Genomic DNA, 230,686 nt, shown 5'->3' on the forward strand with positions numbered 1-230,686 from the left:
TGAAGGGCGCGCGGGCGCGCAAGGCTTCCTTGGCGTTGTGAAATGCCGCGCGGTCCGGCAACGCTATATTCCGCAGCGCGCTACAATCAAGATCCGGTACGCCGTGGTGCGCGCCAATTTGGAGGATTGCGATGAATTTCAAGCGTCTTGGAAAGTCCGGCCTGCGTGTGCCGGAACTGAGTTTTGGCACCGCGACGTTCGGCGGTGGGAATGACTTCTTCAAAGCCTGGGGCAGTACCGATGCCGGCGGCGCCTCGCGCCTGATCGACGTCTGCCTAGAACACGGCGTCTCCCTGTTCGACACCGCCGATGTCTACTCGGACGGCCTGGCCGAACAAATCCTCGGCGAGGCGATCAAGGGCAAGCGCAATCGCCTGCTGATCTCCACCAAGGTCACGTTCCCCACCGGCGATGGCGCCAATGATTACGGCTCCTCGCGCCAGCACATCATCGACGCCGTCGATCAATCGCTGAAGCGCCTGCAAGTCGATCACATCGACCTGTTGCAGCTACACGGCCAGGACTACAACACGCCGGTGGAAGAGACGCTGTCCACGCTGGACCAGCTGATCCGCGACGGCAAAGTGCGCTACACCGGCGCCTCCAACTTCTCCGGCTGGCATTTGATGAAATCCCTGGCGACCTCGGACCGCTACGGTTATCCGCGCCATGTGGCGCATCAGATCTACTATTCGCTGCTGAACCGCGATTACGAATGGGAGCTGGCGCCATTGGCGGAAGACCAGGGCGTGGGTGCGGTGGTCTGGAGTCCGCTGGGCTGGGGCAAGTTGACCGGCAAGATCCGTCGCGGCCAGCCGGCCAAGCCGGGCACGCGCGCGCACGACATCGCCGGCACCGGTCCGCACTTTGAAGAAGAACGCCTGTTCCGCATCATCGACGCGCTGGATGTGGTGGCCGAACAGACCGGAAAATCCATTCCGCAGATCGCGCTGAACTGGCTGCTGGGGAAGAAGACCGTGGCCAACGTCATCATCGGCGCGCGCGATGAGAAGCAGCTGATCGAGAACATCGGCGCCACCGGCTGGTCGCTGACGCCGGAGCAGAATGCGCTGCTGGAGCAGGCCAGCGATGTGCCGCCGGCGTATCCGGTATGGCTCCAGCGCGGCTTTGCCATCCTCAATGAGCGCGGCGCCTAGAAGTTCTTGATCAGCGTCGCCCGCACGGAGCGTGATTCGATGGGGTGGAAGTGGATGTCGGACACCGGCGCCGCTTCGCCCTTCAGCTGCGACGCATAATAGTAGTCGATGGCCGAATCGCGGCGATTGGTGAGGTTGAACGCCTCCAGCTCAAGCCGCAGGTCCTTGCGCATCTTCCAGCCCAGGCGGCCGTTCAGCATCATGCTGGCATTGGAGCGCACGCTGTTATCCTCGATCAGCGGACGCGGACCGAAGTAGCGCAGCTTCAGCGATGCCGAATACGGTCCGCCATCGTCCACGGTGACGGCCAGCTGCCCGGTGCCTTCAATCGCGCCGGCGATGTAGCTGCCTTCTTCCACATAACCGCGCGAACGCGCGCGTGCATACGCCAGGTCCAGATCCACCGACAGCCATTTCAGCGGCTTGTAGTAGTTGGAGAACTCAATGCCGTAACGCCGGCTTGGCGGACCGGCTTCGGTGGTGCCGGCGTCGCCGGCGTAAGTCAGCTCGGAATCGAAGTCCAGCCGGTACACAGACAGCGAGGTTTGCAAGCCAGGCAGCCACGAGGTGCGCGCGCCAACCTCCATGCCGCGCGAGCGCACCAGCGGCTGCACCTTGTCCGCCGCCAGGCCGGTCTTGGGATCGATGGTGATGGTGGCGCCGCGCGCGTCGTTGCTATGGAAGCCGCTGCCGAAGTTGGCGTACACCTCGGCGGTCTGCCACGGGCCGTAGATCAGGCTCAGACTCGGGCTGACCAGATGGTCATTGGCCTTGCCGGAGTTGGCGGCCAGGTCGCTCTGTACGTCGAAGCGATAGCTGTCCAGCCGCGCGCCGGCCACGGTGCGGAAGGCCGCGTTCCAGCGCGTGTTGTTCTCGACGAACAGGGCGGCGCTGGATTCGACGATGTGATCCTGCCGCGTCACCGACAGCGTGCGGCGCGCCTGCGTGTTGTACAAGCCGTTGAAGATGTTATCGTTCTGGAGCTGCACGCCGACAGTGGTTTCGGTGTTGCCGGTGTCGGTGTGCTGGTGCCAGCTGTGCGATGCATTGACGCCGCTGGTCACGCGCTTGTCGGGCTGGGCGAATTGGTCGCCATGCACCGGATCGTCCATGAAGTAGGTGAAGTTGGACCACAGGTCCAGCCGGTTGGCGATGATATAGGCGTTGACCCTGGACGCGCTGTCGTCGGTGGTGCGGCGCCAGGCGCCGGACAGGCTGTAACGGTGGGCCTTGCCGCCGTCGGTATTGTCGATGGCATCGTTGCGGCCGATCTGGCCGTCCTGCACGGCGCGCAGAGGAATCTGGTCGGTGGAATTCCAGTCGGCCTTGTAGGCCATCAGCGCGACATTGAAGCCGTTGTTGGCATAGCCCTCGCTGTAACGCAGCACGGCGTTCAGCTTCTGGTAGTCGTCCGGCCGGGTGAACGGACCGTCGTTGTGCATCGCTTCGATGGCGTACAGCAGGCTGCCGCGCTGCGTGTCCACCGAATCGGCGACCAGTGCGCGGCCGTAGCCGTTCTGGCCGGCCGACACGCTGGCCACACCCTGCAGCAGGCGGTTGGCGTACACCACCGACGCCGTGCCGGCCGAGGCGAAGTCGCCTTCCTCGGCGGAGTACGGTCCTTTCTTGTAATCGAGGCGCACCGCCAGTTCGGGAATCAGGAAGTTAAGGTCGGTCCAGCCCTGGCCATGCGCGTGGCTGCGCTGGTTGACCGGCATGCCGTCGACGGTGGTGCGCAAGTCGGTGCCGTGATCGAGATTGAAACCGCGCAGGTAAAACTGATTGGCCTTGCCTTCGCCGCTATGCTGGCTGACCACCAGTCCGGGCACCGCTTCCAGCACTTCGCCGGGACGGTAGACGGTGCGTGCCGCCAGCTCGTCCTGCGTGATGGTGCCGGCGCTGGCCGCATCGGCCACGCCCAGCTGGCTGGTGCGCGAGCCATCGACCAAGACCCGTTGCAGGATCTGGTCGTCGGCCTGGGCGGAACCCAGGACCAACAGCAAAGCATATTTAAGGGGCGATTTGATCGATGCTGTCTTGATCGAAGAAGAGTGTTTTGACGGTGCCATCGGTTTCCACATTAACGGTGTTTCTTTGCGACGGCAGGAAGTCTATCAGCAAAGCGTTGTGGATGCGGCTACCTTTTGTCAGTTTTTCGCCTTTGATTTCCTGGAAAATCATGATGCTGTCGGCATCGACCTTGGCGCCGACCCATTGCAGCGTCAGGCTTTTGCCATCCTTGTCGGTGACGGTGAATTGTTTTTCCACGTAGCGGCGCAGTGGCGCTTCGCTGTCCGGTCGCCCCAGATCGAACTGGCGGCCGTAGAGATTCGTCAGCAGCGCGGCGAGATCGTGCCCGGTGTAGGTGTGCACGATCTCGGTGCTGCCGGTGCGCGGGTTGTAGCTGATGTCCGCTATGCCCATGTGGAAGTTATGGGCAGATGCGGCCATGCTGGCTGCCGCCAGCATGGTTGCTACCACCGCGCGCAGGCGGCGTGCGATCACTTCTTCTCGTCCTTCTTCAGCGGCGTATTAAAGTCGCGCATCAGGTTATTGCGGTCACGCTCGGTCTTGAACAGCTCCAGGCGCGATTGCGAGACTTTACGTGGCCACGCATTGTTGGACGTATCGATGTCGGCGGTTTCCCAGTATGGGTCCTGGGTCAGGCCCACCATCGGTTCGTCGGTCACAATCAGCTTGGTGATTTTCTTCGGCGAGTAGCGCCATACTTCGGCCGGAATGCGCTCGATGTACTTCTTGCCGCCCTTCAGTTCAATCTCCAGGATCAGCGGCATCACCATGCCGCCCAGGTTGGAGAAGTCCACCAGGTAAAGGTGCTTGCCCTGATCCAGCAGCTTCTTCTCCCAAGGCTCCAGCTTCTCGATCGCCTCGGCGTAGCTGTTGCGGTCCTTGTTGGTGACGGTGAATTCGTCGTGGTCGTTGTAGAAGTCCTTCAGTTCCGGATGGTCCGCCAGGCGCTTCGGCAGGGCCTTGTTGCGCTGTTCCGAAACGGAGATAGGCTGCGCGTCCTTCTGCGCTTTTTTCCAGGCCTTTTCGGTTTCCGGATTTTTCGTGCCGACGCCGTACTCGGTGATGCCGTCGATGCTGATGTCCACCGGATCGGTGGTGTAGAACCAGCCGTGCCAGAACCAGTCGAGGTCCGTGCCCGATGCGTCTTCCATGGTGCGGAAGAAGTCAGCTGGTGTAGGGCGCTTGAACTTCCAGCGCTGCGCGTATTCGCGGAAGGCATAGTCGAACAGTTCGCGGCCCAGGATGGTCTCGCGCAGAATGTTCAGGCCAGTGGCCGGTTTGGCGTAGGCGTTGTTGCCAAGCGCAGCGATCGACTCCGAGTTGGTCATGATCGGCACCTGGTTGCGGCTCTTCATGTAGTCGACGATGTTGCGCGGCTCGCCGCGGCGCGACGGGTAGTTGTCTTCCCATTCCTGCTCGGCCAGGTATTGCACGAAGGTGTTCAGGCCTTCATCCATCCAGGTCCATTGACGCTCGTCCGAGTTGACGATCATCGGGAAGTAGTTGTGGCCCACCTCGTGGATGATCACGCCGATCAGGCCATACTTGGTCTGCTGCGACCAGGTCAGCTGGCCGGTCTTTTTGTCCTTGCTCGGGCGCGGGCCGTTGAAGGAGATCATCGGGTATTCCATGCCGCCCACCGGGCCGTTGACCGAAATCGCGGTCGGATACGGGAAGTCGAAGCTGTATTTGTTGTACTTGTCGATGGTGTGGATGATCGCCTGGGTGCTGTACTTGCCCCACAGCGGATTGCCTTCCTTCGGATAGTAGGACATCGCCATTACATCGGTGGTGTCCTTCTTGTAGCCTTGCGCATCCCAGATGAATTTGCGGCTGGAGGCCCAGGCGAAATCGCGCACGTTGCTGGCCTTGAAATGCCAGGTCTTGCTGGCGGTGCTGTGCGACTTCTCGGCGGCGGTGGCTTCTTCCTGCGTCACGATGACCACCGGTGCGGTCGCGGTGCGCGCCTTGGCCAGGCGGTCACGCTGAACTGCGGTCAGCACATCGTTAGGATTTTGCAGTTCGCCGGTGGAGGCCACTACGTGGTCGGCAGGAACGGTCAGCTGTACGTCGTAGTCGCCGAATTCCAGCGTGAATTCGCCGGTGCCCAGGAACTGCTTGTGCTGCCAGCCGTAGACGTCGTAGTAGGCCGCCATGCGCGGGAACCACTGGGCGATCTCGAACAGGTCGTTCTTGTCTTCGTCAAAGTGCTCGTAGCCGGAACGGCCGCCCAGCACTTGCTGTTCGTTGATGTTGTAGGACCAGTCGATGTTGAACACGAACTGCTCGCCGGACTTCAAAGGCTTTGGCAGGTCGATGCGCATCATGGTGCGGTTGATGACGTACTTCAGCGGCTGTCCGCCGGCAGCCACGGTCTTGATCTTGAAGCCGCCGTCGAATTCACGGCCGGCCAGGATGCCGCGCATGCCTTCGAACTTGTAGCCGTCTTCCGGATTGGCCGGCTTGGCCCATGCTTCGCGCGATGGCTGCGTCAGCATCATGCGGGCGTCGGAATCCTTCTTGTAGATGTTCTGGTCCAGCTGCACCCACAGGTAGCTCAGCGTGTCCGGCGAGTTGTTGTGATAGGTGATCTGTTCGCTGCCGGTGAGGGCGCGCTTGGCTTCGTCCAGCGAGGCGCTGATGGTGTAATCAGCGCGCTGCTGCCAGTAGGCGTGGCCTGGTGCGCCGGATGCGGTGCGGTAGGCGTTTGGAGTCGGCAGGATTTCTTCGAGTTGACGGAATTTGTCGTCGAAAGGTTCCGCCGCGTAGGCGGAAACTGTCAGGCACAGGGCCAGGAAGCCAAGTTTCTTCTGCATTGGGTATGTTTCCTCAAGATAAGAGGATAAATTGTATAGCAGGTTTGCAATCGATTACCTGCTGATACAATAAAATACAAACCGCTGTTACCGTTTTGCCTGCGACTCTTGAAATTGATAGTGCGCGTCGTCGCCGGCTGTGATAGTTTTGGAGACGACATCCAGTTGCATTAAGCGGGCGCCCACGCCGGCACTGGCCTGCGGCCATTCCGGCAGGCCTGCGCCGTTGGGATTTCCGGTCTTGATGAAGTTGGCGAAGTAGGTCTGCATCTGCGCAGACAGCGCATAGTCTTCCGCGCTCCATGCATAGACTTTATTACCTGCCAGGTTGCCCAGTGCGTATTCGATTTCCACCGAGTGGCCGGCGCCTTCCTGGCCCGGACGCGGATGCGTGTAGTAATAGCGGTAGGTTGGCTTGCCGCTGGTGCGCGCGTGGCTGTCGATCCATTTCCAGGTGCCGTAGGCGATGAAGCGGTCGCTGGCCAGTTCCGTCGCCGCCTGTTTGACGTCGCCGCTGTAGGCTTGCTGCGCGGCGGCGGCCTGGTCGCCGTATAGTTTTTGCAACGCGGCGGCGAAGTTTTCGCTGGTCGGCTCGGCCTCGCCGAGGATTTGCTTGTAGTGGCCTTCGTAGGAATTCCAGCCCGCCAGCAGCGGTACCTTGGCCTGTTCGCCCGCGGCGTACATGGCCACCGGCGAGCGCGGAATCACGTAGCCGTCCTGCACCGCAGAGAACCATGGGCCAGGCTTTTTGAGACTGTCCAGCAGCTGGTCGGCGGGCAGGGCGCGCAGTTGCGCCAGCGTTGGCGCGCCGATACTTTGCGCGAAGCCGGCGCCGGTTTGCTCGGCGGCGGCCAGCGGCGCCGGCGCCATCAGGCCAAGCAGCGAACCGCTTTCGCCGATCGCGCCGGCGAACAGGCCTTTGGACTGCGGATTGATCATCTGCGCGCTGACCGAGAAGGAGCCGGCCGATTCGCCGGCGATGGTGACGCGCTTAGGATCGCCGCCGAAGGCCGCGATATTCTTCTTCACCCACAGCAGCGCCGCCGCCTGGTCCATCAGGCCGTAATTCCCGGAAGCGTGGTGCGGCGACTCCTTGCTCAGCTCCGGATGCGCCAGGAAGCCGAACACATTGAGGCGGTAATTGACGGTCAGCGTGACGACGCCCTTGGCCGCCATGCTCTCGCCGTCGTAGCGCGGCTCCGAGCCATCGCCGGCCGCGAAGCCGCCGCCGTAGAAGTAGACCAGCACCGGCAGCTTTTCCTTGGCCGACTTGGCCGGCGTCCAGACATTCAGGAACAAACAGTCTTCGCTGACGCCGTCGGAGCGGAACACCATGTCGCTGAACAGTGGTAACTGCATGCAGCGCGCGCCGAAGTGATCGGCTTTGCGCGTGCCTTTCCATTTGGCCGCCGGCTGCGGCGCCTTCCATCGCAGCTTGCCCACTGGCGCCGCCGCATACGGAATGCCCTTGTACGCAGTAACGCCGGATGCTTCCGCCACGCCTTCCACAGCACCGGTGGCGGTGGAGGTTTTTGGCGCCGCATGGGCGGAGAGTGCAAACACTGTGGAAGACAGAAGCAGCAGGGTAGCTTTTTTCATGGGCGTCAGCGATGTAAGGTGATTATTTAGCCTTGCCGGCGATTTTGGCCGATGGCCTCAGGCGCGGCGCGGCGTCGGACTGGCGGCGTACCAGCGTGTGTTTGGTGACGACGTGTTCGGGCGCTTCCGGCGTGCCGTTGCGCTGGGCGCGGATCAGGCGCACCAATGACTGCACGGCTTCCTCCGCCATGGCGGTAATCGGCTGGCGCACAGTGGTCAGTTCCGGCCAGATGGTGGTGGCCAGCGCGGTATCATCGAAGCCGGCCACGGTCAGGTCGCCCGGCACGTCCAGTCCGAGCCGATGGGCGATGGCCACGACGGCGGCGGCCATATCGTCATTGCTGGCGAAGATGGCGGTCGGGCGTTGCGCGAGTCCCAGCAGCGACTCGGCCGCATCCAGGCCGGAACGGTAGGTGAACTGGCCTTGCACGATCAGTTCCGGCGCGCTTTGCACGTGCTTCTCGGCGATGGCAGCCTTGAAACCGGCCAGCCGGCGTGCGCTGGCGCTCTGGTTCGGATGGCCGATGACGAAGCCGATGCGCTGATGACCCAGCGCGATCAGGTGGCAGGTCATCGCATATGCAGCCTGGTAGTCGTCGATGCTGACGCCGCCGACGCGCGCGTCGGGCTGGCCGCAGGCGACCGTGATGGCCGGGGTGCCGGAAGTGGCAATTAGCTCGATCAGGTTATGTACGTCGCACAGCGGCGGCGGCAAGATGATGCCGTCGACGCCGTTGGCGATCAGGCGGCGCGCCTGATCGACGCCGTGTTCATCGGCCTCGCATTTTTCCACCACCAGCTGCACGTTATTCGGACTGGCCTGGTTCAACAGGCCGACCAGGAATTCGCTCAGGTAGCCGGCGGACGGATTCGAATACAGGAAGCCGACGCGGATCGGGCGCGAGCCGGCCAGGCGGCGCGCCGCCTGATTGGGGACGTAGTTGAGGGCAGCGACGGCGGCATCGACGCGGTTGCGGGTTTTCTCGCGGACGTTGGTATCGCCGTTCATCACGCGCGACACCGTCATCGGAGATACGCCTGCCAGTTCGGCCACATCGGCCATGGTCGGCGCTTGCGAGCGGCTCTGCACGGCCGGTACCGGCGCCGGTTTCACCTTGGATTTCGTCATCTGTCCTCAATAAATATAAAGCTAAGTTAAGCCCCGGACTTTACCACAAGCGGGCCTTATCCACGACCCGGCGCATAGGGGTAGCTTAGCGATTTGTAGTAATCCAGCGGGTGCGCCGGGGCTTGTACACCGGGTGGCAGCGCCAGGCCGGACACCGACTGGAAGTAGGCGATGCAGGCGTCGCGCCACAGGATGGCGTTGTTGACCTGCCGGGTCAGGCGCTGTTCTTCTTCCGTATAGCGGCGCGCGTCGATCAGTGGTTTCAGCGCCACCCAGCGCGCATGCAGCGAGCGCGCATCGGCCAGGCCCTGGTCGTAGCGCGTCAGCAGTTCTGCCCACAGCGTGCGCCCGGACGGCATGGCGTAGTCCCACGGCAGGTGGTGGAACCACAGCAGGTACTGCTCCGGCGTGGTTTTCGGATCGGCGTACTGACGGGCGATCTCCGGCGCATATTGTTCCAGCGCGTTGCTGCCCTTGGCGGTGCGGTCGAAGCCAATGCCATCGCGGCTGGCACGGTGGTAGTAGACCGGATTCCAGTCCGGACGCTCCAGGTTATCGACCCATGGCGCAGGGCCGAAATGGTGGCCGGTGCCCATGATGTGGTGCAGACCGAGTGGCGTCATGTAGTTCACCACCGTTTCGCGCGATATCATCATCATGTCGACAATCGGTGGCGCCACGCGTTTGTCCGGGCCGAAGGTGAGGGCAGCCCATTCTGCGGCGATGTCGCGCGCCTTGGCTTGCGGGTTCCAGGCCATGCGGCCGAAGGCGTACCAGTTGGCCTGGTCGAACTGCGAGCCGGCCCAGTTGCGGTCGCTGCCGATGTTGGCCACGCCGGCCATGCCGGTCAAGGTGTTGGCGACTGCGCCGGCGGCGGTTTTGGTGTCGCTTTCCAGCGTCTCTTCAAACAGCGTGCCCAGATAGGCCATGTCGGTCGAGTAGCCGAGGTACTCCTTGGTGATCTGGAATTCCATCATCAGCGGGGTTTTCGGCATGGCGCCAAACAGCGGGTGGAACGGCTCGCGCGGCTGGAAGTCGATAGCGCCGTTCTTCACCTGTACCAGCACGTTGGCGGAAAAGGCGCCATCCAGCGGCTTGAATTCTTCGTAAGCCTGGCGCGCGCGGTCGTCGGCCAGGTGCGCGCCTTTGGGTGCGTAGACAAACGCGCGCCACATGACGATGCCCTTGTGCGGCGCCACGGCGACGGCCAGCATATTGGCGCCGTCGGCGTGGGTGCGGTGATAGTCCTGTGGGCCAGGCTGGCCTTCGGAGTTGGCCTTGACCAGGAAGCCGCCAAAGTCGGGAATGGCCTTGTAGATTTCATCGGCCTTGCGCTGCCACCAGGCGCGCACTTCAGGCGACAGCGGATCGGCGGTGCTGGTCTCTTTCAATTCCAGCGGCGTGGAGAAGCGGGCAGACAGGTAGACCTTGATGCCATAAGGACGCAGCACGTCGGCGACGGCGGCTGCTTTGGCGATAAACGGCGCGGTCAGCACTTCCGGCTTGGAGTTGACGTTGTTGAGCACCGTGCCGTTGATGCCCAGCGAGGCGTTGGCGCGGGCGTAGTCGGTGTAGCGCTGGTCCTTGATGTCGGGCAGTGCCCACCAGTCCCAGATCGATTGGCCGGCGTAGCCGCGTTCCACGGTGCGGTCCAGATTATCCCAGTGATTCAGCAGGCGCAGTGACAGCTTGGGGGCGGACGACGCTTCCAGCCTGGCGCCGGTGCCGGCATCGCGCAGCCAGGCGTAGGCGCCGTAGAGCAGACCGATGTCGCTATTGGCGGCGATCAGCGTGACGTTGTGGCCTTGCACGCGGGTGTGGCGCAGCAGGTAGCCTTCGTTGCCCAAGGTGGCCAGTTCGGCGCGCAGGGGCGATGCGGCGGCGGCCAGTTCCGGCAGGCGCGCCGGCGTGGCAAGCAACAGGGCCCCATCGGCGATGCGCGTTGCTGGCGCTGGTGCTTTAGCGAGCATGCCGGCCAGGCCGCGTTGCAGTTCTGCGACGGCTGCCTGCGTGGTCGGCGACGAAGCACCTGGCAAGACGATGCTGCGGGCTTGCGACTGCACGTTGGCCTGCGCGGTTCGGTCCAGTGGGCGGTAGCGCAGCCACAGGTCGTAGCCGTCTTCGTCGGCAGCTGCTGCCGTCGCGCAGAGCGTCAGCAGCAACGCTGCCAGCGCGGCCGAAAAGTTAATTCGCATCTTGTCTCCGTTTTTATGATAGCGTAACCATTTAATTATGCCACGATGTTAGCAAACAATTCCAACGAGGAGTGAGACAAAAATGACGATATCCCGACGCGGTATTCTGGCGATGATGGCGGCTGGTGGTTTGCTGCCTTTGCATGCGGCTGAAATGCCGGAGCCCCTGAAAGTGCTGGGCAAACGCAAAGGCCTCAATGTTGGCAACGCGCTGAGCAAGCATCATTTGCACAATCCGGCCTACACGGCCCTGATGGCGCGCGAATGCAACATGCTGGTGGCGGAGAACGAGGGCAAGTGGCAGGCTTTGGAGCCGCGTCAGGGAGCGTATGAATTTGGCCCTGCGGACGAGTTGTATGCGTGGGCGCGCTCACAGGGCATGCTGGTGCGCGGCCATAACCTGATCTGGCAGGATGCGAAGTGGCTGCCGAAGTGGGTGAATGCCTATGACTTCGGCACCCAGCCGGCGCAGGCTGCGGAAGCGCTGCTGCGCAAGCATATCGTGGCGGTGTGCGATCATTTCGGTGATGCGATCCATAGCTATGATGTGGTCAATGAGGCGGTGGATCCGAAGACCGGCGGCTTGCGGGTCAATGTTTTCACGGAGCGTCTGGGCGCGGTGGAGCAGATGGACCTGGCGTTCCGCGTAGCGCACGAACGGGCGCCGAAGGCGCAGCTGGTTTATAACGATTACATGCGGCCGGATACGGGCAGCACCAAGCACCGGGCAGGGGTGTTGAAGCTGCTGCATGACTTGAAATCGCGCGGCGCGCCGGTGCATGCGCTGGGTTTGCAGAGCCATATCGGCTCGTGGGATGAAATGGGGACGGGCGACCAGCAGCGCGAATGGCGCCGCTTCCTGGATGAGGTGACGGGCATGGGGCTGGATTTGCTGGTGACCGAGTTTGACGTCAACGACCGCAAGCTGCCGGCCGATGTGGCGAAGCGTGACGCCGGCGTGGCGGCGCTGGCCAAGGACTATCTGGATGTGACCTTTAGCTATCGGCAATGCAAGGACTTCCTGATGTGGGGCATGGCGGATAACTTCAACTGGCTGCAAAGCTGGGACGAGGCGCCGCGCACCGACGGGCTGAAGATGCGGCCGACGCCTTTTGACGATCAGTTTCGCGCCAAGCCGCTGCGGGATGCGATTGCGGCCGCCATCAACGCGATGCCGCAGCGTTAAGGCCGGCACGCATCTGATGTAGACTGCAGAATGTTTAAAGCTTTCGTGGCCCGGCACTGGCCACGACCCATTTTGCAGCATGTTCGCGAGGAGCGTCTCATGTCAAACATTCTGGTGTTCAGGCGAGTTGGCTATGTTTTAGTCGCGTGGATAGGCCTCAGTCTTGGCACGCCCGCATTGGCGCAGGCCACGTCCCGTCAATGTGAGGAGGGTGGCGGCAAGGACGATGTGCCGGGGCCTGCCTGTCTTCTTTCCCACCAGAGCCTGGGCAAGCTTGGTGTCGACGCTGTGTACTGGAACCTGGATAAGTATCCCAGCGTGGAAGCGGCCCAACGCGACCTGGCTGGTAGCGGCTCGGTGGTCCGGGCGTTTGGCGGCATCTGGCTGTTCACCGTCGGGCCGTCCGCGTCGCATCCGAGCAATGGGGAGCACGTTGCGCAGGTTGGGCCTATTCCGGTCGATAAAGATACGCAGTACGACGCGGAGTTCCTGAAATCCACCTTCAGCCCCGGCATGACGGCACCGCTGCACGTGCATTCGGGGCCGGAAGCGTTTTACGCAGTCAGCGGCGACTCCTGCCTCGAAACGCCGGATGGCGTGCAGGTGGGACGGGGGCCAGGCAACACCATGGTGGTGCGCGCCGGTCCGCCCATGCTGTTGATGGCGCCGGGACCCGAGCCACGCAAAGGCTTCGCGCTGATCCTGCACGACCCCTCCCTTGCGCCGACCACGCTGGTCCATCACTGGACGCCAAAGGGATTGTGCAAAGCGGAGGTGCGCTGATGCAGCTCGCAGGCACGTGTAAGGCCTACTGGCGCGGGCTCTCCGGCGGGCCGAGGTAGCTCGGGCGCAGGCCGCCGGCATTGACCACCAGCTTTTGTAGCACCAGTCCTGCATCCACCACCCAGAACTTGAGCGTGTGCTTGCCCGGCTTGTCGATCTGGTGCTGCGAGGTCAGTACCGTTGCACCGTCAGAGACGGTACGCTCCCAGGCTTTTTCGCTGCTGTCCGCGTGGATGCTGATGATCTGTGGCGCTTCGTCGTCGATCGACACCGCGTAGCGCAGGCCGGCGCCGGGCTTGAACTTTTGCGTCGGCGCCAGCGTCGCCTGCACCTCCACTTTGCCGACACTGAACAGCTGCATCTCGTATTCGAGCCGCATACGCGGTTTTTCGTCGGCTGGCGCATCGACCGGCAGCGCTGTCATGCCGGACAGCGTGCGGCCATGATCCGGAATCCGCTGCCACGCGCGCTGGTCCGCCGCCACCGCCTGCGTATAGTGTTCCGCGTCCATCGACACTACGCCGCCCACTTCGATAAACCCTTTCAACGCCGCCGCGCCAGCCGGCTTGCGCAGCGGGACCGCAACCGTCGTCCTGACGCCAGCGCCCGAGATGGTCAGCGTAGCGCTGCGCACCCCATCCGGCACCTCCGCCCAACGCACATCCACCATTACGCGCTGCTGGCGCGCCACCTTGCCCGCCGGCTTATCCAGCGTAATCCACGGCTCGCTGGCGGACACCTTATAGTCAAACGCCTGCTGCCCGCGATTGAAAATATCGACAAACCGCGCCTTTTTCTCAAACACGTCCAGCGCGGGCAGGGCCAGCATCTCGCCGCCCGGTCCAGGCCAGACCTGCGCATTGCCTTCCACTGCAACGCCCATATCGGCTTCCTTCGGTACCTGCATCTCGGTCACCGGCGGCATCACATTGCGCGGCGGCTGGTTCCAGTACGTGTAGCCGAGGTGCGTCTGCGACATCATGTGGTTCCACTTGCCGCCGCTGATATCCTCGTGATACCGCCGCACCAGTTCCGCATCCTGCGCAAACAAGGCACGCGCCCGCGTTGCCAGGTCATTGGTCGCTGCGCGGCCCTGCAATCCGTACAACTGATTCAGGCCGGCCGTCACATACAGCTCGTTCACCACCGCGCTGGCCTTCACCGGATACAGCACCAGCTGATAGAACGCATCGCGCTGGTTGGCCGGGAGGGCGGCGGAAATCTTCTCCGCCCGCGCCGCAATGGCGTTGTAGTCCTCGACGATGCTTGCCGCCTCGTTATAGTTCACCAGGCTGTAGGTATTCGGCTCCAGCTGCTCCGGCTTGCGGCGGCCGTTGTACCTTGTGTACTTGGCCACGATGTCGGCGATATCATCCGCGTACTGCGGTCCGAATTCGCGCGTCGCCCACAGCTTCAGGTAGTCCGGCAGACGTTCGGCAGGCCATGCCGCCGGATTCCAGGCATAGGTCAGGAAGAACTCAATCGGCACCTCCATCGGTTTGAGGTCGCCCACATTGACGATCCACAGTTTGTTCGCCTGGTACTGCCATGCCAGATGCATCTGTTCCCATACCTTCGGCAGCGGCGTGACGTTGAGCCACTTGTAGGAACGCGGACCGCCAACGTAGTCGAAGTGGTAGTAAATGCCGGCGCCGCCTGCGCGCTTGCGTTCTTCGGCGGTCGGCAGGCGGCGGATATTGCCCCAGTTGTCGTCGCACCACAGGAGCGTGACATCGTCCGGCACTCGCATGCCTTTCTCGTAATACTCCTGCACTTCCTTGTACAGGGCCCATACCTGCGGCACCTTGGTCACGTCCGGATTGATCTCCCTGGCGATAATGCTGCGCTGGTCGCTGACGATGCGCTCCAGCAGCGAAACGTTGGCGCCTTCCGACATCGGCTCGTCGCCGTCGCCGCGCATGCCCAGCGTGATCAGCTTCTCCTGGCCTTGCGACGTGCGCAGTCCCTGCGTCCAGAAATCGCGCAGCGCATCGGCGCTGCGGTTGTAGTCCCACGGCCTGCCGCCGCCGTAACGTCGCCATTCATCATGCGCGCGCATCATCGGCTCATGGTGCGAGGTGCCGATGACGACACCGTAGTCGTCGGCCACCTTGCCGTTCAACTTGTCGTCATCGTAGAAGGCCTTGCCCCACATGGCGGGCCACAGGTAATTGCCGCGCATGCGCAGGATCAGCTCATACACCTTCTCATAAAACTGGTGATTGAAGCCGCCGTAGCGCTGCTTGACCCAATCGGTCAGCGCCGGCGCTTCGTCATTCAGGAAGATGCCGCGATACTGCACCGCCGGCGCATCGCTGACCGCAGCGGGCGCCGAGGCATACAGGCTTGCGTGCCTGGCCGCTGGCACATCGGCCCACCAGTTCCATGGCGAGACGCCGATCTGCTCCGACATCTCATAGATGCCGTAGATGGTGCCGCGCTTGTCGCTGCCTGCAATCACCAGCGCGCGCTCCACGCCCGGTAGCGGCTTGCTGACGGTCTGCACCTGCCAGCCTTCCCACTTGCCCTTGATGGCTGAAACATCCAGCTTGCCGGCGGTGACCAGCTGGTCGATCAAGGCGCTCTTGCCGATGGTGCCGATGATGATGACGTCCGTACCAGCCGGCTTGCCATCCTTGACTAGCGCCGGCTTGGCAGCGCTCACGCGGGCGATATCGGCCTGCAGGTCGCCAGCCGCGCGCAGCACGCCGACATGGTCGGATGAATCGACATACAGCCGCGCGGCCTCGCCGTTGCGGGCCAGCGCCACCGCGCCGGCGGGTGGTTGATCGAACCAGGCCAGTTTTTTCTGGCCCAGCGCCTGCGCGGGCAGGGTGTGGCAAAGCAGGGCCAGTAACATGGCCCCGGCGGCAAGAACGGGTTGTCTCATATCGTTTTATTTTTCCAGCGGTGTGTAATCGAACCAGGCAAAATCTGCTGCCGGCATGGTTTGCTTCCCTGCGCCTTCGGCATACATGCCTATAAAGACGCCGGTAAATCCGCCCGCCGATTCTGATGACAGCGGTGCGGTGGGAACAGTGCCGATCAATTTGAATGGCCCGTCGCCGCTGCCAAAACTGAACGCATATTGCTTGGCCGACGACTCCACTTGCAGCTGCACCGGCCCTGGCGGCAGCGGCGCCGCTGCCTTGAGCGTGGTGACGCCGCCTGCGCGCGCTACCAGTTCCACGCGGCGTTCCGGCGTGCCGGTGACGCGCAATTCGTAGTAGTTCTTCTCATTCTGGCGGAGCACCAGGCCTGCCGCCTGGGCGGCGTCGGTCGGCTGGAATTCGAGCTGCGTGGCGGCGCGCATTCGCATGTGTTCCTGGCGCCGCGCGACAAACGCCGGCTGGGCGATGTCGTTCATGGTGACGCTGCTGCCTTTCAGGCGCAGGAATCCGGGACGCTCGGTCAATGACCACAGGCCGTCGCCGGGGCCGCGCAGCAGCGTCCATTGCAGGCCAAGCCGGGAGGCGCTGAAATCGTCCCGCACGGCTTCGGCGGGCCATGGCGAGGAGGGCGGCAGGCCATCGGCCGCCATCTCGGTCGTCAGCGGCTGGCCCTTGTTGACGACCAGCCAGCCCTGGTCGTTCCACGCGACTGGCGCCAGCAGCGTTTCGCGGCCAAGGTGATGGCGTTTATCGACCGGACGTATACCCAGCAGCGGCATCCACCATTTTCCTTCCGGCGTTTGTACCAGATCGCCGTGCCCAGTGGCCTGCAGCGTCAGCTCCGGGTGGCCCCGATGCGTGAGGATGGGATTCGATGGATTGGCCGTGAAAGGCCCGAATGGCGACGACGACCGCGCCATCGTCAGGCTGTGGTTATAAGAGGTGCCGCCCTCTGAGATCATCAGGTAATACAGGCCGTTGTATTTATACAGGTGCGGACCTTCCGGCCATACGCCGCCGGTCCCGGACCAGATCAGGCGCGGCTGCTCCAGCAGCTTGCCGGCCTTGAGGTCGATTTCCGCCTGATAGACGCCGCCATGCTCACCGCCCCCGTGGCGGGTGTAATAGACCTTGCCGTCATCGTCGAAGAACAGCGACGGATCCATGGCAAAGCTTGGGTCGTTCAGCCACACCGGTTCCGACCATTCACCGGCGGGGTCCTTGGTGTGCACATAGAATGCGCCGCCGCCCTCCATATTGGTGGTGACCATGTAGAACACGCCGTCGTGGCAGCGCAGCGTTGGCGCGTAGATGCCCTGCGAGCTGCGGGTATGCGCCAGGTTCAGTTGACTGGCGCGCGTGAGCGCGTGGCCGATCTGGCGCCAGTGGACCAGATCCTTGCTGTGGTAAATCGGCACGCCGGGGAAGTATTCAAAGCTGCTGGTGGCGAGGTAGTAGTCGCCGCCCACGCGGCAGATGCTTGGGTCGGCGTGGAAGCCGCTCAGGACCGGATTGGTGTAGGTGGCAGGTTGAGGCGCCTGCGCGGAGGCCGCCGCCGGCGCAGCCGCCGCCGCGAATGACACCATCGCCATCAGCGCCGCGCGCACGGCCATCATTTGGCGGCTCCGCATTGGCGGCGCAACGCGGCCAGTGGCACGGTCTCCGCCAGCGCGCGATATCCGGCCAGCGATGGATGCAGGTGGTCGCCGCCGTCGTACACAGGCTTGATGCGCGACGGCTGCGCCGGGTCGCGCAGCGTGGCGTCGAAATCGGCGATGGCGTCAAACACGCCGGCAGTGCGTATCCATTGGTTCAGTTCCTGGCGGTCCGCTTCGTTTTCCGGCTCCGGGTGATAGTAGTCGCTGCCGACGTAAGGCGTCACGGTACCGCCGATCAGGCAGATGCCATGCGCATGCGCGCGTTCGGCCAGCTGGCGGTATCCTGCCTTCAGGTCGGCCAGCAGTTGCTGGCGGTCGGCCGGGGTGTCCGGGCCATTTCGGTGCTGGATGCCAAAGTCGTTCACGCCGATCATCACCAGCGCATGCGTGACGCCGGCGCGCGACAGCACGTCGCGGTCGAAGCGCGAGACCAGATTCGGGCCCAGGCCATCCTTCAGCAAGCGCCCGCCGCCGATGCCGGCGTTGATCACGCCCAGCGTATCTTTATTGTCGCGCAGGCGCGCGGCCAGCACATCGGTCCAGCGTGTGTTGGTATCGGATGGCACGCCGTAGCCGTCGGTGATCGAGTCGCCGATCGCCACCAGCGCGCCGACGTTGCGTGGCGCCTGCACTTCGACGTCGCTGATGGCGTACCAGCGCGTGACCTTGCCGGCATCGGCCCACGCAGCGTCCATCACGCGGTTGCCTTTGGCGAGGAAAGTCGTGGCGCGCGCGCCACTGTGGGAGGTCTGGCGGGCCGGTTCGCCTTTGAAATAGAGCGAAATCGCCAGGTCGGCTGCGGGCTTGAGTTCCATGGCGACGGCGTCGCTGTAGTATTCCCCGCCGGCCGGAATAGTGACGCTGGCGCGGCCGCCGAATGTCAGTGCGCGCAGGGTAGGGGGCTGGACGCCGGCCTCGCCGGCGGTCTGCGCCAGCGCTACGCTGGCCGCGTCCAGCGTTAATGGTGCAGTGCCATATACATTGCTGACGCGGACCCGAAACTGCTTGCCTCCCAGAGTAAGATGGACGACCTGCCGCAAGCTGGCGTCACGCCAATGTTCGGCCGCGAGTTCGTTATTCGCATCGGGGATTTGTTGCGCTGCACCCCAAGTCGCCACCCAGTGTGAAGGCGTTGGCGCAGGCGCGTGTGCAGACGATCCTGCGGCTGCCGTTTGCATCAGGCCAGCCATAATGATGGCGCTGAAATAACGGGGTAAAGCGTGTTGACTTGATCGCATAATTCCTTCACACTCATAAAATGTTAGCGCTATTCATTTTAGGGTAATAAGATGGTAGGTGCAACAAAAATGCCGGAATCGGCCAGCCTGGTGGCAGCACGAAACCAGCCATATGAGACAAGGATATTCTGTGAAAAATACGCTGAACCACGCGCCCGTTGCGGCGCATCTTCCCGCCGATTTGTCGGACGCCCTGCTGGTAGGCCGCGTGTGGCGCAATGACGTCAATGGCCCCAGCGTGGTGGTGGTGCGCCAGGGCGAGGTATTCGACATCACCGCGCAGGCGGCCACCGTCTCCGATCTTCTGGACCACGACGATGCCGCCGCTTTCGCGCGCGCTGCGCAGGGCGAGTCGCTGGGCCGCGTGGAGGCGCTGATCGAAGCCGCGTTGAATGGCGCCGACGCGCCGGTGCGGCTGCTGGCGCCATGCGACGTGCAGGCTATCAAAGCCTGCGGCGTCACCTTCGCCGTCAGCCTGCTGGAACGCGTGATTGAAGAACAGGCAGGGGGCAATCCAGCGCGCGCCGACGAGTTGCGTTCGTCCCTGCTGAAAGATATCGGCGCCGACCTGTCGGCCATCAAGCCAGGTTCGCCGGAAGCGGAAAAGCTGAAGCAGGAATTCATCGCGCGCGGCGCCTGGTCGCAATATATGGAAGTGGGCATCGGCCCGTACGCGGAAGTGTTCTCGAAATCGCAGCCCATGTCGGCGGTCGGTTTCGGCGCCGACGTCGGCCTGCATCCGGAATCGAAATGGAACAACCCGGAGCCGGAGATTGTGCTGGCCGTGAACAGCCGCGCGCAAACCGTCGGCGCCACGCTGGGCAACGACGTCAACCTGCGCGACATCGAAGGCCGCAGCGCGCTGTTGCTGGGCAAGGCCAAGGACAACAACGCCTCGTGCGGCATCGGCCCGTTCATCCGCCTGTTCGACGGAAGCTTCACCATCGACACCGTGCGCAATGCGGAACTGCGCCTGCTGATCGAAGGCGCCGAAGATGAATTTCGACTGGACGGCGAGAGCCGCATGCGCGAAATCAGCCGCGATCCGCTCGACCTGGTGTCGCAGACCAGCGGCGCCCATCACCAGTACCCGGACGGCTTTATGCTCTTCCTCGGCACCATGTTCTCGCCGATCAAAGACCGTGGCGCGCCGGGCGCGGGCTTCACCCACAAGCTGGGTGACCGCGTCAGCATCAGCAGCCCGTCGCTGGGCATGCTGGTCAATCACGTACAACTCAGCACCACCGCAGCGCCGTGGACCTTCGGCGTGCGTGCCCTGTATCGCAATCTGGCCCAGCGCGGCCTGCTCAACTAAAACAAAACAATATCTCAGGAGGAGAAACAAGATGGGGCAAACTTTGGTCTACGCGACCTACCCGGACCTGGCAGGCAAGCGGGTTCTGATCACTGGCGGTGGCACGGGCATTGGCGCCGGCATCGTGGATGCCTTCGTCAAGCAAGGCGCGCAGGTATTCTTCATCGATATCGTCGTCGATGCATCGAAAGCGCTGGCGGACAGCCTGAAAGACGCCAATTTTGCGCCGCAGTTCATCCACTGCGACCTGACCGACCTGGAAGCGCTGTCCAATGTGATCGCGCAGATCGAAAAAGACCATGGCGCGATTGAAATCCTGATCAACAATGCGGCCAACGACAACCGTCATAAGGTGCAGGACGTCACCCCTAAATACTGGGACGACAGCCTGGCCGTCAACCTGCGCCATCAGTTCTTCTGCGCGCAAGCCGTAGCGCCGGGCATGAAGGCGGCCGGCGGCGGCGTGATCCTGAACTTCGGCTCCATCTCGTGGCATCTGGCGCTGTCGGACCTGACGCTTTACATGACCGCCAAGGCGGCCATCGAAGGCCTGACGCGTGGCCTGGCGCGCGACCTGGGTAAAGACGGTATCCGCGTCAATACCATCATTCCTGGCTCGGTGCTGACCGAGCGCCAGAAGGCGCTGTGGCACTCGCCGGAAGCCGGCCAGGCGATCCTGGATGCACAGGTGCTGCCGCAAAGCGTGGAGCCGGAAGACATCGCCGCCATGGCGCTGTTCCTGTCCTCGAACAATGCACGACGCTGCTCCGGCCGCGATTACTTCGTCGACGCCGGATGGTATGGAGCATGAATCTCTACCAGCCTGAGTGCATCTGGCCTCTGGGCGCGACGCTGGCCGAAGGCCCGGTATGGCACGCGGAAGACAAGGCGCTGTACTTCGTCGACATCAAGCAGCGCGCGATTCATCGCTGCGCCGAAGACGGCGGCCGTCGCCAGAGCTGGACGGTGCCGGATGAAGTGGGCTTTGCGTTGCCGATGCACGGCGGCGATTTCGTCTGCGGCCTGCCGGGCCGCATCGAGCGCTTCTCGTTCGAGACCGGCGAACTGACGCCGCTGCATCCGCTGGAGGAACACCTGCCGGGCAATCGCCTCAACGACGGCTATGTCGATCGCCACGGCGCGCTGTGGTTCGGCTCCATGGACAATGCCGAGGAAGCGTCCAGCGGCGCGCTGTATCGCCACGCTGCCGGCGAAGCCGTGCAGCACAAGGACGGCGGCTACGTCATCACCAACGGTCCATGCGTCAGCCCGGACGGCCGTACCTTCTACCACACGGACACGCTGGAAAAAACCATCTACGCGTTTGACCTGGACGAGCAGGGCAACCTGTCCAACAAGCGCGTGTTCGTGCGCATCGAAGGCAGCGGCTACCCGGACGGCACGGCGGTGGACGCCGACGGCGCGCTGTGGGTTGGCCTGTTTGGCGGTGCGCGCATCGAGCGTTATGCGGCATCCGGCCAACTGCTGGACACCATCAACATGCCGTGTTCGAATATCACCAAGGTCACCTTCGGCGGCGAAGATTTGCGCACCGTATTCGTGACCACCGCCCGCAAGGGCCTGTCGGCTGAAGAACTGAGCCGGGAGCCACTGGCGGGAGGCATCTTCAGCTTCCGCGTGGCCTCGCCGGGACAACTGCAACACTTGTACATTCCAGAATAGGCACTCTATGAGCACCCAATCGCGTCGCTACCGCTCGCAGGACTGGTTCGATAATCCGGACCACATCGATATGACCGCGCTGTATCTTGAGCGCTTCATGAATTACGGGATCACGCCGGAGGAACTGCGTTCCGGCCGCCCGATCATCGGCATCGCACAATCGGGCAGCGACATCAGCCCCTGCAACCGCATCCACCTGGAGCTGGCCAAGCGCGTGCGCGACGGCATCCGCGACGCGGGCGGCATTGCCATGGAATTCCCGCTGCATCCAATCTTTGAAAACTGCCGCCGTCCGACCGCCGCGATTGACCGCAACCTGGCGTATATGGGCCTGGTCGAGATCCTGCACGGCTATCCGATCGACGCCGTGGTGCTGACCACCGGCTGCGACAAGACCACGCCGTCGCAGCTGATGGCTGCCGCCACGGTCGACATTCCGGCCATCGTGCTGTCCGGCGGTCCAATGCTGGACGGCTGGCTGGATGGTGAACTGGTGGGTTCCGGCTCGGCGATCTGGAAAGGCCGCAAGCAGCTGGCCGCCGGCCAAATCGACAACGAGAAGTTCCTGGAAATCGCCGCCGCTTCGGCGCCGTCGGCAGGTCACTGCAACACCATGGGCACCGCGTCGACCATGAACGCGATCGCGGAAGCGCTGGGCATGTCGCTGACCGGCTGCTCGGCGATTCCTGCGCCATACCGCGAACGTGGCCAGATGGCCTACGAAACCGGCAAGCGCATTGTGGAAATGGCCAAGCAGGACATCAAGCCGTCGCAGATCCTGAACCGCGACGCCTTCCTCGATGCGATCGTGGTCAATGCCGCCATCGGCGGTTCCACCAACGCCCAGCAGCACATCGTCGCCATGGCGCGCCATGCTGGCGTGGAGCTGAAGTCCAGCGACTGGATGGAATACGGCCACAAGGTGCCGCTGCTGCTGAACATGCAGCCGTCCGGTAAATTCCTCGGCGAGCGTTTCCACCGTGCCGGCGGCGTGCCGGCCGTGATGTGGGAGCTGGAACAGCAGGGCAAACTGCGCTCCGACCGCTTTACCGTCACCGGCAAGACCATGGCCGAGAATCTGATCGGCCGCGAGACCAACGACCGCGAAGTGATCTACCCGTTCAACGCGCCGCTGAAGGAAGATGCGGGCTTCTTCGTCCTGAAGGGCAATCTGTTCGACTTCGCCATCATGAAGACCAGCGTGATTTCGCCGGAATTCCGCCAGCGCTATCTGAGCGCTCCTGGCAAGGAAAACATCTTCGAATCGCGCGCCATCGTGTTTGACGGTTCGGGCGATTACCACGACCGCATCAATGATCCTGCGCTGAATATCGACGAGAACTGCATCCTGGTGATTCGCGGCGCTGGTCCGATCGGCTGGCCTGGTTCGGCGGAAGTCGTCAACATGCAACCGCCGGACGCGCTGATCAAGCGCGGCATCAACTGGCTGCCGACGCTGGGCGACGGCCGCCAGTCCGGCACCTCGGACAGTCCGTCGATTCTGAACGCCTCGCCGGAAAGCGCGGTAGGCGGCGGCCTGGCCTACATCCGCACCGGCGATACCGTGCGCGTGGACCTGAACGAAGGCAGCTGCAATATGCTGATCACCGACGAGGAACTGGCCAGCCGCAAGGCCGAAGGCATTCCGCCGGTACCGGCCAGCCAGACGCCTTGGCAGCAGCTGTACCGCGCCACCGTCGGCCAGATGGAAACCGGCGCCTGCATGGAGCTGGCGCTCGAATACCGGGGAGTGGGGCAGACGCTGGCGCGACACAACCATTGACCTGGCCCGTCGTCCCCGCGAAAGCGGGGATCCATACAAGCTGCGCATCGTCGGCATGGATTCCCGCTTTCGCGGGAATGACGCAAGAATTTAATTAACGGAGACAAAAATGAAGAAGATTGTAGTGAGCGCTGTTATCGGCGCAACGATGGCGCTGAGCGGCGGCGCGGCCATGGCCGATGCCAAGAACCCGAAGATCGGCTTTTCCATCGACGACCTGCGGCTGGAACGCTGGGCGCGTGACCGCGACTACTTCACCGCCGAAGCGGAGAAGCTCGGCGCCAAGGTCTACGTGCAGTCGGCCGACGCGAGCGAGCAGCGCCAGATCGCGCAGATCGAAAACCTGATCTCGCGCGGCGTTGACGTGCTGGTCATCGTTCCCTACAACGCCACGGTGCTGAACAACGCCGTGCGCGAAGCGAAGAAGGCCAAGATCAAGGTGGTGTCGTACGACCGCCTGATCCTCAACGCCGATATCGACGCCTACATCTCCTTCGACAACGCCAAGGTCGGCGAACTGCAAGCCAGCACGCTGGTGGCGATCAAGCCAAAAGGTAATTACTACCTGCTGGGCGGCGCGCCGACCGACAACAACGCCAAGATCCTGCGCGAAGGCCAGCTGAAAGTGCTGCAACCGCTGATCGACAAGGGCGACATCAAGGTGGTCGGCAAGCAGTGGACCAAGGACTGGAGCGCCTCCGAAGCGCTGGCCATCGTGGAAAACGCGCTGACTGCCAACGGCAACAAGATCGACGCCGTGGTGGCATCGAACGACGCCACCGCCGGTGGCGCGATCCAGGCGCTGGCCGCGCAAAAGCTGGCCGGTAAAGTGCCGGTATCCGGTCAGGATGCCGACCTCGCAGCCGTCAAGCGCGTCATCGCCGGCACCCAGGCCATGACCGTCTACAAGCCGCTGAAAGTGATCGCCACCGAAGCGGCGCGTTTGTCGGTGAAGCTGGTGCGCAATGAAGCGCCGGCCTTCAACTCGTCCTATAACAACGGCTTCAAGAATGTCAGCACGATGCTGCTGGCGCCAGTGGCGCTGACCAAGGCCAATGTCAATGTGCTGGCCGATGACGGCTTCTACACCAAGGCCCAGCTGACCGCTAACTAAGGAATCAGCATGGCCGAATATCTTCTGGAAATGCGCGGCATCGTCAAGGAATTTGGCGGCGTGCGCGCGTTGAATGGCATCGACATCAAGCTCAAGGCCGGTGAATGCGCCGGCTTGTGCGGCGAGAACGGCGCCGGCAAGTCGACGTTAATGAAAGTGCTGTCCGCTGTGTACCCGCACGGCACCTGGGACGGCGAGATTATCTGGGACGGCCAGCCTTTGCGGGCCCAGTCCATCCGCGAAACCGAGGCGGCCGGCATCGTCATCATCCATCAGGAGCTGATGCTGGTGCCGGAGCTGTCGGTGGCGGAGAATATCTTCCTCGGTAATGAGATCACGCTGCCGGGTGGCCGCATGGACTATGCGGCCATGAACCGCCGCGCCGAGGAGCTGCTCAAGGAACTGAACATCAACGACGTCAACGTGGTGCTGCCGGTGAAGCAGTACGGCGGCGGCCACCAGCAGCTGATAGAGATCGCCAAGGCGCTCAACAAGAATGCGCGCCTGCTGATTCTTGACGAGCCGTCGTCGTCGCTGACGGCGTCCGAGATCAAGGTGCTGCTGACGATCATCCATTCGCTCAAGGCGAAGGGCGTCACCTGCGTGTACATCTCGCACAAGCTGGATGAAGTGGCGGACATCTGCGACACCATCGTCACCATCCGCGACGGCCAGCATATCGCCACCACGCCGATGTCGGAGATGAATATCGACCGCATCATCGCGCAGATGGTGGGCCGCGAAATGACGCAGCTGTATCCGCAGCGCGAACATACGCCCGGCGAAGTGATTTTCGAAGCGCGCAACGTGACCTGCTACGACCCGGACAATCTGGAGCGCAAGCGCGTCGATAACATCTCCTTCAAGCTGCGCAAGGGCGAGATTCTCGGCATCGCCGGTCTGGTAGGCGCTGGCCGCACCGAGCTGGTGTCGGCCATCTTCGGCGCCTATCCGGGCCGGAGCGAAGCGGAAGTCTGGCTGAATGGCCAGAAGCTGGATACCAGCACGCCGGTCAAGGCGATCCGCAACGGTCTGGCCATGGTGCCGGAAGACCGCAAGCATCACGGCATCGTGCCGGATCTCGGCGTCGGCCACAATATGACGCTGGCGGTGCTGGGCGACTTCGCGCGCGGCACCCGCATCGATCAGGAAGCCGAACTGGCGACCATCCGCAAGGAGATCAAGAGCGTCAAGCTGAAGACTTCCAGCCCGTTCCTGCCGATTACCGGTCTGTCGGGCGGCAACCAGCAGAAGGCTGTGCTGTCCAAGATGCTGCTCACCAAGCCGAAGATCCTGATCCTCGACGAACCAACCCGCGGCGTGGACGTTGGCGCCAAGTTTGAGATTTACCAGCTGATGTTCGACCTGGCCAGGCAGGGCGTGTCGATCATCATGGTGTCGTCCGAACTGGCCGAGGTGCTGGGCACTTCCGACCGCGTGCTGGTGATCGGCGAAGGCCATTTACGCGGCGATTTCGTCAACGACAATCTGAGCCAGGAAACCGTGCTGGCAGCAGCGCTGGACCAAGCGCATTGATGAGGACTACCAATGAAAAGTAATTTGAAACAGCTGTTCACGCAGTACAAGATGCTGGCCCTGTTGATCGCGGTCGCGCTGATCTGGATGTTCTTCAGCTATCACACCGAGGGTGGCTTCCTCACGCCGCGCAACCTGTCCAACCTGATGCGCCAGATGGCGATTACCGGCATCGTCGCCTGCGGCATGTCGCTGGTCATCATCGCCGGCGAGATCGACCTGTCGGTCGGCTCGCTGCTTGGCCTGCTGGGCGGCATCGCGGCGGTGCTCGATGTGACGCACCATCTGCCGCTGCCGGTGACGCTGGCGGCCGTGCTGGTGGTCGGCCTGCTGATTGGCCTGTTCAACGGCTACCTGACGGCGTATCTGGGCATCCCGTCATTCATCGTCGGTCTGGGCGGCATGCTGGCGTATCGCGGCATTGTGCTGGGCGTTACCGGCGGCACCACCATCGCGCCGGTGTCGGACGACATGGTCTACATAGGCCAGGCCTACCTGTCGCCGACGCTGGGCATCGCGCTGGGCGTGCTGCTGTTCGTGGTGGCGGTCTATCTGATCCTGCAACAGCGCAGCAGCAAGGCAAGGCATGCGCTGGAAGTGGCGCCGGTGTGGCGCGACGCCGCCAAGCTGGCGATTCTCGGCGCGGTGCTGGCGGCGTTTGTCATTACCTTCAATTCCTACGAAGGCATTCCGCTGCCGGTGCTGCTGCTCCTGGCGCTGCTGGGCATCTTCAGCTATGTCACCACGCAGACGGTGTTCGGCCGTCGCGTGTACTCGGTCGGCTCGAACATGGAGGCGACGCGCCTGTCGGGCATCAACGTCAAGTCGATCAAGCTGTGGATCTTTGGCATCATGGGCTTGATGTGCGCACTGGCCGGCATCGTCAACACGGCGCGCCTGGCGGCGGGTTCGCCATCGGCCGGCACCTCGGGCGAGCTGGATGCGATTGCGGCCTGCTTCATCGGCGGCACCTCGATGCGCGGCGGCTCCGGCACCGTGCACGGCGCGCTGATTGGCGCGCTGGTGATGGCGTCGCTGGATAACGGCATGTCGATGCTGGACGTGGATACGTATTGGCAGATGATCGTCAAAGGCGCAATTTTGACGCTGGCGGTCTGGGTGGATGTGAGCACCCGTGCAGGTAAGCGGTAAAACTATAAAAACCCAAGGAGACAATGCATGAGTAATAACCGTAGGCAGTTCCTGACTTCCGTCACCGGCATGGCCGGCCTGTCCATGCTGCCGCCGATGGCGCTGGCCGCCGCGTCGTCGCCTTACAAGGATGCATCGCTGCCGGTGGAAAAGCGTGTCGATGACCTGCTGGGCCGCATGACGCTGGAAGAGAAGATCGCGCAGATGCAGTGCACATGGCAGGCCAAGACCGAGATCCAGGACGCCAGGGGCGAGTTCTCGGCTGCCAAGGCGCAGAAAGCCTGGCCGCACGGCCTGGGCATGGTTGGCCGGCCGTCGGACCGCCAGCTGGGCCAGGCCGCCGGCGCGGGCGACACCGGCGCCACCGCCAACCGCAACGCGCTGGAGACGGCGACCTACACCAATGCGGTGCAGAAGTGGGCGGTCGAGCAGACCCGCCTCGGCATCCCGTTGTTCATGCATGAAGAGGCGCTGCACGGCTATGTGGCGCGCGATGCGACCTCCTTCCCGCAGGCGATCGGCATTGCCTCGTCGTTCGACACCGATCTGACCACCAGGATTTTCAGCGTGGCGGCACGCGAGATGCGCGCACGCGGCGCCAACCTGGCGCTGGCGCCGGTGGTGGACGTGGCGCGTGAACCGCGCTGGGGACGTATAGAGGAAACCTACGGCGAAGATCCCTATGTGTGCGGCGAGATCGGCAAGGCCGCCATCATCGGCTTCGCCGGCACCGATCCCAAGCTGGCCAAGGATAAAGTGCTGGTCACGTTGAAGCACATGACGGGCCACGGCCAGCCGGAGAGCGGCACCAATATCGGTCCGGCGGAAGTGAGCGAACGCACGCTGCGCGAGGAGTTCTTCCCGCCGTTCGAAAAGGCCATCAAGGAAACCAATGTCGGCTGCGTCATGCCGTCGTATAACGAGATCGGCGGCGTGCCGTCGCATGCCAACAACTGGCTGCTGCACAAGGTGCTGCGCGATGAGTGGGGTTTCAAGGGCATCACCGTGTCGGACTATTTCGGCATCAATGAACTGATCACGCGCCACAAGCTGGTGGCAACGCCGAAGGAAGCTGCGCTGCGCGCCATCAAGGCCGGCGTGGATGTGGAAACGCCGGACGGCCTGGCTTACAAAACGCTGGGTGAGCTGGTCAAGGAAAAGCGCGTTTCGGAAGCGGAAATCGACGTTGTCGTGCGCCGCATCCTGACGCTGAAATTCCAGGCCGGCCTGTTCGAGCAGCCATACGTGGACGCCAAGGCGGCCGATGGCCTGACCGCCGCACCGGACGCCGTCGCGCTGGCGCGCCTGGCAGCGACGCGCACCCCGGTGCTGCTGAAGAACGACAAGGGCGTGCTGCCGCTGGACGGCAAGAAGGTCGGCAAGCTGCTGCTGATCGGCACCCACGCTAAGGACACGCCGATTGGGGGTTACTCGGATCATCCGCGCCATGTGGTGTCGATCTTCGACGGCCTGCAGGCGGAAGCCAAGGCGCAGGGCTTCTCGCTGGCGTACTCCGAAGGCGTGCGTATTACCGAAAGCCGCGTGTGGGGCGCCGACGAGATCAAGTTCACGCCGCCGGAAGTGAATGCAAAGCTGATCGCCGCCGCCGTGGAAGCGGCCAAGTCGGCCGACACCATCGTCATGGTCCTGGGCGACAACGAGCAGACCAGCCGCGAGGCTTGGGCCGACAATCACCTGGGCGACCGCGATAGCCTGGACCTGCTCGGCCAGCAGAACGATCTGGCGCGCGCCATTTTCGCTCTGGGCAAACCGACCGTGGTGTTCCTGCTCAACGGCCGTCCGCTGTCGATCAACCTGCTGGCGGAGAAGGCCGACGCCATCATCGAAGGCTGGTACATGGGCCAGGAAACCGGCTACGCTGCTGCCGACCTGCTGTTCGGTCGCGCCAACCCGGGCGGCAAGCTGCCGGTGTCGATTGCGCGCAGCGTCGGCCAGCTGCCGATCTTCTACAACCACAAGCCGTCGGCACGCCGGGGTTATATCGATGGTTCGACCAAGCCGCTGTATCCATTCGGCTTTGGCCTGAGCTACACCACGTTTGCGATTTCCGAGCCGCGCCTGACCAAGGCGAATATCGGCGTGAGCGACTCGACCAAGGTGGAAGTCGACGTCACCAACACCGGCAAGCGCGCCGGCGACGAGGTGGTGCAGATCTACATCCGCGACGACGTCAGCTCGGTCACGCGGCCGGTGCTGGAACTGAAGGCGTTCAAGCGCGTGACGCTGCAACCTGGCGAAAAGCGCACGCTGAGTTTCGACATCAAGCCGTCCGACCTGTGGTTCTACAACACCGAGATGCAGCGCGTGGTGGAGCCGGGCAGCTTCACCATCCACGCCGGTCCGGACAGCGCCAACCTGAAATCGGTCAAGCTGATGGTGGGTTGAGTGGTGCGCTGACCGCATTCTCGATTCTGTAAAATCGTCGCTCCGGCAGCATCGGCTGCCCGGGCGGCGAACAGAGGAGAGACATGATGGTAGCGAAAAATACAATCTGCCTGTGGTACGACCAGGATGCGGAAGAAGCAGCAAACTTCTATGCGCGTACCTTTCCCGATAGCGTAGTAGGCGCCGTGCACCGCGCGCCATCCGATTTCCCCGGCGGCAGTGCAGGGCAGGTGCTGACGGTTGAATTCACCGTCTGCGGCACGCCGTGCATCGGCCTCAATGGCGGCCCTGTCTTCCAGCACAGCGAAGCCTTCTCATTCCAGATTGCCACCGACGACCAGGCCGAGACCGACCGTTACTGGAACGCCATCGTCGGCAACGGCGGCGCCGAAAGCGCGTGTGGCTGGTGCAAGGACAAGTGGGGCCTGTCGTGGCAGATCACGCCGCGCGTGCTGACCGACGCGATGGCGCGGGGCGGCGCGGTGGCCCAACGCGCCTTCCAATCCATGATGACAATGCGGAAGATCGAAGTCGCCCAGATTGAAGCTGCCGTGCGCGGTTAGTCACAGCCCCAAAACTAAGCAAGTTGACGCCGCCCGCCATTTTTCTATATACTAAGTTAAACGTTTTACTAAAAAATAGAAAATAATCGTAAATAGCTCTAAAAACTAGAGTTAAACGATTTCATGATGGCGGGGACATGTTTTACAAAATGCTTTGTATTCTGTTATCAGTGGCATGCCTGGCGAGCGTCGCGCAGGCGCAGTCGCCCGATATCGCAGGTCTTGACCGGCAGCGCATCCTGCTCGCGGCCGACGCCGCCCTGGCGCAAGCGCCGCTGACGATCACGGCTTTTTCCAGCCCGCGCAGCAGCGGCGGGGCGCATGACTTCTACTCGGAAGGCGACTATTGGTGGCCCGATCCGGCGCATCCCGGCGGCCCGTATATCCAGCGTGACGGCCTGACCAATCCCGACAACTTCGTCGCCCACCGGCGCGCGCTGGTCGGGTTCTCGGTGCAAATGCCTGCGCTGGTGGCGGCATGGAAGATCTCCGGCGAGCCTCGCTATGCACGGCACGCCGCCGCCCACTTGCGCGCCTGGTTCATCGATCCTGCCACGCGGCTCAATCCCAATCTGCAGTATGCGCAGGCGATTTCCGGCAGGACCACCGGCCGCGGTATCGGCATCATCGACACCGTGCACCTGGTCGAAGTGGCGCGCGCCATCGAGGTGCTGCAAGCCAGCGATGTTTTATCCGCCGAAGAACAAGGGCAAATCAAGCGCTGGTTCACCGACTATCTTCAGTGGCTGACCACCAGCAAGAACGGCCAGGAAGAGCGCGACGCCAAAAACAACCACGGCTCGTGCTGGCTGCTGCAAGTCGCTGCCTTTGCCCACCTGACCGGCGACCAGCAACTGCTGGCGTATGCCCGCGAGCGCTTCAAGACTGTGCTGCTGCCTACCCAGGTGGCCGCCGACGGCAGCCTGCCGCTGGAACTGAAACGCACCAAGCCCTATGGCTACGCGCTGTTCGACCTGGAAGCGCTGGCCGCGCTGTGCCAGGTCCTGTCCACGCCCGAGGACAATTTGTGGACCTACGCCACGCCCGACGGCAGGAGCATGGCCAAGGCCGTCGCCTGGATGGTTCCCTACATCCGCGACAAAGGTAAGTGGCCGTTGCCGCCGGACGTCATGTATGACAAGCAATGGCCGATGCGCCAGACCAGCTTGTTGTTTGCCGGGCGCGCGCTCGGCAAGCCGGACTACCTGGCCTTGTGGGCCAGCTTGCCCGCCGATTCGGCGGTTGAAGAAGTCATTCGCAATTTCTTCATCCGCCAACCCGTACTTTGGTAATTCCCGACCTATAAAAATGGAGACGCAATTGAATCATAAGACTACTCATCGCATGCTGCCACGCCGCTTGCCGGCCGCAGTCGCACTGGCATTGTTAAGCATGTCCGCGATCGCCCATGCGCAGCAGGACGACACCATGCAAAAAGTGGAAATTACCGGTTCCAGCATCAAGCGCGCGGTGGCTGATCAGGCTTTGCCAGTCACCGTGGTCAAGGCGGAAGACTGGCTGGCGCAGGGCATGGTGACCATCGACGATATCCTGATGTCGATGTCGACCGCCTCCGATTTCGTGCCGAACACCACCTCCGGCGTCGGCAACAGCGCCAATATGCGCGGCATCGGCACCTCGCGCACGCTGGTGCTGCTCGACGGCAAACGCCTGAACGACGTGCCGATCAACCCGAACAGCATTCCGGTCAGCGCGCTCGACCGCACCGAGGTGCTGCGTGACGGCGCGTCGTCCATCTACGGCAGTGACGCGATTGGCGGCGTAATCAACTTCGTCACCAAAAAATCCTACACCGGCGCCTCGCTGACGTTGAAGGGCAGTGCGCCGGGCAAGAGTGGCGGCGGCGAATCGACCGGCTTGAGCTTCATCGCCGGCAAGGGCAACCTGGGCAGCGACGGCTGGAACGTCTACGTTACCGGCGACATCAATAACCAGAACGCGCTGCCGCAATCGGCGCGGCCGAATATTACCTCGGACGCGCGGCTGGCCAGCGCCGGCTTCCCGCCGCCCAAGCTGACCAAGGGCGGCAACTCGATACCGGCCAACGTCACCTTGGCGGACGGCTCGACCAAGGTCGGCAACGTCACCATCGGCGGCAATCCCTATTACGCGAGCGGCTGCCTGGCGCCGTATTCCAGTCCCGGCCTGAACAACACCTGCACCGCCAGCTACACCGCCAACAGCCTGACGCTGACCAAGGAGAGCCAGGAAGCGTCGCTGTTCACCAAGGGCACGCTGATGCTGGGCGAGGACCACAAGCTGTCGGCCTCGCTGTTGTATTCCTCTATCTACAACCGTCCGGTGAAAAATCCGACCTTCGGCATCAACCCGTCGATCGCCAACTTCCCGGCGCTGACCATCGGCCCGAACAGCAAATACTATCCGGGCAAGGGCATCGTTCCGGCTATGCCCGGCATCACCAACCAGAAGCTGACGCTGGCCTGGTCGCTGTACGGCGATCTCGGCCCGACCGTGCTGGACTACAAAACCGAAACCACCCGCCTGACGGTGGACGATGAAGGGCACCTGGGCGCCTGGGATTACAAGGCCAGCTTCTGGTCCGCGCTGTACAGCACCCGCACCAGCTTCCGTTCCGGCTTCGTCAACAGCTACGGCTTGCTGGCCGGCGTCGCCAACGGCCAGCTCAATCCATTCGGCCTGCAAGACCAGGTCGGCAAGGATTACCTGAGCAGTATCTCCACCAATGGCCAGACCGCCAACGCAGGCCGGACGCGCATGAACGGCGTTGACCTGAGCGGCAGCCGCGAGCTGATGACGCTGCCCGGCGGCGCGGTGACGCTAGCCGTTGGCGGCAGCATGTATCACGACTTCTCGTATAACTCGATTCCGGCCACGGTGGCGCTGTCCGGCGGCCAGACCGGCAATACCGCAGCGACCAACCAGAGCGCCTCGCGCAATGTGGCGGCCGTCTACGCCGAGCTTGATTTCCCGATCACCAAGGCGCTGGATGTCGACCTGGCCGTGCGCACCGACCGCTACAGCGACTTCGGCGCCACCACCAATCCGAAAGCCAGCTTCCGTTACAAGCCGGCGGAGTGGGTCATGCTGCGCGGTTCGGCCGGCACCGGCTTCCGCGCGCCGACGCTGGCCGAGCGCTACTTCGGCGCCACCGATGGCCCGACCGGCATCACCAGCACCACGTATAACGATCCGGTGCTGTGTCCGGGTGGCTCCCCGGGCGCCACCACCGGCGGCACGGCCCTGCCGGGTTACAACCCGAGCACCGTGTGCAATGCGCGCCAGCCGATCAATACCGGCGCCAATCCGCAGGTGGGTCCGGAGCGCTCCAAGACCTTCAACCTGGGCGTGGTGTTCACCCCGACCCGCTCCTTGCTGGTCTCGCTGGACTACTTCCGCGTCCAGCTGCGCGATTCGATCGGCCAGCTGACGCAGCCGACGCTGTTCCAGAATCCCGCCTACGCCAACCTGTTCGTGCGCGACGCCAAGGGCAATCTGCTGTACATCGACGACCGCCTGACCAATATGGGCGGCGTGCGCACGGACGGCATCGACCTGACCACCACCTACAACTTCCCTAAAACACGGTGGGGCCAGTTTGGCGTGCAGCTGGACGGCACGTATGTGCACGAGTTTGAAACCCAGGTCGACCGCAACGGCGCGTGGATTTCCAGCGTTAATAAATTCGGCCCGCTGGACGCCAACGTCATGAACTTCCGCTGGAAGTACGGGGCCTCGGCGAAATGGATCAGCGCCAACGGCAACTGGACTTCGACCGTCAACCAGCAATACAAGCAGAGCTTCGAGGACCGCAATAGCGGCACGGCGTACCACGTGATCGACCAGTACACGGTCTACAACTGGTCGATGCAGTACAACGGTTACAAGCAGTGGAGCCTGATGGTCGGCGTCAACAACGTGTTCGACCGCGATCCGCCGGCCGCCAACTATCGCGGCGAAGGCTACGCCAGCGGCGAAGCCAGTCCGGTTGGCCGTACCTATCGCGCGCGTGCGACGTTCAACTTCTGATCCAGGCACAGCCATGATGATCAAACGTTCCCTGTGGTGCGCGGCCTGGCTGGCCGCGAGCCTGTCCGCACCTGCGCTGGCGGCATCGCCGTCGCAGTTCTACACCTACGATCCGGCCGAGCTGGCGCTGGCCAAACAGAAGCTGGCGGCGCATGATCCGCTCTACCAGCCATCGTATGACGCCTTGCTGAAGGAAGCAAATGCGGCGCTGTCCCACCGGCGCTACAGCGTGGTGGACAAGACCCTGAGCCCGGCCAGCGGCGACAAGCATGATTTCTTCAGCTTCGGGCCGTACTGGTGGCCCGATCCGGCGAAAACGGATGGCTTGCCCTATATCCGCAAGGATGGCGTGCACAATCCCGCCGCGTCCACCGACGGCACGGACAGCACCCGCATGGGCAAGTTCTCGCATGACGTCACCGTGCTGGCGCTGGCCTGGTACTTCACCGGCGAGCAGAAATATGCGTTGAAGGCGGGCGAGCTGTCCCGCGCCTGGTTCCTCGCGCCGGAAACCCGCATGAATCCCAACCTGGACTACGGGCAGGCGATTCCAGGCCGGGTGAACGGACGCGGCATCGGCATCATTAGTAGCCGGTCGCTGATCGACGTGATGGACAGCCTGGCCCTACTGCAACCGACTGAAGCCCTGAGCGACGCCGAAAACGCCGGCGTGCGCGCCTGGTATCGCGATTACCTGAACTGGCTGCTCAACAGCCGCAACGGTTTTGAAGAGAGCAACGCGCACAACAACCACGGCACCTTCTACTCTGCGCAACTGGTGGCGTATGCCTTGTACACCGGTCAGCAGGAGATCGCCAAGCGCGAACTGGACATCACCAAGATTCGCCGCATCGCCGGCCAGATCGACCGTGAAGGCAAGCTGATCGCCGAGCTGGAGCGCACGCGGCCATCCGGCTACGTCAACTTTGCGCTGGAAGCGTTTGGCTACCTGGGACGCTATGGCGAGCTGACGGGGCAGCAAGTCTGGGAGCATGGTGAAGATGCGCACAGCATCGCCCAAGGCTACCGTTTCGTCGCGCGTTATGTGAACGGGGAGAAGTGGCCGTATCCGGAAATCGATCCCAAAGAAGGATCGGTAGACGGCATCAACAAGCATGCCATGCACAACATGCTGGCCGCCGCCCGCGCCTACAAGAGCGAGCCGCTATTCGCGCAAAAGGCCCGCTGGCTGCTTGAGCATTATCCAGGCCAGCTGGATGCGTTGATACTGCCGCTGGAGTAGGTTGGAATTTTGCCCATCGTTGCGTTGACATGATATTTCGGATGAATCTACAATGTATCAACATCTGGAGGATTTATGGAATTGTCAATTCAGAAATGGGGCAACAGCGCAGCGGTGCGTTTGCCGACGGAGTTACTGGGCATACTCAAGGTAACTTTGGGCGATAAGTTGAGCGTCAATGTGCAGCCTGAAGGGGTGCTATTGAAAGCAGCCCGCCCGTCTTATTCGCTGGCTGACCTGGTGGCCCAATGTGACCTTACGGCGCCGGAGCCGGCCGATTTGGCGGAGTGGTCCAACGTCAAGCCTGTAGGGCGAGAAGCGTGGTGAGCCGTAGTAAATTCGGGCGAGGTGACATCGTGATGGTAAGCCCCGATCCGACGCAAGGGCACGAGCAAAGGGGCAAGCGCCCCGCACTCGTGCTGTCTACAAGTACATTCAATGTGCTAGGTGTGGTGCTGGTTGCGCCAATAACGCAGGGCGGTGACTTCGCTCGGCATGCAGGTTTCGCAGCATCCTTGGACGGCGCAGGCACGAAGACGCAAGGCGTGGCGTTAGTCAACCAGATTCGTATGCTGGACTTGGAAGCAAGAAAGGCCAAGCGCGTTGAAACTGTACCTGAGCATGTGGTCGAAGATGCGCTGGCTCGGCTGCGCGCAATTACCGATTAAAGTTTGCTCTAGCTAAGACTCGCAATAATACCCGCGAACAGGTGAGCTGGAAGTTTGAAGGACCGGTATCGGCCAAAACCGGACGCTCACATCACAAGACGAGCGACTACTAAAAAGTCGCTATTGACACTCCCCCGGAGTTGATATTTATGCATCTGGATGAATCGTTTCTGCAGGACCTTGCGAATTTGACTGGGGAAGAATGTTGGGGAGTCACTGGTGGAAAGGGAACTGGATCGGTGATTTCACTGGACATTGGAAAAAGAACGGTCAGGGCAAAGCCTATGAGGAATCCTCACTTAACGGAGTTGGTTAGATGCTATGAAAGCGCATACCAACTTTTGCTCTACTGTCCGTGGAGAATAGAATCAAGTTCAGAAGTTTTTTCTGGCAGCCATATGTCAAACCAGAACGACGGTCCGATGGTCCGAGGTCTAGAAGTCATACGAGGAAAAACAATTCAAACCGTAACGTGCTCGCGGCCCGCGTTTGATCTTCAGATTCAATTTGAAGGAGGGATTTCGCTTGTAATCCATTGCAGCTTAATAGGTATGGATGAGGATGAATGTTATGTGTTCAAAGGAAAACTTGGGTGGTATTCCGTCGGCTTTGATGGCAAGTTAGCTTTAGAGAAGTCCTAATCGAACGTCTGCGACTGTTTTCGCTAGTCGATTCGGTCTGGCAAACAGAACCACGGATTAAAGGAATTCACGCTTTGGACAACCTTGCCCAATCGAGCAGCTGAACGTCTGGTTCGGGGCGACAGCGTGCATCGCCCAGCATAGCGCCACTCTTCCGTGTCTTCCGCCATTTCTAGCGTTCGTCCGCTGTTGGCCTGACTGTCTAGAGCCGACAATCAACCCCCTCGAAACCGATAATTAGCGCCAGCTATGGCGCTGGCCGTCGACTTCGATGAAGCAGCGGTCATCGCTGGCATCGCCATGCTTAGGCGCTCGCGCAGCGAGTCCGCATACGGGGCGCGGTGCGGGTTGATCTTGGCGCCGTGCGGCAGGTCGGGAACCATTGCTACCTTGATCGAAGGAATGCGCCGCAGCAGTGTCACCGTCTGCGGGCACACGAGCTTAGCGTACGGATGGCCGTTAGCGTACCACTTCAGGTAAAACCGCTTCCAGCCAGTTTTAAAGAAGGAATTGAAGCCAGCGTTGTTGCTTTGCTCGGGGGCTTTATTTTTGCAGCGCCAGCGCCGCGCGGCCTGCCATCTGAGAGGGGGCGCAATTGCAACAAGGTGCGCTAGCGAACATCCGTTACCTCATCCGTTTGCTACGATGCTTTCACCGATTAAATAACTGGTGAGGCAAAAATGGCAAGCGCACAACAAGTTCTGGTAGTAGATGACAATGTCGATATGGTGGAGTCGCTGTCGGCTCTGCTGCAATGCCAGGGCTACGAAACCGCCTCGGCGCATAACGGCTACGAGGCTTGCGACTGGGTGCGCGATGCGATGCCGAAGGCGATCATCATGGATCTCGGCATGCCTTGGATGGATGGCTTTGGCGCAGTGCGGGCGATTCGCCGCATGCCTGGCGCCGAGTCGGTGCCGATCATTGCGCTCACCGGTTCAGCTGACCGCGATTCGGCCAAGAAGGCCGTCGCGGCGGGCTTTACGCAGCACTTTTCCAAGCCGCTGAACTTCGATCATCTGAATCAGTATCTGAATAACCTCGGTTAAACTGCTGCCGGCTGCGCGCCAACCGCGCGGCCGGCGAATACCAGCAGCAGGCCGGCGGCGGCCATCACGGCGCCAGCGACCGGCACTGCGGCGTAGCCCATGCCGGCCGAGATGACGAAGCTGCCGATGGCCGCGCCGGCGGCGTTGCCCAGGTTGAAGGCGCCGACGTTGACCGACGACGCCAGTCCCGGCGCTTCGGCCGCAGCATGCATCACGCGGATCTGCACCGGCGGCACAATCGCAAACGCCGCCGCACCCCACAGCACTACGCCAATCAGCGCTCCCCAATGGCTGGTCAACAGCAATGGCAACGCCAGCATAATAACGGCCAGTGACGCCAGAAAGATCTTGGTGGCGCCGTCCAGCGACCAGTCGGCCAGCTTGCCGCCGATGCCATTCCCAATCGTGAAGCCGACACCGATCAGCACCAGCGCCAGCGTCACAAACGCGCCCGAAGCGCCGGTCAGCGTGGTCAGGATCGGTGCGATATACGTATAGACGGTGAACATCGCGGCCGAGCCCATGACCGTGGTGGCCAACGCCATCAGCACCACAGGGCGGGCCAGCACGCGGAGTTCCTTGCGGATGTCCGGCATCGCACCCATTTCGCCGCGCGGCAGTGCCACCACCAGCGCCGCCATCGCCAGCAGGCCCAGTCCCGCCGTGCCGGCAAACGCCATGCGCCAGCCGATCTGCTGGCCAATCCAGGTTGCGGCAGGCACGCCGCCGATGTTGGCAATCGTCAGGCCCATGAACATGGTGGCCACGGCGCTGGCGCGTTTATCCGGCGTGACCAGATTGGCCGCCACCACCGAACCGATGCCAAAGAAGGCGCCGTGATTCAGGCTGGTGACGAGGCGCGAGGCGAGCAGCGTCCAGTAGCCGGGCGCCATGGCCGACAGCAGATTGCCAACCACGAAAATCGACAGCAGCACCATCAGCGCATGCTTGGCGCGCAGGCGCGCCAGTAGTAGTGTCATGACCGGTGCGCCGATCATCACGCCCAGCGCATAGGCGCTGATCAGCAAGCCGGCGCTGGGAATCGAGACGTGCACGCCTTCGGCGATGACCGGCAGCAGTCCCATAGGCGAAAATTCGGTGGTGCCGATGCCGAAGGCGCCAACGGCCAATGCCAGCAACGCCCAGGTGGGCTTCTTGTTCGTGTCCGTCACTGTGTACTTTCAGTTAACCAAAGAGGTCTACTATAGTGGAGTTCGCGATTTTCTGCAGAGGCGGGGAGGGCCTGCGGCGGCGATGCCGGCGCAGGCTGGCGGTGACAAACACTTGATCTGGCCCGGAGACTTTGGCGTCGCCGCATTGGCAACACACTTCACAGCAAACGATGGCCCCATCTTCTGGCTGTCGCCTTCGTCTGCCGAAGGAGAGAGCGGCGCCGGCCCGGTTGGGCCTTGCCGCAGGCGTTTAACGCAGGGTTTCGGTCAGCACGCGGCCTTCCGAGCCGGCCGGTGGACGGACGTGCAGCAGGTTCGCCAGCGTCGGCGCAATGTCGACAACTTCCGCATACTGGCTGTAGGCGCCTGGTTTGATCCAGCGTTTACCCATGATCATCAATGGCACGTTGGTGTCGTAGGCGTACGGCGAGCCGTGCGAGGTGCCGCTGATGCCGGTGCCGAAGTACCAGAACGGCTTGGTGACCACCATCAGGTCGCCCGACGATTCGCGGTTCCAGGCGCGCCGCATCAATGTGTTGATATGCGTGCCTTGCACCGCGCCGCTTTCAAACTGGGTGCGGGTGAAGGTGTCGACGATGCCGTTTTGCGCCAGCAGGAAGCGGGCGGCGGCGGTTTCCACGTCTTCCCGTTTCAGTTTGTTTTGCTCGGCCAGCGCGTAGTCCAGATGGATGTTTGGCAGCGACCAGGCTTGCACCAGTTTGGATACGCCAAACTTGGCGGCCAGGTGCTGGTCCAGTGCGGCCATCAGCTTGTCGCCGTCGATGCGCTGGGCGTCGAGGTTCTGGGTTTTGGCGAATTCCGGCGTGTTCGGGAAGCCGTGATCGGCGGTCAGCACCACCAGCACGTTGTCCATGCCGACCCGTTTATCCAGGTAGTTGAAGAAGTCGGCCAGCATGCGGTCCAGGCGTTGCAGGTGGTCGTGCGACAGCTTGCTCTCCGGGCCGAAAGCGTGGTTGACGTAATCGTGCGCCGACAGGCTGACGCCCAGCAGGTCTGGCACGCCGGCCGGATTGCGGCCGAGGTTTTCGCCCTCGACTGCGGCGCGCGCGAAGTCCAGCGTCAACTGGTCGAGGAAGGGGCCAACGCGCAGGCTGGCGTAGTAGCCGGCGTCGATCTCGCCGCTTTCGCTGTAATAGGTGTATGGCAGGCGGTTATGCGAACCGGCTTTCGGTTGATTCAGCTCTTCCGGCGCGTCGCCGGCGTAAGCCGATTCCGGCAGCAACGGCGCCCAGGTCTTGCCGTAGTAGCGGTCTTGCGGCTTGGAGGCCAGATATTTCTGAGCCCACTCCGGGTGCTGCTTCATGTAGTAGGTGCTGCTGGCGAAGTCGCCGGTTTTGTCCATATACATATAGGCGGTGCCGGTTTTACCCGCCAGCAGGATCGCGCCGCGGTCCTTGCCGGACACGGTGATCACTTTGCTGCGGCTGCCGGTGGCGTAGCGCAGTTCATCGCCCAGCGTGTTGACTTTGAGCTTGGCCGGCGAGGTGCCGTCGCTTGGCTTGGTCTCTTCGCCGATGTAGGTGTAGTTGGTGTCCTCGGTGCAGTAGACCGATTTTTTGGTGACCGGATCGATCCAGTTATTGCCGATGATGCCGTGCACATAAGGATAGGCGCCGGTCAGCACGGCGCTATGGCCGATGGCGGTAACCGTCACGCCGTGCGCCTGGTGCGCATCGCTGAACGACGCGCCCTGGTCCAGCATGCGGCGCAAGCCGCCCTGGCCGAACTGGTCGCGATAGCGTTGTACCTGCTCGTTCGGCAGGCCGTCCACCACCAGCACCACCACCAGCTTGGGCAGGGTGGAGGCGGTGGTCGGTGCTGCAGGGGCGGCGCAAACGTGGGACAGCGCGAGGCAGGATGCGGCGATGGTGATGGCGCGCAGGGACAGATGCTTGGTCATAGAGTGTCGTCAGGTTGGATAGGATAGTTCGGCGTGCGGGATACTATCCTATTCCTGTGACAGTTCTATGACAAGGTCAGGCCTTGCGCTTTTCTCCCGCCACCAGCTGCACGATGATGGCGATGACGATGTTCAGCAGCAGCGCCGTCAGGCCGGTGTAGGCGGTGTAGCCATCACCGCCGATGATGAAGGTATGCACAGGCTTGATGCCGTCGCTGAACGCCAGCAGGCTGCCGGCGATGATGCCGACCGCCCAGCCGCTGAGCAGCGCGCGGGCGCCGAACCAGCCGAAGAACAGGCCGAACACCACCGAAGGGAAGGTCTGCAGGATCCACACGCCGCCCAGCAGCTGCAGGTCCAGCGCGAACTTGGTCGGCAAGAACAGGATGAACACCAGCGCGCCGACCTTGACCACCAGCGACACCAGCTTGGCCACCTTGGCTTCGCCGGCCGGCGTGACGGCAGGATTGACATACGGCTTCCAGAAATTGCGGGTGAACAAATTGGCCGCGCCGATCGACATCACCGCTGCCGGCACCAGCGCGCCGATGGCGATGGCGGCGAAGGCAAAGCCGCTGAACCAGCTCGGGAACAGGGCGTTGAACAGCGCCGGCACCACGTCGTTGTTACTGGCGACGGTGATGTGGGCCGCATACGCCATGAAGCCGAGCAGCGCGATCAGGCCAAGCAGGATGGTGTAGGCAGGCAGGAACACGGCGTTCTTGCGGATGGTGTCCGCGCTGTTGGCGGCGAAGATGCCGGTGAGCGTGTGCGGATACATGAAGGCCGCCATGGCTGAACCCAAGGCCAGCGTGGCGAACGGCAGGATCTGCGCCGACTTCAGCGTCAGGCCGGTGGCGCCGCCCTTGGCGGCGAAGGCGTCGCCGGCGGCCGAGAACACCGCGCCGTAGCCGCCCAGTTTCATCGGCACCAGCACCACCGCCACCAGCACCACGATGTAGATCATCAGGTCCTTGACGAAGGCGATCAGCGCCGGTGCGCGCAGGCCGGCCGCGTAGGTGTACAGCGCGAGGATGATGAAGGCGGCGGCCAGCGGCAGTTCGCCGGTCAGGCCGAGCGCCTTGATCACCACTTCCATGCCGACCAGTTGCAGCGCGATGTAAGGCATGGTGGCGACCACGCCGGTCAGCGCGATGGCGAATTCCAGTGGACGCGAACGATAGCGGCCGAACACCACGTCGGCGGCGGTGACGTGGCCGGCTTTCTGGGCGACGTGCCACAGCTTGGGCATGATGGTGTAAACAATCGGGTACACCAGAATGGTGTAGGGCAGGGCGAAGAAGCCATAGGCGCCGACGGCATACACCAGCGCCGGCACGGCAATCACGGTGTAGGCGGTGTAGAAGTCGCCGCCGACCAGGAACCAGGTGATCCACGCGCCAAAGTTACGCCCGCCGAGGCCCCATTCTTCCAGGTGGTTGCCGTCCTTTTGTTTGCTGCCCATCCAGCGCGAGGCGCCGAAGCCCAGCACCGTCACCAGTACGAAGAAGAAGATGAAAACGCCGAGCGCGGTCCAGTTAATTTCAGTGGGCATTATTCAACTCCCTTCTTCTTGTCGCTCTGGTACACCACCCAGATGATCAGCGCCGTCAGCGGCACCCAGGCAAACTGATACCAGTAGAAGAAGGGGAAGCCAAACAGCGAGGGCAGTTCCTTGTTATAGAAGGGCAGCCAGAGAAGGCCGATGAAGGGCAGGGCAAGCAGGTAGCGCACGGTGACTCCATAATCTTATGTTGTCGTAGCATGGTATTGAATCTGAGGAGGTAGCGCTACACCCTGTGGAGGGAGAAATGTACCAGCGCTGTTACAAACAAAATCTATCAAGCTACGCCGGTGATTGTTTTTCTTAATTGAAACAGTGCAACAAAGCAACTGATTGCCGCAAAAGAGCAGTTTTTTGCAGTAGATGCCAGCACGAAATGGTAACTCTTGTTAAAACGCTGATAGAATGTAGTTGTGAGGAATCTCTTGCAGGAGTGAATGATGACTATGGTGAACAACATTGGTGGTGGAACGCTGTCGGCAGCTTTGGTTGCAGACAAGGCGCTCGCGCCCGTACGAGTTCAATCTGCCACCGATAGTGGTACTAACGCGGACCTGAGTGCATCGGTTGCCGCGTATTTCTCGTTGCCTGGCTTTAATGCCACCAGTCCCCTGCAGACTGATACCAGCAACTCGGCCGATAGCGGCGACCAGGCCAATGCGCTGGTCAAGGCCGTATCGGAAGACGACAGCTTGAAAAGCGCGTTGCAGCAGTTTGACGAAGGTCTGAAAAAACTGGTGTCGCGTCCTGAAACACAGATTTTCCAGGCCCGGTTCGGCGCCGATAATGCTGCCAATGGCGTCGATGGCGTTACCAATGCTACGCCGCCGGACCCGCTGCTGTCGCCTGAACCGCTGCCTGGCGTCGGTGAAGACGGCGTGCTGGGCGTGCCGCCGCCCGCCACCGAAATGGCTGCCGACACCAATCATGACGGCAAGATCAGTGAGGAGGAACGCATCCGCTACGAAGCGCCGCTAACCTACCGCAGCCTGGCCCACGATGATGGCGCCGATGCCCAAACCAATGGCCCGAGTGCTTTCTCGCTGACCGAAGTGAACAGCGCCTACGGCGCGGCCGGCGCTGCTGTCCCGGCCTGATCATTACAATCCGAAACAGAGGGGCCTTGCCAGAGATGGCAAGGCCCTTTTTTTATCCTGCCCGGTAATTAAGTCCACACCTGATCCATAAAAAATGCGAACATCATATGTGAATGTACATACATTAACCTTTAGTGTGCATCAATCTTAAATATTAGTAACAGTGCGGGAGATTGTAGTGAAAAGAAGAATCTTCAGGCAGTTCAATGCGCTGGCCTTGCGGGCTGGCGTTGCGGCGTTGATCGCCGCCGGTCTGGGCGGTTGCGCGCTCGGGCCGAATTTTAAATCCCCCGCTGCGCCGGCCTCTGCCGGTGACAGCTATACGCCAACGCCGCTGCCGCAGCAGACTGCGTCGGCGCCTGGCGTTGGCGGGGCGGCGCAGCAGTTCGCGTTTGGGCAGGAGATTCCTGCCCAGTGGTGGTCGTTATTCCGCTCGCCGGCGCTGGATCAGTTGATCCGCAGCGCGCTGGAGCAAAACCCCAATATGGCCGCAGCCGAAGCGGTGTTGCGGCAGGCGCAGGAGAACTACAACGCGCAGGCCGGCAACCTGGTCTATCCATCGGTCAACGCCCAGCTGGGCGGTGGACGGCAGAAGGTCAGCGCGGCCACCGCCGGCGCCGGAGCCGGCGTCTATAACGTCTACAACGCCTCGGTCAACGTCGCCTACACGCCGGACGTGTTCGGCGGCACGCGCCGCACGCTGGAAGGCGCGCAAGCCGCCGTCGATTACCAGCGCTTCCAGGTCGAGGCGACTTACCTGACGCTGAGCGCCAACGTGGTTACCACCGCCATCCAGGAAGCATCGCTGCGCGCGCAGCTGCAGGCCACGCGCGAAGTGCTCGACGCGCTGACCAAGCAGCAGAACGTGATCGAGAAGCAGTTCGAGTTCGGCGCCATTCCGCGCACCACGGTGCTCAGCCAGCGCAATCAGGTGGCGCAGATTAACGCCACCATCGCGCCGCTGGAAAAAGCGCTGGCGGCTGCGCGCCATCAGCTGTCGGTCCTGGCTGGCAAGCTGCCGGGCGAGGCGGGCATGCCCGAGTTTACGCTGGAATCGCTGACACTGCCGCAGCAGCTGCCGGTGTCGCTGCCGTCGGCGCTGGTGCGCCAGCGGCCCGACATCCGCGCCAGCGAGGAAGCGCTGCACCAGGCCAGCGCCAACATCGGCGTGGCGACGGCGGCGCAGTATCCGCAGTTCTCGCTGACCGGCAGCTATGGCTCCAGCGCCACCACCTTCGGCAAGCTGTTCGACTCGCAGACCACGGCATGGAGCCTGCTGGCGGGCGTCGCGCAGCCGGTGTTCAACGGCGGCGCGCTGAGCGCGCAACGCCGCGCTGCGGAAGCGGCCTACGATGCGGCGTCCGCGCAGTACCGCGCCACCGTGCTGACCGCGTTCCAGAACGTGGCCGACACGCTGCGCGCGCTGGAGGCCGACGCTGCCGCGCTCAAGTCGCAGGCGGAAGCCGAGGCGCTGGCCAAGGAAACGCTGGACCTGTCCGAGCAGCAGTACAAGCTGGGCGGCATCAGCTACCTGGTGCTGCTGGACGCGCAGCGCAGCTATCAGCAGACCCATATCAGCCTGGTGCAGGCGCAGGCCACCCGTTATGCCGACACGGCCGCGCTGTTCCAGGCGCTGGGCGGCGGCTGGTGGAATCGCGCCGACGGCATGCCCGCCGCCACGGCAGTTTCCGCCGCAGCACAGTATGGCAAAGACGGTAAAAACCAATAAACGCAAAATTCAAATCCGCAGGAGAACGATTCATGGCCAAGCGACCGACGACCAAGCGCATGCTCATCATGGTAGGGTTGGTGATTTTACTGATCGCTGTACTCGCGTTCGGGAAATTTTTACAGATTAAAAAATTGATCGCCAGCGCGCCCAAGCCGGCCGCGCAGGTGGTTACCGCCGTCAAGGCCGCCACGGCTGAATGGCAGCCGCAGCTCACTTCCGTCGGCACGCTGGCGCCGGTGCGCGGCGTCGATGTCACCACCGAGATCGCGGGCCTGGTGCGCGAAGTGCGCTTCAAGTCGGGCGACGAGGTGAAGGCAGGGCAAGTGCTGTTTGAGCTGAATGCCGATTCCGACATCGCCCAGCTGCGCGCGCTGCAAGCCAACGCCGACCTGGCCGCCACCACGCTCAAGCGCGACAAGCTGCAACTGCAGGCGCAAGCCATCAGCCAGGCGCAGGTCGACAGCGACGAAGCCGACTTGAAAGCCAAACAGGCCCTGTCCGCGCAGCAGAAAGCGCTGGTCGACAAGAAGACCATCCGCGCGCCGTTCGCCGGCAAGCTGGGCATCACCGCCGTCAATCCGGGCCAGTACCTGAACCCGGGCGACAAGCTGGTGACGCTGCAAACCATCGACACCGTGTACGTCGATTTCTTCGTGCCGCAAAAGCAGCTGGCCAGCCTGTCCATCGGCCAGAAGCTGAACCTTACCAGCGACGCGTATCCGGGCACGGGCTTTGCCGCCAAGGTGACCTCGATCAGTCCGAAAATCGATGCCGCCACCCGCAACGTGCAGGTGCAGGCCACGGTGCCGAACGCCAAGCGCCAGCTGTTGCCGGGCATGTTCGCCAACGTCAGCCTGGAACAGGGCGAGCTGAAAAAATACCTGACCTTGCCGCAGACCGCGATTACCTACAACCCGTATGGCTCGACGGTGTTCCTGCTGTCGCCGCCGCCGGCCGATGCCAAGGACGCGATGAAGGATGACAAGGGTCAGGCTTACCTGGTGGCGCAGCAGGTGTTCGTGACCACCGGTCCGACCCGCGGCGACCAGGTGGCCATTCTCACCGGCCTGAAGGAAGGCCAGACCGTGGTCACCAGCGGCCAGCTGAAACTGAAGAACGGCACGCCGGTCATCATTGACAACAAGGTGGTGCCAGCCAACAGCCCGAATCCGACGCCGCAGGAACACTGAGGATAAAGCGCCATGAATTTTACCGATATCTTCATTAAAAAGCCGGTGCTGGCCAGCGTGATCAGTTTACTGATCGTGGTGCTGGGCCTGCGCTCGCTGTTCAGTCTTCCGGTCAACCAGTATCCGAAGACGCAGAATGCGGTGGTGACCATCTCCACCACCTACTACGGCGCGGATGCGGCCACGGTGGCGGGCTTTATCACCCAGCCGCTGGAGTCGGCCATCGCGCAGGCGCAGGGGATTGATTACCTGTCGTCGTCGTCCAACAGCGGCGTGTCGACCATTACCGCCACGCTGCGCCTGAACTACGATTCCAACCGCGCGCTGACCGAGATCACCACCCAGGTTAACTCGGTCAAGAACCAGTTGCCGCAACAGGCGCAGCAACCGGTGCTGACGGTGCAGACCGGCCAGACCACCGACGCCATGTACATGGGCTTCTACAGCGACACGCTGCCGACCAATAACGTGACCGACTTCCTGGCGCGCGTGGTCAAGCCGAAGCTCGATTCGATCCAGGGCGTGCAGACCGCCGAGCTGCTGGGCGCGCGCCAGTTCGCGCTGCGCGCGTGGCTGGACTCCGACAAGATGGCGGCGCACGGCGTCACCGCGGCAGAAGTCAGCGCCGCGCTGGCGTCCAACAACTACCTGGCCGGCCTGGGTTCGACCAAGGGCCAGGCGGTGACCGTGCCGCTGACCGCCGGCACCGACCTGCACACGGTGGAGGAGTTCAAGCAGCTGTCCGTCAAGCAGCAGGACGGCGCCATCGTGCGGCTGGAGGATATCGCTACCGTCACGCTGGGTTCCGAGAACTATGACTTCAACGTCGCCTTCAGCGGCGTGCGCTCGGTGTTCATCGGTATCAAGGTGGCGCCGGACGCCAACATCCTGGACGTGGCCAAGCGCGTGCGCGAAGCCTTCCCCGGCATCAAATCGCAGCTGCCGACCGGCCTGACCGGCGAAATCGTCTATGACTCCACGGAGTTCATCAACACCTCGATCGATGAAGTGGTGAAGACGCTGATCGAAGCGCTGGTGATCGTGACCATCGTGATCTACCTGTTCCTCGGCAGCTTCCGCGCGGTGATCGTGCCGGTGGTGGCGATGCCGCTGTCGCTGATCGGCACCTTCTTCGTGATGCTGATGCTGGGTTATTCGATCAACCTGCTGACGCTGTTGGCGATCGTGCTGGCCATCGGCCTGGTGGTCGATGACGCGATTATCGTGGTGGAGAACGTCGACCGCCATATGAAGGAGGGCATGTCGCCGATGGACGCCGCCATCCAGGCCGCGCGCGAGCTGGGTAGTCCGATTCTGGCGATGACGGTGGTGCTGATCGCGGTGTATGTGCCGATCGGCTTCCAGGGCGGCCTGACCGGCGCGCTGTTCACCGAGTTCGCGTTTACGCTGGCCGGTGCGGTGGCGGTATCCGGCATCGTCGCGCTGACGCTGTCACCGATGATGTGCGGCCACTTCTTCGACCATAAACAGGACGAGGGCAAGTTCGTCAAGGCCATCGACCGCGTGTTCGCCAAGGTCCACGACGGCTATCTGCGCGTGTTGAGCAGCCTGCTCAATACCTGGGTGGTGCTGATCGTGTTCGGCTTCATCGTGTTTGGCCTGCTGATTATCCAGTTCAAGATGTCGCAGTCCGAACTGGCGCCGGAAGAAGACCAGGGCATCGTGCTGTCGCAGGTGGTGGGTGCGCCTACCGCCACGTCGGACCAGATGCAGACTTACGCCAAGCAGATTTTCGATGTCGCCAAATCGCTGCCGGAATACGATCAGATGTTCCAGATCACCGGCGTGCCGACCACCAATGCCGGTATCGGCGGCGTACTGTTTAAATCGTGGGACAAGCGTAGCCGCTCGGCGCATGAAATCCAGACCGAGTTGCAGGCCAAGTGGAACGGCATCGCCGGCGGCCGCGTGGCGGCGTTCCAGTTCCCGGCGCTGCCGGGCAGCTCGGGCTTGCCGGTGCAATTTGTCATCACCACCACCGAACCGTTTGAGAATCTGAACACGGTGGCGCAGGCGGTGCTGGACAAGGCGCGCAAGGACAACAAGTTCTACTTCGTCGACGTCGACCTGAAAATCGACACGCCGCAAGCCAAGGTGGAAGTGGACCGCGACAAGCTGGCCACGCTGGGCCTGACGCAGCAGGACTTCGGCAACGCCATGGGCGCGGCGCTGGGTGGCGGCTACGTCAACTACTTCTCGATCGCCGGCCGTTCGTACAAGGTGATCCCGCAAGTGCTGCAGGTTGACCGTTTGAATCCGGACGACGTGCTCAACTTCTACATCAAGACGCCAGCCGGCGACATGATCCCGGCCAGCACCGTGGCCAGCATCAAGTACAGCGTGCAGCCGGAATCGATTACCCGCTTCCAGCAGCTGAACTCCGCGACGATTTCCGGCGTGACCGGCTCGTCGCAGGGCGAGATCCAGCAGTACCTGCGCGACGCCCTGAAGGAAGTGGCGCCGTCGGGCTACACGGCTGACTTCTCCGGCGAATCGCGCCAGTATGCGGCGGAATCGGGCGGCTTCCTGGCGACCATGCTGTTCGCGGTGATCATCGTCTTCCTGGCGCTGGCGGCGCAGTTCGAAAGCTTCCGCGATCCGATTGTGATCCTGTTCTCGGTGCCGATGGCGCTGTTCGGGGCGATGACGTTTATCTTCCTTGGCTTCGCCTCGATCAACATCTACACCCAGGTGGGTCTGGTGACGCTGATGGGCCTCATCTCCAAGCACGGCATCCTGATCGTGGAGGTGGCCAATCACCTGCGCGAATCGGGCAAGTCCAAGCGCGAGGCGATCGAGGAAGCGGCGGCCACCCGTCTGCGTCCGATCCTGATGACGACGGCGGCGATGGTGTTCGGCGTGGTGCCGCTGGTGATCGCGTCGGGCGCCGGCGCGGCCGGCCGTCACGCCATGGGCCTGGTGATCTTCACCGGCCTGTCGATCGGCACCTTGTTTACGCTGTTCGTGGTGCCGGCCATGTATATGTGGCTGGCCGGTGAGCATAAAGCGCACACCGAACCGGCGGACGTGCCGCCTGAAGGGCCGTCCACGCAGCCATCCACGCAGCCGGCCCACTGAGCTGCGGCATGAGTAGCACCGACAAACCCGGCGCTGGACGCTGGCGCTGGCTGTCGGGAGGGCGCCAGCGGCGTCAGGAAGAAGTCATCCTGATGATGCTGTGCGCCCTCAGCATCCCGAGCATTCTTCCCTTTGGCATTTACCGGCTGCTGCAAGGCAGCTGGGCCTCGGCTATTGTCGACATGGCGCTGGTGCTGGCCATGTCGTCGGTGATCGTGCATGTCTGGCGCACCGGCCGCTATCAGGTGGCCAGCGTGTGCGTCACCATCTTCTACACCGGCGGCATGCTGTTCACTGTATATCTGCGCGGCGTGGGGCTGGTATACTGGGTGTACCCGACCATGATCTCGGCCTACTTCGTGCTGCGGCCATCGGTGGCGCTGACGATCAACAGCATCGGGCTGGGCGTGCTGGTGGCGGTCTTGTACGGCCGGGTGGAGATGCTGAACCTGGCCACCATCATTGTCACGGTCGGCCTGGTCAACCTGTTTGCCTACATATTCTCTTACCGCACCGGCGTGCAGAACCGCCGGCTGCACAATGCGGCGGAGCTGGATTTCCTGACCGGCGTGGGCAACCGCCGCGCGCTGGAGCGGCATCTGGCCGAATACGCGCAGGAGCGCAGGCCGCAACTGGAATCGAGCTTGCTGTTGCTGGATCTGGATCATTTCAAGCAGGTCAACGATCAATATGGCCACGCCGCCGGCGACAAGGTGCTGATGCGACTGGCCGAGTTGATGCGGCGGCATACGCGCTCGTCGGACCGGATTTTCCGTTACGGCGGCGAGGAGTTCGCGATTATCGCCAGCGGTGCGGGCCTGAATGCGGCGGCCAGCCTGGCCGAGGGCTTGCGCGGCGCGGTGGCGACGGCCACGCTGCAGGAAGACCATCCCATTACAATTTCCATCGGCGTGTCCTATATGGACAAGAAGCAGACGCCGGCAGAGTGGCTGGCGCAGGCCGACAAGATGCTATACGCTGCCAAGCAGGGCGGACGCAATGCGGTCCGCGTGGCTTCCTGACCAACGCCATGCCTATCATCCTCACTACTTTGCTGGCGGCGCATACCCTCGCTGCTGCGGCGGCGCAGAAGGAGGCGGTTGCCGAGCTGACGCCGCCAGCGCTGGCGGCGCCTGCGCAGCCTGCGCTCACCGATGACGTGATCAGGAAAGCGGTGCGCGAGACTGTCGCCGAAACGCCGCCGGCGCAGCCGTTGGCGATCAATGCGCAAGCCGGCGCTTTCCGCGCCAATTCCGTGGAGGCGCCCATGAGCGCCGCTTTTGAGCAAGCCAAGGTCCCGGATTGTCTGCACCAGGATGCGCTCAAGCTGCAACCGGCGCGTATCGGCCCGGTGAATGTGGTCGGCCCTTACTCGCTGCCTTGGGTGATTGCCGCCGTGGTGCGCGGCAAATGCAATTAGAACGGTCGCACGCCGATCAGCGGCAAGTGCAGCCAGAGCGCGAAGATAATCGCGCCGGCGATGCCGGTGACGATAGTAAGCGCGGTGGCGCCGCTGCTGCCTGGCGGGTAGCTGGTGCCCAGTGCCGCATCACGTTTGCGCGAGACGCGGAACAGCAGGATCGCCCACACCAGGAAGCTGGCGAACAGCAGAATGTCGTGCAACGTGCCGTTGGCGATCAGGTGGGCCAGCGCCCAGGTCTTGATCCCGAGTGTCATCGGATGGTGTAGTCTGGCCTTGATGCCGTTGCGCGGGACGTAGGCGGCGGCGATGAAGACGAAGGCGATCACCGCCAGCAGCGCGGCGAGATGGCGCGTGAATGGCGGCGGCGTCCAGATGACGATCGGCGCCTGGCGCGCCAGGCTGTAGCCCCAGATGATCAGCAACAGGCTGGTGATCGATACCACGGAATACAGCGCCCGCCATGGCAATTGACCCATGCGGGCGCGCACTCGGTTGCGCCAGTCTTCGGCGAAGATGCGGATCGAGTGCAGTCCGAGAAAAAGTATCAGGCCCAGTATCAGTATCGTCATCGCGCGTTCCATGGTTGTCTGCTGGCGTGACGATACACCGGTGCGGGGTGGCGCGCAACGCTGCTAGCGCAAGTTTCCCGCCAGATGAGTGGTATCGCCGGCGCCGTCGCCGGGACCGGCCAGCCGTACGGCGCGCCAGCCATCAGGGCCGGGCGGCGCTATCTGCACCGACAGGGCTGGGCAGGGCAGCGGCACCGGCTTGACGAAGCGCACATCGATCTCGCGGAAGCTGACGCCTTGCTGCCGCAGGATCTCGTAGCTGCGCACAAAGCTGCCAAAACCGTGTAGCACCAGGCAGCGGAATACCGACCGCCGCGCCAATGGTCCGCACCAGTGGATGGGATTGAAGTCGCCAGTCAGCAGCGCAAAGCGCAGGCCATCGCGCGCGTCCGCCTGCCACGCGCCGACGGTGCGCCACTGCGGTTCATCCGGCCGTGCGTGTGCGGTTTTGGCTGGTCGCGGGCCTGGCAGCAAAAAGCTCATATGCAGACGCGCTTCCACCAGCGACGGCTGCCGCGCCGTGCCGGTGAGGACCGCCACCACCACCTTGATGCGGCCCGGCGTGTGCTCGATCTCCTCGACGGCGGCGCTGACCTGCAACGGCGTGTCGCGCGGCAGCGGACCATGCATACGCAGGCCGACGCCCTGATTGATTACGCTGGTCAGTTTGTAGGGCATGCGCAGCAGCAGCTCGCCAACCAGAGGCAAACTCCATTGCGACACCATATGCGGCGGCAGCTCGCCCTCATATCCGCCCACTGCGCCCGCCCATGCAATGTACTGCGCCACCAAATCCGCCGCCGGCGCATCAATCACCCGCGCGACGGGCGCAATGCGTGCTTCCGCCGGTCGCGCGCCGCCGTCCGCGCCAGGCGCTGGCGGCCGGGATGCCGGCGCGATCGCCTTGAGCACTGTGTGACCGACCACGCGCGCGCCGGTCAGCAGCATCGGCAACTGATAGCGCAACAGGCGGTAAGGCACGGCGGTCATTGCTGGACCGCTTTCACCACCGCCGCCAGCAGCGCCTGCGGCTGATACAGCAGCCGATGCGGCGTCAGGCCAAGCCGCACCACCACCAGCTGCTGCGACGGCACGATGGCGATGCTCTGTCCATCATGCCCCTCCATCCAGTACGTGTCCGCAGGCAGCTGGAAGCGCGTATCGGGATTCTGTCCCTCCGGTGTGGCGCCGGAAGGTCCATATCGCCACACCGACCCTTGGCCATACGCGCCACCCGATGCCGGCGCCACCTGCTGCATCCCGCTGACAAAACCATCCGGCAAATAGCGCTTTCCCTGCCAGACGCCGTCCTGCAACAGGAACTGGCCGAACCGGGCCCAATCCTGCGTCGTCGCATACATGTAACTGGAGCCGACCAGGTTGCCGCGCGCATCGGCCTCGATTACCGCGCTGCTCATGCCCAGCGGCGCAAATAGACGGTCATGCGGCAGCGACAGCACCGCAGCCGACACCGCAGCCCTGGCATCGCCGCCGGCAGCCCGCTGCCAGATGCGCGACAACAGCACCGTGCCGCCGCTTGAATAATTCCACTTGCTGCCCGGCGCCTGTTCCAGTGGCAGCGTCGCCGTGAATGCCGCCATATCCGGCTCCAGGTACAGCATGCGCGTCGCATCGGAGACGTCGCCATAGCCCTCATTCCAGCGCAAGCCGCTACTCATCGACATCAGCTGCGCCAGCGTGATCTGCGCGCGCTGGTCGCCTGCCGGCCAGAAGCCGCTCTGCTGCAAGGACAGCCTGCCATCCGCGATCTGCATCCCCGCCAGCACCGCGCTCACGGTCTTCGTCATCGACCACCCCAGCAACGGCGACGCCGCCGTAAAGCCAGCGCCATAACGCTGCGCCACCAACCGTCCACGATGAATCACCGCCATGCCGCGCATGCCCGGACCGGCCAGCGCATCCTGCGCCAGCAAAGCCTGTACCGCCGGATTGGTTTCTTCCATCGAACCAGTAGGCCACGGCACATTTGGCGAGGGCCCCCAGATCTTGATCGGGTTGAATTTGTACTGCGCCGCCTGCGCCGCGTCACCGTCCGGCGCCGCCGCGCAGCCGGTACCGGGACGGAAAACCGCCAGACCGTCGCCGACAAAACCAAAGAACTGCGCGCGCACGGTCTGGCGCTGCTGGTCGACCTGCACCTTCAGATACTTCAGCACCGGATGGCCTGGCGCCTGCACGTCATCAGCCAGCACCGCCTGGCCGTCACGCCCGGCGATGAAGACATTCGAGCAGACGATCTTGGCGCCGTAATTTGCGCCCACCCGCAGCAATTCGGGAGGCTTCACCGCCAGCGTCGCCACGCCGCCTGCCGCAATCAACACCACTGCCGCAGCAGCCAGTACGATTTTTGATGCCATTACATGCTAACCCTGAATTGGACGCCCGTCGCGCGTGGTGGCGTAAGGTTTGAATACGTGTCGACTTGCGACGATTGTACCCAGATGGCGGCGCCAAGGCTACCTGGCTGGAATGGCGCTAGCCGTTTTGAAGGCGATTGCTGCGGCGACCACGCCCAGCAAGTGGGCCTGCCAGGCGACGTGCACGCCGGCCGGCAGGTCGGACCATGCGGTTGAATAGCCGATGGCTTCCGCGCCGATCTTCACTGCCAGCACGGCGCCGAGCAGCGCCAATGCTGCGCGGGCGCGCTTGCCGGCGTGCGGCCACAAGGTGCATGCCGCCAGCACCACCAGCATCACGGCCATGCCGGAGGCGCCGCGATAATAGCTCAGATCCGGCGCCAGAAGCAGCAGGCCGCCGGAGATCAGTGGCGCCGTCAGCGCTATCGCAAGGCACAATCGCCGCCAACCCAGCGCGGGCAAGGCCACTGCGCCTGCCGCTGCCGCTGTAGCAAGGTCGATCAATGCATGCTGTCTAGAGTAGTGGACCAGATGGCAGGTCCACAGCCGCCAGATTTCGCCCGCCAGAATGGCATGACGGTCGAACTCCAGCAGTTCAGGCACGGCGCCGGATCGCGTACGCCACGCCTGCCAGCAGGACGACCAGCGCAAGGCTGATCCAGCCCATGGCGCCGCCGCCTTTATAGCCGGCCTTGTTCTCGACCTGGTAGTTGGCGTTGTTCTTGATCCGCTCGCGGAAGCCGTCCAGCTCCGTTTGCAGCTGCGGGATCAGCTGGTCGACCGCGCGCTCATAACCCTCGCCTGCGGCCAGGCGCTGTTTTTCACTGAGGCCCGCCCACGTCGCGCCGCCTTTGACGCGGCTGGTGCCCGGTGCCCGGAACAGCAGCTTGTGGCTCTGGACGTCGAACACGGCGGCATCTACCATGGTCTGCACGTCATACTGGTCGCCGTGGATCACATAGGCGCCAATGATGGTCCAGTACAGCACCGACAGCGCGTTGGTGTCATTGAACTGCACCTGGTCGTAGGAGAGCAGGGTGACCACTTCCACGTCGAACATGCGCGCCACCTGTTCCAGGTTGGTGAAGCCGCCTTTGGCTTGCAGGTACTGGCTGGGGATGATTTCGATCTTGCCGATGTACTGATGCTTCGCGAACGAGTCGCGCACGCGCTCCAGCAATTTGATCTTGGCTGCTTCCGACAGGCCGTTGTTCCAGTTCGCGCCCGGTACGAAGGCAATGCCCACCTTGACCGGCGGTCGCAGTTTGACCACGCTCGGCGCCAGGGTCGGCGCTTCCTTCGCATTCGGATAGAGATAGTCGACCAGGCTGCCGGTCTGTTTGGCGCCGTCTGGCGCGCGCCAGCCGACGCAGCCACTCAGGCCGGCGGCGACCGCAATGATCAACAGGGCTTTAAGAAATCGCATGTGCTTCTCCGTTCGGTTGCTGGTTCAGGATCTTGTAGCAGCTGATGGCGCCCATCAGCGGGATGCCGACATGGACCACGATCAGCCACCACACACTACCGGTCAGCACATAGCCCACGCTGAACAAAATAGCGGAGACGATGCTGAGGGTGATCTGCTTGGGATTGCTGTAGCCATGGCCGGCGCCGTACGCGACGCCGGCGATCAGCACCGCGCCCCAGGTGCCGACCAGGGGCGTCAGCACCAGCGTGAGGAAGCCGCGATACAGCAGCTCCCAGCCGCCGCCGATGAATAGCGTAGTGAGCACGAACAGCTTCATTTCGCCCGGCGTGCGTGGCAGGGCGTCGCTGGCGCGAACTTGCTCATACATCTCGGCGACTTTTGCAGCTGGCATTTTGGCCTCGCGCGCCTTGCCGGCGTAGTGCAGCAGTGGCAGGCCGAGGATGGGAATCAGCAGGCACCAGAGAGCGGCGCCGGATGTCGGGACGCCCAGTCCAAGGTCGGATGCGGTATGGCCACTCCACCAGCAGGCCGCCACCAGCGCGATCAGCGTCATGCCTATGCTGCGGATGGTGGCGAGATAGCGTTGCTCGCGCGACCGCTTGGGCTTATCGCTCTTACGGATGCTGCGCCACATCTGTTGGGAGGGGAGAATCAGGACCAGATAAAACGCCAGCGCAAGATCGATCATAGGTGGGCCACCTTGAGTAAAGGACAACGGCCGATTATACGTTACGAAATATGCAATCTGAAAGCGCAGGCATACAGGTACCAGTGGGTGCTGCACGCAGTACCGCCGTGCAGCACCGCCGGCTTTAGAAGCTGGTCGACAAACCAGCGTAGATGGAGCGGCGTTCGCCGTACTGCGGCGCACCGACGCCGACGCCCGAGCCGTCACGCAGCAGGTAGACTTTGTCGAAGGCGTTGATCAGCGCCAGACGGCCTTCCACGGTGCCGACCGGCGTCGCTTTCCAGGTGTGGGTCAGCGCCAGGTTGACAGTGGCGTAGTGCGGCAGGTGGCCGGAGTTTGGCGCGCCGTTGTCAGGCGTCAGACGCAGGCCGCTGCCGTACAGGAAATCGCCGCTGACTTGCGAATCGCCGAAGTGGTAGTGGGCGCCGCCCGATACCGTCACCGTCTGGTCGTGGTCCACGTGGATGTAGTGGTTGGCGATGTAGGCCAGTTCGTCCGGGCCAAACAGCGACTGGCCGGAAGTGATGTTGGTGCCTTCCGCCTTCTGCGTGGTCACGTTGAGGAAAGTGCCCCAGTTTTTCTCGCTGTAGACGCTCGACAGTTCCAGCCCTTTAGCGTAGCCGCGGTCGTAGTTGAACGGCGACAGGATCAGCGCCTGGCCGAACTGGCCCTCATCCAGCATGTTGCGGATTTTCTTGTAGTAGGCGTCCGCCGTCACGGTCAGCTGTGGCGTCAGCTGGTGGCTGATGCCGATGTCGTAGTAGTTGGTGCGCTCGGATTTGACGTTGTCCGACACGCCCACTTCCGGCGCATTCGAGGTGCCGGCGTATTTGTCGATACTGGACTGCGCCGCCAGTTCCTGCGGCGGCGGCGTGAAGTAGCGCGAGTAGCCGGCATGCAGCGCCGTGCCTTTGGCCAGCTGATAGGCCACGTTGATGCGCGGGCTCCATTGCTGCTCGTTGACGAAGGCGTCCACTTTATCGAAGCGCACGCCGTAGTTGACGGTCAGCGGCGCAGTGATGTGCCATTCGTCCTGCAGGTAGATGCTGGACAGCTTGCCGGTCTTGCTGCTGTTGTCGATGATGGTGCGCGGATCGGTGCTGGCCTGGGTGCCGTCGTCGTTCAGGTCAAATACGCCCACGCTGTTGTCGCTGTGCGTGGTCTGGCGGGTGTAGGCCAGGCCGGTGCGGATGGTGTGCTGGTCATTAAGCTTGTAGCTGGCGTCGAATTGCAGGCCGTTGGCGGTGTTCGAGCGCAGCGTGTTGGACGCCACGCCGTTGTAGGCCAGGTCGCCGATCGGATCGGGCGTGTAGTGCAGTTCCGAATATTGATGGAAGGCCGAGACCTGGTAATTCAGGTCGCCCAGGCTTTTTTGCAGCGACAGCACCAGGAATCGGTTTTTCTCGCGCTGGTTTTCGTCCAGTTGCGACGAGTCGGGCGCGGTGGCGCCGGTGACGGCGAATGCCGGTTCCTGGTTCGGATTGTTGGGAATCTGGAAGCGGCCGTTGTAGGTGCCGAACATCAGGCCCAGGCGGGTGTTATCGTCCAGGAAATAGGACAGTACGCCGAAGGATTTGGTCTGGTTGGTCTTGTCGTGCAGCGCGCTGGTGGCCGGCAGCGGATTCTCGATCCCCAGCTTGCTGGTCAGGTAGCTGCCGGACAGGTAGTAGTTAAAGGCGCCCTGGGTGCCGAAGAATTCCGCGCTCGGCTGGATCTGATCGTGGCTGCCGACCAGCACACCCACGCGGCCACCCGATTGCGGCAGGCCTTCCTTGGTCTGGATGTCGACGATGCCGGCGGTGCGCAGGCCGAATTGGGCCGGCAGCGCGCCGGTGATGAAATCGGTCGATTCGACGAAGCGGGTGTCGATCGACTGGCCGAAGCCGCTGATCGATTCCGGCAGCTGCACGCCGTTGACGCGGTACTGCACGTTGGCGTGGTCGTCGCGCACGTGGATCGAACCGGAGCCCTTGGAGTCCTGGCTCACGCCGGGAAGGCGCAGCAGCACTTCGTTGAACGGCGTGTTGTCGCCCTGGCCCAGCTGGTCGACCATATGCTTGTCGATGCTGTAGATGGTGGTGCCGACATTCGGCGACAGGTCGATGCGCGCGCTCTTCAGGTGCGCGGCGGTGACTTCCACTTGCTGCATCGGCGCCTCGTCCGGCGCGCCGGTCGTGGCGCTGGCGGCGTCCTCCGCATAAGCATGGTTGGCATAGAAAGCGGCGGCGATCAGCAGGGGCAGAATACGGAGTTGTGGCTTGTGTTGCATGTTAAATCCTTGAATATACAGACGTGGCGATGCACTGGTCCCCTCGCGCAGGAGTGGGCGGCAATGCAGCGATTAAAATTCAGATGGAGAAAACAGCAACGCCGGGCGGCGCGTGAGACGGGGGCGTGAGGTAGCTGGTTTGCGCGGCGCGCACCACAGTGCGTGGCGCCAGCACCGGCAGACTGCTGCTTTGCAGTGCGACCGGGTCCACCAGCAAGGTGGCCGGCGGCACGCCGCCGGCAGGCAGATGCACCACCGCGCAGGCCGCGCAATCCGGTTCATGATCGGTGTAGGCGTGGGTATGCGAACTCGCGCCGATCAGCTGCAACGCCAGGAACATCAGCACGAAGAACATCATGACGCGTTGATAACGCGTCTGGCGATGTGGAGTGCTCATGGTGATGGTTGGGGCATGCATCCCCTGATTTTACAGGGGATCTACCATGTTAGACAACGGTTTCCGCGTTAGTGCGCCTGCGAGGTGGCCGAATCGCCCACTAGGCCGCGCCGCGTGGCCAGCACCACGGCGTGGGTGCGTGCCGTTGCGCCAAGCTTGTCAAACAGACCTTTGACGTGGGTTTTGACGGTGCCGACGCCGATGCCCAGCTCACGCGCGATCGACTTGTTGCACTGGCCCTGGGCCAGCAGTTGCAGCACATCGGTCTCGCGGCTGGTCAGGCCGATGCGGGTAAAGCTGTCGGCCACGCAGCGGCTCAGGTCCGCGCTCAGGTAGCGCATGCCGCGGCTCAGCGTGCGCACGGCGGTCAGCAGCTGCTCCGCATCCGAGTTTTGCAGCAGGTAGCCGTGCACGCCCGCCATCATCGCGGTGCGCACTTCCCACTCGCGTTCCAGCTGGGTGACGATCAGCACGCGCGGCTGGCTGTCGCCGTGGTGTGCATTGGCGGCGCGGCGCATGTGTTCCAGGCCGTTGCGGTGATCGAGGACGATCACGTCGGCGCCGGCGAGGCTGGCCGCCTCGCTGCTGGCAACAACGCTGATCTGCATGTCGCTGTTAGCGCCCAGCAGGGCGGCCAGGCCGGCGCTGACGATCGGGTCCGCATGTGCGATCAGCACATGGACCTTCTCGCCTTGCTGGACGATGCCGTTGGTGTTACCGGTGCCGCCGACGGCGGACTGTGGCCAGGATCGGGTATCCACTCGCATGTCACTCTCCTAAATTGAAAAACTGGTGAGTAGAAGATTAAGCTTTTCCAGCGGTTTTGCCACGCCCCGATCCGGGAGGATCCCTATCCCTAGATAGAGGTATAGTCAGACCCTTGCGCTTTGTGGCATTCTTACGCTAATTGCCGGAATTTTATTCACGAAGTACGAGAAGTACGAGACGCCTATGACTGCCCCGCCTATCACGATCCTGAGCGTGGACGACCATCCGATGTTCCGCGAAGGCATAGCCAGCGTGATCGCCGACGAGGAAGACATGCAGCTGGTGGAAGAAGCCACCAATGGCGTGCAGGCCGTGGAAGCCTACCGCCGCCTGCAGCCGGACGTCACGCTGATGGACATCCAGATGCCGGACATGAACGGCATCGACGCCACCATCGCCATCCGCAAGGAATTTCCCAACGCCCGCATCGTGGTGCTGACCACCTATGAAGGCGACGTGCTGGCGCAGCGCGCGATCGCCGCCGGCGCCGCCGGCTATCTGCTCAAGAGCATGCTGCGCAAGGAGCTGCTGGCCACCATCCGCACCGTGCACCAGGGCCGTCGCAGCATTCCGGCAGCGGTGGCCAGCGGTATCGCCGAACATTGGCACGAAGGCGCGTTGAGCAAGCGCGAAACCGAAGTGCTGCAACTGGTGGCGGGGGGCCAGAGCAACAAGCGCATCGGCATGCACCTGGCGATTTCGGAGGAAACCGTCAAGGTGCACATGAAGAGCATTCTGGCCAAGCTGAATGCCAGCGACCGCACCCATGCGGTCACGCTGGCCATCGAACGCGGCATCCTCGACCTGCATTCCTGCGGCGTGGTGCAGTAATCAGCTCACTATGCGGCCTCACGCATCAGCCAGCGGCGCAGCGTGCCCGGCTTGCGTTCATAGACGGCCGATCCCGGCGCGCTGACCTGCGCCACCGTGCCCATGCCGGGACGGCACCACAGATCCAGCGCCGCATCGATTTTCATGGCGCGTTCGCGCATGCCGATCAAACCCCAGTGACCGGGCAGCTCGCCGGCCGCCAGCACTTTTTCATCGATGCCGCGGCCGTCGTCGCGCACCACGAGCGTGAAGTGGTCGGCCGCATAGCCCAGTTCCAGCTCGATGCGGCAGGCGCCGGAATGGCGGAAGGCGTTCAGCAGCGCCTCGCGGCCGATGTGGTACAGGTGTTCGCGCGCGGCCTCCGTTAGCGTGGCTTGCTGGCCGGTGACGATCAGCGCGAAGTCGGCCGCATGTTCTTCGCGCAGATGTTGTCCCAGTTCGCCGAACATATGCGGCAGGTCGTCGAGATGCGGCACGCTGCGCAGGCCGCGCACCTGGTTGCGGCCTTCGGCCAGCACCTGGTCGGCCTGGTTGAGGATCTTCTCCACCAGCTGATAGGCATCGCCGTCGGGCGGCAGGCGCTTGAGCAGCGTCTGCACCCGCAGCATCAGCCCTTGCACGCTTTGCAGGAAGGTGTCGTGCAGCGTGCGGGCGATGCGTTCGCGCTCGTCGGCGCGGTCCTCCAGCCGCGTGCGCAGCTGGCGGGTGACGTGGCGCAGGCGCAGGCGATACGCCGCCCCCAGCAGCGCCGCCAGCGCCATTGCGCATACCAGCTTGAACCACGCGGTTTCCACAAAGGTCGGCGGAATGCTGAAGGCCAGTTGCGCCTCCTGCGGATTCCACACGCCGTCTTCATTGGCCGCCATCACGCGGAAGCGGTACTGGCCCGGATCGAGATTGGTGTAAAAGGCCTGGCGGCGCGCGCCCGGGTCCTGCCAGTCGCTGTCGACGCCGTCGAGGCGATAGCGGAAGCGCACCCGCTCCGGAATGCTCAGGCTCAGCGCCGTATAGTCGATGCGCAGGTTGCTGGTCGACTTGGGCAGCGTCAGGCCGGGCAGGGGGCTGTAACGCTGTTCGCCGACCGCGATGTCCTGCACCAGCACCGCCGGCGGCACCGGGTTGCGGGCGATGTGGGCGGGATTGATCCAGTTGATGCGGTTGGCGGTGGCCATCCACAGCAAGCCGTCGTCGGCCATCACCAGCGACGGCATCGGCCGCAGTTGCGAGGCGGCGCCCAGCAGGCCGTCATGGGCGTCGAAGCGCTCGTACTCCACTTCATAGCCCGGTGTACTCATGGCCCGCGCTACCTGCGCGGCGCTGATGCGGCTCAGGCCTTCGGTGCCGAACAGCCACAGGTCGCCCTGCTTGCTGTGGGTGATGCCGGACACGCCGCGGAAGATCTCGCCGCGCAAGCCGTGCAGGGTGGCGAAGCGCTGGCCGTCAAACCAGGCCACGCCGCGCTCGCCGCCGGCCCATAATTGCGTGCCGCTGCGGTGCAGGGTCAGCACGTGACCCAGGTCCAGACCTTGTTCCGCCGTGTAGATATCGACTTTGCCGCCGGCCAGCCGCACGATGTAGTTGCGGATGTAGCCGGTCCACAGTGCGCCGTCGCTGCCGGTTTCCAGCGCGGTGGGGAACTGGTCGCCCATGCCCGGGGTGGACAGCGGCAGCGCCGGCTGGCGGCGCCACTGGCCGTCCTTCAGCAGGTACAGGCCCGCGCGCACCACCGACACCCACAGGCCGCCGTCGCTGGCGCGGCTCATCGCCTGCACCTCGTAGCTTTGCGCTTCCGGCGGCAGCGGATAGCGTTCCACCCGGCCGCCTTCCACGCTCCAGACTTCCTCGTCATTACCGGCCCACAGCATGCCGTCCGGATCGCGGTACAGCGCCGAGATATGCCCGGACAGCACGCTGCGCCGCTCGCCCTCCGGCCCCAGCACGCGCAGCGCGCCGATCCGGTCGCCGGCCCAGACGCCGCCGCCGGTCACCGGCGCAATCGCCGGGTGGTTGAACACCATTTGCAGCGGCAGCGTCAACAGCCGGTTATGACGGAAGCGGTTCAGGCCCGCCGAGGTGCCGATCCAGACATTGCCTTCGCGGTCCTGGAAAAAGCTTTGCGGCAGGCTGCCGCCCAGATCCTGGCGCTGCGCCTCGCTGCCGCCGGCGTTGCGACGTTCCAGGCCCCCAGCGCGGAAGATCCACTGGTTGCCGTCGCGGTCGAAGTACATATTGCTGCCCTGTAGCGCGGGCCGCGCGCCGCTGTCGCCAGTAGGTGCTTCCGGTTGCAGGCGGTAGTAGCTGCCGAGGTCGGACGCCCACACGTTGCCGTCCGGCGCCAGCGCCATGCCGCTCAAGTCGCCATGCGGCCAGGCCGGCGCGAACGGCGCGCGGCTGTCGCTGCGGCTGAAGATCCCGCCCTGCATCGCTACCCACTGGCGCCCGCTGCGGTCGAACAGCACCTGGCGCGCGCGCCGTGCCGGCAGGCCGTAGTCGGCGCCGACGGCGACGAAATGCTCGCCGTCGAGCCGCGCCAGACCATCGCGCGCGGCCACCCATAGCACGCCATCCGGGCCGCGCGCGATGCTGGTGATGGCGCCGGACGGCAGGCCCTGGCCGGCGGCGAAGTGGCGCGCCTGGTTGCGGTTGAAGTAGCTGATGCCGCCGCCGATGCGGTAGCCGACCCACAAGCCGCCTTCCGGCGGCGCATATAAGGTGCGCACATTGGACGACAGCAGCGCGTGGCCCTCGACGCTGTCGACCCGCTCATAGCGTTTGCCGTCGAAGCGGTACAAGCCGGTGCCGGCGGCCAGCCATAGCCAGCCGTCGCTGGTTTGCGCGATACTGAGGATGTCGACCGGCGCGCTATCGAGCGCGCCCCAGGAAGTGTGGGTGAATTGTTCCAGCAGGCGTGCCGGCGGTTGCTGTGCCAGCGCCGCCAGCGGGGCGAATGAAAGCAGGCCGCAAAGGGCGGCAGCGGCGGCATGCAGGAGCAGGTAAGCGCGTGCAGTCGTCATGGGGTGAAAGGTTCTGCGAATCTGGTCATTTTAGCACCTATCCATGTGCAAGCCGCCCCCTCCCAAAAGAGGGGGGAATCGTCAATCAATACCGGTGATGTGATGGACGCGATACATGACTACACTATGCGCACGACTTAAATTACCGGAGCTTCGCTAAATCATGAAAATGTATATTGTATCGCTGGCCGTTGGCTTGCTGGTTGGCCTCCTATATGGCTTTCTGAATGTGCGATCGCCGGCGCCGCCAGTGATCGCGCTGGTCGGCCTGCTGGGCATCCTGCTCGGCGAACAGCTGCCGCCGCTGCTGCGCCCCTTGTGGCAGAAGGAAGCGCCGAAAGTGTCGTGGATCGAAGACCACGTCAAGCCGCATTGCTTTGGCCAACTGCCATCCGCGCAAAAAACCGATGAAACCCGGAGCACCTGATGACCCAAACGCCTACCACGCCTGACCTGATCCTGCACCGCGGCCTGTTTACCACCCTGGACCGCAGCAACCCGCACGCCGAAGCTGTCGCCATCAAGGACGGCAAGTTTACCGCCGTCGGCCGCGCCAATGAGGTGATGGCCCTGGCCGGACCGAATACCAAGATTATCGACCTGCACGGCAAGCGCGTGCTGCCAGGCCTGATCGACAACCATTGCCACATCATCCGTGGCGGCCTGAATTTCAACCTGGAGCTGCGCTGGGACGGCGTGCGTTCGCTGGCCGACGCCATGGCCATGCTGAAGGCGCAAGTGGCGATCACGCCGGCGCCGCAGTGGGTGCGGGTGGTGGGCGGCTTCACCGAACACCAGTTCGCCGAGAAGCGCTTGCCGACCATCGAGGAACTGAATGCGGTGGCGCCGGATACGCCGGTGTTCATCCTGCACCTGTACGACCGCGCGCTGCTGAACGGCGCCGCGCTGCGCGCCGTCGGCTACACCAAGGACACTCCGGAACCACAGGGCGGGCAGATTCTGCGCGACGCCAACGGCAATCCTAACGGCCTGCTGCTGGCCAAGCCGAATGCCTCGATCCTGTACGCCACGCTGGCCAAAGGTCCGAAGCTGCCGCTGGAATACCAGGTCAACTCGACCCGCCACTTCATGCGCGAACTCAATCGCCTGGGCGTGACCGGCGTGATCGACGCCGGCGGCGGCTTCCAGAATTATCCGGAAGACTACCAGGTGGTGCAGCAGCTGTCGGACGCCAAGCAGCTGACGGTGCGCATGGCCTACAACCTGTTCACGCAAAAGCCCAAGCAGGAGAAGGAAGACTTCCTGAACTGGACGCAGAGCGTCAAGTACCAGCAGGGCGACGATTACTTCCGCCACAACGGCGCCGGCGAAATGCTGACCTTCTCGGCGGCCGACTTCGAGGACTTCCGCCAGCCACGCCCGGACATGCCGGAATCGATGGAAGACGACCTGGAAGGCGTGGTGCGGGTGCTGGCGCAGAACCGCTGGCCATGGCGCATGCACGCCACCTACGACGAAACCATCGGCCGCGCGCTGGACGTGTTCGAGCGCGTCAACCAGGACATTCCGCTGGAAGGCCTGAACTGGTTCTTCGACCACGCCGAAACCATTTCGGACCAGTCGATCGACCGCATCGCCGCGCTGGGCGGCGGCATCGCCGTGCAGCACCGCATGGCCTACCAGGGCGAATACTTCATCGAGCGTTATGGCCACGGCGCGGCCGAAGCCACGCCGCCGATCAAAAAGATCATCGACGCCGGCGTCAAAACCTCGGCCGGCACGGACGCCACCCGCGTTGCCTCGTACAATCCGTGGGTTTCGCTGGCCTGGATGATCACCGGTAAAACCGTCAGCGGCGCGCAGCTGTACCCGCGCGCCAATTGCCTGGACCGCGAAGCGGCGCTGCGCATGTGGACCGAGAACACCACCTGGTTCTCCAACGAGGAAGGCAAGAAGGGCCGCATCGAAGTGGGCCAGCTGGCCGACATGATCGTGCCGGACAAGGACTTCTACACCTGCGCCGAAAGCGAGATATGGGACCTGACGTCCGAGCTGACCATCGTCGGTGGCAACATCGTCTACGCCGCCGGCGCCTTCGCCAGCCACGACCTGCCGCCGCCGCCGGCCATGCCGGACTGGTCGCCGGTGCGCCGTTTCGGCGGCTACGCCGGCTGGGGCGAGAAGCAGGGCACCAGCCGCGCCGCGCTGAAGGAACTGGAGCAGCGCCAGCTGAAACAGAAGCGTGAGCGCGAGCAGCAGGCCGCCGCCTGCGGTTGCGCCAACAACTGCAATGTGCACGGCCACCAGCACGCCAATTCGTGGGGCAGCCAGGCGCCGGTGTCGGACCTGAAGAGCTTCTGGGGCGCGTTGGGTTGCGCCTGCTGGGCGGTCTGATGCGCTCGCAGTGGATCGAGCGTTTCTTTCTGCTGCTGTTGTGTGCTGCCTATCTGCAGGGCGGCATCAACAAGCTGATGGATTTTAATTCGGCGATCGGCGAGATGCAGCATTTCGGCCTGTCGCCGGCGGCGCCGCTGGCGGCGCTGGTCATCGCACTGGAGCTGGGCGCCTCGGTGGCCATCATCGCCGGCGTGTATCGCTGGCTGGGGGCGGGTTTCCTCGGCGTGTTCACGCTGATGGCCAGCTTCGTCGCCAACCGCTTCTGGGAGATGGGTGGCCAGGAACGCTTCATGGCGGCGAACAGTTTTTTTGAGCATGTGGGGCTGACCGGCGCTTTCCTGCTGGTGGCCTGGCTCGATTTGAAGAAAGGTAGTAATGGAACGCGGTGATACCAAACAAGGCGTGGCGCTCGGATTTTTGGCCGGCTACGTCGACACGCTGGGCTTTGTCGGGCTGTTTGGCCTGTTCACGGCCCATGTGACAGGCAACTTTGTACTGATCGGCCGTGCCGTGATCGAGCCTTCGCAAGCCATCGGCATCAAGTTGCTGGTGTTCCCGGTGTTTATCCTGTTCGTGGCGATGGCGCGGCTGGCGATAGTGCACTGGGACCGCAGCGGCAGTAAAACGCTGCGCAACAGCTTCCTGTTCCAGCTGTTCATGATGGCGGCGACGGTGATCTGCGCCTGGCAGGCGGCGCCGATCGTGGAAGCGTCGGCGCCATTGACGCTGCTGACGGGTTCGCTGTGCGCCGGCGCGATGGCGATCCAGAACGCCTACGGCAAACTGTTGCTGAGCAAAACCTCGGCCACCACCGTCATGACCGGCAACGTGACCGGGCTGGTGATCGAGCTGGTCGATTCGCTGCGGGGCGACCCCGAGGCGATCGGTCGTTGCAAGAAGCTGACCTGGCCGGTGATCGCGTTTGCGGTGGGCTGCATGAGCGGCGCGCTGGCGTTCGTGCAGTTCGGTTTCCACGGCCTGCTGCTGCCGTGCGCCATCCTGATCGCGCTGGCCGCGACGGCAAGGGACTGAGCCCTTAGCCGTTGGCTCGTCATTCCGGCGCAGGCCGGAATCCATACGCGGCATGCTGGTGTTTCATGGGTTCCGCCCTGCGCCGGAACGACGTGTTTATATCGAAATAATGCCGCGCTTGAGGGCAATCGTCACCGCGTGGGTGCGATCGTTGGCGGCCAGTTTGGCCAGCACGTTCTTCATGTGCGCCTTGACGGTTTCCTCGGAAATCGTCAGGCGCTCGGCGATGCGGCGGTTGGAATGCCCGCTCGCCGCCAGGTTCAACACTTCCATCTCGCGCGAGCTCAACGGACCCTGGCCCATGTGCTGGGCCAGTTCCATCGCGATCTCCGGCGGAATGCGGCGCTGTCCCAGGTGGACGCCGCGCACCGTATCGAGCAAATCCTTGCGCAGTGTGCTCTTCAACAGGAAGCCAGCGGCGCCGCCCTGCACCGCGCGCAAAATCTGCGCATCGCCCTTGTAGGTGGTCAGCATGACGACGCGGGCATTGTTGTGCTCGCGCCGGATCTCATGCAGCGCCTGCACGCCGTCCAGCTCCGGCATGGCGATGTCCATGATGGTGACGTCGGGCCGCAGCTGGGTGTAGGCGTCCACCGCCTCGCGGCCGTTGCAGGCCTCGCCGACCACGCGCATATCGGGCTGGCTGGAGATGGCCTCCCCCAGGCCGGCGCGCAGCAAGGGGTGGTCGTCGACGACGAGCACAGAGATGGAGCTAAATGAGGTACGCGTGTCCATGGTGATCAGTATTCCTGAAGTTGCTGACGGATTGCTGACGGGGGGGTTACTGGCGCAGCTGGGAGTAAGCGACCGGCAGCCAGTCGTAGCCCTTGCCGTCCACCCGCAGGTGGCCCAGGCCGGGGAACGACAGGTGGCCGGCGCCAACCAGCGCGCCTTCCTTGGCGACTGCCGGGAATACCTTGCTGCGGGAGGCCAGGGCGGCTTTGGCGTCGCTGTCAAAGCCGATCGTTACTTCCGGGTGCTCCAATTGTACCGCTGCCACGTGGATCAGGTCACCCACCAGTACCAGTTTTTTACCCTTGCTTTCGAAGGTGTAAATCGTATGGCCCGGGGTATGGCCGTAGGCCGAGGTGGCGCGCACGCCCGGCGCCAGTTCGGTGTCGCCGCTGAACGGTTTCAGGTGCTGGGCCGTGGCGTACGGCGTCAGCGAGGCCATCGCGCCCTGGAAGAAGCCTTTGCTGTCGGCCGGGGCCTTGTCCAGGTTTGCCTGGCTCAGCCAGAAATCGGTGTCGTGCTTGTCCGCGCGGACGATGGCGTTGGGGAACACCAGCTTGCCGTTGGCCGCCAGGCCGCCGACATGGTCCGGGTGCAGGTGGGTCAGGTAGATTTCATCGATCTGTTCAGGCTGGTAGCCCGAGGCCTTGATGTTGGCCAGCACCTTGCCCAGCGTCGGGCCGAACAGGCTGCCGGCGCCGCTGTCGACCAGGATCAGCTTGCCGCCGGTGTTGACCAGGAAGGCGTTGACCGAGGCTTCGGTCGGCACCGACTGGTAGTTGCGGGCCAGGGCTTTCTTGGTGACGTCGGCCGGCTCGTGCAGCAACTTGTCGAACGGCAGGTCGACGGTGCCGTCGCTGATAGCGGTAACTTCGAAATCACCCAGCATGACGCGGTAGAAGCCGGGAGCGTTGGTGCCGGCCAACGGCGCGGCGGCGAAAGCCGGAGCGGAGGTGGCAAAGGCCAGCGCAGCAAAGAGTGGCGTGAATTTCATGTTGGTATCCTATAACAGTTCAGCGATGAACGAAGTATGCATCTTTGCAAAAAATGGCACAATGCGGAATAAAGCAAAGAGTCTTTGCGGATTCGACAAAGACGTATGGCTATGGAGAGAATTGTGATAGATGGCCTGAAATGCTTTGTGACGGTGGCGGAACTGCGTAGCTTGACCAAGGCGGCGATCCACCTTGAGATGGCGGTATCGTCTGTTTCCAGAAAGATAGATGCGCTGGAGGCCGAGCTGGGCGCGCGCTTGCTGTTGCGCAGTTCGCGCCAGGTGATCGTGACCGACGCCGGCGAGCGCTTTTTGCCGCGCGCCCGCAATATACTGGCTGAACTGGCGGATGGCAAGAACGCCGTGCAGGAACTGGACAGCGAACCGCGCGGCCTGCTGACCGTGACCGCTCCGGCCGCGTTCGGCCGTTTGCACGTGGCGCCGGCGATGGCCGCCTTCCTGCAGCGCCACCCGCTGATCGAGGTCGACCTGCATGTCAGCGACGACGTGGTCGACCTGTCCGCGCGGCGGGTGGACGTGGCGGTGCGCGCCGGCGTGCTCCCGGCCAGCGACCTGGTGGCCACCCGGCTGGCCGGCATGAACCGCGTGGTCAGCGCCAGCCCGGCCTACCTGGAGCGACACGGATGGCCGCAGAAGCCGGAAGACCTGCTCGATCATCAATGCCTGACGGTGAATGGGAGGGTGGCGCCACGCGGCTGGTGGCGCTTTGAAGGCGTCAACGGCAACCAGCCGCTGCCGGTGCGGGGCAAGCTGCGCTGCGACGATACCGACTCGCTGCTGCATGCCGCCATCAGCGGCGCCGGTATTGCGCACCTGGCCAACTGGCTGGTGAGCGACGCCATCGTGGCCGGCCAGCTGGTGCCGGTGTTTCCGATGCCGCCGGTCGAACGCAGCGAGATTGCGCCGCGCCGCGATCCGGCCGAGCCGGCCATTCATGCGGTGCATATGCCGGGCCGCTCAAACCAGGCCAAAGCCCAGCTGCTGATACGTCATTTGAAGGAATATTTCGGCAGTCCGCCGTATTGGGACCTCGCCATGGAGGCAGCCGGGGCGGGCGAACGCCACGCCCCGTGAAGGAGATGGTGGGGAAGGGTTAATCCCAGTCGCCGCCACCACCACCGCTGTCGCCGCCGCCGCCGCCGCTGCCGCCGTCATCCCAGCCGCCGCTGACGCCGAAGTCGTTGCCGCCCATGTCGTCGCGGCGCAGCAGGTCGTCGCGCGCGGCAGGATCGTCATAGACGATGTCGTTGCGCGGCGCTGCATTGGCGTTGCCCGAATCATGGCCGCCGGTGAACTGGCGTGCCAGCGCTTCACCGGCCACGATACCCGCGCCGACTGCCGCGCCCGTCGCCAGGCCGCCCATGATGCGCGAACCCATGCCAGGCTGCCCCGGCTGCTGCGGATAGCCGCCTTGCTGACCCCAGCCGGCCTGGCCGTAGCCCGGTTGTGGCGGCACGCCGCCCGGCGCGTAGCCAGGCGCCGCGCCGGGGGTGTAGCCGGCCGGGTTGTAACCGTCGTTAACAGCTGCCTGTTGCTGGCGACGCGCCATGAAGCGGGTCGCCAGCCAGATAAAACCCGCCAGGCCGGCGCCGATGATCAGAATGCCGCCCCAGCCGATGCCGCTGCTGCCCTGCGGCGCGCTGGCATAGCCGCCGCTGCCGTAGTTGCTGCCGCCGCCGGCATTGCTGCTGGTCTTATGCTTTTGCGAATAGTCCAGCTTCTGGCCTTCCGCCAGCAGCGTGCGCAGCTTGCTTACGGCCTGCGGGTCGATCTTGGGCAAGCCGGGGGCCAGCTCTTCCGCCCTGGCCAGCGATGCCTGGGCGGCGGCGAACTTGCCTTGCTTGGCCAGCAGCTCGGCCTCGACAAAGTGGGCTTTTTCGCTTTTCGGATGCGCCGCCAGCACTTGGTCCATCATGGACTGGGCTTCGGCGAACTTACCCGCGTTGGCCGCGACATAGATGTCGTGGATGGTCGGCTCGGCGGCAAATGCGGGCGCCGCCAGCGCCATGGCGCCAGCCAGCAGAGTAATACGTGCAATAGATTTAGCCGTCATGTCATACCTCCTAGTTAAGACGAGCATCAGATGAAGCCAGTTTACGCCATTTTCAAGGGTCTGGCGGTGCGTTGCCGCACCGCCTCCCAAGAGGAAGAGATGGCGCTGGCCACCAGCTCGGCGGTGGCGGCCGACAAAGTCCAGCCCAAATGGCCATGGCCGGTGTTGTAGAACACCCCCGGCGCCTTGCCCGGGCCGACGCGCGGCATCAGATCCGGCATCATCGGCCGCAGGCCGGCCCACGGCGTAACGCTGCGCGTGCTGACCTCGGGGAAGTTATGCCGCACCCAGTCGGTCAGCGGGGCGACGCGGTCGGCGCGGATGTCGCGGTTATGGCCGTGGAATTCGGCGCTGCCGGCCACCCGCAAACGGTCTTCGCCCAGCCGGCTGCACACCAGCTTGACCGTGTCGTCCACCAGGCTGACATTCGGCGCGGCGGCGCGGCTGGCCGCGTCGTCGAGCTGCACGGTGACCGAATAGCCCTTGACCGGATAGACATTGACGCTGTCGCCCACTTGCGCGGCCAGCGCCCGGCTGGCGGCGCCGGCGCAGATCACCACCGCGTCATAGCGGCTGGTCTCGGCGCCTTCGCCTTGCAGCACGGTGACATCGACGCCGTCCGCGCCGGCGTCCAGATGCACCACCTGCTGGTGATAGCGCAGCTGCGCGCCGAGACGCTGCGCGGCCTGCGCCAGCCCGGTGGTGAACTTGTGGATATCGCCGCTGCTGTCGCTGTCGGTGAAATGGCCGCCGTAAAACGCGCCGCGCAGCGCCGGTTCGATGGCGCGCATCTCGTCCGGCGTGACGGCGCGGCGTTGCACGCCGCCGCGCGCCAGCAGCTTGCTGACCGCCACCGCATGGTCGAACTCCGCGCGGTCGCGGTGGATGTGCAGGATGCCCTGGCGCTTGAGGTCAAAGTCGATCTGCTCATCCTCGGCCCACTGGAACAGATGGTCGCGCGCCGCCACCGCCATGCGCGCCAGGGCGATGGTGTTGTGGTGGTAGTTGGGCATGGCCGACACAAACTCGGCAAACCAGGACAGCTTGTGCCAGGTGGGGTGCAGGTGCACCAGCAGCGGTGCGTCGCTGCGCAGCAGCCATTGCAGCGCCTTGGCGATGGTGGCGCGGTGATTCCAGACTTCCGCATTGGAGGCCGACAGCTGGCCGCCGTTGGCATACGAGGTCTCCATCGCCGGATAGCGATGACGTTCCAGCAGGGTGACGGCGAAGCCGCGCTTGGCGAGGGCATAGGCGGTCGTCACGCCGGTGACGCCGCCGCCGATGATGGCGATGGTTTTCATGATGGCGCTGACAAGCTTACAAGAAAACCATCGACCTACAAAAGATTTTTATGCCTTCTGTTGTTTCGCAATGTAGCGGTCAATCACGGTCGGCAGCACCGTAAGCGGTACGCCGCAGCTTTCCACCAGCGCGTCGTTGAAGCCGGCCAGGTCGAATTTGCCGCCCAGCGCCTGCCTGGCGCGCTCGCGCTGGCTGATGATTTCGTTGTGGCCCATCTTGTAGCCGCAGGCCTGGCCCGGCGATACCGTGTAGCGGTCGATCTCGCTGGTCATGGCTTGCTGGCCGCGGCCGGTGTTCTCGACCAGGAAACGGATCGCCTGTTCGCGCGTCCACTTCATGGCGTGCATGCCGGTGTCCACCACCAGGCGGCAGGCCCGGAATTGCTGCGCTTGCAGATAGCCGATCTGGCTGAACGGATCGTTGGCGTACAGGCCGAATTCATCGACCAGCTGCTCCGCATACAGCGCCCAGCCTTCGACGAAGGCGTTGAAGCCGATCAGCGAGGAAATCAGCGGCAGTTCGGCGTGGTGCTCGGCCAGGTAGGCGCCTTGCCAGGCGTGGCCGGGAATGCCTTCGTGCGCGGTCAGCGTCGACAGTTCCGATTTCGGCCACAGCTTGGTCGACTTCAGGTTGACGTAGTAGATCGCCGGGCGCTTGCCATCCAGCGACGCAAAGTTCATATAGCCCAGCGGCGCACCGGCTTCGATATCGGTTGGCACGCGCTTGATTTGCAGCGGCGCTTTCATGTCGAGGTGCGAAATTTTCGGCATCAGCTTGCGTACCGCGTCCACGCGCTCGTTGCAATAGGCGATCAACTCCGCGCGACCCTTGTCGTTGTCGGCGTAGAAGCGGTTCGGGTCCTTGGAAAGGCCCAGCAGGCGCTGGCCGACCGTGCCCTGGGTGATGCCCTGCTTTTTCAGGATGGCGTCGATGCGCGCCTGCAGCTGCTTGTTCTGTTCCAGGCCGATGGCGTGGATTTCCCTGGCGCTGTGGGTGGTCGAGGTGCCGAGACGCAGCGCCCACTCGTAGTAGGCCGCGCCGTCCGGCAGGCGGTGCACGCCGGCCACGTTGGTGGTCTTGGCGGCGGCCTTGCTGAAGGTGGCGATCTGGCGGTCCAGCGCCGGATAGACCGAACCTTCCACCAGTTTCAGTGCGCGCGCGTGCCAGTCGCCGGCGATGGCGAGTTTTTGCGTGCGTTCGGTGATCGAGGTTACCAGCTTCTGGTTGGCCGCGGCGGTCTTGCGGAAGTCCTGCAACTGGCCCAGCGCGGTCTTGCAGATGAAGTCCGGCGGCGCGATGCCCTGGGCGGATTGTTCGGCGATGCGGGCGGTTTCCTGGTCCAGCAGCTTGGCCATGCCTTCCAGGCGCGCCAGGTAGGCGTCGGCATCGGCGGCGTTGGCGATCTGGTGCTGCGAGTCGAGGAATTCCGGCAGGCGGGTCAGCGTGCCGTCCTGCTGCGTGACCGGGAACGGCGCGGTGCCGCCATTGAAGCCGCTGGCCGCGCCGCCGAACGGGAAGCGCAGGCCCTGCACGCCCGATTCGGCGGCGTAGGCGATGGTGTCGTAGCGGATTTGCGCATCGGCGCTCAGCGTCGCGCGGTTGATGCCACGCAGGCGGCTCTGGATCGATTTGACTTCGTCGGCCCAGGCTTTGTCACCGGCCGGCGACAGGTCTTCCAGCTGCGATTTCAGCGCGGCGCGGGCGCCGCTGTCCAGTCCCACGCCGGTGGCGCCGGTCGGCGACAGGCGCAGGACTTCATCGGCGATATCGTCCAGCAGTTTGGAGAAGCTGGCGTCGGCCGGTGACGCGGCGGCGGCCCAGGCCAGGCCGGGCACGGCGCCGACGGCGGTGGCGGAAAGGGCGGCCAACAGCAGGTCGCGGCGGGAAGGGTTGGGAAGACTCATGGCATCCTTTGATGGGGTAAGGTAAAGAATCGGCGCGACGGCGACATTAGCCTGCGCGCCGCCGGGATGTCAATGGCATTTAGCTATCGCTGCTGAATCGCAGCTGAAAACGCGCGACCAGCGCCTGCAGCGCGTCGGTCTCCTGGCGCGGCAGGGCCAGCGCCACGTGCATGTCGGGGCGGACCAGGTAGGCGGCATCTTCCAGCAGGCCGGCGTGGGCGGCGGCCTCGGTCCACGGCCAGGCGTGCAGCGGCAGGTGCAACGCCTGCGCGGCAGCGGTCAGCTGCGGCGTGGCCTGGCCGTAGACGTGCAGCTGCCAGTCCAGCGATTGCAGCGGCCGGAAGTTATCCGCCACCCACGGCAGCCGGTCGCCGCCGATGATGTCGCCGGCGCGGCCGCCGCTGAGTGGGCTGTCGGGATAGTGGATCATGATTTGCGACAGGGACTTGAACAGCGTGCGGCGCGCGGCGCCGAAGCCGCTCAGTACCGGGAACAGATGCGGCAGCAGCCATTCACGCAGCAGCTGTCCGCCGGCGCCCTGCGACACCATCATCTGGAAGGCGCGGTCGGTGGTGGCGACCAGCTTGCGGGCGAAGACGATGCGCTCAGCCTCGTAGGTGTCGAGCAGCGCGACGTCGGCGCGGTCTTGCAGCACGTGGGCCAGCTTCCAGGCCAGGTTGACGGCGTCGCCGATGCCGGTGTTCATGCCCTGGCCGCCGGCCGGGCTGTGGATGTGGGCGGCGTCGCCGGCGATGAAGCAGCGGCCGACGCGGAAGCGGGCGGCCACGCGGTGGTGCACGCGGTAGGTGGAGAACCAGTTGACCTGCTCCACACTGATGCCCAGCAGCGGCTCCAGCGTCGGCCGCACCGCTTCAAAGTCCGGATCGGGCGGGGCGTCCGGCGGCAGGATGCCGATCAGGCGCTGCATGCCGCGCGAGCGCACCGGCAGCATCAGCGCGAAGCTGTGGGCGGCCAGATGGGCCACCAGGTCGTGGTTGGACGGGCCGGCGGTGTGCACGTCCGCCACGTAGTACAGGTGGTCGTAGGTGCCGCCGGTGAAGGTCAGTTGCAGCGCATCGCGCACGCGGCTGCGGGCGCCGTCGCACCCGCACAGATAGATGCTGCTGCAGGCGATGCGGTCGCCCTCATGCTGCAGCACCGCGCGCACACCCCATTCGTCCTGGGTGAAGGACTCCAGCTCGGTATTCCATTCCACCTGCACGCCGTCTGCCTGCAACTGCGCCACCAGCAGGCGTTCGTGGTCGTCCTGCGGGAAGGCGAGCACGAACGGGTAGGGACTGAGGCCGGCGCCGATGTCCTTGAGCGGCAACTGGCCGACGTCCTGGCCGTGTTCGCGCAGGTGGATGGCTTCGATCTGGATGCCCTGATCGACTACTACATCGGCAAAGCCCAGCTGGCGGTAGAACTCCAGGGTGCGCGCATGCACGGCCATGGCGCGCGAGGCCTGACCGGGGCCGCTGTTGTGATCAATGATGCGGACGTCAACGCCCCGTCTTGCCAGCGCAATGGCAAGCACCAAGCCGGTCGGACCGGCGCCGACGATGAGCACCTGTGTAGCCATGGCGTGAGTTTAGCGCCACCGTTTATCGCGGTGCGCGCAATTGAAGCTTGGCGTTTTTGGCAAGTATGTGATATGTTTATTTTTACTTAACTCTTATTCTTGGGCCAATGACCGATTTCACAACCCGCCGCGCGCTGATGCTGGCGCTGGCCAGCGCGCCGTTGGCGCGTGCCGCCGACCTGCTGGATCAGGCGCCCAGCACGGCGCCCGTATCGCGCACCGGCTTGCTGGCGCGGCTGGAAATGGAGTCCGGCGGGCGGCTGGGCGTGGCGGCGCTGAACATGGCCGATGGCCGCCAGTTGCTGCATCGTGCCGACGAACGCTTCCCGCTGTGCAGCACCTTCAAGATGATGCTGGCGGCAGCCGTGCTGGCGCGAGACCCGTCGCTGCTGGAGAAGCGCATCCGTTATGAGAAAAGCGACCTGGTGCCGCATTCGCCGGTCACCGGCAAGCACGTGGCCGATGGCATGACGGTGGAAGCGCTGTGCGAAGCCACGCTGCAATACAGCGACAACACCGCGGCCAACCTGCTGATGAAGCAGATCGGCGGCCCGGCAGCGGTGACGGCCTACGCGCGTTCCATCGGCGACAGCGAATTCCGGCTGGACCGCTGGGAGACCGAACTCAATTCCGCGATTCCCGGCGATGTGCGCGACACCACCACGCCGCAGGCGATGGCGAAGTCGCTGCAAAAGCTGGTGATGGGCGAGGCGCTACCGCTGCATTGCCGCCGCCAGCTCAAGGACTGGATGATCGGGAACACCACCGGCGCGGCGCGCATCCGCGCCGGCGTTCCCGCTGGTTGGGTCGTCGCCGACAAGACCGGCGCCGGTGACTACGGCACCGTCAACGACATCGCCGTCATCTGGCCGCCGGGCCGGCCGCCGATTCTGCTGGCGGTCTACGTCACGCTGCCGGGCAAGGACGACAAGGCGCGCGTCGAGCTGCATGGCGAAGTGACCAAGGTGGCGATCGAGGCATTCCGGTGAGCGCTTCTCCGTTTGCGTTTGAGGCCGACCTCCATGAGGCGATACTGGCGCGGCGCGAGGGTCGCCATGATCGCGCGCTGTCCTTGCTGCTTGATCTGTTCGCGCGGGAGGATGGCACGCATGCCATCTTCATGATCGAATGGCGCCTGCTGGTCGGGCAGCATGCGCCAGCGCGCGAGGCCATGGTGCGTGAACGCGCAGCGCAAGCCGAACGCCTGCTGGCCGGCGATATCACGTTCGGCGACAGGCGGCGCGACCGCTTCTCCATCATCGCCGACATGAACGAGGCGCTTGAGGATAGCCGCGCCACGTATGAACTCTTCCTGCAAATGCTGGCAGTGCTGCCGGAGGTACCGAAAGGAAGCATTCGGCAGGCCTTGCCCGCCATCGTCGAAGCGCAGGATTATGTGCTGGCGCAGCGCTATGTCACAGATCCGCTGTCATGGCTGGCAGAGCTCAACACGCTGGCGGAACATCTGCCGCTATTGCCCGCCGGCGGCGCGCCGCGCATGGCGGCTGAACTGGCGAATTATGTCCGCGACCTGTCGCTATGCGAAACGGTGTGGCGCGGATTGGGCCGCCTCGCCGAAGCCGATGCGCTACGCGCTGCAGCGATTGACGGCATTGCCGACGACGCCCTGCGCACAATGGCGCTGCGCGAGCTGGCCGCGCCCGGCACCATCTTCCGCGAATTTGACAAAGCTAGAGCCCGTCCTGACATGACCGACATCCGATACACCAAAGAAGAAGACTGGCAGGAACTGAAGCGCATAAGACTGGCAGCCTTGCAGGATGCGCCGCAGGCCTTTGGCGTCAGCCACGCCAGCGCGGCAGCCTACACCGACGACGCATGGCGTGACCGCGCAGCAGGCCGTGGCAAGGCGCGCTTCATCCTCGCATTCGATGGCGGGGAAGCCGTCGGCATCGTCGGCCATGTGCCCAACGACCAGCAGGAATTGGAACTGATCGCCATGTGGGTAGCGCCATCCCACCGTGGCACAGCAGTCGCCACACATTTGGTTGACATGGTAAAAAGCCACGCCGCGTCGCAAACGTACCAGCGCATCCTGCTCGACGTCGCGCCAAACAACCAGCGTGCGGCAGCGTTCTATCAAAAGCTTGGCTTTGCCTTCCTGCCCGAATGGGAACCGCTGGAAAGCCATCCGCACATCCAGCTCCAGAAAATGGAATGGCTCTCGCGACCTGGCTTGCGCTCGGTGGCGCAGCTTCGCAAATATGTGGATGGCGGCGGCCAGGTCAAGATGCTCATGTTCTGGGGCCATCAGCCATCGCGCGACGGCGCAATCACCAAGACCTGTTTTAGCCAATGGTTCGAAGCGTCATTTGAGGTTGATGGTATTCGGTACCTGACGGCAGAGCACTACATGATGGCGGAAAAGGCGCGTCTGTTTGGGGACGAAGCTGCGCGCCAGCGCGTGCTCGCTGCCACCAATCCCGGTGCGGCTAAGGCGATAGGCCGCGAGGTGCTCGGCTTCGACAACCAACGCTGGCTGGCGCACCGGTGGGACATCGTCGTCCGCGCGAACATGGCGAAGTTTTCCCAGAATGCCGCACTACGCACCTTTTTGCTTGATACGCAGGATCGGGTTCTGGTCGAAGCCAGCCCAGTTGACGCCATTTGGGGCATCGGCCTGGGTGCCGACGACCCGCGCGCCACAGATCCTGCTGCGTGGGAAGGACTCAATCTACTGGGCTTCGCACTGATGGAAGTGCGTAGCCGGCTACATAGAAGCGCTTGAAATTTGGGCCCGGCACGACAAGTTGCGCCTGCTATGTTACCCCATGATTGGGACCAAAATCGTCCATTGACTGATTGTCGATACCGCCCGCCGCATAGTCGGCCAATACGAGCGCATACATGGCCAGATGCCACGAGTGTTGGGCTGAATTTTCTTTTCTGCTCCGGTCAAGCAGCGGCGATTGCCGGACGACGGATTTCAGCCGGTCGATCTCTCGCAGGAAATCAACTCGGCGGGACAGGTCATCAATATGCACGGTTAGTCGTTCATCCCTTTGCCATCGAGGATGCGCTGGACGCTTTTTTCGATGCGCGCGATGCGCGTCGCCGCTTGCTTGGCCGAGGAAAAGTGCAGCAGGTAGGCGCGCTGGCGGCCGGGCGTGAGCGCTTCGAAGGCGGTGCGCAGGGCGGGTAGTTCGTCCATCTTGTGCTCCAGCTCTTCGGGGAAGAAGAATTCGGCGGTTTGCTTCATCTCTACTTTGGCGCCGGATTTTTCCAGTGCGATGGCGTCCTTGATGTAGGTGGTAAGCGTCTTCTCCAGCCGGGCGATGTCGGCCAGCGTGGTGAAGCGGATCTGGCGTGCGGCCTGCACGTTTTCGGTTTGCTGGATCAGGATGTTTTTCGGATCCTTCATCAACGCGCCCTTGAAGAACAGCAGCGCGCAGTATTCCTTAAAACCGTGTATCAGCACGACGTTGTGGCCATCCAGCGTGAAGCACGCCTGGCCCCATTTGACGGTTTCTTCCAGGCCGCAGGCGCTGACGATGGCGCGCAGCGCTTCAAACTCCGCCTGCCATTTGTGGGTGCTCATCGCGCAGCTTCCCATTCCAGGTGGACCACTTTGTAGCCTTTGTCTTTCAGGACCTTGAGCAGCGTGGGCAAGGCTTGGGCGGTGGGACCGTTCGCATCGTGCATCAGGATGATTCCGCGGCCGGCTTTGTCCAGGCTTTCGGTCAGGCGCTGGGCGAGAATGGCGGTGGTGTCTTCCGGGATCCAGTCGTTGATGCCCATGTCGATCGAGGCGACGGTAATGTTGTCGCGCTTGAGCGCTTCCAGCAGCGTTGGCGTCTCTTCAAGGTAGGGGAATCGATAGGCTGGCGTTTCGACACCGAAGGCGGTCTTGTAGGCGGCGCGGCTCAGTTTCAGGTCGTCCAGCTGCTGTTCGGCGGTCATCGACGCCAGATGCGGGTGGGTGTTGCTGTGGATGCCGGCGGAGTGGCCTTCGCGGATCAGCCGGCGCGCCAGGTCGGGCTGCTGGACGATATGCTCGCCGATCAGGAAGAAGGTCGCCTTGGCGCATTGGTCGGCCAGCGCTTTGAGCACCAGCGGGGTGTTGTCGGTGGATGGGCCGTCGTCGAAGGTCAGGACGACTTCGCCTTTGGCCAGCGGCAGCGCGGTGTGCTGCTGCGCGCCGTACAGGGCGCCTTCGCGCTTGAGCGTGATGGTGCGGGCGGTGTTGAGCTGGTCCGGGCCGCATTCGGTGGCGCTGGCGTGGACTGCGATGGCGGCGAGGATCAGGGCGATGAATCTCATGCGGTTTTGTCTCCAATATGGATGTGACCTGCCAGATTCGCGGCCGGCAGGATCAGCGAGATGGTGCTGCCGGTAAGCTCGGCTTGCCATTCGCTGAGTTGTTGTGCATGACATTTTAGCGCGGCTTCGCGTTGTGTCCACGCTTGCGTGAAGGCGAGGGGGCGGTTGGTGGTGTTTTGTAGCGCGGCGGCGATGGCTGGGCCGAGGTAGTCGCGTGCCACGGCTTGCCAGTCGGGGATGTCCTGCACGCGCATGATATCGGCGCCGATTGGGCCGTGCAGGTTGATGGCGGCCAGTGCGTAGCCGTCGTCGTGGCTCAAGGAGATGCCAATGCGGCTCTTGACGCCGGCCAGCAGAATGTGTGGCGGCGTGCCGGGCGCGGAGGCGACAGTGATGTCGGTGGCCGGCATGCGGAGCACCACAGCCAGCGCCTCGCGCGCGGCCAGGCGGATCTGGCGGCGGGCGTCGTCGCGTTGCGGCCCGGTGCCTGACGCGGGCGTGGGGAACGCGTTTGCGCCGCGTGGCGCAGGCGTGCTTGCGGCGCCTGGCGGCGACGGCGCGCCGCTGGTGTCGATCAGGATTGCGAAGATGCCGTCCTGCGGCGTCGGCGTGGGGCCGGGCCAGCGTTGGACGGCCAGGCTTTTCATTTGCGCAGCGGAGCGGCCGGGCAGCCGGCCCAGTTGCCGTTGGCCGGAATATTCTCGCCCTTCATCACCAGCGTCAGCGCGCCAAGGCGGGCGTTGTCGCCGACGGCGGCGCTGTACAGCACCGATGCGCGTGGCCCCATGTAGACACGCTCCCCGATCACGACCTGATCGATCTTCATCACGCGATCCTCGAACAGGTGCGTCTGCGGGCAGGTCAGCGCATTCAGTTCGCTGTGGTCGCCGATCTGCACGCAGTCGAACTCCGTGATGTCGGTGGTGTCCATGTAGACGCCTTTGCCGATGCGGCAGCCCAACAGGTTGAAGGCAATCGGCAGCCACGGCGTGCCGCGCAGGTAGCGCATGAAGTTCGGCACGGCGATGCCTTCATACAGATTGGTCACGCCTTCCGACAGCCACACAAACGGTGTCCACATGGGCTCCGATTGTTTGCGATAGCGCCCGATCAACAGCCATTTGAGCAGCACCACGAACACGTAGTTGCCGACGCCGTAGGCCAGGCCCGCCAGCGCCAGATCCCACGTCACTTCGCTCCAGCGGCCGGCGCCGGCGGCCGGCATCACCGCCAGCACCAGCGTGTAGCCGACCGCGATCACCAGCGCATGCGGTGCGACGATGCGGAACGCTTCAATTAATCCGCGTCCCAAACGGCGCATTGGCGACGGATGGAAAGTCAGATGCTCCGGATAACCGCTGGTCTGCTCACGCGCCGGCAGGTTGATCGGCGGGGAGCCGAGCCAGGTGTCGCCATATTTCATTTGCTCGTTGTCCGGCGCGCGCGAATGCACGCCGATCAGCACATGCTCCGGCAGGATGGTGCCGTCCGGGATGTAGGCGCCGTTGCCGACGAAGCTGCGATTCGAAATCACGGTTGGTTTCATCACCATCCAGCCGCCGTCGATTTCCTCGTCGCCCAGCATGACCGCATCGGCGATGAAGGTTTCGTCACCCAGCGTCAGCATGTCCGGCACCACGCCCAGCGCGGTGGAGATTTCGGCGTCCTTGCCGACTTTGGCGCCGAGCAGGCGATACCAGTACGGCGCGAACACCGTCGCGTAAATCCCGTGCAGCACGTTCAGGCTCGATTCCTGGATCTGGCTCACCAGCCATTTGGCGCAGTAGGTGTTGCCGTGGATCGGGAACTGGCCCGGCTTGAGGCGCGGCAGCGCGCTCCAGCGGATGCCGGCCGAGATCAGCGCGGTCAGTACGATCAGCACCGTGCTGGCCGGGAAGGCCAGCAGGAAGTAGCGCAGCAGCTGGATGCGCATGTCATCGCCCTGGATCCACGGCATCCAGCCCGCTTCGTCAAACCAGTCGATCAGCACAAAGCTCGGGAACACCGGCATGAAGAACAGCGTGACGATGCCTAGGATGCCAAGCACGAAGAACAGCGCTTCGGCAGCGCGGCGCGCGGCAGTGACCGGCAAGCGTGCCGGCAGCCGTTTGGTGTCGAAGGCGCGCATATCGCGTGCCGGCGAACCGGCCCAGACGCGGCCTGCCGGCACCACGCCGCCGTCGCTCAGCGCCGACTGGCCTTCCAGGTGGCCCAACGCTTCCACGCGGGTATTGCCTTCCATGATGGCGTAGGAGCTGACGCAGGCGTCTTGTTCCAGCGTGATCTGGCCGAGGTGCAGCTGGCCGCGTTCGACACGGGCGTTTTCGAAGTTGACCGCGTTGCCGATGCTGACCTGGTCGCCGATGTGCAACAGGTCCGGCGCGCGCAGCGTGTACGAGCCGATGATGACTTCCTTGCCGACTTTGGCGCCGAGCGCGCGCAGCCACCAGGCGTTGAGCGAGGAGCCGCTGAGCAGGTAGGCCGGCGCGGCTTCCACCAGGCGGTCGGCCAGCCACCAGCGATAGTAGGTCAGGCCCCACAGCGGATAGACACCGGCTTTCAGGCGGCCGGCGATCAGCCATTTACCGGCGATGGCGATGGCGAATTCGCCGATGGTCGCCAGCAGGAACACGCCGACCGAGGCGGCAATGGCGCGCGTCACCGAGTCGCCCGGATCGCCGGTGAAGAAATGGTAGGTGAAGAAGGGCGCCAGCCATTGCGCCATGCGCAGCGTGACCAGCGGCGGCATGGCGACAGCCTGGGCGATGCCGCAGATCCAGCGTTTGATGGCGGAAGGCGGCGTCCATGGCTGTTCTTCGGCGGTGCCGCCCGGCGCTTCTGCTAGCACCAACGCGATCTTGCCGACCTGGCGTTGCTGATAGATGTCGCGCACTGTGATGTGGGCGAAGCGCGGATCGGTGCGCAGCGCGGACGCCAAACGGGCGGCGAAGAACGAATGGCCGCCAAGGTCGGTGAAGAAGTCGGCCTGGCGCTGAATCGGCTGGCCGGGGAACAGGGTGGCCAGTGCTTTGAACAGGGCTTCTTCGGCCGGCGTCTCGGGTAGGTCCGAGTCTGCGGCGCTGCCGGCGGGCGGGGCGCTGAGCGGTGTGGCTTTGAGCGTCTTGCGGTCGATTTTGCCGGAGGTCAGGCGTGGCATGGCGTCCAGCATTTCGTAGCGGCCGGGGACCATGTACGGCGGCAGCTTCTCCGTCAGGGCGGCGCGCAGGGCGCGGTTGTCCAGCGTGACGCCGGCGTCGGCGACCAGATAGGCCACCAGCTGGTCGATGCCGTCGTCTTTGCGCAGCAGGACGGCGACGGTGCCCACGCCGGCTTGCTGCGCCAGCAGGGCTTCGATTTCGCCCAGTTCGACGCGGAAGCCGCGGATTTTGACCTGGTCGTCCGCGCGGCCAAGGCAGGTGACTTCTTCGTCAGGCCCGATGCGCGCCAGGTCGCCGGTGCGATACAGGCGTGCGTCGTGCGGGCCGGTCGACCACGGGTTGGGCAGGAATTTTTCCGCCGTCAGGTCCGGGCGGCCAAGGTAGCCGGCGGCCAGGCCCGGGCCGGTGATGCACAATTCGCCGACTTCGCCATAAGGCAGCAGGCGCAGGACCGGGCCTTGCGCCGGCGCCGCGTCGGGTGCGGGGTCGGTGTTGGCGTCGATGACCAGCAGGCCGTAGTTGGGCAGCGGACGGCCGATGGTCACCGGGTAGCCCGGTTGTAATCGCGCCAGGCTGGCGGACACCGTGGCTTCGGTCGGGCCGTAGGTGTTGAACATCTGCCGGCCTTCGCGCGACCAGCGTGTGACCAGCGATTCCGGACACGCCTCGCCGCCGAGATTAATCAAGCGAAGACTCGGCACTTCCTGATTGAATAGCGCGAGCAGCGTCGGCACCGCGTGCAGCACCGTCACATGGTTCTGCTCCAGCATGCGCGGCAGCGTCTCCGGATCGCCGCTGGTTTCCTTGGGGCCGATCCACAGCGTGGCGCCGACCAGATAGGAAATCCAGATCTCTTCAAACGACATATCGAAGGCTACCGAGAAGCCCTGATACACCTTGTCCTCGGCCCGCACGCCCAGCACTTCGTTCTCGCTGCGCAGGAAGTGGCAGATGCTGCGCTGGGTGATCAGGATGCCTTTTGGCTTGCCGGTCGAACCGGAAGTGTAAATGACGTACGCCGGCACATCCGGCGATACCGCACCACGCCGCGCCAGCACTTCGCCGGCGGCGGGAGCGGCCAGCAGCGCTTCGGCGGTCCACACCGGACGGCCCGACGCCGCAAAATCAGCCAATGCGGCCAGGCGCGGCGCAAACGCGGCCGAGGTCAATACGCCGGCGCCGTCCGCATCATCCAGGCAAACCTGCAAGCGCTCGACCGGCGTATCTTCATCCACCGGCAGCCAGGCCGCGCCGGCCTTGGCGATACCCGCTTGCAGCACCAGCAGATCGATCCCGCGCGGCAGCCACAGGCCGACGATCTGGCCCGGTTGCACGCCGGCCGCAATCAGCCGCGCCGCCACCAGATCCGCCTGCGCGTTCAGTTCACGATAACTCAGCTGGCGTTCGCCGAAAATCAGCGCAATCTGGTCGGGTGTGCGGGTGGCGCTGGCTTCCAGCAGGTCGGCGAGGATTTCCTCGCGCAGCAGACTTTCCTGTTGCGGGCCAAAAAGGACGTGCGGTGTTGCGGCTTGATTCATGCGGTGGCTTTTCTCCGTGTCAGGGCGTCATTGTACGGTACGCCAGATGGTTCCCATAGAGGGAGAATGCAAGTTCCGCTTACAGCCTTTACAATAGGAAATACAATACGAATACCCGCCAAAACTGAAGGATCCGCATGACTACCACCCGTCCATTCATCGCCCCCATGCAGTTTGACGACGCCCAGGCTGCCTACGACCAGGTGCGCGCCATTTACGACGCCAACATCGCCTATCTGCGCGACGCCATGAAGCGCTTTGTGGCCGGCGAAAACGTCGGCGACCATGTGCGGGCCTGCTATCCGTTTGTGCGGGTCCATACCGACACCGTGGCGCGCGCCGATTCGCGGCTGGCGTTCGGTTTTGTCGCCGGCCCAGGCACCTACGAAACCACGCTGACGCGGCCCGACCTGTTTGCCCGCTACTACCTTCAGCAATTCAAGCTGCTGCTGAAGAACCACGGCAGCCACCAGGTCAAGATTGAAGTGGGCGTCAGCGCGCAGCCGATTCCGATTCACTTCTCCTTCGCCGAGCATGAACATATCGAAGGCAGCCTGACCGCCGAGCGCCGGCTGCTGATGCGCGACGTGTTCGATCTGCCCAATCTGGCCGCAATGGACGACGGTATCGCCAACGGCACCCATGAGCCGCCGATGGGCGAGGCGCAGCCGCTGTCGCTGTTCACCGGGCCGCGCGTGGACTACTCGCTGCAACGGCTGCGCCACTACACCGGCAGCTCGTGCGAGCACTTCCAGAAGTTCGTCCTGTTCACCAACTACCAGTTCTACATCGATGAATTCATCAAGCTGGGACATGAATTGATGGTCAGTCCGGCCGGTGAGCCGGGCAACGATTACATCGCCTTCGTCGAACCGGGCAATCTGGTGATGCGGCGCGTGGGACAGGCGGTGGAGCCGGGCGACGTGCATGGCGCGCCGCTGCCACGCCTGCCGCAGATGCCGGGCTATCACCTGATCCGCGCCGACGGCACCGGCATTTCGATGGTGAACATCGGCGTCGGCCCGGCCAATGCCAAGACCATCACCGACCATATCGCCGTGCTGCGGCCGCACGCCTGGCTGATGCTGGGCCACTGCGCCGGCCTGCGCAACACGCAGGAACTGGGCGACTACGTGCTGGCCCACGGCTATGTGCGTGAAGACCATGTGCTGGATGAGGACTTGCCGCTGTGGGTGCCGATTCCGCCACTGGCCGAGGTGCAGGTAGCGATTGAGGCGGCCGTGGCCGAGGTCACGCAGCTGACCGGCCACGACCTGAAGCGGGTGATGCGCACCGGCACGGTCGCCAGCACCGATAACCGTAACTGGGAGTTGATGCCGCAGCGCACGCCGGAGCGCCGCTTCAGCCAGAGCAGGGCGATTGCGCTGGATATGGAAAGCGCAACCATTGCCGCCAATGGTTTCCGTTTTCGCGTTCCCTACGGCACCTTGTTGTGCGTGAGCGACAAGCCGATGCATGGCGAGATTAAATTGCCCGGCATGGCTAACCAGTTTTATCGCGACCGGGTTGACCAGCATTTACGCATCGGCATTCGTGCAGTTGAACTTTTGCGCGCGCTTGGTGTGGATAAACTACATTCTCGCAAGTTACGCAGCTTTACCGAAGTCGCGTTCCAATAGCCGCAAGCCCGGCCCAGGCCCGCTTGCAGCGGGCTTGATACTTTTTTCGGTATCGAAAACCTGAAAAAATTGATTGGTTTGTTTTTTCTCCAGCCCATAAGATTTGTTCAACCAGCGCTACCCCCGAGCAGCGCTCTATAAAAACAGACAACACTGGAGACTTATGAAACATACAGTATCCGGGACTTCCATGTCCCAGGCGACGCATCGTCTCGTCCTCAAATCCGGCGTCGCCGTACTGGCCGCCGCCGGCCTGTTGAGCGCCTTCCCAGTTGTAGCACAGGAGACCACCCCGGCCAGCGACGCCGCGCAACCCGCGCCCGAAGCCACCGTGACCGTCACCGGCGTGCGCCGCGCCGCGCAATCGGCGCAAAAGATCAAAAAGGATGCCGATAACGTTATCGATTCGATTGTTGCTGACGATATCGGTAAGTTTCCAGATACCAACGTTGCCGAGACCTTGGCCCGCGTCACCGGCGTGCAGGTCCGTCGCGACGGCGGCGAAGCCAACACCGTGCTGATCCGCGGCCTGCCGGGCATCGCCACGCTGCTCAACGGCCGCGAACTGTTCACCACCACCGGCCGCTACATCCAGCTGGCCGACATTCCATCGACCATGCTGCAACGCGTGGACGTGTACAAATCGCAATCGGCGGACCTGCCGGAAGGCGGCATCGCCGGCGTGATCGATGTGCGCACCAACCGTCCGTTCGACTTCAAGGGCTTTACCGCCGCAGTCAATGGTGGCGCCACCAATAACTCGCAAGCCGAGCGTACCGATCCGAACGTCAGCGGCCTGATCTCCAACCGCTGGAAAACGCCGATCGGCGAAGTCGGCGCGCTTTTCGGGGTTTCGTATGTGCGCAACCATTACTCGGAAGAGCGCGCTTTCAATACCAAGCCGATCGACAAGAGCTGGCTGCTGCCCAACCTGACTGGTCCGGACCTGATGGGCCTGCAATCGATCCATGGCGACCGCCGCCGCACCGCCGCCAACTACGCGCTGCAATGGAAGCCGAACCAGGACCTGGAAGTCTACGCCGAAGGCCTGAGCACGCACTACCTGAACAACTTTGAGACCGACTACCTGGTGGCGCTGCCATGGTGGGGCCCGGGCGACACCATGTCCGGCACCAAGATCCCGGGCTCGAACCAGCTGCAGACGCTGACCTCCAGGAACGTCAACACCATCATGTCGACCCAGGCCAACCGCCAGGACAACGTGACCCAGCAGCACGCCGTCGGCGCCCGCTGGAATGCTGCGCCGGGCCTGCGCCTGACCACCGAACTGGCGCGCACGCTGTCGGACTTCGACTGGCAGAATCCGATCCTGGATACGCTGACCGTGATGCCAACGTCGGTGGTGACCACCAACGCCGGCGGCGGCGCCAATATTTCGTACAGCGGCCAGGACATCACCAACCCGGCCAACTATCGCCTCGACCAGCTGTTCGACCGTTATGGCCACGACCATGGTTCGTCCACCGACTGGCGCGCCGACGGCACCTACACCATGGCGGACGAGGGCCTGTTCAAGGATTTCGGCTTTGGCGTGCGCGCAGCCAAGCGCACCGCGGCGTCCATCAAGTCTTATGAAGGTTCGGTGCTGGCGCCGGACGGCGTATCCGTCACCACCTTGCCGGGCCTGAACTGCACGGCCAGCATGCAGAACAACTGGGGCAGCACCGCCTGGTACACCCCCTGCGCAAGCTACCTGATCTCCAATACCGGCGCGGTGCGCCAGGCGATCACCGGCAGTTCGGCCGGAAAAGCGCTGGACCCTGGCTCGTACTTCGCCGACGAAGAAAAGAACTACGCCTTCTACGGCAAGGCGCACATCGGCTGGGAGACGGCCGGCATTCCGATTGACGGTGTACTGGGCATGCGCGTCACCAAGACCGACTCCGACCTGCTGGGCAATTCGATGGTGGGCACGGCCTATGTGCCGACCTCCAAGACCTCAAGCGACACCGCCTATCTGCCGAGCGCCAACTTCAAGGCATCGCTGCGTCAGGACGTGATTGCGCGCTTCTCGGTATCGAAGACGCTGACCCGTCCTAATTTCAGCGATCTGAATCCAGGCACCGCTTACGTCAACGCCAACGGCACCACCATCCAGGCCACCGCGTCTGGCGGTAACCCGGACCTGAAGCCATTCACTGCCCGTAACTACGACGGATCGCTGGAGTGGTACTTCTCGCCGACCGGCATGGCCAGTGTTGCGCTGTTCCGCCACGAGTTCAAAGGCTACATCCAGAGCAAGGTAGTGAAGGAGACCTTCAATGGCGTCACCTACGACACCACGCGTCCCTTCAATACGGATGACGGCTACCTGCAAGGCGCCGAAGTGGCATACCGCACCTTCTTCGACAAGCTGCCAGGCTGGTTGGGCGGCTTTGGCGTGGAGGCGAATGCCACCTACACCGAAGGCCAGACCAGCACCGCCAGCGATCCAAGCCTGAGCAACAAGCCGTTTGCCGGCATGTCGAAATGGTCGTACAACGTGGTGGGCCTGTATGAGAAATTTGGCGTGTCGGCCCGCCTGGCGTACAACTGGCGCTCGAAGTTTGTGCAGGTCTACAATGACGGCGGTCCGGGCCTGGACCTGATCGCATCGCCGATGTCGTCGCTGGATGGTTCGCTGGGCTACAAGATCAACGAGAATACGTCGATCACGCTGACCGGCTCCAATCTGCTGAACTTCAAGTACACCGACTACTGGAGCAACAAGGCGCTGTACCCACGCGACACCCGTCGTTATGATCGTTCGGTTGGCGTGTTCCTGAACTGGAAGATCTAACTAAGCAGCGCCCCCACCGTCATTCCCGCGCACGCGGGAATCCATAGCCCGCCTGATTGCCGGCGTAGTATGGATTCCCGCTTTCGCGGGAATGACGTAGTCATTTGAAGAGGTAAAAATGTCGAATCAAAAAATGTCGGTGCTGGAGAAGGTCGGTTTCGGTTCGGGCGACATGGCGCTGAATGTGGTGATCTCGTCGATGATGTTGATGATCACTTTCTTCTACACCGACGTCTACGGCCTGAAGACCACCGACCTGGCCTTGCTGTTCGTGCTGGTGAAAATCATCGGCGCCTGCAGCGACCTGGTGATGGGCCAGATTACCGATGCCGTCATGACGCGCTGGGGGCGCTATCGTCCGTGGCTGCTGTTTCTCGCCGTGCCGTATGGCCTGAGCGTGTTCTTCGTCTTCACCACCCCGGACTGGGGCTACAGCGCCAAGCTGGTTTGGGCGTATTCGACCTATATCATCATGACCGTGATGACTTCCGGCGTGGGCGTGTCGTACATTTCACTGCCCAGCACCTTGTCCAACGACCCGCAGCAGGTGCTGTCGGCCAATGGCTACCGCCTGTTCCTGGCCAAGGTCGGCGCCTTCATGGTGACGGTGGTGGTGCCGGTGCTGTCCGAGCGCTGGGGCGCCGGCAATGCGGCGGTCGGCTATCAGGCTGCGATGGCGCTGATGGCGGCGATGGGTGTGGCGCTGTTCCTGTTCTGCTTCTTCACCACCACCGAGCGCGTGGTGCATAAGGTGCGGCGCCAGCCGCTGGGCGACCAGATCAAGGTATTGATGCAGAACGACCAGTGGCTGATCCTGTGCGCCGTGTGCGTGGTCGGCACCATCGGCTACGTGGTGCGCGGCTCGGTGGCCATCTATTACGCCAAGTATTACCTCGGCGCGAACACCGAAACCGTGTCGGCCTTCCTGTCGACCGGCGTGGCGGCGGCCATCCTGTCCATGGTCGCCTCGACCTGGATCACCAAGTTCTATTGCAAGGTCAAGCTGTTCCGCTGGACCCAGATTGCGGTCGGTATCATCAGCGTCGTGATGTATTTCGCGGTCAAGCCGGGCGACACGGTGCTGGCCTTTGCCTTGTATTTCCTGCTGTCGTTCGTGGTGGACCTGCACGCGCCGGTATTCTGGTCGGCGATCGCCGAGACCATCGACTACGGCGTGGTCAAGACCGGTCAGCGTGTCTCCGGTTTCGCCTTTGGCGGCATCTCCGTGTGCCAGAAGGCCGGCATGGGCATCGCCGGCGCACTGGTGGGCGTGCTGCTGACGTACTTCCAATATCATCCCAACCAGGAGCAGAGCGCCTTTGCCATGCATGGCATTGTGCTGATGCTGACGGTGATTCCCGGCTTCTTCCACACCGTCATGGGCCTGCTGATGTTCCGGTATCGTCTCACCGATGCCCGCTACGGCGAAATCAAGGCGACGCTGGTCGCCAAGAATTATGTGGCAGTTTAATTTTTTGGAAAACGACATGGACAACGTTCTTACCCCATTGATCGAGCAGCGCGCCGATCCGCATATCTACCGCCATACCGATGGCTATTACTACTTCACCGCCTCGGTGCCACAGTACGACCGCATTGAACTGCGCCGCGCGACAACCATCGCCGGCCTGGTGGATGCCGAAAAGGTCGACGTCTGGCACAAGCCTGACACCGGCGCTTACAGCGAACTGGTTTGGGCGCCGGAGCTGCACTTCAACGACGGCGCCTGGTACGTTTACTTCGCCGCCGCGCCGAGCCGCGAGATCAAGTACAAGCTGTTCCAGCACCGCATGTACGCGATCCGCAATACGAACGCCAATCCGCTGGAGGGCGAGTGGGAGTTCATGGGCCAGATCGACACCGGCATCGACACCTTCTGCCTGGACGCCACCACCTTCACCAACAAGGGGCAGCTGTACTACGTGTGGGCGCAGAAGGATGTCGCCATCGAGGGCAATTCCAACATCTACATCGCGCCGATGAAGACCCCGTGGCAGCTTGGCGGCCCGCCGGTCATGCTGAGCAAGCCGGAATTCGACTGGGAGATCCGTGGCTTCTGGGTCAACGAAGGCCCGTCTATCCTGAAAAAGAACGGCAAGATCTTCATCAGCTATTCGGCCAGCGCCACCGATGAAAACTACGCCATGGGCCTGTTGTGGGCCGATGAAAACGCCGACGTGCTGGACCCGGCGGCATGGACCAAGGTCAAGGAGCCGGTGCTGCAAACCGACTTTGAACATAAGGTCTACGGTCCTGGCCACAACAGTTTTACCGTCGCGGATGATGGCGAAACGGTGATGTTGGTTTATCATGCTCGTACCTACACCGAAATTATCGGCGACCCGCTGTGGAATCCGGACCGTCACACGTTCGTCAAACCATTGAAATGGGACGAGCAGGGGATGCCAGTATTCGGGAAACCGTCGATCGCCTAAGTCCGCGAACGCACCATATTCTGGCGGCCGAACAGGGAAACCTCTCGGCCGCCTTGTCATTAGAGAGCCAAGATGCAAGCAACCATCACTGAATCCCCATTCGGCACGCTGCCGGACGGCCGCGAAGCCACGCTGTACACGCTGACCAACGCCAACGGCATGGTCGCCAGGATCAGTAACCTGGGCGGCGTGATCGCCGAACTGCACGTGCCGGACCGCGACGGCGTGCTGGCCGACGTTTGCCACGGCTACGACAACGTCGCTGCGTACATGGGCCAGTCGAATTACTTCGGCGCGCTGATTGGCCGTTACGGCAACCGCATCGCCAATGGCCGCTTCATGCTGGATGGCGTCGAACATCAGCTGGACCTGAACGATGGCGTCAACCATCTGCATGGCGGCACCAATGGTTTCCACCGCCAGTTGTGGGATGCCGAAACCTTCAACACGCCGAAATCGGCGGGCCTGATCCTGTCTTGCGTCAGCCCGGACGGCGATCAGGGCTACCCTGGCAGCGTTGAAGTCACCGCCATTTATGAACTGCGCAACGATAACGAGTTGCGCATCGCCTTCCATGCGGTGGCGGACAAAGCGACGCCTATCAACCTGACCAATCACGCGTATTTCAACCTGGCCGGCCAGGGCGACATTCTCGGTCACGAACTGACCATCGTCGCCGACGCCTACACGGAAGTGGGCAAGGGTCTGATCCCGGTCGGCGCGCCGGCGCCAGTGGCAGGCACACCGTTCGACTTCCGCGCGCCGCACACGATCGGCGAGCGGATCGGCCAAAAAAACGCGCAGCTGGACTTTGGCTCCGGCTACGACCATAACTTTGTATTGAAAAAATCGGCGGAAAAAGCGCTGGAAGTGGCGGCACGCGTGGTCGACCCGGCGTCCGGCCGGGTGCTGGAAGTGCTGTCGCAGGAGCCGGGTATCCAGTTCTATAGTGGCAACTTCCTCGATGACAGCATCAGCGGAAAAGGACGCATCTACGGCTATCGCAGCGGCTTCTGCCTCGAACCGCAGCACTTCCCGGATTCGCCCAATCGCCCCGACTTCCCGTCGACCATCCTGCGGCCGAACGAGGAGTATTCCACGGTGATGGCCTACCGCTTCAGCGTAGCCTGACCCATATCGATTTTGATATCGAAGTCGATAAACAATTTATTGGAAAGTTATCTCAGTACATCTTAGTATGCCCTATCGATGCGGGGGCATGACATTCACGTCCCCGCACAGGAAAATACTGAGGAGAATTGCATGTCTGAGAATGACAAAAAGGTGAAGCTGCGCTCCGCCGAGTGGTTTGGTACCCAAGACAAAAACGGTTTCATGTACCGTAGCTGGATGAAGAATCAGGGCATTCCTGATCACGAATTCGAAGGCAAGCCGATTATCGGCATCTGCAATACCTGGTCTGAACTGACACCCTGCAACGCCCATTTCCGCAAACTGGCGGAACACGTCAAACGCGGCATCTACGAAGCCGGTGGCTTCCCGGTTGAATTCCCAGTGTTCTCCAACGGCGAATCGAACCTGCGTCCCACCGCCATGCTGACCCGAAACCTGGCGTCGATGGACGTGGAAGAATCGATCCGCGGCAATCCGATGGACGGCGTGGTGCTGCTGGTCGGTTGCGACAAGACCACCCCGGCGCTGCTGATGGGTGCTGCCTCGGTCGACATTCCGACTATCGTCGTTACCGGCGGCCCGATGCTGAACGGTAAACTGAACGGCAAGAACATCGGTTCCGGCACCGCCGTCTGGCAGCTGCACGAGCAGGTCAAGGCCGGCGAAATCTCGATGCACGAATTTATCGGCGCGGAAGCGGGGCACTCGCGCTCGGCCGGCACCTGCAACACCATGGGCACTGCATCGACCATGGCCTGTATGGCCGAATCGCTGGGCACTTCGCTGCCGCACAACGCCGCCATCCCGGCGGTGGACGCGCGCCGCTATGTGCTGGCGCATATGTCGGGCATTCGCATCGTCGAAATGGTCAAGCAGGATCTGAAGCTGTCGAAGATCCTGACCAAGGAGAATTTTGAAAACGCCATCCGCGTCAACGCCGCCATCGGCGGTTCGACCAACGCCGTGATCCACCTGAAGGCCATCGCCGGCCGTATCGGTGTCGATCTGGAGCTGGAAGACTGGACCCGCGTGGGCCGCGGCACGCCGACCATCGTCGACCTGCTGCCGTCGGGCCGCTTCCTGATGGAAGAGTTCTACTACGCCGGCGGCCTGCCGGGCGTGATCCGCCGCATGGGCGACGGTAACATCCTGCCGCATCCGAACGCGCTGACCGTCAACGGCAAGACCATCTGGGAAAACTGCAACGACGCGCCGATCTACGACGAAGAAGTCATCCGCACACTGGATAACCCGATCCGCAAGGACGGCGGCATCTGCATCCTGCGCGGTAACCTGGCGCCACGCGGCGCGGTGCTGAAGCCATCGGCCGCCACGGCGGAACTGATGCAGCATCGCGGCAAGGCGGTGGTGTTCGAAGACTTCGAGCATTACAAGTCGCGCATCATGGACCCGGACCTGGACGTCGATAAGGACTCGGTGCTGGTAATGAAGAACTGCGGCCCGAAAGGTTATCCGGGCATGGCGGAAGTGGGCAATATGGGCCTGCCGCCCAAGCTGCTGGCGGCTGGCGTCAAGGACATGGTGCGGATTTCGGATGCGCGCATGTCGGGCACCGCTTACGGCACCGTGGTGCTGCACGTGGCGCCGGAAGCCATGGCCGGCGGCCCGCTGGGCATCGTCAAGGATGGCGACTACATCACGCTGGACTGCGCCGGCGGCTTGTTGAATCTGGAGATTTCGGACGAAGAGATGGCGGCACGCCAGGCGGTTCGCGTGCAGGGCAGCGCGCCTGGTCCCAAGACCGGCTACCAGCAGCTGTACATCGAGCACGTGCTGCAAGCCGACGAAGGCTGTGACTTCGACTTCCTGGTCGGTAACCGCGGCTCCGCTGTGCCGCGCCACTCGCACTAATACTACCGTCGTCCCCGCGAAAGCGGGGATCCATACTGAGAAGCGTTCTATGGATTCCCGCCTGCGCGGGAATGACGGCGCTTAGGAGACTCTTCATGTTACTCGTACAATTCAAAAACGAACAAGGCGCGCGCCAGGTCGGCGTGCTGGAACAGAACACCATCCGCATCATCGACGGCTACAGCACCACCTACGCGCTGGCCCAGGATGCGATCCGCAAGTCGGTCGGCCTGGCCGCGCTGGTGGACAAAGTAGTCGGCGCACAAACCGCCGCCTTCGACGCCGTGGCCGCAGCCGGCCGCCTGCTGTCGCCGCTGGATCACACCGACGACGCCCACACCTACGTCACCGGCACCGGCCTGACCCACCTGGGCTCCGCCGACACCCGCGACGCCATGCACAAGAAAATCGGCGGCGACGTCGAATCGCTGAGCGACTCCATGAAGATGTTCCGTATGGGCGTGGAAGGCGGCAAGCCAGCCGCCGGTCAAGCCGGCGTGCAGCCGGAATGGTTCTACAAAGGCGACGGTTCCATTGTCGCCGCCAGCGGCCAGGACCTGTCGATGCCGGACTTCGCGCTGGACGGCGGCGAAGAGCCGGAAGTCGCAGGCTTGTACGTGATTGGCGACGACGGCCAGCCTTATCGCGTCGGTTTCGCCATCGGTAACGAGTTCTCGGACCACGTGACCGAACGCCAGAACTACCTGTACCTGGCGCACTCCAAGCTGCGCGTCTGCGGCCTGGGTCCGGCGCTGCTGGTCGGCGAAGCGCCAGCCAGCATCGAAGGCACCTCCCGCATCTACGACAAGGAAGGCAAAGTGCGTTGGGAGAAGCCGTTCTTCAGCGGCGAACAAAATATGTCGCACACCATCGCCAATCTGGAACACCACCACTTCAAGTACCCGTTGTTCAAGCGTCCCGGCGACGTGCATGTGCACTTCTTCGGCACCGCCACCCTGAGCGTGGCCGACAACATCGTGGTGCAGCCTGGCGAAACGTTTGAAATCGATTCGCCGCAATTTGGCCCGGCGCTGCGCAACAAGCTGGCCGTGTACAAAACCGAAGTCGCGAAAGTGAAAACCTTATGATCATTACTGGTGATGCACTGATCGGCGGCAAAGCCGTCAAGGGCACGGGCGCCGGCGTCCGCGCATACAACCCGGCGCTGGGCCAGGTCATCGAACCTGAGTTCCGCACCGTGGACGCTTCGCAGATCGACCAGGCCTGCCGCCTGGCCGACGAAGCATTTGACGCTTACCGCGCGCTGAGCGACGACAAGCGCGCCACCTTCCTCGAAACCATCGGCGAGCAGATCATGGCGCTGGGCGATGTGCTGGTCGAACGCGTGATGGAAGAAACCAGCCTGCCGCGCGCCCGCGTGGAAGGTGAGCGTGGCCGCACCGTCGGCCAGCTGAAACTGTTTGCCAACCTGCTGCGCGAAGGCTCGTGGCACGATGTGCGCTTTGACAAAGCTCTGCCGGATCGGACGCCGCCGCGTCCCGACCTGCGCATGCGCATGATCGGCCTTGGCCCTGTGGCTGTTTTCGCGGCCAGTAACTTCCCGTTGGCTTTTTCTGTCGCCGGCGGCGACACCGCGTCGGCGCTGGCCGCCGGCTGCCCGGTGGTGCTGAAGGCGCACTTTGCGCACCCAGGCACCTCGGAGCTGGTGGGCCGCGCTGTCGTCAAAGCGGTGGAGATTTGCGGCCTGCCGGCAGGCGTGTTCTCGCTGCTGACCGGTGTGGGCAATGAGCTGGGCATTGAGCTGGTGCGTCATCCGGCCATCAAGGCAGTCGGCTTTACCGGCTCGCGTGGGGGCGGCATGGCGTTGGTGGCTGCTGCCGCAGCGCGTCCGGTGCCGATTCCGGTGTATGCGGAAATGAGCTCGATCAATCCTGTGTTCTTGCTGCCGGAAGCGCTGAAGAACCGCGCCGAGGACATCGCCACCGGTTTCGCCGCTTCGCTGACCATGGGTGTCGGCCAGCTTTGCACCAACCCCGGCCTGCTGCTGGCGATTGATGGGCCGGACCTGCAACGCTTTACCGCTGCCGCTTCGCAGGCGCTGGTGGGTGGCGCGGCCTGCTCGATGCTGTCGCCGGGGATCGCCGGTAACTTCGCGCGTGGCGTAAACCAGTTGGCCGAACATGCGGACGTGACGACGCTGGCGCTCGCGCCGCAAGCGGAAGGCAAGGGGGCGCCGGCGCTGTTCGTGTCGTCGGCAGCGTCGTTCCTGTCGCAGCACGCACTGCAGGAAGAGATTTTTGGCCCGGCGTCGCTGGTCGTGGTGTGCAAGGACGTGGCGGAACTGCGCCAGGTCGCGGAGAAGCTGGAAGGCCAGCTGACCGCCACGCTGATGATGGACGAAGGCGATCTGGAAGCGGCGCAGTCGCTGCTGCCGGTGCTGGAGCGCAAAGTGGGCCGCATTCTGGCGAATGGCTACCCGACTGGCGTGGAGGTTTGCAGCGCCATGGTGCACGGTGGTCCGTTCCCATCGACTTCGGATGGCCGCAGCACGTCGGTCGGCACGGGGGCAATCACGCGTTTCCTGCGTCCTGTGTGCTATCAGAACCTGTCGCAAGCCTTGCTGCCTGAAGTCCTGCGCGACAACGGCTCGGCCACTTGGCTGCGCCGCGAAGGCGAACTAACCCGTAACTAAGACAGCGTCGTCCCGGCGAACGCCGGGACCCATAGAACGCATGCTCAGTATAGGTCGCAGCGGCGCACCGTCCGGCTTTCGCCGGAGCGACAGCCGGGCGAAGATAACAAGGGAGACTGTATGACACAACTGGCCAAGTTCGGCAGCCTGCGCGGCAAGCGCGTATTCATTACCGGCGGCGGCACCGGCATCGGTGAAGCCATGGTGATTTCCTTCGCGGAGCAGGGCGCGCAAGTCGCTTTCGTGGACATCGCCCGCGACGCCAGCCTGGCGCTGATCCGCCGCGTGAAGGAGGCCGGTTACCCCGAACCGCTGTTCCGCCAGTGTGACATTACAGACATCCCTGCGCTGCAGGCCACCATCACCGAACTCGCCGGCCTGGTTGGCGACTTCGATATTTTGGTGAACAACGCCGCCAACGACCAGCGCCACGAAACCGCCGACGTCACGCCCGAATTCTGGGACAAGTGCATTGCCATCAACCAGCGTCCGATGTTCTTCACCTGCCAGGCGGTCCTGCAAGGCATGAAGAAAAAGGGCGCCGGTTCGATCATCAACATCGGCTCGATCTCGTGGCACGTCAAGAACGCCGGCTATCCGGCCTACGCCACCACCAAGGCGGCCACGCATGGCCTGACCCGCGGCCTGGCGCGCGAGTTCGGCGCGCATGGCATCCGCGTCAACACGGTCACGCCGGGCTGGGTGATGACGCAACGCCAGATCGACCTGTGGCTGGACGAAGCGGGCGAAGAAGACATCAAGCGTAACCAGTGCTTGCAGAACAAGTTGATGCCGCAGCACGTGGCGTCGATGGTGCTGTTCCTGGCCGCCGACGATGGCGCCATGTGCACCGCACAGGAATTTATCGTCGACGCAGGCTGGGTATAAGTCATATGTAGTAGCAGCACCGTTCGCCCCCGGAGACACCGCGCATCGACGCGGCGGGGTATCACAACCATAGATAAATGGTAGGAACATGGTGAAGACAACCGTAGTCACGGCGCTGACCTGCGCCGCATCCCTGGCCGCTATCGGCACGCCGCTGGCAGCCCAATCCGCCGCCCAGCCACCCGCCGCGCTGAGCAGCCCGGACAATCACATCGCCGTCACCGTGAGCCAGACTGACGGCCGGCTGACGTATGCCATCGCGCGCGACGGCAAGCCAGTCCTTCTGAAGTCCGAGCTTGGCCTGCAACTGGCCGGCGCCGACCTGACCGACGACCTGACGCTGCTGGCCACCTCCACGCCGCACGCGGTCGAAGACCACTACCAGATGGCCGTCGGCAAGCGCAAAGACATCACCTACCGCGCCAACGAACAAACCTGGTCGCTGCAGAACAAAAAACAGCAAAAAATCGACATCGTCTTCCGCGTATCGAACGACGGCGTAGCCTTCCGCTACATCGTCGCCGACACCTCGCTGCCGCTGAAAAAGCTGGTACAGGAACACACTACCTTCGCGCTGCCAGGCGGCGCCAAGGCCTGGCTGCAACCAATGGCCGTCGCCCAAACCGGCTGGAGCAACACCAATCCATCTTACGAAGAGCACTACCAGATGGAGATCGCCGCCGGCACCAAAGCGCCGACGGAAGCCGGATGGGTATTCCCGGCATTGTTCAAGACCGGCGCCAACTGGGTAGCGATCTCCGAAGCCAATATGGACGGCAGCTGGCAAGCCTCGCGCCTCGCGCAAGATTCAACCGGTGGCATATACAGCATCGGCAACCCGATGGCGGCCGAGGTCTATACCAACGGCGGCCTGATGGCGGAAACGGAAGGCACGCTGACCTCCCCATGGCGCATCATTGCCCTCGGCCCGCTGGCCACCGTCACCAACTCCACGCTCGGCACCGACCTGGCCGCACCCGCAGTTCCCTTTGACGCTGCGCGCGTCAAGCCTGGCCATGCTTCGTGGAGCTGGGGCATCCTTAAAGATGACGCTACCGTTTACGACGTACAGAAGAAGTTCATCGACTACGCGGCGGATATGAAATGGGACTACACGCTGATCGACGCCGACTGGGATCGCAAGATCGGCTACGACAAAGTCAAGCAGCTTGCGGACTACGCCGCCACCAAAAATATCGGCCTTCTGCTGTGGTACAACTCATCCGGCGACTGGAATAAAACAGAGTACACGCCCAAGAGCCAGCTGCTGACGCATGCGCAGCGCGTCAAGGAATTCAAACGTCTCAGTGAGATGGGCGTCAAGGGCGTCAAGATAGACTTCTTTGGCGGTGACGGCCAGTCGATGATTGCCTACTACATCGACATCCTGCGCGACGCCGCCGATGCCGGCTTGCTGGTCAACTTCCACGGGGCGACGCTGCCGCGCGGCTGGAACCGCACCTGGCCCAACCTGATGACCATGGAAGCAGTGCGCGGATTTGAGTTCACCAGCTTTGAACAGGCGGACGAAGACAAGATGCCATCGCACGCGGCCATGCTGCCGTTCGCGCGCAACCTGTTCGACCCGATGGACTTCACGCCGGTGGTGTTTGGCGACATCCCCAAGATCAAGCGCGCCAGCAGCAACGGCTTTGAACTGGCGACATCGGTGCTGTACCTGTCCGGTATCCAGCATTTCGTCGAGATCCCCGAAGGCATGGCGACCGTGCCTGATTACGTCAAAACGTTCATGCAAAACCTGCCGCGCAGCTGGGACGACAGCCGCCTGGTAGACGGCTATCCCGGCAAATACGCCGTTATCGCCCGGCGCGCCGGCGACACCTGGTACATCGCCGGCATCAACGGCGACGCCACCGACAAAACGCTGACGCTGGACCTGTCCTTCATCGGCAACAAGCAGGGCGTCATCATCACCGATGGCGACGGCACGCGCAGTTTTAGCCAGCGCAGCATCGCTGCCGGCAAAAAAGTAGCAGTAACCATCAAGCCGCATGGCGGCTTTGTCATCCAACTATAAAATCAAGGAGACTGAGAAATGAACCCAATCCAACGTGGTGTACTCGCACTGTGCATGATGACCGCCGGTGGCGCATTCGCTGCCGATGCGGTCAGCCTGACCATCGACACCGGCAAGCCAGGCGCGGTGATTAACAAGGACGTCTACGGCCAGTTCGCAGAACACCTGGGCACCGGCATTTATGAAGGCCTGTGGGTCGGCCCAAAATCGAAGATCCCGAATACCAAGGGCTGGCGCAACGACGTGGTCGGCGCGCTGAAAGACATCCACGTGCCGCTGGTGCGCTGGCCGGGCGGCTGCTTTGCCGATGAATACCACTGGCGTGACGGCATCGGCGCGCGCGAGAAGCGTCCGGTCAAGGTCAATACCAACTGGGGCGGCGTGGACGAATCCAACGCCGTCGGCACGCACGAATTCTTCGACCTGGTGGAGATGCTGGGTGCGGACGCCTACGTCAACGGCAACCTGGGCACCGGCAGCGCGCAGGAAATGTCGGAGTGGGTGGAGTACATGACCTCCGACAGCAAGTCGACACTGGCCAATATGCGCCGCAAGAATGGCCACGACAAACCGTTCAAGGTCGCTTACTTCGCCGTCGGTAACGAGGCCTGGGGCTGCGGCGGCAATATGAGCGCGCAGTATTACTCGGATCTGTACAAGCAGGTCGAGACCTTCCTGCGCGCGCCTAAACAGTATCGTCCGAAGATCATCGCCAGCGGCGGCAACGACAATGACATTACTTGGTCCGAGGTATTGAGCAAGGAACTGAAGAAGCAGACCGACGGCATCAGCTTCCACTACTACACCATCCCGACCGGCAAGTGGGAAGTAAAAGGCGCTTCGACCGGCTTCCAGGAAAACGAGTGGATCTCTACCTTGTCCAATACGATGCGCATGGAGACGCATATCCAGAAGAACACCGCCGCCATGGACAAGAACGATCCGGAAAAGAAACTGGGCCTGTTTGTCGACGAGTGGGGCACCTGGTATGACGTGGAGAAGGGCACCAATCCTGGCTTCCTGTTCCAGCAAAATACGCTGCGCGATGCGGTGGTCGCGGCGCTTAACTTCAACATCTTCCACGCCCACGCAGACCGCGTGCGGATGACGAATATCGCGCAGATGGTCAATGTGCTGCAGTCGATGATCATCACCGACAAGGATAAGATGCTGCTGACGCCAACCTACTACGCCTACCAGATGTACGTGCCGTTCCAGGGCGCGACTTCGCTGCCGATCTCGTTGAAGGATAATCCTGACTACAGCGCCGGCGGTTTCAGGGTGCCTGAGATTAGCGCTTCGGCTGCGCGGGGTGCGGACGGCAAACTTTATGTGGCGCTGGTGAACACCAATCCGAACAAGCCTGCCGATGTGGCGCTGAATATTCCGGGCCAGACCGTCAAGTCGGTGAAGGGTAATCTGCTGACCGCGTCCGCCATGGATACGCATAACACCTTCCAGTCGCCGAATGCGATCAAGCCTGTGGCGTTTAGCGCAGCAGCCGGCGCGGATGGCAAGCTGACGGTCAAGGTTCCGGCCAAGGCTGTCATCGTGGTAGCGGTGGAGTAAGCACGTGGACGACGCTAAAATCACGCGCCGCAAGGTGATTACGGCCGGCGGTGTGGCGCTGGTGCTGGCCGGCTGCGGCGGCGGGGGAGGCGGCAGCACCGTCGCCGCCACGCCGACGCCGACACCAACGCCCACTCCGGCCCCTACGCCAACGCCAGTGCCTACGCCGGCGCCGACGGTCATCACGTTCGCCGAAGCCTCGGTCCACGATCCGTCCGTCATCAAGGTGGATGGCACGTTCTACGTCTTCGGCTCGCACCTGGCTGCGGCCAAGTCGACGGACCTGATGAACTGGACCAAGATCGCCGACAACGTCACCGCGACCAACCCGCTGTTCAATAACGTGGTGACCGCGTTGGCCGACACTTTCGCCTGGGCGCAGGTCACCGACCTGTGGGCGCCGGACGTGGTCAAACTCGCCGACGGAAAGTTCTACCATTATTACTGCGCCTGCAAAGGCGACTCCCCGCGCTCGGCGCTGGGCGTCGCGGTGGCGGACAAGGTGGAAGGCCCGTATGTCAACAAGCAGATCCTGCTCAAGTCGGGCATGTGGGGCTTGCCGGGCGAGGACGGCGTGACCATCTACGACGCGCTGACCATGCCCAACGTGGTGGACCCGAATACCTTCTTCGACCAGGCCGGCAAGCTGTGGATGATCTACGGCTCTTACTCTGGCGGCATCTTCATCCTGGAGATGGACACCACCACCGGTTTGCAGAAGCCGGGCCAGGGCTATGGCAAGCATCTGCTGGGCGGTAACCACGCCCGGATCGAAGGCGCCTATGTGCTGTATAGCCCGCAGTCGAAGTTCTACTACCTGTTCACGTCCTTTGGCGGGCTGGATGCGAACGGCGCATATAACATGCGCGTATCGCGGTCGCTGAATCCGGACGGTCCGTATGTGGACGCGAAGGGCAACGACATGGCCAACGTCAAGGCCAATCCGGCGCTGCCGCTGTTTGACGATGCGTCGATTGCGCCATATGGCCAGAAGATCATGGGGAACTACCAGTTCGCGCTGGCGGCCGGCGAGAGCGGAACGCCTCTGGGCTATGTGTCGCCGGGCCATAACTCGGCTTACTATGAAGCGTCGACCGGCCAGCACTTCCTGATCTTCCATACGCGCTTCCCGAACCAGGGGGAGCTGCATCAGATCCGCGTGCATGAGATGTTCATCAATGCCGATGGTTGGCCGGTGGTGGCGCCGTTCCGCTACGCGCCGTTCAGCAAGAATACGACCGCGCTGTCTGCGGTGGTGACGGCGGCCGATGCGGTGGGCACGTACAAGATGGTCAACCACGGCAAGGATATTACGACGACAATCAAACAGTCTGCGACTGTTCTGCTGGCGTCGGACGGCACGGTCACCGGCGCGGCGACGGGCACGTGGAAGCATGATGGCAATAACAAGGTCACGCTGACGCTTGGAACGACCGGTACTTTCTCTGGCGTGCTGTCGCGCCAGTGGAATACCAACGCCAGCGCGTTTGTGGTGACCTGGACGGCGCAATCGGTGGACGGCGTGTCCATCTGGGGCGCCCGGATCGGCAATTAACCCGCCGTCATTCCCGCGCAGGCGGGAATCCATAGAACGCTGGCCAGCTTGCGGCGTATGGGTTCCCGCTTTCGCGGGAACGACGGTGAAAAGGATTTTTATGATGAAGTATGTTTTATCGACGGTGGCGATGGCGTTGGCGGTCATGGGATGCTCGGCCAAGGAAGTCAGCGTGCATGATCCGGTGATGGCCAAGGAAGGCGATACTTATTATGTGTTCAGCACAGGGCCGGGTATCACCTTTTACAGTTCGAAGGATATGAAGAACTGGACGCCGGAGGGCCGCGTGTTCAAGGGCCAGCCGGTGTGGGCGAAGAAGGCCGCGCCGACGTTTGACGACCATATCTGGGCGCCGGACATCCAATTCCATGACGGTCAATACTATTTGTATTACTCCGTTTCCGGCTTTGGCAAGAATACGTCCGGCATCGGCGTCACCGTTAATAAAACGTTGAATCCTCGTTCGCCTGACTACAAGTGGGTGGACAAGGGCATGGTGTTGCAGTCGGTGCCGGTGCGCGACGACTGGAACGCCATCGATCCGAATGTGATTGAGGATGGCAAGGGCAATGCGTGGATGTCGTTCGGTTCTTTCTGGAGCGGTCTGAAACTGGTCAAGCTGAATAAGGAGTGGACTGGCATCGCGGAGCCGCAGGAGTGGCACGCGATTGCCAGCCGCACCAGCGGCGAAGCGGCGGCCACCGAGAAGGCCGGGCCGGGCGAGATCGAGGCGCCGTTTATCTTCAAGAAGGGCGATTACTATTATCTATTTGTGTCGTTTGGGCTGTGCTGCAAGAAGGCTGACAGCACTTACCATGTGATGGTCGGCCGCTCGAAGGAGGTGGCGGGGCCGTATCTGGACAAGAACGGCGTTGACATGATGAAGGGCGGCGGCACGCTGGTGATTGCTGGCGACAAGAACTGGAAGGGCTTGGGCCACAACAGTGCTTACACCATGGACGGCAAGGATTACCTGGTGCTGCATGCGTACGAGACTGCGGATAATTATCTGCAGAAGCTCAAGATCATGGAAATGAAGTTTGACGCCGCCGGCTGGCCGATGGTCGATCAGGCGGATTTGAACAAGTACCGCAGCAACCAGCTGCCGGCGAAATAATGGCCGGCCCGCGTACGTCCTCCCGCCGCCGCGCGCTGAAGCTGGCCGCCGGCGCAGCTGCCTCGGTGGCGTCGCATGGCACGTTTGCCGCTGCGTCGCCGGCCGCGAGGTCTGCGGAGGCCACCGCGTCGCAGGTACCGGTCGCGCTGTTCCCGCTAAGCGCCGTGCGCCTTGGGCCGAGTCCTTTCCTGGAAGCGCAACGCACCGATTTGCACTACATCCTGTCGCTGGACGCGGACCGTCTGCTGGCGCCATTCCTGCGCGAAGCAGGCCTCCCGCTCAAGCAGCCGACCTACGGCAACTGGGAATCCACCGGACTTGATGGCCACATGGGCGGCCATTACCTGTCGGCGCTCGCCTTGATGTACGCAGCCACCGGCGATGAAGAAGTCCTCAAGCGCCTGAACTACTTCGTTGCAGAACTCAAACGCTGCCAGCACGCCAATGGCGACGGCTACATCGGTGGCGTCCCCGGCGGCGCGTCCGCATGGCGCGACATCGCACAAGGCAAACTGCAAGCCGATAACTTCTCGGTCAACGGCAAGTGGGTCCCGTGGTACAACCTCCACAAAACCTACGCCGGCCTGCGCGACGCCTATATCCACGCCAGCAGCCAGGATGCCCGAGCGATGCTGATCGCCCTGTGCGACTGGACACTGGAGCTGACCTCGCACCTGAGCGACGAACAAATGCAATCCATGCTGCGCGCGGAACACGGCGGCATGAACGAAGTGCTGGCCGACGTCGCACAAATGACCGGCCAGCAGAAGTACATGGATCTGGCGATCCGCTTCTCCCATCAAGCCATCCTGCGTCCGCTGGAAGAAAACAAGGACCAGCTCACCGGCCTGCACGCCAACACGCAGATTCCGAAAGTGATCGGCTTCAAACGCATTGGCGACATCACCAGCCGCAAAGACTGGCAACAAGCCGCGGCCTTCTTCTGGCAGACCGTCCACGACCACCGCACCGTCGCCATCGGCGGCAACAGCGTCAAGGAGCACTTCCACGACGACAAAGACTTCGGCCCGATGATCGAAGAGGTGGAAGGCCCGGAGACCTGCAATACCTATAATATGCTCAAGCTCACCGAGCTGCTGTTCCTCGGCGATGCCAAAGGCAGCTACGCCGACTACTACGAGCGCGCGCTGTATAACCACATATTGTCGTCACAGCGGCCGGATAGCGGTGGCTTCGTTTACTTCACGCCGATGCGGCCGAACCACTACCGCGTCTATTCGCAGCCCCAAAAAGCCATGTGGTGCTGCGTCGGATCCGGGCTGGAAAGCCACGCCAAGTACGGAGAATTCATCTACGCCCATCGCGGCGATAACCTGTACGTCAACCTGTTCATCCCATCCACGCTAGATTGGCGCGAGCAGGGCGTGCAAATCCGCCAGGCCAACCGCTTCCCGGATGAAGACCGCAGCACCATCACCGTCAAGGGCAACAAGACCTTCACGCTGAAGTTGCGCTATCCGGAATGGGTGGAACAGGGCGCTTTGCGCATCACCGTCAACGGCAAGCCGGTGGCAGCCGCCATTGGCGCTGACCGTTATGTCAATGTGCGCCGGGCGTGGCGCGATGGCGACAAGGCCGAAATCCACCTGCCGATGACAACGCGGCTGGAGCAGATGCCCGACAAATCCGCTTACTACGCCGTATTGCACGGCCCTGTGGTGCTGGCTGCAAAAACCAATCCCTTCCCCGGCGAGCAGCTGAATTACCTGGCTGATGACAGCCGAATGGGCCACATCGCCAACGGTCCCGTATGCCCGCTGGAGCAGGCGCCGGTGCTGGTCAGCGACAACGCGGCGTTTGCCAACCGCTTCCGTCCCGTCCCCGGCAGGCCCTTGACCTTTACCGCCCCGGGACTGGTGCAGTCGGTGGACGCCGGCCCGACCACCTTCGTGCCATTCTTCCGCGTGCACGATGCGCGCTATGTCGTCTACTGGCCGTATTCCACGCCGGGCGATCTTGCCCGGCGCCGCGCCAAGGCGGCAGAGGACGAAAAAGAGCGCCTGGCGCTGGATGCCCAAACCATCGATCAGGTGGCTCCGGGCGAACAACAGCCGGAGTCCGACCACTTCTTCAAGGCTGAAGGCGCCGACGCCGGCATCCACAAGGGCAAGCACTGGCGCCATGCGACCAGCTGGTTCAGCTACGACCTGACCGACAGGAAGGGCGAAGCCCGCAGCCTGCGGCTGACATATTCAAAACTGGATGCCGGACGCCGTTTCGATATCCTAGTCAACGGCCAGTTGCTGGCCGAAGTGCATCTCGACGCCAGCGCGACACAGGAGTTGTACACCCGCGACTACCCGATTCCCCCCGGCGCCGCGCAAGCTGGCAAGCTGGTAGTGAAGTTTGTCGCCCGTGATGGCTCGGTGGCCGGCGGACTGTACGGACTACGTTTGCTGCGCTGACATACTAAAAAAGATATCGCAGAGTGTGAAAATATCATTGGATAGATATTTATGTTTCTCATAGTATTGATCCAAATAACAATATAAAAAAACTTATCAGGAGACTTGCCATGACATGCAATCGCAGAACCGTATTGGCCACCGCTTTGGCCGCCGCCATCACCCTGAGCGCGCCATCCGCCTTCGCCGCCAAGCCGCTGGTGATCGGTTTCTCGCAAGTGGGCGCCGAAAGTGAGTGGCGCACTGCGAATACCGTCTCGATCAAGGACGCCGCCAAGAAGGAGGGCGTCACCCTCAAATTCGCCGACGCCCAGCAAAAACAGGAAAACCAGGTCAAGGCTATCCGCTCCTTCATCGCCCAGCGCGTGGACGTGATTGCATTCTCGCCGGTTGTGGAATCGGGCTGGGATACCGTGCTGCTGGAAGCCAAGCGCGCCAAGATTCCTGTGATCCTGACCGATCGCGCGGTCAAGGTCAGCGATCCGTCGCTGTACGTGACCTTCCTCGGCTCGGACTTCGTGGAAGAAGGCCGTCGCGCCGGCCGCTGGCTGGTGGAGCGTCAAAAGAAAACGCCTGATGCCGTTTTGAATATCGTTGAACTGCAAGGCACCGTGGGCTCGGCGCCTGCGCTGGACCGCAAGAACGGCTTTGAAGAAGTCATCGCCGGTAATCCGAAGCTGAAAGTGATCCGTTCGCAAACCGGCGACTTCACCCGCGCCAAGGGCAAGGAGGTGATGGAAGCCTTCCTGAAAGCCGAGGGCAAGAAGATCAACGTGCTGTATGCGCACAATGACGATATGGCCATCGGCGCGATCCAGGCGATTGAGGAAGCCGGCCTGAAACCGGGCAGGGACATTCTGGTGATTTCCATCGACGGTGTGAAAGGCGCGTTTGAGGCCATGATCGCCGGTAAGCTGAACGTGACGGTGGAGTGCAATCCGCTGCTCGGTCCTCAGCTGATGCAGCTGGCGAAGGATGTCGTCGCCGGCAAGCCTGTACCCAAGCGCGTTGTGACGCAGGAAGGCGTATTCCCGGCCGACGTCGCCGCCAAGGAATTCCCGAACCGTAAATACTGATGACGATGAATTCTTCCGCACCCGCGAACCCGGTGCTGGAGCTGCGCGGTATCAGCAAGGCTTTCACCGGTGTGCAGGCGTTGAGCGGCGTGTCGCTCAATCTGTATCCCGGTGAGGTGCATACGCTGATGGGCCAGAACGGCGCCGGCAAGTCGACTTTGATCAAGGTGCTGACCGGTGTGTATGCGCCGGATCAGGGCCAGATCGTGCTGGCCGGCCAGCCGATACAGCCGCAGTCCACGCTGGATGCGCAGCACCATGGCATCAGCACTGTTTATCAGGAAGTGAATCTTTGCCCGAATTTGTCGGTGGCGGAGAATATCTTCATTGGCCGTTATCCGCGCAAGCTGGGTCGCATCGATTGGGCCAGCATGACGACGCAGGCCACGGCACTGCTGGATCGGATGCAGATTCGGATTGATGTGACGGCGCCGCTGGCGCAGTATCCGCTGGCGATTCAGCAGATGGTGGCGATTTCGCGTTCGCTGCTGGTGTCGGCCAAGGTGCTGATTCTGGACGAGCCGACTTCCTCGCTGGATGAGAAGGAAGTGGATTTGCTGTTCAGCGTTTTGCGTGGCTTGCGCGAGCAGGGCATGGCGATTCTGTTTGTTACGCACTTCCTCGATCAGACGTATGCGATTTCGGATCGGATTACAGTGATGCGCAGTGGCGAGCGGGAAGGTGAATACCTGGCCGCCGATTTGTCGCGCGTGGAGTTGGTCAACAAGATGGTCGGTGCGCCGACCGCTGCGCCGGCAACCGCTGTCGCCCAGGCGGATGCTGCGCAAGCGCCTGCCGGCGGCTCGCGCTTCGGCGCTTTTCTGCGTGCTGTCGGCTTGGGCCGCAAAGGCGCCTTGCAGCCGATGGATCTGGAAATCGGCCAGGGCGAAATGCTGGGCCTTGCCGGCCTGCTGGGCTCCGGCCGCACCGAGGCGGCACGCCTGCTGTTTGGCGCGGACAAGGCGGATACCGGCACGATCACCATCGACGGCAAGGAGCGCAATTTCTCGTCTCCGCGCGACGCCATCGCGGCCGGCATAGGCTTCTGTTCCGAGGACCGCAAGCACGAAGGCGCCGTCCTCGAACTGTCGGTGCGCGAAAACCTGATCCTGGCGCTGCAAGCCCGCATGGGCATCCTGCGCGCCATTCCGTTGAAACGCCAGCAGCAACTGGCGGAAGAATACGTCAAAGCGCTCGGCATCAAAACCGCCAGCATCGAAACGCCAATCGGCTCGCTCTCCGGCGGCAACCAGCAGAAAGTACTGCTGGCGCGCTGGCTGGTGACCGATCCCCGGCTGCTGATCCTGGACGAACCAACCCGCGGCATCGACGTGCGCGCCAAGCAGGAAATCATGGACTACGTCTCGGCCCTGTGCAAGAAAGGCATGGCCATCCTGTTCATTTCGTCCGAACTGCCCGAAGTGCTGCGCGTGAGCGACCGCATTGTCGTCATGCGCGACCGCAAACAAGGCGGCGAATACCCGCGCGGTGCTCTGGATGAAACCACCGTGCTGCACGTGATCGCAGCAGGGGATCAGCATGCGTAGTCCCGCCGCCAGCAACGCCGCAGCCGGCGCGTCAACCAAACCGAGTCTGCCCATGTTTGTGCATCATCCCATATTCCGTCCGCTGGCCGCGCTGGCGATCCTGCTGCTGATTGACCTCATCATGGTCCCAGGCTTTTTTCATCTGGAGATCAAGGACGGCCACCTGTACGGAAGCCTGATCGACATCGCCAACCGCGCCGCGCCTTTGATCCTGGCCGCCATCGGCATGACGCTGGTGATCGCCACGCGCGGCATTGACATCTCGGTCGGCGCCACGGTCGCCATTAGCGGCACCGTTGCCGCCATGCTGGTCGGCGGCACCATGGTCATGAACAACGGCACGCCGGAGTACGTGGCCAACACACCGATGTGGATCGCGCTGGCCGCCGCCATGGGCGCTGCGGTGCTGTGCGGCGCATGGAATGGCGCGCTGGTGGCCGGCCTTGGGCTGCAACCCATCGTCGCCACGCTGATCCTGATGGTGGCGGGGCGCGGTCTGGCGCAGCTGCTGACCGATGGCCAGATCATCACCGTCTACTACCAGCCGTTCTTCTTCCTCGGCAGCGGCTATCTGTTTGGCTTGCCGTTCTCGCTGTACATCGTGGCCGCAGTGTTCATCGTCACCGCGCTGCTGATGCGGAAGACCGCGCTCGGCCTGTTCATCCAGTCGGTCGGCATCAATCCGGTGGCGGCCCGTCTGGCCGGCCTGAAGACGGCGGTGCTGATTTTCTTCGTCTACGTGTTTTGCAGCGCTTGCGCCGGTGTGGCCGGCCTGATGATCACTTCCAACATCAAGAGCGCGGACGCCAATAACGCCGGCCTGCTGCTGGAACTGGACGCCATCCTGGCCGTGACGCTGGGCGGCACTTCGCTGGCCGGCGGCAAATTCAACCTGGCCGGCAGCGTGATTGGCGCTTTGATCATCCAGACGCTGACTTACACCATTTATTCCATCGGCCTGCCGCCGGAGGTCAATATGGTGGTCAAGTCGGTGGTGGTGTTCGTGATTTGCGTGTCGCAGTCGGCGGAGTTCAAAACCATGTGGCGGCGCGCGTTCCCGGCTGCCCGCGGAGGTAAAGCACAATGAGCAGCATGAGCACCACCAGCCCAGCCGCCGCGCGGCCGGCGCGTTCGATCATTTCGTCGCCGTACTTTACGTCGTTGATCACCGTCTTTCTGCTGCTGGTTCTGCTGGTAGCCGGCGGTGCCGCCTATACAGGGTTCCTGTCGGTGCAGGTTCTGTTCAACCTCCTGATCGACAACGCCTTTCTGCTGGTGATCGCGGTTGGCATGAGCTTCGTCATTCTCTCCGGCGGCATCGATCTGTCTGTCGGTTCGGTGCTGGCGCTGACCACCATGGTTTGCGCCTACATGCTCCAGACCTGGCACTTGCCGCCGCTGCTGGTGATCGTCATCGCACTGGCGATGGGCACCGTGTTTGGCGCCGCCATGGGTGCGTTGATCCATTACTTCAAGCTGCAACCGTTCATCGTTACGCTGGCCGGCATGTTCCTGGCGCGCGGGCTGTGCTACCTGATCAGCATTAACTCGATCACGATCGACGATCCGTTCTTTGTCGCCATGTCGCAAACGCAGTTGCCGATCGGCGATTGCTTCATTTCGCCGGGTGCGTTGATTGCGCTGGTGACGCTGGCCGCCGCCATCTACGTTGCGCACTGCACGCCGTTTGGCCGCGCCATCTACGCCGTCGGCGGCAATGAACAATCGGCGCTGATGATGGGATTGCGCGTGGCCCGCACCAAGGTGCTGATCTACGCCTTCTCCGGCTTCTGCGCGGCGCTGGCCGGCGTGCTGTTTTCGTTCTACATGCTGTCCGGGTACGGCCTGCACGCGCAGGGCACGGAGCTGGACGCCATCGCCGCGGTGGTCATCGGCGGCACGCTGCTGAGCGGCGGTTATGGCTACGTGGCCGGCGCGCTGACCGGCGTGCTGGTACTGGGCGCCATCCAGACGCTGATTGCCTTCGACGGCACGCTCAGCTCCTGGTGGACCAAGATTGTGATCGGCGGTCTGCTGTTCATCTTCTGTGTAGTACAACGCGTGATGACGATGCGCGCCAATAAAAAATAAATCAACGACGACACTGGAGAGTATTTTGAAAAAGAGTCTGATGTTCGCTACGGCGAGCGTGCTGGCGGGTTTGCTGGCGCCCGCCGCGCAAGCCGCCAATCCCATCCTGCCCAAGGTGTTCACCGCCGATCCTGCGGCCCTTGTGGAAAACGGCACGGTCTATCTGTACGTCGGCCATGACCAGGCCACGCCGGCCGACAAGGATTACGTGATGAAGGAATGGCGCCTGTACAGCAGCTGCGACATGAAGAACTGGACCGATCGTGGCTCGCCGATCCAGCCGTCCGCCTTCAAATGGGCGATCGGCAAAGTGGATGCGTGGGCGGCCGACATCACCAAGCGCGATGGCAAGTACTACTTCTACGCCACGGTGGATCACGCCAGCATTCCCGGCCGCGCCATTGGCGTGGCGGTGTCCGACAAGCCGGAAGGCCCGTTTGTCGACGCGCGCGGCTCGGCGCTCATCACCAACAACATGACGCTGGAAACGCAAATCGCCTGGGACGATATCGACCCGGCGATCTTCCAGGACGACGACGGCCAGGCTTACCTCTACTGGGGCAATTCGGTGCTGAAGTGGGCCAAGCTGAAAGCCAATATGATCGAGCTGGATGGCCCGATCCATACGGTGGGCGTGGAGCGCTTCACGGAAGCGTCTTACCTGCACAAGCATAACGGCACTTACTACCTGTCGTACTCGCGCGAATTTCCGGAGGAGACGGCGTACATGACCGGTCCGAGCGCCACCGGTCCGTGGACTTATCGCGGCGTGATCATGTCGAAGAACGTCAAGGTCAAGACCATCCACCAGGCGATTGTGGAATTCAACGGCAAGAACTACATCATCTATCACAACGCCAAACTGCCGGGCGGCGGCGAGTACCGCCGTTCGGTCGCGGTAGAGGAGTTTGCATACAACGCAGACGGCACGATTCCATTTATCAAGCAGACCAGGGAAGGCCCTGCGGCCAATCCTAGTGCTGCTTGCAAGTGATATCAATAACAATGGCATTGAATAATAATCAATGCCGAACCTGATATCATTTACCCATGGATACAAACCCTAACTGGTTCCTGCGCGCGCGCCTCAAAACGCGCCAGCTGCTGCTGCTGATCGCGCTGGACGAACAACGCAACATCCACCGCGCCTCCGAGGAGCTGCACATGACGCAGCCCGCCGCGTCCAAGCAGTTGAAGGATCTGGAGGAGATGCTGGGCGTGCAGCTGTTCGATCGTCTGCCGCGCGGCATGGAGCCGACCATTTACGGCGAGACGATGATACGTCACGCCCGCATGGCGCTGACCAGCCTATCGGCGGCGCATGAGGATATTGTCGCCATCAAAGCCGGGCTGACCGGGCAGGTGGACATCGGCACCATCATGACGCCGGGGATTTCGCTGCTGCCGAAGGCGATCACGCGCACCAAGCAGCTGGCGCCCAAGCTGCGCATCGGCGTGGAGATGGAGCTGTCCAATGTGCTGCTGGAGCAGTTGCAGCGCGGCCGGCTCGATTTCATGATCGGACGGATTCCGGAGCGCGAAAGCGCCCAGGGACTGAGTTACGAGGAGCTGGGCGACGAGCCGGCGTGCGCGGTGGTGCGGGTGGGTCATCCGCTGATGAAGTCCAAGAACCTGCAACTGCGGGACATCGCCGACCAGCCGTGGATTTTGCCGCCGCAAGGTTCGATCCTGCGCGCGCGCTGTGAACTGATGTTTCGCCGCGCGGGGCTGGAAGTGCCAATCAACGTGGTCGACACCACGGCGGTGCTGCTGATTAAGCCGCTGCTGCAGCAGACCGACGCGCTCAACGTGATGCCGATCGCGGTGGCGCAGTATTACGAGTCGCAGGGTGTGCTGAATATCCTGCCGATCGAACTACCGTGCCGCATGGACGCTTTCGGCATCATCACCGTCAATGGCCACATCCTGTCGCCAGGGGCCGAGCTGCTGCTCAAGTCCGTGCGCGAGGTGGCGCAGGAGATCTACTAACTTTCCCGCAAGTGCAAGCGCCTAAAAGTAATATTAATATACTAAATAATTTATTGCTAACTTAGTTAATTTAATGTTACTTTTGGGCTCGACTAAACCACTTGGGGAACAGAATGAAGAAAATCGCAATCGCGGTACTGGCATTGGTTTCGAGCATCGCTAACGCAGGTGAGTTGTACAACAACGGTCCAGTAGTCGGATCCAATGGCTTGTCCGCCATCGCGCCGAACGCCACCACCTTTGGCTTCGGGGACCAATCCAATGTGGGTAATTTCGTTGCTGATGACTTCACCATCACCGTTGGCAAAAGCTGGGATATCTCCAGCCTGAGTTTCTATGGTTATCAAACTGGCGCCACTGGTTTCAGCTTCACTTCCGCCACCTGGAGCATTGTCTCCGGTAATGACGTCAACACCGGCACCGTGGTTGCTTTCGGCACCACAGATGTCACTAATGGTGGACTGGCCGGTTACCGCGTCACCGATACCACGCTGAACGACACCCAGCGCCGCATCTTCAAGGTCGACGCCGACATCACCGACATCACGCTCGCCTCCGGCCACTACTGGCTGGCCTGGGGCTTGGCCGGTACCGGCGTTTCCGGTCCTTGGCAGCCGCCTACCTCCGATGCGCGTCAAGGTAACGCGGCCCAAGCGACTGGTGGCGGTGCTTTCGCCCAGCTTGTAGAGTCCGGCAGCGACTTATCGGTGGAACTGCCGTTCGCCGTCAATGGCACCGTCTCCGCCGTGCCGGAGCCGGAAACCTACGCCATGCTGCTGGCTGGCCTGGGCCTGATCGGTTTGGCACGTCGTCGCGCGCGGATTTAATTTTGGTAGGGATTGTGTCGCTACTATAGGTTATGACGACCATATCCCCTTTAAGCAGCAGCGTTGTCTCTGTGCCTCCGGTATTCAAGGTGCAGGGACAACAAAATCTTCCCATTGTTGCTGACACTGGGGCGCAAGCGTCCAGTGTCGCATCTTCCGGCAGCCTGCAAAGCATGCAGGCACCGTTGGCCAGCGCGCTGACGTGGAAGGTCAAATCCAGCGATCCGCTCACATCGCTGATGACCATCAATTATGGCTCGAAATCCCTGTTGGATCGTTTTGACGGTTTGGGCGCCGCCGCGCTGCGCGACTCGGGTGATTTCTCGCAGTCGGTGTCGCTGTTGAATGCCGATCCGGTAGCGGGTGGATATCAAGTCGCGTTGAGCATCAAGATGGCTGACGGTATCGACGTCAAGGTCAACCTGGATAGCAAAGCCAATAGCCTCTCGCTACAGGTAAGCAGTAGCAGCAAGCTTGGTGCGGCTGACCGTGCTGCACTGGCCAAGCTGGCGGACGGCTTCCAGAACGCCATCGACAGCATGCGGGATGGATCCAAGCTGGATTTCACCGGGCTGCTGGCCTACGATTCGTCATTGGTGTCGTCGGTTGATGTGGAGGCGAAAACGCAGTTTGGCACCGCGCCGGCGCAAACGCAGACTTTTTATGTCGATCACGCGAAGCGCTCGTTCACCTCAGATGGGCCGGACGGTAAAGTTAATGTCAGCGTCGACCTGCGCCAGTTGGCTGGCATGGGCAATGCGCAGCAGCGCAAGGCGGGCATGGATGCGTATCTGAAGCAGTTTGACGAAGCCGGTATTCGCGGCCACGCCAACGAGTCGACGCTGGCCACGTTCAAGTCGGCGTTTCAGCAGATGACGGGTGTTGCGTCGGAGACCACGGTGGTCAGTAATCGCCCCATTAATTTGTCGGACAGCGATCATGCGCTTTCGACCGGGCTGCCGGACTTTGACGCTTCCATGAGCGACACGCCGCTCGCGTCCAATCCGATGCGGCAGAATGAAATGGATACATTCTCTTATCAGGTCTCGCAGAGCACCAACATCAGCGGTGACAGCCAGCGCAATCGCTCCATCTCGCAGAAGCAGCACGCGCACCTGGAGGCCAGCTTCCACGAATCGCTCGGCGCTACGCCGCTGGCGCTGGACAACAGCAAGGGCTCGCAAAACTACTACTTCAAGCATGTCAGCGAGGACCGCTCAAGGGATACCGAAATCGGCTACCACAATGGCATGCTGGTGCGCGGGACTGTCGACGAACACATCACCCGCACCACGCAAGTGCTGAAGTACGTGATGGGCATCCTGACCGACGAAAGCAGCACGCCCGAGGTATCCAATACCCGGCGCGATCTGCTGTCGCAATCCCACCTCGGTATCTAAGCAGCCATCGCACGGCAGGTGTGCTCGCACGCCTCACAGGCGCGGGCGCATTCTTCCATGCCATCCAGTTCCAAGCAACTCAGCGCGCAGGCATGGCAGATGTCTGCGCAGAGGGCGCACAGGCGCGCGCTGAAAGGGGAGCCGCTCAGTTGCAGGTTGGCGGAGGTTTCGCAGATAGCGGCGCAGTCCATCATCAAACGGAAATGGTCCGGCGCGACATGCCTGCCGCCCATGTTGAGGCAGTGCGTCAGCGCAGTTTGCAGGCAGGCCTGGTGGCAATTGGTGCAGGCGTCAATACAGTCCTGCATATCGGGAATGTCGTTCATGACCGCTCCTTTAAAGAAGCTATCATGCTAGGCGCGCGGCGGGCGGACTTCTGTGCGCTGCCTCGCAAATTGGCGCCTGCGCGACTTTTGCCTTTTTCGAGATTGTTGACTGAGTCAGCATTCTATCGCACAATCCCATCATATCGATTGCTGGAGTAGTCATGGTTGCCCCCGTTTTTAGCGACCGCGTTGCGACGGTCCGTTCGTTTAACCGATTTTTCACGCGCCAGATCGGCGTGCTGCGCGAAGGCCTGCTGCACAGCGAATTCACGCTGACCGAGATGCGCGTCCTGTACGAACTGGCGCACCACGGCGACCAGCCATCGGCCGCGCTGTGCCGCGACCTCGGGCTGGATCGTGGTTACCTCAGCCGCATCGTCGCCAAGTTCGAAAGCGCGGGCCTGGTCAGCAAAGTGCCATCCACCACCGATGGCCGCTCCAAGCTGCTGCATTTGACGGAGCAAGGTCGTGCCGTCTATGAACCGCTGGACCGCCGCTCGCGCGAAGAAGTAGGCGACATGCTGTCGCGCTTCGGCGATGCCGACCAGCTGCGCATGCTGGATGCAATGCGTACCATCCGCGAGCTGCTTGATACGGAGTCCGGCCTCAAATACGCGCAGCCGTTCGTACTGCGCGCTCATCGTGCGGGCGACATGGCGTGGATCACGCGCCGCCACGGCGAGTTGTATGCCACACAACAGGGCTGGGACCGCAGTTTTGAAACGCTGGTCGGCCAGATCTGCGCCGATTTCGAGCGCGACTTCGATCCGGCGCTGGAACACTGCTGGATCGCCGAGATGAACGGTCAGCCGGTCGGCTCGATCGCGCTGGCGCGCAGCGGCGAGGACGGCGTGGCCAAGCTGCGGTTGCTGCTGGTGGAAGAGCAGGCGCGCGGCTACGGACTGGGATCGCGCCTGGTGGATGAATGCCACCGCTTCGCGCGCGAAGCCGGCTACCGCAAAATGCGCCTGTGGACCACGGACCAGCAAAAGGAAGCGCGCCATATCTACCAGAGCAAAGGCTATGTGCTGGTGGCCGAGGAACCGGTGCACGCCTTCGGCAAAGATATGGTCAATGAGACGTGGGAGCTCGATCTTATGGCAATATGCATAGCTTCATCCTAAATTGGGGACAGCATGCGGACGAGCAGACTGGCGGAGTGGTCGAAGCGGATTTTATTGGCGGCGCTGGTGCTGCTGGTGCTGGCGGTTGCCGGAGCATGGCTGTATTTGCGCGGTAGTCTGGCGCAGCTGGATGGCACGCGCCAGACTGCCGGAATGGAAACCACGGCCAGCATCGCGCGCGATGCGCATGGTGTGCCGGTCATCAGTGGCGGCAGCCGTGGCGACGTGGCTTATGCCACCGGTTTTGTGCATGCGCAGGAGCGCTTCTTCCAGATGGATTTGCTGCGCCGCTCGGCAGCCGGCGAGTTGTCCGAGCTGTTTGGCGAGATTGCGCTGCCGCTGGATAAAGCGCATCGGCTGCACCGCTTCCGCGCGCGCGGCGAACTGGCGCTGAAGTCCATGCCCGCAGAAGACCGCGCGCTGCTGGACCGTTATGTGGCCGGCGTTAACGACGGGCTGCATGCGCTCAAAACCAAGCCGTTTGAATATGCGCTGGTGGGCGAGACGCCGCGCCCGTGGACGCAGGCCGATACGCTGCTGGTGATCTGGGCCATGTATTTCGATTTGCAAGGCAATCTGGAATCGCGCGAACTGGCGCGCGGCTGGTTCCGCGATCACACCACCGAGGAGCAGCGCGCCTTCCTCGCGCCCGAGTCGACGCCATGGGATGCGCCGCTCGATGCGCAGCAGATCGAGGCTGAGGTGGTGATGCCATCGGCGCCGCCGGCATGGTGGGGTAAGCCGAAAGGCGCGGATGCCGATGCGGCCAAGTCGGCCAAGCTGGCGCAAGCCGAATTCCTCAACACGGTCGGCAGCAATAACTGGGCGGTGGCCGGCACGCGCAGCGATACCGGCGCCGCCATCGTGGCCGACGATATGCATCTTGGCATCCAGCTGCCGGCCATCTGGTATCGCGCCGCCTTGCAGTTCCCGGATGGGAAGGGCGGCCAGCGCCGCATGGTGGGTGTCACGCTGCCCGGCGCGCCGTTCGTGGTGGTGGGCAGTAACGGCCATGTGGCCTGGGGCTTCACCAATAGTTATGGCGATTACCTGGACCTGATCGCGCTCGATAGCGACGCCGCCAAGCCGGGCCAGGTGCGCACGCAGGCCGGATGGGAAACGCCGGTGGTGCAGGAGGAAACCATTCTGGTGAAAGGTGCGCCGGCAGTGAAACTGGCGGTGCGCGAGACCTCGCTCGGCCCGATCCGCGAGGTGCAGGGCCGCAGCTATGCGCTGCACTGGAGCGCGCATCTGCCGGGCGCCGTCAACTTCAACGCGGGCAAGCTGGAATCGGCAGATACGCTGGATCAGGCGCTGGCGATTGCGCCGACGCTCGGCGTGCCTGCGCAGAATTTCGTCGCCGGCGATGACAAGGGCAATATCGGATGGACCATCGCCGGCCCGCTGCCGCGACGTGCAGCGCATGGCGTGGCTTCGACTTATCCGCTGACGGCCGATGATGCGGCCGGCCAGTGGCAAGGCTGGCTGGCGCCGGCGGAGTATCCGAAGGTGGTCAATCCGCCGCAAGGACAGCTTGGCACCGCCAACAGCCGCCAGCTGGCCGGCGCGGGCGCGGCCTTGATTGGTGACGGCGGCTTCGATCTCGGTGCGCGCGCGCATCAGGTGCGGGACGACTTGACCGCGTTGGGGCCGAAAACGGATGTCAAGAAAGTGTATGCTATCGGCCTCGATGACCGCGCTGTGTTCCTGACGGCGTGGCGTGAGCGTGCGATTGGCGCGCTCGACGCCAAGGCCATCGCCGGCAACGCGCAACGCACCGAGGCGCTGGCGCTGCTGAAGGAGAACTGGAGCGGCAAGGCCAGTGTGGATTCGGCCGGTTACCGGATCACGCGGGGCTTCATGTACGCGGTATACGACATCACCTACGGCGGCGTCAATGCGGAGCTGGCGCAGATCGATCCCAAGGCCAGCATGGCGGCGGTCAGCGCGCGCTGGCCGGTGGTGCTGGCGCGCTTGCTGGACCAGCAGCCGGCCGGCTGGCTGCCGTCGCGGTATCCAAGCTGGGAAGCCTTGCAGCTGGCGGCGCTGGACCGCGTGATCGCGGAGCTGACCAAGGACGGGCAGCCGCTGAAGAATGCCACCTGGGGCCAGCGCAACACGGCGGCCAGCGCACACCCGATGGCGTCTGCCGTTCCGCTGCTGGGCAAATACCTGAAGGTCGCCCCGGACATGCTGCCGGGCGACCAGCACATGCCGCGCGTGGCCGGGCCTACGTTTGGCCAGTCGGAGCGGCTGACGGTGTCGCCGGGCCACGAGGAGCAGGGTATCTTCAACATGCCGGGCGGGCAAAGTGGCCACCCCTTGTCGCCGTACTTCCTCGATGGCCGCATGGACTGGCTTACCGGGCGGGAGTCGCCACTGCTGCCGGGACCTGCGCAGCATACGTTGACGTTTGTGCGTTAAGCCTGACGGCGCAGCGGCAAGGCCATTACCTGCGCCGCCGGCGCGCGCGCCGTGCCGTTGACCGCGTGCAGGTCGCGACGGCTGCGGGCGGATGGCTGCGCCAGTTGAAACACCGCCACCAGTTCGCTCAGCGAGGCCGCCTGGTCCTGCATGCTTTGCGAGGCGGCCGTGGCTTCCTCCACCAGCGCGGCGTTCTGCTGGGTCACCGCGTCCATGCCGGCGATGGCGGTGTTGACCTGTTCGATGCCGGCGCGCTGTTCCTCGCCGGCGGCGCTGATCTCGCCCATGATGTCGGTCACGCGGCGCACGCTAACCACCACGTCCTGCATGGTGGCGCCGGCCTGTTCGACCAGCTTGCTGCCGCTTTCGACCTGATCGACCGAATCGCTGATCAGTTCCTTGATTTCCTTGGCCGCCGCCGCCGATCGTTGCGCCAGGTTGCGCACTTCGGAGGCCACCACGGCAAAGCCGCGCCCCTGTTCGCCGGCGCGCGCCGCTTCCACCGCGGCGTTCAGCGCCAGGATGTTGGTCTGGAAGGCGATGCCGTCGATCACGCCGATGATGTCGACGATCTTGCGCGACGACTGGTTGATCGAGCCCATGGTCTGCACCACCTGCGAGACCACGGCGCCGCCTTTTTGCGCCACCGCCGAGGCGCTCAGCGCCAGTGCATTGGCTTCGCTGGCGCTGGCCGAATTCTGCTTCACGGTGCTGGTCAGCTCCTCCATCGACGCCGCCGTTTCCTCCAGCGACGCGGCCTGCTGCTCGGTGCGTGCCGACAGGTCGACATTGCCGGCGGCGATCTGCTGCGAGGCGGTGGCGATGGTGTCGGTGCCGGCGCGCACCTGCTGGACCAGGCCGGCCAGGCTGTCGCGCATCGATTTCATGGCGAACAGCAGGCTGCCGTGGTCGTCTGCGCGTGTGTCGATCGCGACCGACAGATCGCCGTCGGCGATCTTGCCGGCGATCTCCACCGCGTAGTCCGGTTCGCCGCCCAGGCGCTGCACCAGCCAGCGGGTGATCAGCGTTGCGCACAGGGCGCCCAGCACGACCGAGCCGATCAGCAGGGTGACGATCCAGAAGCGGGCCGCGGCGTAAAGGGCGTCGGCGCGCTGGGAGGCGGCGTCGCCGCCTTCACCGTACAGCGCCACCAGCTTGTCGACCTGGCCGCGCAGCGACACGATCAGTTTGTTCGACTCGCCGCGGATCAGTTGCTTGGCGGCGATGTCGTCGCTGCGGCGCGCGGCGGCGCGGATCTTGCCGTCCTCGGTCATGTAGCGTTCCCACATCGCCAGGAAGTCGGCGTACAGCGCTTTTTCCTCGGGCGTGGCGATCAGTTTGGCGTAGCTTGCCTGCATTTTGTCCAGGTCGGCCAAATCATTGGCGATGACTTTGTCGTACTTGTCCATCTCGGCCGGGTCGCTGGAGATGATGTACTGGAACTCGCGGGTCCGGACCCGGGCGATTTGCGCCTTGAGATCCTGCACCACGCGCATCGCCGGCATCCAGCGCGACGACAGTTCGGTCGAAGCGTTGTTCACCTGGGCCAGCTTGACGATCGCAAAAATGTCGACCGCCGCCGCCAGCGCCAGCACCAGTGCGAACGCCAGGCCGAGCTTGGTCGCCAGCTTCAAATTACGTAACAAAGTCATAAAAAATCCTTCAGAAGCAATGGGCGGCGCGCGCCCTGGTTTGTTATTAGATGACGATAGTGAGAATGTGTGAGATTTCCCATGGGAAACGAATGGTAGCACAGGAGAATTGTTTCTGCGTCACCCGCCAGGGGGAAACCTGGGCAGCGCGGGGCTAAGTAGTTTCCACATGGACACATTATTCTAAGACCCTGCTCAGTTACATTTCCATTGTTGCGTTGCAACAAAATATCGCCTCCAAATCAGCATTCCATCGCGCCGCAGAGGAAAAATGAAACTAGCTTGGGTGTATTGCAATGCAATATTTACTGCCTAGCATCTGCCAAATATTCCCATTGGGCGTATTTAAGGAGGTTCAAATGGGCGCAGCACCGCAGCATGCACCGCAGATGTTGGTCGCCGAGCGCGACTTCGACTGGGGCCAGGACCAGGCCGCCATCCTGGCCATCGTCGGCCGCTATTTCAGCGATTTCAACGGCAACCGGTGTTGCTGATCATCGCGCTGGGGGTGGCGATCCGGCGCTACGCTGGCTGCTACCGGCGTTTTTCCCGGCGATTGAAAAGTTCTCTTACAACATCTGCTTTCCGGCGCTGCTGTTCAGCGGCATCGCCAGGCTTAGTTTCCGTTCGGCGCAGGTGGCCGAGCTGACGCTGGCGACCCTGCTGGTGGCGCTGGCGACGCTGCTGGCGCTGTGGCCGGCGCGCGCCTTGCCGGCGGCGTCGCGCTCGTCGGTGGTGCAGGGCGCGGTGCGGCCCAACACCTATTTCGACATTGCCGTCTCGTCGTTGTTGTTCGCGCGCCGACGGCGGCGCTGGTGATGTTGTCGCTGGCGCTGTGCCTGCTGGTGGTTGATCGCGGTGATGGCGCTGTCGTGGTGGAGCGGCGCCGCCCCGGCCCGGCCGCATCGCCCGCAACCTGGCCGCCAATCCGATTATCCAGTCGACGCTGGCCGGCGTGCTGTGGAGCCTGGCCGGCTGGCCGTTGCCGGCGCGCTACCGCTCAGCGGCCAGTTCCTGCAGTGGTTGGCCTGAGGCCGGCGCCCGCGCCAGCGCGGCGGACGCTGGCGAGGCCAGCCCGAACAGTGGGCGCAGCACGCCAATGCGGCGCACCACCTCAAACACGCCGAAGCTGATGCCGAAAGTGAGCACGATCAGGAAGGTGCCTTCGATGTCCGGCGCCAGTTTGATGGGCTTCATCCAGTGCGCCATGCTGACGATCAGCGTCTGGTGCAGGATGTAGACCGGGAACACGGCTTCGGTCAGGTAGCGGCGCTTGGCGCTGTCGAAGTTCAGGTGACGGTGGCCGAAGCCGCATACGGTCAGGATCGGCGCCCATTGGCACAGGCAGTAGATGGCGCGCATCACCGGCTTCCATTGCAGCACTTCCGGCGTGGCCAGCGCTTCCGGGATCGACCAGTAGCAGACGATCAGCGCCCAGCTGCACAGCCACAGGCCAAGGCTGGTCCAGCGCAGCGCGTCGACGCGGGCCCAGAAGCCGGTCTGCATCGCCAGCAGCGCACCCAGGGCGAACAGGAAGAAGTACTGGGCGTGGCTGTACCAGTCGTCGACCAGCGCATGGGTGGTGGGGAAGCGGTCGGCCAGCGTGCAGCGCGCCACCGCCAGTACGATCACCGGCAGCACGATGATGCGCCAGCCGCTCAGCAGGCGTCCCAGCGCGTCGGACAGGCGCTGGAAGCGGGCGCCGAGCAGCCACACGATCAAGCCGCCGATCATGGTGTAGGCCCACAGGTAGGCGACGAACCACAGGTGGTTCCAGGTCGGCATGCGCAGGCAGTCGGCGCCACGGCAGAAGCCGTGGTAGCTGCTGACGTAGAGGCGCATGAATTCCGCGTAGCTGCCATGGTAGGCGACCTTTTCCACTACCTCGAAGTATGACTGCGGCGGCACGATGACGAACATGCCGAATATGAGCGGCACCAGCAGCCGCCAGCTGCGCTGCTTGAGCAGGGCGCCGACGCGCAGTTTTTGCAGCATGAAGGCGGTGGCCACGCCGGAAATCATGAACAGCAGGCCGAGACGCCATGGTGAGGACAGGATCATCAGCGGTTCGATGGCGTCGCTGGCGTAAGGACTTTTGACGTGCCAGTCCCAGGTCACGTAGTACATGCCGGTGTGGTAAAAGATCAGCACGAAGAACGCGAAGATGCGGATCCAGTCGAGGAAATACAGGCGTGGCTTGGTCATTGATAGCTCCTTTGTGATGTCTTAAGGTTAAGGAGCCGGCGGCGCTGCGTCCAGCGTGGTGGGGCGAACCGGGTGGCGCCTGGGGCGAGTTGGACGCCTAGGTGTTGTCGGCGATCCGCGCGACGACATCGGCGCGGTATTGACGGCTGAGGGGGACGCACGCGCCGCTGTGCAACAGCAGTTCGCCGTCCCCTTTATCATGGTTGACGATGCTGGCGATGCAGTCCACCTGCACGGCGGCGCGGCGGTGGCAGCGGATGAAGCGCGGGCCGAGTTTGTCCAGCAGGCCGGCCAGGGTCTGGCGCATCAGCGGCTGGCCGTCTGCGGTGTGCAGGATGATGTAGTTGTCGGCGGTTTCGATCCATTGAATGGCGTCGACTTTGACGATGCGGGTGCCGGTGCGGTCGGGGACCAGCAGTTGGGTGACGGCGGGCAGGGCGGAGGCGGGCGTTTGCCGCGGTGGTGCGTCGGCGGCTGATGCGTCGGCGGCGGTGCGCGCTGCGGCCAGGCGTTCGCGTGCGCGCTGCAATGCGCGTTGCAGGCGGGACTGGTCGTAGGGCTTGAGCAGGTAGTCGATGGCGTTGGCGTCGAAGGCGCGCACGGCATATTCGTCGTAGGCGGTGACGAACACCACCAGCGGCGCCGGCGCTGGCAAGGACGCGGCGACATCGAGGCCGGTGATTTCGGGCATCTGGATGTCGAGCAGCAGCAGGTCGGGGGCGAAGGTGGGCAGCATTTCCAGCGCTTCGACGCCGTCGCGGGCTTCTTCGATGGTGTCGATGCCCGGTTCGGCCGCCAGCATGCGGCGCAGCTTGTCGCGCGCGGGGCGTTCGTCGTCGACGATCAGGACGCGCATGGCAGCCTCACTTCGGCCCGCACGCCGGCGGGCGAGAGCTGGATCAGGTCAAACGCTGCCTGGTCGCCATACAGCGCGGCCAGACGTTGGCGCAGATTGCGCACGCCGATGCCGCCCGCGCCGGCGCTGCGGTCCGCGTTCGCGGCGCTGCCCGCCGCCGGCCCGCCTGCTGCTGGCGTGGCGGCGGGCAGCAGGCCGGCGTCGTCCTCGACACGCAGCACCAGCATGTCCTGCTGGCGCTGGACAGATAGTGTGATGGCGGTTGGCTGGCGGCGCTTTTCCACGGTGTGCTTGAACACGTTTTCCAGCAAGGGCTGCATGCTCATCACCGGCACCGCGCAGGCCAGCAACGTGTCGTCAACCTGCCACGCGATGCTGACGCGGTCCGAGAAGCGCTCGGCCATCAGCGCGGCGTAACCGCGCAGCAGCCGCAGCTCCATTTCCAGCGGCACCAGATGGCGCTCGCCGACATCGAGCGTGGCGCGCAGCACGTCCGACAGCTGCACCAGCATGGCGTCGGCGCGCGCCACGTCGCTGTACATCAGCGACGAGATGGTATTCAAGGCGTTGAACAGGAAGTGCGGCTGCATCTGCTGGCTCAGGCGCAGCAGCTGCGCCTCGCGCAACGACGCATTGGCGCGCTCCACCCGCAGTTTTTCGTCCAGCATGGCGTGGAACGACAGCACGCCGAAGGTGATGGTGGCGAAGATGAAAAAGAACACCGTCATCTTGATGTCTTCGTACAGATAGATCCCGGCCCAGCCGCCGTGCGGATAGGGTTCGCCGGCCCACGCGTAGACCGCGTGGCGGATGCCGAAGGCGACCGGCACGAACGCCAGCCAGTACACCGGCAGCCACACCAGCTGGCGCGCGAACCAGCGCAGCGGGGCGTCGATCAGGTGGTCGTAGCGGCGCGTAAAGTGGCGCTGCGCCAGCAGCAGCAGGGTGCCGGTCAGCGCCGACGAGCCTTCCCACAGCACCGGCTTCCACAGGCCGTGATCGTGGTCGCGCAGGTATTCCTGGACCGAGGTGGTGATCATCAGTAGCCAGAACAGCAGCCAGGCGAGGGCGATGACGGTGCGGGTGCGGTGCATGGGGTTAGCGGTAGCGCGCTTCCATCAGGTCGATTTCGCGTACCAGCTTGCGCGAGGTTTCGTCGGAAATATGATCGTGGCGCGCCAGGTCGAACACGGTGTTGCGCTCGGCGGCCAGCGCCGCCAGCCGCAGTTCGCGTTCGGCGGAATCGGTCTTGCGCCAGGCCTGTTCGCTTTCGGGATCAACCTCCTTCAGCTTGTGCTCATAAAAGGCGATCACGCGCGCGGCCGCCTCCGGATAGACATCCGGGTCGATGCAGGCGTCCGATTCCATCAGCGCTACCTGGGCTTTCTCGATGGCGGAGATGGCGGCATTGGCAGCGGTGCGGCGCGCCAGGTCTTCTTCCTGCTGTTCTTCCGGCTCGGCCGGGAAGGTCATGCCGGCCAGCAGCCGTGGCAGGGCGATGCTGGCCACCAGCAGCGACAGCAGGATCACCGAGCAGGCCAGGAAGATGGTCAGCGCGCGCGCCGGGAACGGCGCGCCGTCCGGCAGCACCAGCGGCAGCGTCAGCACGCCGGCCAGCGTGATGGTGCCGCGCGCGCCGGCCAGCGTGGTGGCCAGCAACAGGCGCGGATTGATTTTCTGGCGCGCCTGGTGGCGGAACTTCTGCTTGAAGATGGTTAGCCGCAGCGAGGTCCAGACCCACGCCATGCGCAGCACCAGCAGGCCGGCGGTGATGGCCAGCGCGTACACCAGCAGCCACCAGCGGTTCAGGTGTCCGCTTTCTTCCAGCGACGTGCCCGCCAGGCGGAAAATCTCCGGCAGCTGTTCGCCCAGCAGCACGAACATTACGCCGTTGAGCGAGAACTGCACCGTGTCCCACACGGCCGAGCGCTGGATGCGGGTGCTGGCCATGGCGTGGCCGCTCAATTCGACATAGCTCATGGTGACGCCGGCCGCCACCGCCGCCAGGATGCCGGAGGCGTGCAGGCGTTCGGCCACCAGGTAGGCGCCGAACGGCATCAGCAGGTTGACCAGGATCGGCGAACCTGGCGGCTCGCCGAAGTGGCGGGTCAGCCAGCGTTGCACCCAGGTGATCAGCCAGGTCACGCCGACGCCGGCCGCGATGCCGCCGGCCACCAGCCAGAAGAAGGTGACGGCGGCGGTTTGCAGCGAGAAGGCGCCGGTCATGGCGGCGGCCACCGCAAAGCGGAAGCACACCAGGCCGGAGGCGTCGTTGAGCAGCGATTCGCCTTCCAGGATATGCATCAGCCGTTTGGGAATCGGTGTGGTGGCGGTGATCGAGCTCACGGCCACCGGGTCGGTGGGCGAGACGATGGCGGCCAGTGCAAAGGCCACCGGCAGCGGCATGGCCGGGATCATCCAGTGGATCAGGAAGCCGGCGCCGATGACGGTAAACACCACCAGCCCGAACGCCAGTTCGATGATGGTGCCTTTGTCGCGCAGCAGGCCGCTCTTGGGGATGCGCCAGCCGTCCAGGAACAGCAGCGGCGGCAAGAAGACCAGGAAGAACAGGTCCGGTTCGAGGTCGACCCCATGTTCGGATTTGGCGGCGATCAGCGCGCCCAGGCCGATCTGCACCAGCGGCAGCGGAATGGTGCCCGGCAGCACCCGGCGAATATACGCGCTGGCGACCACCGCCAGCATCATGATCAAGACGACTTCGATTGAATCCATGCCCTAGCTTTACTCCATGTACGGTTAAACAGGCTAAGCTTACACTATCGTCTGTCCGGTAAAAAGTTGGGCCATGGCACTGGCGAAAGAGAAAACTTTCTGTCATAATGCATGCCTTCTGCGGGAGTAGCTCAGTTGGTAGAGCGCAACCTTGCCAAGGTTGAGGTCGAGAGTTCGAGACTCTTCTCCCGCTCCAGAATTCGCTAGCATATGAGTAGCAATATAAAGGAAGCCCACGGGCTTCCTTTTTTGTTGTTTATCGTTCTCCAACACAACATATTCGGCGTTGCTAACGTTATACTGGGTTAGGACCACCGAAGGAGACGAATCCATGAAATCTGTTCAACAGGAAGTTGATGAGCGTAGTAATTTAACCAACTCCAACAAGTTCGAACTCCTCTTGTTCCGTCTCGGCGGCGACGCCAATGGCGAACATTCTGAGCTGTTCGGTATTAACGTCTTCAAAATCCGCGAAATCGTTGCGATGCCCGAAGTGACTGCTGTGGCCGGATCCCCGCCACACATGCTGGGCGTAGTCAATCTGCGCGGACAAATCATCACGGTGCTGGATTTGCCAGGCATTGTCGGTGTGACCCCAAAAACTGGTCTGAATATTATGTTGGTCACTGAATTCGCGCGCACCACGCAAGCGTTCGCGGTCGAATCAGTGGATGAAATCGTGCGCCTGGACTGGAGCCAGGTGCTGACGGCCGAAGGCACGGCCGGCGGCAAGGTCACCAGCATCGCCCGCGTCGATGGCGACACGCAAAACACCCGCCTGGCGCAGGTGCTGGACGTGGAAACCATCTTGCGCGAACTGGTGCCGCCGGAACGCGAAGATATCGATCCGGAAACCATCGGCCCGAAAGTGCTGCTGAAACCGGGCGCCGTGGTGCTGGCCGCCGACGATTCGGTGGTGGCGCGCAACCTGATCGAAAAAGGTCTGGAAGCGATGGGCGTGCATTTCATCATGACCAAATCCGGCAAGGAAGCCTGGGACCGCCTGCAGTCGATCGCGGACGGCGCCAAGGCCGAAGGCTTGCAGATTACGGATCGGGTGGCGATGGTGCTGACCGATCTGGAAATGCCGGAGATGGATGGCTTTACCTTGACCCGCCTGATCAAGCAGGACCCGCGCTTCGGCAAGATTCCTGTGGTGATCCACTCTTCGTTGTCGGGCAAGACCAATGAAGACCACGTCAAAGGCGTGGGCGCCGATGCGTATGTCGCCAAGTTCTCGGCCGAGGACCTGGCCGGCACGATTCGTTCGGTCTTGGGCAAGGCTGCGGCGTAAGTCGCAAAACACGGTAGTATGAAGGGCCGCGACGGCGACGTCGCGGCCCTTTATTTTTTTCGAAAGGATATACCGTGGCAGCCAAGAAAATTCTGTTCCTGACGGGCGACTTTGCGGAAGATTACGAGACCATGGTGCCGTTCCAGGCGCTGCAGGCCGTCGGCCATACCGTGCACGCCGTGTGCCCGGACAAAAAGGCCGGCGACACCATCAAGACCGCCATCCACGATTTTGAGGGCGACCAGACCTACACCGAAAAGCCCGGCCACCTGTTCAAGCTGAACGCCAGCTTTGCCGACGCCGAGGTCGGCAACTACGACGCGCTGATGATCGCCGGCGGCCGCGCGCCGGAATACCTGCGGCTCAATCCACGCGTGATCGAACTGGTGCAGCAGTTCGCGGCGGCGGCCAAGCCGATTGCGGCAGTGTGCCACGGCGCGCAGGTGCTGGCGGCGGCCGAGGTGATCCGCGGCAGGACCATCTCCGCTTATCCGGCCTGCGCGCCGGAGGTGAGGCTGGCCGGCGCCACCTATGCCGAGATTCCGGTCGACCAGGCGGTGACCGACGGCATCTTCGTCACCGCGCCGGCGTGGCCAGCGCATCCGGCGTGGATCGCCCAGTTCCTGCAGAAACTGGGCACCGAAATCAAGCTATAGCGTCAAGCCGCAAGATTCTGCGCGTGGAAGCGCAGGTGGTCTTCGACGAAGGTCTGGATGAAGTAGTAGCCGTGATCGTAGTCCGCGTGGCGGCGCAGGGTCAGCGGCTGCGCCGCCGTCCGGCAGGCGGCCTCGAAGGCCTCCGGGTACAGCTGCTCGGCCAGGAATTTGTCGCCCAGGCCCTGGTCGATCAGGATGCCGGCCGGGAAGGGCGTGTTCAGCCCTGCCATCAGCAGGGTGGCGTCGTACTGTGCCCATGCCGCCGTATCCTGCCCGAGGTAGCCGCTGAACGCCTTGCGGCCCCACGGGCATTGCGACGGCGCGGCGATCGGCGCAAACGCCGAGACCGAGCGGAACACGTCCGGGCGTTTCAGCGCCATGGTCAGCGCGCCATGGCCGCCCATCGAGTGGCCGAAGATGCCGAAGCGCTGGGCGTCGACCGGCAGTTCGCGCGCCACCAGTTCGCGCAGCTCATGAATGTAGCTGTACATGCGATAGTGCCTGGCCCACTTGGCCTCGGTGGCGTCGAGGTAGAAGCCGGCGCCGACGCCGAAATCCCAGCTGTCGCTTTCGCCGTCGACATTGGCGCCGCGCGGGCTGGTGTCGGGCGCGATCAGCATCAGGCCCAGCTCGGCCGCAACGCGCTGCGCGCCGGCCTTGACCATGAAGGTCTCTTCGGTGCAGGTCAGGCCGGCGAGGTAGAACAGCGCCGGCACCGGGCCTTGCGCGGCCTGCGCGGGAATGAATGCCGAGAAGCGCATCGGCAAGCCGATCTCGCGCGAGTCATGGCGATAAAAGCGCTGCACGCCGCCGAAGCAGGCATGTTCGTTGACAATCTCTAGCATATTTGTGTCCTTATGTTCCTCAGCGCACAGTGAAAACGGCCGATCCAGCGCAGAATTGTACAAGTATTGTTAAAAAGGAGAAGTACATGCCGGATATTCAGGTCATTTTGGCCGATCTGGGCTGGCCACTGGCGATTGCCCTGGCCTGGCTCTCGGGGGAATTCGTGCATCGCTGGACGCGCTTGCCGCGCATCAGTGTTTACGGTCTGGTGGGATTTTTACTGGCACAGGCATTCCCGGAGGCGCTCAGCAGCGGCGCCTCAAGCAATGTGACCATTCTGGCCAACATGGCCTTCGGTCTGATCCTGTTTGAATTTGGCTACCGCATCAATCTGCACTGGCTGCGGATCAATCCGTGGATCGCCGTCAGCGGGCTGGTGGAATCGGCCGCGACCTTCGGCGTGGTGTACCTGATCGCGCATCTGACCGGCATGCCGCCGCTGACTTCTCTGCTGCTGGCCTCGCTGGCGATGTCGACTTCGCCGGCCGGCGTGCTGCGCGTGATCAACGAAGAAAACAGTTCCGGCCAGGTGACCGAACGGGTGCTGCACCTGGTCGCCATCAACAGCGTGATCGCGGTGTTCGTGTTCAAGGTGGTGGTCGGCTTCTGGGTGTTCCAGACCTCGGGCAGCCTGACGCAGGCGGTGTCGCACAGCGGCATCGAACTGCTGGTATCGGCCGCGATGGGCGCGGTGATGGGCTTTATCGTGCCGGCGCTGCTGCGCCGGCTGGGCGCGCTGGCGCAGGATGGCACCATCGCCTTCGCGCTGGGCGTGATCCTGCTGGTGGCGGCATCGCGCGCGTTTGACGTGTCGCCGGTGCTGGCCACCTTGACCTTCGGCCTGGCGGCGCGCCACAAGCGGGTGGCGTTCAGCCGCACCGAGCGCAACTTCGGCGGCATCGGCGAACTGCTGACGGTGCTGCTGTTCGTGTTTGCCGTCTCGACGCTGGAGTGGGAGCGGGTAGTCGATGGCGCCGGCCTGGCGGCGGTTCTGCTGCTGGCGCGCTTCCTGGTCAAGACCACCAGCGTGGCGGCGTTTGCGCACGTCAGCGGCATCTCGTGGCGCAAGGGCGTACTGACCGGCATCGCGCTGTCGCCGATGTCGGTGTTTGTCACGCTGCTGCTGGAGCAAACCAAATACATGGGGATCGTGCTGGTCGATGAGCTGGCCGCGCTGACGGCCATGACGCTGCTGCTGGAAGTGGTCGGTCCGGTGCTGACGCAGCGGGCGCTGATCTGGGCCAAGGAATCGCCAACCCAGGAGGAAAAATAATGGCATTGGAAGAATTTAAATCGTCGAAGCCGCTGACCATGGGCGTCGAGCTGGAGCTGCAGCTGATCAGCCTGTCGGACTTCGACCTGACCGCGTCCAGCCCGGACTTGCTGCACCTGTTGAGCCGCAAGCCGTTCCCCGGCAACGTCACGCCGGAAATCACCGAGAGCATGATCGAGATTAACAGCGACGTGCACACCAACCATACCGAACTGGTGGCGCAGTTGCAGCTGATCCGCGACACGCTGGTGACGGCCGGCGAGCAGCTCAACATCGGCATCTGCGGCGGCGGCACGCACCCGTTCCAGAAATGGTCGGACCGCCGCATCTTCTCCAAGCCGCGCTTCAAGGAAGTGTCGGAGCTGTATGGCTACCTGGCCAAGCAGTTCACCATTTTCGGCCAGCACGTCCACATCGGCTGCGCCTCGGGCGACGACGCCTTGTTCCTGCTGCATTCGCTGAGCCGCTACGTACCGCACTTCATCGCGCTGTCGTCGTCGTCGCCATATGTGCAGGGCAATGACACGCTGTTCAACTCGGCGCGGCTGAACTCGGTGTTTGCGTTCCCGATGAGCGGCCGGGCGCCGTTCACGCAAAGCTGGCACACCTTCGAGCACGAGTATTTCGCCAAGATGGAACACACCGGCGTGATCAAGAGCATGAAGGACTTCTACTGGGATATCCGTCCCAAGCCGGAGTTCGGCACCATCGAACTGCGCGTGTGCGACACGCCGCTGACGGTGGAGCGGGCGGCGGCGCTGGCGGTGTATCTGCAATCGCTGTGTGCGTATCTGCTGGAGCGGCGCGAGGCGGCGCCGGAAGAAGACGACTACCTGGTGTACAACTACAACCGCTTCCAGGCCTGTCGCTTCGGGCTGGACGGTACGGTGGTGCATCCGAAAACCTACGAGAGCCTGTCACTGCGGGAAGATATCCTGACCACGCTGCGCAAGATGGAACCGTATGGCGCGCAGCTGGGCGCCACGGCCGGCTTGCAGCACTTGGTGCAGGTCACGCATGAGGGCAGCGATGCGCATTATCTGCGCCAGCAGTTTGACGCCAGCGGCAGCGTCGAGGGCGTGGTCGATTCAGCGATTCACCGCTTCCGCGGGCGGTGATTACTTGAAGGTGATCGCCTTATTGAGACGGGCGATCACCTCATCCGGGACGTTGGTGCCGCACATGATGTGGCGCTCCATGCCGCGCGGCATATCCTTGAACGCCAGCAGCCGCAGGTTGGGATGCTGCGCGGCGTGGTGCTGCATGATGTAGTGGCCTTCGTCTTCCGAGACGAACATCAGGTCGACCATGCCGGTGTTGACCGACTGCAGCATTTTTAGCGTCGATGCGGTGGAAATTGCCTTTACCGGCTGCCAGTGCGTCATGAAGGCGTCCAGGTTTCCATACGAATAGTTATCCTTGACCAGCACGCGGGCGTCGTGCTGGCGCGCCAGTTCGGCCAGCGAGCCGATGTTGCGCGCGGCGAAGGCGGCGTTGCTCAGCACCACCCAGGTCCGGTCGCGATAAATGGCCTTGGTGAATTTGCCGTATTGCCGCCGTTGCGGCGTGTTGAACCAGCCGATGGCGCAGCTGGGGCTGGCGTGGTCTTTCACCATCATCAACTGGCGGTTGCTCGGCACCTTGTGCCATTGCACGGGGATGCCGGCGTTGTGAAAGGCAGCGGTGGCGGGCGCACCGGTCAGGCCGCCAGGCGTGCCGTCGGGCTGCGTGATCAGGTAAGGCGGCCGCTCGCTGTACGCCACATGGATCACTTCCTCAGCCGGGGTCAGCGGCGAAGCCAGCAGCAGACAGGCGGCGAGCACGGCACATCTCATGATGATGGTTATCGTTATAGGGTGCCGCCAGTCTACACCATTGTCTTGCGCGGTATATACATAGGGGCTTGTCCCTCCCGCCGATGCCTGCTTTTGTCTGAAATCGCCTGAGAAATGCCTGCGTTTGTAACAGGCCGTAGCCCATCTTCATAGGAGAAGTGCGAAAGGTGGCCGGGAAAAAGCAGACAATCTTCAGGCAATTTCAGTCAATTTCAGGCATCAGCCCGAGACCACACCGGGTGTGCATACACCGGCAGCGGTCAGAAGCGCGTCTCGCGGGCCACGCGCAGGAAGTTGTCGAGGATGCCGGTGCAGTCCAGCAGTTCGACGCCGCCGGCGCGGTGGAATTCCGGGTGCCATTGCAGGCCCATCACGAATGGCGCCTTGCGGTAGCGGATCGCTTCGACCATATTGTCGGGCACCGACAGCGCCTCCACCGACATATCCCGCCCCAGCGTTTTCACTGCCTGGTGGTGGATCGAATTGACCAGCCCCCGCGCCTGCCCCTTGAACATGCGCGCCAGCGACGAGCCGGCCGGGAAGCTGATTTCATGGCGATTGCGGTCGTAGTCGTCGTTGACGTGGGCCAGCGATTCCGGCACGTCCGACGCGATGTCCTGGTACAGCGTGCCGCCGAAGGCGACGTTGATCAACTGGCAACCGCGGCAAATGCCCAGCACCGGCTTGCCGGCCTCGACAAATTCATGCAGCAATTCCAGTTCGTACATATCGCGCGCGCGGTCACCGCCCCATTCCGGCCGGGTAGGCAATTCGGAATAGCTTTGCGGCGAAACGTCCGCGCCGCCTTGCAACACCAGCCCGTCCAGATGCTTGGCATAATCGCGCAGGCGGATGTTGGACGGATGGAGCAGGCCATCGGTATTGACGGTGGGGATCATGAACACCAGCACATCGCGCGACATCACCCACTGCGCGATCGACTCTTCGAGATACTGCAGATTCTTGCTGCGCAGGCCGGTCGCGCCCGGTTCCGGGTGGAAGATGCGCGCCGAGACGCCGATGTGCAGCGGGCGCTGGATGATGTGCCGGGTGGCCGCTGCCGCCACGCGCCGGTAGCGCGCCATGATGACGCGGCCCCACAGGCTGAAGACGGTGTCGCCGGGATCGAGGTAGCGCGGCGTGCCGCTGTCGTGCGGGGTCTTGCGGTCCTGCTGGCGGCGCTCGCTTTTATCGGCGGCGCGGCGTTGTGGCGTGACTGGGGGATCTTGCTGGTCTGGTCCGTCGCTCATACTCATTCCTGTTGGTCTCGGATGGCATCAGTGTGCCACAGGTCGAGGTCAACAGTCGTACGCGACGGTGGGCGAAGGTGAGCGCGCGTACATTGCGCGCCCGCCGTGCCGCCGTTACTTGGACTTGCTGCCGGTTTTGCTGCCTTTGTTGCCGCCGGCGTCCGACTGGCTATTGCCTTTGCTGCTGCCGCCATTGCCGGTGGATGACGAACCGGTCGTGGCCGATTTGCTGCCTTTGGCTTCCTGCACGCTGCTGTTGCCGCCGTTTTTGCCACCTTGGGTCGGTTTGCTCATGATAACTCTCCGTGTGAAAGGCGCACCTCCAGTAGGGCGCTGTGGAGTATCTTAGTGCCCCATGCCAGAGCACGGTGTAGGCCGGATGCCCGTGTTCACGTAGGCGCAGCCTGTGTAACTTGTTGGCTCATCCATATGTGACCCAGGCTCTTCACAAGCAAGGAATCTCCTACGCCAACACAGGCGAGCTGCTCTACCCGCACCGTCGCCCCGGTCTTACCATGAGCTCTCCCTGGCGCACCAGTGCCGGGACCACACCTAAAGGAGACCGCATCATGGCCAGTTCCAATCAAGGCAACCAAGGCAACCAAGGCAACCAAGGCAAGCAGGGCACTGACAAAGGCAGCAGCGAGCAAAGCGACACCAGCAACCGTGGCTTCGCTTCGATGGACCCGGAACGTCAGCGCGAGATCGCTGCGGAAGGCGGTCGTGCCGCCCATGCGTCCGGTAACGCGCACGAATTCACCTCTGACGAAGCGCGCAAGGCCGGCAGCATGAGCCATCGAAGCGACGGCAATCAGCAAAGCGGCAGCAGCGGCAGTGGCTCGCGCGGCAGCCGCAGCGATGAGCAGGACGACGACCAGGACGGCGGCATGCGCGGGTCGTCCGGCGCCGGCGGCTCGCGCAGCGGCGGCAGCCAACAAAGCGGTAGTGGCGGTTCGCGCGGCAGCAGCGAAGACGCTGGCAAGACCGGCAGCAGCGGTAGCGGTGGCACACGGGGCGGCACTCCGGAGCAACATGCGGAGGCCGGCCGTCAAAGCCACAAGAAAGACCGTTGATTAGTGTGATGCATCAGGCGGCCGCGCGCTGCCATGTTGACGCCGTTAGCGCCCGCGAGTACTCGCGGGCGCTATTCGGGCGGCAGCATCACGATGCTGGAGACAAAACACCGCGCATCACGGTTCTAGCAACAGGGAGCGCCAGCCGTGCGGTCAGCGCATCGGCGAACGCCGTCACCAGCGGATCGGCTTCGCGCCGCGTGGCCAGGCCGACGCTGGTCAGCAGCCGACCCTGCGACAGCGTCACAAAGCGCACGCCAGCCGGCGCCGTCAGGCGCATGCACTCGGGGACGATGGCGATGCCCAATCCCGCCTCGATCAAATTCAGCTGCGACGACTTGCGCGACAACGCCCGCGCCGGCTTGGGGAAGAAACCCTGTTCCAGGCAGAGATTGGCCACCAGATAGCTCAAGCCGCCGCGGTCCTTGTGGGGAATGGAGATAAACGCTTCATCGCTGAGCGCCGCCAGTTCCACATTGTCCAGCGCCGCCAGCGGCGCGTGCTGCGCCACCGCCACCATCAGCCGCTCGCTGCCGATTTCGCGCACCTGGATGTGCGGATGGCGGCGCAAGGTCGGCAGCCGTAGCAGGCCGATGTCGGCGCGGCCTTCTTCGATTTCCAGCGTCTGGTTTTCCGACGGCAGCATCGACACCTCCAGCGTCACGCCCGGATGCGCGTCCAGCGTTTGCGCCAGCGCGTTGCTGATGCGCGGCGTCAGGATCACCGAACTGGAATGCTGGAGCCGGATCACGCCTTGCGATCCCTGGCCCACATGCCGCGCCTGCACCAGGGTGTCGTCGATGTCCTCCAGGATGCGCTTGCCGCGTTCAAAGAACAGCTGTCCGGCCGGCGTCAGTTCGAACTGGCGGGCGTCGCGCATCAGCAGCGGCGTTTGCAGCTCATCTTCCAGTTCCTTGATTTGCCGGCTCAGCGCCGACTGCGCGATGTACAGCTTTTCCGCCGCGCGCGAGTAGCTGCCCGCTTCGACGATCTCTATAAAATATTTAAACTGTTTGAGCGAAATCACCGTTATGCCGTTTCGAGATAGATGGCCGCCGTTTTTGCTATTGGATCAAACCTGGCCTGGCCGTTAAAGTGAAGCGTCTCTTCTTCGCATCTCTACTTATTGAACGGAACCTGCCATGTTGGAATTATTGGGCATTGTCGGCGTGGTGCTGAGTATTGCAGTAAAACTGATCTGCGTCCAGATCGGCTGCACCAGCGGAGTCGACGACAAGGAGGATTAGGCCGCATAATCGCGGCATGACTAAACATATCCTGACGATGGCCGCCATGCTGATTGCCTCACTTGTGCTGGCCGCGCTGGCGGCGTGGGGCGCCGGCGCGCTGTGGTTCCAGCTGCCGGCCGGCGATTTGCCACGCAAGCTGGCGCTGCTGGTGTGGGCCGCGATCAGCGTCGCCGCGCTGGTTTTCCTGTGGCGCCGCAGCTGGCTGGCGCCGTCCGTGTGGCTGGTGCTGCTGATCGTGCTGATGGCGTGGTGGCGCACCATCCAGCCGTCGCACGAACGTCTGTGGGCCGACGATGTCGCGCGCATGGTGACCGGCAAAGTCGATGGCAGCATCGTCACGCTGGACCAGGTGCGCAATTTCGACTGGCGCAGCGACACCGATTACACGGTGCGCTGGGAGCCGCGCCAGTACGATCTGGACCAGCTGCGCACGGTCGATGTGGCGCTGTCGTACTGGATGGGACCGGCCATTGCCCACACGCTGGTGTCGTTCGGCTTTGCCGACGGCCGCTACCTGACGTTTTCGATCGAGATCCGCAAGGAGCGCGGCGAGAGTTTCGACGCGCTGGCCGGCTTCTTCAAGCGCTACGAGACGGTGCTGATCGCCGCCGACGAGCGCGACATCCTGCGCGTGCGCACCAACGTCCGCGACGAGGACATGTGGCTGTACCGCCTGAAGATGCCGCCGGAGATGATGCGTTCCCTGTTCATGGCCTATCTGGACGAAGGCGAACAGCTGAAGCGCGCGCCGCGTTTTTACAACACCCTGATCGGCAACTGCACCACCATCATCTACCAGATGGCGCGCCGCATCCAGCCCGGCCTGCCGCTGGACTGGCGTCTGCTGGCCTCCGGCTATCTGGATCGCTACCTGTACGATCTCGGCGCGCTGCAGGGGCAGGGCGATTTCGCTACGCTGCGGCAGCATGCCCACATCACCGCCCGGGCGCGGGCGGCCGGCCAGGCTGACGATTTCTCCGCGCGCATCCGGCGCTGACAAGCGGCCCGATCTGGCGTATAAGGGAGAAAGTCCTGGCGCAGGGGAGAACCGATGCGGCACTTGATCGCAGCATGGCTGGCTATGTGGTGCATGACGGCGTGGGCGGCCCCGCCGGAGCTGGTGATCGCCACCAACGACTATCCGCCGTATATCAGCGCCGATCCCCGGCAAAGCTTTATCGGCGAACTGTTCGAGCGCATCGGCAAGGACATGGGCGTGAAGTTCACCTTCCGCTTCATGCCGTGGAAGCGCTGCCTGGTGCTGCTGGATGCGCGCGACGTATGGGCGGTGGTGCCGTTTGTATCCACGCCCGAACGCCAGCAGCGCTATCTGCTGTCCGACACGCTGTATGCCCGCAGGGCCAAGTTCTTCTATTACGACCAGCCCGGCCGCAGCTGGCCGGGCGCCAACCGGGACCTGGCCGAGCTGCGGCAATTCAGGATCGGTGGCGTGGCCGGCTACTGGTACGAGGAGCTGTTCAAGGCTGCCGGCATTGCGCTGGATCTGGCCAATAACGACCCGACCAATTTCCGCAAGTTGCAGGCGGGGCGCTTCGACCTCGCCATTGCCGACGAAAACGTGGGCAACTATATTATCCGCACCGAATTCGCGCGGGAGGCAGGACGCTTCCACAGCCTGGAGACGCCGTATTACCGTTCCGAGAACGTGATGATGGTGAACCGCGATCTGGCCAACGCCGAGCTGCTGGCCAGGTTCAACCGCGCACTGGACAATCTGCGCCGCAGCGGCGCCTATGACGATATCGTCAGTCGCCGCAAGCTGGTGCTGCTGCCAGTCGGCTCTTGAGGATCTTGCCGGAAGCCGCCGCCGGCAGCGCGTCCATGGCGATGATCTGCGACGGCCGCTTGTATGGCGCCAGCTGGTCGCGCAGGTACAGGTCCAGCGCCGCCATCGTCACCGGACGGCGTGGATCGAGCTCCACGAACGCCAGCACCTGCTCGTCGCCATCGGCCGCCGGCCGGCCCACTACCGCCGATTGCGTGACCGACGGATGGGCATTCAGCACCGTCTCTACCTCCAGCGGGTAGACGTTGAAACCGGCGCGGATGATCAGCTCCTTGGTGCGGCCGACGAGGTGCAGCGCGCCGTCGGCGTCCTGGCGCACCATGTCGCCGGTGTTGAGCCAGCCGTCGGCATCCAGCACGGCCGCCGTCAGGGCCGGCTCGCGGTAGTAACCGCGCATGACGTTGGGACCGCGCACCCACAGTTCGCCGGCGCCATCCTCGCCGGCGCCGTATGCGCCACTGCGCACGCGCACCTCGATGCCCGGAATCGGCTGGCCAACTGACGTGTCGCTGCGCGGCCGGTCGAGGCGGGTCTGGCTGACGGTGGGGGAAGTCTCGGTCAGGCCGTAGCCGTTGTGCAGCGGCAGTCCAAACAGCTGCTCCACCTGCGCCTTCAGCGATGGCGGCAGTGGCGAGCCGCCGGCGTAGGCGAAGCGCAGTTGCGTGTTCAGGCGCGCTTGCGCGCCGCCCAGCTTTTCCAGCAACCGCGCATACATCGCCGGCACGCCCTGCACGATGGTCAGGCGATCATCGCGCAGCGCCGCCAGCAGGCCATCCGGCGTAAAGCGCGGGCACAGATATAGACACGCGCCGGCATACAAGGTGCCCAGCATCACCGACGTCAGGCCGTAGACGTGGCTGATCGGCAGCACGCCATAGGCACGATCCGCCGGCGTCAGGCCGCGCAGCGTGCTCGATACGGCGGCGATGAACAGCAGGTTGCGCTGCGTGAGCATCACGCCTTTCGGCTGGCCGGTGGTGCCGGTGGTGTAGAGCAGTGCCGCTACCTGCTGCTCCGGCGCCGCATGCACCGGCTCCGGCACGCAGGTCACGTTCAGCGGGCCGACCAGCCACTGGCCCAGTGACGCGTCCACCGTCGCCGCCGCCACCGCCCCATTACGCGCGCCATGCGCAGCCGTTTCCGGCGAGGCCGGCGCGGCCAGATAAATCGCCCGCCGCGCGCCGCTGTGTTCCAGCACGCCGTCCACTTCGCGCGCCGTAAGGCGGCCGTTGATGTGGACGATCCACGCGTCGACATCGGCGGCGGCAAAACTCAGCACCACCTGCGCCACGCAGTTTTCGCCGACCACGGCCAGACGGTCGCCCGGCCGCAACTGCCAGGCGCGCACCAGTGCGGCGGCGTGGTCGATGGCGGCGGCCAGTTCGGCATAGCTCCAATGGCGCTGGCCGTCGTGCAGCGCGTGCGCGTGCGGCGTCTGGGCGGCCCAGCGGCGCGGGATGGCGGAAATACGGGGAGGCAGGTCGGCGAGCAGTTTTGCGGTATTCAGGGTATCCATTACCGCGCATTGTGGCCGAAATGGCCGGCGGCGATCAAGCCTTGATGTCGATCAGCGTGCCCAGATTCTGGTCGGCCGCCTGCACCACCTTGGCCGACAGGTCGAATTGCGCCTTGTAGACCAATGAATTGGTGGTCTCCACCGCCAGATTGGTGGCGCTGGGGGCGTCCACTTGCAGCAATTCCTGGCCGCGCATGGAAATCGACACGCCGGTGCCGGCCGGAGCGTTTTCGGCAAACGTGGCCTGCGCCGGTTGAAAGCCCTGCGTGCCGATGTTGGCGATCGCGTGCGCGCTATTGCCCAACGCGCGTTGCGCGACGTTGAGACCGGTAACTCCAGAGCTAAGTGCGGCAATGGCCATGATATTTCCCTTCGGCAATTCCGATAGTTTACACCGTTGCCCAAAAGAATGCACGGCCTGATTAAAAAATAGGCGCAGTGTTGTTGCAATTACTCGTGCCGGCGTTTCCGCCTGTGATATTCTTGCGCCCGATATTGTTCATAAGAAACACATTTCGGGGAAAAAGTGCATGGCTTTGTTTGATTTTCTAGAGAAGGAACGCACCGTCGCCGGTGCGGGTTTCAATCGTTGGCTGGTGCCGCCGGCGGCGCTGGCGATCCACCTGTGCATCGGCATGGCCTACGGTTTTTCGGTGTTCTGGCTGCCGCTGTCGAAGGCGCTCGGCATCAAGGAATCGCTGGCCTGCGCGGCCGATAGCGGCCTGCTGGAACGCATCCTGTCGTCCAGCTGCGACTGGCAGATTTCCATGCTGGGCTGGATGTACACCATGTTCTTCGTTTTCCTCGGCTTGTCCGCCTGGCTGTTTGGCGGCTGGCTGGAACACGCCGGTCCGCGCAAGGCCGGCGTGGTGTCGGCGCTGTGCTGGTGCGGCGGCCTGGTGATTTCGGCGCTGGGCGTGTACCAGCACCAGATCTGGCTGATGTGGCTCGGCTCCGGCGTGATCGGCGGCATCGGCCTGGGCCTGGGCTACATCTCGCCCGTGTCGACCTTGATCAAATGGTTCCCGGACCGGCGCGGCATGGCGACCGGCATGGCCATCATGGGCTTTGGCGGCGGCGCCGTGATCGGCGCGCCACTGGCCGACAAGCTGATGAAATACTTCGCCACCGCCAGCTCCGTGGGCGTGTGGCAGACTTTCCTGGTCATGGCCGCCATCTACTTCGTCTTCATGATGGCCGGCGCGCTGGCCTACCGCGTGCCGCCGGCCGGCTGGAAACCGGCCGGCTGGACGCCGCCCGCCACCAACGGCAACGCCATGATCACCAGCCGCCACGTCCACGCCAGCAAGGTGTGGGGCATTCCGCAATTCTGGCTGGTGTGGTGGGTGTTGTGCCTGAACGTCACGGCCGGTATCGGCATCCTCGGCATGGCCTCGCCGCTGCTGCAGGAAATCTTCGGCGGCCAGCTGCTGCATTTGCCGCTGTCGTTCAATGAACTGGATACGGCGCAGAAGGCGCAGATCGCCGCGATTGCCGCCGGCTTCACCGGCCTGCTGTCGCTGTTTAATATCGGCGGCCGCTTCTTCTGGGCGTCGTGCTCCGACTATCTTGGCCGCAAAGCCACCTACGGCATCTTCTTCGTGCTGGGCGTGGCGTTGTATGCGCTGGTGCCATCGCTGGCGAACAGCGGCCTGCTGCCGCTGTTCGTGCTCTTTTTCTGCGTGATCCTGTCGATGTACGGCGGCGGCTTCGCCACCGTGCCGGCCTACCTGGCCGACTTGTTCGGCACCCAGATGGTGGGCGCCATCCACGGCCGCCTGCTGACCGCATGGTCGGCGGCTGGCGTGTTTGGCCCGATGCTGATCAGTTATGTGCGCGAGTACCAGATCGACCATGGCGTGCCGAAGGCGCAGGCGTACGACATCACCATGTACGTGCTGGCCGGCCTGCTGGTGCTGGGCCTGATCTGCAACCTGCTGGTGCGTCCCGTGGCCGACCGGCACTTCATGACCGACGCCGAACTGGCGGCCGAGAAGAAGCTCGCGCACGAACGCGACGCCGCGGCATCGAACGGCGCGGCGGTGACGTCGACCGGCGTCACCAGCCCGCTGGCGGTGGCTTTCGGCTGGCTGGCGGTCGGCATTCCGCTGGCGATCGGCATCGCGCTGACGGTGCAAAAAGCGTCGGTGCTGTTTAAATAACAAGGTAGAATAAATCTCCAGCTTGCGGGGCCGGTGACGGCCCCGTTTTTATTTCAGGAGTGCCATGCTCGAATTACGCAATGTCGTCAAGACTTTTGGGAAGAATGTCCGCGCGGTGGATGACGTCAGCCTTACGCTGCCGGCCGGCGTGGTAGGCCTGATCGGCCATAACGGCGCCGGCAAGACCACGCTGATGCAGATGATCGCCACCATCGCCAAACCCACCAGCGGCCAAATCCTGTTCGATGGTGTCGATATCGTGAAAAAGCCTGAGGCCATGCGCGCGCGGCTCGGCTTTCTGCCGCAGGACTTCGGCGTCTATCCCAATCTGAGCGCGCTGGAATTCATGCAGTATTTCGCCGCGCTCAAAGGCGTGCGCGATCCGGCCCGCATCCGCCGTCTGCTGGAACTGGTCAACCTGCACGATCATGCGGGCCGCCAGGCGGCCGGTTTCTCGGGCGGTATGCGGCGGCGGCTGGGCATCGCGCAGGCGCTGCTCAACGATCCCGATGTGCTGATCGTCGACGAGCCGACCGCCGGCCTCGATCCGGAAGAGCGGCTGCGCTTCCGCCATCTGCTGTCGGAGATCGGCTTGCGCAAGCTGGTGATCGTGTCGACCCATATCGTCTCGGATATCGAAAACATGGCGGGCCGGCTGGCCGTCATGAATCAGGGCCGGCTGGTGGCTTGCGACACGCCGGACAGCTTTGTGCAGCGCGCGCGCAACCAGGTGTGGTCGGTGACGGTGGCGGCGCCGGACTACGATGCGCTGCGCGCACAACTGCAGGTGCTGCAAGCGCAGCGCCACGCAGACGGCATCACGCTGCGCATCGCCCATCCCGCATCGCCAATGGCCGGCGCGGTGCCGGTCGAGCCGACATTGGAAGAGGCGCTGATGGCGCAACGCTATGCGCTGAGCGCAGTGCGAGACAGCGTGGAACTGGCGGCATGACGGCGGCGCTGACACCGTCCGCCGGCGACGCCCTCAAGACGCTGCTGCTGACCGAACTGCGGCTGCGCATGCGGCGCACCGGCACCCTGGTCGCGGTGCTGGCGCTGATTGTGCTCACCTGGCTGATGGTCGGCGATCCGGCGCAACATCAGGCGATGGTCGTCAGCGACGACGCCCGCGTGGCGTACACCAGCAGCTGCCTGGCGATCGGCAGCGCCGCGCTGACTGGCTTGTTCTTCGGCCTGGCCGGGTTTTATCTGGCGCGCGGCCGCATGGGCGAGGATGTTCGCAGCGGCATTGGCGCCGTGATGGCCGCCACGCCGCTGGCTTCCGGCCTGTTCCTGGTGGGCCGCTGGCTGGGCAACGTGGCCTATCTGTGCGGGCTGCTGCTGATCTTCCTGGTCACGATGCTGGTGCTGCATCTGCTGCGCGGCGAAGGCCCGGTCCAGCTGTTGATCTATCTGCAAACCTACGCGCTGGTGCTGCTGCCGCTGGTGTTTTTCACCGCCAGCATGGTGCTGCTGTTCGACGCCTGGCCGCCGTTGATGGGCAAGGGCGGCGATGTGCTGTTCTTCTTCGTCTGGGCCGGGCAACTGAGCATCGGTGCTGTCGCCACCATCGGCCACACCGGGTGGCATCCCTTGCTGCTGCTGGACTTTTCCGGCATCGGCGCCATTATCGGCGCGGTGCAGCAGGTATTGCCGTCGACAGGCCTGACGATCGGCGGCGGCACGTTCGATCCTGCGCTGGCGGCGGTAACGCTGCCGGATTACTTGTGGAGCGCGCAAGCCGGTTGGACCCGCGCCGCCTGCGCATTGCTGGCGTGGTTGCCGCTGCTGCCGGCACTGGCGCTGTTCCACCGTTTCTCGCCAGACCGCGTAAAGGCGCGGGCAGGCCGGCGCAACTGGTCGCCGCTGGCGCTGCTGAACGGCTGGCTGCAGCCGTTGGCGCGCGCGGCGCGGCCGGTGTTCGGACTGGCGGCGCGGCTGCCTGGCGTGGCCGGTCACGCGCTGGCGGTGCTGGCGCTGGTGCTGGCCGCCAATCCGGCGGCGGTGGCGGCAGTGCCGGTGTTGCTGGTGTCCGGCTGCGTGATCGGCAGCGCCAAACTGGGGGCGGTGGTGGCCGCCGCCATCGCCATCTGGGGCATCCTGGTCAGCGAAATCAGCGTGCGCGACACGCAGTACGATGTGGCGGCGCTGAATGCGGCGGCGCCCGGCGGCCCGGCGCGCGCCTATGCGGCGCAATGGCTGGCGGCCGTGCTGCTGGCGCTGCTGTTCACGGCGCCGGTGCTGATCCGCTGGCTGGCGATCGCACCGCTGCGCGCGGCGGCGCTGCTGAGCGGCGTGCTGGCGTTGTCGGCCGCCGCCGTCGTGTTCGGCGGCTTGAGCCGGACGGCGCGCGTCTTCCTCGGCCTGTTTCTGTTCGGCATGTATGTGGCGACGCAGGCGACGTCAGTGCCGGCGCTGGACGCGGTCGGCTTTAATGGCGCCGCAACCGCGCAGTCCGTGCTGGGCTATCTGGTGGCGGCGGCGCTACTGCTGTGTGCGGGACGGCTGGTGGAATTACGGCAGAACTAGGCCACGTTTGACGCAGATCAAACGTGGCAAATCGGGCTAACGTAGCCTTGACGTTCGCGCTGCATGTCGCGGCGCTGACAACTCAACGAGGCTTTTATGTACCCATTTTCCCAAACTATTACCCCAGCCGCAAAAACCCATCTGGAAGCGCAATTGTCGTTCTTTAATGATCTGTCGAAAACCTTGTTCCGTTCTGTTCAGCAATACAGCGACCTGAACATTCAACTGGCGCAAACCATGTTGGAAGAATCGACGCAAGTCGGCCAACAGATCATCATCGCCCATCGTCCGACCGAGGCCATCTCGGCGGCGGCTTCGCACGCCCAGCCGACCGCAGAAAAACTGCGCGCTTACCAGCAACACCTGTCGCGCATCGCCGCCGACACGCAAGTGGACCTATCCCAAGTGGCCGAAGAGCACATTCAGGAAACCAGCCGCACCGCCAAGGCCCTGGCCGATGAAGTGGCGCGTGTGACGTCGGAAGAAACCGAAAAAACCCTGCGCAGCCACCAGGACGCGGTGGAGAAATTCACCGATCCGTTCCGTATCGACGGCCAACGTCAGGCGCGCGGCAGCGAAGGCCGCAGCCAGTCCGCACAAAATGGTCACAGCGGCGCCGAAGCCCGCGACAGCGGCACTGTGCAGGGCCAGGCCACCCAGGCCCAAACCGCCGCCCAAGCTGCCGCCCAGAGCAGCAAACAGACTGGGGCTCGTAAAGAAACCTGATAGCAACCCCTGAACGGAAGGGTCTGACCCCATGCGGGGTCAGACCCTGGCGCGGCGGTGTGCGGGTTAAAAGGCGCCGCCAACCCGTCCTCTACGTTTAAGCGGATACACATTTTCCGTCCTTGGATTATCATGCTCAGCTTGTAGCCGGAGATGAGACATGACCAATTCCCCCAACGCGCAGCCAGAGTCGCTGCATATCGTCTGCCCGCATTGCGACGCAGTCAACCGCGTGCCGACCGCCAAGCTGGCATCCGAGCCCGTCTGCGGCAAATGCCAGAAGCTGCTGTTCACCGGCCAGCCGACCGACCTGAGCAGCGCGCGCTTCCTCAAACATATCGATCGCAGCGACATTCCCGTGCTGGTGGATTTCTGGGCGCCGTGGTGCGGCCCGTGCCGCACGATGGCGCCGTTTTACGCGCAGGCTGCACAACGTCTGGAACCGCATTTCCGCGTCGTCAAGGTCGACACCGAGCAGGCGCAGGACCTGGCCGCGCGCTATGCCATCCGCAGCATCCCGACGCTGGCCTTGTTCAAGGGCGGTCGCGAAGTGGCGCGCCAGCCGGGCGCGATGGACGCGCAGAATATCGTCGCCTGGGCAACCCAGAACAACCGCTGATCAGTTTTCGGCCGCGCGCTCCAGCCATTTGCGGATCCCGTCCAGCGTCCGGAAGTCGGCCACCGAACGGGTGGCGATGTGCGGGTGGCGGTTTTGCAGCATGCGCGACAGGGCACCGCCGGGGCCGAGCTCGAGCGCGACGGTGATGCCGGCTTCGGCAGCGGCGTCCATGCAGGCGAGCCAGCGTATCGGCTCGGCCAATTGGCGCGAGAGCGTCTCGACGGCACGCGCGTGCTCGTGCACGGTCGCCGCGTCGATGCCGGCCAGCACCGGCGCCTGTATCGGCTGGAATGCCGCCGCGCGCAACGCCCGTGCCAACGGCGCCACCGCGTCTTGCATGTAGGGCGTGTGCGACGCCACCGCCACCGGCAGCCGCTTGCCGCGCGCGCCGGCGGCTTCGATCGCTTGCAATAGCTGGTCCGCCTGCGCGCCGGGGCCGCCGGCGATGCAGCTGTCTTCTGCCGTTTCTATGCTGATGTGGTAATCGTATGCGCCGGCCAGTTTGCCGGCGTTCGCCAGCGTCAGGCCGGTAATGCTGACCAGCGCCTGGCCGGGCGCGGCTTGCTGGCAATCGTCCATCCATTGCGCGCGCTGTGTCGCCAGCGTGACCGCCTGCTCGGGCGTGATCGCGCCGGCCACGCCGTAGGCCGACAGTTCACCGATGCTGTAGCCGGCCACCAGCGCGGGCGCCGGCGCGAAATCGCGGATGGCTTGCCACATGCCCAGTGTGGCCGTCACAATTAGCGGCTGTGCGGTGAGGTTGGCGAAGATATCGTCGCCGGTCTTTGGCTGCATGTCGAGCAGACGGTCAATCAGCGCGCTGGCCGCTGGATTGGTGCGGGGCAGATCAAACATGCCGGCATGCTGGCCGCCCTGGCCGGGGCAGAGCAGCAGAAAGCGTGCGCGGCTCATGGCGTGTCCAAGGCAGCGAGGGCTTGCACCAGGCAGCAGGCCGCCAGCAGATCGGCCGCGCCGCCGGGCGACAGGCGGTGCTGCATGAAGACGTGATGGCTGGCGATGGCGTCGACGCGCCAGTTGCTGTTGGCGGTGCCGCCTTGGGCCAGAAAGCGTTCGGCATGATCACGCACGATCTGTGCGCCGTGCGGGCCCGCACGGTGATAGACGTTGCTGTCGCTGATGTGGGCCATTAGCATGTACAGCGTATCGACACGTTCCTCCGTGACAGTAGCGCCACGCGCGCGCGCGGCCAGCAGGACAGGGAGGCCGACCTCAAATACGGACGGCAATCCCAAAGCACCTTCCTCCCGCGCGCCACTCACCGCATACCGCGCCGCTACGCGCAAACCGTTACTCAGTCCGCCCGCAACCTCGCCGCCTGGCAGGCTACCGTCCGCCGATGCCGCCATCGCTGGCGCCACGCCGCGCGGACTGCTGCCGGAGGCTGCCATGCTGGCTCGCGTACCGAGGTAGGCCTCCGCTTGCATCGCCTGCGTGCTTGCGACGGCGGCGCGCGGTGGGCCGGAGATGGTCGCCGCAGGGGCGGCGTGCATTGCCAGTTCTTCGCCCCAGCGGATCAGCATTGCGGCACGAAGGGCGGCAGGTGTCATTGGTGTGCCGCGCGCGCGGGCGTGGCCGGCGGTGGCGCATAGCATGCCGAGGCTGAAGATCGCACCGCGATGCGTGTTAATGCCGCGCGTCGCTTTCAGCATCGCGCTCTCCGCTGCGATGCCCAATGCCTTCAGCTGCGCAAACGGCGCGTCGTTCAATCCCGCCAAGCAGATTTTCTTGAAGTAGTGACGCAGCGCGAACATGCTGCGCATGAAGGTGCCCGCATCCATGTCGTCATGGCTGCCGCTGTCTACCGGCGACACGAGGCCTGGCTTTGGATACAGGCACAACTCGGCATGCAGACTACGCACCGCCAGCCGCGCCACTTCGCGCGCAAAGTCCAGCTTCTCGGCGCGTCCGAGTCGACGGGTGCTGATCGCCGATGTCGCCATCGCCGGCGCGGCGCGCAGTGACATAGCTGCCGCGCGCGTCATTGCGCCTCCAATGTCGCCAGTAGCGTCGCCGTCTCGGTCAAGCGCACCGACTGTAAATCCTTCACCAACACTTTGGCCGGATGCGTCATCGCCATCTGCCACTCCTTCCACGACACCGCTGCGCCGCCAGGGAACACAATCTCGCCGTCCAGCGGCAAGCGTTCCGCATGGCGCGCCAACAGCGCCATACCTTCTTCCAGCTGCCGGCGGCTGGCAGGATGAAGCAGCACATCCACATCCGACGTCGGCGACAGATACTGCAAGCCGGTCAAAGCCTGCATCGCCACCGACCCAAACACGCGCAACGGTAGCGTGCCGGCGTCGTCACACAACGCCGCAACATCGCGTACCGTCGCGGCGTCACGCAGCAAGAGCGCCGCCGCCGTGCGGCTGATATCCGCCACCCGCGCGCGCAGCGCAATCCGCACTTTAACGCCGGCGCTATCCGGCGGCAGCGGCAGGCCGAGACACACCTCGTCCGCGCCAGCATCCGCATCCATCCGCCGCACCACGACCGGCCAATCATGATTCGCCCACCAGGAGAGAGCCGTCTTGTGCTCCTCGCGCGCAGCGTCAAACGCGGCGTGCCAACCGATGGCGGTCAGCCACACCAGCATATGCCGCTCAAAAGGGCTAGACGCGTTGGACATGACCGCCGGACAGCACCGCATCAATCACCGGCTGCGCCAGACGACGACCGCCACGCTGCAAACCAAGCGCGCTACGCTGATCGCCCGCCACCGGCTGCGCCAGCGCCGTGCGCAAATGCGCCGCCAGATCGCCATGCCAGATCGACTCCAGGCCGCCCATGCGCAGATAATTCTCCGGCCCCGGCGCAAACACAGGATTACTCTGCGCCAGTTCCGTCAGCTGCTCTTCGGGCACCTTGGTAATGCGCGCCATCGCCGGCAAACCCATTACACGGATGGTGGCATCCGGCAGCGCATGACAAGCATCCGCCATCAAACCACTGGTGATAAAGCCGCCCGACAGCGCCTGGTCGTACACCAGGCCGATAATCTTGTGCCCCTTGCGCCGCGCCAGGTCCACGCACTTGCCCAGGTGCGCCATGTAGCTGTTAATGCCCAACATCTCATCGCGGTGCCGCAAGCGCTGGCCCTGCGTATCGATCAGCATGAGAATCGGCCGGCCCGGAAAATCACGTACCGTGCGCAGAATCGCCTGCGCCTGCGCCAACGCGATCTCGATGCCGATCGGCGTATGGCCGGTGGTGCCGATCACCGCCACGGTCTGACCATCCACCTGCGCCTCGCCGCTCAGGAACTCATTCTTCTCGCCGATGGTATGCCCTTCAGGGAACAGCGTACCTGCCAGTTTTTTCCAGTCCATCTCAACCTCCGTGGCGGTGCGATGCCGCTGCCGCGACAAAACTGTCCGCGTCCAGCATCGGGATATTGGCCGCATCCGGCATCTGCATCGCCGTCCAGATATCGATCGGATCGTGCAGGCCGCCGTAATTGTTCAAGCGGTCCGACAGCATTTTTTGCTCGGCTTCCAGCGCCTCCAGCGACAAGGCAGTGTCGCCGCCGGCCAGCGAAGCCACCGCTTCCTGCGCCGCAGCGCGGAAGGACGCGACGTCATCGGCGACGATGCGCTGACAGTCGCACAGCAGATAGCGGTGCTTGCCGCCGGTCGTGCGCCACACCAGCGCGCGGTCGCGGGAATCGAATTCCTCTACGCCGTTGGCGGTTTCAATCACCTCGGGACCGGACATCGCCAAGCGTCCTTCTTCCGACATGATGACCACGTTGGCGCAGCGCGTCACGATGCCCATGCCGCCGAACGCGCCGTTGGAGCCGCCCACCAGCACTACCACCGCAACGCCGGCGTCCCGCGCATCCAGCAAAGCGCGCATCACTTCCGACACCGCGATCAGGCCGGCGTTGGCTTCGTGCAGACGCACGCCGCCCGATTCCACCAGCATCACCACCGCCGCGACCTTGTCGGCCACCGCCTTGCGCAGCAGGCCAACCAGCTTGGCGCCGTGCACCTCGCCGACGGCGCCGCCCATGAAAGCGCCTTCCTGCGCCGCCACGTACACCGGTACGCCGCCCAGCAGCGCGCGGCCGATCGCCACTCCGTCGTCAAACGCCACCGGCGCATTCAGCTGCGGCAGGTGAGGGCTGGTGACGCGCTCCGACGGTGGCAGGAATTCTTCAAAACTGCCCGGATTGAACAGATGCTGCACGCGTTCGCGCGCAGTCGCTTCCTGATAGCTGAAAGGGCGGCTCATGGCGCATCTCCCAGCATGGTCTGTACCGCCTGGTCCAGGCGCAGGCTGACCACGGCCGGCGTGGCGCCCATGTCGTTGATCGAAATGCGGGTGTCCGCCAGCAGCCAGCGCTGGTGAAAGTCGCGCATCACCGCTTCCCAGATCTGGCCGAAGCCAACAGCGGCGGTGGTGATCTCGATGCTGCATGCACCGTCCAGCGCGGCCGGCTCGATCAGCACTTCCAGATTGCCCGAGCCGACCACGCCCACCACTTCCGGCGGCGCGGTCAGGTGGTGCGTGCCGTTTTCAAATCGATAGTTTAGTGTTTCCATGTCCTTAGACTCCTAACTCAGCGCCGTCATTCCCGCGTAGGCGGGAATCCATGCCGAGTATGGGTTCCCGCCTGCGCGGGAACGACGGTGGGTGGGGCTTACCAGTTGCGGAAACGCTTGGGCGGATTGTACAAACCGCCCGATGCGCGCACCAGGTCTCTCATGTTACGGGCGGCCAGCAGGTCGCGCGTGGCCAGGCGCTTGTCGATGTCCAGGTCTTCGGCGCGGGTGATGATGCCGCGGTCGCGCAGGTTCTCCACCATGCGCCGGTCGCGCGCCAGACCCACCGGCGTGTAGCCAGCCACGCCGCGTATCGCCTGTTCGCGCTCCTCGTCGGTGCGGCACAGCAGGAGGTTGGCGATGCCTTCCTCGGTCAGGATGTGGGTGACGTCGTCGCCGTAGATCATCACCGGCGGAATCGCCATCTTGGCTTGTTCCATCAGCTCCCACGCATCCAGCTTTTCAACGAAGGCCGGCTGCATATGCTCGCGGAAGGTCTCCACCATCTGCACCACCAGCTTCTGGCCGCGCGGGATGGTGTTGCGGCCGGCGCGCGCCTGCTCGCCGGCCTTCAGCCATGCCGGGCTGGCGTGACGCCGTCCGCGCGCATCGGCGCCCATATTGGAGGCGCCGCCAAAGCCGGAGATGCGGCCGGCCGTCGCGGTGGACGAGTTACCCTGCAAATCAATCTGCAAGGTCGAACCGATGAACATGTCGCAGGCATAGTGGCCGGCGGCCTGGCACATGGCGCGGTTGCTGCGCATGGTGCCGTCCGGGCCAATCGCAAATACGTCAGGCCGTGCATGGATGTAGTCTTCCATGCCCAGCTCCGAACCAAACGAATGGATCGAGGTGACGAACCCCGCCTCAATCGCCGGGATCAGCGCCGGATGGGGATTCAGCGCCCAGTGCTTGCCGATCTTGCCGCGCAGCCCGAGCGACTCCGCATACGTCGGCAGCAGCAGCTCGATGGCCGCCGTGTCGAAACCGATGCCGTGATTCAGGCGCTGCACTTCATATTCGGCGTAGATGCCTTTGATGGCCATCATCGCCATCAGCACCTGGATTTCCGAAATCTGCGCCGGATCGCGCGTGAACAGCGGCTCGATGTAGTAGGGACGCGGCGACTGCACCACAAAGTCCACCCAGTCGCCCGGCACGTCGACGCGCGGCACCTTGTCGACGATCTTGTTCACCTGGACGATGACGATGCCCTGCTTGAACGCCGTCGCTTCCACGATGGCAGGCGTATCCTCGGTGTTCGGACCGGTGTACAGGTTACCCTCGCGGTCCGCCGCTTCTGCCGCGATCAGACAAACGCGCGGCGGCAGGTCGATGAAGTAGCGGCTGAACAGTTCCAGATAGGTGTGGATGGCGCCGATATTCAGCTTGCCGCTGGAGGCCAGCCGCGCCACCCGCACCGCCTGCGGGCCGGAGAACGAAAAGTCCAGCCGCGAGGCGACGCCGCGCTCGAAGACATCCAGGTGCTCCGGCAGCGCCAGCACCGACTGCAGCATGTGCAGGTCGTTGACGCGCTCCGGATTCAGGTTGGCCAGCGCATGCCCAAGAAAATCGGCCTGCTTCTGGTTGTTCCCTTCGAGGCAGACGCGGTCACCGCATTCGATGACCGCATGCAGCAGATCGGCGATACGCGCGGGCGGCAGGCTTTTGCCATCCAGTTCATTGCCCAACGCCGCTTTGGCGCGCTGCAATCGCGTATCGCGATTTTGCTGCAAGGTGTTCCAGGACATTTTATTTTGCTCCCATAATCATGTCAGGCAGGCCGGTTGCAATCGATGGGAAGACGCACAGCAGCAGCACCGCCAGCACCATCAGCAACAGGAAGGGGAACACACCCCAGATCACATCCTTCAAAGGAATGTCCGGCGCGATGTTCTTGATGACGAATATATTCAGTCCCACCGGCGGGTGAATCAGGCCCATCTCCATCACCACCGTCATCACGATGCCGAACCAGATCAGGTCAAAGCCGGCTTCGCGCAGTGGCGGCAGGATGATCGGCGCCGTCATCAGGATGATCGACACCGGCGGCAGGAAGAAGCCGAACACGATCACCATAAACAGTATCACCGCCAGCAGCACCCACTTGGACAGGTGCAGGCCCACCACCCACGCCGCCGCCGACTGGCTGATATGCAGGTAGCTCATCACGTAGGAGTACAGCAGCGACATGCCGATGATCAGCAACAGCATGGTCGACTCCTTGATCGACGAGCCGAGGATAGGCGACAGGTCTTTGGGCTTCCACACGCCGTAGATCACCGCCAGCAGCGCCAGTGCCAGCAGCGCGCCGAGGCCTGCGGTTTCCGATGGCGTGGCGAAGCCGCCGTACAGCGCCACCATCACGCCGATCAGCAGCACGATGAACGGCAGCACGCGCGGCAGCATTTCCACTTTCTCTTTCAGGGTGAAATGCTCGTCCTCCAGGTAGGCCGACTTTTCGCCGCCTTTTTCGTAGATCTCCAGCGCCATGCGGTATTCCTTGCGGGCGCGGTAGACGGCGTAGCCGGCAAACAGCAGCACCAGCAGGACGCCAGGGCCGATCCCGGCCAGGAACAGGCGGCCCAGCGACTGCTCGGCAGCCACCGCGTACAGGATCATGGTGATCGACGGCGGTAACAGAATACCCAGCGTGCCGCCGGCGGCGATGATGCCCGCCGCGAAGCCCGGCGAGTAGCCGCGCTTGCGCATTTCCGGAATGCCGGCCGAACCGATCGCCGAGCAGGTGGCAGGCGAGGAGCCGGCCATCGCCGCGAACAGCGCGCAGGCAAACACGTTGGCGATGCCCAGACCGCCGGGGATCTTGTGCATCCACGTGTGGATCGCCGAGTACAAGTCCCGGCCCGCCGGCGATTTGCCGATGGCCGCACCCTTCAGGATAAACAGGGGAATCGACAGCAGCGTGATCGACGCCATCTCTTCGTAGACGTTCTGGGTGATGGTGTCCAGCGACGATGCCGGCATGAAAAAGTACATAAAGCCGGTGGCTACAATGCCCAGCGCGAATGCGATCGGCATCCCGGAGAACATCACCACCAGCGTGACGGCGCCGTACAGCGCGCCCAGGGTCAGGTCACTCATGCTGCATGCTCCGGTTTGTTGGTCAGGCGGGCCAGCGTTTGCAGCAGCAGCTGCAAGGACAGCAGCGTCATGCCGGCGGCCATCATGGAGTAGGGGATCCACAGCGGCGGCGCAAAGGTGGACGAGGTGGTTTGTCCATCGACCCACGCTTCATGAAACAGCAGCCACGATTTCCACGTGAAGAAGGCGATGAACAGCAGCGACGCCACATCCACGATGAACAACCGCACCGCATTTACGCGGCGCGGCAGCAGGCCGGCCACCGCTTCAATGCCGATATGGCCGCGATGGTGCTGCACAAAGGCGGTGGTGAAGAAGGTCACGCCGACCAGCATGAACACCGAGGCCTCGTCCTGCCAGTCGGTAGGCGCGTTGAAGAAGTAACGCGATACCACCGAGTAGGTCAGCACCAGGGCGGTGAGGATCAGCGCGCACATGGACAGCGTCATCAACCCGCGATTGAGCTTGTCCAGCGCCGCCGTCAGCGCTGCGATGACGGCGTTGTCGGGCGGCGCAGGGCCGCGCGACGGGCCGATATCGACGCCGTGGCTCACAGCGTTTTCTCCGCCAGTTTCAACAGGTTGGCGCAGCTGGCGTTCTTGTCGCTGAAGTCCTTCCACGCCGTGGCGCGGGCGATGGTCTGCCATTTTTTCAGCGACGCCGGCGTCATGTCGGCGACTTTGGCGCCCGCCTTCTGGTACACCACGGCCACTTGCTGGTCGTCTTCCTTGGACGACTTGAGCGCAAAGGCTTCCAGCTCGGCGCCGACGGCCAGAATCAGCTGCTGCTGGTCCTTCGGCAGTTTGTCGAATACGCTGCGCGACATCATCAGCGGCTCCAGCATGAACCAGTAGGAGCCGGCACGCGCGGTGGTCAGCGCCTTCGACACTTCTTCGAGGCGGAACGAGATCAGCGAAGTCGAGGAAGTCAGCGCGCCTTCCATGGCGCCAGTCTGCATGGCGGCGTAGATTTCATTGGACGGCAGCGTGACCACGGCGGCGCCGGCGGCCTTCAGCATCATGTCCATCTCGCGCGAGCCGCCACGAATCTTCATGCCCTTGGCGTCGTCCGGATCGATCACCGGCTTGGTGCGCGAGGCCATGCCGCCACCTTGCCAGATCCAGCTGACCATCACGATGCCTTTGTCGTACAGGATGCGCGCCAGTTCCTTGCCCACTTCGGCGTTCTTCCAGCCGTAAGCTTGTTCGTACGAGGTGACCAGGCCGGGCATCAGGCCGATATTCACTTCCGGGACTTCACCGCCGGCGTACGACAGCGGCACCAGCGACAGGTCCAGCGCACCTTTGCGCATGGCCGAGAACTGGGCGTTGGTCTTCATCAGCGACGAACCGGGATAGATCGAAAACTTCAGCGCGCCCTTGGAGCGCTTTTCCACTTCAGCGGCAAACATGCGGGACAGACGGTCACGGAAATCGCCGGCATCGATGGTGCCGCCGGGGAATTGGTGGGACAGCTTGAGCGCGGTCTGGCCCCAAGCGGATTGCGACAACAGCGGGCTGGCGGCCAGTATTGCAAGGGATGCCATCGCGGACCTGCGGGTGGTAACAGTCATACGTCCTCCAAGGGTTGATGTACAGAAATATTATCGTTATCGCATTCGATATGCAATCAGCTTTTTTATGTATACAAGAATAGCGCTTGCGAATACATTGTCAAGCGATATAATGCGATTTATGACCACGCACTCCGCCACCCTCCGCGAACAGATTGAAGAAATGATTGCTGTCGGCGAGCTCAAGCCCGGCCAGCATCTGGACGAGACCGATCTGGCCACGCGCTTTGGCGTATCGCGCACGCCGATCCGGGAGACCTTGATCCAGCTGGCCTCGATGGGGCTGGTGGTGATACGGCCGCGGCGCGGCGCCATCGTCGCCGAGCTGGGGCCGCAGCAGCTGGTGGAGATGTTCGAGGTGATGTCGGAACTGGAAGCGACCTGCGGCCGTCTGGCGGCGCGCCGCATGACGCCGGATGAGCAGAAGGCATTGCTGGCCGCGCATCAGGCCTGCCAGGAGGCGCTGGATGCGCAAGAGCCGGATGCGTATTACTACAAGAACGAGATCTTCCACGAGTCGATCTACACCGGCAGCCACAATCAGTTTTTGATCGAGCAGACGCGCGCGCTGTATCGCCGCCTGCGGCCGTATCGCCGGCTGCAACTGCGCGTGCGCAACCGCCTGGCCAACTCCTACAATGAACACGACGGCGTGGTACAAGCCATCATCGACGGCGACGGCGACCGCGCCGCCCACCTGCTGCGCGAGCATGTGATGATCCAGGGGCAGCGCTTCGCGGATCTGATGGCGTCACTGCCGCAGCTGCGCCAGGACGCGGCATAGAGCACGCTGGCTGATTTGCATGGTCGCCGCACACGCCATGTAAAAATGGTATATGATGATCATCATGCAGACGAAATTGACCCAAAGCGTGGCCCGGACCCGCAAGGAAATCTCGCACGACCGCATTCTTGAGGTGGCGTCGCGGGCGATCCGCCGCAGCGGCTATGACGGCACCGGCGTGGCCGACATCATGAAGGAAGCGGGCCTGACGCACGGCGGCTTTTACGCCCACTTTGCCTCGCGTGACGCGCTGCTGGCCGAAGCGGGCAGTCGCGCGTGCGCCGAATCGGCGGCGCTGGCGTCGCGCGTGGTGGCCTCGGCGCCGCCGGGGCAGGCCTTGCAGGCGATCATGCAGGCATATCTGTCGCCCGAGCATATCGCGGCGATTGAGACGGGGTGCCCGGTGTCGGCGCTAGGGTCGGAAATGCCGCGCCAGTCGCCTGAAGTGCGCCATGCCGCCACGTCGCACATCAAGGAGATGATCGATTTGATCGCGCGCCAGTTACCTGGCTGGGGGCAGCCGCAAGCGCATGAACAGGCAATGGCATTGCTGTGCGCCCTGATCGGCACCACCATGATGGCGCGCGCGGTGGATGATCCGGCCCTGTCGGCAGCCTTGCGCGCCGCCACCATGAAACAGTTCAGCCCAGCGGCCGAGTAAGCGATCGGCCATTTTTTTTGACTTATAATATGATGGTCGTCATATTCTAACCGATGAGTTTTCCAGAAAATACGATGATGAAAGCACTCTTACTAAAGCGTTACGGCGGCCTCAACAAGGTTGAGTTTGCCGAAATCCCGCGCCCTGCGATCCAGCCGGACGAAATGCTGGTCCAGGTGCATGCCGCCGGGCTCAATCCCATCGATTACATGATTCCCAAGGGGACCTTCAAGCCGATCTTGCCGCTGCGGTTGCCGCACGTGCTGGGCAGCGATCTGGCCGGTATCGTGGTTGAAGTAGGGAGCCAGGTGACGCGCTTCAAACCAGGGGACGCGGTATTTGCCAGCATCTTCGACCTGCCCGGCGGTAGCCTGGCCGAGTTTGCTGCGGTGCCGGAGCGCGCCGCAGCGCCCAAGCCGGCCAATCTGAGCTTTGTCGAGGCGGCCTCGATTCCCATGGTGGGCCTGACGTCGTGGCAGGCGATGCAGGAGCGCATGCAGCTCGGCCCGGGGCAGAAAGTGTTCATTCCAGCCGGCTCCGGCGGGATCGGGACGTTCGCCATCCAGCTGGCAAAATATCTGGGGGCGAGCGTCGCCACCAGTACCAGCAGTGGCAATGTGGCGCTGGTGCGCAGTCTGGGTGCGGACCAGGTGGTGGATTACACCCAGGACAAGGCCGAGCAGGTGCTGCGGGACTACGATGGCATTCTCGGCACGCTCAGAGGCGACGCCTTGGAAAAATCGCTGGCGATTCTGAAGCCGGGCGGCAAGGCGGTCTCCCTGATCGGCCCGCCGGATGCCGCTTTCGCCCGCGCGCGCGGCATGAACTTCGTCATGAAGACCGTATTTAGCCTGCTGAGCGCCGGGATTATCCGCCGCGCACGCCAGCGCGACGCCACGTACGCGTTCCTGTTCGTGCGCCCCGATGGTGGCCAGCTTGCCGCCATCGGCGCCTTGCTCGCGGCCGGGCAGGTGCGGCCGGTGATCGATCGCGTGTTTTCGTTTGCCCAGGCCAAAGATGGGCTGGCATACCTCAAACAGGGACGCGCAAAAGGCAAGGTGGTGGTGCAGTTGCAGTCAGCGTAATCGGTTAAATTGCGGCGCGCCATTGCCGAAATCATCGGGCACGCCGGCCGCATCGATGTACTGGTCAATAATGCCGGCGTCAACCTGACGGGCGCCGTCGAGGAAACCAGCATGGCGGAAGCGCTCGCGCTGTTCGAGACCAATGTCTTCGGCGCCATGCGCGCTATCCAGGCAGTGCTGCCGCACATGCGGCAGCAGCGGGCGGGAAGAATTGTCAATGTCAGCTCGGTGCTGGGGTTTCTGCCAGCGCCCTATATGGCAATGTACTCGGCGTCGAAACATGCGGTCGAAGGCCTGTCCGAATCGCTGGATCATGAGTTGCGCCAGTTCGGGGTTCGCGTCACGCTGGTTAACGTCGCAGCAACCGTGGTGGAAGCCGCACTGGGTAGATGGCGCATGCGAAACACGCCGACCGGCCAGGCATCGCTGTTAAGCAAATTGCGCCGGTTCTTGCCTGCGACGCTGGTGGACGCCAGCCTGCGGAAACAGTTCGGGCTGGGTTAGATGCCGCAGATTCAGTTATCGTTGACATGGCCTATTCCCTGTCGCGCGCGCCCTTGCGGTAGGCTGTGGGGCTGTCGCCGGTCCACTGCCTGAAGGCGCGGCAGAACACTGCGGAATTGGAAAAGCCCAGGTCCAGCGCCAATGCTGCCACCGTGACGTTGGAGTGCGTCAGCTTGTGCACGGCGATGTCGCGCCGCAGATCGTCCTTCACCGTCTGGAATCCCGTGCCTTCCTCGGCAAACTTGCGGGTGAGGTTGCGCACCGAGAGGTGCAGGGCGTCGGCCAGATCCTGAATCGTGATCGCCTCATCAATGCGCGGCTCCAGGAAAATGCGCGTCTTGGCTGCCAGCGAAGTGCGGTTGACTGCCGCGAAGGTCCAGTCCTCCGGCGCGCGTTTCAGAAAGCCCCACAGCGCGTGCTTCTCGCGCTTGAAGGCGGACGCGCAATCCTTTTCGTCGAGGTAAATGCTGGTGGCGGCCGCATCGAAACTCACTCCGCCCGGAAACAGGAAGATATAGTCCTGCACATAGCGCGGCCGGGCGAAGCAGAACTCCACCTTGTGCACCGCGACCTCGCGTCCCAGCAGCCATGAGGTGACGCCGTGCACCAGCTTCATCATCAAGCCGTGGCCGAGGGGATTGGCGTTGCTGGCTGGCGTACGCGCAATCAGTGCCAGCCGGACCGTGTCATTTTTCCTGACCATCTGCAGGCGATAATCGTCCAGCAGCAGATTCCAGAAACGCACAAAGCGGTTCAGCGCCACCATCACGGTGGGCGTGTCCAGCAAACTCAGCATCAGATACTTCAGCGTGCCGCTGCGAATCGGGCGCGACCACAAGCCCAGCATCTCGTCATCCAGTTGCGCCGCCACCGATTTGTACAGCGCCACATATTGCTGGCGCGTGATGCGCGCATCCGGCTGCGCCATCAGCGACAGCGGTATGCCGGCGCTGGCCAGCGTATCTGCGACGGCGCCGCCGCCCCGTTGTGAGCGCATATACGCCAGCATGCCCTGCACGAAATGGGCAGAAACAGTATGGGAGAATGTTGGCGCGTTTTGCATATCAACTGGCTCGAACGGTGAAGCATTTTGGGATGTTGCACTCTATACTTCTTGGCTATAGAGGGCGGCGTCGCATCGGAATGTGGCGCACTTTGCCTATTCTGCATGGCTAATCTGGATGGAGCAAGGATTCATGAGCAAACGTATCGTGGTGACCGGCATGGGCATCGTCTCGCCGCTGGGGAGCGGCTGTGAAACAGTCTGGCAGCGCCTGCTGGCAGGGCAGTCCGGTGTGGTTCAGCTGGACGAACAGCACACGCTGGATATTCCGTGCAAGATCGGCGGCGTAGTGGCCGACTTTGACGCCACCTTGGCGGCCGAGCCTAAAGACCAGAAAAAAATGGACCGCTTCGCGCTGTTTGCCTTGGCGGCGGCGCAGGAAGCGCTGGACCAGGCGGGCTGGCATCCAGACACGGAAGACGCGCAGCAGCGCACCGCCACCGTGGTCGCTTCCGGCATCGGCGGTTTTGGCGCGGTGGTGGAAGCAGTGCGCACCACGGATGGACGCGGTCCGCGCCGGTTGTCGCCGTTTACGGTGCCGGGCTTCCTGGCCAACATGGCGGCCAGCCAGATCTCGATCAAGCACGGACTGCGCGGCCCGCTCGGCGCACCAATTACCGCTTGCGCGGCCGGCGCGCAGGCAATCGGCGACGCCGCCCGTTTGATCCGTGCAGGCGAGGCCGATGTTGCCGTTTGCGGCGGAGCCGAGGCGTGCATCGACCGCGTCAGCCTGGGTTCGTTTGCGGCAATGCGCGCACTGTCCACCTGCTTTAACGATGATCCGACCACGGCATCGCGACCGTTCGACCAGGCGCGCGACGGTTTCGTCATGGGCGAGGGCGCCGGCATCCTGGTGATTGAAGAACTGGAGCACGCATTGCAGCGCGGCGCCGTGCCGATCGCAGAACTGGTGGGCTATGGCACCAGTGCCGACGGCTATCACATGACATCGCCGCCGGACGACGGCAACGGCGGCCGCCGCGCCATGGAGCAGGCGATACGCCAAGCCGGCGTGCCGGCATCGGCCATCGGCCACCTGAATGCGCATGCCACCTCTACGTCGGTGGGCGATATCAGCGAACTGGCGGCAATCCGCGCCGTGTTCGGCGCGGACGGCGGCCCGGCCATCTCCGCCACCAAATCGGCGACCGGACATTTGCTGGGTGCGGCGGGCGGCGTGGAAGCAATCTTCACCATTCAGGCGCTGCGCGACCAAACGGCGCCGGCCACGCTGAACCTGACGCAGCGCGATCCCGCCGCTGAGGGTCTCGACATCGTCGCCGGCTCACCGCGTCCACTGCAAACCGAATACGCGATTTCCAACGGCTTTGGATTCGGCGGCGTGAACGCCAGCCTGCTGTTCCGCCGCTGGCCGTCCGGAGGCTGATAAAATATTTCTGTTTAAATGGAATAAAGTAGCTCCAGCTGCGTTCACCACGTAGTAACACACAGTTTTCACTTGTCGATCACTACGGAGCTACCCATGAAACGTCTTAGTCTGCCTCTTATCTTCCTGTTGACCTGCGCCGCTGGCGCCAACGCCGTGGCCGGTCCGGCACTCGACTTGGCGCAAGCGCATTTCGCCGCCATCGGCGCCGGCGATCGCAGCGCGCCGCGCACTGAGTCATGCCTCAACAAGCGCCAGGCGCCGACGCGCTTCTTCTGGCTTGCGTACCGCGCCTGCGGCGGTACGCGCGCGTACTGACAGGCAATGCCGCCAGCGCCGACGACCTGGTGCAGGACACGCTGGAACGAGGCTGGACCGGCCTCGCGTCCTGGCAATCCGGCACCGATATGCGTGCTTGGCTGTTTTCGATCATGCACAATGTGCGGATCGACCAACTGCGGCGCAATCCGGCGCATGTTGAAGAATTTAGCGCGGAGACCCATGCGAGCGCGGTGCAGGATGACGCCACCGTGCGCCTGCAATTGCGCGACATGGAGACCGCCCTGCGTCTGCTGCCGGAAGACCAGCGCACCGTGTTGCTGCTGGTCGGACTGGAAGAGCTGCGCTACGAAGAAGTCGCCGCCATGCTGGAGATCCCGTTGGGAACGGTGATGTCGCGCCTTGCGCGCGCCCGTGAAAAATTGCGCGCCCTGATCGAAGGCCGCCCGTTGCGCGCGCCGCTGAAAGTCGTCAAATGAGCCAGATGCCTGTTACCGAAGCCGAATTGCACGCCTATGTCGATGGCGTCCTGCCCGCTGCCCGCATGGCGGAGATCGACGCCTATCTCAGCGCTCGCCCGGAAGAGGCGGCGCGCATCGCCGCCTACGCCACGCAAAACGACGAACTGCGCCGCCTGTTTGATCCGGTGCGGGATGAGGTGCCGCCTGCCGCCATGTTGACGCGGCCGCAGGCTGGCCGCCAACGCCAACCCTGGCTGCGCGCGGCGGCCATGGTCGTCATCGCCTTGACGGGCGCGGTCGCTGGCTGGGAATTGCACGGAACCGTCGCGCCGGCGCAGATGCAGGCGCGCGTGGCGGACGATGCTGCACCCATGCTGGCCAGCGCTAGCGCCGGCGCCCTGGCCCAGCGCGCCGCAGTGGCACACGCGGTCTACACACCGGACATGCGGCGTCCTGTCGAGATCGGCGCGTTGCAGGAGGATCAACTGGTCACCTGGTTGTCGAAGCGACTGGGCAGCGATATACGGCCGGCCCATCTCGGCAAGCTGGGATATGAGCTGATCGGCGGGCGGTTGCTGCCCGGAGATAGCGGGCCAGTGGCGCAGTCCATGTATCAGGATCAGGCCGGCCGTCGGCTGACTTTATACGTGTCCAACGACCAGACGCACAATCAGGACACCGGCTTCCGCTTCGCCAGGGAGGGCAGGGTCAACGTCTTCTACTGGATCGACGGCAAATTCGGTTATGCGCTGTCGGCCAGCGCGGACAAGGGCGAACTGGCGCGCGTGGCGGCTGCCGTCTACGAACAACTGGATAAACCGGAATCAAGGCCTTAGCGTTTCTTTTCCCGGATTGCCTTTACGGCGGTTAGCTCTTATGCGACTTGACCGAATTGCGGATGATGCGTACCGGCTTGCTCTGCGAATGGACCGGATCGGCCGGCAGCATGTCGGCCAGCGTTTGCTGATCGAGCACGTTGAGAAAGGCCTGGGTGGCGTCGTTGAGCGTGTGTTTCAGCTTGCAATTGGGCGTCAGCGGGCAGGTATCGGTGGCGCGGTCGAAGCATTCGGCCATGAAGAAATCGGTCTCGGTGGAGCGCACCAGCGCGCCGATGTTGATGTCCTTCGGCTCTTTCCCTAGTCGCAGCCCGCCATTGCGCCCGCGCACCGTCTCCACCAGACCGGCCAGGCCCAGTTGATACACCACTTTCATCAAGTGGTTTTTGGAGATTACGTGCAGGTCGGCGATATCCTGGATGGTGACCAGGCGATCCCGATTGGCCGCCAGGTACAGCAGCGTGCGCAGTGAGTAATCGGTAAAAGAGGTGAGACGCATGCTTTGATTCTGACTTAAGACAGATTAATGCGCCATTTTACATGCTAGTGAGTTATCTTGCGTACCGACGCCAGGCAGCGATTGACCGCAGACTGGCATTATCTGGAATCCCGGGAGGCCTTATGGACAATGAAGATGAACGCCGCCGCTTTATCGGCGAATTGTGGCAACGGTTCGAGCAGTTGCAGGCATGGGCAGTGGAGAACTGGCCTGATAAAGAGCACCCGTTATCGAGCGCGGACTTTGTCGAATCGCGCAAGGAGATCCTCGGCCTGCGCAATCCGGCGCAGGCCCCCGGCGGCGTGCCGGCAGACCGTGAGCCGGAGCAGGGCGGCGCGCAGTATATCGATGTGACGCCGGCGCCGTGGCCCTGATGAGTGATTAATCGTGGACGACTGGCGTGCCGATTTGCGCCAGCAGCCACGCGATCAGGCTGACCACCAGGCTGGCCAGCACGCCCCACGCCAGATTCAGCGCGCTGTCGAACAGCAGCGGCGCCACCAGTCCGGACACCAGTGCGAACAACAGCATCTGGATGAAGGACTGCATCGACGACGCTAGCCCGCTGTTGTTCGGGAAGTACTCCATCGCGATCAATGACAAAGGCGTCATCGCCAGCGCCAGGCCGAAGGAATAAATAAACAGCGGCATCACGGCCCACGGAATCGCGGCGACGAACGCCAGGTTGTAGGCGACATTGATCGCGCCCGCGCTAATCATGACCGCAAAGCCCAGCCACACCTGGCCCTTGCGCGAGAATTTTTGCGCGAATTTGCCCGACAGCGCGGAGCCGATCACCATGCCGCTAATCAGCGGCACGAACATCCATGCGAACGCGGTTTCCGGCAGGTGCAGGATGTTCATCACGAAATAGGCGGCGGAGCCGATATACAGCGCCACGCCCGCAAAGCACATGCCAACGGCCACCGCCAGCAGCAGGAAGTGGTGGTGGCATAGCACCTTCCAGTAGTTTTTGGCGATGACGCCCAGGTGGAACGGATGGCGGTCCTTGACGGCCAGGCTTTCCGGCAGCGCGCGGAACACCGACACCAGCATCAGCAGGCCGAAGGCGCTGAGGAACCAGAAGATCGACCGCCAGCCGAAGCTCACTTGCAGCCAGCCGCCCAACACGGGCGCAATCGCCGGCGCCAGGCCGAACACCATCATGATGTGCGACAGGATTTTCTGCGCCTGGATGCCGTCGAAACGGTCCAGCACAATCGCGCGTCCCACCACCGAGCCGGCGCCGGCGGCCAGGCCTTGCACCACGCGGCAGGCCAGCAGCACACCGATTGACGGCGCCATCGCCGCCACCACCGACGCGGCAATGTAGGCCACCAGCGAAACGATGATGACCGGACGGCGGCCGAAGGAGTCGGACAGGGTGCCGTAAAACAGCATCATGAACGCAAAGCAGAACAGGAACATCGACAGCGTCTGCTGCACCAGCAGGGGGCTGGCGTCGAAGGCCACGGTAATCGCCGGGAAGGACGGCAGATAGGTATCGATGGCCAGCGGTCCGACCATGGTCAGGCCGGCCAGCAGCAGCGTCAGCAAAATATTCATGAATAGCGTATTGTTCGTTGGACCCGGCATTTTACGCGATATGCGCTTGCCGCATAAGAATGGCCGAAAACCTTCGTTTGTATGCGTGAAGCGGGCGGTTATGCTGCGTAGTGGGCGATTACGCTCAGGATTTTCGAATTTGAGACACTATGACTATAGATACCTTTGACGGCACCTCCGTCAAGCCTTCGCACTGGAACCTGGCCAGTGTGATCGAGCAGCTGCGCGTTTCGCGCGAGGCGACCCACAACATCCGTCACCACGGCCGCGTGCGGGAATTGCCTTCGCGCGAGGCGCTGACGATCATCATCAACGGCCTGCAGGCGGTGCTGTTCCCGACCCATTACGGCCGTCCCAACCTGACCGACGAGAGCATCGACTTCTTTGTCGGCGATACGCTCAACACCACCTTGAACCGGCTGGCGGAGCAGGTGCGGCGCGGCTTGCAGTTCTCGTCGGAAGAGGCGATTCCCAATGAAGACGCGCTGACCAGACAGGCGCACGACATCACGCGCCAGTTCGCGGCCGGCCTGCCGGAAATCCGCGCGCTGCTGGTATCCGATGTGCAGGCCGCGTTTTCCGGCGACCCGGCGGCGACCTCGGTAGCCGAGATCATGCTGTGCTATCCGGGCACCATCGCCATCCTGTACTACCGCCTGGCGCACAGCCTGCACCGCCTTGGCTCGCCGTTCCTGGCGCGGCTGATTTCCGACATCGGCCATTCGATGACCGGGATCGACATCCACCCGGGCGCGCAGATCGGCGCCAGTTTCTTCATCGACCATGGCACCGGCGTGGTGATCGGCGAGACCGCCATCATCGGCCAGCGCGTGCGTCTGTACCAGCATGTGACGCTGGGCGCCAAGCGCTTCCCGGCGGACGAGCAGGGCGTGTTGATCAAAGGCGTGCCTCGCCACCCGATCGTCGAAGACGACGTGGTGATCTACGCCGGCGCCACGATTTTGGGCCGCATCACCATCGGCGCCGGCTCCACCATCGGCGGTAATGTGTGGTTGACGCAAAGCGTGCCACCGGCCAGCAATGTCTCGCAGGCGCAAATGCGCAACGACTGAGGCTAGTCGTCGCAAGCTTACATTTGCTTACGCGGGAAACCTGCTTTATACATCGGATTCTTCTGCTCGCGCGTTATTAGTCCTAGTTGCGGCAATCGCCGCATGAAGAACGAGGACTTTTACAATGACGAACAAAATTATCTATGCGGCGGCTCTCGCCACGATTATCGGCCTCGGTGGCTGCACCACGGTGGTCAAGGAGCGCGTGGTGGTACACGATCATCCGGCAACTGTGCGCTACGCGCCAGCCCCGGTGCAGGAGGTGATGCCGCCGGCGCCGGCTCCCGGCTACGCCTGGGTGCAAGGCCACTGGGCCTGGCGCGACCACGGCTGGCAGTGGCAGCGCGGTTACTGGTACCAAGGGCCGTCGCGCCCCATGCCAGCCGTGATCGTGGAGCAGATTACAGTTGCGCCGAGTCCTGCGCACTACTGGGTGCCGGGTCATTGGGCGTGGCATCACAACGAGTGGCAGTGGACGCGCGGTCACTGGGAACGTTGAAGCACCTTGTCGCGTAAGGTGCCTGGCGTGTATTCCGTGCGATAGCGGCCCCGCCGCTGGAGTTCCGGCACGATCAGGTCGACCACGTCGCGCATGCTTTCGTGGGCGACGGCGAAGGCGAGGTTGAAGCCGTCGATGCCGGTGTCGTCCTGCCAGGCTTCCAGCTGGTCAGCGATTTGCACGGGATCACCCACCAGCACCGGACCGCGTCCGCCAAGGCCGATGAATTGCGCGGCTTCGCGTACGGTCCATCGGCGGTCCGGGTCGGCCTGGCTGAAGGAGGCCAGCGCCGAACGGCCGGCGTCGGAGTCGATGTATTCGATGGTGGCGTCCAGCGGGAACTTGCTGAAGTCGACGCCGGTCCAGCCGGATAGCAGCGCAAGAGCGGCTTCGATGTCGATGTAGCGCTTGTATTCGTCATGCCTGGCGTGCGCTTCGGCCGCCGTTGGCGCGGTGACGATCAGCGCCTGCGCGTAGATCTTCAGATCTTCGCCATTGCGGCCGGCGGCGCGCACTGCCGCGCGCAGGTCGTCCGCATACTTCTTCACCACCTTTTTGCTTGGACCGCTGACGAACGTGCACTCGGCATGCCTGGCTGCGAAGGCGGTGCCACGCGGCGAAGTGCCGGCCTGGTACAGCAGGGGCGTGCGCTGCGGCGACGGTTCGCACAGGTGAAAGCCGGGCACCTTGAAGTATTTTCCTTCGTGATTGATCGGGTGGATGCGCGACGGATCGGCATACACGCCGCGTTCCTTGTCGTTGACCACCGCGCCGTCCTCCCAGCTTTCTTCCCACAGCTTGTGCACCACCTCCATGTATTCATCGGCGAGGTCGTAGCGTTCGTCATGGCTCAGTTGCTGGTTCAGGCCCAGGTTGCGCGCCGCGCTGTCGAGGTATCCGGTGACGATGTTCCAGCCGATGCGGCCGCGCGTCAGGTGGTCTAGCGTGGAGATGCGGCGGGCGAAGGTATAGGGATGCTCATACGTCAACGCGCATGTCACGCCGAAGCCGAGATGCGTGGTCGCCTGCGCCATCAGCGGGATCAGCGCCAGGGGATCGTTGAGCGGCACCTGCACGCCATGGCGGATGGCCGCGGCGGGGCTGCCTTCAAAGACATCGTACACACCCAGCACGTCGGCCAGGAAGATGGCGTCGAAACAGCCGCGTTCCAGCAGTTGTGCCAGTTCGGTCCAATGATCCGGGTCCTTGTAGCGGTGGCTGTTGTCACGCGGGTGCGTCCACAGTCCCGGCGACTGGTGACTCACCGTGTTCATTTGAAAAGCGTTGAAGCGTATGAGTTTAGGCATTACTTGGCTTTTTCCAGCGCCAGTTGATCGTCGGTTTTGGCGTAGTCGGGGAAATATTTGTCGGTCACGGCGAGGAATTCGCGCGAGCGGTAGGCGGCGGCGATGTCCCTGGCGAACTGCTTATCCTTGTCGGCGGTGCGGATGGCGACCAGGTTGGCGTAGGCCGGCGAGATTTTCTCGGTCAGCAGCGCGTCCTTCAGCTTCAGGCCCGAGGCCAGCGCGTAGTTACCGTTGATGAAGGCGTAGTCGGCGTCTTGCAGGGAGCGTGGCAGCTGCGCGGCTTCCAGCGGCAGCAGCTTGATCTTCTTGATGTTGGCGGCGATGTCGCGTTCCGATGCTTTGATAGGATCGGTCTTTTCGCGCAGCTTGATCCAGCCCAGTTGATCCAGCAGCACCAGCGCGCGCGCCTGGTTGGTCGGGTCGTTTGGCAGGGCGACGGTGGTGCCGTCTTTGACTTCGTTCAGTGACTTGTGTTTTTTGCTGTAGATGGCGATCGGCGCGGTCGGGATCTTGACCAGTTCCGACAGCGCCAGTTTATGGTCGGTCGAGAACTTGGTCAGATAGATGATGTGCTGGAAGACATTGGCGTCCAGCGAACCTTCGGCCAGCGCGTAGTTGGGCTGGATGTAGTCGTTGAATTCCACCAGTTTGATTTTATAGCCCTGCTTTTCCAGGATCGGTTTGATGCCCAGTTTAATCTGGTCCGCATACGGGCCGGAGCTGGTGCCGATGACGATTTCTTTCGGATCCTTGGCGTAGGCGGAGAAGCTGATTGCGGCGGCGACTGCGGCCAGCAGCAGGTGACGGCGTGTGTTCATGTGTTCCTTTAGCGTTTGTCGATGCGTTTTGCGATGCGGTTGCCGGTGAACTGGATCACCTGCACCATGAAAATCAGGATGGCGACGGTGGCGACCATGATGTCTGTTTCGAAGCGGTAGTAGCCGTAGCGGATGGCGAGGTCGCCGATGCCGCCGCCACCCACCACGCCGGCCACCGCGGAATAGGACAGGAAGCTGATCGACAGCACGGTCAGTGCCAGTACCAGGCCGGAACGGGCTTCCACCAGCAGCACGCGCAGGATGATCTGGAATTCCGAGGCACCCATGGCGTGGGCGGCTTCGATCACGCCGCGCGGGACTTCGCGCAGGTTTTGTTCGACCAGGCGGGCGAAGTAGGGGATGGCGGCGAACGACAGCGGCACGGAGGCAGCCAGCGGTCCGATGGAAGTGCCGGCGATCACGCGCGTGAACGGCACCAGCGCCACCAGCAAAATGATGAAGGGGAAGGAACGGACAGTGTTCACCAGCCAGCCCATTATCAGCGCGGCCGGACGGTTTTGCAGTGACTGGCCGTCGCCGACCAGAAACAGCATGATGCCCAGCGGGCCGCCAATCAGAATCGCGGCCGTCAGGCCGATGCCGAGCATGACCAGCGTCTGGCCCAGTGCTTCCGACATTTCCGGCAGCATGGCGAAGATGGCGTTGGCCGAGGCGCCCAGCGAGGACAGGAGTTCAGACATGGGCGGTCTCCGCGAGTGGTGCGATGGCCGCCAGCGCGTTGGCGGCGGATGCGCGGTTGGCGACGGCGGCGGCGAGTTCGCGGCCAAGCGCCGTGTGGCGCGGGGCGGCGAGGCTGGCTGCGTCGTCCAGTGCGAATTGTTCGGCGATGGCGCCGTTTTCGATCACCGCGACGTGGTCACAGATTTCGCCGATCACGTCCAGCTCATGGCTGACGATTACAATCGTTACGTCCAGCCGCTGGTTGATGTCCTTCAGTGTGCCAAGCAGCGCGCGCGTGGTTTCGGCATCCAGCGCGGACGTCGGCTCATCGCACAGCAGCACCGCCGGCTTGCTGGCCAGCGCGCGCGCAATGGCGACGCGCTGCTTCTGTCCACCCGACAGCTGCGCCGGATAGCTATCGGTCTTCTCGGTCAGCCCCACCAGATCGAGGCAGTCGCGCACGCGGGCGGCAATCTGTTGCTTGCTTTGCCCGCCGTGGATGTGCAAGGAGAAGGCGACGTTATCAAACACGGTCGCATTCTGCAGCAGATTAAACTGCTGGAAAATCATGCCGATATTGGCGCGCGCATCGCGCAGGTCGCGCTTGGACAGCGACGTCAGTTCGCGGCCATCGACCGTTACCGCGCCCCGGTCCGGCCGCTCCAGCAGGTTAATCAAGCGAAGCAGCGTCGATTTGCCGGCGCCGCTCTTGCCGATCAAGCCAAAGATTTCGCCTTGGCCGATCTCCAGCGATACGTCACGCACCGCGTGAAAATCACCAAACGCTTTGCTCGCATGCTCGATGCGGATCAGGGGAGTAGTCATCAGGAATAAGCTGTAGGTTCAGGCAGCGTGCCGTCGAGCGCATAGCGTCCGAGGTCGCGGATCTTGTAATCGACCGGATCGTGCAGGGTATGCACGCGCACGTTGCGCCAGAAACGATCGTAGCCAAATTTGGCGGAAGTGGAGCGGGCGCCGGTCAGCTCGAAAATGTCGTTGCTGACATCCACGCCAGCTTGATGCGCCAGCACCTTGGCCTCGGCCACGGACACCGCCAGCTCGCCGCGCTGCTGCGCCGTGACGGCCGCGCCGAGGCGGAACAGGCGGTCCAGCTCCTGCGCCGCGTGGTCGGCCAGCACCGAGGCAGGCCGCAGCTTGAGCCACAATTGGCCGAAGCGATGCTGGATCAGCGGATCGGCGCCGGCCTTGTCCACCCCTGAGGCGAACCAGGGCCGCGCCTCCTTGGCAATGTACTCGCGCGCCGCCTGAAACGCGCCTTCGCCGATGCCGAGGTACAGATTGGCCATGATCAGCTGCGCCACCTGCGAGCGCAGCGTGGCCTGCGCCGTGGCTTTCACGCCCGGCGCTTGCAGCACCTGCGTCGACGGCAGCGATACCTGATTGAAATGCACATTGCCGCTGTCGGTCTGCTTCTGGCCGAAGGCATCCCAGTCGGCTTGCACCGCCACGCCATGCTGACGGCTCGGCACCACGCCGATCAGCGCCGACTGCGACGCCTCGTGCCAGGCCGAGATGGTCAACCAGTCCGACCCTACGGAGCCGGACGAAAAACTCTTGATGCCATCCAGCTGGAAGCCGTAATCGGCATCCGTGGCGACGGTGCGCTTGTCGAGCGGGTTGAGAGCGTTGCCCCAGAACAGATTCTGCTCCACGGTCTGCGTCAGGAAGCGGCGCTGCTGCTGCGCGCTGCCATACAGCTGAATCCCGGCCAGTTGCAGATGGTGGAAACCGAAAACGTGCGCCAGCGCGCTGTCGGCGCGGGCCAGGATGCGGATCACCTGATACACCGTCGGCCAGTCGGCGCCCTGGCCGCCGTAAGCGGTGGGGATCGATAACGTCAGCAGGCCGGATTCGCGTATCCATTCACGCTCTTGAGCCGCGTGGCCGCCTGCCTGGTCGCGCGCATTGGCGGTTGCTGCAAGCCGCTGCGCCAGTTCGGCCGCAACTTGCAGCGGGTCGTCGGCATGAGTGTGCGACGCTTTGAGTAAGGCATGAGACATGGTATGTCCACTAGAAGGAAATCGGTGGCGCCAGTATGAAGACCGTTCCAAACTCAGTACACGAAGAATTCCGGCTTTTCATATGCGGAAAAATCATGCTATGGATTTTGCATATAGAAGCGCAAAACTATTCGTTTTGAATTGAATGCGGTGGATTTATCCTGAACGCTACCATCAAAAATCAGGGGATAGGACATGAGCATTCTTCTACTCAGCGGCAGCCCGGCTTCGCCTTCGAGCACCGGCCGCTTGCTGGATCACGTGGGCGACAAGCTGGCTGCGCTCGGCCACCGTCACAGCAAGCTGCAAGTGCGCGACCTGCCGGCCAAGGCCTTGCTGCATGCGGACTTCGCCGACCTGACGCTGAAGCGTGCGATAGACGCCGTCGCTGAAGCGGATGCAATTGTGATTGCCACCCCTATCTATAAAGCTTCCTACACCGGGATACTGAAAGCCTTCCTGGACCTGCTGCCGCAGGACGGCTTGAAGGACAAGCTGGTGCTGCCATTGGCCACCGGCGGCAGCCAGTCGCACATGCTGGCGCTGGACTATGCGCTGCGCCCGGTGCTGCACGCGCTCGATGCGCGCCAGGTCTTCACCAGTATTTACGCCACCTCGCAACAGCTGGTGTGGAATGACGTCAGCGGCCTGACGGTCGACCCGGCCATCGCGTGGCGCGTGCAGGCCGGCGTGGATGCGCTGTCGGCATGCCTGAACGCGCTGCGCCAGCAACCGGATGATGTCTTCGTCGCGCAGTCGCAGCCCGTGCGGCTGGCGCGCTAAGGACTAAGGAGCCAACATGAGCATCGAACAGAAACGCGCCTCGCGCCGCCATACCCTCGGCCTGCTGTTTGCAGCGGGCGTGATGGCTGCCGGTGCAGGCCAGTCGCAGGCGCAGACGCCGGCCAGGCAGGAAGTCCGCATCGGCTATCAGAAATACGGCACCCTGACTTTGCTGAAAGGCCGCGGCTCGCTGGAGCAGCGCCTGGCCTCGCGCAACGTCACCGTGAAGTGGACCGAATTCCCGGCCGGCCCGCAGCTGCTGGAAGGCCTCAACGTCGGCAGCGTGGACTTTGGCACGGTGGGCGAAGCGCCGCCGATCTTTGCGCAGGCGGCCGGCGCCAACCTGGTTTATGTCGGCAACGAGCCGCCGTCGCCGGGCAGCGAAGCCATCGTCGTGCACAAGGATTCCAGGCTGCGCAGCCTGGCCGACTTGAAAGGCAAGAAGGTCGTATTGAACAAAGGCTCGAACGTTCACTACCTGCTGGTCAAGGCGCTTGAAAAGGCTGGCCTGGACTATAAGGATATCCAAGTGGTCTACCTGCCGCCGGCCGATGCGCGCGCGGCGTTTGAGCGCGGCAGCGTGGACGCCTGGGCGATTTGGGATCCGTTCCTGGCCGCCGCCGAGAAACAGCTCGGCGCGCGCGTGCTGGCAGACGGCAAAGGGCTGGTGGCCAATCACCAGTTCTACCTGGCCGCGCGTCCGTACGCTGAAAAGAACAGTGACATCGTCCGCATCGTGCTGGAAGAAATCGCCAAGGTTGATGAGTGGGGCGCCAAGAATCCGAAGGACGTGGCGCAGATCCTGTCGGCGCAAACCGGGCTGGATACCGACATCGTGGCGCTGGCCGCCTCGCGCTACAGCTACGGCGTCAAGCCGATCAACGCCGACGTGCTGGAGCAACAGCAGAAAGTCGCCGACGCTTTCTCGAATCTGAAACTGATCCCGAAACCGATCGCGGTCAAGGATGCCACCCTGCCAGTCAAACAGCTGGCGGCGCAATAAGGAAGTCTACGATGTCTCTGAATCTGTTCTGGTTTATTCCTACCCATGGCGACAGCCGCTACCTCGGCACCGCCAAGGGCGCGCGCGCCATCGACGCCAACTATCTGAAACAGGTGGCGGTGGCAGCCGACACGCTGGGTTACGACGGCGTGCTGTTGCCGACCGGCCGTTCCTGCGAAGACGCTTGGGTAGTGGCGTCGTCGCTGATCCACGTCACGCAGAATCTCAAGTTCCTGGTGGCGATCCGTCCGGGCCTGACCACGCCGGGCCTGGCGGTGCGCATGGCGTCGACATTTGACCGCCTGTCCAATGGCCGGCTGCTGATCAACGTCGTCACCGGCGGCGACCAGGGCGAGCTGGAAGCCGACGGCTTGTTCGCCGACCACGCCAAGCGCTACGAAATCTCGGATGAATTCATTCGCGTCTGGCGTGCGTCGCTGGCGGGCGAAGGCGGCGACAAGGGCTACGATTTCGAAGGCAAGCACATTACGGTGAAAGGCGCCAGGACGCTGTATCCGCCGGTGCAAAAGCCGTATCCGCCGCTGTACTTCGGCGGTTCGTCGGAACCGGCGCACGAACTGGCGGCCGAACAGATGGACGTCTACCTGACCTGGGGCGAACCGCCGGCGGCCGTGGCGGCGAAGCTGGACGACATCCGCGCGCGCGCCGCCAAGCATGGCCGCACCGTCAAATTCGGCATCCGCCTGCACGTCATCGTCCGGGAGACCAATGAAGAAGCGTGGCGCGCCGCCGATGACTTGATCAGCAACCTGGATGATGAAGTCATCGCCAAGGCGCAGGCGTCTTTCGCCAAAATGGATTCGGTAGGACAGCAACGAATGGCAGCTTTGCACGGTGGCCGCCGTGACAAGCTCGAAGTATCCCCCAACCTCTGGGCCGGCGTGGGACTGGTGCGTGGTGGCGCCGGGACCGCGCTGGTGGGGGACCCCGAAACCGTGGCCGCGCGTATCAAGGAATATGCCGACCTGGGTATCGAGACCTTTATCTTCTCGGGTTATCCGCACCTGGAAGAATCGTACCGTTTCGCGGAACTGGTGTTCCCGCTGCTGGGCAAGGGCAAGGACCACGGCGAGCAATCGCTGACCGGCCCATTCGGCGAGATCATGGCCAGCGATATTCTGCCCAAGAAGAAGGCTGCGTAGATGAAGAAGCAAAGTGTATGGGCGCCATGGGCATTGCCGGTGCTGCTGATCGTGGTGTGGCAGGCATCGTCGCAACTGGGCTGGCTGTCGAGCCGCATCCTGCCGGAGCCGTGGGCGGTGGCCAAGGCTTTCTGGACGCTGGCGGTATCGGGCGAGTTGTGGGTGCACCTGCGTACCAGCTTGTGGCGCGCGATCAGCGGTTTCGCCATCGGCGCCGGCCTGGGACTGGCGCTTGGTCTGCTGACCGGCAGCTTCCGCCGCGCCGAGACACTGCTCGATACGACGCTGCAAATGGTCCGCAATATTCCGGCGCTGGCGCTGATTCCATTGGTGATCCTGTGGTTCGGCATCGACGAAACGGCCAAGCTGTTCCTGCTGGCGGTGGGCGTGTTCTTCCCGGTGTACCTGAATACCTTCCATGGCATTCGCTCGGCAGATCAGGGGTTGATCGAGATGGCGCGCAGCTACGGCTTGTCCGGCTGGCCACTGTATCGCGATGTGATCCTGCCGGCGGCGCTGCCATCGATCCTGGTCGGCGTGCGGTTTTCACTGGGCCTGGTGTGGGTGCTGCTGATTGTGGCGGAAACCATTTCGGCGCAAGCGGGCATCGGCTACATGACGATGAATGCCCGCGAGTTCCTGCAGACCGACGTGGTGCTGGTCGGGATTCTGTTGTACGCCTTGCTGGGCAAGGCGGCTGACCTGGTGTCGCGCGGATTGGAGAAGCACTTCCTGCGCTGGAATCCGGCTTACCGTTAAGGAGATCGCATGTTTATTTCTACCGCTTTATTTGATACCGGCGCGCTGCCGCGCGAGAGCGCCACCTGGACCAAGGCGTCGCCGGCGCCGGCGGCGCGCCGTCAGGGCGTGGCGCTGAATCTGGAAAGGGTCAGTAAATCCTTCGGCGCGCGCCAGGTGCTGCATGATGTGCAGCTGGAGCTGCATGCCGGCGAATTCGTCGCCATCGTCGGCCGCAGCGGCTGCGGCAAGAGCACCTTGCTGCGCGCGATTGCGGGGCTGGAGATCACCGACCAGGGCAGCATCAAGGTCGGCGCCGGCAATCTGGCGTCCAGCATCCGCATCATGTTCCAGGAAGCGCGCTTGCTGCCGTGGAAGACGGTGCTGGAGAATGTGGCGATCGGCCTGCCACGCTCCCTCAACGCGGCGGCGGCCACGCTGGCGACGGTCGGCCTGGCCGAGCGCGCGAACGACTGGCCGGCCGAATTGTCCGGCGGTCAGCGTCAACGCGTGGCCCTGGCGCGCGCGCTGCTGCACGAGCCGCAATTGCTGCTGCTGGATGAACCATTGGGCGCGCTGGATGCGCTGACGCGGATCGAGATGCAGCAGCTGATCGAGTCGCTGTGGCTGTCGCGCGGGTTCACCGCTGTACTGGTGACACACGATGTGCAGGAGGCCCTGGCGCTGGCCGACCGGGTGGTGCTGATCGAGGAAGGGCGGGTCACGCTGGACATGAAAGTCGACCTGCCGCGTCCGCGCGCACGGGGGAATGCGGCGTTTGCCGCGTTGGAACAGCGCTTGCTGGGCCGTATCCTGAATCAAACGCCGGCCGAGAGCAGCATCGCGGCGGCTGCCTGAGGCGAGCAATCCCGATACAATCGATTTTATCGATAGTAAGGCGGTAAATTTTTCGTTTTACAACTTTAGATGTGGCGCGCATAATCGTCCTCACTCGAACAATCTTGTTCACCACTCTAGGAGTTTCTAAATGAAAAAAATCGTTGCCCTGCTGATCGCCGCTGGTTTCTCGCTGTCCGCCTTTGCCGCTGCTGATACTTTCGTCTCCGACGCTAACCACACCTTCTCCAGCTTCAGCTACAGCCACTTTGGCTTCAGCACTCAGCAAAGCCGTTTCAACAACACCACCGCCAAGGTCACGCTGGACCGCGCTGCCAAGACCGGCTCGGTAGAAGCAACGATTGACGCCAAATCGGTCGACACCGGTTCGAAACTGTTCGACGGCCACATCCAGGGCGAGCAGTTCCTGGACACCGCCAAGTACCCAACCATCACCTACAAGTCGACCAAGGTCAACTTCAAAGGTGACGAGCCATCGACCGTGGAAGGCAACCTGACCGTCAAGGGCGTGACCAAGCCAGTGACCCTGACCATCACCAACTTCAAATGCGCTGACCACCCGATGGCCAAGAAACTGGCTTGCGGCGCTAACGCCACCGCTAAAATCAAGCGCACCGAATTCAACGCCGGCGCCTACGCACCGAACGTTGGCGACGACGTGACCCTGACCTTCGCGATCGAAGCCATCAAGGAATAATTGTCCGCAACCGGCGCAGCCTATTTGCTGCGCCGGTTGGTTCAAAGTAGTACACTAGGCTCGTCGGACCCACCGGAGAGCCATCATGTCGGACACAGCTTTAACCACAGTAAGCGTCCAAGATGCGGAAACGCGATTCTCGGAGCTACTGGCGGAATTATCAGGCGCACCGGTTGGCATTACCCAGAATGACCAACTGGCGGCCTATCTGATCTCTCGTAATGACTACGAGGCCATGTCAGAAAAAATCCAATTCCTCGAAGATCAGCTTTGGCTTGCCAAGGCAGATGTGGCTCGTGCTGAAGGCCGCGCTGCTAAAAAGCGCGTGACCGCATTCCTTCATGACTTCTCAGAAGGGGTAAATCATGAAGAAGCTGCAATTCACAAAGCAGGCTCTTGATTTCCTCGAAAAACTTGATGCGAAACAGTACCGACAGGTGGGCAAGGCTGTTTTCAAACTGCTTGCAGATTCCGAACCGCCAGACAGTCAATTGCTGAAAGGCGCCAAGCAAGGTGAGCGCCGTGTGGATGCAGGCGAATACCGTATCATTTATATCCCAGGCGGCCAAGAGGTGGAAGTGCTCGTCATCGGAAAACGGAATGATGATGAGATCTATCGTATATGGAAAAGACAGTAGTTGCTAACTAGCTCACGACGGCAGGAACCAGCCGATCAGCCCATCAGCGCAACGAACAATACATTGGGTCCCGGCGCCGGTGGCTGCGATCAGCCCTGCGGTGACGGCCACCATGCCGCGCAGCGCGCCGACCACGCCCGGATGGTTGCCATATTGCGCGTACAGCGCGGCCAGAGGCCCAGCACCGCCAGCAGTCGCCAAATCCTTGCAGCGCAAGAAGGGTGAACGAGATGAACAGATCCAGCAGGGAAGTAGGGCGGGGGCGCTCGTCAGTCATCCCGCATTATAGAACGGAACATTTTAATTGCGGAATGATAGGAGCCTGACATTGACTTTGTCCGGTGGTCGTCCATACTCGTTGAGCGCATCACCGATCGGGGCGGCAGCCTCTCCACTTTTCGCAAGGATCATGATGAATGTCTCGCTCGCCCAGCAGTCCCGCCACAACGAAGAATGCAGCGCGGTAGTCAACCGCGGCATCGTGGTGCAATCCAGCTTTAATACCGTGTGTGCGATTGAATACATGAAATCGCACAATGTCGATCCGAAGGTGATCGAACGGGTGTTGCTCCATCCGGAGCAGCGCCGGAAATCCCAGCATTGATATGTAATGCCGGTGTTTAGTTATGCACAAATCATGTTGGCAAGAATTTTTTTGAAAAATTTTTCCATTACAATCCGTCAGATTGTAAGTAGTTGATTTTAAAGATATTTGTTTTTGCCTATTGGACGGGCAGTTTGTAGAAAACCGCGCCGTTACAGGCTGTATCCGTTGTCAATGGGGGGCTATCCACATAGTTATGCACAGCATTTGTGGATATCCGGAAAAACGCTACTAGAATCCGGGACTTAAGCCAAACTTAAGGCAGAACTCAGAGCGGAACTTTTAGGGCCTGCAGCACGCTGCCGACGATGATGGCGCCGCCGTCATCGCTGGTCACCGTCACCCGCAGGCGTACTTCCTGCCCGTCGCGCCGCCAGGTGGTGATGACGTCGGTCCATGCTTCGCCGTCTTTCAGCGCCTGCAGCGCATCGGCCAGCTGGTCTTGCGGATAGGGCGGGGCGTGCAGCAAGCGCGCCTCTGCGCCCAGCAGTTCCTCGCGGCTGTACTGGAATACGGCGCACAGCTTGTCATTGACCGATGTGATATGGCCGCGTGCATCCAGCGTGGCGATCACCGCGTGCTGGTCGACCGCCGCCAGTAGCTTGCGCGCCGCGTCCAGCTCGAGTTGCAGCGCCTGCGTGTGGCGCTGCGCCTCTTCCAGCCCGGCATAGGCGCGCAGCGACGAGATCACCGTGGTGAAGAGCTTGCGCGTGGTCAGGTCGGTCTTGCACCAGAAATCGTTGATGTCGTAATCCAGAATGATGCTGTGTTCCAGCGCCTGGCCGGGCTGGCCGGTGCGCAGCACGATGCGCACCAGATTGTTATGCAGGGTGTCGCGGATCTGGCGCGCTACGTGCAGGCCGGCATCGCTGGTCTCCATGATGACGTCCAGCAGCACCAGCGCGATGTCCGGCGTGTTGCGCAGCACGTTGAGCGCTTCCTCGCCGCTGTAGGCGTGCAGGAAGCTCAGCCGGCGGCCCTGGAAGCAGGCATTGCTGAGCGAGAATTTGGTGACCACGTGTACATCGACATCATCGTCCACGATCAGCACCCGCCATGGCGGCGGCGCCGGGGTGGCGTTGGCGCTGCCGCTGCGGATCTGGCTGGCCGGCGCCTCGTCTTCTATCATCCAATCGGTATCGTCGTCGTTCTGATTCATGCAGGTTCCCATGGTAAGTCGAACTGGCCGCACTCCAGAGTGACACTATTCCTCGCCAGCACTTTTGTCAAAGGATTCCCGGTGCGGCGTAACAACGGTGTCTCGCTTCCCACTTATGCACAGAAAACTTATTTTCAAGGCCGCTGTAATACGCCGGCCGTCCACTTTTAACATTTTGTAAGTTATTGATTTTATTGGGAAAAAAATCTGCCTGTGGATTAGGCATTTTGTTGTACAGCCCGCCGTTACAGGGGTTCTTGGCTGTCAAGAGGCGCTTATTCACACCCTTATCCACAGTTGATGTGGATATCTGGAAAAACCACTTTAAATACGCTGGTTTATCCCTTTTTGCTGAGAAAATGCTTGCGCTATGTCTTCTGACAGATGGCGGCTGGTCAGGATGAGGAAAACCACCAGGGCATGCAAGGCCAGCGCAAAGGTGATGCTGACGTTGGTCTGGTCGCCGGCCAGTGCCGGGTAAGCCAGCAGCGCCAGGGCTGGCGACAGGCCGTAGCGGTCGGCCTTCAGCAGCTGTTTGGCGTCGAAACGGACCCAGCCGATGATGCCGGCGCCAAACAGTGCCCAGCCGGCGGTCTGGTAGTCCAGGTTGGCCAGCACCAGGGCGGCAAGCAGGGCAATGGCGCTGACCGGCAGCGGCAGGGCGTGGAGGCGGGCTTTGATTTGCATGATCGTGCTTTCTAATCTGTGGAAACTTGAGTCCAGATTAACGGCTGCACGTCGATTGGTAAAATTTATTGTATCTATGTCGGCGATAGGTTTTACTTATTCTTGAATTTTCGTCTATCATCTAAGTCTCATCAACAAACTAATTGCCCATCTGTGAGCCGCCGCCTTTTCCCATTGTTGCTGGTGCTGGCCCTCGTCATGCCGCGCGCGTGGGCGCTGGACAGCAAGGTCGCGCTCAGCGATTACCATCACGATATCTGGACCGGCAAGGACGGCGCGCCGGGCGAGATCGGCGCCATGGCGCAAACCGCCGATGGCTGGTTGTGGATCGGCAGCAGCAACGGCTTGTACCGTTTCGACGGTCTGAGGTTCCAGCGCTTTGAAGCCTTGCCCGGCGAGGCCATGCCGAATCGTCCGGTGACGGCGCTCAAAGCGCTGCGCAATGGCGACCTGCTGATCGGCTACATCTTCGGCGGCGTGAGCCGGCTGAGCAAAGGTCACCTCACCCATTTCCCCGCGCGCCTCGGCCCCAATCTGATCGGCGGCGTGATTAACGTCATCCAGGACGACGATGGGATGGTGTGGGCCGCCGCCAATGATGGCCTGCTGCAACTGCGGCAGGGCGTTTGGCGCGAAGTCGGCGCGGAGATGGGGCTACCGCCGGGACGCGTGTCCAACATCCTGATCGACCAATACCGACAAGTCTGGCTGGCGGCCGGTGAGCAGTTGATGGTGCAGGCGCCAGGCGCCAGGCGTTTTCGCCCCGTGCTCAGCGGCTACAAGGCGGTCAACCTGAGCGAGTCGCCGGATGGACGGCTGTGGCTGGACACGCACGAGCAACTGATCGCTGTGCCCTCACAACACACCAGGCCGCAATTGCCGCGCCCCGATAGCCTGGTATTGGGCGAAGGGCAGGAAAATGGGCTGTTTGACCGCGATGGCAATTACTGGGCGTTGAATTGTCCCGGCATCTGCCGCACCGATGGCGTCGGCCAACGGCCCGACGGCATCTACTCTCCGACCGCCAAGCCGGACAGCCGGTTGGACCAGGCGTGGCAGGTCAGCAGCCTGACCGGTAACCTGGTGTTCGAGGACCGCGACGGCAGTATCTGGATCGGCACCTCGTCGGGCGTGGAGCGTTTCCGCCATAACCGGCTGACCCCGGTGCGGCTGACCGGCGGCGAGCGCTTCTTCAGCTTTGCGCTGGACGAGGCCGGGCGGGCGCTGGTGCTGGCCAAGCCCACCAACGAACTGTGGCGGCTGGAGGCCGACGGCCGCGCCATGCTGCTGGAGCGCGGCGAACCGACGGATTACGGTTCACTGTCCAACGGCGCCGACGGTTCGCTGCTGCGCGGTGGCCCGCAGCATATCGAACGCCGCCGTGGCAACGCGCGGGAAATCATCGCCTATCCGGAAGGGCTGCTGGAACACGGCGTGGTCGAGGCCATGCGCATCACGGATGACGGCCGCGCGCTGTGGCTGGCTGTGTCGCGGCGTGCGTTGTATCGCCGGCTCGATGGCAAATGGATGACGCAGGCGGAACTCGGCATCCCGGCCGGCATCGCGTTTGCCGCCGCGGGCGCTGCCAACGCGCCCGGCAGCATGTGGTTCGGCTATAACGATGGCCAGGTGATCCATTACGACAATGGCCGGCTGACCCGCTACGCGCCGCAGCCGGAAGGCGATGTCGGCACCATCACCTTTGTGCATGCCGGGCCGGAGGTACTCATCGGCGGCAATGCCGGCGTGGCGGTGCTCAGCGGCTCAAGCTTTCGCCGGATCAACGCCGCTGACCCGGATGTGCTGACACGGGTCTCCGGCATGGCGATCTCGGCCAACGGCGACCGCTGGTTCAACGGCAGCAAGGGCGTGGTGCTGGTGCGCGCGGCGGATTGGGCGGCAGCCATCGGCCAGCCCGGCCGCCTGCTCAAGTATGTGCTGTTCGGCGTGCTGGACGGCTATCCCGGTTTCGCCGCCATTTCCAATCGCTTGCAGAGTGCGATAAGCGACAAGGACGGGCAGCTGTGGTTTGCCGGCGTCAGCGGCATCGCCCGGATCGATAGCACGCGCAACTACGCGCCGCCGTCGCCGCCGCTGGTCAAATTGCAGACACTGGTGGCGCAAGGCCAGCGCTATCTCGATTTTACCCAGCCGCTGCAACTGGCGCCGGGCACCACCTCGTTCCGCATCGAGTACACCGCGCTCAGCTACACGATGCCGGACAGCCTGCGCTTCCGCTACCGGCTCGAAGGCGTGGACGCCGACTGGCAGGACCCCGGCACGCGGCGCGCCATCTCCTACACCAACCTGGGGCCGGGCGAGTACCGGTTCCGCGTGATGGCGGTCGACCAGTTCGGCCAATGGAGCAAGGACGAGTCCAGCATGACGGTGCGCATCCTGCCGACCTTTACCCAGACGCCGCTGTTCTACGCGCTGGCCGTGCTGGCCACGGCCGGCCTGCTGTACCTGCTGTATTTGTTATGGCTGCGCCAGGCCACGCTGCGCCTGGCCGCCCGCATTGCTGAGCGCGAACGCATCGCCCGCGCGCTGCATGATAGCTTCCTGCAAAGCGTGCACGGCCTGACGCTGAGCTTCCAGTCGGCGCTGGGCGGGCTGGCGGCCGATTCGCCGGCGCGCGCCAAGATCGAACGCGTGCTGCTGCTGGCGGACAAAGTGATGGAAGAAGGGCGGGACGAATTGCAGGAGCTGCGCTCCGGCGCCATGGGCGACGGCGACCTGGCGCGCGGCCTGCTGCTAGTGGGGCAAGTGCTGGCGGAAAGCCATCGCGCCGTGTTCAGCCTGCGCACGCAGGGCACGCCGCGCGCGCTGCAGGAGCTGGCGGCGTGCGAAATCTACAGCATCGGCCGCGAGGCGCTGATGAACGCGTTCCGCCACGCCGAGGCGGCGTCGATACAAGTGGAATTACATTATGGCGCCAGCCAGTTCACCCTGCAGGTGCGGGATGACGGCAAGGGCATTGCGCCGGAAATCCTGAACCACGGCAGCACCGGCCATTGGGGACTGACCGGCTTGTTCGAACGCGCGCGCCGGGTTGGCGGCCAGCTGACGCTGGACAACCGCGACGCCGGCGGCCTGCGCGTGCGGCTGATCGTGCCGGCCGCGCGCGCCTACGCCGGGCAGGCGCGCTGGAAGCGTTGGAGATGCTGGTTCAGCTAGACCGGCATTACATCTGCGCCAGCAGCTTGCGCACGGCGCCGTGCGCCATCACCAGTTCCGGACCGTCGTGCAGCAGTGCGTTGTACTTGGCGCGGAATTCCTGGTCGCCTTCCTCGCACGGGCCGATCAGCATTTCCAGCGACTGGCGGAAGGCCTTGGCTTCCTCGTGCGTGACCGGTTCCGGATCGTCGAGGCGCTCGTCGATTTGCGTCATCAGGCCGGACAGCTTTTGCAGCCAGGCGAAATGCGGGTGGTTGGTGATCAGCTGCAAATGCTCCAGCGGGCTGCCGACGGCGCCGAAATACTGGGTTTCCAGGTTGATCAGTTGTTTGTGCAGGTCGCGCAGGGCGCGCGTCAGGTCATTGAGTTGTGTCTTCATGGTGCGCTTATCTTAGCAGAGGCAAGCTGCGGGCGACGCCTATATTTAGATGAGTAGTGTTCGGGGCTGTCACCGCCTAAGATGGATTTTCCCTTTACACCACATGGAAACACCATCATGAGCAATCCGAAATTAGAAGTCCTGACGCCGCAAAACAGCCAGCTGATTTTCATCGATCACCAGCCGCAAATGGCGTTTGGCGTGCAGTCGATCGACCGCCAGGTGTTGAAGAACAATACCGTGGCGCTGGCCAAGGCCGCCAAGGTGTTCAATATCCCGACCACCATCACCACCGTGGAAACCGAAGCCTTCTCCGGCCACACCTACCCGGAACTGCTGGACGTGTTCCCGGAGAAGGAAATCCTGGAGCGCTCGTCGATGAACTCGTGGGACGACCAGAAAGTGCGCGATGCACTGAAAGCCAACGGCAAGAAAAAAGTCATCGTGGCCGGCCTGTGGACCGAAGTCTGCAATACCACCTTCGCCCTGTGCGCCATGCTGGAAGGCGACTACGAAATCTACATGGTGTCCGATGCTTCCGGCGGCACCTCGAAAGAAGCGCACGACCAGGCCATGGCGCGCATGATCCAGGCCGGCGTGGTGCCGGTGACCTGGCAGCAAGTCATGCTGGAATGGCAGCGCGACTGGGCCCGCCGCGAAACCTACGATGGCGTGATGGCCATCGCCAAGGAGCACTCGGGCGCGTACGGCATGGGCGTGGACTACGCCTACACCATGGTGCACAAGGCGCCGGAACGCACCAGCACCCAGCACAAGGTACTGGCGGCCGTGCCGGCCAACAAGTAAGCTAGAAAACGCTAAGCAAGCCGCGCCGCGCCGCCACGGTGGCGGCTTCGGTGCGGCTGGCAACGTTGAGCTTGGCCAGAATATTATTAACGTGGAATTTGACGGTGCCGACCTCGATGTCGGCGCTGCGCGCGATCATCTTGTTGCTCTTGCCGGTGGCCAGGTGGGCCAGAATGTCCAGCTCGCGCCGCGACAACTGGCTGGTGGCCTTGCGCTCGGCCAGTTTGCTGGCCACTTCGGCTGGCAGGAATTGCTGGCCGCTGGCTACCGCGCGCAGGCAGTCGGCCAGTTGCCGCGAGTCGCCATCCTTGAGCAGATAGGCCTTGGCGCCGGCGCGCAGGCCGCGAAAGACGTCTTCGTCGCCCTGGTAAGTGGTGAGGATGACGATGCTGGCGCTGGGATCCTCGGCGCGGATCTGCTCGATGGCTTCAACGCCGTTCAGGCGCGGCATGCTGAGGTCCATGATGACCACGTCCGGCCGGTGCTGGCGGTACAGCGCCACAGCCTCCAGGCCATCGGTGGCCTGCGCCACCAGGCGAAATTCGGGCATCGTCGCCAGCAGCGACGTCATGCCGGCCAGGATCAGCGGGTGATCGTCGGCGATCAGGATCGAGATGGGGTCCATAAGGTGTACTCCTTGAAACTCAGGTGAAAAACAGTGCCGTGCGGTTGCCCGGGTTCGTTCCAGATGCGGCCGCCATGCGACTGGACGATAGTGCGGCAGATCGCCAGGCCCATGCCGGTGCCGCCCGGCTTGGTGGAAAACAGCGGATCGAAAATCCGCTCGGCCAGCGCCGGCGCAATGCCGGCGCCGTTGTCGGCCACGCTGATGCGCAACGCGCCGTCGGCCAGCGCGGTGCGCAGCGCCAGCGTGCGCGGACGGTCGTGCAAGTCGCGCGCCGCCTCGATCGCATTCAGCATCAAATTCATCAGCACCTGCATCAGTTGCACGCGGTCGGCGCGCAGCTGGTAATCCGGCGCATAGCTTTCGGTGACGGTGATGCACTGCTGGCGCAGTTCGCCGCGCAACAGTTGCAGCACGTCGCGCACCACGTCGTTGACCACCAGCGCCTGGCGCTGCGGCGCGGCCTGGCAGGCCATGCCGTGCAGGCTGCGCAGCATCGCCGACGCGGCGCTGCTGGCTTCCAGCACCACCCGCAAGGCGGTGCGCGCCTGGTCCACGCGTGGCGGGTCCTGCTCCAGCCAGTGCAGGCAGGCCTGGGCGTTGAGCGTCACCGCCGCCAGCGGCTGCTTGACTTCATGCGCGATGGAGGCGGCGAATTCGCCCAGCGCATTGATGCGCGCCGGTCGCAGATCGGGAGTGGGCTTGATGCTGGCCATACTGCTGCTCCAGTGGTGTTAAAACAGGTTGCGTTAACACACATCATGCAGGATAGGCCGGAAGAGGGATATACGGCAGATTTGCAATAAGCGGCATACCCGATAGGGTTAGTCGCTTATTGCTAGTGATTTCTGATTATTGCTTTTGATTAACAGGCTGGGCCGGCGCCGGTGTTTCATCATAATTTAGCGGCAGCCATTGGTATTCGCCCTGGTGCTGGCGGATATGGCCGAAACCGGGGAAGGCGATGTGGGCTGCGGCTACCAGCAGGCGCTGCTCGGTCACCATCTGCAGCAGCCGCGCGCGCGTAGCTTGCGCGTTCGGCTCGCTGCTGTCGTACTTGAGGGTAGCGCCTGGATGCGGGAACTGGATGCCGGCCACGTGGACGATGTCGCCCCAGATCAGTAGCTGCTGCGATTGGCTCTGTACCAGATAGGCGGCGTGCCCAGGAGTATGGCCGGGCGCCGGCATGGCTTCGAGGCCGGGTTCCAGCGGACCGAAGTTTTTATACGGCTGATAATGGCCGGCCGCCTTGTACGGCGCCACTGCCGCCTGCGCCGCGTCGAAGAAGGTCGACAGGAAGTCCGGCGCCAGGGCCTTGTTGGCCGGCGTCAGCCAGTAATCGGCCTCGGCTTGTGAAAGGCGCAGCACGGCGTTGGGGAAGGCGGCCTGGCCGTCGCGCATGATGCCGCCGGCATGATCCTTGTGCAGGTGAGTCAGGTAGACCTCATCCACCTGCTCCGGCTGGTAGCCGGCGGCGCGCAGATGCGCCATCAGCTTGCCGCAGCACGGGCCGTACAGCGCGCCGGCGCCGGCGTCCACCAGGATCAGCTTGCTGCCGGTGTTGATCAGGAAGGCGTTGATCGAGCCTTGCACCGGCAGCTTGAGGTCGACCTCGGCCAGATCCTGCAAGGCTTGCTGTTGCGTGATGTTGGTCATCACGGTATCCACTGGGAACGGGTGGGTGCCGTCGGACAGCGCGGTCACCTCGAAGTCGCCGAGCATGATGCGGTAATAGCCAGGCGCCTGGCTTTTGGCCATCGGCGCTGCGGCGTGGACCAGGCCGGCATACGCCAGCATGCAGGCCGCCATCAGGCGGCGCGGGAATGCAAACATAGAGTCTCTCCAGTATCAGGCATAAAGCCGCATACTAGGCGTTGCAGTGGCCCGCGGCTACTGGCTATAGGATTAGTTCAGGTGGACCAGGCCGCGCTTGGCGGCCACCATGGCGGCCTCGGTGCGGGTGCAGACGTTGAGTTTGGACATGATGCTCTTGACGTGGAACTTGACGGTGCCGACGCCGATGCCGGCGGCGCGGGCGATGACCTTGTTGCTCATGCCGGTGGCCAGGTGCATCAGGATGTCGCGTTCGCGCGGGGTCAGCTGGTTGCCGTGGATGCGGCTGGCCAGCTTGACGGCCAGTTCCGGCATCATGAATTTCTTGCCTTGCAGGACGGCGTGTATGCAGGTCATCAGGTCGTCGAGCGGGGCGCTTTTGAGCATGTAGGCGTGGGCGCCGGCGCGCATGCTGCGGTCGGCATCGTCTTCACCGTCGTGGCCGCTGAGGATGATGACCTTGGCGTCCGGATGCTGGGCGCGGATGCGGCCGATGGCTTCGACGCCGTCGCAGCCCGGCATGTTCAGGTCCATCAGCAGCAGGTCGGGGTGCAGGCGGTCGCACATCTCCATGGCTTGCTGGCCGTCGCAGGCCTGGCCCAGCAGCGTGAACTTGCCGTCGGACTCGATCAAGGCGGCCATGCCGGCGCGGATCAGCGGGTGGACGTCGGCAATGAGAACGGATGCGGTATTCATGGTCTGGATCTCCAGGTGAGGTTGATGAAGTCATTCTCGTCAACCTTGGCCGCGGCGTATAGTTATACGTTGGTATAGGCGGCCCCGTCAGCGGACCGCCTTGGCTTGCGCGATCGCCTCACGCTCGCATTCCTCCGGCGTTTTGTGACACGCGGCGAGCGCCTCGGTGTACCGGAGCGTCTGTTGCAGCGCGGTCAGGTCGTCCCGGAATTCGCGCGCGGCGCCAGGCTCTTTCTCCATTTGCCGGGTAAGGTCCGCCACATTGGCCTTCTGGCGCTGGATGATGGCGGCGCGAATGCGCACCAGCTCGGCTGCTGGCGGCGCCGGCATGGCCGCCATGTCATCGGACGCTGGCCGCTCGACCAGTTCGATCTTGCCATCTGCGCGCACCGCTACAGCGAGATTGTCCGGTTTGTCGTACTTGGGCACCGGCAGCGTGATGGTCCTGGTTTGGCCTTCCGGCGGCGAGCGGACTTCGACGTTGAGGCGCAGCGCGGCATGCCATTTTTGCGGCAGATAGTAACAGCAGCTTTGCAGGCTGGCCATGTAGGGCGCCAGCGGATCGGTATCGACGGCATTGTCCTTGTTGCGCGGGTCGCTGACGCCGACCTGCACTGCTTTCGAACTGAAATTGAGCGTGGTGATCGTAACGCGTTGTTCGCTCGCGCCCGGCTTGTACTTGCTCTCGCCGCGCTCGCCACGTTCGGCGCGACCGGTGAGGAGTGGCCGGCGCAGCAACTGCGGCGAGCCCAGTTGCACCATGTGCGCCAGATATCCCGTATCGGAGCGCCCGGCAACAGAGAGTGCGCCTGGCGGCATCTGGTAGATGGCGCCCATTTTTTCGATCCACAGCGTGCGCACGCGCGGGTCCTGGGGGAACGGGCCGGGCAATACCTCATTGGCCGGCGGCGTGCCGACATGGCCGGATTGCGGTCCGCTCCAGGCACTGTTGTAATTGCTCAGGACGGTATAGTCGTCCACCCCTTTCCAGATCTTGAACATGTCCGTCTGCGCGCCGGTGCGCGGGTCGACGGTGGAATAAATACCTTCGAAGAGATCTGGTGCGGCCGCTTGGCCGGTCACGGGCACGGCGAGGCTGAGAGCGAGCAGGGAAGTCAGGCGCATAAATCTTTCAGTTGGTTGAGTTGGGCAAGAAAGCGTTCGGCGGCGAGGGACGGCGGCCACGGTTCCCATGGCGTGCCGCCGTAGATGGCGTGCAGCGGATCGTCGTGCAGGGGCGGTACGGTGATTTTCAGTGTCTGCTGCACTTCGGTGGCGGACCAGCCGGCGATGTGGACCGCTTCGCTGGCGGCGGCCAGACGGTCGGCGAGTTTGTGGGCGGCGTATTCTTTTGTTGTCCAGCCCGGCAGACCGTAGCGCAGGAAGACGGCGGCGTCGAGTTTTTGCGACAGGGTTTTAAAGGCGTCGCCCAAAAACGGCTTGAGCGGCGAGATGCAGTCGAAGCCCAGCAGGCCTTCTTCGGCGTCGTGCAGCAGTTCGCGCAGCGCCGCCAGCGGCGGCAGCGTCAGGCCGGCAGCGGTGCAGGCGGCGGTGCGCACCTGCATCACCGTCAACGAGTGCTGCGCCACCGACAGCGGCAGCGGCCACGCCGAATGGCCGCCCCAGCGATAGGTGCGCGCCAGCCCCAGCGCGAGATCGCTATCGTCCCAGTCGAAGGGTGTGGGATCGAGTAAATCGAGGCGCCGTCCGGACGGCATACGCACCCAGGCGCGCTGTTCGTGATGATCTCTGGTCATGCTTCATTCTACACCGCCATTCTGCGATTTATTTTTGGCAATATGTGCGGAATTTCACATACACTAAAGGTCTAGTCCAACCTCTTTCCCTAGACCATGGCGACCAGACCTAACTACATTTACCAGGGCGGCTCGGTGATGATGCATTCACCCCTGCAATTGAAAAACGCCGACATGTACGGCTTCTTCGTCCGGGGCGACCTGGCGAAATTGCAGGCCACGCTGGACGGTACGCTGAACGCGGTGGCCGGCGCGCGCATGCGCTTCAAGGCGATCTCACCGTATGTGCTGATCACCTTCACGCAGGTGAACCACGCCGATTCGGCAGGGCCAGTCGATCACGCCAAGGGCTGGATCACGGAGATCGATATCGTCACCTGGATCATGGTCGGCGCCATGGACGACGAGGGCGAGCTGTCGCACATTTACTACTATCCGGCGCACATCTTCGTGGACGATGCGATGGCGCTGATTAACGGCCGCGAACTGTTCGGCTATCCCAAGTATTTGTGCGAATACGAGATCGGTGCGCAGCGCTGCGCCCTGTCGGCCAAGGGCTTCCATCCGTTTTCGCCGGAGACCAAAATCGCCCTGCATCCGCTGCTGGAGGTGAACGCCACGCAGGCCAACGGCGACGAGCGGGAAATCGGCAGCCTGCTGGAACTGATCGAGCAGGCGATCGAACTGTTCGCGTCCATTCCGGATTTCTTCAACATGGATATCGCTGGCTGGGAGGACATCATCTCCCTGCTGCGCAATCCGCGCATCGATCAGGTCTTCCTCAAGCAGTTCCCGGATAGCTTTGGCCTGAAGGCAGTGTACCAGGCCATCCTGGCGGCGCCGGCGACCATCGACAAGATCCACGGCGGCAAATTGCTGGGCCATGACTACGAAGTGGTGTTGCACGCCTTCGACAGCTTCCCGCTCAACGATACGCTCGGCCTGCAACTCGGCGCGCAGCAGGCCATCCTGCCGTACTACCTGAATTTTGATTTCACGGCGGAGCCGGGCGAGGAGCTGGTGGATAACTCATCGGTCGCGCCGCAGAAGATTGCGATTCTCGGCGGTGGCGTCAGCGCCATGACCACGGCCTATTATCTGACCGATCAACCGGGCTGGCAGAACAACTACGACATCACGCTCTATCAGCAAGGCTGGCGGCTGGGCGGCAAAGGCGCCAGCGGTCGCAATGCGGCATACGGCCAGCGCATCGAGGAACATGGCCTGCATATCTGGTTCGGCTTTTACTCCAATGCGTTCAGGATGATCAAGGCCGCCTATGCGGCGCTGGATCGTCCGCCCGGCGCACCGCTGGCCACCTGGCGCGACGCCTTCAAGCAGCAGGATTACGTGGCCTTGTCCGAAAAAGTCGGCGAGCAATGGCACAACTGGTCGATTACGTTCCCGTCGCTGCCGGGCGAGCCGGGTGAGGGCGATCAGAAGATCACGCTGTGGCAGATGGCCGTGGCGATGGTCAGCTGGATCGAGCAATGGATACGCAGCCTGGATCATCTGACCAAGGAGATGGAACTGGCGCCGCATCCGCACCATACCGGCATCATTCCGGACTGGCTGTATCACCTGGCCGAAGGCGTGACATCGTCGGCGTCAGAGTTGATGGATGACGTGTCGCTGCTGGCGGGCGCCTTGTCCGGCATGGTGTTCAACATGGCGGAGGATGCGGGCAAAGGCCAGCATCTGGCGCTGGCCGGCGCCATGGCGGGCGTGCGCAGCAAGCTGCATTCGCGCTATGACAAGCTGATTGCGCGCGCCGATGGCGATGTGGCGGACGATATCCGCCGTCTGTTCATCTGCCTGGATCTCGGCATGACGATCATGAAGGGCGTATTCGAGGATGGCGTGATACGCAACGGCTTCGATGTCATCAACGATATCGATTTCCGCGACTGGCTGCGCAAGCATGGCGGCGATGAGCAGTTGGCGGTGAATTCGGCGCCGGTGCGCGGGTTCTATGACTTGATCTTCGCCTATGAGGGAGGCGATTTCGAGAAGCCGAACGCGGAAGCCGGCACCATGCTGCGCTCCATGGCCCGCATCGGCCTGGCGTACAAGGGCGGCATCATGTTCAAGATGCAGGCCGGGATGGGCGATACCATCTTCACGCCGCTGTATCAGGCGCTGTTGAAGCGCGGCGTGAAGTTCAAGTTCTTCCACAAGGTGGAGGAGCTGGTGCCGGATGGGGCGCAGATCGGCAGCATCCGCATGACGCAGCAGGTGCAGCTGGCCGGTGCGGACTACGATCCGCTGTTGCCGGTAAAAGGACTGGATTGCTGGCCGAGCGCGCCGCTGTATCCGCAGATTGACGAGCTGCAGGCGCAACTGCTGCAGGCAAAGGAAATCAACCTGGAGTCGCATTGGACCGACTGGCCGGAGGTGTACCGCGAAGCGTTCGGCAAGGAGCTGCCAACGGTAACGCTGAAGCGCGGCGTGGATTTCGATCAGGTGGTGTTCGGTATTTCGGTCGGCTCCTTGCCGGTGCTATGTCCGCAGTTGCTGGCGCAAAGCCCGGCGCTGCTGGCGACCTCGGAGAAGGTGCAGACGGTGGCTACGCAAGCCTATCAGGTCTGGCTCAACAAAGATCTGACGCAGATGGGCTGGGCGCATCAGCCTGATGGTCAGCAGCCGGTGCTGAGCGGCTTCACCGAGCCGTTTGATACGTGGGCGCCGATGGATCAGCTGCTGGTGCGCGAAGACTGGCCGGCGCCGCTCGATCCCCGCAATGTCTCCTACTTCTGTAGCGCGCTGACGGTGGACAGCTATCCGCCCGCCAGCGTGCATGGCTTCCCGGCGCAGATGGCGGAGGTGGCGAAGCAGGGCGCGATCAATCAGCTGAGCAAGGAAATTGCGTCGCTATGGTCGGCGGCCGGGCCGGCGGGCGCGTTCCCGTGGCAATGGCTGGTGGACGGCAGCGAAGCCACCGGCGTGCAGCGCTTCGATGCGCAGTATTGGCGGGCGAATGTCGATCCATCCGAGCGGTATGTGATGTCGGTCGTCGGTTCGACCAAGTATAGGTTGCGTACCGATCAATCGGGTTTCTCGAATCTGTTCCTGACCGGGGACTGGATCAAGACCGGCATCAACGCCGGCTGCGTGGAGGCGGCGGTGATGGCGGGCATGCAGGCCTCGCGCGCGATCAGCGGCTACCCCGCCGTCATTGAAGGCGAATCGGACTTTTAACGCGACTTCTAAAGCTGCTTGTGGAAGAAGGTAGTGGCGCAGTAGGCGCCGTCCGGCATCAGCGCGAAGTTGGGCACGGTGCCGACGGTCTGCCAGCCGGCGCGCTGGTACAGGCGTTCTGCATCGCCGCCGGTGACGGTATCCAGCACCAGCACGGTCTTGCCTTGGTCGCGCGCGGCCCGCTCGACGGCCGCCATCAGTTGAGCGGCGACGCCACGGCGGCGGGCATCGCGGTGTACCAGCATTTTGGCGACATCGGCGCGATGCGGCTGGTTGTCCGGCTGCGCGGTGATCAGCTGGACGGTGCCGAGAATGCGGCCTGCGGTGGTCTCCGCCACCAGCAGCACGCGTTCCTTGCTGGCGGCGGCTTGCAGCACGCCGTACCAGAAGCCCAGCGCTTTCTCGCGCGTCAGCGGCAGCATGAAGCTGACCGAGGCGCCGCCTTCCACGCAATCGATCAAGACATCGGCCAGTGCCTGCGCCAGCGGCGCTGCGCGTTCGCGCGCTTCGTCGGTGCTGATGCGGCGGATGGCGATATCGGCGTGGACGTCGGTCATGGATTTCTCCGTGTGGCGGCTTGCGTGGCCAGCGCCACCAGGTAGCGCGCCGGGTTGTCGGTTGGGTTGTGGTAGACAATGTGCCGGTCGAGGCGCATGGCCAGCGTATCGCCGGCTTGCAGACGCCATTGCTGGTCGCCGGCGCTGATATCCATCGCGCCTTCGATCATCCATACCTGCTGGTGAATGTCTGTGTTGTGCGGAACGCTGTCATAGGCCACGCGCTGGCCGGCGGGAAAGACCACATCCACCAGTTGCAAAGGCGACGGCGCGGAAGGCGACAGGCTGCGGCGCGTGTAGCCGGAGCCGGGATCGGTCCACACCGGCTGCTCGGCCACGCGGGCCACCGGCGACGGCTCGCTGTCTTCGCTTTTGTCTTCAAACAGTGTGGCCAGCGACACGCCGAGCGCGCTGGCGAGTTTGTCCAGTACCGCTGCGGTGGGACTGCTCTCGCCGCGCTCAATCAGCGAGATGTTGGAGCGGCTGACGCCACTGCGGGTCGCCAGCGCGTCCAGCGACAGCCCTTGGGCGTCGCGCAGTTCCCGCAGACGGCGGGCAATAAGAAGGTTGATGTCCATGGATTTCCATTTTACAGGAAATCCATGTCCAGTAAACTGGAATTACGGTTTTTTGCTGACGTTGGTGTGGCTGGAATCGTCGCCGCGCGCGCCGGCATTCTTGTCACGGTGGGACGCGGCGGTGGCCGCAGCGGAAGCGCTCTGCTGGTTGCGCTGGTCTTCGCGGTTGTGGTTATCCTGGCGTAAAGCGCGTTCGCTCTGCTCCTTCGGATCGTGCTGCAGATTGCCTGCCGGCGTGTCGTTGCCAGGATGGCCGGTAGCGTGGTTGCCGCTTTCGGACATGCCTTGCGTTTTAGGATCGTAGCCGTCCTGCGGCATATTGGCGCCGGGTTTGAAACCGCGTGGATCTGGTTTGTTTGGCTGGCTCATGATGGTCTCCTGTTTAAAAGTGTGGCGAAGGGTGTAGCGCTATGCTAAGCCCGCCCTGCCGCGCGTCCCGTAGGTGCACACGCCGTGGCCGTGTAGGAGCGTGCGTGAGCGAACGGAGCAGCGTCCGGCGGCGTGCCAAGCTAGCTTTACACAAGGAGGTCACATGCCGGAAGTACGTCAAGGACAAGCGCCAGAAAAGCTGGAGCGCAAGGAGTTTCGTTTGCAGTTCATGCGGTCGTTCGTTGATCCCAGGTTTGAGCAGGCCTCGGACGCGCTGGCGCAGGTGGAGGAAATTGCCTGGCGCAATTATGATGAGGGCCGCAAGGCGCCGATCACGCAAAAGGCCGGCAGCGAGTTTGCCGATCCGGATTACGATATGTCGGTTGAGTGGAAGGAGACCCGTGATCGCCTGCTGGCAGCCGAGCAGCGGCAGAAGGATGCGGCGACCCAGTCGCGCGTGTTGCTCATCATTGGCGCGGCGCGTAATGATGGCAGCTGTCCGGGCGAGATCTCCAAGACCTATCGCATGAGTCTATGGGCGAAGGAGGTGCTGGAAGCTGCGGATGTCGAGGTGGATGTGCTGGATTTGAGTCTGCTGACGTCTGCCTATGACCAGCATATCCATCCTTGCAAGGGCTGCGTGTCGACTGCCATGCCGCTGTGTCATTGGCCGTGCAGCTGCTATCCAAACCATGGTGAGCGCCAGGTGAACGACTGGATGGCGGAGATTTACGAAAAGTGGGTGGCGGCGCACGGCGTCATCATCCTGACGCCGACTTACTGGTATCAGGCGCCGTCTGTGCTCAAGCTGATGATCGACCGGCTGGTGTGTGCGGATGGCGGTAATCCGGATCCCACCACCACGCATGGCAAGAAGGCGGCGGAGGCCAAGGCGCTGGAATTGGCTGGTTGGGATTATCCGAAGCACCTGGCCGGGCGAGCCTATGGGCTGGTGGTGCATGGCGACGTGGCCGGCATTGAAGGGCTGCGGCGCGGACTGGCCGACTGGCTGGACTGGATGGGATTGATTGACGCTGGCAAGCAGTCGGCCCTGGACCGCTATGTCGGCTATTACGAATCGTATGCCGACAGCCATGCGACGCTGGACAAGGACGAGGCGTTCCAGGAAGAGGTGCGCAATGTGGCGCGCTCGGTCGCGGTGGCGGTAGGGCAGTTGCGCAGCGGCGCGCTGCACAAGGCGGACGAGGATATTAAACCGGCGCGGCCGAAATAGCGGCCCAGCCAAAGATGGGACGCGGCTGCGCAGGGTGGCAGGCCGCGTTCAGCTTAGCGCTTGCGCGCCAGCGTTACGCCATCGCTGATCGGCAGCATCGACAGGTCGATGCGCTGGTCTTCGCGCAGCTTGATATTGAGCGCTTGCAGTGCGGCGGTGTCCGGATCTTCAGCGCGCGCGGCCACGCGGCCGTCGCGCAGCGTGTTATCCAGCACCATCAGACCGCCGGGGCGCAGCAGCTGCAGGCAGCTTTCGTAATAACCGTCGTAGCCCACCTTGTCGGCGTCGATGAAGGCAAAGTCATACAGCCCGGCTTCGCCATCGTTCAGCAACGCCTGCAGCGTATCTTGCGCGGGCGCCAGGCGCAGGTCGATCTTGTCGGCTACGCCGGCTTGCTGCCAGAACGGCTTGGCGACACTGGTGTATTCATCGCTGATGTCACAGGCGATCAACCGGCCTTCCGGCGGCAGCGCCAGCGCCACCGATAACGCGCTGTAGCCGGTGAACACGCCCACCTCGATCGCATAGCGCGCGCCCATCAGTTTGACCAGCAGCGCCATGAACTGGCCTTGCTCCGGCGAGATTTGCATGCTGGCGCGTTCATGCCCTCGCGTAGCGGCGCGCAGCGCGGTTTGCGCCGGATGCTCGCGCAGCGAATGCGCGAGGACGTAGTCGTACAGCGTATCGGTCAAATTAAGCGTGCGGTTGGACATGCTGGTAGCTCCTGAATATGTGAGCCAGAGTGTAGCAGCGTCCGCGTCAGCGCGGCTCACGCTTGATCAGCTGCCTGCGTCACCACCAGCCGCGAGAAGCTGGCCACGCAACCGACCGCCGCAAACGCCGCCGCCAGCATCAGCGCATACGAGGTGCCGCGCAATGGCGACAGCGTGAAGCAGTACGCCACCAGCGCCGCCCCAGTAGCCTGGCCGATCAGCCGCGCAGTGGCGACGATGCCGCTGGCGCCACCCGCGCGCGACGGCGGCGCGCTACCCATAATGGCTTTCAGGTTCGGCGCCTGGAAGAAGCCGAAACCGATACCGCACCACGCCATGCGCCAGCCGATATCGAACACGGTCGGATTCGCCGGCAACATCACCATCGCCACCAGGCCCGACGACAGGATGGCGGTACCGATGCCGCCCAGCGCGCCGGGCGGATAACGGTCGCTCAGGCGGCCGGCGATCGGCGCCATCACCGCCACCAGCACCGCCCATGGCGTCAGCAGGAAGCCGGTTTCAATCGGCGAGCGGCCCAGCGTATGTTCAAAATAAAACGGCAGCGAGACAAACGCCAGGCCTTGTGCGGCGAAGGTGCACACCGCCGTCAACGCCGACAACGCGAACAGCGGTCGCTTGAACAGGTCCACCGGCAGCATTGGCGCCGCATGGCCGGCCTGGCGGCGCAGCAGCAGGACAAACAGCACCAGCGTGGCGACCACCTCCGGCAGCAGTCGCTGCCAGCCTTCCTGGTGCGCGGCGTCGCCGAAGGTGAGGATCAGCAGGCCGAAGGCAAGCACGTTGAGGATGGCCGTTGGCGCGTCGATTTTGTGGCTGGCGCGGTGGGTGTGCGGCAGCGCGCGGCGGCCCAGCAGCACAGCGACGACGCCCAGCGGCACATTGATGGCGAACAGCCATGGCCACGAGGCCACTGCCAGAATCAGCGAGGCGGCGGTGGGGCCAACCGCAAAGCCCACCGCCACCACCAGCGAATTGAGGCCGAAGCCGCGTCCATGCAGCTTGGCGGGGAAGATGGAACGCACCAGCGCGGTGTTCACCCCCATCATGGCGGCGCCGCCGATGCCCTGGAACAGCCGCGCCACCACCAGCGACGGCAGCGACCAGGCCAGCGCGCAGGCCAGCGAGGCGGCGGTAAACAGGGTCAGGCCGATCAGGCACACGCGCCGGTAGCCGATCACTTCGCCCAGTGCGGCAAACGGCAGCAGCGTGGCCACCATGGCCAATTGATAAACATTGACGATCCAGACCGAGGCGGCGGGGGTGGTGCGCAATTGGTCGGCGATGGCGGGGAGGGCGGTGTTGGCGATCGCCGTATCGAGCGACGACATGCCGACGCCGATGGCGACCGACAGCATGGCGAGCCAGCGCGCATCGGGCGGCAGGCCGTCGCGCGCAGCCAGCGCGCTATCTTGAGGGTTCATGGAAAATCCGATGCAAGGTGAACTAAGCCTCTCATTGTCGCGGAAAACGCGAAACTTTGCTGGACTGCGCTCAGGTGCTGGCGCTGGCGCAGGCGCTGCGCAGGTCGGCGCAGGCCTTGTCCAGCGCCGCTTCGACGTCCGGCAGCATGTCGATCACTTCCACCAGGTCGCCCGCGCTGGCGGCGGCTTCCATCTCGTGGCACAGCGAATGCAGGTGCGTGGAGTTGAGGTAGCCCGCGCTGCCTTTCAGCGCGTGGATGGCCGCCGCCGCCGCGTTGCTGTTGCCGGCGACGACCGCCGCGCGCGCCGTCTCCAGCCGGCGCGGCGCTTCGTCCAGGAAGGCCTGGGTGATGCGCTGCATATGTTTGTGCGACAGGCCGGCCAGCGGCATGATCTGTACCGTGTCCGGCGCCGCCGCAGCGTGCTCGATGCCGAACTGCTCGTCCAGCGACGCGGTGCGATCGGCCGCCAGTTGCATGGCATCCGTGGGACGTAGCGGCCGGCCGCGGCTCAGGTGCTGGGCGATGACTTTTTCCACCTGGTCGTACAGCAGGCGCTCGTCGACCGGCTTGCTGAGGAAGCCGTCCATGCCGCCGGCCAGGTAGCGCGCGCGGTCATGGTCGCTGGCGTTGGCGGTCAGCGCGATGATCGGAATGGCCGGATCGAGCACGCGATAGTCTTCGCTGCCGCCGGCACGGATCAGGCGCGTGGCCTGCTCGCCGTCCATCATCGGCATGCGGCCGTCCATCAGCACCAGGTCATAGGCGGCGGTGCTCAGCGCGTGCAGCGCCTGCAGGCCGTTTTCCACGATGCGGATGTCGTGCCCCATGCCCTCCAGCAGCGTGCTGACGATGATCTGGTTGGTGCGCACGTCCTCGGCGCACAGCACGCGCAGGCGGTAGGCGTGATGCTCCTTGTGCGGCAGCGCGGTGGCGTCGACGGCCGGCGCCGCACCGAGTGCCAGCGGCAGCGTGACGGTGAAGGTGGAACCGGCGCCGACCCGGCTCTCGGCCATGATCGAACCGCCCATCAGTTCCACCAGTTCCTTGCAGATCGCCAGGCCAAGGCCGGTACCGCCATAGCGGCGCGTGGTCGAATGGTCGGCCTGCTCGAATTTCTGGAACAGGCGTGGCAGCGTGTCGGGGGGGATCCCGGGACCGGTGTCGCTGACGTCGAAGCAAATGCTGGCACGGCCGTCGGCCAGTTGCAGCGCTGCGGCGTCCAGCCGCACTTCGCCGCGGTCGGTGAACTTGATGGCGTTGCCCAGCAGGTTAAGCAGGATCTGGCGCAGGCGCGTCGGGTCGCCGCGCACGTAGCGCGGCAGGTCCAGCGCCAGGTCGGAGCGCAGCAGCAGGCTTTTGGCGTCGGCCTGCTGTTGCAGGATGCCGAGGGCGTCGTCGATCAGCGCGATCAGGTCGAAGTCCACGGTTTCGATGGACAGGCGGCCGGCGTCGATCTTGGAGAAGTCGAGGATGTCGTTGAGGATGGCCAGTAGCGACTCGCTGTTCTGCAAGCCGATGCGCAAATACTCTTCGGTCCTGCCGCGCACTGACTGGTCGCGCATGGCGAACTTGATCATGCCGATCACGCCTGCCAGCGGCGTGCGGATGTCGTGGCTCATCGCCGACAGAAAATCGATGCGGTGGCGGCTGACCACTTCCGCATGTTCCTTGGCTTCGGTCAGCTGGGCCGTGCGTTCGTTGACGCGCTGTTCCAGGTTGTTGCGCAGCAGGCGGATCTGGTCGGCCAGCGCAAACGCCAGCAGCACGCCGTCCAGCGTGCCGCCGAGGAGCGTGAACAGCTGCGCATTGCTGACCAGCGCCGGGATCAGGCCGACATTGGCCGGCAGGATGATCAGCCCTGGCACCATCAGCGCCACGAAGCCGAACACGAAAAAGCGCGCCGGGTAGTAGCCGCTGCGCCAGACGATGATGCCGGTGGTGAGCGCCATCGTCATCCAGATGGTGATGACGATGGTGGCGATGGTGTGGGCATAGCTCAGCGCCAGGAAGCAGCTTGGCAGCGTCACCAGCGGCAGTACGATGTTGACGCGGCTCAGCGCATACAGGCGCGGCGCGGTTTCCTTCAGCCGCAGGAAGGTGGTGTAGAACAGCGTGCTCAGTACCGGCAGCAGGAAGAACGGCACGTAGTGCCAGTGCAGGTTATGCCAGCCGAACAAGTCGGCCGACATATGGAAGGTCATGCCCCACGCCACCGCGTAGCACAGCACGTACAGCGAGTAGTACAGCGACGAGCGGTCGCGCGTGATCGAGTAGATGAAGAAGTTGAACACGGTGAGCGCCAGCAGCGCACCGAGCGCGCCGATGATCAGCACATTTTCCCTGGCCACCAGCTGCTGGTAGTCGGTGCGCGGCAGCACCGAGAACACCGGCGTGCGCGCATAGTAGGGACTGGAGAAGCGGATCAGCACCTGGTAGCGCTGGCCCGGTTGCAGGTCGATGTCCTTGCCGTAGTGGAGCAGGTAGGCATGCGGCTGGCGGTAGCCGGTCATCATCTGGTGGATGCTGCCGTCTTCGTTGTAGATCTGGATGTCGACCAGATCGATCAGCGTGTCGTTCGGGTCGATTACCCAGTGCTGCTGGCGGCTGTCGTTACGCAGCTCTGCATACAGCCAGTAGCCGCCGCCCAGCAGATTGACCTTGGCCGCAGGCGTGAGCTTGGCCAGCATGGCGGGCAGGCCGGCCGCAGTGACAGGATAGGGTTCGCCATTGTCGGCATACAGCCGGCCGGCCTTGGCCAGGTCGATGCTGGCGCCGGTCAGCGCGATGGGCGCGGCGGTGCTGCTGGCATGCGCGCACATCGCCAGCAGCAGGAGCAGGGCATAGCGACGCAGGTACGCGGTGAAGCTGTAGATCTTGCTCGCTTTGCTCATTCGTGGTCCGTGCGCCGGCTGTCCATGGTAGGTGGTGGTGTCATTTTAAACGAGAACTTAGTGCTTTGGTATGATGGCGGCTTTGCTCTTGAGGACGATATCTTGCTTATCTCACCAGAACAGTTCATCGGATTCCTCGGCGCGGCGCTGCTGATCACCATTTCGCCGGGGCCCGACAACCTGATGGTTCTCAGCGTTGGCATGACACGCGGCCGCCGCCAGGGGATGATGTTTGGACTGGGCTGCGCGCTGGGGTGCCTGAGCCATACGGTATTGGCCGCGCTGGGCGTGAGCGCCTTGATCAAGGCGTCGCCGCTGGCGTTTGGCGCCTTGAAGCTGCTCGGTGGCGGCTATCTGATCTGGCTCGGTTACGGCGCCTTGCGCAGCCGTGGCGGTGCACGGGTGGAGGGCGCTGGATTGCCCGATGAAAGTCTGCGCAAGCTGTTCGCCAAGGGACTGTTCGCCAACATGATCAATCCGAAGGTGGTGTTGTTCTTCCTGTCGTTTTTGCCGCAGTTTGTGGTGGCCTCGCGCGGCGACGCGGCGTGGCAGACGGCGCAACTGGGTCTGCTGTTCACGGCGCAGGCGGTGGTGCTGTTTGGACTGCTGGGCTATTTTTCCGGCGCGGTGGGGGCGTGGATCAATCGCACGCCGAGCGCGGGCAAGTGGATGGACCGGGTGGCCGGTGCGATTTTCGTCGGCCTCGGTTTGCGCCTGATTATCGCCCGCTAAAAAAAACTTTGATCGGGAAGGCGTGATGTCATCAGGGCGTCATGCATGGCTGAGATACTGGCTTTGCTCTTTCAAGTCTCTCCCGATTTGAAACTTTTGGCCCGCGCCTCGCGAAGTGCGCGGGCTTTTTTTTATCTGGCGGTCAGGTCGAAGCGCAGCTCCATCGGGTCCAGCACGGACATGGCGCCACCCATGACGGAAAACGGCGTCAGGCCGAAATCGGTCTGCTTCAGCTGGACCGTGCCTTTGACGCTGATGACGCCATTTTCTTCGCGCAGTTCGACCGGAATGGCCAGCGTGCGGGTGACGCCGTGCAGCGTGATGGCGACTTGCAGCGGCTGGCCGGCGGCGCGGCGTTCCACGTGCACGGTGACCAGCGGATAGCGGTCGGCATCCAGCACTTTCGTCAGCATGTTGTGTCGCGTGCCTTCGATGGCGTCGGCGGACGGCTGCTTTTCCATGCCGGCGATGCGGCGCAGGTCTGCTTCATCTATTTTCATCTCATCGAGACGAAACTGGAAATCCGCTACATTGCGCAATGGAGCAACCGTGCCTGTTACCGTATGGCTGGCGACCACGTGGTCATGGCCCAGCCGCGCCAATATGCCGCCGCGCCGCACAGTGACGGCGATCAGCGATTGGGCGGTATCGATGCGCAGTAGCGGGCCGGCGTCCGGCAGGGCTGGCGCGGCGGGCGGCGTGACAGCTGGCGGCGTCTGGGCGACAGCAGGCGCGGTCGCGGGCGCGCTAGTTGGCGGCGGCAACTGCGTGCAAGCGCTCAGCGCACAGAGTGCTGCGCATATTGCGGAGGTTAATTTAGTGTGCGTCATTTGGCCGTCATATTGTCCAATTATTATCGCTCCGCTGGCGAAAGCTTGCACCGTCCGACCCCGCGCCCAAGATGGCGCGGATGCTCACGGTGCATGGCTCAGCAGGCTGGCCGGTGGCCTCAAACACCGGCACCATTACGCCATCCCCGGTACTTTAATGAAGTTCTAAGCCTGCGATTTACGATCGATGGCAAAGTAGAACCCATAGCGCGAGGTGAAGCCCAGCGCCAGGTTGCCGGACCTATAACGCCCGGCACAATTTTAGTTCAGACGACACCATAGTCGGCGGACAACCAGACATCCCCACGCTTTCGAGCGTTTTGCAACCAGCAACATCTCACGATGCTGCTGGTTTTTTTTGCCTTTAGCCGGCGTGCTGCTTCAACCACGCGTCAATCTGCGGCAGACGCTTGGTGCGCACCTTGATGCGGTACTCGATCGCCGCAATCGCCTGCTTGGTATCGCCTTGCGCATCGGCCGGCAGGTACTGCCTGGCGTAAGCCTGCAGCTTGCCGATCATGGCCGGATCGGCCGAACGTCCGCCCAGACCAGGGAAGTAGCGGCTGCGCGAGGCGCCATCAACGATCTTGTCGATCTGGTCGCGGTGCGAGATGGCGAAGTCGAACGCCAGGTCCGGGTGGTTGCTGGCCACGTGGCTGATAATCGACGCGCCGGCAGTAGCGCCCGGTTCATCGGTCAGGGCCAGGTCAAGCGCCCGTTGCGCCTGCGCCTTGTCGCTGGCGGAACCCAGCAGGTCATACATCTGCGCCTTGATCATGTTCGACTGCTCGGCCTTGGCGGCGGCGCGCATCTGGTCCCAGGTGGCGGCATCCGCGCTGGCGGCGATCACGCTCAGGATCGGACGGCGCAGCGCTGCCGGCATGGCCGATTTGTCGGTGGCGGAAGCGGCATAACGGCGGCGCGCTTCGGCGATCACGCTGTCGTCGCCCACTTCGCCCAGCGCGCGGATCAGCGTTTCGCGCAGATTGGCCACCGGCGCCGCTTCATCCTTGGCGGCGGTCCAGCCGATGCGGGCAAATACTGGCGCCAGGCGTGCACGCGCGAAGCGGTCCAGCGCCGCGCGCTGTTCCGGCTTGCTTTCGTAGCTGTCGTGCAGGCCGGCCAGTACGCCGGCGATCTTCTGCCACACTTGCGGCGCTGCGTCCACCGGTGCGCTGTTGGCCAGGTCGAGGAAGCTGGAGGCCGGCATCAGGCCGGCCATGCCCAGCGCCCAGCTGTCCGACAGCAGGCCCAGTTGGTCGATGGTCGGCATGGTGGCGAAGCCCTTCGCCAGCGCGCCAAAGGCCTTGTCGGTGTACAGCGTGCGGTAGTAGCCACTCTGGCCGGCGTTGACCAGCACCGCGCCGCAACCAGGCAGCGTCATGCTGGCCTTGCCGCCGCTGACCACGGTGCGCACGGTGGCGCCGCCGACGGTCTGCGCGATCACGGGCACGCGCCAGCTCAGTGGCTTCTTGTTTTCCTTGTCTTTGCTGAATTCACCCTGCGTCAGCTGGATGGTGGTCTTGCCATCCTTGCACACGGCATCGGCCACGCGGATCAGCGGCACGCCAGGTTGCAGCGTGAAGTCGTGGGCAATCGCGGTCACCGGCTTGTGCGCTGCCTTTTCCACTTCGCGCCACAGGTCGTCGGACACGGTGTTGCCATAGGCGTGCTTGGCGATGTAGCTGCGCACGCCGGCGCGCCAGCCTTCTTCGCCCACATAGTTTTCCAGCATGCGGATTACCGATTCGCCCTTGCTGTAGGTGATGTTGTCGAATGCCTGGCTGGCTTGTTCGACGGTGGCGATGTGCTGCACGATCGGGTGGGTGGTGGCCAGCGCGTCCTGCTCCATCGCGCCTTCGCGGGTACCGACCGCGCGCAGTTCCCAGTTCCATTCAGGGTGCAGGCGGGTGGTGGTGCGCGACTCCATCCACGAGGCGAAGCCCTCGTTCAGCCAAAGGTCGTCCCACCAGGCCATGGTGACCAGGTCGCCGAACCACTGGTGCGCCATTTCGTGCGCGGCCACCAGGAACGAGACTTCCTTGTCCGACTGCGTGGCGACGCGCGGATCGAGCAGGATAGAATTCTCAAAGGTGAAGATAGCGCCCCAGTTTTCCATCGCGCTGAAGAACTGGCTGCGGCCTGGCGCGGCGATGTTGTCCAGCTTAGGCAGCGGATATTTGACGCCGAAGTAGTCGTTGTATTCTTTCAGCACGTCGCGCGACGATTCCAGCGCAAACTGGGCCTGGCCCAGCGCACCTTTCTGGGTGATCACGCCCAGCTCCACGCCGTCCTGCACGGCGGTGGCGCGGTCAAATTCGCCCAGGCCGAAGAACAGCAGGTAGGTCGACATTTTTGGCGAGGTGGCAAAGCGCACCAGTTCGCGGCCGTCCGCCAGCTTGGTGGTGGAGCTAACCGGCATATTGGACACGGCCATCTGGCCGGCAGGGACAGTGGCCTCCAGCGCGAAGGTGGCCTTGTAGAACGGCTCGTCCCACGATGGGATCATGCGGCGCGCGTCGGAGTTTTCAAACTGGGTGTACAGGGCGCGCTTTTTGGCGCCGCCGTTGTCGTAGTCGAGCGAGAACAGGCCGGAGGCCTGGGTTCCGATCACGCCGGTATAGTCCAGTTTGAGCTGGTAGCTGCCGGGTTTCAGGGTGTCTGCAAAATGGAAGGTGACGGTCTGCTTGTCGGCGTCGATGTCGGTCTTGCTGGCGGCTTGCTGCGGTTTGCCCGGGCCGGCGCTGATGGCGGCGGCGCTGAATTTCAGGTCGGCGGCGTTCAGCGTCAGGCTGCTGGTGGCTTGTTTGACATCGAGCGCGATGGTCACGCTGGCGCTAAAGCTGCTGTTGGCGGCGTCTGGCGTCAGCGACACGGCGTAGTGCGTCGGCACGGCGGTGCGGGGAAGCTGGGTGGTGACCTGCGTAACTTTGGCGGCAGGGGCAGCGGCGACCAGGGTAGGGGCGCCGGCGGACAATCCCAGCAGCGCCATGACGGCGAGCGAAATCAAACTGCGTTGCATGCTTTTCCTTCGTAATGTTGGCCTTTTGGGCAAGCAAGCAATCTACGGCGAAGTGCGGACGCTGTCAAATCCCAAATAGGATTATGATCTTGCTACGTTCACTTTGGCAGAAGGCACAGACATGATCGATTTGTACACGGCCGCGACTCCCAACGGCCATAAAGTCTCCATCGCGCTGGAAGAGCTGGAACTGACTTACACGTTGCACGCGCTGGACCTGATGGCCGGCGAACAGAAAGAACCATGGTTCCTGGCGATTAATCCGAACGGCCGCATCCCGGCCATCGTCGACCGCGCCGAGGACAATTTTGCGGTGTTCGAGTCCGGCGCCATCCTGATTTACCTGGCAGAGAAGACCGGCGAATTGATGCCGGCCGACTTCAAGGGCCGCTCGCAGGTGCTGCAATGGCTGATGTTCCAGATGGGCGGCGTCGGTCCCATGATGGGGCAGGCCAATGTGTTCCACCGCTACTTCCCGGAGAAGATCCAGCCGGCCATCGACCGCTATCAGGGCGAGAGCAAGCGTCTGTTCCGCGTGCTGGACGCGCACCTGGCGCAGCACGAATACCTGGCCGGCGACTATTCGATCGCCGACATCGCCAACTGGGCATGGGTCCATACGCACAACTGGTCTGGCGTGACGGTGGACGATCTGCCGCACCTGCAACGCTGGCTGGCTGCGATTGCCGCGCGGCCAGCGGTACAGCGCGGTATCATTATGCCGCCGCGCGTCGAGCGCACCGATCCCACCACCATTGGCACCATGCTGGAAAAGGGGCAGTCGCGATGAAACTCTATACCTCCGCCCGGGCGCCGAATCCGCGCCGCGTCGCCATGTTCATCGCCGAGAAGGGGCTGACCGGCATCGAGCCGGTGCAGATCGATATCGGCGCCGGCCAGCATCGCAGCGCCGAATACCTGGCGCTCAATCCTTTTGGCCGCGTGCCGGCGCTGGAACTGGACGACGGCCGCGTGCTGGCCGAGACGCGCGCCATCTGCTCCTGGCTGGAAGGCTATGCGCCCGAGCCTAATCTGATGGGCGAGGGCTTTGACGAACGGGCCTTCATTGAGATGACGGACCGCCGCGTGGAACTGCATCTGTTCCTCGGCGCCGCCAACTGCATCCGCCACACGCATCCCGGCCTGGCCGCATTGGAGCAGCCGCAGTTTCCAGAGTACGGCGCGGCGCAGGCCGGGAAGATGCGCGAGACGGCGCGCTGGCTGGACACAACCCTGGCTGGCCAGCCCTTCGTAGCCGGGCAGCGCTTCACTATCGCCGACATTACCGCGTTCTGTGCGCTGGAGTTTGCGCGCGGGCTGATGAAATTCCGGCCGGGGCATGAGGGGTTGACGCACTTGCAGGCCTGGCGCGACCGCATCGCCGAGCGGCCCAGCGCGAGTGCCCTGGGCTAAGTGGGATAAGGGGTTTAAGCGACGCGTTTATACCAGGGCTGGCCGGCCATGATAGGCTTGTAGTGGCGCGATAGCGGATCGTGGTCGTCCAGCGGCCGGTCCAGCGCCAGCATGCCGAATGGCGCCAGGCTGTCGTCGAACAGCTGCAAGACGCGCTTGCGCAGCGCCAGCCCAAAGTCGGGCAGGGTGCGCTGCCCCAGTATCATCTGAAACTCGTTGAACGAAGCGTCTGTCACCAGATTATATTGCGCCCATGTGATGCGACTGGCCAGTTCCGGCTTCAAGGCGGCGTGCAAGCCATCCGCATCGACATCGAAATAGTCAACCAGCTTGCCGACGCCGCCGCTGCGCACGTAGTTCGCCTGCAGCTCATCCAGCCGCGCCATCGGCAAGCTGGCGTGCTGCGCGTCGGCCAGCATGGTGTCGCTGGCAACGGTGGCGTAGATTTCGGTGCGCGGCGCCAGCTGCTCCTGTTCCAGCAGGATGGCCAGCGTCCACGCCTGCTGCGGGCTGGCGCAATCGGCCAGCCACACGCGCGGCAGCGCGGCGCCGTGCAGGCTTACGCCCAATGACAGCCGCAGCATCGAGACTTCCAGCGGATCGTCAAACATCAGCGCCGGCGACACGTACAGCGCGCGCAGCAGGGTGTTGTACGTTTCGTCGTCGTGCAGCACCCGCGATTGCAGCGCCGAGATGGTGGCCAGGCCGAGGCGCAGCCGCAGCGCCTGCACCTTGCGCGCCACCAGCGCGTGGTCATAGCCGCGAAAGTCGTAGCCATGGCATTGATAAAGCGCTTCCAGCAGCAGCTCCAGTTCCAGTTCCTCCACCGACGAAGGCGAATGGCGCCGTGCTGCCTTCACGGTGGAGGTCACGGAACGCATCAGTGCAGCCATACGCGCATCAGCGACAGCAGCTGCGCCACGTCCACCGGCTTGGTGATGTAGTCCGACGCGCCGGCCGCGATACACTTATCGCGGTCGCCCTTCATCGCCTTGGCCGTCAGCGTAATGATCGGCAGGGATTTGAATTTGGGGATGCGGCGGATCGCGCGCATGGTGTCGTAGCCGTCCATCTCCGGCATCATGATGTCCATCAGGACGATTTCGATGGTCGGATCGCGCTCCAGCACCTCGATGCCATCGCGGCCGTTTTCGGCGAACAGCACGTGCATCTGCTGGCGCTCCAGCAGCGACGACAATGCGAAGATGTTACGCAGGTCATCATCGACGATCAGCACCTTGCGGCCCGCCAGCCCACCTTCCGCGGCGTGAATCTCTTCCAGCATCTTGCGCTGCGCTTCCGGCAGGCTGGCCTGCGAACGGTGCAGGAACAGCGCCGTCTCGTCCAGCAGCCGCTCCGGCGAGCGCGCATCCTTGATCACGATGGTCTTGGCGTAGCGTTTGAGCTTGGCCACTTCTTTGCGGTTCAAGTCCTTGGCGGTGTTGATCACCACCGGCAGGTCGCGCAGCGATTCGTTCTTGCCGATGATGTCCAGCAGGTCGAAACCGCTGATGTCCGGCAGCGTCAGATCCAGCACCATGCAGTCGAAATGCTGTTCGCGCAGGGCGTCCAGCGCCGCCTGGCCGGTTTCCACCGCCATGATGTGAATGTCGGCATCGCCGATCAGCGCCACGATGGAGTCGCGTTGCGCCGGCTCGTCATCCACCACCAGCAGGCTGCGTTTTCCGCCCAACAGGAACTTCTGGATGCGGGTGAACTCTTCCTGCAACGCCTCCTTGCTGACCGGCTTATTCAGGTAGGAGATGGCGCCCAGCCGCAGCGCGCGTTCGCGTTCGCGCAAACTGGACATCACATGCACCGGAATATGGCGCGTGCTCGGATCGCGCTTCAGGCGGTCCAGCACCGTAAAGCCGTCGATGTCCGGCAGGTCCAGGTCCAGCAGGATGGCGGACGGCAGGTAGTCGCGCGCCAGGCTCAGGGCGGAGTCGCCCTGCATGGTGACGATGCCCTTGAAGTTCTTCTCGCGCGCGAAGCCCAGCACAATCTGCGAGAAGCGTTCGTCGTCCTCGATGATCAGCACCGATGGATCGCCCGGCGCCACCAGACCGCGGTCATCGCTGCCGCTGTACTGGTCCAGATCCGCATCCTGCTCGAACAGGTTGCTGTGGTCCGCCAGCGCCAGTTCGGTCTGCGCCGGCGGCGTGTAGACCACCTGCGGCGACGGCGTCGGCAGGCGGACCTGCGGCTGGCGGTTGATGTCGTAATTGATAAAGCCTGCACGGTTATACGGCAGGAACAGCGTGAAGGTGGAGCCGCTGCCGACCACCGATTCGACGCGGATCTCGCCACCCAGCAGGCGCGCCAGCTCGCGTGAAATCGACAGGCCAAGGCCGGTGCCGCCATACTTGCGGGCGGTGGAGCCGTCGGCCTGCTGGAATGCTTCGAAGATCAGCTGCAGTTTGTCCGAGGCGATGCCGACGCCGGTGTCGGTCACCGCGAACGACAGCACCGCATCCGCATGCAGCAGGTTCGGGTGGTCGCTGGTGAAGCCGCTGTTGACCAAGCTGATTTCCAGCGATACCTGGCCGTGCGTGGTGAACTTGAAGGCGTTCGACAGCAGATTTTTCAGCACCTGCTGCAGGCGTGTGGTGTCGGTCATCATGGCGGTCGGCAGGCTTTCCTTCAGCTCCACCGAGAAGCCGAGGTGCTTAGCCTCCGCCATGTGGCGGAAGGTGCGGTCGACGTAGTTGCGGAGATTCTGGAAGCGGTACTCCGACACGTCCAGCGTCACCGTGCCCGATTCGATCTTGGACAGGTCCAGAATATCGTTGATCAGGGTCAGAAGGTCGGAGCCGGAGCCGTGGATGGTCTTGGCGAATTCCACCTGCTTGCCGGACAGGTTGCCGTCCGGGTTATCGCCCAGCTGCTGCGCCAGAATCAGCAGCGAATTCAATGGCGTGCGCAGCTCGTGCGACATATTCGCCAGGAACTCGGATTTGTACTTGGACGACAGCGCCAGCTGGGTGGCTTTCTCTTCCAGCGCCAGCTTAGCTTGCTCCACCTCGCGGTTCTTGCGTTCCACCTCGATATTCTGCTCGGACAGCAGGCGGGCTTTTTCGGCCAGCTCCTGGTTGGTCTGTTGCAGTTCCTGCGCCAGCGACTGCGATTGCGTCAGCAGCGATTCGGTACGGCTATTGGCTTCGATGGTGTTCAGCACCACGCCGATCGATTCCATCAGCTGGTCGAGGAAGGACAGGTGGGTTTCGGTAAACCGGTCCAGCGAAGCGATCTCGATCACTGCCTTCACCTGCTGTTCAAACAGGATAGGCAGCACCACGATATTGGTCGGCGGCGCCGCACCGAGGCCGGACGAAACCACGATGTAATCGCGCGGCACGTCGGTCAGCCAGATGCGCACCTTCTCCAGCGCGCACTGGCCCACCAAGCCTTCGCCAGGCAGGAAGGAGGTTGGCAGCTTGCGGCTGGAGCGGTAGCCGTAGCTGGCGATCATGCGCAGGCGCGCGTCGCTGTCGCCGGAATCCATCATGTAGAACACGCCGTGGTGGGCAGACACCAGCGGCGCCAGCTCGGACAGAATCAGCTTGGTCACGGCCTGCAAGTCGCGCTGGCCTTGCAGCAGGCGGGTAAAGCGCGCCAGATTGGTCTTCAGCCAATCCTGCTGCGCGTTCTTCAGCGTGGTGTCTTTCAGGTTACGGATCATCTCATTGATGTTGTCCTTCAGGTAGGACACCTCGCCGCGCGCTTCCACCTGAATGGAGCGCGACAAGTCGCCGCGCGTCACGGCGGTTGCCACCTCCGCAATTGCGCGCACCTGGTTGGTCAGATTCGCCGCCAACTGGTTGACGTTCTCGGTCAAGTCCTTCCAGGTGCCGGCCACGCCGGACACATTGGCCTGGCCGCCCAGCTTACCTTCCGTACCCACCTCGCGCGCCACGCGGGTCACCTCGGAAGCGAAGGACGACAGTTGGTCCACCATCACGTTGATGGTGTCTTTCAGTTCCAGGATCTCGCCCTTGACGTCCACCGTAATCTTTTTCGACAAGTCGCCGCGCGCTACGGCGGTGGTTACCGCCGCGATGTTACGCACCTGGCCCGTCAGGTTGGACGCCATGAAGTTGACGTTATCGGTCAAGTCTTTCCAGGTGCCGCCGACGCCCGGCACGTACGCCTGGCCGCCCAGCTTACCCTCGGTGCCCACCTCGCGCGCCACCCGCGTCACTTCGGAAGCGAAGGAGGACAACTGGTCCACCATCACGTTGATGGTGTTTTTCAGTTCGAGAATCTCGCCCTTGACGTCCACCGTGATTTTTTTCGACAGGTCGCCGTTGGCCACTGCGGTGGTCACGTCGGCGATGTTACGCACCTGGCCCGTCAGGTTACCCGCCATCGAGTTTACGCCGTCGGTCAAGTCCTTCCAGGTGCCGGCCACGCCGGGCACGTTGGCCTGGCCGCCCAGCTTACCTTCCGTACCCACCTCGCGCGCCACCCGCGTCACCTCGGAAGCGAAGGAGTTCAACTGGTCGACCATCACGTTGATGGTGTTTTTCAGCTCCAGAATCTCACCCTTGACGTCCACCGTGATTTTCTTGGACAAGTCGCCATTCGCCACGGCGGTGGTCACGTCGGCGATGTTACGCACCTGGCCCGTCAGGTTACCCGCCATCGAGTTCACCGAGTCGGTCAAGTCCTTCCAGGTGCCGGCCACGCCTTTTACCTGCGCCTGGCCGCCCAGCTTACCTTCCGTACCCACCTCGCGCGCCACCCGCGTCACCTCGGAAGCGAAGGACGACAATTGGTCCACCATCACGTTGATGGTATTTTTCAGTTCGAGAATCTCGCCCTTGACGTCCACCGTAATCTTTTTCGACAAGTCGCCATTCGCCACCGCCGTCGTCACCGCCGCGATGTTGCGCACCTGACCTGTCAGGTTGGACGCCATGAAGTTGACGTTGTCGGTCAAGTCCTTCCAGGTGCCGCCGACGCCCGGCACATAGGCCTGGCCGCCCAGCTTACCTTCCGTACCCACCTCGCGCGCCACCCGCGTCACTTCGGATGCGAAGGAGCGCAGCTGATCCACCATCACGTTGATGGTGTCCTTCAGTTGCAGGATCTCGCCGCGCACGTCCACCGTGATTTTCTTCGACAAGTCGCCGTTGGCCACCGCCGTGGTCACCTCGGCGATGTTGCGCACCTGCGAGGTCAGATTGCCCGCCATCGAGTTCACCGAGTCGGTCAAGTCCTTCCAGGTGCCGGCCACGCCTTTTACCTGCGCCTGGCCGCCCAGCTTACCTTCCGTACCCACTTCGCGCGCCACGCGCGTTACTTCGGACGAGAAGGACGACAGCTGTTCCACCATCGTATTCGCGGTCATCGCCGCGCGCAGGTACTGGCCTTTCAGCGGATGGCCGTCCACCTCCAGCGCCATGGTCTGCGACAGGTCGCCTTTTGCCACCGCGCCGATCACGCGCGCCATTTCGGACGTTGGGCGCACCAGGTCATCGATCAGCGTATTGACGGAACTGAGAATGGTGGCCCAGCCGCCGGTGGTGTTGGTCATCTCCGCGCGTTGCGTCAATCGGCCTTCGCGGCCCACCACGCGGCTCACTTCCGTCACTTCGCGCACCATGCGCGACTTGGTGTCGATGATGTCGTTCAGCGTATCGGCGATCTTGCCGGCCATGCCGATCCAGTCGGATGGCATGCGCACTGAAAAGTCTCCTTTTTTCAGTGCCATCAGCGTGGAGAGTAAAACCTTTGCGTCCAGCTGTTCGCCCAAGTCGGTCATATTATTCATGTCTTATTCCTCGTTGCTTAGGAGGGTAGGTGAGTTGAGGGTAATCGTGATATCGCTGGTCTGTTCCAGCAGACCGGCCGCCGGCAAGGGCGGATAAAACAGCTCGCCCTGGCAGATATGACAGCCCATCTGCTGCAGCACTTCCAGTTGCAGGCGCGTCTCGACGCCCAGTGCGATCACGCGCATCGACAGCGCTCTCGCCAGATGCACCACGGCCGCCACGATGTCGGTGCCGCCTTCGTCGTTGCCGATGCCGTGTACGAAGCTGCGATCGATCTTCAGCGCGTTGAGCTGCCAGCGCTTGCACGCGGCCAGCGACGAACGCGCGCTGCCGAAATCGTCCAGCGCCGTGCGCACGCCGGCGCTTTGCAGCTGCGTTAACAGTTGCGCCAGCGGCTCGGTAGCACCGAGCAGCAGTTTTTCATTCAGTTCGATGCCCATGCTGCCCGGCGTCAGGCCATGCTTGCGCATTGCCGGCAGCAGCGCGTGCAGCAGGTCCGCATGCAGCTGCGGCGTCGCCAGGTTGACCCAGATGCACAGCGGCGGGCCTTGTACTCCATTCGCGCTGCCGCTCAGGCTTTGCCACAGCGACGCCTGCGAACAACTCTGCGCGATGACCCAGGCGTCGACGCGGTCGAGCAGCGTGCGCTCCTGCACCTGCGGCAGGAATTGCGGCGCTTCCAGCAGCCCATGCACCGGGTGGCGCCAGTACAGCAGCGCTTCGGCGGCGACCACGCGGCCGCTGCGCAGATCGACCTGCGGCTGGTAGCGCAGTTCCAGCTGGTTCGCCGCCAGCGCCTTGCGCAGCTCGAGCGTCCATTGTTCCCGTTCGCGTTCGCGCACATTCAGCTGTTCGTGGAAGAACTGCACCGGTGCGGCTGTGTTCTGCTTGGCGTGGTACATCGCGGTGTCGGCGTTCTTCATCAGCGCTTGCGCATTGGCGCCGTCTTCCGGATACAGGGCGATGCCGATGCTGGCCGCCGTTTTCAGGCGATGGTTGCCAATGTCGAAGGGCAGGGCGCAGGCCAGTTCGATCTTGCGGCCGACGCGCGCGGCGTTGGCGGAGGCGGACTTGCCTTCGATGAGCACGACGAATTCGTCGCCGCCCAGGCGAGCCACAATATCGGCGACCCGCACCGCCGCCGACAGCCGCGCCGCGACCTGGCGCAGCAACTCGTCGCCGGCTTCATGGCCGTAGTTGTCGTTGATCTGCTTGAACTTGTCGAGATCGAGAAACAGCAGGGCGAAGCCGACGCCGTTGCGGTCGCAGGTGGCGACCGCGTGTTCCAGTTGCTGGATCAGCGCGCGGCGGTTGAGCAGGTTGGTCAGCGCATCGCGCGTGGACAGGTCGTGCGCGCGCTGTTCCGCCTGTTTGCGTTCCTTGATTTCCAGTTCCAGCTCGGCGTTGATGCGCTCCAGGTCTTGCAGGCGCTGCACGCGCAAGTCCTGGTTGAGGCGCGCCAGCTCGTCGCTCTTGATGCGCAGTTGCAGATTCTTGGCCGCCATCTCGACAAACACCGCCACCTTGGCCTGCAGGATTTGCGGGATGACCGGCGTGAACAGGTAGTCGGCCGCGCCTTTCTGGTACGCCTTCAGGCGGTTCATCTCGTCCGCGTAGTGGGCGGTGATGAAAATGATCGGCGTGCCGGCCGAGCGCGGATGCGAGTGGATCGCTTCAGCGGTCTCAAAGCCGTCCATGTTCGGCATGCTGACGTCCAGCAGGATCACGGCGAATTCATGCATCAGCACGTGGCGCAGCGCTTCCTTGCCCGAGCTGGCGGTGATCAGCTCGTACAAATGCTGATCGGCCGCGTCCAGCAGCAGGCTTTCCAGCGCGTACAAGCTGGCTGGATCGTCGTTGACGAGAAGAACTTTAGGAATGTGCACGGCTAGCGGTCTGGGCTATCGATTTGGAAGGTAAAAGATACTCTTGTGCGGTGGGGAGTCAAGTAATTTTGTGCGCTGCCGCACCATGCGGTCAAGCCCTATTTTATCGTTTTAATAACTGTCCTTCCAGCTTTTCTAGCAAGAAAAATATTAATGGAATTAAATTTTCTACTGCGCACGATTGGCGGCTTGCTATTGCGGTAGCTGGGTCACCCATATCGGCGCGCTCCACAGCATTTTGCCGTCGTCCTGTGTGACTCTTGCATAATAAAAGTGTTCTCCAGGTAATGGATTGAAAGTGTGTTTGCTCTTCATGCTGATGACGGCCACCTTGCCGTTGCGGCCCGGCACGCCGTGGAAGATGCTGACTGCCGCGACGCTGCGGCCGGCGGCGCTGGCATAGGCCGTTTTTAACGTCAACTTGCCGCGATTCTGGAAGCGTTCACCCATCAGGTGACCGTTGGCGGTGAAGATCAGCTGGCCATGTTTGTCCATCGTCGCGTAGGTGCGGCGGGCTTGCAAGGCGTCCAGCAGGCTGGATGGCGTGATTGGTGTGCTGCGTGGCAGCAGCACGGCCGTGCGGTTCGAGTAGGACGCGCCCCAGTTGGCGCAGTGATTGTCCTGGTTGCTGCTGAAGGCGAGGTGGTAGCCGGCCTCCAGCAGCGCGTTGCAGCCGGCTTCGAAATTGCTGCGGCGCTGCTCGCTTTCGTCGGTGCTGGTGGAGTAGGCGCTGCTGTTCATCACTTCGCACAACAGCATGCTGGCGTCGCCGTCGGCGCTCCAGGCCAGCGGCTGGCCGTTGATGGTGAACTGGTCGCGCTGCGGATGGTTGAACTGGCCGAACCAGCGATGTTGGCGCAGATGCTGGTACAGCGCCTGGTAGTCGCTCTTGGGGATTTCCTCGTCGGCCAGCAGTGTGCCCTGGGCGTTGCGCTCCCAGCCGAGCAGGGCGTCGGCGTTGAGCACGTTGATGTGGCCGCCGTGGCTGATCACGCCCCATTCCTGGCCGTACAGCGCGAGGAATGGGGCGTGGTTGGTGCGCCACTGCGCCGCCTGGCGCAAGCCGTCCTGAAACAGGGCGTGGACGGCGCTGGCGTCGGCGGCCCCGTTGGTGCCGTCGGAACCGTCGAACATGTGGTTGTGCTCGGAGGTCATCAGGAAGTCGAGGCCGTGTTGCTGGGCATACGCGTAGGCGTCGGATGGGCCGAAGGCGCCGTGCTGCGGCTCCTGCGCGCCGCTACACTGATCAAGCGCGGCGCCGCCGTCGCTGTGGTTGGTCTGGCTGTGCAGGTTGCCGAGATAGATGTCGTACAACGCCGTCGATGCCGTCGATGCCGTCGTGCTTGCAGGTGGGATCGCCGCCGCGAGCGAGGGCGTCGCACCGCTGGCCGCCGATGCGATCGCCGCAGGGGCGGCTGTTCCAGTTGGCGCTCCGGCGCGCGCGCTGGCCACTGTCGCCGGCTGGCGCGCGCTTGTCGCGCCGACCGCCAGCGGCCAGTCTTGCTCAATCGCGCCACCGCCGTCCAGGCTCGCCCACAACTTCATCCTGTAGACGCCTGCCGGTACGTCCTCCCGCCAGCGCACCGTCACATCCAGCGGTTCGCCGGCGACTGCTCGCGTGCCTTGCCAGCCGCGCACCGCCGTTTCATCATGCCGGGGCAGCAAGGCGAGCCGCCAGCGCAATGTGCGCGCGTCGGGCGGCGCCGTAAACTGCAATGTAATCACCCGCGCGCCATGCGCATCTGCACGAAACGGAACGTGTAACGAGGCATCAAATTCATGTTGCTCCTCACCCGCATGAAGCGCACTCATTGTTGTCGCTAGCACGATGCATGTAATGAATTTCCGCAGCATAATTGCCTCCATGAGACAGCCTCATCTCTTAGAGCGCGCCTTGCTGCATAAGGTTCCGTTATAAAATCGATCAATTCTCACCAATTCTTTCTCTGGTCCCGATTCAGCATTGATAGTATGCTGCTGTGATGCAAATAATTTTCTATCAAATGCATGTTTAAAACGGCCGCCAACAGCAAAACAGTGCGCAGCTCGCGTCTCGTGTTCTGGGGCGTGGGACTCGTCCTGGCCGCCGCCATCGGCACTGTCCTGTACGGCGCGGCGGCCCGCACGGTCGATGACGATGCGGCGCAGCGTTTTGAACATCTCGCCCGCAGCACCCAGTACAGCATCTCCGCCCGCATCAAATCCTACGCCGACCTGACGCGCGGCCTGGCGGCGCTGTTCCAGACCTCGGACAGCATCAGCCGCACCGAATTCCGCCAGTACGTCACCAGCCTCGACATTCCGCGCAACTTTCCCGCCATCGAAGTGCTGACCTGGGCGCCGCTGGTGGACGACGCGCAGCGCGATCAATTTATCGCCGGCGTGCGCAGCGAGGGTTATGCGGATTTCGACATCAGCCCGCCCGGGCGCCGCCCTCACTATGAAGTGTTGAATTATTTCGAGCCGGCCTTTCTGCCGCAGCGCTTTGGCCTCGACATTAGCGCCATCCCGCTGATCTCCGGTTCGCTGGCTGCGGCGCGCGACAGCGGTGACATCGCCGCCACCCGCTACCCCATCATGCTCGACGCGCCGAAGCCGCAATTCGTCCAGGGCGTGCGGCTGCCGGTGTATCGCCGCAACCAGCCGCTGGCCACGGTCGAGCAGCGCCGCGCCGCCTATCTGGGCTCGGTGGGCGCGGGCTTCAGCATTGCCCGTCTGGTGCAGGGCGCCATCGACGAAATGACGGTGCGCCAGGTGCATCTGACCTTGTATGCCGACGGCAGCCCGAATGCCGAACAGCGCCGGCTGGTTATCGAGCAAGCCGACCTTCTGCTGTATAGCGGCAGCGGCGCGACGACAGTCGCGCCGCTGCCGCCCGGCCTGCGCGCCGACTACCTGGAGACCGTGCTGCCGATCGACTTCAATGGCAGCCTGTGGAAGGCGCAGTTCCGCGGCCGCAAGGACGCGCTGTTGACCGGCTTCGACCTGTACTTCCCATGGATCGCGGCGCTGACTGGCTTTGCCGGCATGCTGCTGTTGTACAGCTACGTGTTCGTGCTGTATGCGTCGCGCCGGCGCGCCATCAAGCAGGGCGTGCTGCTGGATACGGTGCTGAACCACGTCGACGCCCACGTCTACATGAAGGACCAGAGCCGCCGTTATATCTACGTCAATGCGCGCATGGCCGAGTGCATGGGCATGGAGGTGCGCGATATCGTCGGCAAGCTGGATCGCGAATTGAAGCCGGCCGCCGAAGCGGATGCCGAATGGGCGCTGGAGCGGCCGGTGTTTGCCGATGGCGTCAAACGCTCGGGCGAGGTGCAGTTTGTCGGCAAGGACGGGGTGGTGCAGCATCTGTGGACGGTCAAGGTGCCGGTGGAACTGGGCCGCTCTTTTTCGGCGGTGATCGGCTTGTCCACCGACGTCACGGCGCTGCACCAGTTGAAGGAAGAAGCGGATATCGCCAACCAGGCCAAGAGCGACTTCCTGTCCAATATGAGCCACGAGATCCGCACCCCGATGAACTCCATCATCGGCATGGCGCACCTGGCGCTGAAGTCCGTCACGCATCCCAAGCAGCGCGACTATCTGCAAAAGATCTATCACTCGGGCCAGCACCTGCTGGGCATCATCAATGACATCCTCGACTTCTCCAAGATCGAAGCCGGCAAGATGGACCTGGAGGTGCTGGACTTTACCCTCGATGCGCTGCTGGCCAATATCTCCAGCCAGCTGGGCGAAAGCGCGCAGGCGCGCGGGCTGGAACTGGTTTATGAAATCTGGCCCGGCCTGTCGCATCAGCTGCGCGGCGATCCGCTGCGGCTGGAGCAGGTGCTGTTGAACTTCGCCAGCAACGCCATCAAGTTTTCTGAAAACGGCAAGGTGGTCGTGCGCGCGCGGCCGGTGGATGAGCGCGACAATCACATCCTGGTGCGCTTTGAAGTGGTGGATCACGGCATCGGCATGTCGCCAGTGCAGGTGGAGCAGCTGTTCCAGTCCTTCCATCAGGGCGACACCTCCACCACGCGGCGCTACGGCGGCACCGGACTGGGTCTGGTGATCAGCAAACAACTGGCGGAGCTGATGGGCGGCGGCGTCGGCGTCGACAGCACGCCGGGCGAGGGCAGCACCTTCTGGTTCACGGCGCGGCTGGCCAAGGGCGTGCACTTCCTGGCGCCGAGCGACGAATCGGTACAGCCGGATGTGCTGGATAATATTCGCGGGGCGTCGATCCTGCTGGTGGAGGACAATATCTTCAGCCAGCAGGTGGGGCAGGAGTTGCTGGAGGATGCCGGCGCCACAGTCTGCGTGGCCAACAACGGTAAGGAAGCGATCGACCTGCTGCTCAAGGAACGCTTCGATTGCGTGCTGATGGATGTGCAGATGCCGGTGATGGACGGCTATGAAGCCACACGCCTGATCCGCGCGCATCCCAAGCTGGCCGCCACGCTGATCATCGCGATGACGGCCAACGCCGGCCGCGACGACCAGCAGCGCTGCCTGGACGCCGGCATGGACGAATTTGTGACCAAGCCGATTGCCCCCAAGCTGCTGTTCAACATGCTGTCCAAGTGGATGAGTCAACGCGCCAGGCTGGCCGTCAGCGCCACGCGCAAACTGGCGCCGCCGCCACCGTCTTACTTCTCCATGCCGGAGGGATCGGCGATGCCGGCGCCGCCGCTGTTCGCGCCGCGTCCGGTGATGCCGCCGCCGGCCGCGCCGCTTGCCGCCGCGCCGGTGCCGGAAACCGAACCGCTGGCGGAACTGTTTGACATGGATGCGCTAGCCCAGACCTTCGGCGGCAAACCGGACATGATGCGCAAGTACGCGCTGCTGTTCCTGACATCGGCCCGCGACGGTCTGCAGGAGATGGACGATGCGCTGGCGATGGAGGACCTGGCGCATCTGGCGGAACTGGGTCATCGCATTAAATCATCGGCGCGGGCGGTGGGCGCCATGCGGTTCGGGAACCTGTGCTACGCGCTGGAACAGCTGCGCCACGACAGCGACATGGACACCGCCCGGCGCCTGGTGCAGGAGCTGTACGCCATGCTGACCGTGCTCGATCACCATATCGAGCAGGAGCTGCTGGCATACGATCCGGGATAGAGCGATAATAGCGGGTCAAACCTACTAAAGAGCCCTATGCACCCTGGCATCACCCCCGGCCTGCTGATTTTGCACGGCAATCAGATGGAACAGTTGCGCGCCGCCGTCTTCCAATGGCTGCGTAACCATCCGCTCGGGGCGCTGGAGTCGGAAATTTTCCTGGTGCAGTCCAACGGCGTGGCCGAATGGCTGAAGATCGCCCTGGCCGAGGAAATCGGCATCTGCGCCGCCTCGCGCGTGGCGCTGCCGGCGCGCTTCCTGTGGGACGCTTATCGCGGCATGCTGGGACGCGACCGCGTGCCGCCCATCTCCGCCTTCGACAAAGGCCCGCTGACGTGGCGCTTGATGCGCCTTTTGCCTACGCTGCTGGCCGACCCCGTGTTCGCGCCGCTGCGCCACTTCCTGTCCGATGGCGAGGCCGAACGCCGGCTGCAACTGGCCGAACGGCTGGCCGACTTGTTCGATCAATACCAGGTTTATCGCGCCGACTGGCTGGATGACTGGGCCGCCGGCCGCGACCAGCTGCGCAGCGCGCGCGGCGACATCACGCCGCTGCCGGAAGACCAGCGCTGGCAAGGCCAGTTGTGGCGCGCCGTCATCGACGATGTCGAGCCGCATGAACGCGACCTTGGCCGCGCCACGGTCCACACCGAATTCGTGCGCGCCAGCGCCGCCGGCGAGGAGCCGCTGGGCCGATTGCCGCGCCGGGTGGTGATCTTCGGCGTCTCGGCGCTGCCGTTTCAGACCTTGCAGGCGCTGGCCTCCATCGCCCGCTACACCCAGGTGCTGCTGGCCGTGCCCAATCCGTGCCAGTACTACTGGGGCGACATCATCGAAGGCCGCGACCTGCTGCGCAGCGCGCACCGCCGCCAGCAACTGCGCAACGGCCAGGATCTGGGCCAGCTTCCGCTGGAAGCACTGCACGCGCACAGCCATCCACTGCTGGCCAGCTGGGGGCGTCAGGGCCGCGACTTCGTGCGCATGCTGGATGAATTCGACGAAGCCGCGCAAGCCAATGCCGCCGAAAATGATGACGTGGCCCCCATGCGCGTCGACCTGTTCAGCGAAGGCGCTGGCGATACCTTGCTGACGCAGGTGCAGGCCGCCGTGCGCGAACTGCTGCCGCTGTCCGAGCATCCCCACGTGCCGCCGGCGGAAGACGACCGTTCGATCGAATTCCATGTCACCCACAGCGTTCAGCGTGAAGTGGAGGTACTGCACGACCAGTTGTTGCAGATGTTCGCCGACGCGCAACACAGCGGCCGGCCGCTGCGCCCGCGCGACGTGGTGGTCATGGTGCCGGACATCGACACCTTTTCGGCCGCCATCCACGCCGTCTTCGCCCAGCACCGCCGCAGCGACGCGCGCTACATCCCGTTTGAGATCGGCGACGTCAATGACCGCAGCGTCAATCCGCTGCTGGTGGCGCTGGAGTGGCTGCTGCGATTGCCGCAGCAGCGTTGCCGCCAGAGCGAAGTGCGCGACCTGCTGGACGTGCCGGCGCTGGCCGGGCGTTTCGGGCTGCACGACGACGACCTGCCGACGCTGGGCCGCTGGATCGAAGGTGCGGGCGTGCGCTGGGGCCTGGACCAGCAGCACCGCAACGGTTTGGGACTCGGCCCCGCCGGCGAACAGAATGCCTGGATCTTCGGCGTGCGCCGTATGCTGCTGGGCTACGCCAGCGGTGGTGGCGGCGACAACGGCGGCAGCTTTGCCGGCATAGAACCATATGGCGAAATCGGCGGCCTGGATGCCGCGCTGGCCGGATCGCTGGCGCAACTCGTGGAAGCGCTGCTGCACTGGCGCGCCGTGCTGGCCCAATCTCATTCGCCGGTCGAGTGGGGCGTGCAGGCGCGCGCGCTGCTGGCCACCTTCTTCAACGCCAGGGAGGAAACCGACCGCCTGACGCTGGCGCAGCTGGACGACGCCCTGAAGAAATGGCTGGACACCTGTGAAGGCGCAGGCTACGACGAACCCGTGCCGCTGGCCGTGCTGCGCGAAGCCTGGCTCGGACTGATGGACGAGCCGACGCTGAATCACCAATTCGTCTCCGGCGGCGTCACCTTCTGCACGCTGATGCCGATGCGCGCGGTGCCGTTCCGCGTGGTCTGCCTGCTCGGCATGAACGACGGCGACTTCCCGCGCCGCGCACCCAAGGCCGACTTCGACCTGCTGGCGCAGCCGGGCATGGCGCGTCCCGGCGACCGTTCGCGCCGCGACGATGATCGTTACCTGATGCTGGAAGCGCTGCTGGCCGCGCGCGACAAGCTGTATATCAGCTGGGTCGGACGCAATGTGCGCGACAACAGCGAGCAGCCGCCGTCGGTGCTGGTGTCGCAGCTGCGTGATTACCTGGTCAATGGCTGGGACATGAACAAGGAAGACATGCACGCGCGCACCACGGAGCACGCCTTGCAGCCATTCAGTCGCCGCTACTTTGAAGCCGGCGGCCTGCTGACCTACGCCCGCGAGTGGCGCGAGGCGCATGGCGAGGAAGTGGCGGAAGACGAAGCGGCCGAACTGCCGCCGTTCGATATCGACGACAAATTCCGTCTCAAGCTAGGCAGCCTGCACAACTTCCTGCGCCAGCCGGTGCGTTTCTTCTTCCGCCAGCGGCTGGGCGTGATGTTCGGCGAAGCGGCATTGGTGGGCGAGGATGAAGAACCGTTCTCGCTCAACGCGCTGGAACGTTATCTGCTGGAAGACACGCTGCTCGACGATGCCGAAACGCCGGAGGAAATCGACCAGGTCTACGACAAGCTGACGCAGCGCGCCGAACGGCTTGCGCGCGAAGGCGTGCTGCCGATTGGCCTGATCGGCCAGCAGTACCAGCACCAGCTGGTGCAGGCGCTGGTGCCGGTGCGCTGCGCGTGGCTGACGCTGCGCCAGCATTACGAACTGGCCGCGCCCAAGGTAGCACTGAATCTGGTGCTGGCCGGCGTGCCGCTGGACGACTGGATCGACCAGCTGCGCAGCAACGGCAGCGAAACCGTGTGGCTGGCGCAGATGTCGTCGCGCGTGGCCGACAAGCAGGGCAAGCCGCGCGGCGACAAGCTGATTGCGATGTGGCTGCGCCAGCTGGCGATATCGGCGGCCGGCATGCAGGTCACCGGCCATCTGGTGGCGCGCGACGCCATTGTCACCATGCAGCCATTGGACCCGCAGCAGGCGCTGGAAGCCTTGCGGGAACTGGTCTGCCTGTGGCGCGACGGCATGAACCGTCCGCTGCCCACGGCCTGCAAGACGGCGCTGGCGCTGGTGCAGGACGGCGATCCGCGCGCGGTCTACGACGGCAGTTTCGACATCGGCGGCGAAAACGAAGACTTGTGCCTCAAGCGCATGTGGCCCGACTTCAGCGCGTTGAGCGCCGAACCGGACTTCGATGACGTCTCGCGCGCCCTGTATGGCCCGCTGGCCGAGTGGATGGAACAATGCATCACCATAGAAAAGATTGAAGGCGAGGACGCAGCATGAGTAACATCGCCAACCAGCTCGCGCCGCTGACTTTCCCGCTGCACGGCTCGCGCCTGATCGAGGCCAGCGCCGGCACCGGCAAGACCTGGACCATCGCCGCGCTGTACGTGCGGCTGGTGCTGGGCCACGGCGGCGAGCATGCTTTCCCGCGCCCGCTGCTGCCGGCCGATATCCTGGTGATGACCTTCACGCGCGCCGCCACGCGCGAGCTATCCAACCGCGTGCGCGAACGGCTGGTGGAGGCGGCGGCGTATTTCCGCGAACCGGCGCCACGCCAAAAGCCGGACGAGTACCTGGAGCAGATTCTCGAATCCTATCCCGACCACGGCGCACAGCAGCAGGCGGCGCACCGACTGCAACTGGCGGCGGAAACCATGGACGAAGCGGCCATCTTTACTATCGACGCCTGGTGCCAGCGCATGCTGCGCGAACACGCGTTCGACAGCGGCAGCCTGTTTGACGAGGAACTGGTCAGCGATGAGCAAGCGCTGTTCGAGGACGCAGCGCACGATTACTGGCGTCAGCAGGTCTATCCGCTCGATGAAGTCTCGCTGGACGCGCTGCTGTCCTGTTGGGGCGATGTTGGCGCGTTGAAGAAATCGATCCGTGAACTGGTCAAGCGCGCCGACATCATCGGCGACGCGGCGGGCCATGGCGAACCGCTGGGCGTGTTGATCGCCACCGTGCAGCGCGCGCAACAGGCACAACTCGCGCAGCTGAAGGCCGGCTGGTACGAGCGCGCCGACCGCATGGAACAGTGGATTGCGTCGCACCGCGCGGCCGATCCCAAGTGCTTCAATGGCAACAAGATGCGGCCCGATTCGCTGGTCAGCTGGTTCAACGGCCTGCGCGAGTGGGCGCAGAATCCGGCCAGCGTCAAGCCTGACATTTCGGATACGGCATGGAACCGTCTCACGCCGGAGGGCCTGGAAGACGCTTTCGCCAAGAACTTCAGCACCGGCATCCCGGACGATTTCGATGCCACGCAGCCGCTGAAAATCGCGCTGGCCGAGATCGAGCCGCTGTCGCATGCGCTGTACCGCCACGCGGCGGCGGCGGTGGCCGACCGCATGGCCGAGCTGAAAAAACGCAGCCGCCAGTTCGGCTTTGCCGACATGCTGGACCGCCTGAACGCCGCGCTGCAAGGCGAAAATGGCGCCGCGCTGCGCAAGCGTATCACCGACCAGTACCCGGTGGCGATGGTGGATGAATTCCAGGATACGGCGCCTAACCAGTACCAGATTTTCAACGAACTGTATCGCGTGGCCGACAACGATTCGCAAACGGGCCTGTTCCTGATCGGCGATCCGAAGCAGTCGATTTACGGCTTCCGTGGCGCCGACATCCACAGCTACCTGTCGGCGCGGCTGGCTACCACTGGGCGGCACTACCAGCTGATGACCAACTTCCGCTCGACCAAGCCGGTGGTGGATGCGGTCAACCATCTGTTCCTGCACGCCGAAGGCCGCAGCAAAGAAGAGGGCTTCGCGCGCGGCGCGTTCCGCTTCCGCGACCCGGTCACGCGCGAAAATCCGCTGCCGTTCGACGCGGTCGGCGCCAAGGGCCGCAAGGAGCGCCTGGTGGATGCCGGCGGCGACGTGCCGGCGCTGGTGATCGCGTGCAGCGCTACGCAGGACCTCAAGGCCGAACGTTATCGCGAATTCTTCGCCAACCACTGCGCGGAAGACATCGTCGCCAAGCTGAATGACGTGCGCGCGGAATTCGTCGATGGGGACGACGGCCCGCAACGCCTCAAGCCCGCCGACATCGCGGTGCTGGTGCGCGACCGCAAGGAGGCCGGCGCCATCCGCCGCGCCTTGCAGCGGCGCGGCGTGCCGAGCGTCTACCTGTCGGACAAGGATTCGGTGACCGACAGCGAGGAAGCGGCCGACGTGCTGCGCTGGTTGTCTGCAGTCGCCAATCCGCTCGATGGTGCGCTGGCGCGGGCTGCTTTCGCCACCCGCACCGCCGGCCTGCCGCTGGCCGAACTGGCGCGCCTGTCGTCGGACGAACTGGCGTGGGAAGAACGCGTCGAACAACTGAAGGCGCTGCACATCATCTGGCAGCGGCAAGGCGTGCTGGCCATGCTGCGCCGCTTCATCCACGAACTGCAACTGCCGGCGGCCTTGCTTCAGCAGGTGGGCGGGGAGCGACGCCTGACCAATCTGCTGCACCTGGCCGAACTGCTGCAATCGGCCAGCCGCCAGCTGGATGGCGAGCAGGCGCTGATTCGCTGGCTGGCGGAGCAGATCGAAGGCGGCGAAGGCGCCGGCGACGAGCGCGTGCTCCGTCTGGAAAGCGACGCGGAACTGGTCAAGGTGGTCACGGTGCACAAGTCGAAAGGCCTGGAGTATCCGCTGGTGTACCTGCCGTTTGCCGTCACCGCGCGCAAGGTCGAGCGCCGCAACCGCAGCTTCTTCGAATTCAGTGACGACGACGGCATTCGCCGCATCGACATGGCGCTGACCGAGACCGCGCTGGAACTGGTGGAGCGCGCGCGTTTGCAGGAAGACCTGCGCCTGATGTACGTGGCGTTGACGCGTGCGCGCCACTTCCTGTGGCTGGGCGTGACCGCGCTGCCGGCGCGCAAGGCCGGCGACAACACGCTGCACGACTCCGCGCTGGGCTACCTGCTGACCGGTGGTTCGCCGCTGCCGTCGGACCTGATGATGGAACGGTGGGAGCATGCCTGCAAGGATTGCAACGACATCAGCATCGCCACGCTGTCGATGGACGACAAGCAGGTCACGCGCCTGACCCGTATCGAGCATCGCCAGCCCTTGCTGGAGCCGCAGCACTACGGCGGCCATTTCGAGCGCGATTGGTCGGTGGGCAGTTTCAGTTCGCTGGCGCGGCGCACCGGCCCAACCGGCACTATCAGCGCCGACGGCCCGGTGCCGCGCGACGCCTTGCAGGAAAAACTGCTGGAAGACGGCGAGCAGCCGGCCATGACGCAGCCAACGCGCGTGGAAGACACTCCATGGCACCGCTTCCCGCGCGGCTCCGTGCCCGGTAACTTCCTGCACGAGCAGCTGGAGTGGATGGGGCAGGAAGGCTTTGCCATCGTCAATCAGGAGACGTTCGAGTCGCGTCTGACGCGCCGGGTGGAGCGCGCCGGCTGGGGCAATCGTCTGGAAGACACGCTGGCCTGGCTGCGCCAGATCGCCGTCACGCCGCTGCCGCATCTGGATGCGCCGCTGAGCGCCATCGTCGCGCCGCTGCCGGAGATGGAGTTCTGGTTCCCGAGCGAGCGCCTGGCCACCGGTGCGCTGGACCGTCTGTGCGCCACGCATCTGCTGGGCGGCGCTGTGCGGCCGGCGCTGCCGGAGCGTGAACTGCATGGCATGCTGAAAGGCTTCTGCGATCTGGTGTTTGAGCACGAAGGCCGCTACTGGATCCTCGATTACAAATCCAATGCGCTGGGCGGCAACGACGCCAGCTACCATGAGCCGGCGCTGATCAACGCCATGGCCGATCACCGCTACGACATCCAGGGCGCGATCTACATGCTGGCGCTGCACCGGCTGCTGCAAAGCCGCCTCGGTGACGCGTACGATCCGGCCGAGCAGCTGGGCGGCGCGATCTTCATGTTCTTGCGCGGCATAGGCAATGCGCAGACGCGCGGCTGTTACTGGATCGCGCCGGATGCCGAATTGTTGGACGGACTGGATAATCTGCTGGGTGCAAGTCATGAATGATGGATTTTTCGCGCAGGTCGATGCGCTGACCGAAGCAGGCCAGCTGCGCCGCCTGAGTGGCGCTTTTGCGCGCTTTATCGCCTCGGTCGGCGACAGTTCGCCGCAGCTGATGGCGGCCTGCGTGCTGCTGTCCGAGCTGGAAGGCCGTGGTCACAGCTGTTTGATGCTGGATGAACTGAATGACGATCCGGCCGCGCTGCTTGGCTGGAGCGACGACGAGTGGAGCGCGCTGCACGCCGCAGCGGGCGACTGGCCGGCCGACACCGACGCCTGGTGCGGCCTGCTGGCGCGCTGCTCGCAAGTGTGGCCGGTGGGCGGCGACCAATGGAATCAGCCCTTGGTGCTGGACGGCGAGCGCCTGTACCTGCGCCGCTATTGGCTCGACGAGCGCCACGTGGCCGAGTCGGTGCGCAGCCGCGCGCTGGGCGGCGTGCTGGCCGCCGATGACGATGCGCGCACCGATGACATCCGCCGCTGGCTGGACAATCTGTTCCCGCACGCGCCGCGCGGCGGGGTCGATTGGCAGAAGATCGCCTGTGCGGTGGCCATGCGCGGCAAGTTGGGCATCATCACCGGCGGGCCGGGCACCGGCAAGACGTACACCGTGGCGCGCTTGCTGGCGCTGTTGTTTGCGACGGCGGGCGAGCGTCAGGCCGGCTTGCGCGTGGCGTTGGCGGCGCCAACCGGCAAGGCGGCGGCGCGTTTGAAGCAATCGATCGATACGGCGCTGGATGAGCTGGCCGAAAAGGTAGGCGACGAACTGCCGCTGCGCGAACTGGCGGCCCGCATGGGCGCGGCGCGCACGCTGCACAGCCTGCTGGGTGCGCGGCCGGATACGCGGGCGTTCCAGCATCATGCCGGCAATCAGCTGGAGGTAGATGTGCTGATCGTGGACGAGGCGTCGATGATTCACCTGGAGATGATGTCGGCGTTGCTGGCTGCGTTGCCGGAGTCGGCCACATTGATTTTGCTGGGTGATAAAGACCAGCTGGCGTCGGTCGAGGCGGGGGCGGTGCTGGGCGATTTGTGCCACCACGCCGAGGCCGGTGAGTATCTGCCGGAAACCTTGTCGTATGTGCAGGCGGCGACCGGGCAACAGGTGCCGGCACGTTTTGAAGGCCATGGCGGACCGATTGCCCAGCAGACCGTGATGTTGCGCGAGAGCCGGCGTTTCGGCGGGCCGATCGGCGCGCTGGCGCTGGCCGTGAATGCCGGCGACGGGGCGGCAGCGGTCAACGTGTTGCGGCAAGGCGAGGGCGGCAAGGTGACGTGGACCGATTCCGCGCAGTCGGCGGATCTGCTACAACTGGCGCTCGACGGCTATCGCCCATATTTGCAATTGATTAAGAAGGCACCAGTGGATGGCGAGGAGGTCGCACAACTGGCCTGGGTGAAATCCGTTCTAAAGAGCTTTGAAGGCTTCCGGATTTTGTGCGCGGTGCGCGAGGGCGAGTGGGGCGTGTCCGGTTTGAACGATAGCATCGAGCAACGATTGCAATCGGCCGGCTTGCTCAAGCGGACTGGCGAATGGTACGTTGGCCGTCCGGTGATGGTCACGCGCAATGATTATGCGACCGGTGTGTTCAACGGCGACATTGGCTTGACGTTGCCGGACCCGTCACGGCCGGGAGCGTTGCGGGTGTACTTCTCGGAAGGCGAAACGGTGCGCAGCGTGCTGGCTACCCGGCTACGAAATGTGGAGACGGCTTTTGCGATGACGGTGCACAAATCGCAGGGATCGGAGTTCGCGCACACCGCGATGGTGCTGCCGAAAGACGGCGGCGGCATGCTGGCGCGGGAATTGATTTATACCGGCATCACGCGCGCGCGCGACTACTTTACGTTACTGACACCGAACGGGCAGGTGCTGCTGGATGCGATTGCTCAGCGCACCCAACGGGCGAGCGGCTTGCGTTTGCAGCTGGCGGGTTAAGCCAAAGCTTGGCGCGTTGGCGCCAGATTTTAGCACTACCCCGTGTGCATTCGCCTCTACGCCAGCCTAACCGCCTAGGGGTCTGACCCCGTACGGAGTCAGACCCCGCATGGCGTTGCGGGTTAAACGGCAATTACATCGCGCGGCGGGTGCGCTTGCTGCGTTTGATCGCCTTCTTCTTGGTCGTGGCCGATGCCTTCATGACTTTTGGTCGCGGCTCATCCGGTCCGGCGATCAGCCGGCGAATCTTGATCGCATCCATATTGCGCACCGAGTTGGCGCCAGCGTTCAGCAGCACCAGGGTGTTGTTCTTGCCACCCGATTTGAAGCGCATGACCAGGCAACGGCCGGCCTCCTCGGTGTAGCCGGTCTTCGACAGGCCGACATCCCAACCCTTGGCGCCGACCAGGCGGTTGGTGTTGTGATACTCCACCTTGCGGCCTTTGATGTTGATGATGTCCTTAGTGTCGGTGGTAATCCGGCGAATGTCCGGATAGGCCGACGCCGCCGTCGCAATCTTCACCAGATCGCTGGCGGTCGACATATTATGCGGCGACAAACCGGTCGGCTCTTCGATCACGGTCTGGCTCAAACCCAGCGCCTTGATCTTGGCGCGTACCGCCATGCGGAAGGCCGGCAGGCCGCCCGGATAGGTGCGACCGAGCGATGCGGCGGCGCGGTTGTCTGACGACATCAGCGCCAATTGCAGCACATCCGCGCGCGACAGCTCGGCGCCGACCGGCACGCGCGAGGCGCTATGCTTGAGCATATCGACGTCGGCGCGGTCGATTTCGATCATTTCGTCCATGTTCGGCTTGGAATCCAGCACCACCATGGCGGTCATCAGCTTGGTCAGCGACGCGATCGGCACCTGGGCGTCGGCGTTCTTTTCCAGCAGGACTTTGCCGGTGCCGTCTTCAACGACCAGCACCGACTGCGAGCCGAGCGGTACGGCGGCAAAGGTTGCCGCAGTAAACGAACTCAGCAATACAGCAACAATTTTCTTCAGCATATAAGTATTCGGGAATAGGGAGTCTATCGGACACGTCTGGGCGACGCGGCGCGCGTACAAGGTATGGCTATACGGCAATATTCTCTAGGGATAGACAATATCATTAAAGTGGCTTCTCGTCTATTGTGTCTAAGTCCCGGATTCTTATATTTTTTTTAGGCTTTAAGACAGTTAAGCCAGCTTTAAGCAAAAAAGCCCTGAGACGGGAGGCTCAGGGCTTTTTTTTCTGACTTCCGGTCACGGCGGTGACCGGAACGGGGTGGCGCTAATTGCCGATCTTGGCGATGGACACCTCGGTGGATTTCACCAGGGCGATGACTTCGCTGCCGACCTTCAGGTCCAGGTCGTGGATCGAGCGCGAGGTAATCACCGAGGTGACGATGCCGTGCTGGGTTTCCACATCGACCTCCGAAACGACTGGGCCAAAGATGATTTCCTTGATTTTGCCCCGGAATTGATTGCGTACATTAATTTCAGAAATGGCCATCGCGCTTCCTTTGTCTGGTTGATTTACTACGCTTCCAGATTACGGGGCGGACGGCCATTTGCAAACGAATCTATCCGAATAATCTTATTTGCTGATTACTTGTTATAGATTTTGTCGAACTCGCCGCCGTCGTCAAAGTGCTTCTTCTGGGCTGCTTTCCAGCCGCCAAACACGTCGTCGATGGTGAACAGCGTGACCTGGCGGAAGTTGGCGTTGTACTTCTTGAAGGCTTTCTCCGAGCGCGGGCGCAGCGAGTGCTTGGCGATGATTTCCTGGCCTTCTTCGCTGTACAGGAAGTTAATGTAGCCGGTGGCCTGCTTGCGCAGGTTGCGCTTGTCGACCACGCGGTCCACCACCGCCACCGGCGATTCGGCCAGGATGGAGATGGAAGGGTAGACCACGTCGAACTTGTCGCCGAACTCTTCGCGCACCAGATTCACTTCGTTTTCAAAGGTGACCAGCACGTCGCCGATTTCACGCTGGGTGAAGGTGGTGGTGGCGCCACGGCCGCCGGCGTCCAGCACCGGCACGTTGTGGAAGATCTTGCCGACCAGGTCGCGTGCCTGCGCTTCGGTGCCGCCTTTCTTGATCACGGCGCCCCAGGCGGCCAGATAGGTGTAACGGCCGTTGCCCGAGGTCTTAGGATGCGGAATGATGACCTTGACGCCCGGCTTGGCCAGGTCGGCCCAGTCCTTGATCTGCTTCGGATTGCCCTTGCGCACCAAGTACACCATGGTGGAATAGAACGGCGAGGCGTTATTCGGGAATTTCTTGGCCCAGTCCGGCGCCACCGCGCCGCGCTCAACCAGGATGTCGATATCGTTGGCCTGGTTCATGGTGACGACCGAGGCTTCCAGGCCGTCCGCGACCGAGCGCGCCTGCTTGGACGAGCCGCCGTGCGACTGGTTGACGCTGACGGTTTCGCCGGTGGTTTTCTTCCAGTCGGCGCTGAAGGCCGGATTGATCTCTTTAAACAGTTCGCGCGTGACGTCGTACGCGGCGTTCAGTATCACAGTATCAGCGGCTTGCGCTTGAGGCAGGCCAAACAAGGTGGCGGAAGCGGCCAGGAATGAGGACAAGACGAAGCGGCGCGTGGTTTTTTTAGTAGTCATAATGAGCTTTCGTAATATAGAACGCCCATGGTGTAAAATTTCGCCGCGAAAAGATACGAATTTTTCGTTATATGCTTATCTTTTGACTATAAAACGCATATCGATTTTTGAAATCATTCGTGGGCAAAGGCGGGTTGAGCCTCTAGTCTGGCAGTGTCCGACGGCCTTACTCAGCTTGGTGTATAGTCGTTACCAGCACTAAAAGTAATGTTTTGTGAGCGTACATGATTCTTGAAATTCGTATTGCTGCTTCGTCAGATGCGGAGGCAGCGTGCAATGTATTGCGCCGTTCTATCAGGGAATGCTGCGAACTGGATCATAAAAACGATCCCGCCATCCTAGATGCCTGGCTAGGCAATAAAACTCCGCAAATGGTGGCGAACTGGTTCAGCTCGCCCACGAATTTTTCGCTGGTGGCTGTCAGCGAAGGCACCGTCGTCGGCGTCGCCTTGCTGACCGGAGCCGGCAAGCTGGCCTTGTGTTATCTGTTGCCGGAGGCGCGCGGCCAGGGCGCCGGCACGGCGCTGCTCAAACGCATGGAAGAGCAGGCCTGCGACTGGGGCGTCAAGGCCCTCCAGCTGCACAGTACGGCAACCGGCCAGCAGTTCTTCGCCCAGCGCGGCTATACCGACGCCGGCAAGGTGCGCTCGCCGTATGGCGTGGAAACGGTCTTCTTCTGGAAACAGCTGGATGAAGAGGCGACCTGTCCGAACGCCCCCAAGCGCAAACGCTTCTGCAACTGTAATACCGCTTGATTTCCTCCGCCAGGGCAGAGCCCGATTCAATTGGATCACTCTTGCCCTAAAAATAATTATCGGGTTAAATGCGCGTTGCTAAATACTAATTTTTAGTATTCGATATCACCACGCGACCGATAAATTATCCATGCTAGCCCTGCTCGAAAGTTTCTTCCAGGACAGCCGCTTATTGCGGCTGACTACGCCTTTGGGGCCGAACAAGCTGGTGGCCGAGTGTTTGCGCGGCAGCGAAGCGGTGGGCGAGTGCTACGTGCTGACCATGACCGCCGTGTCGTCCGATCCGGCGATCGCGCTGAAGTCGCTTGTGGGGCAACCGGTGCTGGTGGAATTGCAGACGGTGGCCGGGGCCGGCTGGCGGCCGTTTCACGGCCATGTCACCGCCGCAGAGTGTCTGGGCGCCGATGGCGCGCTGGCCCGCTACAGTCTGACCATCGGCCCATGGTATGCGTTTACCGCCATCGGCCGCGACAGCCGTGTGTTCCAGGACAAGACGGTGCTGGAGATCCTCGAT

At 63.3% G+C, this 230,686-nt stretch carries 192 protein-coding genes, 1 tRNA gene and 4 pseudogenes (2 of these 197 only partly in view); 106 read left to right on the plus strand and 91 right to left on the minus strand.

Translation table 11 applies throughout. The annotated features are described in order from the left end of the window. Both GTP55_RS11420 and GTP55_RS11425 read left to right on the plus strand, forming a co-directional pair. On the plus strand, window positions 1-41 hold the final stretch of the coding sequence (locus GTP55_RS11420; RefSeq protein WP_161045055.1) for a GlxA family transcriptional regulator. 913 nt of this gene lie to the left of the window's left edge; 41 of the gene's 954 nt are visible here — the last part of the coding sequence; its start codon lies beyond the left edge, outside the window; its stop codon occupies window positions 39-41. A 90-nt stretch (window positions 42-131) separates the two neighbouring features. Then, window positions 132-1,157: an aldo/keto reductase gene (locus tag GTP55_RS11425; RefSeq protein WP_161045056.1), complete on the plus strand. Its 1,026-nt coding sequence runs from the start codon at window positions 132-134 to the stop codon at window positions 1,155-1,157. Here the strand turns inward: GTP55_RS11425 and GTP55_RS11430 are convergent. The 6 genes from GTP55_RS11430 to GTP55_RS11455 all read right to left on the minus strand — a co-directional run bounded on the left by GTP55_RS11430 (window position 1,154) and on the right by GTP55_RS11455 (window position 10,927). Beyond that, window positions 1,154-3,226, minus strand: a complete 2,073-nt coding sequence (locus GTP55_RS11430; protein WP_161045057.1) for a TonB-dependent receptor — start codon at window positions 3,224-3,226, stop codon at window positions 1,154-1,156. The two genes, GTP55_RS11425 and GTP55_RS11430, sit on opposite strands and share 4 nt — an antisense overlap. After that, complete coding sequence (locus GTP55_RS11435; protein WP_161045058.1) at window positions 3,168-3,662, minus strand: DUF6702 family protein; 495 nt, start codon at window positions 3,660-3,662, stop codon at window positions 3,168-3,170. Before GTP55_RS11435 ends, GTP55_RS11430 begins: the two co-directional genes overlap by 59 nt. Then, a complete protein-coding gene (locus GTP55_RS11440; RefSeq protein WP_161045059.1) occupies window positions 3,659-6,004 on the minus strand; it encodes a M1 family metallopeptidase in 2,346 nt (781 codons plus the stop codon). Before GTP55_RS11440 ends, GTP55_RS11435 begins: the two co-directional genes overlap by 4 nt. 87 nt (window positions 6,005-6,091) lie before the next feature. Continuing rightward, a complete protein-coding gene (locus tag GTP55_RS11445; RefSeq protein ID WP_161045060.1) occupies window positions 6,092-7,603 on the minus strand; it encodes a carboxylesterase/lipase family protein in 1,512 nt (503 codons plus the stop codon). Window positions 7,604-7,625: 22 nt separating this feature from the next. Next, window positions 7,626-8,732: a LacI family DNA-binding transcriptional regulator gene (locus GTP55_RS11450; RefSeq protein ID WP_161045061.1), complete on the minus strand. Its 1,107-nt coding sequence runs from the start codon at window positions 8,730-8,732 to the stop codon at window positions 7,626-7,628. Between the two features lie 56 nt (window positions 8,733-8,788). Continuing rightward, window positions 8,789-10,927, minus strand: a complete 2,139-nt coding sequence (locus tag GTP55_RS11455) for an alpha-glucuronidase family glycosyl hydrolase (RefSeq protein WP_161045062.1) — start codon at window positions 10,925-10,927, stop codon at window positions 8,789-8,791. An 82-nt stretch (window positions 10,928-11,009) separates the two neighbouring features. Between GTP55_RS11455 and GTP55_RS11460 the strand changes: the two genes are divergently transcribed. Together GTP55_RS11460 and GTP55_RS11465 are read left to right on the plus strand one after the other, a co-directional pair. Next, window positions 11,010-12,113 carry an endo-1,4-beta-xylanase gene (locus tag GTP55_RS11460; RefSeq protein WP_161045063.1) on the plus strand — a complete coding sequence of 368 codons (1,104 nt, stop codon included), beginning with the start codon at window positions 11,010-11,012 and terminating at the stop codon, window positions 12,111-12,113. Window positions 12,114-12,212: 99 nt separating this feature from the next. Further along, on the plus strand, window positions 12,213-12,896 hold the full coding sequence (locus tag GTP55_RS11465; protein WP_161045064.1) for a hypothetical protein: 684 nt from the start codon (window positions 12,213-12,215) through the stop codon (window positions 12,894-12,896). 25 nt (window positions 12,897-12,921) lie between these two features. Here the strand turns inward: GTP55_RS11465 and GTP55_RS11470 are convergent, their stop codons facing one another. Genes GTP55_RS11470 through GTP55_RS30200 form a run of 3 tightly spaced genes read right to left on the minus strand, consistent with a single transcriptional unit; the run spans window position 12,922 to window position 18,563 of the window. Further along, window positions 12,922-15,756: a glycosyl hydrolase 115 family protein gene (locus GTP55_RS11470; RefSeq protein WP_229257881.1), complete on the minus strand. Its 2,835-nt coding sequence runs from the start codon at window positions 15,754-15,756 to the stop codon at window positions 12,922-12,924. A gap of 36 nt (window positions 15,757-15,792) precedes the next feature. Continuing rightward, window positions 15,793-17,403, minus strand: a complete 1,611-nt coding sequence (locus GTP55_RS11475) for a glycoside hydrolase family 43 protein (RefSeq protein ID WP_202423661.1) — start codon at window positions 17,401-17,403, stop codon at window positions 15,793-15,795. Beyond that, window positions 17,400-18,563 carry an SGNH/GDSL hydrolase family protein gene (locus tag GTP55_RS30200; RefSeq protein ID WP_371868326.1) on the minus strand — a complete coding sequence of 388 codons (1,164 nt, stop codon included), beginning with the start codon at window positions 18,561-18,563 and terminating at the stop codon, window positions 17,400-17,402. The genes GTP55_RS11475 and GTP55_RS30200 overlap by 4 nt, the downstream gene beginning before the upstream one ends. Window positions 18,564-18,825: 262 nt before the next feature. Here GTP55_RS30200 and GTP55_RS11485 point away from each other — a divergent pair, with 262 nt between their 5' ends. From GTP55_RS11485 to GTP55_RS11550, 14 genes are all read left to right on the plus strand, one after another. Further along, window positions 18,826-19,998, plus strand: a complete 1,173-nt coding sequence (locus GTP55_RS11485) for a fumarylacetoacetate hydrolase family protein (RefSeq protein ID WP_161045267.1) — start codon at window positions 18,826-18,828, stop codon at window positions 19,996-19,998. 31 nt (window positions 19,999-20,029) lie between these two features. Continuing rightward, on the plus strand, window positions 20,030-20,809 hold the full coding sequence (xylB, locus tag GTP55_RS11490; protein ID WP_161045066.1) for a D-xylose 1-dehydrogenase: 780 nt from the start codon (window positions 20,030-20,032) through the stop codon (window positions 20,807-20,809). Further along, a complete protein-coding gene (locus tag GTP55_RS11495; RefSeq protein WP_161045067.1) occupies window positions 20,806-21,681 on the plus strand; it encodes an SMP-30/gluconolactonase/LRE family protein in 876 nt (291 codons plus the stop codon). The genes xylB and GTP55_RS11495 overlap by 4 nt, the downstream gene beginning before the upstream one ends. 7 nt (window positions 21,682-21,688) lie before the next feature. Beyond that, on the plus strand, window positions 21,689-23,464 hold the full coding sequence (locus GTP55_RS11500; RefSeq protein WP_161045068.1) for an IlvD/Edd family dehydratase: 1,776 nt from the start codon (window positions 21,689-21,691) through the stop codon (window positions 23,462-23,464). 148 nt (window positions 23,465-23,612) lie between these two features. Next, on the plus strand, window positions 23,613-24,578 hold the full coding sequence (gene xylF / locus GTP55_RS11505; RefSeq protein ID WP_371868344.1) for a D-xylose ABC transporter substrate-binding protein: 966 nt from the start codon (window positions 23,613-23,615) through the stop codon (window positions 24,576-24,578). A gap of 9 nt (window positions 24,579-24,587) precedes the next feature. Continuing rightward, window positions 24,588-26,114: a D-xylose ABC transporter ATP-binding protein gene (gene xylG, locus GTP55_RS11510; protein WP_161045070.1), complete on the plus strand. Its 1,527-nt coding sequence runs from the start codon at window positions 24,588-24,590 to the stop codon at window positions 26,112-26,114. 12 nt (window positions 26,115-26,126) lie between these two features. Next, window positions 26,127-27,266, plus strand: coding sequence for a sugar ABC transporter permease (locus tag GTP55_RS11515; protein WP_161045071.1), 1,140 nt, complete (start codon window positions 26,127-26,129; stop codon window positions 27,264-27,266). Between the two features lie 27 nt (window positions 27,267-27,293). Next, the gene (locus GTP55_RS11520; protein WP_161045072.1) at window positions 27,294-29,672 is read left to right on the plus strand and encodes a glycoside hydrolase family 3 N-terminal domain-containing protein; all 2,379 of its coding nucleotides are present in this window, start codon (window positions 27,294-27,296) and stop codon (window positions 29,670-29,672) included. A gap of 86 nt (window positions 29,673-29,758) precedes the next feature. Further along, on the plus strand, window positions 29,759-30,235 hold the full coding sequence (locus GTP55_RS11525; protein WP_202423676.1) for a VOC family protein: 477 nt from the start codon (window positions 29,759-29,761) through the stop codon (window positions 30,233-30,235). A gap of 170 nt (window positions 30,236-30,405) precedes the next feature. Then, window positions 30,406-31,527, plus strand: a complete 1,122-nt coding sequence (locus GTP55_RS11530) for an alginate lyase family protein (protein WP_371868327.1) — start codon at window positions 30,406-30,408, stop codon at window positions 31,525-31,527. Window positions 31,528-31,555: 28 nt separating this feature from the next. Continuing rightward, the gene (locus GTP55_RS11535; RefSeq protein ID WP_161045075.1) at window positions 31,556-34,264 is read left to right on the plus strand and encodes a TonB-dependent receptor plug domain-containing protein; all 2,709 of its coding nucleotides are present in this window, start codon (window positions 31,556-31,558) and stop codon (window positions 34,262-34,264) included. A gap of 13 nt (window positions 34,265-34,277) precedes the next feature. Beyond that, window positions 34,278-35,507, plus strand: a complete 1,230-nt coding sequence (locus tag GTP55_RS11540; protein WP_161045076.1) for an alginate lyase family protein — start codon at window positions 34,278-34,280, stop codon at window positions 35,505-35,507. 75 nt (window positions 35,508-35,582) lie between these two features. After that, complete coding sequence (locus tag GTP55_RS11545) at window positions 35,583-35,834, plus strand: AbrB/MazE/SpoVT family DNA-binding domain-containing protein (protein ID WP_161045077.1); 252 nt, start codon at window positions 35,583-35,585, stop codon at window positions 35,832-35,834. Next, window positions 35,828-36,175, plus strand: coding sequence for a type II toxin-antitoxin system ChpB family toxin (locus tag GTP55_RS11550; RefSeq protein WP_161045078.1), 348 nt, complete (start codon window positions 35,828-35,830; stop codon window positions 36,173-36,175). Before GTP55_RS11545 ends, GTP55_RS11550 begins: the two co-directional genes overlap by 7 nt. Window positions 36,176-37,056: 881 nt before the next feature. Here the strand turns inward: GTP55_RS11550 and GTP55_RS11555 are convergent. Then, window positions 37,057-37,367, minus strand: a pseudogene (locus GTP55_RS11555) (aspartyl/asparaginyl beta-hydroxylase domain-containing protein); the annotation flags it as partial. Window positions 37,368-37,496: 129 nt separating this feature from the next. Here GTP55_RS11555 and GTP55_RS11560 point away from each other — a divergent pair. Further along, window positions 37,497-37,865: a response regulator gene (locus tag GTP55_RS11560; protein WP_110849359.1), complete on the plus strand. Its 369-nt coding sequence runs from the start codon at window positions 37,497-37,499 to the stop codon at window positions 37,863-37,865. On the opposite strand, the gene GTP55_RS11565 is transcribed toward GTP55_RS11560, so the two are convergent. The 4 genes from GTP55_RS11565 to GTP55_RS11580 all read right to left on the minus strand — a co-directional run bounded on the left by GTP55_RS11565 (window position 37,862) and on the right by GTP55_RS11580 (window position 42,692). Then, window positions 37,862-39,037, minus strand: coding sequence for an MFS transporter (locus GTP55_RS11565; RefSeq protein WP_161045079.1), 1,176 nt, complete (start codon window positions 39,035-39,037; stop codon window positions 37,862-37,864). The two genes, GTP55_RS11560 and GTP55_RS11565, sit on opposite strands and share 4 nt — an antisense overlap. Window positions 39,038-39,287: 250 nt before the next feature. Continuing rightward, window positions 39,288-40,958: an alkaline phosphatase family protein gene (locus GTP55_RS11570; protein WP_161045080.1), complete on the minus strand. Its 1,671-nt coding sequence runs from the start codon at window positions 40,956-40,958 to the stop codon at window positions 39,288-39,290. A gap of 76 nt (window positions 40,959-41,034) precedes the next feature. Beyond that, entirely contained in the window at window positions 41,035-42,513 is a 1,479-nt protein-coding gene (gene mctP, locus GTP55_RS11575; protein WP_161045081.1) for a monocarboxylate uptake permease MctP, read from the minus strand. Beyond that, window positions 42,513-42,692 (minus strand): DUF3311 domain-containing protein, encoded by a 180-nt coding sequence (locus GTP55_RS11580; protein ID WP_110849363.1) that lies wholly within the window; start codon window positions 42,690-42,692, stop codon window positions 42,513-42,515. The genes mctP and GTP55_RS11580 overlap by 1 nt, the downstream gene beginning before the upstream one ends. A gap of 276 nt (window positions 42,693-42,968) precedes the next feature. Between GTP55_RS11580 and GTP55_RS11585 the strand changes: the two genes are divergently transcribed. The 6 genes from GTP55_RS11585 to GTP55_RS11610 all read left to right on the plus strand — a co-directional run bounded on the left by GTP55_RS11585 (window position 42,969) and on the right by GTP55_RS11610 (window position 51,060). Then, window positions 42,969-43,619 (plus strand): hypothetical protein, encoded by a 651-nt coding sequence (locus tag GTP55_RS11585; protein ID WP_229257882.1) that lies wholly within the window; start codon window positions 42,969-42,971, stop codon window positions 43,617-43,619. A 178-nt stretch (window positions 43,620-43,797) separates the two neighbouring features. Beyond that, window positions 43,798-45,348, plus strand: coding sequence for an efflux transporter outer membrane subunit (locus GTP55_RS11590; RefSeq protein ID WP_371868328.1), 1,551 nt, complete (start codon window positions 43,798-43,800; stop codon window positions 45,346-45,348). Between the two features lie 32 nt (window positions 45,349-45,380). Beyond that, window positions 45,381-46,541: an efflux RND transporter periplasmic adaptor subunit gene (locus GTP55_RS11595; protein ID WP_161045084.1), complete on the plus strand. Its 1,161-nt coding sequence runs from the start codon at window positions 45,381-45,383 to the stop codon at window positions 46,539-46,541. 12 nt (window positions 46,542-46,553) lie between these two features. Then, window positions 46,554-49,640 carry an efflux RND transporter permease subunit gene (locus GTP55_RS11600; RefSeq protein ID WP_229257883.1) on the plus strand — a complete coding sequence of 1,029 codons (3,087 nt, stop codon included), beginning with the start codon at window positions 46,554-46,556 and terminating at the stop codon, window positions 49,638-49,640. Window positions 49,641-49,648: 8 nt separating this feature from the next. Next, window positions 49,649-50,662 (plus strand): GGDEF domain-containing protein, encoded by a 1,014-nt coding sequence (locus GTP55_RS11605; RefSeq protein ID WP_161045085.1) that lies wholly within the window; start codon window positions 49,649-49,651, stop codon window positions 50,660-50,662. A gap of 8 nt (window positions 50,663-50,670) precedes the next feature. Next, a complete protein-coding gene (locus tag GTP55_RS11610) occupies window positions 50,671-51,060 on the plus strand; it encodes a hypothetical protein (protein ID WP_161045086.1) in 390 nt (129 codons plus the stop codon). Here GTP55_RS11610 and GTP55_RS11615 read toward each other — a convergent pair. The 9 genes from GTP55_RS11615 to GTP55_RS11655 form a co-directional block, all read right to left on the minus strand. Further along, a complete protein-coding gene (locus GTP55_RS11615) occupies window positions 51,057-51,644 on the minus strand; it encodes an NnrU family protein (protein ID WP_308494730.1) in 588 nt (195 codons plus the stop codon). The genes GTP55_RS11610 and GTP55_RS11615 overlap by 4 nt on opposite strands. Before the next feature lie 51 nt (window positions 51,645-51,695). Then, complete coding sequence (locus GTP55_RS11620) at window positions 51,696-52,622, minus strand: MaoC/PaaZ C-terminal domain-containing protein (protein ID WP_161045088.1); 927 nt, start codon at window positions 52,620-52,622, stop codon at window positions 51,696-51,698. Then, window positions 52,619-54,010, minus strand: coding sequence for a serine hydrolase domain-containing protein (locus GTP55_RS11625; protein ID WP_161045089.1), 1,392 nt, complete (start codon window positions 54,008-54,010; stop codon window positions 52,619-52,621). Before GTP55_RS11625 ends, GTP55_RS11620 begins: the two co-directional genes overlap by 4 nt. Before the next feature lie 99 nt (window positions 54,011-54,109). After that, complete coding sequence (rrtA, locus tag GTP55_RS11630) at window positions 54,110-54,613, minus strand: rhombosortase (protein ID WP_161045090.1); 504 nt, start codon at window positions 54,611-54,613, stop codon at window positions 54,110-54,112. After that, the gene (gene rhlP / locus GTP55_RS11635; RefSeq protein ID WP_161045091.1) at window positions 54,606-55,436 is read right to left on the minus strand and encodes a rhombotarget lipoprotein; all 831 of its coding nucleotides are present in this window, start codon (window positions 55,434-55,436) and stop codon (window positions 54,606-54,608) included. Before rhlP ends, rrtA begins: the two co-directional genes overlap by 8 nt. Beyond that, on the minus strand, window positions 55,423-56,127 hold the full coding sequence (locus tag GTP55_RS11640) for a CPBP family intramembrane glutamic endopeptidase (protein WP_161045092.1): 705 nt from the start codon (window positions 56,125-56,127) through the stop codon (window positions 55,423-55,425). Before GTP55_RS11640 ends, rhlP begins: the two co-directional genes overlap by 14 nt. Window positions 56,128-56,251: 124 nt before the next feature. After that, complete coding sequence (locus tag GTP55_RS11645) at window positions 56,252-58,396, minus strand: TonB-dependent receptor (protein WP_161045093.1); 2,145 nt, start codon at window positions 58,394-58,396, stop codon at window positions 56,252-56,254. Between the two features lie 79 nt (window positions 58,397-58,475). Beyond that, window positions 58,476-58,793 (minus strand): hypothetical protein, encoded by a 318-nt coding sequence (locus GTP55_RS11650; protein WP_229257884.1) that lies wholly within the window; start codon window positions 58,791-58,793, stop codon window positions 58,476-58,478. A 68-nt stretch (window positions 58,794-58,861) separates the two neighbouring features. Beyond that, complete coding sequence (locus tag GTP55_RS11655) at window positions 58,862-59,560, minus strand: LuxR C-terminal-related transcriptional regulator (RefSeq protein ID WP_161045094.1); 699 nt, start codon at window positions 59,558-59,560, stop codon at window positions 58,862-58,864. Window positions 59,561-59,744: 184 nt separating this feature from the next. On the opposite strand from GTP55_RS11655, the gene GTP55_RS11660 reads away from it, so the two are divergent. Beyond that, window positions 59,745-60,392: a response regulator gene (locus GTP55_RS11660; protein WP_161045095.1), complete on the plus strand. Its 648-nt coding sequence runs from the start codon at window positions 59,745-59,747 to the stop codon at window positions 60,390-60,392. An 8-nt stretch (window positions 60,393-60,400) separates the two neighbouring features. Here the strand turns inward: GTP55_RS11660 and GTP55_RS11665 are convergent, their stop codons facing one another. Then, on the minus strand, window positions 60,401-63,406 hold the full coding sequence (locus GTP55_RS11665) for a sensor histidine kinase (protein WP_161045096.1): 3,006 nt from the start codon (window positions 63,404-63,406) through the stop codon (window positions 60,401-60,403). A gap of 163 nt (window positions 63,407-63,569) precedes the next feature. Between GTP55_RS11665 and GTP55_RS11670 the strand changes: the two genes are divergently transcribed. The 4 genes from GTP55_RS11670 to GTP55_RS11685 are packed head-to-tail and all read left to right on the plus strand — an operon-like array spanning window position 63,570 to window position 66,796. Further along, window positions 63,570-63,833 carry a DUF1427 family protein gene (locus GTP55_RS11670; RefSeq protein WP_161045097.1) on the plus strand — a complete coding sequence of 88 codons (264 nt, stop codon included), beginning with the start codon at window positions 63,570-63,572 and terminating at the stop codon, window positions 63,831-63,833. Beyond that, window positions 63,833-65,761: an amidohydrolase gene (locus GTP55_RS11675; RefSeq protein WP_161045098.1), complete on the plus strand. Its 1,929-nt coding sequence runs from the start codon at window positions 63,833-63,835 to the stop codon at window positions 65,759-65,761. Before GTP55_RS11670 ends, GTP55_RS11675 begins: the two co-directional genes overlap by 1 nt. After that, the gene (locus GTP55_RS11680) at window positions 65,761-66,153 is read left to right on the plus strand and encodes a DoxX family protein (RefSeq protein WP_110849624.1); all 393 of its coding nucleotides are present in this window, start codon (window positions 65,761-65,763) and stop codon (window positions 66,151-66,153) included. Before GTP55_RS11675 ends, GTP55_RS11680 begins: the two co-directional genes overlap by 1 nt. Beyond that, a complete protein-coding gene (locus GTP55_RS11685; protein WP_161045099.1) occupies window positions 66,140-66,796 on the plus strand; it encodes a YoaK family protein in 657 nt (218 codons plus the stop codon). Before GTP55_RS11680 ends, GTP55_RS11685 begins: the two co-directional genes overlap by 14 nt. Window positions 66,797-66,892: 96 nt before the next feature. Here GTP55_RS11685 and GTP55_RS11690 read toward each other — a convergent pair whose 3' ends face one another. Then, the gene (locus tag GTP55_RS11690; RefSeq protein WP_161045100.1) at window positions 66,893-67,531 is read right to left on the minus strand and encodes a response regulator; all 639 of its coding nucleotides are present in this window, start codon (window positions 67,529-67,531) and stop codon (window positions 66,893-66,895) included. 46 nt (window positions 67,532-67,577) lie between these two features. After that, a complete protein-coding gene (locus GTP55_RS11695; protein ID WP_161045101.1) occupies window positions 67,578-68,522 on the minus strand; it encodes an MBL fold metallo-hydrolase in 945 nt (314 codons plus the stop codon). A gap of 123 nt (window positions 68,523-68,645) precedes the next feature. Between GTP55_RS11695 and GTP55_RS11700 the strand changes: the two genes are divergently transcribed. Then, window positions 68,646-69,617, plus strand: coding sequence for a LysR family transcriptional regulator (locus tag GTP55_RS11700; RefSeq protein ID WP_371868330.1), 972 nt, complete (start codon window positions 68,646-68,648; stop codon window positions 69,615-69,617). Between the two features lie 19 nt (window positions 69,618-69,636). On the opposite strand, the gene GTP55_RS11705 is transcribed toward GTP55_RS11700, so the two are convergent. The 4 genes from GTP55_RS11705 to GTP55_RS11720 form a co-directional block, all read right to left on the minus strand. Continuing rightward, a complete protein-coding gene (locus GTP55_RS11705) occupies window positions 69,637-70,596 on the minus strand; it encodes a tetratricopeptide repeat protein (protein WP_161045103.1) in 960 nt (319 codons plus the stop codon). Between the two features lie 41 nt (window positions 70,597-70,637). After that, window positions 70,638-71,897: a D-amino acid dehydrogenase gene (locus tag GTP55_RS11710; protein WP_161045104.1), complete on the minus strand. Its 1,260-nt coding sequence runs from the start codon at window positions 71,895-71,897 to the stop codon at window positions 70,638-70,640. Window positions 71,898-71,945: 48 nt separating this feature from the next. Then, the gene (locus GTP55_RS11715; RefSeq protein ID WP_161045105.1) at window positions 71,946-73,802 is read right to left on the minus strand and encodes a DUF885 domain-containing protein; all 1,857 of its coding nucleotides are present in this window, start codon (window positions 73,800-73,802) and stop codon (window positions 71,946-71,948) included. Window positions 73,803-73,881: 79 nt separating this feature from the next. Further along, window positions 73,882-75,384 (minus strand): FAD-dependent monooxygenase, encoded by a 1,503-nt coding sequence (locus GTP55_RS11720; protein ID WP_161045106.1) that lies wholly within the window; start codon window positions 75,382-75,384, stop codon window positions 73,882-73,884. A 107-nt stretch (window positions 75,385-75,491) separates the two neighbouring features. On the opposite strand from GTP55_RS11720, the gene bla reads away from it, so the two are divergent. From bla to ybiA, 3 genes and pseudogenes are all read left to right on the plus strand, one after another. Beyond that, window positions 75,492-76,373 carry a class A beta-lactamase gene (gene bla / locus GTP55_RS11725; protein ID WP_161045107.1) on the plus strand — a complete coding sequence of 294 codons (882 nt, stop codon included), beginning with the start codon at window positions 75,492-75,494 and terminating at the stop codon, window positions 76,371-76,373. Between the two features lie 719 nt (window positions 76,374-77,092). After that, window positions 77,093-77,554, plus strand: a pseudogene (locus GTP55_RS29555) (GNAT family N-acetyltransferase); the annotation flags it as partial. A gap of 81 nt (window positions 77,555-77,635) precedes the next feature. Continuing rightward, window positions 77,636-78,133: a riboflavin biosynthesis intermediates N-glycosidase gene (ybiA, locus tag GTP55_RS29560; protein WP_229257900.1), complete on the plus strand. Its 498-nt coding sequence runs from the start codon at window positions 77,636-77,638 to the stop codon at window positions 78,131-78,133. 76 nt (window positions 78,134-78,209) lie between these two features. On the opposite strand, the pseudogene GTP55_RS11735 reads toward ybiA, so the two are convergent. The 5 genes and pseudogenes from GTP55_RS11735 to GTP55_RS11755 all read right to left on the minus strand — a co-directional run. Beyond that, window positions 78,210-78,389, minus strand: a pseudogene (locus tag GTP55_RS11735) (HD domain-containing protein); the annotation flags it as partial. Window positions 78,390-78,391: 2 nt separating this feature from the next. After that, a complete protein-coding gene (locus GTP55_RS11740) occupies window positions 78,392-78,943 on the minus strand; it encodes a YdeI/OmpD-associated family protein (protein ID WP_229257885.1) in 552 nt (183 codons plus the stop codon). Beyond that, entirely contained in the window at window positions 78,940-79,665 is a 726-nt protein-coding gene (locus GTP55_RS11745; RefSeq protein WP_161045111.1) for a polysaccharide deacetylase family protein, read from the minus strand. Before GTP55_RS11745 ends, GTP55_RS11740 begins: the two co-directional genes overlap by 4 nt. Further along, entirely contained in the window at window positions 79,662-80,312 is a 651-nt protein-coding gene (locus GTP55_RS11750; protein ID WP_161045112.1) for a 4'-phosphopantetheinyl transferase family protein, read from the minus strand. The genes GTP55_RS11745 and GTP55_RS11750 overlap by 4 nt, the downstream gene beginning before the upstream one ends. Further along, a complete protein-coding gene (locus GTP55_RS11755) occupies window positions 80,309-84,361 on the minus strand; it encodes a Pls/PosA family non-ribosomal peptide synthetase (RefSeq protein ID WP_161045113.1) in 4,053 nt (1,350 codons plus the stop codon). The genes GTP55_RS11750 and GTP55_RS11755 overlap by 4 nt, the downstream gene beginning before the upstream one ends. Before the next feature lie 137 nt (window positions 84,362-84,498). Here GTP55_RS11755 and GTP55_RS11760 point away from each other — a divergent pair, with 137 nt between their 5' ends. The 22 genes from GTP55_RS11760 to GTP55_RS11865 all read left to right on the plus strand — a co-directional run bounded on the left by GTP55_RS11760 (window position 84,499) and on the right by GTP55_RS11865 (window position 115,418). Then, the gene (locus tag GTP55_RS11760) at window positions 84,499-86,001 is read left to right on the plus strand and encodes an AMP nucleosidase (RefSeq protein ID WP_161045114.1); all 1,503 of its coding nucleotides are present in this window, start codon (window positions 84,499-84,501) and stop codon (window positions 85,999-86,001) included. A gap of 163 nt (window positions 86,002-86,164) precedes the next feature. Continuing rightward, window positions 86,165-88,801: a TonB-dependent receptor gene (locus GTP55_RS11765; RefSeq protein ID WP_161045115.1), complete on the plus strand. Its 2,637-nt coding sequence runs from the start codon at window positions 86,165-86,167 to the stop codon at window positions 88,799-88,801. 118 nt (window positions 88,802-88,919) lie between these two features. Further along, window positions 88,920-90,272: an MFS transporter gene (locus GTP55_RS11770; RefSeq protein WP_161045116.1), complete on the plus strand. Its 1,353-nt coding sequence runs from the start codon at window positions 88,920-88,922 to the stop codon at window positions 90,270-90,272. 16 nt (window positions 90,273-90,288) lie between these two features. Then, complete coding sequence (locus GTP55_RS11775) at window positions 90,289-91,236, plus strand: glycoside hydrolase family 43 protein (RefSeq protein WP_161045117.1); 948 nt, start codon at window positions 90,289-90,291, stop codon at window positions 91,234-91,236. 72 nt (window positions 91,237-91,308) lie between these two features. Further along, a complete protein-coding gene (locus GTP55_RS11780) occupies window positions 91,309-92,367 on the plus strand; it encodes an aldose epimerase family protein (RefSeq protein ID WP_161045118.1) in 1,059 nt (352 codons plus the stop codon). A 132-nt stretch (window positions 92,368-92,499) separates the two neighbouring features. Beyond that, on the plus strand, window positions 92,500-94,242 hold the full coding sequence (locus GTP55_RS11785) for an IlvD/Edd family dehydratase (protein ID WP_110849403.1): 1,743 nt from the start codon (window positions 92,500-92,502) through the stop codon (window positions 94,240-94,242). 95 nt (window positions 94,243-94,337) lie between these two features. Then, window positions 94,338-95,330, plus strand: coding sequence for an AraD1 family protein (gene araD1 / locus GTP55_RS11790; RefSeq protein WP_161045119.1), 993 nt, complete (start codon window positions 94,338-94,340; stop codon window positions 95,328-95,330). Then, window positions 95,327-96,895 carry an aldehyde dehydrogenase (NADP(+)) gene (locus GTP55_RS11795; protein ID WP_161045120.1) on the plus strand — a complete coding sequence of 523 codons (1,569 nt, stop codon included), beginning with the start codon at window positions 95,327-95,329 and terminating at the stop codon, window positions 96,893-96,895. The genes araD1 and GTP55_RS11795 overlap by 4 nt, the downstream gene beginning before the upstream one ends. 120 nt (window positions 96,896-97,015) lie before the next feature. Then, a complete protein-coding gene (locus GTP55_RS11800) occupies window positions 97,016-97,783 on the plus strand; it encodes an SDR family NAD(P)-dependent oxidoreductase (protein ID WP_161045121.1) in 768 nt (255 codons plus the stop codon). 91 nt (window positions 97,784-97,874) lie between these two features. Next, window positions 97,875-99,821 carry a glycoside hydrolase family 97 protein gene (locus GTP55_RS11805; protein ID WP_371868332.1) on the plus strand — a complete coding sequence of 649 codons (1,947 nt, stop codon included), beginning with the start codon at window positions 97,875-97,877 and terminating at the stop codon, window positions 99,819-99,821. Between the two features lie 18 nt (window positions 99,822-99,839). Next, window positions 99,840-101,390 carry an alpha-N-arabinofuranosidase gene (locus GTP55_RS11810; RefSeq protein ID WP_161045123.1) on the plus strand — a complete coding sequence of 517 codons (1,551 nt, stop codon included), beginning with the start codon at window positions 99,840-99,842 and terminating at the stop codon, window positions 101,388-101,390. Window positions 101,391-101,394: 4 nt separating this feature from the next. Beyond that, entirely contained in the window at window positions 101,395-102,945 is a 1,551-nt protein-coding gene (locus tag GTP55_RS11815) for a glycoside hydrolase family 43 protein (protein ID WP_371868333.1), read from the plus strand. Between the two features lie 103 nt (window positions 102,946-103,048). Next, entirely contained in the window at window positions 103,049-104,062 is a 1,014-nt protein-coding gene (locus GTP55_RS11820; RefSeq protein ID WP_161045124.1) for an arabinan endo-1,5-alpha-L-arabinosidase, read from the plus strand. Then, the gene (locus GTP55_RS11825) at window positions 104,062-106,488 is read left to right on the plus strand and encodes a glycoside hydrolase family 127 protein (RefSeq protein WP_161045125.1); all 2,427 of its coding nucleotides are present in this window, start codon (window positions 104,062-104,064) and stop codon (window positions 106,486-106,488) included. Before GTP55_RS11820 ends, GTP55_RS11825 begins: the two co-directional genes overlap by 1 nt. A 110-nt stretch (window positions 106,489-106,598) precedes the next feature. After that, window positions 106,599-107,564 carry an ABC transporter substrate-binding protein gene (locus GTP55_RS11830; RefSeq protein ID WP_161045126.1) on the plus strand — a complete coding sequence of 322 codons (966 nt, stop codon included), beginning with the start codon at window positions 106,599-106,601 and terminating at the stop codon, window positions 107,562-107,564. Then, on the plus strand, window positions 107,564-109,111 hold the full coding sequence (locus GTP55_RS11835; protein ID WP_161045127.1) for a sugar ABC transporter ATP-binding protein: 1,548 nt from the start codon (window positions 107,564-107,566) through the stop codon (window positions 109,109-109,111). Before GTP55_RS11830 ends, GTP55_RS11835 begins: the two co-directional genes overlap by 1 nt. Beyond that, on the plus strand, window positions 109,104-110,198 hold the full coding sequence (locus GTP55_RS11840; protein WP_371868334.1) for an ABC transporter permease: 1,095 nt from the start codon (window positions 109,104-109,106) through the stop codon (window positions 110,196-110,198). Before GTP55_RS11835 ends, GTP55_RS11840 begins: the two co-directional genes overlap by 8 nt. A 5-nt stretch (window positions 110,199-110,203) precedes the next feature. After that, window positions 110,204-111,202, plus strand: coding sequence for a galactofuranose ABC transporter, permease protein YjfF (yjfF, locus tag GTP55_RS11845; protein WP_161045128.1), 999 nt, complete (start codon window positions 110,204-110,206; stop codon window positions 111,200-111,202). A 40-nt stretch (window positions 111,203-111,242) separates the two neighbouring features. Beyond that, window positions 111,243-112,196, plus strand: coding sequence for a glycoside hydrolase family 43 protein (locus tag GTP55_RS11850; protein ID WP_161045271.1), 954 nt, complete (start codon window positions 111,243-111,245; stop codon window positions 112,194-112,196). Window positions 112,197-112,252: 56 nt separating this feature from the next. After that, window positions 112,253-113,191, plus strand: a complete 939-nt coding sequence (locus tag GTP55_RS11855) for a LysR family transcriptional regulator (protein ID WP_161045129.1) — start codon at window positions 112,253-112,255, stop codon at window positions 113,189-113,191. A gap of 113 nt (window positions 113,192-113,304) precedes the next feature. Beyond that, on the plus strand, window positions 113,305-114,018 hold the full coding sequence (locus tag GTP55_RS11860) for a PEP-CTERM sorting domain-containing protein (RefSeq protein ID WP_161045130.1): 714 nt from the start codon (window positions 113,305-113,307) through the stop codon (window positions 114,016-114,018). Between the two features lie 32 nt (window positions 114,019-114,050). Next, window positions 114,051-115,418 carry a hypothetical protein gene (locus GTP55_RS11865; RefSeq protein WP_161045131.1) on the plus strand — a complete coding sequence of 456 codons (1,368 nt, stop codon included), beginning with the start codon at window positions 114,051-114,053 and terminating at the stop codon, window positions 115,416-115,418. On the opposite strand, the gene GTP55_RS11870 is transcribed toward GTP55_RS11865, so the two are convergent. Further along, complete coding sequence (locus GTP55_RS11870; protein WP_161045132.1) at window positions 115,415-115,744, minus strand: four-helix bundle copper-binding protein; 330 nt, start codon at window positions 115,742-115,744, stop codon at window positions 115,415-115,417. The two genes, GTP55_RS11865 and GTP55_RS11870, sit on opposite strands and share 4 nt — an antisense overlap. 161 nt (window positions 115,745-115,905) lie before the next feature. Here GTP55_RS11870 and GTP55_RS11875 point away from each other — a divergent pair, with 161 nt between their 5' ends. Further along, a complete protein-coding gene (locus GTP55_RS11875) occupies window positions 115,906-116,868 on the plus strand; it encodes a bifunctional helix-turn-helix transcriptional regulator/GNAT family N-acetyltransferase (protein ID WP_161045133.1) in 963 nt (320 codons plus the stop codon). 12 nt (window positions 116,869-116,880) lie between these two features. Next, on the plus strand, window positions 116,881-119,292 hold the full coding sequence (locus tag GTP55_RS11880; RefSeq protein ID WP_161045134.1) for a penicillin acylase family protein: 2,412 nt from the start codon (window positions 116,881-116,883) through the stop codon (window positions 119,290-119,292). Here the strand turns inward: GTP55_RS11880 and GTP55_RS11885 are convergent. Next, window positions 119,289-120,944 carry a methyl-accepting chemotaxis protein gene (locus GTP55_RS11885; protein WP_202423663.1) on the minus strand — a complete coding sequence of 552 codons (1,656 nt, stop codon included), beginning with the start codon at window positions 120,942-120,944 and terminating at the stop codon, window positions 119,289-119,291. The two genes, GTP55_RS11880 and GTP55_RS11885, sit on opposite strands and share 4 nt — an antisense overlap. Before the next feature lie 359 nt (window positions 120,945-121,303). On the opposite strand from GTP55_RS11885, the gene GTP55_RS30040 reads away from it, so the two are divergent. Together GTP55_RS30040 and GTP55_RS11890 are read left to right on the plus strand one after the other, a co-directional pair. Next, window positions 121,304-121,438: a hypothetical protein gene (locus GTP55_RS30040; protein ID WP_267876849.1), complete on the plus strand. Its 135-nt coding sequence runs from the start codon at window positions 121,304-121,306 to the stop codon at window positions 121,436-121,438. Between the two features lie 142 nt (window positions 121,439-121,580). Further along, complete coding sequence (locus GTP55_RS11890) at window positions 121,581-121,763, plus strand: hypothetical protein (RefSeq protein ID WP_161045135.1); 183 nt, start codon at window positions 121,581-121,583, stop codon at window positions 121,761-121,763. 174 nt (window positions 121,764-121,937) lie between these two features. Here the strand turns inward: GTP55_RS11890 and GTP55_RS11895 are convergent, their stop codons facing one another. The 4 genes from GTP55_RS11895 to GTP55_RS11910 all read right to left on the minus strand — a co-directional run bounded on the left by GTP55_RS11895 (window position 121,938) and on the right by GTP55_RS11910 (window position 126,738). After that, entirely contained in the window at window positions 121,938-123,149 is a 1,212-nt protein-coding gene (locus GTP55_RS11895; RefSeq protein ID WP_161045136.1) for an acyltransferase family protein, read from the minus strand. 97 nt (window positions 123,150-123,246) lie between these two features. Beyond that, window positions 123,247-124,005 (minus strand): LytR/AlgR family response regulator transcription factor, encoded by a 759-nt coding sequence (locus GTP55_RS11900; RefSeq protein WP_161045137.1) that lies wholly within the window; start codon window positions 124,003-124,005, stop codon window positions 123,247-123,249. Continuing rightward, window positions 123,993-125,099, minus strand: coding sequence for a sensor histidine kinase (locus tag GTP55_RS11905; RefSeq protein ID WP_161045138.1), 1,107 nt, complete (start codon window positions 125,097-125,099; stop codon window positions 123,993-123,995). Before GTP55_RS11905 ends, GTP55_RS11900 begins: the two co-directional genes overlap by 13 nt. Window positions 125,100-125,103: 4 nt before the next feature. After that, entirely contained in the window at window positions 125,104-126,738 is a 1,635-nt protein-coding gene (locus GTP55_RS11910; RefSeq protein ID WP_161045139.1) for a Na+/H+ antiporter, read from the minus strand. Between the two features lie 120 nt (window positions 126,739-126,858). On the opposite strand from GTP55_RS11910, the gene GTP55_RS11915 reads away from it, so the two are divergent. From GTP55_RS11915 to GTP55_RS11925, 3 genes are all read left to right on the plus strand, one after another. After that, a tRNA-Gly gene (locus tag GTP55_RS11915) sits at window positions 126,859-126,934 on the plus strand. A 135-nt stretch (window positions 126,935-127,069) separates the two neighbouring features. After that, window positions 127,070-128,032 (plus strand): chemotaxis protein, encoded by a 963-nt coding sequence (locus GTP55_RS11920; protein WP_161045140.1) that lies wholly within the window; start codon window positions 127,070-127,072, stop codon window positions 128,030-128,032. Window positions 128,033-128,106: 74 nt separating this feature from the next. Further along, the gene (locus tag GTP55_RS11925; protein WP_161045141.1) at window positions 128,107-128,688 is read left to right on the plus strand and encodes a DJ-1/PfpI family protein; all 582 of its coding nucleotides are present in this window, start codon (window positions 128,107-128,109) and stop codon (window positions 128,686-128,688) included. Between the two features lie 2 nt (window positions 128,689-128,690). Here the strand turns inward: GTP55_RS11925 and fghA are convergent, their stop codons facing one another. Continuing rightward, window positions 128,691-129,533, minus strand: a complete 843-nt coding sequence (fghA, locus tag GTP55_RS11930) for an S-formylglutathione hydrolase (protein WP_161045142.1) — start codon at window positions 129,531-129,533, stop codon at window positions 128,691-128,693. A gap of 86 nt (window positions 129,534-129,619) precedes the next feature. Here fghA and GTP55_RS11935 point away from each other — a divergent pair, with 86 nt between their 5' ends. After that, complete coding sequence (locus tag GTP55_RS11935; RefSeq protein WP_161045143.1) at window positions 129,620-130,807, plus strand: cation:proton antiporter; 1,188 nt, start codon at window positions 129,620-129,622, stop codon at window positions 130,805-130,807. Further along, on the plus strand, window positions 130,807-131,925 hold the full coding sequence (locus GTP55_RS11940) for a YbdK family carboxylate-amine ligase (RefSeq protein WP_161045144.1): 1,119 nt from the start codon (window positions 130,807-130,809) through the stop codon (window positions 131,923-131,925). The genes GTP55_RS11935 and GTP55_RS11940 overlap by 1 nt, the downstream gene beginning before the upstream one ends. Here the strand turns inward: GTP55_RS11940 and GTP55_RS11945 are convergent, their stop codons facing one another. The 3 genes from GTP55_RS11945 to GTP55_RS11955 form a co-directional block, all read right to left on the minus strand. Next, window positions 131,926-132,630 (minus strand): type 2 periplasmic-binding domain-containing protein, encoded by a 705-nt coding sequence (locus GTP55_RS11945; RefSeq protein WP_371868336.1) that lies wholly within the window; start codon window positions 132,628-132,630, stop codon window positions 131,926-131,928. A 272-nt stretch (window positions 132,631-132,902) separates the two neighbouring features. Then, window positions 132,903-133,892: a gamma-glutamyl-gamma-aminobutyrate hydrolase family protein gene (locus GTP55_RS11950; RefSeq protein WP_161045146.1), complete on the minus strand. Its 990-nt coding sequence runs from the start codon at window positions 133,890-133,892 to the stop codon at window positions 132,903-132,905. A gap of 114 nt (window positions 133,893-134,006) precedes the next feature. After that, window positions 134,007-134,186, minus strand: a complete 180-nt coding sequence (locus tag GTP55_RS11955) for a hypothetical protein (RefSeq protein WP_161045147.1) — start codon at window positions 134,184-134,186, stop codon at window positions 134,007-134,009. Window positions 134,187-134,461: 275 nt separating this feature from the next. Between GTP55_RS11955 and GTP55_RS11960 the strand changes: the two genes are divergently transcribed. Beyond that, entirely contained in the window at window positions 134,462-134,965 is a 504-nt protein-coding gene (locus GTP55_RS11960; protein WP_161045148.1) for a KGG domain-containing protein, read from the plus strand. An 88-nt stretch (window positions 134,966-135,053) separates the two neighbouring features. Here the strand turns inward: GTP55_RS11960 and GTP55_RS11965 are convergent, their stop codons facing one another. Beyond that, a complete protein-coding gene (locus GTP55_RS11965; protein WP_161045149.1) occupies window positions 135,054-135,992 on the minus strand; it encodes a LysR family transcriptional regulator in 939 nt (312 codons plus the stop codon). A gap of 236 nt (window positions 135,993-136,228) precedes the next feature. On the opposite strand from GTP55_RS11965, the gene GTP55_RS11970 reads away from it, so the two are divergent. Then, window positions 136,229-137,212: an Lnb N-terminal periplasmic domain-containing protein gene (locus tag GTP55_RS11970; RefSeq protein WP_161045150.1), complete on the plus strand. Its 984-nt coding sequence runs from the start codon at window positions 136,229-136,231 to the stop codon at window positions 137,210-137,212. A 54-nt stretch (window positions 137,213-137,266) separates the two neighbouring features. Continuing rightward, a complete protein-coding gene (locus tag GTP55_RS11975; protein ID WP_161045151.1) occupies window positions 137,267-138,022 on the plus strand; it encodes a substrate-binding periplasmic protein in 756 nt (251 codons plus the stop codon). Here the strand turns inward: GTP55_RS11975 and GTP55_RS11980 are convergent. Next, the gene (locus tag GTP55_RS11980) at window positions 137,982-139,538 is read right to left on the minus strand and encodes a class I adenylate-forming enzyme family protein (protein ID WP_161045152.1); all 1,557 of its coding nucleotides are present in this window, start codon (window positions 139,536-139,538) and stop codon (window positions 137,982-137,984) included. The genes GTP55_RS11975 and GTP55_RS11980 overlap by 41 nt on opposite strands. A gap of 34 nt (window positions 139,539-139,572) precedes the next feature. Further along, the gene (locus GTP55_RS11985) at window positions 139,573-139,899 is read right to left on the minus strand and encodes a flagellar basal body rod C-terminal domain-containing protein (protein WP_161045153.1); all 327 of its coding nucleotides are present in this window, start codon (window positions 139,897-139,899) and stop codon (window positions 139,573-139,575) included. A 169-nt stretch (window positions 139,900-140,068) separates the two neighbouring features. On the opposite strand from GTP55_RS11985, the gene GTP55_RS11990 reads away from it, so the two are divergent. The 5 genes from GTP55_RS11990 (at window position 140,069) to trxC (ending at window position 145,574) form a co-directional block, all read left to right on the plus strand. Further along, window positions 140,069-141,700: an OFA family MFS transporter gene (locus GTP55_RS11990; RefSeq protein WP_161045154.1), complete on the plus strand. Its 1,632-nt coding sequence runs from the start codon at window positions 140,069-140,071 to the stop codon at window positions 141,698-141,700. 64 nt (window positions 141,701-141,764) lie between these two features. Continuing rightward, window positions 141,765-142,652, plus strand: a complete 888-nt coding sequence (locus tag GTP55_RS11995) for an ABC transporter ATP-binding protein (RefSeq protein ID WP_161045155.1) — start codon at window positions 141,765-141,767, stop codon at window positions 142,650-142,652. After that, on the plus strand, window positions 142,649-144,229 hold the full coding sequence (locus GTP55_RS12000) for a hypothetical protein (protein ID WP_161045156.1): 1,581 nt from the start codon (window positions 142,649-142,651) through the stop codon (window positions 144,227-144,229). The genes GTP55_RS11995 and GTP55_RS12000 overlap by 4 nt, the downstream gene beginning before the upstream one ends. 96 nt (window positions 144,230-144,325) lie before the next feature. Further along, window positions 144,326-144,955: a phasin family protein gene (locus GTP55_RS12005; RefSeq protein ID WP_161045157.1), complete on the plus strand. Its 630-nt coding sequence runs from the start codon at window positions 144,326-144,328 to the stop codon at window positions 144,953-144,955. 160 nt (window positions 144,956-145,115) lie between these two features. Next, window positions 145,116-145,574: a thioredoxin TrxC gene (gene trxC, locus GTP55_RS12010; protein ID WP_161045158.1), complete on the plus strand. Its 459-nt coding sequence runs from the start codon at window positions 145,116-145,118 to the stop codon at window positions 145,572-145,574. Here the strand turns inward: trxC and GTP55_RS12015 are convergent, their stop codons facing one another. The 10 genes from GTP55_RS12015 to dctP form a co-directional block, all read right to left on the minus strand. Further along, entirely contained in the window at window positions 145,575-146,486 is a 912-nt protein-coding gene (locus GTP55_RS12015; protein ID WP_161045159.1) for an ACP S-malonyltransferase, read from the minus strand. Beyond that, window positions 146,483-147,535, minus strand: coding sequence for a triphosphoribosyl-dephospho-CoA synthase (locus GTP55_RS12020; RefSeq protein WP_229257906.1), 1,053 nt, complete (start codon window positions 147,533-147,535; stop codon window positions 146,483-146,485). Before GTP55_RS12020 ends, GTP55_RS12015 begins: the two co-directional genes overlap by 4 nt. A 38-nt stretch (window positions 147,536-147,573) precedes the next feature. Then, complete coding sequence (mdcG, locus tag GTP55_RS12025) at window positions 147,574-148,227, minus strand: malonate decarboxylase holo-[acyl-carrier-protein] synthase (protein ID WP_229257886.1); 654 nt, start codon at window positions 148,225-148,227, stop codon at window positions 147,574-147,576. Next, the gene (gene mdcE, locus GTP55_RS12030) at window positions 148,211-148,927 is read right to left on the minus strand and encodes a biotin-independent malonate decarboxylase subunit gamma (RefSeq protein ID WP_161045161.1); all 717 of its coding nucleotides are present in this window, start codon (window positions 148,925-148,927) and stop codon (window positions 148,211-148,213) included. The genes mdcG and mdcE overlap by 17 nt, the downstream gene beginning before the upstream one ends. A 1-nt stretch (window position 148,928) precedes the next feature. Next, entirely contained in the window at window positions 148,929-149,831 is a 903-nt protein-coding gene (locus GTP55_RS12035) for a biotin-independent malonate decarboxylase subunit beta (protein ID WP_161045162.1), read from the minus strand. Beyond that, window positions 149,828-150,142, minus strand: coding sequence for a malonate decarboxylase acyl carrier protein (gene mdcC, locus GTP55_RS12040; RefSeq protein ID WP_161045163.1), 315 nt, complete (start codon window positions 150,140-150,142; stop codon window positions 149,828-149,830). Before mdcC ends, GTP55_RS12035 begins: the two co-directional genes overlap by 4 nt. Before the next feature lie 98 nt (window positions 150,143-150,240). Next, the gene (mdcA, locus tag GTP55_RS12045; protein ID WP_161045164.1) at window positions 150,241-151,893 is read right to left on the minus strand and encodes a malonate decarboxylase subunit alpha; all 1,653 of its coding nucleotides are present in this window, start codon (window positions 151,891-151,893) and stop codon (window positions 150,241-150,243) included. A 1-nt stretch (window position 151,894) separates the two neighbouring features. Then, a complete protein-coding gene (locus GTP55_RS12050; RefSeq protein WP_110849458.1) occupies window positions 151,895-153,244 on the minus strand; it encodes a TRAP transporter large permease in 1,350 nt (449 codons plus the stop codon). After that, window positions 153,241-153,798, minus strand: a complete 558-nt coding sequence (locus GTP55_RS12055; RefSeq protein WP_371868337.1) for a TRAP transporter small permease — start codon at window positions 153,796-153,798, stop codon at window positions 153,241-153,243. The genes GTP55_RS12050 and GTP55_RS12055 overlap by 4 nt, the downstream gene beginning before the upstream one ends. After that, a complete protein-coding gene (dctP, locus tag GTP55_RS12060; RefSeq protein WP_161045166.1) occupies window positions 153,795-154,817 on the minus strand; it encodes a TRAP transporter substrate-binding protein DctP in 1,023 nt (340 codons plus the stop codon). The genes GTP55_RS12055 and dctP overlap by 4 nt, the downstream gene beginning before the upstream one ends. A gap of 121 nt (window positions 154,818-154,938) precedes the next feature. Here dctP and GTP55_RS12065 point away from each other — a divergent pair, with 121 nt between their 5' ends. The 4 genes and pseudogenes from GTP55_RS12065 to GTP55_RS12080 all read left to right on the plus strand — a co-directional run. Continuing rightward, window positions 154,939-155,601 (plus strand): GntR family transcriptional regulator, encoded by a 663-nt coding sequence (locus GTP55_RS12065; protein ID WP_161045167.1) that lies wholly within the window; start codon window positions 154,939-154,941, stop codon window positions 155,599-155,601. A 52-nt stretch (window positions 155,602-155,653) separates the two neighbouring features. Beyond that, window positions 155,654-156,262: a TetR/AcrR family transcriptional regulator gene (locus GTP55_RS12070; RefSeq protein WP_371868338.1), complete on the plus strand. Its 609-nt coding sequence runs from the start codon at window positions 155,654-155,656 to the stop codon at window positions 156,260-156,262. 77 nt (window positions 156,263-156,339) lie between these two features. Beyond that, window positions 156,340-157,347 (plus strand): NADP-dependent oxidoreductase, encoded by a 1,008-nt coding sequence (locus GTP55_RS12075; RefSeq protein ID WP_161045275.1) that lies wholly within the window; start codon window positions 156,340-156,342, stop codon window positions 157,345-157,347. A 9-nt stretch (window positions 157,348-157,356) separates the two neighbouring features. Continuing rightward, window positions 157,357-157,851 (plus strand): annotated as a pseudogene (locus GTP55_RS12080) (SDR family NAD(P)-dependent oxidoreductase); the annotation flags it as partial. A gap of 31 nt (window positions 157,852-157,882) precedes the next feature. Here GTP55_RS12080 and GTP55_RS12085 read toward each other — a convergent pair. After that, entirely contained in the window at window positions 157,883-158,848 is a 966-nt protein-coding gene (locus GTP55_RS12085; protein ID WP_229257887.1) for an AraC family transcriptional regulator, read from the minus strand. Between the two features lie 199 nt (window positions 158,849-159,047). On the opposite strand from GTP55_RS12085, the gene fabF reads away from it, so the two are divergent. The 4 genes from fabF to GTP55_RS12105 all read left to right on the plus strand — a co-directional run bounded on the left by fabF (window position 159,048) and on the right by GTP55_RS12105 (window position 161,877). Continuing rightward, window positions 159,048-160,301 (plus strand): beta-ketoacyl-ACP synthase II, encoded by a 1,254-nt coding sequence (fabF, locus tag GTP55_RS12090; RefSeq protein ID WP_161045169.1) that lies wholly within the window; start codon window positions 159,048-159,050, stop codon window positions 160,299-160,301. Window positions 160,302-160,397: 96 nt separating this feature from the next. Beyond that, window positions 160,398-160,619 carry a hypothetical protein gene (locus GTP55_RS29565; protein ID WP_202423665.1) on the plus strand — a complete coding sequence of 74 codons (222 nt, stop codon included), beginning with the start codon at window positions 160,398-160,400 and terminating at the stop codon, window positions 160,617-160,619. Then, entirely contained in the window at window positions 160,541-161,059 is a 519-nt protein-coding gene (locus tag GTP55_RS12100; protein ID WP_161045170.1) for an RNA polymerase sigma factor, read from the plus strand. The genes GTP55_RS29565 and GTP55_RS12100 overlap by 79 nt, the downstream gene beginning before the upstream one ends. Continuing rightward, a complete protein-coding gene (locus GTP55_RS12105) occupies window positions 161,056-161,877 on the plus strand; it encodes an anti-sigma factor family protein (protein ID WP_161045171.1) in 822 nt (273 codons plus the stop codon). The genes GTP55_RS12100 and GTP55_RS12105 overlap by 4 nt, the downstream gene beginning before the upstream one ends. Before the next feature lie 31 nt (window positions 161,878-161,908). On the opposite strand, the gene GTP55_RS12110 is transcribed toward GTP55_RS12105, so the two are convergent. Next, window positions 161,909-162,376, minus strand: a complete 468-nt coding sequence (locus GTP55_RS12110) for an RrF2 family transcriptional regulator (protein WP_161045172.1) — start codon at window positions 162,374-162,376, stop codon at window positions 161,909-161,911. 122 nt (window positions 162,377-162,498) lie between these two features. On the opposite strand from GTP55_RS12110, the gene GTP55_RS12115 reads away from it, so the two are divergent. Continuing rightward, window positions 162,499-162,750 (plus strand): hypothetical protein, encoded by a 252-nt coding sequence (locus tag GTP55_RS12115; protein WP_110849470.1) that lies wholly within the window; start codon window positions 162,499-162,501, stop codon window positions 162,748-162,750. Window positions 162,751-162,757: 7 nt separating this feature from the next. Here the strand turns inward: GTP55_RS12115 and GTP55_RS12120 are convergent, their stop codons facing one another. Beyond that, on the minus strand, window positions 162,758-163,942 hold the full coding sequence (locus GTP55_RS12120; protein WP_161045173.1) for a multidrug effflux MFS transporter: 1,185 nt from the start codon (window positions 163,940-163,942) through the stop codon (window positions 162,758-162,760). A gap of 149 nt (window positions 163,943-164,091) precedes the next feature. Between GTP55_RS12120 and epsC the strand changes: the two genes are divergently transcribed. Together epsC and GTP55_RS12130 are read left to right on the plus strand one after the other, a co-directional pair. Next, a complete protein-coding gene (gene epsC, locus GTP55_RS12125; protein WP_161045174.1) occupies window positions 164,092-165,015 on the plus strand; it encodes a serine O-acetyltransferase EpsC in 924 nt (307 codons plus the stop codon). A gap of 124 nt (window positions 165,016-165,139) precedes the next feature. After that, on the plus strand, window positions 165,140-165,514 hold the full coding sequence (locus GTP55_RS12130) for a YXWGXW repeat-containing protein (RefSeq protein WP_161045175.1): 375 nt from the start codon (window positions 165,140-165,142) through the stop codon (window positions 165,512-165,514). On the opposite strand, the gene GTP55_RS12135 is transcribed toward GTP55_RS12130, so the two are convergent. The 5 genes from GTP55_RS12135 to GTP55_RS12155 are packed head-to-tail and all read right to left on the minus strand — an operon-like array spanning window position 165,499 to window position 170,341. After that, window positions 165,499-166,821, minus strand: a complete 1,323-nt coding sequence (locus GTP55_RS12135) for an LLM class flavin-dependent oxidoreductase (protein ID WP_161045176.1) — start codon at window positions 166,819-166,821, stop codon at window positions 165,499-165,501. The genes GTP55_RS12130 and GTP55_RS12135 overlap by 16 nt on opposite strands. After that, window positions 166,821-167,639: a MetQ/NlpA family ABC transporter substrate-binding protein gene (locus GTP55_RS12140; protein ID WP_161045177.1), complete on the minus strand. Its 819-nt coding sequence runs from the start codon at window positions 167,637-167,639 to the stop codon at window positions 166,821-166,823. The genes GTP55_RS12135 and GTP55_RS12140 overlap by 1 nt, the downstream gene beginning before the upstream one ends. Window positions 167,640-167,647: 8 nt before the next feature. Beyond that, window positions 167,648-168,340 carry a methionine ABC transporter permease gene (locus tag GTP55_RS12145; RefSeq protein WP_202423666.1) on the minus strand — a complete coding sequence of 231 codons (693 nt, stop codon included), beginning with the start codon at window positions 168,338-168,340 and terminating at the stop codon, window positions 167,648-167,650. Continuing rightward, window positions 168,333-169,145 (minus strand): methionine ABC transporter ATP-binding protein, encoded by an 813-nt coding sequence (locus GTP55_RS12150; RefSeq protein ID WP_161045178.1) that lies wholly within the window; start codon window positions 169,143-169,145, stop codon window positions 168,333-168,335. The genes GTP55_RS12145 and GTP55_RS12150 overlap by 8 nt, the downstream gene beginning before the upstream one ends. After that, window positions 169,145-170,341 carry an acyl-CoA dehydrogenase family protein gene (locus GTP55_RS12155; RefSeq protein ID WP_161045179.1) on the minus strand — a complete coding sequence of 399 codons (1,197 nt, stop codon included), beginning with the start codon at window positions 170,339-170,341 and terminating at the stop codon, window positions 169,145-169,147. Before GTP55_RS12155 ends, GTP55_RS12150 begins: the two co-directional genes overlap by 1 nt. A gap of 195 nt (window positions 170,342-170,536) precedes the next feature. Here GTP55_RS12155 and ssuE point away from each other — a divergent pair, with 195 nt between their 5' ends. The 8 genes from ssuE to GTP55_RS12195 all read left to right on the plus strand — a co-directional run bounded on the left by ssuE (window position 170,537) and on the right by GTP55_RS12195 (window position 176,221). Then, window positions 170,537-171,124 (plus strand): NADPH-dependent FMN reductase, encoded by a 588-nt coding sequence (gene ssuE / locus GTP55_RS12160; protein WP_161045180.1) that lies wholly within the window; start codon window positions 170,537-170,539, stop codon window positions 171,122-171,124. Between the two features lie 16 nt (window positions 171,125-171,140). After that, entirely contained in the window at window positions 171,141-172,127 is a 987-nt protein-coding gene (locus GTP55_RS12165) for a sulfonate ABC transporter substrate-binding protein (RefSeq protein WP_161045181.1), read from the plus strand. 17 nt (window positions 172,128-172,144) lie between these two features. Next, window positions 172,145-173,290: an FMNH2-dependent alkanesulfonate monooxygenase gene (ssuD, locus tag GTP55_RS12170; protein ID WP_202423687.1), complete on the plus strand. Its 1,146-nt coding sequence runs from the start codon at window positions 172,145-172,147 to the stop codon at window positions 173,288-173,290. Further along, on the plus strand, window positions 173,291-174,049 hold the full coding sequence (gene ssuC / locus GTP55_RS12175) for an aliphatic sulfonate ABC transporter permease SsuC (protein WP_161045183.1): 759 nt from the start codon (window positions 173,291-173,293) through the stop codon (window positions 174,047-174,049). A gap of 9 nt (window positions 174,050-174,058) precedes the next feature. Beyond that, window positions 174,059-174,886, plus strand: a complete 828-nt coding sequence (locus GTP55_RS12180; RefSeq protein WP_161045184.1) for an ATP-binding cassette domain-containing protein — start codon at window positions 174,059-174,061, stop codon at window positions 174,884-174,886. A 130-nt stretch (window positions 174,887-175,016) separates the two neighbouring features. Further along, window positions 175,017-175,583 carry a YceI family protein gene (locus GTP55_RS12185; protein WP_161045185.1) on the plus strand — a complete coding sequence of 189 codons (567 nt, stop codon included), beginning with the start codon at window positions 175,017-175,019 and terminating at the stop codon, window positions 175,581-175,583. Between the two features lie 85 nt (window positions 175,584-175,668). Next, on the plus strand, window positions 175,669-175,983 hold the full coding sequence (locus GTP55_RS12190; protein ID WP_161045186.1) for a type II toxin-antitoxin system Phd/YefM family antitoxin: 315 nt from the start codon (window positions 175,669-175,671) through the stop codon (window positions 175,981-175,983). Next, window positions 175,949-176,221 carry a type II toxin-antitoxin system RelE family toxin gene (locus GTP55_RS12195; protein ID WP_161045187.1) on the plus strand — a complete coding sequence of 91 codons (273 nt, stop codon included), beginning with the start codon at window positions 175,949-175,951 and terminating at the stop codon, window positions 176,219-176,221. The genes GTP55_RS12190 and GTP55_RS12195 overlap by 35 nt, the downstream gene beginning before the upstream one ends. A gap of 12 nt (window positions 176,222-176,233) precedes the next feature. On the opposite strand, the gene GTP55_RS30345 is transcribed toward GTP55_RS12195, so the two are convergent. Continuing rightward, entirely contained in the window at window positions 176,234-176,422 is a 189-nt protein-coding gene (locus GTP55_RS30345) for a hypothetical protein (protein ID WP_371868339.1), read from the minus strand. A 208-nt stretch (window positions 176,423-176,630) separates the two neighbouring features. Between GTP55_RS30345 and GTP55_RS12205 the strand changes: the two genes are divergently transcribed. Next, on the plus strand, window positions 176,631-176,825 hold the full coding sequence (locus GTP55_RS12205; RefSeq protein ID WP_229257888.1) for a hypothetical protein: 195 nt from the start codon (window positions 176,631-176,633) through the stop codon (window positions 176,823-176,825). Between the two features lie 268 nt (window positions 176,826-177,093). Here GTP55_RS12205 and GTP55_RS12210 read toward each other — a convergent pair whose 3' ends face one another. Together GTP55_RS12210 and GTP55_RS12215 are read right to left on the minus strand one after the other, a co-directional pair. Next, window positions 177,094-177,984 (minus strand): PAS domain S-box protein, encoded by an 891-nt coding sequence (locus GTP55_RS12210; RefSeq protein ID WP_161045188.1) that lies wholly within the window; start codon window positions 177,982-177,984, stop codon window positions 177,094-177,096. A 324-nt stretch (window positions 177,985-178,308) separates the two neighbouring features. Next, window positions 178,309-178,671, minus strand: a complete 363-nt coding sequence (locus GTP55_RS12215) for a hypothetical protein (RefSeq protein WP_161045189.1) — start codon at window positions 178,669-178,671, stop codon at window positions 178,309-178,311. Window positions 178,672-178,824: 153 nt separating this feature from the next. On the opposite strand from GTP55_RS12215, the gene GTP55_RS30350 reads away from it, so the two are divergent. Further along, on the plus strand, window positions 178,825-181,848 hold the full coding sequence (locus GTP55_RS30350; protein WP_161045190.1) for a sensor histidine kinase: 3,024 nt from the start codon (window positions 178,825-178,827) through the stop codon (window positions 181,846-181,848). A 7-nt stretch (window positions 181,849-181,855) separates the two neighbouring features. On the opposite strand, the gene GTP55_RS12225 is transcribed toward GTP55_RS30350, so the two are convergent. Next, on the minus strand, window positions 181,856-182,227 hold the full coding sequence (locus tag GTP55_RS12225; RefSeq protein ID WP_161045191.1) for a hypothetical protein: 372 nt from the start codon (window positions 182,225-182,227) through the stop codon (window positions 181,856-181,858). Window positions 182,228-182,344: 117 nt separating this feature from the next. Here GTP55_RS12225 and GTP55_RS12230 point away from each other — a divergent pair, with 117 nt between their 5' ends. Next, a complete protein-coding gene (locus tag GTP55_RS12230; protein WP_161045192.1) occupies window positions 182,345-183,034 on the plus strand; it encodes a hydrolase in 690 nt (229 codons plus the stop codon). A gap of 1 nt (window position 183,035) precedes the next feature. Here GTP55_RS12230 and GTP55_RS12235 read toward each other — a convergent pair whose 3' ends face one another. The 6 genes from GTP55_RS12235 to GTP55_RS12260 form a co-directional block, all read right to left on the minus strand. Then, window positions 183,036-183,659, minus strand: a complete 624-nt coding sequence (locus GTP55_RS12235; protein WP_161045193.1) for a response regulator — start codon at window positions 183,657-183,659, stop codon at window positions 183,036-183,038. Then, window positions 183,638-184,375, minus strand: a complete 738-nt coding sequence (locus GTP55_RS12240; RefSeq protein WP_161045194.1) for a sensor histidine kinase — start codon at window positions 184,373-184,375, stop codon at window positions 183,638-183,640. The genes GTP55_RS12235 and GTP55_RS12240 overlap by 22 nt, the downstream gene beginning before the upstream one ends. 136 nt (window positions 184,376-184,511) lie before the next feature. Next, the gene (locus tag GTP55_RS12245; protein WP_161045195.1) at window positions 184,512-185,492 is read right to left on the minus strand and encodes an MBL fold metallo-hydrolase; all 981 of its coding nucleotides are present in this window, start codon (window positions 185,490-185,492) and stop codon (window positions 184,512-184,514) included. Between the two features lie 72 nt (window positions 185,493-185,564). Further along, the gene (locus GTP55_RS12250) at window positions 185,565-186,188 is read right to left on the minus strand and encodes a response regulator (protein ID WP_202423667.1); all 624 of its coding nucleotides are present in this window, start codon (window positions 186,186-186,188) and stop codon (window positions 185,565-185,567) included. A gap of 87 nt (window positions 186,189-186,275) precedes the next feature. Further along, entirely contained in the window at window positions 186,276-187,313 is a 1,038-nt protein-coding gene (locus GTP55_RS12255) for a DUF3304 domain-containing protein (RefSeq protein ID WP_161045196.1), read from the minus strand. Further along, a complete protein-coding gene (locus GTP55_RS12260) occupies window positions 187,304-187,945 on the minus strand; it encodes a phosphohydrolase (protein WP_161045197.1) in 642 nt (213 codons plus the stop codon). The genes GTP55_RS12255 and GTP55_RS12260 overlap by 10 nt, the downstream gene beginning before the upstream one ends. Window positions 187,946-188,041: 96 nt before the next feature. Here GTP55_RS12260 and GTP55_RS12265 point away from each other — a divergent pair, with 96 nt between their 5' ends. Next, window positions 188,042-191,143: an NAD(P)-binding protein gene (locus tag GTP55_RS12265; protein WP_161045198.1), complete on the plus strand. Its 3,102-nt coding sequence runs from the start codon at window positions 188,042-188,044 to the stop codon at window positions 191,141-191,143. Between the two features lie 8 nt (window positions 191,144-191,151). On the opposite strand, the gene GTP55_RS12270 is transcribed toward GTP55_RS12265, so the two are convergent. From GTP55_RS12270 to GTP55_RS12280, 3 genes are read right to left on the minus strand one after another with little or no spacing between them, the layout of a single operon-like run. Then, window positions 191,152-191,700, minus strand: a complete 549-nt coding sequence (locus GTP55_RS12270; protein WP_161045199.1) for a GNAT family N-acetyltransferase — start codon at window positions 191,698-191,700, stop codon at window positions 191,152-191,154. Continuing rightward, the gene (locus GTP55_RS12275; protein WP_161045200.1) at window positions 191,697-192,278 is read right to left on the minus strand and encodes a helix-turn-helix domain-containing protein; all 582 of its coding nucleotides are present in this window, start codon (window positions 192,276-192,278) and stop codon (window positions 191,697-191,699) included. The genes GTP55_RS12270 and GTP55_RS12275 overlap by 4 nt, the downstream gene beginning before the upstream one ends. A gap of 42 nt (window positions 192,279-192,320) precedes the next feature. After that, entirely contained in the window at window positions 192,321-192,647 is a 327-nt protein-coding gene (locus GTP55_RS12280; protein WP_161045201.1) for a hypothetical protein, read from the minus strand. Between the two features lie 163 nt (window positions 192,648-192,810). Here GTP55_RS12280 and GTP55_RS12285 point away from each other — a divergent pair, with 163 nt between their 5' ends. Then, window positions 192,811-193,881, plus strand: coding sequence for a flavodoxin family protein (locus GTP55_RS12285; protein ID WP_161045202.1), 1,071 nt, complete (start codon window positions 192,811-192,813; stop codon window positions 193,879-193,881). A gap of 53 nt (window positions 193,882-193,934) precedes the next feature. On the opposite strand, the gene GTP55_RS12290 is transcribed toward GTP55_RS12285, so the two are convergent. The 3 genes from GTP55_RS12290 to GTP55_RS12300 form a co-directional block, all read right to left on the minus strand. Next, the gene (locus tag GTP55_RS12290; protein WP_161045203.1) at window positions 193,935-194,594 is read right to left on the minus strand and encodes a class I SAM-dependent methyltransferase; all 660 of its coding nucleotides are present in this window, start codon (window positions 194,592-194,594) and stop codon (window positions 193,935-193,937) included. A 56-nt stretch (window positions 194,595-194,650) separates the two neighbouring features. Continuing rightward, window positions 194,651-196,039 (minus strand): MFS transporter, encoded by a 1,389-nt coding sequence (locus GTP55_RS12295; protein ID WP_161045204.1) that lies wholly within the window; start codon window positions 196,037-196,039, stop codon window positions 194,651-194,653. Between the two features lie 70 nt (window positions 196,040-196,109). Next, the gene (locus tag GTP55_RS12300; protein WP_161045205.1) at window positions 196,110-198,932 is read right to left on the minus strand and encodes a hybrid sensor histidine kinase/response regulator; all 2,823 of its coding nucleotides are present in this window, start codon (window positions 198,930-198,932) and stop codon (window positions 196,110-196,112) included. Window positions 198,933-199,034: 102 nt separating this feature from the next. Here GTP55_RS12300 and GTP55_RS12305 point away from each other — a divergent pair, with 102 nt between their 5' ends. Next, entirely contained in the window at window positions 199,035-199,664 is a 630-nt protein-coding gene (locus GTP55_RS12305) for a LysE family translocator (RefSeq protein WP_161045206.1), read from the plus strand. 131 nt (window positions 199,665-199,795) lie between these two features. On the opposite strand, the gene GTP55_RS12310 is transcribed toward GTP55_RS12305, so the two are convergent. Together GTP55_RS12310 and GTP55_RS12315 are read right to left on the minus strand one after the other, a co-directional pair. Continuing rightward, complete coding sequence (locus GTP55_RS12310) at window positions 199,796-200,428, minus strand: YceI family protein (RefSeq protein WP_229257889.1); 633 nt, start codon at window positions 200,426-200,428, stop codon at window positions 199,796-199,798. 430 nt (window positions 200,429-200,858) lie between these two features. Then, window positions 200,859-203,516: a M1 family metallopeptidase gene (locus GTP55_RS12315; RefSeq protein ID WP_161045208.1), complete on the minus strand. Its 2,658-nt coding sequence runs from the start codon at window positions 203,514-203,516 to the stop codon at window positions 200,859-200,861. Window positions 203,517-203,637: 121 nt separating this feature from the next. Between GTP55_RS12315 and GTP55_RS12320 the strand changes: the two genes are divergently transcribed. Then, window positions 203,638-204,306 (plus strand): glutathione S-transferase family protein, encoded by a 669-nt coding sequence (locus GTP55_RS12320; RefSeq protein ID WP_161045209.1) that lies wholly within the window; start codon window positions 203,638-203,640, stop codon window positions 204,304-204,306. Beyond that, window positions 204,303-204,929, plus strand: coding sequence for a glutathione S-transferase family protein (locus tag GTP55_RS12325; protein WP_161045210.1), 627 nt, complete (start codon window positions 204,303-204,305; stop codon window positions 204,927-204,929). Before GTP55_RS12320 ends, GTP55_RS12325 begins: the two co-directional genes overlap by 4 nt. Before the next feature lie 14 nt (window positions 204,930-204,943). Here the strand turns inward: GTP55_RS12325 and GTP55_RS12330 are convergent, their stop codons facing one another. From GTP55_RS12330 to GTP55_RS12345, 4 genes are all read right to left on the minus strand, one after another. Beyond that, window positions 204,944-205,822 (minus strand): CheR family methyltransferase, encoded by an 879-nt coding sequence (locus GTP55_RS12330; protein ID WP_161045211.1) that lies wholly within the window; start codon window positions 205,820-205,822, stop codon window positions 204,944-204,946. Continuing rightward, window positions 205,810-210,705 (minus strand): hybrid sensor histidine kinase/response regulator, encoded by a 4,896-nt coding sequence (locus GTP55_RS12335; protein WP_161045212.1) that lies wholly within the window; start codon window positions 210,703-210,705, stop codon window positions 205,810-205,812. Before GTP55_RS12335 ends, GTP55_RS12330 begins: the two co-directional genes overlap by 13 nt. Before the next feature lie 3 nt (window positions 210,706-210,708). After that, window positions 210,709-212,592 (minus strand): putative bifunctional diguanylate cyclase/phosphodiesterase, encoded by a 1,884-nt coding sequence (locus GTP55_RS12340; protein ID WP_161045213.1) that lies wholly within the window; start codon window positions 212,590-212,592, stop codon window positions 210,709-210,711. 192 nt (window positions 212,593-212,784) lie between these two features. Further along, window positions 212,785-214,317: a CehA/McbA family metallohydrolase gene (locus tag GTP55_RS12345; RefSeq protein ID WP_371868340.1), complete on the minus strand. Its 1,533-nt coding sequence runs from the start codon at window positions 214,315-214,317 to the stop codon at window positions 212,785-212,787. A 282-nt stretch (window positions 214,318-214,599) separates the two neighbouring features. Here GTP55_RS12345 and GTP55_RS12350 point away from each other — a divergent pair, with 282 nt between their 5' ends. Genes GTP55_RS12350 through recD form a run of 4 tightly spaced genes read left to right on the plus strand, consistent with a single transcriptional unit; the run spans window position 214,600 to window position 226,806 of the window. Further along, on the plus strand, window positions 214,600-217,701 hold the full coding sequence (locus tag GTP55_RS12350) for a CHASE domain-containing hybrid sensor histidine kinase/response regulator family protein (RefSeq protein WP_161045215.1): 3,102 nt from the start codon (window positions 214,600-214,602) through the stop codon (window positions 217,699-217,701). Window positions 217,702-217,737: 36 nt separating this feature from the next. Then, complete coding sequence (gene recC / locus GTP55_RS12355; RefSeq protein WP_161045216.1) at window positions 217,738-221,175, plus strand: exodeoxyribonuclease V subunit gamma; 3,438 nt, start codon at window positions 217,738-217,740, stop codon at window positions 221,173-221,175. Further along, on the plus strand, window positions 221,172-224,873 hold the full coding sequence (recB, locus tag GTP55_RS12360) for an exodeoxyribonuclease V subunit beta (RefSeq protein ID WP_161045217.1): 3,702 nt from the start codon (window positions 221,172-221,174) through the stop codon (window positions 224,871-224,873). The genes recC and recB overlap by 4 nt, the downstream gene beginning before the upstream one ends. Next, a complete protein-coding gene (recD, locus tag GTP55_RS12365; RefSeq protein WP_161045218.1) occupies window positions 224,866-226,806 on the plus strand; it encodes an exodeoxyribonuclease V subunit alpha in 1,941 nt (646 codons plus the stop codon). Before recB ends, recD begins: the two co-directional genes overlap by 8 nt. A gap of 133 nt (window positions 226,807-226,939) precedes the next feature. Here recD and GTP55_RS12370 read toward each other — a convergent pair whose 3' ends face one another. From GTP55_RS12370 to GTP55_RS12380, 3 genes are all read right to left on the minus strand, one after another. Next, window positions 226,940-227,818, minus strand: coding sequence for a serine hydrolase (locus tag GTP55_RS12370; RefSeq protein WP_161045219.1), 879 nt, complete (start codon window positions 227,816-227,818; stop codon window positions 226,940-226,942). Window positions 227,819-228,083: 265 nt separating this feature from the next. Next, window positions 228,084-228,305 carry a TOBE domain-containing protein gene (locus GTP55_RS12375; RefSeq protein WP_110849517.1) on the minus strand — a complete coding sequence of 74 codons (222 nt, stop codon included), beginning with the start codon at window positions 228,303-228,305 and terminating at the stop codon, window positions 228,084-228,086. Window positions 228,306-228,400: 95 nt separating this feature from the next. Further along, on the minus strand, window positions 228,401-229,417 hold the full coding sequence (locus tag GTP55_RS12380; RefSeq protein WP_110849518.1) for a sulfate ABC transporter substrate-binding protein: 1,017 nt from the start codon (window positions 229,415-229,417) through the stop codon (window positions 228,401-228,403). 224 nt (window positions 229,418-229,641) lie between these two features. On the opposite strand from GTP55_RS12380, the gene GTP55_RS12385 reads away from it, so the two are divergent. After that, window positions 229,642-230,172 (plus strand): GNAT family N-acetyltransferase, encoded by a 531-nt coding sequence (locus tag GTP55_RS12385; RefSeq protein ID WP_161045220.1) that lies wholly within the window; start codon window positions 229,642-229,644, stop codon window positions 230,170-230,172. Between the two features lie 130 nt (window positions 230,173-230,302). Continuing rightward, a protein-coding gene (locus GTP55_RS12390; RefSeq protein ID WP_161045221.1) for a type VI secretion system Vgr family protein crosses the window boundary here: on the plus strand, window positions 230,303-230,686 show its start. The gene runs 2,874 nt beyond the window's last position; only the first 384 of its 3,258 coding nucleotides appear in the window; it begins with the start codon at window positions 230,303-230,305; its stop codon lies beyond the right edge, outside the window.

The sequence above is a fragment of the Duganella margarita genome (assembly GCF_009857535.1).
GTDB lineage: Bacteria > Pseudomonadota > Gammaproteobacteria > Burkholderiales > Burkholderiaceae_D > Rugamonas > Rugamonas margarita.

Bases quoted from the DNA above. Each gene is read 5' to 3' on its own strand.
- GTP55_RS11540 (WP_161045076.1), top strand. From the start codon at position 34,278: ATGATGATCAAACGTTCCCTGTGGTGCGCGGCCTGGCTGGCCGCGAGC.
- GTP55_RS11780 (WP_161045118.1), top strand. From the start codon at position 91,309: ATGCAAGCAACCATCACTGAATCCCCATTCGGCACGCTGCCGGACGGC.
- GTP55_RS12290 (WP_161045203.1), bottom strand. From the start codon at position 194,594: ATGTCCAACCGCACGCTTAATTTGACCGATACGCTGTACGACTACGTC.
- GTP55_RS11795 (WP_161045120.1), top strand. From the start codon at position 95,327: ATGATCATTACTGGTGATGCACTGATCGGCGGCAAAGCCGTCAAGGGC.
- GTP55_RS11905 (WP_161045138.1), bottom strand. From the start codon at position 125,099: ATGCACCGCACCCGCACCGTCATCGCCCTCGCCTGGCTGCTGTTCTGG.
- GTP55_RS11770 (WP_161045116.1), top strand. From the start codon at position 88,920: ATGTCGAATCAAAAAATGTCGGTGCTGGAGAAGGTCGGTTTCGGTTCG.
- GTP55_RS11655 (WP_161045094.1), bottom strand. From the start codon at position 59,560: ATGCGAGTGGATACCCGATCCTGGCCACAGTCCGCCGTCGGCGGCACC.
- GTP55_RS11665 (WP_161045096.1), bottom strand. From the start codon at position 63,406: ATGACGACTGCACGCGCTTACCTGCTCCTGCATGCCGCCGCTGCCGCC.
- GTP55_RS11970 (WP_161045150.1), top strand. From the start codon at position 136,229: ATGACTAAACATATCCTGACGATGGCCGCCATGCTGATTGCCTCACTT.
- GTP55_RS12270 (WP_161045199.1), bottom strand. From the start codon at position 191,700: ATGACCGACGTCCACGCCGATATCGCCATCCGCCGCATCAGCACCGAC.
- GTP55_RS12020 (WP_229257906.1), bottom strand. From the start codon at position 147,535: ATGGCGACATCGGCGATCAGCACCCGTCGACTCGGACGCGCCGAGAAG.
- GTP55_RS12320 (WP_161045209.1), top strand. From the start codon at position 203,638: ATGATCGATTTGTACACGGCCGCGACTCCCAACGGCCATAAAGTCTCC.
- GTP55_RS11515 (WP_161045071.1), top strand. From the start codon at position 26,127: ATGAAAAGTAATTTGAAACAGCTGTTCACGCAGTACAAGATGCTGGCC.
- GTP55_RS12065 (WP_161045167.1), top strand. From the start codon at position 154,939: ATGACCACGCACTCCGCCACCCTCCGCGAACAGATTGAAGAAATGATT.
- GTP55_RS12235 (WP_161045193.1), bottom strand. From the start codon at position 183,659: ATGGACCCCATCTCGATCCTGATCGCCGACGATCACCCGCTGATCCTG.
- recD (WP_161045218.1), top strand. From the start codon at position 224,866: ATGAATGATGGATTTTTCGCGCAGGTCGATGCGCTGACCGAAGCAGGC.
- GTP55_RS11785 (WP_110849403.1), top strand. From the start codon at position 92,500: ATGTCTGAGAATGACAAAAAGGTGAAGCTGCGCTCCGCCGAGTGGTTT.
- GTP55_RS11520 (WP_161045072.1), top strand. From the start codon at position 27,294: ATGAGTAATAACCGTAGGCAGTTCCTGACTTCCGTCACCGGCATGGCC.
- GTP55_RS12035 (WP_161045162.1), bottom strand. From the start codon at position 149,831: ATGAGCCGCCCTTTCAGCTATCAGGAAGCGACTGCGCGCGAACGCGTG.
- GTP55_RS11885 (WP_202423663.1), bottom strand. From the start codon at position 120,944: ATGACTTTGTTACGTAATTTGAAGCTGGCGACCAAGCTCGGCCTGGCG.
- GTP55_RS11850 (WP_161045271.1), top strand. From the start codon at position 111,243: ATGTTCGCTACGGCGAGCGTGCTGGCGGGTTTGCTGGCGCCCGCCGCG.
- GTP55_RS11975 (WP_161045151.1), top strand. From the start codon at position 137,267: ATGCGGCACTTGATCGCAGCATGGCTGGCTATGTGGTGCATGACGGCG.
- GTP55_RS11825 (WP_161045125.1), top strand. From the start codon at position 104,062: ATGGCCGGCCCGCGTACGTCCTCCCGCCGCCGCGCGCTGAAGCTGGCC.
- GTP55_RS11460 (WP_161045063.1), top strand. From the start codon at position 11,010: ATGACGATATCCCGACGCGGTATTCTGGCGATGATGGCGGCTGGTGGT.
- GTP55_RS12205 (WP_229257888.1), top strand. From the start codon at position 176,631: ATGATGAATGTCTCGCTCGCCCAGCAGTCCCGCCACAACGAAGAATGC.
- fabF (WP_161045169.1), top strand. From the start codon at position 159,048: ATGAGCAAACGTATCGTGGTGACCGGCATGGGCATCGTCTCGCCGCTG.
- GTP55_RS29565 (WP_202423665.1), top strand. From the start codon at position 160,398: ATGAAACGTCTTAGTCTGCCTCTTATCTTCCTGTTGACCTGCGCCGCT.
- GTP55_RS12195 (WP_161045187.1), top strand. From the start codon at position 175,949: ATGAAGAAGCTGCAATTCACAAAGCAGGCTCTTGATTTCCTCGAAAAA.
- dctP (WP_161045166.1), bottom strand. From the start codon at position 154,817: ATGACTGTTACCACCCGCAGGTCCGCGATGGCATCCCTTGCAATACTG.
- GTP55_RS12050 (WP_110849458.1), bottom strand. From the start codon at position 153,244: ATGAGTGACCTGACCCTGGGCGCGCTGTACGGCGCCGTCACGCTGGTG.
- GTP55_RS11690 (WP_161045100.1), bottom strand. From the start codon at position 67,531: ATGGACACGCGTACCTCATTTAGCTCCATCTCTGTGCTCGTCGTCGAC.
- GTP55_RS11440 (WP_161045059.1), bottom strand. From the start codon at position 6,004: ATGCAGAAGAAACTTGGCTTCCTGGCCCTGTGCCTGACAGTTTCCGCC.
- yjfF (WP_161045128.1), top strand. From the start codon at position 110,204: ATGAGCACCACCAGCCCAGCCGCCGCGCGGCCGGCGCGTTCGATCATT.
- GTP55_RS12135 (WP_161045176.1), bottom strand. From the start codon at position 166,821: ATGCCTAAACTCATACGCTTCAACGCTTTTCAAATGAACACGGTGAGT.
- GTP55_RS12150 (WP_161045178.1), bottom strand. From the start codon at position 169,145: ATGACTACTCCCCTGATCCGCATCGAGCATGCGAGCAAAGCGTTTGGT.
- GTP55_RS11625 (WP_161045089.1), bottom strand. From the start codon at position 54,010: ATGGCATCAAAAATCGTACTGGCTGCTGCGGCAGTGGTGTTGATTGCG.
- GTP55_RS11755 (WP_161045113.1), bottom strand. From the start codon at position 84,361: ATGAATCAAGCCGCAACACCGCACGTCCTTTTTGGCCCGCAACAGGAA.
- GTP55_RS11425 (WP_161045056.1), top strand. From the start codon at position 132: ATGAATTTCAAGCGTCTTGGAAAGTCCGGCCTGCGTGTGCCGGAACTG.
- GTP55_RS11595 (WP_161045084.1), top strand. From the start codon at position 45,381: ATGGCCAAGCGACCGACGACCAAGCGCATGCTCATCATGGTAGGGTTG.
- GTP55_RS11610 (WP_161045086.1), top strand. From the start codon at position 50,671: ATGCCTATCATCCTCACTACTTTGCTGGCGGCGCATACCCTCGCTGCT.
- GTP55_RS11870 (WP_161045132.1), bottom strand. From the start codon at position 115,744: ATGAACGACATTCCCGATATGCAGGACTGTATTGACGCCTGCACCAAT.
- GTP55_RS12335 (WP_161045212.1), bottom strand. From the start codon at position 210,705: ATGAATAATATGACCGACTTGGGCGAACAGCTGGACGCAAAGGTTTTA.
- GTP55_RS12105 (WP_161045171.1), top strand. From the start codon at position 161,056: ATGAGCCAGATGCCTGTTACCGAAGCCGAATTGCACGCCTATGTCGAT.
- GTP55_RS11715 (WP_161045105.1), bottom strand. From the start codon at position 73,802: ATGAGTCTTCCCAACCCTTCCCGCCGCGACCTGCTGTTGGCCGCCCTT.
- GTP55_RS11645 (WP_161045093.1), bottom strand. From the start codon at position 58,396: ATGCAACACAAGCCACAACTCCGTATTCTGCCCCTGCTGATCGCCGCC.
- GTP55_RS11960 (WP_161045148.1), top strand. From the start codon at position 134,462: ATGGCCAGTTCCAATCAAGGCAACCAAGGCAACCAAGGCAACCAAGGC.
- GTP55_RS11430 (WP_161045057.1), bottom strand. From the start codon at position 3,226: ATGGCACCGTCAAAACACTCTTCTTCGATCAAGACAGCATCGATCAAA.
- xylG (WP_161045070.1), top strand. From the start codon at position 24,588: ATGGCCGAATATCTTCTGGAAATGCGCGGCATCGTCAAGGAATTTGGC.
- GTP55_RS12180 (WP_161045184.1), top strand. From the start codon at position 174,059: ATGTTTATTTCTACCGCTTTATTTGATACCGGCGCGCTGCCGCGCGAG.
- GTP55_RS11675 (WP_161045098.1), top strand. From the start codon at position 63,833: ATGACCCAAACGCCTACCACGCCTGACCTGATCCTGCACCGCGGCCTG.
- GTP55_RS12350 (WP_161045215.1), top strand. From the start codon at position 214,600: ATGTTTAAAACGGCCGCCAACAGCAAAACAGTGCGCAGCTCGCGTCTC.
- GTP55_RS30040 (WP_267876849.1), top strand. From the start codon at position 121,304: ATGGGCGCAGCACCGCAGCATGCACCGCAGATGTTGGTCGCCGAGCGC.
- GTP55_RS12265 (WP_161045198.1), top strand. From the start codon at position 188,042: ATGGCGACCAGACCTAACTACATTTACCAGGGCGGCTCGGTGATGATG.
- GTP55_RS12130 (WP_161045175.1), top strand. From the start codon at position 165,140: ATGACGAACAAAATTATCTATGCGGCGGCTCTCGCCACGATTATCGGC.
- GTP55_RS11605 (WP_161045085.1), top strand. From the start codon at position 49,649: ATGAGTAGCACCGACAAACCCGGCGCTGGACGCTGGCGCTGGCTGTCG.
- GTP55_RS12085 (WP_229257887.1), bottom strand. From the start codon at position 158,848: ATGCGCTCACAACGGGGCGGCGGCGCCGTCGCAGATACGCTGGCCAGC.
- GTP55_RS12380 (WP_110849518.1), bottom strand. From the start codon at position 229,417: ATGACTACTAAAAAAACCACGCGCCGCTTCGTCTTGTCCTCATTCCTG.
- GTP55_RS12155 (WP_161045179.1), bottom strand. From the start codon at position 170,341: ATGTCTCATGCCTTACTCAAAGCGTCGCACACTCATGCCGACGACCCG.
- GTP55_RS11835 (WP_161045127.1), top strand. From the start codon at position 107,564: ATGACGATGAATTCTTCCGCACCCGCGAACCCGGTGCTGGAGCTGCGC.
- GTP55_RS12215 (WP_161045189.1), bottom strand. From the start codon at position 178,671: ATGCAAATCAAAGCCCGCCTCCACGCCCTGCCGCTGCCGGTCAGCGCC.
- GTP55_RS11445 (WP_161045060.1), bottom strand. From the start codon at position 7,603: ATGAAAAAAGCTACCCTGCTGCTTCTGTCTTCCACAGTGTTTGCACTC.
- GTP55_RS12120 (WP_161045173.1), bottom strand. From the start codon at position 163,942: ATGAATATTTTGCTGACGCTGCTGCTGGCCGGCCTGACCATGGTCGGA.
- mdcC (WP_161045163.1), bottom strand. From the start codon at position 150,142: ATGGAAACACTAAACTATCGATTTGAAAACGGCACGCACCACCTGACC.
- mctP (WP_161045081.1), bottom strand. From the start codon at position 42,513: ATGCCCACTGAAATTAACTGGACCGCGCTCGGCGTTTTCATCTTCTTC.
- GTP55_RS11465 (WP_161045064.1), top strand. From the start codon at position 12,213: ATGTCAAACATTCTGGTGTTCAGGCGAGTTGGCTATGTTTTAGTCGCG.
- GTP55_RS11860 (WP_161045130.1), top strand. From the start codon at position 113,305: ATGAAGAAAATCGCAATCGCGGTACTGGCATTGGTTTCGAGCATCGCT.
- xylB (WP_161045066.1), top strand. From the start codon at position 20,030: ATGGGGCAAACTTTGGTCTACGCGACCTACCCGGACCTGGCAGGCAAG.
- GTP55_RS11765 (WP_161045115.1), top strand. From the start codon at position 86,165: ATGAAACATACAGTATCCGGGACTTCCATGTCCCAGGCGACGCATCGT.
- mdcE (WP_161045161.1), bottom strand. From the start codon at position 148,927: ATGGACTGGAAAAAACTGGCAGGTACGCTGTTCCCTGAAGGGCATACC.
- GTP55_RS12015 (WP_161045159.1), bottom strand. From the start codon at position 146,486: ATGAGCCGCGCACGCTTTCTGCTGCTCTGCCCCGGCCAGGGCGGCCAG.
- GTP55_RS11995 (WP_161045155.1), top strand. From the start codon at position 141,765: ATGCTCGAATTACGCAATGTCGTCAAGACTTTTGGGAAGAATGTCCGC.
- GTP55_RS12275 (WP_161045200.1), bottom strand. From the start codon at position 192,278: ATGGACATCAACCTTCTTATTGCCCGCCGTCTGCGGGAACTGCGCGAC.
- GTP55_RS12225 (WP_161045191.1), bottom strand. From the start codon at position 182,227: ATGAAGACACAACTCAATGACCTGACGCGCGCCCTGCGCGACCTGCAC.
- GTP55_RS11895 (WP_161045136.1), bottom strand. From the start codon at position 123,149: ATGACCAAGCCACGCCTGTATTTCCTCGACTGGATCCGCATCTTCGCG.
- GTP55_RS11745 (WP_161045111.1), bottom strand. From the start codon at position 79,665: ATGAGATTCATCGCCCTGATCCTCGCCGCCATCGCAGTCCACGCCAGC.
- GTP55_RS12000 (WP_161045156.1), top strand. From the start codon at position 142,649: ATGACGGCGGCGCTGACACCGTCCGCCGGCGACGCCCTCAAGACGCTG.
- GTP55_RS12075 (WP_161045275.1), top strand. From the start codon at position 156,340: ATGAAAGCACTCTTACTAAAGCGTTACGGCGGCCTCAACAAGGTTGAG.
- GTP55_RS11985 (WP_161045153.1), bottom strand. From the start codon at position 139,899: ATGGCCATTGCCGCACTTAGCTCTGGAGTTACCGGTCTCAACGTCGCG.
- GTP55_RS11900 (WP_161045137.1), bottom strand. From the start codon at position 124,005: ATGCGCGTCCTGATCGTCGACGACGAACGCCCCGCGCGCGACAAGCTG.
- GTP55_RS12330 (WP_161045211.1), bottom strand. From the start codon at position 205,822: ATGGCTGCACTGATGCGTTCCGTGACCTCCACCGTGAAGGCAGCACGG.
- trxC (WP_161045158.1), top strand. From the start codon at position 145,116: ATGACCAATTCCCCCAACGCGCAGCCAGAGTCGCTGCATATCGTCTGC.
- GTP55_RS11545 (WP_161045077.1), top strand. From the start codon at position 35,583: ATGGAATTGTCAATTCAGAAATGGGGCAACAGCGCAGCGGTGCGTTTG.
- GTP55_RS11740 (WP_229257885.1), bottom strand. From the start codon at position 78,943: ATGAGCACCCACAAATGGCAGGCGGAGTTTGAAGCGCTGCGCGCCATC.
- GTP55_RS11525 (WP_202423676.1), top strand. From the start codon at position 29,759: ATGGTAGCGAAAAATACAATCTGCCTGTGGTACGACCAGGATGCGGAA.
- GTP55_RS11775 (WP_161045117.1), top strand. From the start codon at position 90,289: ATGGACAACGTTCTTACCCCATTGATCGAGCAGCGCGCCGATCCGCAT.
- GTP55_RS11650 (WP_229257884.1), bottom strand. From the start codon at position 58,793: ATGAGCACTCCACATCGCCAGACGCGTTATCAACGCGTCATGATGTTC.
- GTP55_RS11760 (WP_161045114.1), top strand. From the start codon at position 84,499: ATGACTACCACCCGTCCATTCATCGCCCCCATGCAGTTTGACGACGCC.
- GTP55_RS12300 (WP_161045205.1), bottom strand. From the start codon at position 198,932: ATGAGCAAAGCGAGCAAGATCTACAGCTTCACCGCGTACCTGCGTCGC.
- GTP55_RS12240 (WP_161045194.1), bottom strand. From the start codon at position 184,375: ATGGCCAGCATCAAGCCCACTCCCGATCTGCGACCGGCGCGCATCAAT.
- ybiA (WP_229257900.1), top strand. From the start codon at position 77,636: ATGCTCATGTTCTGGGGCCATCAGCCATCGCGCGACGGCGCAATCACC.
- GTP55_RS11955 (WP_161045147.1), bottom strand. From the start codon at position 134,186: ATGAGCAAACCGACCCAAGGTGGCAAAAACGGCGGCAACAGCAGCGTG.
- recB (WP_161045217.1), top strand. From the start codon at position 221,172: ATGAGTAACATCGCCAACCAGCTCGCGCCGCTGACTTTCCCGCTGCAC.
- GTP55_RS11670 (WP_161045097.1), top strand. From the start codon at position 63,570: ATGAAAATGTATATTGTATCGCTGGCCGTTGGCTTGCTGGTTGGCCTC.
- GTP55_RS11585 (WP_229257882.1), top strand. From the start codon at position 42,969: ATGGTGAACAACATTGGTGGTGGAACGCTGTCGGCAGCTTTGGTTGCA.
- GTP55_RS12325 (WP_161045210.1), top strand. From the start codon at position 204,303: ATGAAACTCTATACCTCCGCCCGGGCGCCGAATCCGCGCCGCGTCGCC.
- GTP55_RS12140 (WP_161045177.1), bottom strand. From the start codon at position 167,639: ATGAACACACGCCGTCACCTGCTGCTGGCCGCAGTCGCCGCCGCAATC.
- GTP55_RS12245 (WP_161045195.1), bottom strand. From the start codon at position 185,492: ATGTTTGCATTCCCGCGCCGCCTGATGGCGGCCTGCATGCTGGCGTAT.
- GTP55_RS11620 (WP_161045088.1), bottom strand. From the start codon at position 52,622: ATGACCGCCGTGCCTTACCGCCTGTTGCGCTATCAGTTGCCGATGCTG.
- GTP55_RS11800 (WP_161045121.1), top strand. From the start codon at position 97,016: ATGACACAACTGGCCAAGTTCGGCAGCCTGCGCGGCAAGCGCGTATTC.
- GTP55_RS11475 (WP_202423661.1), bottom strand. From the start codon at position 17,403: ATGATGGCCGTGCGCGCGGCGCTGATGGCGATGGTGTCATTCGCGGCG.
- GTP55_RS11910 (WP_161045139.1), bottom strand. From the start codon at position 126,738: ATGGATTCAATCGAAGTCGTCTTGATCATGATGCTGGCGGTGGTCGCC.
- GTP55_RS11660 (WP_161045095.1), top strand. From the start codon at position 59,745: ATGACTGCCCCGCCTATCACGATCCTGAGCGTGGACGACCATCCGATG.
- GTP55_RS12100 (WP_161045170.1), top strand. From the start codon at position 160,541: ATGCCTCAACAAGCGCCAGGCGCCGACGCGCTTCTTCTGGCTTGCGTA.
- GTP55_RS11950 (WP_161045146.1), bottom strand. From the start codon at position 133,892: ATGAGCGACGGACCAGACCAGCAAGATCCCCCAGTCACGCCACAACGC.
- GTP55_RS11470 (WP_229257881.1), bottom strand. From the start codon at position 15,756: ATGTTACTGGCCCTGCTTTGCCACACCCTGCCCGCGCAGGCGCTGGGC.
- GTP55_RS11640 (WP_161045092.1), bottom strand. From the start codon at position 56,127: ATGATCGATCTTGCGCTGGCGTTTTATCTGGTCCTGATTCTCCCCTCC.
- GTP55_RS11990 (WP_161045154.1), top strand. From the start codon at position 140,069: ATGGCTTTGTTTGATTTTCTAGAGAAGGAACGCACCGTCGCCGGTGCG.
- GTP55_RS11810 (WP_161045123.1), top strand. From the start codon at position 99,840: ATGAACCCAATCCAACGTGGTGTACTCGCACTGTGCATGATGACCGCC.
- GTP55_RS11570 (WP_161045080.1), bottom strand. From the start codon at position 40,958: ATGACCAAGCATCTGTCCCTGCGCGCCATCACCATCGCCGCATCCTGC.
- GTP55_RS11705 (WP_161045103.1), bottom strand. From the start codon at position 70,596: ATGACGGCTAAATCTATTGCACGTATTACTCTGCTGGCTGGCGCCATG.
- GTP55_RS12005 (WP_161045157.1), top strand. From the start codon at position 144,326: ATGTACCCATTTTCCCAAACTATTACCCCAGCCGCAAAAACCCATCTG.
- GTP55_RS11600 (WP_229257883.1), top strand. From the start codon at position 46,554: ATGAATTTTACCGATATCTTCATTAAAAAGCCGGTGCTGGCCAGCGTG.
- GTP55_RS12115 (WP_110849470.1), top strand. From the start codon at position 162,499: ATGGACAATGAAGATGAACGCCGCCGCTTTATCGGCGAATTGTGGCAA.
- GTP55_RS11720 (WP_161045106.1), bottom strand. From the start codon at position 75,384: ATGGCTACACAGGTGCTCATCGTCGGCGCCGGTCCGACCGGCTTGGTG.
- GTP55_RS11750 (WP_161045112.1), bottom strand. From the start codon at position 80,312: ATGAAAAGCCTGGCCGTCCAACGCTGGCCCGGCCCCACGCCGACGCCG.
- GTP55_RS12285 (WP_161045202.1), top strand. From the start codon at position 192,811: ATGCCGGAAGTACGTCAAGGACAAGCGCCAGAAAAGCTGGAGCGCAAG.
- GTP55_RS11695 (WP_161045101.1), bottom strand. From the start codon at position 68,522: ATGAAATTCACGCCACTCTTTGCTGCGCTGGCCTTTGCCACCTCCGCT.
- GTP55_RS11820 (WP_161045124.1), top strand. From the start codon at position 103,049: ATGAAGTATGTTTTATCGACGGTGGCGATGGCGTTGGCGGTCATGGGA.
- GTP55_RS12145 (WP_202423666.1), bottom strand. From the start codon at position 168,340: ATGTCTGAACTCCTGTCCTCGCTGGGCGCCTCGGCCAACGCCATCTTC.
- GTP55_RS12315 (WP_161045208.1), bottom strand. From the start codon at position 203,516: ATGCAACGCAGTTTGATTTCGCTCGCCGTCATGGCGCTGCTGGGATTG.
- GTP55_RS11450 (WP_161045061.1), bottom strand. From the start codon at position 8,732: ATGACGAAATCCAAGGTGAAACCGGCGCCGGTACCGGCCGTGCAGAGC.
- GTP55_RS12210 (WP_161045188.1), bottom strand. From the start codon at position 177,984: ATGAATCAGAACGACGACGATACCGATTGGATGATAGAAGACGAGGCG.
- GTP55_RS11980 (WP_161045152.1), bottom strand. From the start codon at position 139,538: ATGGATACCCTGAATACCGCAAAACTGCTCGCCGACCTGCCTCCCCGT.
- GTP55_RS11865 (WP_161045131.1), top strand. From the start codon at position 114,051: ATGACGACCATATCCCCTTTAAGCAGCAGCGTTGTCTCTGTGCCTCCG.
- fghA (WP_161045142.1), bottom strand. From the start codon at position 129,533: ATGCTAGAGATTGTCAACGAACATGCCTGCTTCGGCGGCGTGCAGCGC.
- GTP55_RS12255 (WP_161045196.1), bottom strand. From the start codon at position 187,313: ATGCGCCTGACTTCCCTGCTCGCTCTCAGCCTCGCCGTGCCCGTGACC.
- recC (WP_161045216.1), top strand. From the start codon at position 217,738: ATGCACCCTGGCATCACCCCCGGCCTGCTGATTTTGCACGGCAATCAG.
- GTP55_RS11685 (WP_161045099.1), top strand. From the start codon at position 66,140: ATGGAACGCGGTGATACCAAACAAGGCGTGGCGCTCGGATTTTTGGCC.
- epsC (WP_161045174.1), top strand. From the start codon at position 164,092: ATGACTATAGATACCTTTGACGGCACCTCCGTCAAGCCTTCGCACTGG.
- GTP55_RS12295 (WP_161045204.1), bottom strand. From the start codon at position 196,039: ATGAACCCTCAAGATAGCGCGCTGGCTGCGCGCGACGGCCTGCCGCCC.
- mdcA (WP_161045164.1), bottom strand. From the start codon at position 151,893: ATGTCCTGGAACACCTTGCAGCAAAATCGCGATACGCGATTGCAGCGC.
- ssuE (WP_161045180.1), top strand. From the start codon at position 170,537: ATGAGCATTCTTCTACTCAGCGGCAGCCCGGCTTCGCCTTCGAGCACC.
- GTP55_RS11500 (WP_161045068.1), top strand. From the start codon at position 21,689: ATGAGCACCCAATCGCGTCGCTACCGCTCGCAGGACTGGTTCGATAAT.
- araD1 (WP_161045119.1), top strand. From the start codon at position 94,338: ATGTTACTCGTACAATTCAAAAACGAACAAGGCGCGCGCCAGGTCGGC.
- GTP55_RS12110 (WP_161045172.1), bottom strand. From the start codon at position 162,376: ATGCGTCTCACCTCTTTTACCGATTACTCACTGCGCACGCTGCTGTAC.
- GTP55_RS11455 (WP_161045062.1), bottom strand. From the start codon at position 10,927: ATGCGAATTAACTTTTCGGCCGCGCTGGCAGCGTTGCTGCTGACGCTC.
- GTP55_RS12070 (WP_371868338.1), top strand. From the start codon at position 155,654: ATGATGATCATCATGCAGACGAAATTGACCCAAAGCGTGGCCCGGACC.
- GTP55_RS12185 (WP_161045185.1), top strand. From the start codon at position 175,017: ATGAAAAAAATCGTTGCCCTGCTGATCGCCGCTGGTTTCTCGCTGTCC.
- ssuC (WP_161045183.1), top strand. From the start codon at position 173,291: ATGAAGAAGCAAAGTGTATGGGCGCCATGGGCATTGCCGGTGCTGCTG.
- GTP55_RS12370 (WP_161045219.1), bottom strand. From the start codon at position 227,818: ATGCTGAAGAAAATTGTTGCTGTATTGCTGAGTTCGTTTACTGCGGCA.
- GTP55_RS11935 (WP_161045143.1), top strand. From the start codon at position 129,620: ATGCCGGATATTCAGGTCATTTTGGCCGATCTGGGCTGGCCACTGGCG.
- GTP55_RS11875 (WP_161045133.1), top strand. From the start codon at position 115,906: ATGGTTGCCCCCGTTTTTAGCGACCGCGTTGCGACGGTCCGTTCGTTT.
- rhlP (WP_161045091.1), bottom strand. From the start codon at position 55,436: ATGCGATTTCTTAAAGCCCTGTTGATCATTGCGGTCGCCGCCGGCCTG.
- GTP55_RS11560 (WP_110849359.1), top strand. From the start codon at position 37,497: ATGGCAAGCGCACAACAAGTTCTGGTAGTAGATGACAATGTCGATATG.
- GTP55_RS12260 (WP_161045197.1), bottom strand. From the start codon at position 187,945: ATGACCAGAGATCATCACGAACAGCGCGCCTGGGTGCGTATGCCGTCC.
- bla (WP_161045107.1), top strand. From the start codon at position 75,492: ATGACCGATTTCACAACCCGCCGCGCGCTGATGCTGGCGCTGGCCAGC.
- GTP55_RS12165 (WP_161045181.1), top strand. From the start codon at position 171,141: ATGAGCATCGAACAGAAACGCGCCTCGCGCCGCCATACCCTCGGCCTG.
- GTP55_RS12250 (WP_202423667.1), bottom strand. From the start codon at position 186,188: ATGAATACCGCATCCGTTCTCATTGCCGACGTCCACCCGCTGATCCGC.
- GTP55_RS12375 (WP_110849517.1), bottom strand. From the start codon at position 228,305: ATGGCCATTTCTGAAATTAATGTACGCAATCAATTCCGGGGCAAAATC.
- GTP55_RS11615 (WP_308494730.1), bottom strand. From the start codon at position 51,644: ATGGAACGCGCGATGACGATACTGATACTGGGCCTGATACTTTTTCTC.
- mdcG (WP_229257886.1), bottom strand. From the start codon at position 148,227: ATGTCCAACGCGTCTAGCCCTTTTGAGCGGCATATGCTGGTGTGGCTG.
- GTP55_RS11880 (WP_161045134.1), top strand. From the start codon at position 116,881: ATGCGGACGAGCAGACTGGCGGAGTGGTCGAAGCGGATTTTATTGGCG.
- xylF (WP_371868344.1), top strand. From the start codon at position 23,613: ATGGCGCTGAGCGGCGGCGCGGCCATGGCCGATGCCAAGAACCCGAAG.
- GTP55_RS11855 (WP_161045129.1), top strand. From the start codon at position 112,253: ATGGATACAAACCCTAACTGGTTCCTGCGCGCGCGCCTCAAAACGCGC.
- GTP55_RS11940 (WP_161045144.1), top strand. From the start codon at position 130,807: ATGGCATTGGAAGAATTTAAATCGTCGAAGCCGCTGACCATGGGCGTC.
- GTP55_RS12230 (WP_161045192.1), top strand. From the start codon at position 182,345: ATGAGCAATCCGAAATTAGAAGTCCTGACGCCGCAAAACAGCCAGCTG.
- GTP55_RS11495 (WP_161045067.1), top strand. From the start codon at position 20,806: ATGAATCTCTACCAGCCTGAGTGCATCTGGCCTCTGGGCGCGACGCTG.
- GTP55_RS11710 (WP_161045104.1), bottom strand. From the start codon at position 71,897: ATGAAAACCATCGCCATCATCGGCGGCGGCGTCACCGGCGTGACGACC.
- GTP55_RS11830 (WP_161045126.1), top strand. From the start codon at position 106,599: ATGACATGCAATCGCAGAACCGTATTGGCCACCGCTTTGGCCGCCGCC.
- GTP55_RS12280 (WP_161045201.1), bottom strand. From the start codon at position 192,647: ATGAGCCAGCCAAACAAACCAGATCCACGCGGTTTCAAACCCGGCGCC.
- GTP55_RS11840 (WP_371868334.1), top strand. From the start codon at position 109,104: ATGCGTAGTCCCGCCGCCAGCAACGCCGCAGCCGGCGCGTCAACCAAA.
- GTP55_RS11920 (WP_161045140.1), top strand. From the start codon at position 127,070: ATGAAATCTGTTCAACAGGAAGTTGATGAGCGTAGTAATTTAACCAAC.
- GTP55_RS11680 (WP_110849624.1), top strand. From the start codon at position 65,761: ATGCGCTCGCAGTGGATCGAGCGTTTCTTTCTGCTGCTGTTGTGTGCT.
- GTP55_RS12385 (WP_161045220.1), top strand. From the start codon at position 229,642: ATGATTCTTGAAATTCGTATTGCTGCTTCGTCAGATGCGGAGGCAGCG.
- GTP55_RS12190 (WP_161045186.1), top strand. From the start codon at position 175,669: ATGTCGGACACAGCTTTAACCACAGTAAGCGTCCAAGATGCGGAAACG.